This window comes from Streptomyces sp. NPDC089424, assembly GCF_044749345.1.
In the GTDB taxonomy this organism is placed as follows: Bacteria; Actinomycetota; Actinomycetes; order Streptomycetales; family Streptomycetaceae; genus Streptomyces.
Map to the genome: position 1 here is coordinate 1,344,052 of NZ_JBIVHU010000002.1, position 223,921 is coordinate 1,567,972.

Annotated in this window: 207 protein-coding genes, 1 pseudogene and 1 riboswitch (1 of these 209 cut by a window edge); of the genes and pseudogenes, 118 read left to right on the forward strand and 90 right to left on the reverse strand. The window is 72.5% G+C overall.

What is annotated here, in order from left to right; all coding sequences use genetic code 11:
• Positions 1-74 precede the first annotated feature (74 nt).
• Both ACIP2X_RS13570 and ACIP2X_RS13575 read left to right on the forward strand, forming a co-directional pair.
• On the forward strand, positions 75-491 hold the full coding sequence (locus tag ACIP2X_RS13570) for a DUF4395 domain-containing protein (RefSeq protein ID WP_401671584.1): 417 nt from the start codon (positions 75-77) through the stop codon (positions 489-491).
• A gap of 187 nt (positions 492-678) precedes the next feature.
• Positions 679-1,407 carry a lysophospholipid acyltransferase family protein gene (locus ACIP2X_RS13575; protein WP_401671587.1) on the forward strand — a complete coding sequence of 243 codons (729 nt, stop codon included), beginning with the start codon at positions 679-681 and terminating at the stop codon, positions 1,405-1,407.
• A gap of 18 nt (positions 1,408-1,425) precedes the next feature.
• Here ACIP2X_RS13575 and ACIP2X_RS13580 read toward each other — a convergent pair whose 3' ends face one another.
• The 5 genes from ACIP2X_RS13580 to ACIP2X_RS13600 all read right to left on the reverse strand — a co-directional run bounded on the left by ACIP2X_RS13580 (position 1,426) and on the right by ACIP2X_RS13600 (position 6,077).
• Entirely contained in the window at positions 1,426-2,127 is a 702-nt protein-coding gene (locus tag ACIP2X_RS13580) for a B3/4 domain-containing protein (RefSeq protein ID WP_401672359.1), read from the reverse strand.
• A gap of 13 nt (positions 2,128-2,140) precedes the next feature.
• Positions 2,141-2,713 carry a transglutaminase family protein gene (locus ACIP2X_RS13585; protein WP_401671589.1) on the reverse strand — a complete coding sequence of 191 codons (573 nt, stop codon included), beginning with the start codon at positions 2,711-2,713 and terminating at the stop codon, positions 2,141-2,143.
• 114 nt (positions 2,714-2,827) lie between these two features.
• Positions 2,828-3,898 carry a threonine aldolase family protein gene (locus ACIP2X_RS13590; protein ID WP_401671591.1) on the reverse strand — a complete coding sequence of 357 codons (1,071 nt, stop codon included), beginning with the start codon at positions 3,896-3,898 and terminating at the stop codon, positions 2,828-2,830.
• Positions 3,895-4,641 carry an SDR family NAD(P)-dependent oxidoreductase gene (locus tag ACIP2X_RS13595; RefSeq protein ID WP_401671594.1) on the reverse strand — a complete coding sequence of 249 codons (747 nt, stop codon included), beginning with the start codon at positions 4,639-4,641 and terminating at the stop codon, positions 3,895-3,897. Before ACIP2X_RS13595 ends, ACIP2X_RS13590 begins: the two co-directional genes overlap by 4 nt.
• Positions 4,642-4,679: 38 nt before the next feature.
• Positions 4,680-6,077 (reverse strand): DUF6421 family protein, encoded by a 1,398-nt coding sequence (locus tag ACIP2X_RS13600; RefSeq protein WP_401671597.1) that lies wholly within the window; start codon positions 6,075-6,077, stop codon positions 4,680-4,682.
• A 246-nt stretch (positions 6,078-6,323) separates the two neighbouring features.
• Here ACIP2X_RS13600 and ACIP2X_RS13605 point away from each other — a divergent pair, with 246 nt between their 5' ends.
• Positions 6,324-7,007 carry a glycerophosphodiester phosphodiesterase gene (locus ACIP2X_RS13605; protein ID WP_401671599.1) on the forward strand — a complete coding sequence of 228 codons (684 nt, stop codon included), beginning with the start codon at positions 6,324-6,326 and terminating at the stop codon, positions 7,005-7,007.
• A 3-nt stretch (positions 7,008-7,010) separates the two neighbouring features.
• Here the strand turns inward: ACIP2X_RS13605 and ACIP2X_RS13610 are convergent, their stop codons facing one another.
• On the reverse strand, positions 7,011-7,550 hold the full coding sequence (locus ACIP2X_RS13610; protein WP_401671602.1) for a GNAT family N-acetyltransferase: 540 nt from the start codon (positions 7,548-7,550) through the stop codon (positions 7,011-7,013).
• A gap of 80 nt (positions 7,551-7,630) precedes the next feature.
• Here ACIP2X_RS13610 and ACIP2X_RS13615 point away from each other — a divergent pair, with 80 nt between their 5' ends.
• Entirely contained in the window at positions 7,631-8,023 is a 393-nt protein-coding gene (locus ACIP2X_RS13615; RefSeq protein WP_401671604.1) for a VOC family protein, read from the forward strand.
• Between the two features lie 84 nt (positions 8,024-8,107).
• Positions 8,108-8,872 (forward strand): VOC family protein, encoded by a 765-nt coding sequence (locus ACIP2X_RS13620; RefSeq protein WP_401671607.1) that lies wholly within the window; start codon positions 8,108-8,110, stop codon positions 8,870-8,872.
• Positions 8,873-8,886: 14 nt separating this feature from the next.
• On the opposite strand, the gene ACIP2X_RS13625 is transcribed toward ACIP2X_RS13620, so the two are convergent.
• Together ACIP2X_RS13625 and ACIP2X_RS13630 are read right to left on the reverse strand one after the other, a co-directional pair.
• Complete coding sequence (locus ACIP2X_RS13625; RefSeq protein WP_401671609.1) at positions 8,887-9,510, reverse strand: MarR family winged helix-turn-helix transcriptional regulator; 624 nt, start codon at positions 9,508-9,510, stop codon at positions 8,887-8,889.
• A complete protein-coding gene (locus tag ACIP2X_RS13630) occupies positions 9,507-11,213 on the reverse strand; it encodes an FUSC family protein (RefSeq protein ID WP_401671611.1) in 1,707 nt (568 codons plus the stop codon). Before ACIP2X_RS13630 ends, ACIP2X_RS13625 begins: the two co-directional genes overlap by 4 nt.
• Before the next feature lie 191 nt (positions 11,214-11,404).
• Between ACIP2X_RS13630 and ACIP2X_RS13635 the strand changes: the two genes are divergently transcribed.
• The 4 genes from ACIP2X_RS13635 to ACIP2X_RS13650 all read left to right on the forward strand — a co-directional run bounded on the left by ACIP2X_RS13635 (position 11,405) and on the right by ACIP2X_RS13650 (position 14,630).
• Complete coding sequence (locus tag ACIP2X_RS13635; RefSeq protein ID WP_401671614.1) at positions 11,405-11,956, forward strand: DUF5134 domain-containing protein; 552 nt, start codon at positions 11,405-11,407, stop codon at positions 11,954-11,956.
• A gap of 72 nt (positions 11,957-12,028) precedes the next feature.
• Complete coding sequence (locus ACIP2X_RS13640; RefSeq protein ID WP_401671617.1) at positions 12,029-12,964, forward strand: M56 family metallopeptidase; 936 nt, start codon at positions 12,029-12,031, stop codon at positions 12,962-12,964.
• Between the two features lie 131 nt (positions 12,965-13,095).
• Complete coding sequence (locus ACIP2X_RS13645) at positions 13,096-13,779, forward strand: phosphatase PAP2 family protein (RefSeq protein ID WP_401671619.1); 684 nt, start codon at positions 13,096-13,098, stop codon at positions 13,777-13,779.
• A gap of 149 nt (positions 13,780-13,928) precedes the next feature.
• The gene (locus ACIP2X_RS13650; RefSeq protein ID WP_401671621.1) at positions 13,929-14,630 is read left to right on the forward strand and encodes a TetR/AcrR family transcriptional regulator; all 702 of its coding nucleotides are present in this window, start codon (positions 13,929-13,931) and stop codon (positions 14,628-14,630) included.
• On the opposite strand, the gene ACIP2X_RS13655 is transcribed toward ACIP2X_RS13650, so the two are convergent.
• Complete coding sequence (locus tag ACIP2X_RS13655; protein ID WP_401671624.1) at positions 14,618-16,120, reverse strand: LVIVD repeat-containing protein; 1,503 nt, start codon at positions 16,118-16,120, stop codon at positions 14,618-14,620. The two genes, ACIP2X_RS13650 and ACIP2X_RS13655, sit on opposite strands and share 13 nt — an antisense overlap.
• A 64-nt stretch (positions 16,121-16,184) precedes the next feature.
• Between ACIP2X_RS13655 and ACIP2X_RS13660 the strand changes: the two genes are divergently transcribed.
• The 3 genes from ACIP2X_RS13660 to ACIP2X_RS13670 all read left to right on the forward strand — a co-directional run bounded on the left by ACIP2X_RS13660 (position 16,185) and on the right by ACIP2X_RS13670 (position 19,914).
• Positions 16,185-16,865, forward strand: a complete 681-nt coding sequence (locus tag ACIP2X_RS13660; protein WP_401671626.1) for a DUF305 domain-containing protein — start codon at positions 16,185-16,187, stop codon at positions 16,863-16,865.
• A gap of 171 nt (positions 16,866-17,036) precedes the next feature.
• Positions 17,037-18,377, forward strand: a complete 1,341-nt coding sequence (locus ACIP2X_RS13665; protein ID WP_401671628.1) for an FAD-dependent oxidoreductase — start codon at positions 17,037-17,039, stop codon at positions 18,375-18,377.
• 145 nt (positions 18,378-18,522) lie between these two features.
• Complete coding sequence (locus tag ACIP2X_RS13670; RefSeq protein WP_401671631.1) at positions 18,523-19,914, forward strand: nucleobase:cation symporter-2 family protein; 1,392 nt, start codon at positions 18,523-18,525, stop codon at positions 19,912-19,914.
• On the opposite strand, the gene ACIP2X_RS13675 is transcribed toward ACIP2X_RS13670, so the two are convergent.
• Positions 19,831-20,196, reverse strand: a complete 366-nt coding sequence (locus ACIP2X_RS13675; protein WP_401671634.1) for an ArsR/SmtB family transcription factor — start codon at positions 20,194-20,196, stop codon at positions 19,831-19,833. The two genes, ACIP2X_RS13670 and ACIP2X_RS13675, sit on opposite strands and share 84 nt — an antisense overlap.
• 120 nt (positions 20,197-20,316) lie before the next feature.
• Here ACIP2X_RS13675 and ACIP2X_RS13680 point away from each other — a divergent pair, with 120 nt between their 5' ends.
• On the forward strand, positions 20,317-21,396 hold the full coding sequence (locus ACIP2X_RS13680; RefSeq protein ID WP_401671636.1) for an NADH:flavin oxidoreductase/NADH oxidase: 1,080 nt from the start codon (positions 20,317-20,319) through the stop codon (positions 21,394-21,396).
• Positions 21,397-21,462: 66 nt separating this feature from the next.
• Here ACIP2X_RS13680 and ACIP2X_RS13685 read toward each other — a convergent pair whose 3' ends face one another.
• The 3 genes from ACIP2X_RS13685 to ACIP2X_RS13695 form a co-directional block, all read right to left on the reverse strand.
• The gene (locus tag ACIP2X_RS13685) at positions 21,463-25,950 is read right to left on the reverse strand and encodes an HAD-IC family P-type ATPase (RefSeq protein WP_401671638.1); all 4,488 of its coding nucleotides are present in this window, start codon (positions 25,948-25,950) and stop codon (positions 21,463-21,465) included.
• A gap of 60 nt (positions 25,951-26,010) precedes the next feature.
• Entirely contained in the window at positions 26,011-26,562 is a 552-nt protein-coding gene (locus ACIP2X_RS13690) for a hypothetical protein (protein WP_401671640.1), read from the reverse strand.
• Positions 26,563-26,721: 159 nt separating this feature from the next.
• A complete protein-coding gene (locus ACIP2X_RS13695; RefSeq protein WP_401671642.1) occupies positions 26,722-27,468 on the reverse strand; it encodes a PaaX family transcriptional regulator C-terminal domain-containing protein in 747 nt (248 codons plus the stop codon).
• A gap of 75 nt (positions 27,469-27,543) precedes the next feature.
• Between ACIP2X_RS13695 and ACIP2X_RS13700 the strand changes: the two genes are divergently transcribed.
• Positions 27,544-29,208 (forward strand): DNA alkylation response protein, encoded by a 1,665-nt coding sequence (locus tag ACIP2X_RS13700; protein ID WP_401671644.1) that lies wholly within the window; start codon positions 27,544-27,546, stop codon positions 29,206-29,208.
• Positions 29,209-29,868: 660 nt separating this feature from the next.
• Here ACIP2X_RS13700 and ACIP2X_RS13705 read toward each other — a convergent pair.
• On the reverse strand, positions 29,869-30,453 hold the full coding sequence (locus tag ACIP2X_RS13705; protein WP_401671646.1) for a hypothetical protein: 585 nt from the start codon (positions 30,451-30,453) through the stop codon (positions 29,869-29,871).
• A gap of 191 nt (positions 30,454-30,644) precedes the next feature.
• Between ACIP2X_RS13705 and ACIP2X_RS13710 the strand changes: the two genes are divergently transcribed.
• From ACIP2X_RS13710 to ACIP2X_RS13725, 4 genes are all read left to right on the forward strand, one after another.
• A complete protein-coding gene (locus ACIP2X_RS13710) occupies positions 30,645-31,784 on the forward strand; it encodes a WD40/YVTN/BNR-like repeat-containing protein (protein ID WP_401671649.1) in 1,140 nt (379 codons plus the stop codon).
• A gap of 81 nt (positions 31,785-31,865) precedes the next feature.
• Positions 31,866-32,543, forward strand: a complete 678-nt coding sequence (locus tag ACIP2X_RS13715; RefSeq protein WP_401671651.1) for a uracil-DNA glycosylase — start codon at positions 31,866-31,868, stop codon at positions 32,541-32,543.
• Positions 32,540-33,547, forward strand: coding sequence for an N-acetylglucosamine kinase (locus tag ACIP2X_RS13720; protein ID WP_401671652.1), 1,008 nt, complete (start codon positions 32,540-32,542; stop codon positions 33,545-33,547). Before ACIP2X_RS13715 ends, ACIP2X_RS13720 begins: the two co-directional genes overlap by 4 nt.
• Positions 33,548-33,725: 178 nt before the next feature.
• Positions 33,726-34,649 (forward strand): sirohydrochlorin chelatase, encoded by a 924-nt coding sequence (locus ACIP2X_RS13725; RefSeq protein WP_401671654.1) that lies wholly within the window; start codon positions 33,726-33,728, stop codon positions 34,647-34,649.
• A gap of 76 nt (positions 34,650-34,725) precedes the next feature.
• Here ACIP2X_RS13725 and ACIP2X_RS13730 read toward each other — a convergent pair whose 3' ends face one another.
• Positions 34,726-35,745 (reverse strand): lactonase family protein, encoded by a 1,020-nt coding sequence (locus tag ACIP2X_RS13730; RefSeq protein ID WP_401671656.1) that lies wholly within the window; start codon positions 35,743-35,745, stop codon positions 34,726-34,728.
• Between the two features lie 110 nt (positions 35,746-35,855).
• Positions 35,856-37,352, reverse strand: a complete 1,497-nt coding sequence (locus tag ACIP2X_RS13735; protein ID WP_401671659.1) for an FUSC family protein — start codon at positions 37,350-37,352, stop codon at positions 35,856-35,858.
• Between the two features lie 255 nt (positions 37,353-37,607).
• Between ACIP2X_RS13735 and ACIP2X_RS13740 the strand changes: the two are divergent.
• Positions 37,608-38,100, forward strand: a pseudogene (locus tag ACIP2X_RS13740) (Lrp/AsnC family transcriptional regulator).
• A gap of 4 nt (positions 38,101-38,104) precedes the next feature.
• Entirely contained in the window at positions 38,105-38,800 is a 696-nt protein-coding gene (locus tag ACIP2X_RS13745) for an HAD family hydrolase (protein ID WP_401671661.1), read from the forward strand.
• An 8-nt stretch (positions 38,801-38,808) separates the two neighbouring features.
• Here ACIP2X_RS13745 and ACIP2X_RS13750 read toward each other — a convergent pair whose 3' ends face one another.
• Positions 38,809-39,618, reverse strand: coding sequence for a LysR family substrate-binding domain-containing protein (locus ACIP2X_RS13750; protein ID WP_401671663.1), 810 nt, complete (start codon positions 39,616-39,618; stop codon positions 38,809-38,811).
• Between the two features lie 58 nt (positions 39,619-39,676).
• Here ACIP2X_RS13750 and ACIP2X_RS13755 point away from each other — a divergent pair, with 58 nt between their 5' ends.
• A complete protein-coding gene (locus ACIP2X_RS13755) occupies positions 39,677-40,063 on the forward strand; it encodes a DUF5997 family protein (RefSeq protein WP_401671665.1) in 387 nt (128 codons plus the stop codon).
• A gap of 50 nt (positions 40,064-40,113) precedes the next feature.
• Here ACIP2X_RS13755 and ACIP2X_RS13760 read toward each other — a convergent pair whose 3' ends face one another.
• Genes ACIP2X_RS13760 through ACIP2X_RS13775 form a run of 4 tightly spaced genes read right to left on the reverse strand, consistent with a single transcriptional unit; the run spans position 40,114 to position 44,900 of the window.
• Positions 40,114-41,229 (reverse strand): XdhC family protein, encoded by a 1,116-nt coding sequence (locus ACIP2X_RS13760; protein WP_401671668.1) that lies wholly within the window; start codon positions 41,227-41,229, stop codon positions 40,114-40,116.
• Positions 41,222-43,339, reverse strand: coding sequence for a xanthine dehydrogenase family protein molybdopterin-binding subunit (locus tag ACIP2X_RS13765; protein ID WP_401671671.1), 2,118 nt, complete (start codon positions 43,337-43,339; stop codon positions 41,222-41,224). The genes ACIP2X_RS13760 and ACIP2X_RS13765 overlap by 8 nt, the downstream gene beginning before the upstream one ends.
• Positions 43,336-44,331, reverse strand: coding sequence for an FAD binding domain-containing protein (locus ACIP2X_RS13770; RefSeq protein ID WP_401671674.1), 996 nt, complete (start codon positions 44,329-44,331; stop codon positions 43,336-43,338). The genes ACIP2X_RS13765 and ACIP2X_RS13770 overlap by 4 nt, the downstream gene beginning before the upstream one ends.
• Complete coding sequence (locus ACIP2X_RS13775) at positions 44,328-44,900, reverse strand: (2Fe-2S)-binding protein (RefSeq protein WP_401671676.1); 573 nt, start codon at positions 44,898-44,900, stop codon at positions 44,328-44,330. The genes ACIP2X_RS13770 and ACIP2X_RS13775 overlap by 4 nt, the downstream gene beginning before the upstream one ends.
• Positions 44,901-45,177: 277 nt before the next feature.
• Between ACIP2X_RS13775 and ACIP2X_RS13780 the strand changes: the two genes are divergently transcribed.
• From ACIP2X_RS13780 to ACIP2X_RS13795, 4 genes are all read left to right on the forward strand, one after another.
• Positions 45,178-45,753, forward strand: coding sequence for a TetR/AcrR family transcriptional regulator (locus ACIP2X_RS13780; protein ID WP_401671678.1), 576 nt, complete (start codon positions 45,178-45,180; stop codon positions 45,751-45,753).
• A 249-nt stretch (positions 45,754-46,002) separates the two neighbouring features.
• The gene (locus ACIP2X_RS13785) at positions 46,003-47,397 is read left to right on the forward strand and encodes a cytochrome P450 (RefSeq protein WP_401671680.1); all 1,395 of its coding nucleotides are present in this window, start codon (positions 46,003-46,005) and stop codon (positions 47,395-47,397) included.
• Between the two features lie 28 nt (positions 47,398-47,425).
• Positions 47,426-48,433, forward strand: a complete 1,008-nt coding sequence (locus ACIP2X_RS13790) for a (-)-alpha-amorphene synthase (RefSeq protein ID WP_401671682.1) — start codon at positions 47,426-47,428, stop codon at positions 48,431-48,433.
• A gap of 182 nt (positions 48,434-48,615) precedes the next feature.
• Positions 48,616-51,525, forward strand: a complete 2,910-nt coding sequence (locus ACIP2X_RS13795) for an ATP-binding protein (protein ID WP_401671684.1) — start codon at positions 48,616-48,618, stop codon at positions 51,523-51,525.
• Positions 51,526-51,535: 10 nt separating this feature from the next.
• On the opposite strand, the gene ACIP2X_RS13800 is transcribed toward ACIP2X_RS13795, so the two are convergent.
• Positions 51,536-53,053, reverse strand: a complete 1,518-nt coding sequence (locus tag ACIP2X_RS13800) for a serine/threonine-protein kinase (protein WP_401671687.1) — start codon at positions 53,051-53,053, stop codon at positions 51,536-51,538.
• A gap of 69 nt (positions 53,054-53,122) precedes the next feature.
• On the opposite strand from ACIP2X_RS13800, the gene ACIP2X_RS13805 reads away from it, so the two are divergent.
• Positions 53,123-53,302, forward strand: coding sequence for a hypothetical protein (locus ACIP2X_RS13805; RefSeq protein WP_401671689.1), 180 nt, complete (start codon positions 53,123-53,125; stop codon positions 53,300-53,302).
• Between the two features lie 79 nt (positions 53,303-53,381).
• On the opposite strand, the gene ACIP2X_RS13810 is transcribed toward ACIP2X_RS13805, so the two are convergent.
• Positions 53,382-54,371 carry a pirin family protein gene (locus ACIP2X_RS13810; RefSeq protein WP_401671691.1) on the reverse strand — a complete coding sequence of 330 codons (990 nt, stop codon included), beginning with the start codon at positions 54,369-54,371 and terminating at the stop codon, positions 53,382-53,384.
• 188 nt (positions 54,372-54,559) lie between these two features.
• Here ACIP2X_RS13810 and ACIP2X_RS13815 point away from each other — a divergent pair, with 188 nt between their 5' ends.
• Entirely contained in the window at positions 54,560-55,207 is a 648-nt protein-coding gene (locus tag ACIP2X_RS13815; RefSeq protein ID WP_401671694.1) for a maleylpyruvate isomerase N-terminal domain-containing protein, read from the forward strand.
• Between the two features lie 674 nt (positions 55,208-55,881).
• Here the strand turns inward: ACIP2X_RS13815 and ACIP2X_RS13820 are convergent.
• Positions 55,882-57,813 carry an N-6 DNA methylase gene (locus ACIP2X_RS13820; RefSeq protein ID WP_401671696.1) on the reverse strand — a complete coding sequence of 644 codons (1,932 nt, stop codon included), beginning with the start codon at positions 57,811-57,813 and terminating at the stop codon, positions 55,882-55,884.
• A gap of 146 nt (positions 57,814-57,959) precedes the next feature.
• Here ACIP2X_RS13820 and ACIP2X_RS13825 point away from each other — a divergent pair, with 146 nt between their 5' ends.
• The 5 genes from ACIP2X_RS13825 to ACIP2X_RS13845 all read left to right on the forward strand — a co-directional run bounded on the left by ACIP2X_RS13825 (position 57,960) and on the right by ACIP2X_RS13845 (position 65,161).
• Positions 57,960-58,274 (forward strand): trypco2 family protein, encoded by a 315-nt coding sequence (locus ACIP2X_RS13825; RefSeq protein ID WP_401671698.1) that lies wholly within the window; start codon positions 57,960-57,962, stop codon positions 58,272-58,274.
• Between the two features lies 1 nt (position 58,275).
• Complete coding sequence (locus ACIP2X_RS13830; protein ID WP_401671701.1) at positions 58,276-60,441, forward strand: trypsin-like serine protease; 2,166 nt, start codon at positions 58,276-58,278, stop codon at positions 60,439-60,441.
• On the forward strand, positions 60,438-61,445 hold the full coding sequence (locus ACIP2X_RS13835) for an AAA family ATPase (RefSeq protein WP_401671704.1): 1,008 nt from the start codon (positions 60,438-60,440) through the stop codon (positions 61,443-61,445). The genes ACIP2X_RS13830 and ACIP2X_RS13835 overlap by 4 nt, the downstream gene beginning before the upstream one ends.
• A 16-nt stretch (positions 61,446-61,461) precedes the next feature.
• Positions 61,462-64,863: an SAV_2336 N-terminal domain-related protein gene (locus ACIP2X_RS13840; RefSeq protein ID WP_401671706.1), complete on the forward strand. Its 3,402-nt coding sequence runs from the start codon at positions 61,462-61,464 to the stop codon at positions 64,861-64,863.
• Positions 64,864-64,927: 64 nt separating this feature from the next.
• Complete coding sequence (locus ACIP2X_RS13845; protein WP_401672362.1) at positions 64,928-65,161, forward strand: DUF2399 domain-containing protein; 234 nt, start codon at positions 64,928-64,930, stop codon at positions 65,159-65,161.
• Positions 65,162-65,442: 281 nt separating this feature from the next.
• Here the strand turns inward: ACIP2X_RS13845 and ACIP2X_RS13850 are convergent, their stop codons facing one another.
• Positions 65,443-67,539 carry an RNA-directed DNA polymerase gene (locus ACIP2X_RS13850; RefSeq protein WP_401671708.1) on the reverse strand — a complete coding sequence of 699 codons (2,097 nt, stop codon included), beginning with the start codon at positions 67,537-67,539 and terminating at the stop codon, positions 65,443-65,445.
• 369 nt (positions 67,540-67,908) lie between these two features.
• Here ACIP2X_RS13850 and ACIP2X_RS13855 point away from each other — a divergent pair, with 369 nt between their 5' ends.
• A complete protein-coding gene (locus ACIP2X_RS13855) occupies positions 67,909-68,433 on the forward strand; it encodes a hypothetical protein (protein WP_401671711.1) in 525 nt (174 codons plus the stop codon).
• A 217-nt stretch (positions 68,434-68,650) separates the two neighbouring features.
• On the opposite strand, the gene ACIP2X_RS13860 is transcribed toward ACIP2X_RS13855, so the two are convergent.
• Complete coding sequence (locus tag ACIP2X_RS13860) at positions 68,651-69,073, reverse strand: secondary thiamine-phosphate synthase enzyme YjbQ (RefSeq protein WP_401671713.1); 423 nt, start codon at positions 69,071-69,073, stop codon at positions 68,651-68,653.
• Positions 69,074-69,208: 135 nt separating this feature from the next.
• Between ACIP2X_RS13860 and ACIP2X_RS13865 the strand changes: the two genes are divergently transcribed.
• The 6 genes from ACIP2X_RS13865 to ACIP2X_RS13890 all read left to right on the forward strand — a co-directional run bounded on the left by ACIP2X_RS13865 (position 69,209) and on the right by ACIP2X_RS13890 (position 74,791).
• Entirely contained in the window at positions 69,209-69,292 is an 84-nt protein-coding gene (locus ACIP2X_RS13865; protein WP_349817350.1) for a putative leader peptide, read from the forward strand.
• 296 nt (positions 69,293-69,588) lie between these two features.
• Positions 69,589-70,506, forward strand: coding sequence for an ABC transporter permease (locus ACIP2X_RS13870; protein WP_401671716.1), 918 nt, complete (start codon positions 69,589-69,591; stop codon positions 70,504-70,506).
• Positions 70,479-71,234, forward strand: coding sequence for an ABC transporter ATP-binding protein (locus ACIP2X_RS13875; RefSeq protein WP_401671718.1), 756 nt, complete (start codon positions 70,479-70,481; stop codon positions 71,232-71,234). The genes ACIP2X_RS13870 and ACIP2X_RS13875 overlap by 28 nt, the downstream gene beginning before the upstream one ends.
• Before the next feature lie 74 nt (positions 71,235-71,308).
• Complete coding sequence (locus ACIP2X_RS13880) at positions 71,309-72,337, forward strand: ABC transporter substrate-binding protein (RefSeq protein ID WP_401671721.1); 1,029 nt, start codon at positions 71,309-71,311, stop codon at positions 72,335-72,337.
• A 1-nt stretch (position 72,338) separates the two neighbouring features.
• The gene (locus tag ACIP2X_RS13885; protein ID WP_401671723.1) at positions 72,339-73,493 is read left to right on the forward strand and encodes an LLM class flavin-dependent oxidoreductase; all 1,155 of its coding nucleotides are present in this window, start codon (positions 72,339-72,341) and stop codon (positions 73,491-73,493) included.
• A 62-nt stretch (positions 73,494-73,555) separates the two neighbouring features.
• A complete protein-coding gene (locus ACIP2X_RS13890; RefSeq protein ID WP_401671725.1) occupies positions 73,556-74,791 on the forward strand; it encodes an NAD(P)-binding domain-containing protein in 1,236 nt (411 codons plus the stop codon).
• A gap of 79 nt (positions 74,792-74,870) precedes the next feature.
• Here the strand turns inward: ACIP2X_RS13890 and mltG are convergent, their stop codons facing one another.
• Both mltG and ACIP2X_RS13900 read right to left on the reverse strand, forming a co-directional pair.
• Positions 74,871-75,725: an endolytic transglycosylase MltG gene (gene mltG, locus ACIP2X_RS13895; protein ID WP_401671728.1), complete on the reverse strand. Its 855-nt coding sequence runs from the start codon at positions 75,723-75,725 to the stop codon at positions 74,871-74,873.
• A gap of 43 nt (positions 75,726-75,768) precedes the next feature.
• Positions 75,769-77,571, reverse strand: a complete 1,803-nt coding sequence (locus tag ACIP2X_RS13900; RefSeq protein WP_401671731.1) for an ABC transporter ATP-binding protein — start codon at positions 77,569-77,571, stop codon at positions 75,769-75,771.
• Between the two features lie 166 nt (positions 77,572-77,737).
• Between ACIP2X_RS13900 and ACIP2X_RS13905 the strand changes: the two genes are divergently transcribed.
• The 5 genes from ACIP2X_RS13905 (at position 77,738) to ACIP2X_RS13925 (ending at position 83,310) form a co-directional block, all read left to right on the forward strand.
• Entirely contained in the window at positions 77,738-78,193 is a 456-nt protein-coding gene (locus ACIP2X_RS13905) for a MarR family winged helix-turn-helix transcriptional regulator (protein ID WP_401671733.1), read from the forward strand.
• 276 nt (positions 78,194-78,469) lie between these two features.
• The gene (locus ACIP2X_RS13910) at positions 78,470-80,482 is read left to right on the forward strand and encodes an ABC transporter transmembrane domain-containing protein (protein WP_401671736.1); all 2,013 of its coding nucleotides are present in this window, start codon (positions 78,470-78,472) and stop codon (positions 80,480-80,482) included.
• Positions 80,479-82,260, forward strand: a complete 1,782-nt coding sequence (locus tag ACIP2X_RS13915) for an ABC transporter ATP-binding protein (protein ID WP_401671739.1) — start codon at positions 80,479-80,481, stop codon at positions 82,258-82,260. The genes ACIP2X_RS13910 and ACIP2X_RS13915 overlap by 4 nt, the downstream gene beginning before the upstream one ends.
• Positions 82,261-82,518: 258 nt before the next feature.
• The gene (locus tag ACIP2X_RS13920) at positions 82,519-82,989 is read left to right on the forward strand and encodes a DUF5709 domain-containing protein (RefSeq protein WP_401671742.1); all 471 of its coding nucleotides are present in this window, start codon (positions 82,519-82,521) and stop codon (positions 82,987-82,989) included.
• A 57-nt stretch (positions 82,990-83,046) separates the two neighbouring features.
• Positions 83,047-83,310, forward strand: coding sequence for a type B 50S ribosomal protein L31 (locus ACIP2X_RS13925; protein WP_401671744.1), 264 nt, complete (start codon positions 83,047-83,049; stop codon positions 83,308-83,310).
• Positions 83,311-83,345: 35 nt separating this feature from the next.
• Here ACIP2X_RS13925 and ACIP2X_RS13930 read toward each other — a convergent pair whose 3' ends face one another.
• Positions 83,346-84,140 carry a metal-dependent hydrolase gene (locus ACIP2X_RS13930; protein WP_401671746.1) on the reverse strand — a complete coding sequence of 265 codons (795 nt, stop codon included), beginning with the start codon at positions 84,138-84,140 and terminating at the stop codon, positions 83,346-83,348.
• Positions 84,141-84,285: 145 nt separating this feature from the next.
• On the opposite strand from ACIP2X_RS13930, the gene ACIP2X_RS13935 reads away from it, so the two are divergent.
• Together ACIP2X_RS13935 and ACIP2X_RS13940 are read left to right on the forward strand one after the other, a co-directional pair.
• On the forward strand, positions 84,286-86,799 hold the full coding sequence (locus ACIP2X_RS13935) for a DEAD/DEAH box helicase (protein WP_401671748.1): 2,514 nt from the start codon (positions 84,286-84,288) through the stop codon (positions 86,797-86,799).
• A 19-nt stretch (positions 86,800-86,818) separates the two neighbouring features.
• Positions 86,819-87,685, forward strand: coding sequence for an acyl-CoA thioesterase (locus tag ACIP2X_RS13940; protein ID WP_401671750.1), 867 nt, complete (start codon positions 86,819-86,821; stop codon positions 87,683-87,685).
• Positions 87,686-87,722: 37 nt separating this feature from the next.
• On the opposite strand, the gene ACIP2X_RS13945 is transcribed toward ACIP2X_RS13940, so the two are convergent.
• Complete coding sequence (locus tag ACIP2X_RS13945) at positions 87,723-88,721, reverse strand: DUF6397 family protein (protein WP_401671752.1); 999 nt, start codon at positions 88,719-88,721, stop codon at positions 87,723-87,725.
• Positions 88,722-88,859: 138 nt separating this feature from the next.
• Positions 88,860-89,270 carry a roadblock/LC7 domain-containing protein gene (locus tag ACIP2X_RS13950; RefSeq protein WP_385389671.1) on the reverse strand — a complete coding sequence of 137 codons (411 nt, stop codon included), beginning with the start codon at positions 89,268-89,270 and terminating at the stop codon, positions 88,860-88,862.
• A 94-nt stretch (positions 89,271-89,364) separates the two neighbouring features.
• Here ACIP2X_RS13950 and ACIP2X_RS13955 point away from each other — a divergent pair, with 94 nt between their 5' ends.
• Positions 89,365-89,793, forward strand: a complete 429-nt coding sequence (locus tag ACIP2X_RS13955; RefSeq protein WP_401671754.1) for a PPOX class F420-dependent oxidoreductase — start codon at positions 89,365-89,367, stop codon at positions 89,791-89,793.
• A 12-nt stretch (positions 89,794-89,805) separates the two neighbouring features.
• On the opposite strand, the gene ACIP2X_RS13960 is transcribed toward ACIP2X_RS13955, so the two are convergent.
• The 5 genes from ACIP2X_RS13960 to ACIP2X_RS13980 form a co-directional block, all read right to left on the reverse strand.
• Complete coding sequence (locus tag ACIP2X_RS13960; RefSeq protein WP_401671757.1) at positions 89,806-90,411, reverse strand: GTP-binding protein; 606 nt, start codon at positions 90,409-90,411, stop codon at positions 89,806-89,808.
• Between the two features lie 249 nt (positions 90,412-90,660).
• A complete protein-coding gene (locus ACIP2X_RS13965; RefSeq protein ID WP_401671759.1) occupies positions 90,661-91,074 on the reverse strand; it encodes a DUF742 domain-containing protein in 414 nt (137 codons plus the stop codon).
• 28 nt (positions 91,075-91,102) lie between these two features.
• Positions 91,103-91,540 carry a roadblock/LC7 domain-containing protein gene (locus ACIP2X_RS13970; protein WP_401671762.1) on the reverse strand — a complete coding sequence of 146 codons (438 nt, stop codon included), beginning with the start codon at positions 91,538-91,540 and terminating at the stop codon, positions 91,103-91,105.
• Positions 91,537-94,050, reverse strand: coding sequence for a nitrate- and nitrite sensing domain-containing protein (locus ACIP2X_RS13975; RefSeq protein ID WP_401671764.1), 2,514 nt, complete (start codon positions 94,048-94,050; stop codon positions 91,537-91,539). Before ACIP2X_RS13975 ends, ACIP2X_RS13970 begins: the two co-directional genes overlap by 4 nt.
• 49 nt (positions 94,051-94,099) lie before the next feature.
• Positions 94,100-94,873, reverse strand: a complete 774-nt coding sequence (locus ACIP2X_RS13980; protein WP_401671767.1) for an MHYT domain-containing protein — start codon at positions 94,871-94,873, stop codon at positions 94,100-94,102.
• Between the two features lie 153 nt (positions 94,874-95,026).
• Here ACIP2X_RS13980 and ACIP2X_RS13985 point away from each other — a divergent pair, with 153 nt between their 5' ends.
• The 4 genes from ACIP2X_RS13985 to ACIP2X_RS14000 all read left to right on the forward strand — a co-directional run bounded on the left by ACIP2X_RS13985 (position 95,027) and on the right by ACIP2X_RS14000 (position 98,618).
• Positions 95,027-95,629: a class I SAM-dependent methyltransferase gene (locus ACIP2X_RS13985; protein ID WP_401671769.1), complete on the forward strand. Its 603-nt coding sequence runs from the start codon at positions 95,027-95,029 to the stop codon at positions 95,627-95,629.
• A 115-nt stretch (positions 95,630-95,744) separates the two neighbouring features.
• Complete coding sequence (locus ACIP2X_RS13990; RefSeq protein WP_401671771.1) at positions 95,745-96,041, forward strand: hypothetical protein; 297 nt, start codon at positions 95,745-95,747, stop codon at positions 96,039-96,041.
• A 138-nt stretch (positions 96,042-96,179) separates the two neighbouring features.
• Positions 96,180-97,004 (forward strand): hypothetical protein, encoded by an 825-nt coding sequence (locus tag ACIP2X_RS13995; protein ID WP_401671773.1) that lies wholly within the window; start codon positions 96,180-96,182, stop codon positions 97,002-97,004.
• A gap of 222 nt (positions 97,005-97,226) precedes the next feature.
• The gene (locus ACIP2X_RS14000; RefSeq protein WP_401671775.1) at positions 97,227-98,618 is read left to right on the forward strand and encodes a tannase/feruloyl esterase family alpha/beta hydrolase; all 1,392 of its coding nucleotides are present in this window, start codon (positions 97,227-97,229) and stop codon (positions 98,616-98,618) included.
• Between the two features lie 4 nt (positions 98,619-98,622).
• On the opposite strand, the gene ACIP2X_RS14005 is transcribed toward ACIP2X_RS14000, so the two are convergent.
• Positions 98,623-98,805 carry a hypothetical protein gene (locus ACIP2X_RS14005; protein WP_401671777.1) on the reverse strand — a complete coding sequence of 61 codons (183 nt, stop codon included), beginning with the start codon at positions 98,803-98,805 and terminating at the stop codon, positions 98,623-98,625.
• 243 nt (positions 98,806-99,048) lie between these two features.
• On the opposite strand from ACIP2X_RS14005, the gene ACIP2X_RS14010 reads away from it, so the two are divergent.
• Positions 99,049-101,907 carry a DEAD/DEAH box helicase gene (locus ACIP2X_RS14010; protein ID WP_401671779.1) on the forward strand — a complete coding sequence of 953 codons (2,859 nt, stop codon included), beginning with the start codon at positions 99,049-99,051 and terminating at the stop codon, positions 101,905-101,907.
• Entirely contained in the window at positions 101,904-103,166 is a 1,263-nt protein-coding gene (locus ACIP2X_RS14015; protein ID WP_401671782.1) for an SWF or SNF family helicase, read from the forward strand. Before ACIP2X_RS14010 ends, ACIP2X_RS14015 begins: the two co-directional genes overlap by 4 nt.
• Here ACIP2X_RS14015 and ACIP2X_RS14020 read toward each other — a convergent pair.
• A complete protein-coding gene (locus ACIP2X_RS14020; protein ID WP_401671785.1) occupies positions 103,163-103,609 on the reverse strand; it encodes a hypothetical protein in 447 nt (148 codons plus the stop codon). The genes ACIP2X_RS14015 and ACIP2X_RS14020 overlap by 4 nt on opposite strands.
• A gap of 141 nt (positions 103,610-103,750) precedes the next feature.
• Entirely contained in the window at positions 103,751-104,917 is a 1,167-nt protein-coding gene (gene xylA, locus ACIP2X_RS14025; RefSeq protein ID WP_401671787.1) for a xylose isomerase, read from the reverse strand.
• 240 nt (positions 104,918-105,157) lie between these two features.
• Between xylA and xylB the strand changes: the two genes are divergently transcribed.
• The 3 genes from xylB to ACIP2X_RS14040 all read left to right on the forward strand — a co-directional run bounded on the left by xylB (position 105,158) and on the right by ACIP2X_RS14040 (position 108,749).
• Positions 105,158-106,603: a xylulokinase gene (gene xylB / locus ACIP2X_RS14030; RefSeq protein ID WP_401671790.1), complete on the forward strand. Its 1,446-nt coding sequence runs from the start codon at positions 105,158-105,160 to the stop codon at positions 106,601-106,603.
• A gap of 127 nt (positions 106,604-106,730) precedes the next feature.
• Positions 106,731-107,945, forward strand: a complete 1,215-nt coding sequence (locus ACIP2X_RS14035; RefSeq protein WP_401671792.1) for an ROK family protein — start codon at positions 106,731-106,733, stop codon at positions 107,943-107,945.
• A gap of 204 nt (positions 107,946-108,149) precedes the next feature.
• Positions 108,150-108,749, forward strand: a complete 600-nt coding sequence (locus tag ACIP2X_RS14040; protein ID WP_401671795.1) for an N-acetylmuramoyl-L-alanine amidase — start codon at positions 108,150-108,152, stop codon at positions 108,747-108,749.
• A 4-nt stretch (positions 108,750-108,753) separates the two neighbouring features.
• Here ACIP2X_RS14040 and ACIP2X_RS14045 read toward each other — a convergent pair whose 3' ends face one another.
• From ACIP2X_RS14045 to ACIP2X_RS14055, 3 genes are all read right to left on the reverse strand, one after another.
• Positions 108,754-110,205, reverse strand: coding sequence for an FAD-dependent oxidoreductase (locus tag ACIP2X_RS14045; RefSeq protein ID WP_401671797.1), 1,452 nt, complete (start codon positions 110,203-110,205; stop codon positions 108,754-108,756).
• Between the two features lie 48 nt (positions 110,206-110,253).
• Positions 110,254-111,483 (reverse strand): polysaccharide pyruvyl transferase family protein, encoded by a 1,230-nt coding sequence (locus tag ACIP2X_RS14050; protein WP_401671799.1) that lies wholly within the window; start codon positions 111,481-111,483, stop codon positions 110,254-110,256.
• A gap of 225 nt (positions 111,484-111,708) precedes the next feature.
• On the reverse strand, positions 111,709-112,788 hold the full coding sequence (locus ACIP2X_RS14055; protein ID WP_401671801.1) for an NAD-dependent epimerase/dehydratase family protein: 1,080 nt from the start codon (positions 112,786-112,788) through the stop codon (positions 111,709-111,711).
• Between the two features lie 447 nt (positions 112,789-113,235).
• Here ACIP2X_RS14055 and ACIP2X_RS14060 point away from each other — a divergent pair, with 447 nt between their 5' ends.
• Entirely contained in the window at positions 113,236-114,489 is a 1,254-nt protein-coding gene (locus tag ACIP2X_RS14060) for a phosphodiester glycosidase family protein (RefSeq protein WP_401671803.1), read from the forward strand.
• A 21-nt stretch (positions 114,490-114,510) separates the two neighbouring features.
• On the opposite strand, the gene ACIP2X_RS14065 is transcribed toward ACIP2X_RS14060, so the two are convergent.
• The 6 genes from ACIP2X_RS14065 to ACIP2X_RS14090 all read right to left on the reverse strand — a co-directional run bounded on the left by ACIP2X_RS14065 (position 114,511) and on the right by ACIP2X_RS14090 (position 119,918).
• Positions 114,511-114,705 (reverse strand): hypothetical protein, encoded by a 195-nt coding sequence (locus tag ACIP2X_RS14065; protein ID WP_401671805.1) that lies wholly within the window; start codon positions 114,703-114,705, stop codon positions 114,511-114,513.
• 127 nt (positions 114,706-114,832) lie between these two features.
• Entirely contained in the window at positions 114,833-115,705 is an 873-nt protein-coding gene (locus ACIP2X_RS14070) for a phosphatidylinositol-specific phospholipase C/glycerophosphodiester phosphodiesterase family protein (RefSeq protein WP_401671808.1), read from the reverse strand.
• Between the two features lie 219 nt (positions 115,706-115,924).
• A complete protein-coding gene (locus tag ACIP2X_RS14075) occupies positions 115,925-116,998 on the reverse strand; it encodes an acyl-CoA dehydrogenase family protein (protein ID WP_401671810.1) in 1,074 nt (357 codons plus the stop codon).
• A complete protein-coding gene (locus tag ACIP2X_RS14080) occupies positions 116,995-118,176 on the reverse strand; it encodes an acyl-CoA dehydrogenase family protein (protein ID WP_401671813.1) in 1,182 nt (393 codons plus the stop codon). Before ACIP2X_RS14080 ends, ACIP2X_RS14075 begins: the two co-directional genes overlap by 4 nt.
• The gene (locus tag ACIP2X_RS14085) at positions 118,173-119,144 is read right to left on the reverse strand and encodes an NADPH:quinone oxidoreductase family protein (protein WP_401671815.1); all 972 of its coding nucleotides are present in this window, start codon (positions 119,142-119,144) and stop codon (positions 118,173-118,175) included. Before ACIP2X_RS14085 ends, ACIP2X_RS14080 begins: the two co-directional genes overlap by 4 nt.
• A 201-nt stretch (positions 119,145-119,345) precedes the next feature.
• The gene (locus tag ACIP2X_RS14090; protein WP_401671818.1) at positions 119,346-119,918 is read right to left on the reverse strand and encodes a helix-turn-helix domain-containing protein; all 573 of its coding nucleotides are present in this window, start codon (positions 119,916-119,918) and stop codon (positions 119,346-119,348) included.
• 78 nt (positions 119,919-119,996) lie between these two features.
• On the opposite strand from ACIP2X_RS14090, the gene ACIP2X_RS14095 reads away from it, so the two are divergent.
• From ACIP2X_RS14095 to ACIP2X_RS14130, 8 genes are all read left to right on the forward strand, one after another.
• Positions 119,997-120,938, forward strand: a complete 942-nt coding sequence (locus tag ACIP2X_RS14095) for an NAD(P)/FAD-dependent oxidoreductase (protein ID WP_401671820.1) — start codon at positions 119,997-119,999, stop codon at positions 120,936-120,938.
• A 29-nt stretch (positions 120,939-120,967) separates the two neighbouring features.
• The gene (locus ACIP2X_RS14100) at positions 120,968-122,506 is read left to right on the forward strand and encodes an ATP-dependent DNA ligase (protein ID WP_401671823.1); all 1,539 of its coding nucleotides are present in this window, start codon (positions 120,968-120,970) and stop codon (positions 122,504-122,506) included.
• Positions 122,503-122,973 (forward strand): NUDIX domain-containing protein, encoded by a 471-nt coding sequence (locus ACIP2X_RS14105; protein ID WP_401671826.1) that lies wholly within the window; start codon positions 122,503-122,505, stop codon positions 122,971-122,973. Before ACIP2X_RS14100 ends, ACIP2X_RS14105 begins: the two co-directional genes overlap by 4 nt.
• Positions 122,974-123,043: 70 nt before the next feature.
• Positions 123,044-124,429, forward strand: coding sequence for an NADP-dependent succinic semialdehyde dehydrogenase (locus ACIP2X_RS14110; protein ID WP_401671828.1), 1,386 nt, complete (start codon positions 123,044-123,046; stop codon positions 124,427-124,429).
• Positions 124,430-124,454: 25 nt separating this feature from the next.
• Positions 124,455-124,691 carry a DUF6213 family protein gene (locus ACIP2X_RS14115; RefSeq protein ID WP_393113363.1) on the forward strand — a complete coding sequence of 79 codons (237 nt, stop codon included), beginning with the start codon at positions 124,455-124,457 and terminating at the stop codon, positions 124,689-124,691.
• A 153-nt stretch (positions 124,692-124,844) separates the two neighbouring features.
• Positions 124,845-125,903 carry a type III polyketide synthase gene (locus ACIP2X_RS14120; RefSeq protein WP_401671831.1) on the forward strand — a complete coding sequence of 353 codons (1,059 nt, stop codon included), beginning with the start codon at positions 124,845-124,847 and terminating at the stop codon, positions 125,901-125,903.
• Between the two features lies 1 nt (position 125,904).
• Positions 125,905-127,119 (forward strand): cytochrome P450, encoded by a 1,215-nt coding sequence (locus tag ACIP2X_RS14125; protein WP_401671834.1) that lies wholly within the window; start codon positions 125,905-125,907, stop codon positions 127,117-127,119.
• A gap of 12 nt (positions 127,120-127,131) precedes the next feature.
• Entirely contained in the window at positions 127,132-127,653 is a 522-nt protein-coding gene (locus ACIP2X_RS14130) for a cupin domain-containing protein (protein ID WP_401671836.1), read from the forward strand.
• Between the two features lie 9 nt (positions 127,654-127,662).
• On the opposite strand, the gene ACIP2X_RS14135 is transcribed toward ACIP2X_RS14130, so the two are convergent.
• Entirely contained in the window at positions 127,663-128,889 is a 1,227-nt protein-coding gene (locus tag ACIP2X_RS14135; protein WP_401671838.1) for an acyl-CoA dehydrogenase family protein, read from the reverse strand.
• Between the two features lie 168 nt (positions 128,890-129,057).
• On the opposite strand from ACIP2X_RS14135, the gene ACIP2X_RS14140 reads away from it, so the two are divergent.
• Positions 129,058-129,699 carry a TetR family transcriptional regulator gene (locus ACIP2X_RS14140; RefSeq protein ID WP_401671841.1) on the forward strand — a complete coding sequence of 214 codons (642 nt, stop codon included), beginning with the start codon at positions 129,058-129,060 and terminating at the stop codon, positions 129,697-129,699.
• Positions 129,700-129,761: 62 nt separating this feature from the next.
• Here the strand turns inward: ACIP2X_RS14140 and def are convergent, their stop codons facing one another.
• A complete protein-coding gene (def, locus tag ACIP2X_RS14145; protein ID WP_401671844.1) occupies positions 129,762-130,301 on the reverse strand; it encodes a peptide deformylase in 540 nt (179 codons plus the stop codon).
• 156 nt (positions 130,302-130,457) lie between these two features.
• Here def and ACIP2X_RS14150 point away from each other — a divergent pair, with 156 nt between their 5' ends.
• The 5 genes from ACIP2X_RS14150 to ACIP2X_RS14170 all read left to right on the forward strand — a co-directional run bounded on the left by ACIP2X_RS14150 (position 130,458) and on the right by ACIP2X_RS14170 (position 135,061).
• The gene (locus ACIP2X_RS14150; protein ID WP_401671846.1) at positions 130,458-131,696 is read left to right on the forward strand and encodes a MurT ligase domain-containing protein; all 1,239 of its coding nucleotides are present in this window, start codon (positions 130,458-130,460) and stop codon (positions 131,694-131,696) included.
• Positions 131,697-131,716: 20 nt separating this feature from the next.
• Positions 131,717-132,448: a type 1 glutamine amidotransferase gene (locus ACIP2X_RS14155; protein ID WP_401671849.1), complete on the forward strand. Its 732-nt coding sequence runs from the start codon at positions 131,717-131,719 to the stop codon at positions 132,446-132,448.
• 188 nt (positions 132,449-132,636) lie between these two features.
• Positions 132,637-133,662: a 6-phosphofructokinase gene (locus ACIP2X_RS14160; RefSeq protein ID WP_401671851.1), complete on the forward strand. Its 1,026-nt coding sequence runs from the start codon at positions 132,637-132,639 to the stop codon at positions 133,660-133,662.
• Positions 133,663-133,767: 105 nt separating this feature from the next.
• Positions 133,768-134,718, forward strand: coding sequence for a cytochrome c oxidase assembly protein (locus tag ACIP2X_RS14165; RefSeq protein ID WP_401671854.1), 951 nt, complete (start codon positions 133,768-133,770; stop codon positions 134,716-134,718).
• Positions 134,719-134,890: 172 nt separating this feature from the next.
• Positions 134,891-135,061 (forward strand): hypothetical protein, encoded by a 171-nt coding sequence (locus tag ACIP2X_RS14170; protein ID WP_141310231.1) that lies wholly within the window; start codon positions 134,891-134,893, stop codon positions 135,059-135,061.
• Positions 135,062-135,067: 6 nt separating this feature from the next.
• Here ACIP2X_RS14170 and ACIP2X_RS14175 read toward each other — a convergent pair whose 3' ends face one another.
• Genes ACIP2X_RS14175 through ACIP2X_RS14190 form a run of 4 tightly spaced genes read right to left on the reverse strand, consistent with a single transcriptional unit; the run spans position 135,068 to position 139,145 of the window.
• Entirely contained in the window at positions 135,068-136,273 is a 1,206-nt protein-coding gene (locus ACIP2X_RS14175) for a sensor histidine kinase (protein WP_401671856.1), read from the reverse strand.
• Positions 136,270-137,982 (reverse strand): cation acetate symporter, encoded by a 1,713-nt coding sequence (locus ACIP2X_RS14180; protein WP_401671859.1) that lies wholly within the window; start codon positions 137,980-137,982, stop codon positions 136,270-136,272. Before ACIP2X_RS14180 ends, ACIP2X_RS14175 begins: the two co-directional genes overlap by 4 nt.
• 51 nt (positions 137,983-138,033) lie before the next feature.
• The gene (locus ACIP2X_RS14185; RefSeq protein WP_401672365.1) at positions 138,034-138,393 is read right to left on the reverse strand and encodes a hypothetical protein; all 360 of its coding nucleotides are present in this window, start codon (positions 138,391-138,393) and stop codon (positions 138,034-138,036) included.
• Between the two features lie 2 nt (positions 138,394-138,395).
• On the reverse strand, positions 138,396-139,145 hold the full coding sequence (locus tag ACIP2X_RS14190; protein WP_401671861.1) for a LytR/AlgR family response regulator transcription factor: 750 nt from the start codon (positions 139,143-139,145) through the stop codon (positions 138,396-138,398).
• Between the two features lie 77 nt (positions 139,146-139,222).
• Here ACIP2X_RS14190 and ACIP2X_RS14195 point away from each other — a divergent pair, with 77 nt between their 5' ends.
• The 5 genes from ACIP2X_RS14195 to ACIP2X_RS14215 all read left to right on the forward strand — a co-directional run bounded on the left by ACIP2X_RS14195 (position 139,223) and on the right by ACIP2X_RS14215 (position 146,420).
• Positions 139,223-139,726: an Lrp/AsnC family transcriptional regulator gene (locus ACIP2X_RS14195; protein WP_401671863.1), complete on the forward strand. Its 504-nt coding sequence runs from the start codon at positions 139,223-139,225 to the stop codon at positions 139,724-139,726.
• A 123-nt stretch (positions 139,727-139,849) separates the two neighbouring features.
• A complete protein-coding gene (gene ddaH, locus ACIP2X_RS14200; protein ID WP_401671866.1) occupies positions 139,850-140,671 on the forward strand; it encodes a dimethylargininase in 822 nt (273 codons plus the stop codon).
• The gene (gene rocD / locus ACIP2X_RS14205) at positions 140,668-141,891 is read left to right on the forward strand and encodes an ornithine--oxo-acid transaminase (protein ID WP_401671869.1); all 1,224 of its coding nucleotides are present in this window, start codon (positions 140,668-140,670) and stop codon (positions 141,889-141,891) included. Before ddaH ends, rocD begins: the two co-directional genes overlap by 4 nt.
• A 742-nt stretch (positions 141,892-142,633) precedes the next feature.
• Positions 142,634-145,132: a SpoIIE family protein phosphatase gene (locus tag ACIP2X_RS14210; RefSeq protein ID WP_401671871.1), complete on the forward strand. Its 2,499-nt coding sequence runs from the start codon at positions 142,634-142,636 to the stop codon at positions 145,130-145,132.
• A gap of 64 nt (positions 145,133-145,196) precedes the next feature.
• The gene (locus ACIP2X_RS14215; protein WP_401671873.1) at positions 145,197-146,420 is read left to right on the forward strand and encodes a PP2C family protein-serine/threonine phosphatase; all 1,224 of its coding nucleotides are present in this window, start codon (positions 145,197-145,199) and stop codon (positions 146,418-146,420) included.
• Between the two features lie 68 nt (positions 146,421-146,488).
• Here the strand turns inward: ACIP2X_RS14215 and ACIP2X_RS14220 are convergent, their stop codons facing one another.
• The 3 genes from ACIP2X_RS14220 to ACIP2X_RS14230 all read right to left on the reverse strand — a co-directional run bounded on the left by ACIP2X_RS14220 (position 146,489) and on the right by ACIP2X_RS14230 (position 148,541).
• Positions 146,489-147,304, reverse strand: a complete 816-nt coding sequence (locus ACIP2X_RS14220) for an SAM-dependent methyltransferase (RefSeq protein WP_401671875.1) — start codon at positions 147,302-147,304, stop codon at positions 146,489-146,491.
• Between the two features lie 114 nt (positions 147,305-147,418).
• Positions 147,419-147,631: a DUF397 domain-containing protein gene (locus tag ACIP2X_RS14225; protein WP_401672367.1), complete on the reverse strand. Its 213-nt coding sequence runs from the start codon at positions 147,629-147,631 to the stop codon at positions 147,419-147,421.
• A gap of 34 nt (positions 147,632-147,665) precedes the next feature.
• Complete coding sequence (locus tag ACIP2X_RS14230) at positions 147,666-148,541, reverse strand: helix-turn-helix domain-containing protein (RefSeq protein ID WP_401671878.1); 876 nt, start codon at positions 148,539-148,541, stop codon at positions 147,666-147,668.
• A gap of 306 nt (positions 148,542-148,847) precedes the next feature.
• Here ACIP2X_RS14230 and ACIP2X_RS14235 point away from each other — a divergent pair, with 306 nt between their 5' ends.
• The 4 genes from ACIP2X_RS14235 (at position 148,848) to ACIP2X_RS14250 (ending at position 152,065) form a co-directional block, all read left to right on the forward strand.
• Complete coding sequence (locus ACIP2X_RS14235; protein ID WP_401671881.1) at positions 148,848-149,612, forward strand: ATP-binding protein; 765 nt, start codon at positions 148,848-148,850, stop codon at positions 149,610-149,612.
• Entirely contained in the window at positions 149,590-150,051 is a 462-nt protein-coding gene (locus tag ACIP2X_RS14240; RefSeq protein ID WP_401671884.1) for a hypothetical protein, read from the forward strand. The genes ACIP2X_RS14235 and ACIP2X_RS14240 overlap by 23 nt, the downstream gene beginning before the upstream one ends.
• Positions 150,052-150,194: 143 nt before the next feature.
• Positions 150,195-150,920, forward strand: a complete 726-nt coding sequence (locus tag ACIP2X_RS14245) for a lysophospholipid acyltransferase family protein (protein ID WP_401671887.1) — start codon at positions 150,195-150,197, stop codon at positions 150,918-150,920.
• Between the two features lie 80 nt (positions 150,921-151,000).
• Complete coding sequence (locus ACIP2X_RS14250) at positions 151,001-152,065, forward strand: NAD-dependent epimerase/dehydratase family protein (protein ID WP_401671890.1); 1,065 nt, start codon at positions 151,001-151,003, stop codon at positions 152,063-152,065.
• Positions 152,066-152,072: 7 nt separating this feature from the next.
• On the opposite strand, the gene ACIP2X_RS14255 is transcribed toward ACIP2X_RS14250, so the two are convergent.
• The 8 genes from ACIP2X_RS14255 to ACIP2X_RS14290 all read right to left on the reverse strand — a co-directional run bounded on the left by ACIP2X_RS14255 (position 152,073) and on the right by ACIP2X_RS14290 (position 159,424).
• The gene (locus ACIP2X_RS14255) at positions 152,073-153,653 is read right to left on the reverse strand and encodes an alpha/beta hydrolase (protein WP_401671892.1); all 1,581 of its coding nucleotides are present in this window, start codon (positions 153,651-153,653) and stop codon (positions 152,073-152,075) included.
• A 164-nt stretch (positions 153,654-153,817) separates the two neighbouring features.
• On the reverse strand, positions 153,818-154,603 hold the full coding sequence (locus tag ACIP2X_RS14260; protein ID WP_401671895.1) for an urease accessory protein UreD: 786 nt from the start codon (positions 154,601-154,603) through the stop codon (positions 153,818-153,820).
• Positions 154,591-155,268, reverse strand: coding sequence for an urease accessory protein UreG (gene ureG, locus ACIP2X_RS14265; protein ID WP_401671898.1), 678 nt, complete (start codon positions 155,266-155,268; stop codon positions 154,591-154,593). The genes ACIP2X_RS14260 and ureG overlap by 13 nt, the downstream gene beginning before the upstream one ends.
• A 367-nt stretch (positions 155,269-155,635) precedes the next feature.
• Positions 155,636-156,310: an urease accessory protein UreF gene (locus tag ACIP2X_RS14270; protein ID WP_401671901.1), complete on the reverse strand. Its 675-nt coding sequence runs from the start codon at positions 156,308-156,310 to the stop codon at positions 155,636-155,638.
• 15 nt (positions 156,311-156,325) lie between these two features.
• Positions 156,326-158,047 (reverse strand): urease subunit alpha, encoded by a 1,722-nt coding sequence (locus ACIP2X_RS14275; RefSeq protein WP_401671903.1) that lies wholly within the window; start codon positions 158,045-158,047, stop codon positions 156,326-156,328.
• Positions 158,040-158,351 carry an urease subunit beta gene (locus ACIP2X_RS14280; RefSeq protein ID WP_401671906.1) on the reverse strand — a complete coding sequence of 104 codons (312 nt, stop codon included), beginning with the start codon at positions 158,349-158,351 and terminating at the stop codon, positions 158,040-158,042. Before ACIP2X_RS14280 ends, ACIP2X_RS14275 begins: the two co-directional genes overlap by 8 nt.
• A 10-nt stretch (positions 158,352-158,361) precedes the next feature.
• Positions 158,362-158,664 (reverse strand): urease subunit gamma, encoded by a 303-nt coding sequence (locus ACIP2X_RS14285; RefSeq protein ID WP_401671909.1) that lies wholly within the window; start codon positions 158,662-158,664, stop codon positions 158,362-158,364.
• Positions 158,665-158,776: 112 nt separating this feature from the next.
• Positions 158,777-159,424, reverse strand: coding sequence for a TetR/AcrR family transcriptional regulator (locus tag ACIP2X_RS14290; RefSeq protein ID WP_401671911.1), 648 nt, complete (start codon positions 159,422-159,424; stop codon positions 158,777-158,779).
• A gap of 116 nt (positions 159,425-159,540) precedes the next feature.
• Between ACIP2X_RS14290 and ACIP2X_RS14295 the strand changes: the two genes are divergently transcribed.
• Positions 159,541-160,548, forward strand: coding sequence for an ABC transporter permease (locus ACIP2X_RS14295; RefSeq protein WP_401671914.1), 1,008 nt, complete (start codon positions 159,541-159,543; stop codon positions 160,546-160,548).
• Positions 160,549-161,120: 572 nt separating this feature from the next.
• Positions 161,121-161,323: riboswitch (cyclic di-AMP (ydaO/yuaA leader) on the forward strand.
• Between the two features lie 3 nt (positions 161,324-161,326).
• On the forward strand, positions 161,327-161,800 hold the full coding sequence (locus tag ACIP2X_RS14300) for a C40 family peptidase (RefSeq protein WP_401671916.1): 474 nt from the start codon (positions 161,327-161,329) through the stop codon (positions 161,798-161,800).
• 921 nt (positions 161,801-162,721) lie between these two features.
• Here the strand turns inward: ACIP2X_RS14300 and ACIP2X_RS14305 are convergent.
• A complete protein-coding gene (locus ACIP2X_RS14305) occupies positions 162,722-163,171 on the reverse strand; it encodes an ATP-binding protein (protein ID WP_401671918.1) in 450 nt (149 codons plus the stop codon).
• 212 nt (positions 163,172-163,383) lie between these two features.
• On the opposite strand from ACIP2X_RS14305, the gene ACIP2X_RS14310 reads away from it, so the two are divergent.
• Both ACIP2X_RS14310 and ACIP2X_RS14315 read left to right on the forward strand, forming a co-directional pair.
• Positions 163,384-164,244, forward strand: coding sequence for a helix-turn-helix domain-containing protein (locus tag ACIP2X_RS14310; RefSeq protein WP_401671920.1), 861 nt, complete (start codon positions 163,384-163,386; stop codon positions 164,242-164,244).
• A 9-nt stretch (positions 164,245-164,253) separates the two neighbouring features.
• On the forward strand, positions 164,254-164,475 hold the full coding sequence (locus tag ACIP2X_RS14315; RefSeq protein WP_401671923.1) for a DUF397 domain-containing protein: 222 nt from the start codon (positions 164,254-164,256) through the stop codon (positions 164,473-164,475).
• 61 nt (positions 164,476-164,536) lie between these two features.
• Here the strand turns inward: ACIP2X_RS14315 and ACIP2X_RS14320 are convergent, their stop codons facing one another.
• Positions 164,537-165,664, reverse strand: a complete 1,128-nt coding sequence (locus ACIP2X_RS14320) for an 8-amino-7-oxononanoate synthase (RefSeq protein ID WP_401671926.1) — start codon at positions 165,662-165,664, stop codon at positions 164,537-164,539.
• A gap of 153 nt (positions 165,665-165,817) precedes the next feature.
• Between ACIP2X_RS14320 and bioB the strand changes: the two genes are divergently transcribed.
• The 4 genes from bioB to ACIP2X_RS14340 all read left to right on the forward strand — a co-directional run bounded on the left by bioB (position 165,818) and on the right by ACIP2X_RS14340 (position 170,247).
• Entirely contained in the window at positions 165,818-167,038 is a 1,221-nt protein-coding gene (bioB, locus tag ACIP2X_RS14325) for a biotin synthase BioB (RefSeq protein WP_401671929.1), read from the forward strand.
• Entirely contained in the window at positions 167,031-168,311 is a 1,281-nt protein-coding gene (locus ACIP2X_RS14330; protein WP_401671931.1) for an adenosylmethionine--8-amino-7-oxononanoate transaminase, read from the forward strand. Before bioB ends, ACIP2X_RS14330 begins: the two co-directional genes overlap by 8 nt.
• Position 168,312: 1 nt before the next feature.
• The gene (gene bioD, locus ACIP2X_RS14335) at positions 168,313-169,041 is read left to right on the forward strand and encodes a dethiobiotin synthase (RefSeq protein ID WP_401671933.1); all 729 of its coding nucleotides are present in this window, start codon (positions 168,313-168,315) and stop codon (positions 169,039-169,041) included.
• A gap of 525 nt (positions 169,042-169,566) precedes the next feature.
• Complete coding sequence (locus ACIP2X_RS14340) at positions 169,567-170,247, forward strand: class I SAM-dependent methyltransferase (RefSeq protein ID WP_401671936.1); 681 nt, start codon at positions 169,567-169,569, stop codon at positions 170,245-170,247.
• Between the two features lie 11 nt (positions 170,248-170,258).
• Here ACIP2X_RS14340 and ACIP2X_RS14345 read toward each other — a convergent pair whose 3' ends face one another.
• Together ACIP2X_RS14345 and ACIP2X_RS14350 are read right to left on the reverse strand one after the other, a co-directional pair.
• Positions 170,259-170,633 carry a fic family toxin-antitoxin system, toxin component gene (locus ACIP2X_RS14345; RefSeq protein WP_401671938.1) on the reverse strand — a complete coding sequence of 125 codons (375 nt, stop codon included), beginning with the start codon at positions 170,631-170,633 and terminating at the stop codon, positions 170,259-170,261.
• Between the two features lie 4 nt (positions 170,634-170,637).
• Positions 170,638-170,919 (reverse strand): antitoxin, encoded by a 282-nt coding sequence (locus ACIP2X_RS14350; protein WP_401671940.1) that lies wholly within the window; start codon positions 170,917-170,919, stop codon positions 170,638-170,640.
• A gap of 222 nt (positions 170,920-171,141) precedes the next feature.
• Here ACIP2X_RS14350 and ACIP2X_RS14355 point away from each other — a divergent pair, with 222 nt between their 5' ends.
• From ACIP2X_RS14355 to mug, 8 genes are all read left to right on the forward strand, one after another.
• A complete protein-coding gene (locus ACIP2X_RS14355) occupies positions 171,142-171,954 on the forward strand; it encodes an ABC transporter ATP-binding protein (RefSeq protein WP_401671943.1) in 813 nt (270 codons plus the stop codon).
• Positions 171,955-171,958: 4 nt separating this feature from the next.
• Positions 171,959-174,526: an ABC transporter permease gene (locus ACIP2X_RS14360; protein ID WP_401671945.1), complete on the forward strand. Its 2,568-nt coding sequence runs from the start codon at positions 171,959-171,961 to the stop codon at positions 174,524-174,526.
• Positions 174,527-174,631: 105 nt separating this feature from the next.
• Positions 174,632-175,060, forward strand: coding sequence for a GNAT family N-acetyltransferase (locus tag ACIP2X_RS14365; protein ID WP_401671948.1), 429 nt, complete (start codon positions 174,632-174,634; stop codon positions 175,058-175,060).
• Between the two features lie 141 nt (positions 175,061-175,201).
• Positions 175,202-176,542: a hemolysin family protein gene (locus ACIP2X_RS14370; protein WP_401671951.1), complete on the forward strand. Its 1,341-nt coding sequence runs from the start codon at positions 175,202-175,204 to the stop codon at positions 176,540-176,542.
• Entirely contained in the window at positions 176,539-177,552 is a 1,014-nt protein-coding gene (locus ACIP2X_RS14375) for a hemolysin family protein (protein WP_401671954.1), read from the forward strand. Before ACIP2X_RS14370 ends, ACIP2X_RS14375 begins: the two co-directional genes overlap by 4 nt.
• An 82-nt stretch (positions 177,553-177,634) precedes the next feature.
• Positions 177,635-178,420, forward strand: a complete 786-nt coding sequence (locus ACIP2X_RS14380; protein WP_401671956.1) for an SGNH/GDSL hydrolase family protein — start codon at positions 177,635-177,637, stop codon at positions 178,418-178,420.
• 99 nt (positions 178,421-178,519) lie between these two features.
• Positions 178,520-179,962, forward strand: coding sequence for an adenylosuccinate lyase (purB, locus tag ACIP2X_RS14385; protein ID WP_401671958.1), 1,443 nt, complete (start codon positions 178,520-178,522; stop codon positions 179,960-179,962).
• Positions 179,959-180,504, forward strand: a complete 546-nt coding sequence (mug, locus tag ACIP2X_RS14390) for a G/U mismatch-specific DNA glycosylase (RefSeq protein ID WP_401672370.1) — start codon at positions 179,959-179,961, stop codon at positions 180,502-180,504. Before purB ends, mug begins: the two co-directional genes overlap by 4 nt.
• 50 nt (positions 180,505-180,554) lie before the next feature.
• Here mug and ACIP2X_RS14395 read toward each other — a convergent pair whose 3' ends face one another.
• Genes ACIP2X_RS14395 through ACIP2X_RS14405 form a run of 3 tightly spaced genes read right to left on the reverse strand, consistent with a single transcriptional unit; the run spans position 180,555 to position 182,684 of the window.
• Positions 180,555-180,995, reverse strand: a complete 441-nt coding sequence (locus ACIP2X_RS14395) for a hypothetical protein (protein ID WP_401671961.1) — start codon at positions 180,993-180,995, stop codon at positions 180,555-180,557.
• A 40-nt stretch (positions 180,996-181,035) separates the two neighbouring features.
• Complete coding sequence (locus ACIP2X_RS14400; protein ID WP_401671964.1) at positions 181,036-181,761, reverse strand: ABC transporter permease; 726 nt, start codon at positions 181,759-181,761, stop codon at positions 181,036-181,038.
• A gap of 2 nt (positions 181,762-181,763) precedes the next feature.
• Positions 181,764-182,684 carry an ABC transporter ATP-binding protein gene (locus tag ACIP2X_RS14405; RefSeq protein ID WP_401671966.1) on the reverse strand — a complete coding sequence of 307 codons (921 nt, stop codon included), beginning with the start codon at positions 182,682-182,684 and terminating at the stop codon, positions 181,764-181,766.
• 107 nt (positions 182,685-182,791) lie between these two features.
• Here ACIP2X_RS14405 and ACIP2X_RS14410 point away from each other — a divergent pair, with 107 nt between their 5' ends.
• From ACIP2X_RS14410 to ACIP2X_RS14420, 3 genes are all read left to right on the forward strand, one after another.
• Positions 182,792-183,949, forward strand: a complete 1,158-nt coding sequence (locus ACIP2X_RS14410; protein WP_401671969.1) for a sensor histidine kinase — start codon at positions 182,792-182,794, stop codon at positions 183,947-183,949.
• A gap of 14 nt (positions 183,950-183,963) precedes the next feature.
• Entirely contained in the window at positions 183,964-184,626 is a 663-nt protein-coding gene (locus ACIP2X_RS14415; protein ID WP_401671972.1) for a response regulator, read from the forward strand.
• A gap of 100 nt (positions 184,627-184,726) precedes the next feature.
• Positions 184,727-185,884 (forward strand): ROK family transcriptional regulator, encoded by a 1,158-nt coding sequence (locus ACIP2X_RS14420; RefSeq protein ID WP_401671974.1) that lies wholly within the window; start codon positions 184,727-184,729, stop codon positions 185,882-185,884.
• An 83-nt stretch (positions 185,885-185,967) separates the two neighbouring features.
• Here the strand turns inward: ACIP2X_RS14420 and ACIP2X_RS14425 are convergent, their stop codons facing one another.
• Positions 185,968-186,729, reverse strand: coding sequence for a GntR family transcriptional regulator (locus tag ACIP2X_RS14425; RefSeq protein ID WP_401671977.1), 762 nt, complete (start codon positions 186,727-186,729; stop codon positions 185,968-185,970).
• Positions 186,730-186,929: 200 nt separating this feature from the next.
• Positions 186,930-187,841 (reverse strand): RNA polymerase sigma-70 factor, encoded by a 912-nt coding sequence (locus ACIP2X_RS14430; RefSeq protein ID WP_401672372.1) that lies wholly within the window; start codon positions 187,839-187,841, stop codon positions 186,930-186,932.
• Positions 187,842-188,020: 179 nt separating this feature from the next.
• Here ACIP2X_RS14430 and ACIP2X_RS14435 point away from each other — a divergent pair, with 179 nt between their 5' ends.
• The 6 genes from ACIP2X_RS14435 to ACIP2X_RS14460 all read left to right on the forward strand — a co-directional run bounded on the left by ACIP2X_RS14435 (position 188,021) and on the right by ACIP2X_RS14460 (position 198,114).
• Complete coding sequence (locus tag ACIP2X_RS14435; protein ID WP_401671979.1) at positions 188,021-188,872, forward strand: alpha/beta fold hydrolase; 852 nt, start codon at positions 188,021-188,023, stop codon at positions 188,870-188,872.
• A gap of 123 nt (positions 188,873-188,995) precedes the next feature.
• Positions 188,996-190,444: a PLP-dependent aminotransferase family protein gene (locus ACIP2X_RS14440; protein WP_401671982.1), complete on the forward strand. Its 1,449-nt coding sequence runs from the start codon at positions 188,996-188,998 to the stop codon at positions 190,442-190,444.
• A gap of 233 nt (positions 190,445-190,677) precedes the next feature.
• Positions 190,678-192,252 (forward strand): alkaline phosphatase D family protein, encoded by a 1,575-nt coding sequence (locus tag ACIP2X_RS14445; RefSeq protein ID WP_401671984.1) that lies wholly within the window; start codon positions 190,678-190,680, stop codon positions 192,250-192,252.
• A gap of 176 nt (positions 192,253-192,428) precedes the next feature.
• A complete protein-coding gene (locus ACIP2X_RS14450; RefSeq protein WP_401671987.1) occupies positions 192,429-193,841 on the forward strand; it encodes an SWIM zinc finger family protein in 1,413 nt (470 codons plus the stop codon).
• The gene (locus ACIP2X_RS14455; protein WP_401671990.1) at positions 193,838-196,492 is read left to right on the forward strand and encodes a DUF6493 family protein; all 2,655 of its coding nucleotides are present in this window, start codon (positions 193,838-193,840) and stop codon (positions 196,490-196,492) included. The genes ACIP2X_RS14450 and ACIP2X_RS14455 overlap by 4 nt, the downstream gene beginning before the upstream one ends.
• Before the next feature lie 179 nt (positions 196,493-196,671).
• Positions 196,672-198,114 (forward strand): GNAT family N-acetyltransferase, encoded by a 1,443-nt coding sequence (locus tag ACIP2X_RS14460; protein WP_401671992.1) that lies wholly within the window; start codon positions 196,672-196,674, stop codon positions 198,112-198,114.
• Positions 198,115-198,213: 99 nt separating this feature from the next.
• Here the strand turns inward: ACIP2X_RS14460 and ACIP2X_RS14465 are convergent, their stop codons facing one another.
• Positions 198,214-199,440 (reverse strand): trans-sulfuration enzyme family protein, encoded by a 1,227-nt coding sequence (locus ACIP2X_RS14465; RefSeq protein ID WP_401672375.1) that lies wholly within the window; start codon positions 199,438-199,440, stop codon positions 198,214-198,216.
• A 65-nt stretch (positions 199,441-199,505) separates the two neighbouring features.
• Here ACIP2X_RS14465 and ACIP2X_RS14470 point away from each other — a divergent pair, with 65 nt between their 5' ends.
• Both ACIP2X_RS14470 and ACIP2X_RS14475 read left to right on the forward strand, forming a co-directional pair.
• A complete protein-coding gene (locus ACIP2X_RS14470) occupies positions 199,506-199,997 on the forward strand; it encodes an Lrp/AsnC family transcriptional regulator (protein ID WP_365444835.1) in 492 nt (163 codons plus the stop codon).
• Positions 199,998-200,030: 33 nt separating this feature from the next.
• Positions 200,031-201,722 carry a DUF885 domain-containing protein gene (locus ACIP2X_RS14475; RefSeq protein WP_401671996.1) on the forward strand — a complete coding sequence of 564 codons (1,692 nt, stop codon included), beginning with the start codon at positions 200,031-200,033 and terminating at the stop codon, positions 201,720-201,722.
• Positions 201,723-201,745: 23 nt separating this feature from the next.
• On the opposite strand, the gene ACIP2X_RS14480 is transcribed toward ACIP2X_RS14475, so the two are convergent.
• Both ACIP2X_RS14480 and ACIP2X_RS14485 read right to left on the reverse strand, forming a co-directional pair.
• Complete coding sequence (locus tag ACIP2X_RS14480; protein ID WP_401671997.1) at positions 201,746-202,591, reverse strand: SDR family oxidoreductase; 846 nt, start codon at positions 202,589-202,591, stop codon at positions 201,746-201,748.
• A 70-nt stretch (positions 202,592-202,661) separates the two neighbouring features.
• Complete coding sequence (locus ACIP2X_RS14485; RefSeq protein WP_401671999.1) at positions 202,662-203,138, reverse strand: rhodanese-like domain-containing protein; 477 nt, start codon at positions 203,136-203,138, stop codon at positions 202,662-202,664.
• Between the two features lie 163 nt (positions 203,139-203,301).
• Here ACIP2X_RS14485 and ACIP2X_RS14490 point away from each other — a divergent pair, with 163 nt between their 5' ends.
• Entirely contained in the window at positions 203,302-203,748 is a 447-nt protein-coding gene (locus ACIP2X_RS14490; RefSeq protein ID WP_401672001.1) for an Lrp/AsnC family transcriptional regulator, read from the forward strand.
• A gap of 7 nt (positions 203,749-203,755) precedes the next feature.
• On the opposite strand, the gene ACIP2X_RS14495 is transcribed toward ACIP2X_RS14490, so the two are convergent.
• The 5 genes from ACIP2X_RS14495 to ACIP2X_RS14515 all read right to left on the reverse strand — a co-directional run bounded on the left by ACIP2X_RS14495 (position 203,756) and on the right by ACIP2X_RS14515 (position 209,979).
• Positions 203,756-206,743, reverse strand: coding sequence for an AAA family ATPase (locus ACIP2X_RS14495; protein ID WP_401672004.1), 2,988 nt, complete (start codon positions 206,741-206,743; stop codon positions 203,756-203,758).
• A complete protein-coding gene (locus ACIP2X_RS14500) occupies positions 206,740-207,903 on the reverse strand; it encodes an exonuclease SbcCD subunit D (RefSeq protein ID WP_401672006.1) in 1,164 nt (387 codons plus the stop codon). Before ACIP2X_RS14500 ends, ACIP2X_RS14495 begins: the two co-directional genes overlap by 4 nt.
• Before the next feature lie 125 nt (positions 207,904-208,028).
• Complete coding sequence (locus ACIP2X_RS14505; RefSeq protein ID WP_401672008.1) at positions 208,029-208,655, reverse strand: YigZ family protein; 627 nt, start codon at positions 208,653-208,655, stop codon at positions 208,029-208,031.
• Between the two features lie 65 nt (positions 208,656-208,720).
• Positions 208,721-209,260, reverse strand: coding sequence for a SixA phosphatase family protein (locus ACIP2X_RS14510; protein ID WP_401672010.1), 540 nt, complete (start codon positions 209,258-209,260; stop codon positions 208,721-208,723).
• On the reverse strand, positions 209,257-209,979 hold the full coding sequence (locus ACIP2X_RS14515) for a hypothetical protein (RefSeq protein ID WP_401672013.1): 723 nt from the start codon (positions 209,977-209,979) through the stop codon (positions 209,257-209,259). Before ACIP2X_RS14515 ends, ACIP2X_RS14510 begins: the two co-directional genes overlap by 4 nt.
• A gap of 174 nt (positions 209,980-210,153) precedes the next feature.
• Here ACIP2X_RS14515 and ACIP2X_RS14520 point away from each other — a divergent pair, with 174 nt between their 5' ends.
• On the forward strand, positions 210,154-210,561 hold the full coding sequence (locus ACIP2X_RS14520; protein WP_401672015.1) for a CoA-binding protein: 408 nt from the start codon (positions 210,154-210,156) through the stop codon (positions 210,559-210,561).
• Between the two features lie 108 nt (positions 210,562-210,669).
• On the opposite strand, the gene ACIP2X_RS14525 is transcribed toward ACIP2X_RS14520, so the two are convergent.
• A complete protein-coding gene (locus ACIP2X_RS14525) occupies positions 210,670-210,888 on the reverse strand; it encodes a hypothetical protein (RefSeq protein WP_401672017.1) in 219 nt (72 codons plus the stop codon).
• A gap of 188 nt (positions 210,889-211,076) precedes the next feature.
• Between ACIP2X_RS14525 and ACIP2X_RS14530 the strand changes: the two genes are divergently transcribed.
• The 4 genes from ACIP2X_RS14530 (at position 211,077) to ACIP2X_RS14545 (ending at position 215,561) form a co-directional block, all read left to right on the forward strand.
• Positions 211,077-211,286, forward strand: a complete 210-nt coding sequence (locus ACIP2X_RS14530) for a hypothetical protein (protein WP_401672019.1) — start codon at positions 211,077-211,079, stop codon at positions 211,284-211,286.
• A gap of 158 nt (positions 211,287-211,444) precedes the next feature.
• Entirely contained in the window at positions 211,445-212,272 is an 828-nt protein-coding gene (locus ACIP2X_RS14535; protein WP_401672021.1) for an SDR family oxidoreductase, read from the forward strand.
• A 1-nt stretch (position 212,273) separates the two neighbouring features.
• Positions 212,274-214,958: a pyruvate dehydrogenase (acetyl-transferring), homodimeric type gene (gene aceE, locus ACIP2X_RS14540; protein WP_401672023.1), complete on the forward strand. Its 2,685-nt coding sequence runs from the start codon at positions 212,274-212,276 to the stop codon at positions 214,956-214,958.
• Positions 214,959-215,063: 105 nt separating this feature from the next.
• Entirely contained in the window at positions 215,064-215,561 is a 498-nt protein-coding gene (locus ACIP2X_RS14545; protein ID WP_401672026.1) for an Ohr family peroxiredoxin, read from the forward strand.
• Positions 215,562-215,565: 4 nt separating this feature from the next.
• On the opposite strand, the gene ACIP2X_RS14550 is transcribed toward ACIP2X_RS14545, so the two are convergent.
• Positions 215,566-215,832: a WhiB family transcriptional regulator gene (locus ACIP2X_RS14550; protein WP_401672030.1), complete on the reverse strand. Its 267-nt coding sequence runs from the start codon at positions 215,830-215,832 to the stop codon at positions 215,566-215,568.
• Positions 215,833-216,002: 170 nt separating this feature from the next.
• Between ACIP2X_RS14550 and ACIP2X_RS14555 the strand changes: the two genes are divergently transcribed.
• Positions 216,003-216,272 (forward strand): sigma factor-like helix-turn-helix DNA-binding protein, encoded by a 270-nt coding sequence (locus ACIP2X_RS14555; protein WP_401672377.1) that lies wholly within the window; start codon positions 216,003-216,005, stop codon positions 216,270-216,272.
• On the opposite strand, the gene ACIP2X_RS14560 is transcribed toward ACIP2X_RS14555, so the two are convergent.
• On the reverse strand, positions 216,229-217,080 hold the full coding sequence (locus ACIP2X_RS14560; RefSeq protein ID WP_401672032.1) for an RNA polymerase subunit sigma: 852 nt from the start codon (positions 217,078-217,080) through the stop codon (positions 216,229-216,231). The two genes, ACIP2X_RS14555 and ACIP2X_RS14560, sit on opposite strands and share 44 nt — an antisense overlap.
• Before the next feature lie 176 nt (positions 217,081-217,256).
• Between ACIP2X_RS14560 and ACIP2X_RS14565 the strand changes: the two genes are divergently transcribed.
• Positions 217,257-218,480 (forward strand): 4-hydroxybenzoate 3-monooxygenase, encoded by a 1,224-nt coding sequence (locus ACIP2X_RS14565; protein ID WP_401672034.1) that lies wholly within the window; start codon positions 217,257-217,259, stop codon positions 218,478-218,480.
• A gap of 28 nt (positions 218,481-218,508) precedes the next feature.
• Here the strand turns inward: ACIP2X_RS14565 and ACIP2X_RS14570 are convergent, their stop codons facing one another.
• Positions 218,509-218,868, reverse strand: coding sequence for an ArsR/SmtB family transcription factor (locus ACIP2X_RS14570; RefSeq protein WP_401672037.1), 360 nt, complete (start codon positions 218,866-218,868; stop codon positions 218,509-218,511).
• An 87-nt stretch (positions 218,869-218,955) separates the two neighbouring features.
• Between ACIP2X_RS14570 and ACIP2X_RS14575 the strand changes: the two genes are divergently transcribed.
• A complete protein-coding gene (locus ACIP2X_RS14575; protein WP_401672040.1) occupies positions 218,956-219,984 on the forward strand; it encodes a cation diffusion facilitator family transporter in 1,029 nt (342 codons plus the stop codon).
• Positions 219,985-219,994: 10 nt separating this feature from the next.
• Here ACIP2X_RS14575 and ACIP2X_RS14580 read toward each other — a convergent pair whose 3' ends face one another.
• Positions 219,995-220,552 carry a YbaK/EbsC family protein gene (locus ACIP2X_RS14580; protein ID WP_401672042.1) on the reverse strand — a complete coding sequence of 186 codons (558 nt, stop codon included), beginning with the start codon at positions 220,550-220,552 and terminating at the stop codon, positions 219,995-219,997.
• 43 nt (positions 220,553-220,595) lie between these two features.
• Entirely contained in the window at positions 220,596-221,168 is a 573-nt protein-coding gene (locus ACIP2X_RS14585) for an XRE family transcriptional regulator (protein WP_401672045.1), read from the reverse strand.
• A 129-nt stretch (positions 221,169-221,297) separates the two neighbouring features.
• Here ACIP2X_RS14585 and ACIP2X_RS14590 point away from each other — a divergent pair, with 129 nt between their 5' ends.
• A complete protein-coding gene (locus ACIP2X_RS14590; RefSeq protein ID WP_401672047.1) occupies positions 221,298-222,155 on the forward strand; it encodes an EamA family transporter in 858 nt (285 codons plus the stop codon).
• A gap of 51 nt (positions 222,156-222,206) precedes the next feature.
• Here ACIP2X_RS14590 and ACIP2X_RS14595 read toward each other — a convergent pair whose 3' ends face one another.
• A complete protein-coding gene (locus tag ACIP2X_RS14595) occupies positions 222,207-222,971 on the reverse strand; it encodes an acyltransferase (protein WP_401672049.1) in 765 nt (254 codons plus the stop codon).
• 109 nt (positions 222,972-223,080) lie between these two features.
• Here ACIP2X_RS14595 and ACIP2X_RS14600 point away from each other — a divergent pair, with 109 nt between their 5' ends.
• Positions 223,081-223,611, forward strand: a complete 531-nt coding sequence (locus ACIP2X_RS14600) for a gamma carbonic anhydrase family protein (RefSeq protein ID WP_401672051.1) — start codon at positions 223,081-223,083, stop codon at positions 223,609-223,611.
• Positions 223,612-223,617: 6 nt separating this feature from the next.
• On the opposite strand, the gene ACIP2X_RS14605 is transcribed toward ACIP2X_RS14600, so the two are convergent.
• Positions 223,618-223,921: the 3' end of a DedA family protein gene (locus ACIP2X_RS14605; protein WP_401672054.1), read on the reverse strand. 347 nt of this gene lie beyond the right edge of the window; the window shows 304 of its 651 coding nt (coding positions 348-651); the start codon falls outside the window, past its right edge; its stop codon occupies positions 223,618-223,620.

Consider the following 223,921-nt stretch of genomic DNA (forward strand, 5'->3'; position numbering starts at 1 on the left):
CCCGGCACAACCGTTCACGAGACCGCAAAGATTCCCGCCTCCCGCGGGCCTTCTCGGCGCGGAATCCTGGATTCATGGACATCGACGTGAGGGGACCGCGCTTCGGCGCGGCCGTGACGACCCTCGTCCTGGCGGTCGTTCTGATCACCGGGAACGCGTGGCTGCTGGCGTGGCAGACCCTGGTGTTCGCGCTCGGCGCGGCGGGCGGCGTGGGCCCTTCGCCCTACGGCTGGGCCTTCCACCGGTTCGTACGGCCCCGGGTCGGTCCTGCGGTGGAGCGGGAGGAGCTCGAACCGTCGCGGTTCGCCCAGGCGGTGGGGCTGGTGCTGGCCGGGACCGGCCTGGTCGGGTACACCCTGGGACCGCTCTGGCTCGGCCTCGCGACGACCGCGGCCGCGTTCGTCGCCGCCTTTCTGCACACGGTGTCGGGGTTCTGCGTGGCATGCGAGATGTACCTGCTCGCCCAACGGGTCACCGTACGCGTGGAGTAAAGCCGTCGTAAAAGCCCGAGGTGAAAATGTACGCCGACGTGACGAGGATCTCGCGTCGACAGGGCACGGGGGCTGGCTCCCCGACCGTTCTTGGGGCACGATCTGCGAGATGCCGTAAACCTACGGCTACGTAACTTTCTGGCGGGGAGTACCTCCCCAGGCAGAGCAGGAAGGGTCCACCCCGCCCATGGCAGAACTCGTCTACCGCCCCGTCGTCGGCCTCGCACAGACCCTGTTCAAGGTCTGGGACCTGAAGATCGACTGCAAGGGGTCGGAGAACATCCCGCGCTCGGGCGGCGCCGTGCTGGTGAGCAATCACATCAGCTATCTGGACTTCGTCTTCGACGGCCTGGCCGCGCTGCCGCAGAAGCGCCTGGTGCGTTTCATGGCGAAGGAGTCCGTGTTCCGGCACCGGATCTCCGGACCGCTGATGCGCGGCATGCGGCACATCCCCGTGGACCGCAAGCAGGGTGAGGCGGCCTACCAGCACGCCCTGGACTCGCTGCGATCCGGTGAGATCGTCGGGGTCTTCCCGGAGGCCACCATCTCGCAGTCGTTCACCCTGAAGAGCTTCAAGTCCGGTGCCGCGCGGATGGCCCAGGAGGCGGGGGTCCCGCTCATCCCGATGGCCCTGTGGGGCACGCAACGGCTGTGGACCAAGGGACATCCGCGCAACTTCAAGCGCAGCCACCTGCCGGTCACCATCCGGGTGGGCGAGGCCGTCGAGGCCCCCCGCGACCAGTACGCGGGGGCGATCACGCGCCGCCTGCGCGAGCGGGTGCAGGACCTGCTGGACGTCGCCCAGCGCGCCTACCCGGGCCGCCCTCGCGGCGCGGACGACCACTGGTGGCTCCCCGCCCACCTCGGCGGCACGGCCCCGACCCCGGAGCAGGTCCGCGAGTCCGAGGCCCGCTGAGCCCGCCGGGCCGGTAGCTCAGCGCGCCGGCTCGGCGGCGTGCACGGTGACGCGGGCGCCCGGGCTGAACTTCTCCAGCAGCCCGGCCAGTTCGGCGGCGGCCCGCTCGGCCTCGGCGACCGGCATCGGCGCCAGGGTCTCCAGCAGGAAGATGCCCGAGACGGTCGCCTCGGTGAGCCGGGTCCGCGGGCCCTGGCGCCAGTTCCAGCGGCGGCAGGTGACGCCCGCGTCGTCGCGCCACACCACCTCGCCGGCGTCGGGACGCTCGACGACCTCCTCGCCGCCGGCGGCGGTCACGAAGTCCTCGTCGCCGGTGGCCCGCACGAGTCGCATGCCGCCCTGGACGTGGTCGATGTCCTCACCGCCGACCGGGATCAGGTGGGCGACGCTGACGGCGTTGTAGATGTCGACCAGAAGGTTGATCCGGGGCAGCCCGGCGTCCGTGAGGGCCCTGCGGGCCAGCGCCTCCGCCGAGTTGCGGGTGCGCGAGGGCTTCGAACCGAACGCCGTGTAGACCTCGCGCCAGGCCGCCATGTGCGGGTCCTCGTGCGGCGCGCGCCCGTCCAGGCGGGCGGCGAGACGGCGGGCCGCGTCGTCGAGGAGTGCCGCGCCGGCGTCGGTGCTGGGTCCGTTCACGAGTCCGTGCGCCTCGACGGCGACATGGGTGAAGCCGGGTGCGAGTGCGCGCACCTCGTCGGACACGGTCAGCGGGAAAGTCATGGTGCGCATTGCCTCAGAGTGCGGTGGGGAGGTGCTGCCAGAGGTACGCCCGGTCGGGCGCGCTTCTCAGCGCCGCGAGGACCCCTGGATGCGGTGCAGCATACAAGACCGGATGGTCCAGCTCATTGGACTTCGGGTCGGGGGTGAAGGCCAGGCGTTCGCCGTCCAGGGAGAACCGCGCGTCCACGCCCGGCTTGTTGCCGCGGGGGTCCTGCCGGTGCCAGGCGCCGTCGAAGCGCACGGCGACCAGCCCGTGCAGCACGTCGAACCTCTGGTAGCACAGGGCCGTCGGGATGTCCTCCGCCCGCAGCAGCGCGGTCAGCGCGTGGGCCTTGGCGTAGCAGATGCCGGTGCCCTGCTCCAGGACGTCGGAGGCGCGCCAGGTGACACGGGGATCACCGACGTCCTGGGAGTGCGTGATGCCGTCCCGCACGAACTCGAACGCCGCCCGCGCATAGTCATACGAGTCCGTCGCCGTCGCTGCGAGGCGGGCGGCCATGTGCCGGACTCGGGGGTGGTCGTGGTCGATGACCTCGTCCGCGACCAAGTAGGCGGACAGGTCGGAGGTTTCCTGGATCAGCTCCATGCCCGCAGAGCATAGGAACGCGGCCACCCGGGCGTCAATGAATTTCCGGGCGACCGCATACCTATACGTTCGATTGGAGGGGGCTACGGCATCAGCCGCTCCCACCTGACGGCACTAGCGCGCCATCTCCTCCTTGAGGGCCGCGACGAACGCGTCCACGTCGTCCTCCGTGGTGTCGAACGCGCACATCCAGCGCACGTCGCCGGCCGTCTCGTCCCAGAAGTAGAAGCGGAACCGCTTCTGGAGGCGCTCGCTGACGTCATGGGGCAGCCGCGCGAAGACCGCGTTGGCCTGCACCGGGTAGAGCAGCTCGACGCCGTGCACCGCCCGGACACCCTCGGCGAGTCGCTGGGCCATCTCGTTGGAGTGCCGGGCGTTGCGCAGCCACAGGTCCCTGGCGAGCAGTGCCTCCAACTGCACCGACACGAAACGCATCTTGGAGGCCAGCTGCATGGACAGCTTGCGCAGATGCTTCATGTGGCTGACGGCGTCCTGGTCGATCACCACGACCGCCTCGCCGAACAGGGCGCCGTTCTTGGTGCCGCCCAGGGAGAGGATGTCGACACCGGCCGCGTTGGTGAAGGTCCGCATCGGGACGTCGAGGGAGGCGGCCGCGTTGGCGATGCGCGAGCCGTCCAGGTGGACCTTCATCCCGTGCGCGTGGGCGTGGTCGCAGATCGCGCGGATCTCGTCGGGCGTGTAGACCGTGCCCAGTTCGGTGGCCTGGGCTATGGAGACGACCTGCGGCATCGCACGGTGCTCGTCCTCCCAGCCGTACGCCTGCCGGTCGATCAGCTCGGGGGTGAGCTTGCCGTCCGGCGTGGGCACGGTGAGCAGCTTGAGGCCGCCCATCCGCTCCGGGGCGCCGCCCTCGTCGACGTTGATGTGCGCGCTCTCCGCGCAGATCACCGCACCCCAGCGGTCGGTGACCGCCTGGAGGGCCACGACGTTGGCACCGGTGCCGTTGAACACCGGGAACGCCTCCGCCGTGGCGCCGAAATGGCTGCGGACGACGCGCTGCAGGTTCTCGGTGTACGCGTCCTCGCCGTACGCGACCTGGTGCCCGCCGTTGGCCACGGCCAGGGCGGCGAGCACCTCGGGGTGGACCCCGGCGTAGTTGTCACTGGCGAAACCGCGGACCTGCGGGTCGTGATGGCGACGCGCGTCGGTCTTCGGAGGGTTCACGGCTTCTCGGTCAGCCACAGACGTTGTCCGTTCACTTCGGCGGCGGGCTTGTCCCAGACTCCGGCGATGGCCTCCGCCAGGTCGTCGACGTCGGTGAAGCCCGCGAACTTCGCGTTGGGGCGGTCGGCGCGCATGGCCTCGTGCACCAGTGCCTTCACCACCAGGATCGCAGCCGCGGCGTTCGGCCCCTGCTCACCCCCCGCCTTGGCGAAGAAGTCGGCCATGGCCAGGGTCCACGCCTCGGCGGCGGCCTTGGCCGCGGAGTACGCGGCGTTGCCCGCGGTGGGCTTGCTGGCCCCGGCGGCGCTGATCAGGACGTAGCGGCCGCGGTCGCTGCGCTGCAGCCCCTCGTGGAAGGCGAGGGAGGTGTGCTGCACCGTGCGGATGAGCAGCAGCTCCAGCAGGTCCCAGTCGTCGAGCCGGGTCTTGGTGAAGGTCTCGCTGCCGCGCCAGCCGCCGACGAGATGGACGAGGCCGTCGACGCGTCCGAAGTCCTTCTCGATGCGGTCGGCCCAGTCCTGGGCCGCCTGCCGGTCGAGCAGGTCGACCGTGTCGCCGACGACGGTGGCGCCGCCGTGCGCGTAGCTGGCCGCGTCCACGGCCTCGGCGAGCCGCTCCGGATCGTTGTCGGAGCCGACGACGATCGCGCCCGCGTCGGCCAGTCGCTGCAGGGTCGCCCGGCCGGCGGGGCCACCCGCGCCTGCCACCGCGATCACCGCACCGCTGAGAGCACCGTTCCCCATGATCCTCGCCTCCTGAGCAGCGTTCTTGGTGCGGACGCTCACGCGGCGACCCGCTCGGCGGGGTCCGCCGTGATGCCCTTGGTCGAGGCAATCACGTTCTTGAGCTTCTTGGACAGCGCCTCATAGAACATGCTCAGCGGAAACTCGTCCGGAAGCACGTCATCGACCAGCTTGCGCGGCGGCAGGGTCAGGTCCAGGGCGTCGGGGCCCTTGGCCCACTTGGAGCCGGGGTGCGGGGCGAGGTAGGTGGAGACGAGTTCGTACCCGGCGAACCAGTGCACGAGCTTGGGGCGGTCGATGCCGTCCCGGTAGAGCGTCTCGATCTCGGCGCAGAGCTGGTTGGTGACCTGAGGCGCGCGGTCCCAGTCGATCGACAGCTTGTTGTCGGTCCAGCGGACGACGTCGTGCTTGTGCAGGTAGGCGAAGAGCAGCTGACCGCCGAGGCCGTCGTAGTTGCGCACCCGCTCACCGGTGACCGGGAAGCGGAACATGCGGTCGAACAGCACCGCGTACTGCACGTCACGAGCCTGCGGGACGCCCTCGCCGGACAGCTTCACGGCCTCCTTGAAGGCGGTGAGGTCGCAGCGCAGCTCCTCCAGGCCGTACATCCAGAACGGCTGGCGCTGCTTGATCATGAACGGGTCGAACGGCAGGTCGCCGTGGCTGTGGGTGCGGTCGTGGACCATGTCCCAGAGCACGAACGCCTCTTCGCAGCGCTTCTGGTCGTGGACCATGGCGGCGATGTCCTCGGGCAGCTCCAGGCCCAGCAGGCCGACGGCCGCGTCGGTGACCCGGCGGAAGCGGGCGGCCTCGCGGTCGCAGAAGATGCCGCCCCAGGAGAAGCGCTCGGGTGCCTGGCGCACGGCGATGGTCTCGGGGAAGAGGACGGCGGAGTTGGTGTCGTACCCGGCCGTGAAGTCCTCGAAGGTGATGCCGCAGAACAGCGGGTTGTCGTAGCGGGTGCGCTCCAGCTCGGCCAGCCACTGCGGCCAGACCATGCGCAGCACGACCGCCTCGAGGTTGCGGTCGGGGTTGCCGTTCTGCGTGTACATGGGGAAGACGACCAGGTGCTGCAGGCCGTCCTGGCGGTTCGCCGCCGGCTGGAAGGCGAGCAGCGAGTCCAGGAAGTCGGGCACCTCGAAACCCTCGTCGGCCCAGCGGCGCAGGTCCCGCACGAGGGCCGCGTGGTAGGCCGCGTCGTGCGGCAGGAGCGGGGAGAGGGTCTCGACGGCCTCTACGACCCGTCGTACAGCGTCCTCGGCCCGGGCCGCGTCGGGGGCGCCCTCGGCCTCGAAGTCGATCGATCCGTCCTTGGACTGCCATGGCCGGATCTGCTCCACGGCATCCTTGAGCACGGGCCATGCCGGGTGCTCCACCACCCTGACCACGGGAGGAAGCTGCTCCTCCGTACCCACCTGCACAAGAATTTCCGTCATGTCCCATCCTCCACGGGAGAACCTCGCGTAAGGAGACCGTATACACACCGAGTTTCACCCAGCAAGGGGAACCTCGGGAGAATATTCTGTGGCACCCCCGCCGTCACCGCATTTTTTCCTGTCGGACACGGCGATGGCGAAGACACATGGCCCCGTCGTCACCCTCTGCCCAGAAGGGCCCAGGCGATACCTTCCAAGGGAGCCGCAAGGCTTCCACCGCCGCTGTCGACGGAAGCGAGTCACACCTTGAACTTCCTCACCATCGGTCACCGCGGAGTCATGGGTGTCGAACCCGAGAACACCCTCAGGTCGTTCCTGGCGGCCCAGGAGGCCGGTCTCGACGCGATCGAACTCGACCTCCACCTGAGCAAGGACGGCACCCTCGTCGTGATGCACGACACCGACGTGGACCGTACGACGGACGGCTCGGGCCCCGTCGCCGAGAAGACCCTCGCCGAGCTGCGCACCCTGGACGCGGGCCGGGGCGAGCGGATCCCGGTGTTCGAGGAGGTCCTCGACGCGGTGCGGGCGCCGCTGCAGGCCGAGATCAAGGACGTGCGGGCGGCGCGGGCCCTCGCCGACGTCATGCGGCGGCGCGATCTGACCGGGCGCGTCGAGGTGTCCTCGTTCCACGACGAGGCGATCACCGAGGCGGCCCGGCTCGTGCCGGGGACGCGCACGGCGCTGATCGCGAGCAGGTACGGCACGGAGGTCGTGGAACGGGCCGTCGCGGCGGGTGCGGCGACCGTCTGCCTGAACATCCGCCGCCTCACCCTGGAGGTCGTCGAGCACGCGCGCGAGGCCGGCCTGCGGATCATCGGCTGGGTGGTGAACACGCAGGAGCACCTGCGTCTCGTACGGGCACTGGAACTGGACGGTGCGACGACCGATCACCCGGAGATCAAACGCACCGGCCGGTTCACGGCGTAGGGGCTACGCGAGCTCCTTGACCAGCAGCTCGAAGCGCAGGTCGTCGCGTTGCGGGATGCCGTAGCGCTCGTCGCCGTACGGGAAGGGGGTCATCCGGCCCGTACGGCGGTAGCCGCGACGCTCGTACCAGGCGATGAGGTCCTCGCGGACGGAGATCACGGTCATGTGCATCCGCGTCGCGCCCCAGTCCGCGCGGACCTGCCGCTCCGCCTCGGCGATGATCACCTTGCCGAGGCCGGCGCCCTGGAGGGTGGGGCTGACGGCGAACATGCCGAAGTAGGCGTGGCCGTCACGGCGTTCGAGCTGGCAGCAGGCGACGACGGTGCCGTCCCGCTCCACGGTCAGCAGCCTGCTGTCCGGCGCCTTGATCACGGTCAGCACGCCCTGCGGGTCGGTCCGCTGCCCCTGGAGGATGTCCGCCTCGGTGGTCCAGCCGACCCGGCTGGAGTCGCCCCGGTAGGCCGACTCGATGAGCGCGACCAGCACGTCCACGTCGGCGTCCGTGGCATCGCGGAAGGTCAGTCCGTGGGCGGCGCTCTCCATCAGGTGTCTCTCCGAATTCTCCGGCGCGGCTCTGGCACGGACGAGGGTAACGCCGCCACCAGCCCCTAGGCTCCGGGCGCATGGTGCATGTACTGAGCGGACGCGTCCTGCTGCGGCCCACCGACCCCGAGCGGTCCCGTGCCTTCTACGGCGAGCAGCTGGGTCTCGCCGTCTACCGCGAGTTCGGCACCGGGCCGGACCGCGGGACCGTCTACTTCCTCGGCGGTGGCCATCTGGAGCTGTCCGGGCGCTCCGAGGCCCCGCCGTCCCCGGCCGTCCGGCTCTGGCTCCAGGTCGAGGACGTGTCCGCGGCCCACGACGAGCTGTGCGAGAAGGGCGTGGAGATCGTACGGCCGCCGGTGCGCGAGCCGTGGGGACTGGTCGAGATGTGGATCGCGGATCCGGACGAGGTGCCGATCGTGCTGGTGGAGGTGCCGGCCGATCATCCGATCCGCTGCCGGCCGGGCATCTGACACCTCCTCGTACCGGCCGGATGGCCACCGCCGGTGGCCGGGGCTAGCGTGCTGATCGAGATTCCCGCTGCGGAAGGACGTCGGATGAAGCTCCACAAGCCGGTGGTCGGCGGCCCCTGCTGGGTCGAGCTGGGCACGAACGACACGGCGGACGCCAAGCGGTTCTACGCCCAGCTGTTCGGCTGGCGCTCCGAGACGGACCCGCGTCAGGAGGCCGGCGGCTACACCGTGGCGCACCTGGGGGACGCGCCGGTGGCCGCGCTCACGCCGCTGTACCAGGAGGGGCAGGCGGTGGCGTGGTCCGTGTCGTTCGCGGTCCGGGACGCCGACGAGAGCGCGCGCGAGGTGACGGCGGCCGGCGGTTCGGTACTGATGAGTCCGATGGACGTGTTCGACATGGGCCGCTTCGCGGTGGCCGCCGACGCGTCCGGCGCGGTCTTCACGCTGTGGCAGCCCCGGGCCTTCGAGGGCGCCGGGGTCTTCAACGCGCCCGGCGCGCTCGGCTGGGTGGAGCTGCTCACCCGGGAACCGGCACGCGCGCGCGACTTCTACACGACCGTCTTCGGGTGGACCGTGAACGCCTCCGAGCGCTACACCCAGTGGGGCCTCGCCGGTCAGGACTTCGGCGGCATGATGACCATGGACGACAAGTTCCCGCACGAGGTGCCGCCGCACTGGCTGCCGTACTTCGCGGTGGCCGACGTCGACGCCGCCACCGCGACGGCGACCGGGGCCGGCGGCACGGCGCTGATGGAGCCCACCTCCGTGCCGGACGGCCCCCGGATCGCGGTGCTGCGCGATCCGCAGGGGGCGGTCTTCGGCGTCTACCGCGCGGGGGACGTGGGCTGAGCGGACGGCGGGGATCAGCCTCGCAAGGCGCCCAGTCGCCCCTCCAGCTGACCGAGCAACTCTCCCAGCAGGGCGGCGAGTTCGCCCTGCCGCGGCTCGTCGAGGCCGGACAGCACGGCGCCTTCGTAGGCGAGCTGCTCGGGCAGGACGGCGTCCACGAGGTCGCGCCCGGCCTCGGTGAGGCGGACGTGGGCGACCCGGCGGTCACGGTCGTCGCCCCGTCGCTCGACGAGGGCGCGTTCGGTGAGCTGCTTGAGGCGTTTGGTGACGGCGGCGCCGGAGGAGAAGGTCTCGCGGGCCAGTTCGCTGGGGGTCAGTTCATGCCCGGTGCGGCGCAGCGCGGCCAGCAGATCGAACTCCGGCCGGCTGAGCCCGGCCCGCCGCAGCGGGGCGTCCTCGGCCTGCTGGAGCAGAGCGGCACAGCGGTTCACCCGGCCGATGATCTCCATGGGGCCGGTGTCGAGCTCTGGGTGCACGGTCCGCCACTGGCGCACGACGGCCGCGACGGTGTCACGACGCCCGGTCCCACCGGCCAGGTCACCGGGGGCGTCGGTGCGGTGTGAGCCCGCGGTGTCGCGCGGCTCCTCGGGGGCCGCCGCGTCTCCCCCGTCGGTGCCCGGCCCGTTGGTCCCCGTCATGGCTGTGCGTCCTCCGTCGTCCCGCGCGCGTCCGCGTCCAGGAGCAGCCCCTGGCGTCGTACCATCGCCGCGAGCGTACGGTGTCCTGCCTGCTCGGCGTGGACGACCCGCTCCTGGGGCAGGGCCCGCTGCCGCCACTCGCCGGACGCGGCGTCCGCGGTGGCGCGCAGGTCGACGAGGGCGGCGACGAGCCCCCGGCGGGCGGCGTCCAGCGAGGCCCGGGGCGGCCGCGGCACGGTGGCGAGCAGGCGGGCGGTGTCCCCGCGGGCCTGCTCGGCGGCGGCGAGGGCGTGCTCCAGACGGGCGCCCGCGCCCCGGTCGGTGACGGCGATCGCGGCGGCGAGGCCGACCAGCGCGCCGACCAGGGTGTCCACGACGCGCTCGGTGATCAGCGCACCCGGGTCCTGAAAGCCGGTGAACTCGGTGATGAGCAGCGCCATCGGGGTCACGCAGACACTGCCGAGCCAGTAGTTGCGGCTGATCAGCGCTTCCGCGCCGAAACTGCACGCGAGGCAGCACACCACCGGCGCCGCCTGCCCGAGGTGGGCGAGCGGCGTCAGGGCGGCGAAGACCAGCACCCCGGCGAGGTTGCCGACGACGCGCTGGACGCACCGGCTCCAGGTGAGGGTGAGGTTGGCCTGGTGGAGAGCGGCCGCGGTGACGAGCGCCCAGTACGGGCGGCCGATCCCGAGGGCCAGGGAGGCGTACCCGGCCAGAGCGCACCCCAGGGCGGTGCGGGCGGCGATCGGGCCGAGGGAGGCGACGACGCTTCGCCACGGCCGGGGCGGTGCCGCGAGCTCCGGGTCCACGCCGAGCCCTTCGCCATCGTCCAGGTCACCGACGTACGGCACCGGCCGGGTGCCGCGCAGGTCGCGGGCCCAGGCACGCAGGCGGGCCGGGTCGGTGTCGGCGGGCGCGGCGAGGGCGACCTCGGCGCGGATCACGAGGGCACGCAGCGCACGCCGGGTCCGCGAGCGGTCGGCCGGGCGGGCACCGGTGGACAGCAGCGTCTGCCAGGCGGCCTGCACCGCGGCGGCCGCGGCGGCCCGGGCCCGGTCGTGCCCGTCCCCCGTGCCGCGCGTCGCGGCGTACGCGGCGGCGGCGTTCAGTGCCTGCGCGGTGGCGCGGCGCTCGGGGCCGTGCGGGCGGGCCGGTCCGGGCGCCATGGCGACGAGCCAGGCACACACCCCGGCGCCGAGGCCCAGCGCCAGATGTCCGGGCACCTGGTGGAGGGACTGCGGGGCGAAGAGCGCGGCCGAGCTGACGAAGGTCAGCACGACGTTCCCGGGCGGGCCGATCCGGGTGGCGTCGCACAGTGCCTTCTGCGCGGCGGCCAGGACGGCGCCGACGGTGACCAGGACAACGGCATCAGTGGTGAGCGACGCCGTGACCAGCGCGACGGCGAGCCCGCCGAGCATGCCGAGCACGACCCAGGCCAGTACGCGGGCCCGGACGGCGTAGGGACGGTTGTGGGCGTACAGGGCGCACAGCGATCCGGCCATCGTGTACATGGCCAGGTCGAGGCGGTCCAGGGCGAGCAGGGTCAGGTTCGGCGGGGCGAGCGCGGCCACCACGCTCAGCGCCGGTTTGAACCAGATGTCGGACGGCCGGCCGACGCGGAGCACACCGGTGAGCGGGAGCCGGCTCGGCCGTGGCGGCCGACGCGTGGGTGCGGGCGGAGAGGTGGGGGGTGCACTGCTCATCCCAAAAGATTAACAGGTGTTTTACTTGTAAAACATTTGCTCCGGGGCATCCCGGCGAAGCCCCACGTCGGAGTGAATGCGCTCCGCCGAACGCCCCCGCATACCCCCTTGCGCTCGCGTGCGCGCCGCACGAAACGGGCACATCTATCCATCGAGCGACCCTTGACCGACCGTCGAGCGGGGAGGTGCGTGTGCACGGACCGGCCGCGTCGGGCTGGCTGCTGGTCGCGCTGTGCGCGGCGACCGGGGCCTACTGTCTGCTGCGCCTGCGCAGCGGTGTCGAGGAGCAGCGCCGCACCGCGGGCGACGAGGCGCTGATGGGATTCGGGATGGCGGCGATGGCCGTACCGGCGGCGGTGTACAGCCCACCGCAGTGGGCGTGGCCCGTGTTCGCGGCCGTCTTCGGGGCGGCGGCCCTGCGCGCCCTGTGGGTGGCGCGCACCGGCAGGCACCATCTGCACCACCTCGTGGGCGCCGCGGCGATGGTCTACATGGCGTGGGCCATGGCCGTCTCGCCCGCAGCCGCACCCGGCCACGCCCACGGCTCCGGCCTTCCCCTGGTCACCGGCGTGCTCCTGCTGTACTTCGCCGGGTACGTCCTGCTGACCGGAGCCCGGCTGATCCCGGTGCCGGCCGTGGCGGGCGGCACCGGCCCCACCGGATGGGGTGACCGGCCCGAACTGGCGCAGGCCTGCCGCCTGTCCATGGGGATCGCGATGGTCGCCATGCTCATCACCCTGTGACCGAAACGTGTCCTGCGTCACTTGGGCGATCAGTCATGCCTCTGGGAAGCCCGCCGCTCATAGGGTGGCCCCATGATGGTCCCCGCCGCACTGCTGCTGCTCGGCGCCCTGACCGCCGTCCTTGCTCCGCGGCTGCTCGCCCGGGCCGACTGGCCGGACCGCGAGCCCGTGGTGGCCCTGTGGGTGTGGCAGTGCGTGGTGGCGGGCGTCCTGCTGTGCTGCGCCCTGTCGATGACGCTCAGCGCGGCGGCGGCCTGGCACGCGGTGCGGGGCCATGTGTTCGCGCCGGCGCCGCGCGCGGTAGTCGAGGCGTACGCACTGGGCGTGGCGGTTCCCTGGGCGGCGGCGACCGCGACGGCGCTCGCCTGCGGCGGGGTGTGGAGCGCGGCGATGCTGGTGCGGGAGGTCCTGCGGGCGCGGGCGCTGCGTCGGCTGCGGCGGGCGGAGCTGCTGGTCCGGGCGCCGCTGCTGCCCGGCGAGGAACCGGCCGACGGGCGGCTCGTCGTCCTGGAGGGTGAGCGGCCGGACGCCTGGTGGCTGCCCGGTACGCCGCCCCGGCTCGTCGTCACCACCTCGGCGCTGCGCCGGCTCAAGGGGCGGCAGCTGGACGCCGTCCTCGCGCACGAGCAGGGGCACGCGCGGGCCCGGCACGACTGGCTGCTGCACTGCTCCGCGGCGCTGGCGGGCGGATTCCCGCAGGTGCCGGTGTTCGCCGCGTTCCGTGACGAGATGCACCGGCTGGTCGAACTCGCCGCGGACGACGTGGCCTCGCGCCGCTTCGGCCGGCTGACCACCGCGCTCGCGCTCGTCGAACTGAACGAGGACCGCGGCGTGTTCGGTCCCGGCCCGGCCCCGCACGGGCACGTGCCGCAGCGGGTGCACCGCCTGCTCACTCCCCCGGCCCGCCTCACCGCGGCCCGCAGGCTGCGCCTGACCGCGACGGCCGCCCTGGTGCCCGTGGTGCCGGTGCTGGTGGCGTTCGTTCCCGGTCTGCGGGCACTGGGGTAGCGACGGGTGGCACGCGGTTGGCGCGGCGCCCGCGGGGGCACGCGGCAAACCTGGGCCGATATCAGGCCTTCTTGTGTCCCGGAACCCTCGGACGGTGGCCTCGCGCCCCAAGAGTTGGTAAAGATCTCACCATGCACAGCCAGTCCGTCGACACCCCGCCCCGAACGTCCGAGCCCTCCACGGCCGTCCGTGCCGCGATCGCCTCGGCTCTGAGTTCGCTGCTGCTCCTCGTCCTGGTCGTCGCCGACTGGGGACCTCTGATGACCTTGGACCGCGTGGTCGCCCGGACCACCCACGACTGGGCCGTCGAGGAGTCCGGGCTCACGCGGGCGTTCCGGATCCTCACGGACTGGGTCTGGGACCCGTTGACCATGCGCCTGCTCTGTGCGGCGGTCGTGCTGTGGCTGGTGCTGCGCCGCTCGGCGTGGTGGACGGCGCTGTGGCTGGTGGTCACCGTCGCGGTCACCACCGGGGTGCAGCAGGCCATGAAGGCCGCGGTCGGGCGTGAGCGGCCCGAGTGGCCCGACCCCGTCGACTCGGCACACTACGCGGCCTATCCGTCCGGCCACGCCATGACGGCCACCGTGGTCCTGGGCCTGCTGCTGTGGCTCCTGCGCCACCACGGCGCCGGCCACACCCTGGTCCGCGCCGCCCTCGCCGTGACCGGGGTCTCCGTGATCGGCGTCGGACTCACGCGCGTCTGGCTCGGCGTGCACTGGCTGACGGACGTGGTGGCCGGCTGGCTGCTCGGGGCGATGGTGGTGGCGGTGGCGGTGACCGTCCACGAGCGACGGCACCCCGCGGGGAACCGGTGAGGACACGCCGCTGAAGAAACGCCGCCCACCCCGGACGATCCCCCGCGTCGCCCGGGGCAGGACGGCACCGCCGAACCGTGCACGAAAGGGCCCGGTCCGGACGCTCTGAGTATAGTTGGCTGGCAGCCAGTCAACGCAGGAGTTACAGCATGACCCCCCGTAGCGCCTCGGTCAATGAAGAGTTGCGGCGGCGTTCCCGGGAAAGGCTCCTGCAGGCGGCGGTCGAGCTGGTGAGCGAGCGCGGCTACGACGCGACGACCCTCGCCGACATCGCGGACCGGGCCGGATCGGCGCGCGGGCTGGTGTCGTACTACTTCCCCGGCAAGCGCCAGCTGGTGCAGTCCGCCGTGCACCGGCTGATGCACCGCACCCTGGAGGAGGCGCTGGAGCGCGAGCCGCGCACGGAGGACGGCCGGGAGCGGATGGCGCGGGCCATCGACGCGGTCCTGGGGCTGGCCCGGGACCGGACCGTGCTGATGCGCCAGCACATGGCGGGGCTGCTGGACACCGAGGGCTTCGTGCAGTGCCCCGAGCAGCAGCGCCTCGCCGAACTGCTGCGGGACACCGTCGCCCGGCACGGTTCGTGCGACACCGCCACCGACTATCCGATGCTGCGCGCGTCGCTGATGGGCGCGGTCTACGCGATGGTGCTGCCGAACGTCGGCATGCCGCTCGCACCCCTGCGCGCCGAGCTGTTCCGGCGCTACGGCCTCGACCGCGAGCAGGGGCTCCCGCCGGACACCGAGGAGCCCGGCGGGAGTTGCGACGTGGATGTGTCGCGCTTCTTCGCGACCGGAGCGGGCGACGCGGCGGGTGCCGCCGTGCCGCCCGCCGACGGTCAGTCGAAGTAGTCCGGCTGGGTCTGCACGTTGAGCTCACTCAACCTGACCCATCGCGCCGGATCGGTGCGCCGGTCGTCGAGCTTCAGGACGTCGAAGCCCTTCGCCATGTCGTTCGAGTAGATGTAGCCGTTGTAGTAGTACGCCGACCAGGAACCGCCGCCCGTGAGCTGCTCGGTACTGAGCGGGCCGCGCTCGAAGTAGGCGATCTCCCTGGGGCGGGACGAGTCGGTGAAGTCCCAGACCGAGACGCCGCCCTGGTACCAGGCCTGGACCATGATGTCCCGGCCCCGGACGGGGATCAGCGAGCCGTTGTGGGCGACGCAGTTCTCGGTGTCCGCCTGGTGCCGGGGGATCTTGTAGTAGCTGCGGAAGACGAGCTTGCGCCGGTCGCCCTTGCCGACGACGTCGTAGATGCCGTCGGCGCCCCGGTTGGGGCCGATCTCCGCGTTGCAGGTGGCGGCGCCGCCGCCGCCCAGCTCGTCGGTGAAGATGACCTTGTTGGCTCCCTGGTTGAAGGTCGCCGAGTGCCAGAACGCGAAGTTGACGTTGTCCTGGACGCGGTCGATGACCTTCGGGCGCTCCGGGTCCTTGATGGAGAACAGGATGCCGTCACCCATGCAGGCGCCGGCCGCCAGGTCCTTGGAGGGCAGCACGGTGATGTCGTGGCAGCCGGTGGTCTTGGAGACGCCCGGGTTGACGGGTCCGCCGGGGTTGCCACCGCCGTCGGGACCCTCACCCGGGAAGAGCACCGGGAAGCCCACGACCGCCGCCTTCTGGGGGGCGTGACGCGGCACCTTGATGACCGATATGCCGTCGTGCGGCGGCTGGCAGTCCGGGTAGGCGGCGTTCGGGGAGTACGAGGAGACGTAGACGTAGACGTCGCGCCGCTCGGGGACCAGCGTGTGGGTGTGCGAGCCGCAGGCGGTCTCGACGGCGGCGACGTAACGCGGGTTGCGCTTGTCGCTGATGTCGAAGATCTTCATGCCCTCCCAGGAGGACTTCTCGGTCACCGGCTGGGTGGTGCTGTTGCAACTGCTGTCGCTGCGCGAGGAGTCGGTGGACAGGAACAGCAGGTCGCCGGAGACGGAGATGTCGTTCTGCGAGCCGGGGCACAGCACCTGGGCGACGGTGCGGGGCGCCCTCGGGTTGCTGATGTCGAAGATGCGGAATCCGTCGTAGTTGCCGGCGAAGGCGTAGCGACCCTGGAAGGCCAGGTCCGAGTTGGTGTTGGGCAGCACGTCCTTCGGGATGTTGGTGAGGTGCTCGATGTTGCGGGAGTGGACGATCTCGTCCACGCCGGGGATGTCGCCGGATTCCAGCGCGTCGCGCACCTCGGCCCGGGCGCTGTTGGAGACCTCCTTGGCGGCCGGGGGGCCGTCCCCGGGGTCGGGGGTCGCGCCCGCCGGCTGCGCCGTCAGCAACGCGGCCAGCAGTCCGGCAGCGGCAGCGGCAACGCCCAGGCGTCTGCGCCGCGTTCGGGGATCGTTCGACAGGATCACTGCGTCCTCCCAGTTTCCGTTCACGAGGGAACGGGTTACGGATCTCCGCAGTATCGTCTTCACCATGCACAGATCAAAAGAGGGAAAGCGAGATGTGCCGCAGGTTTTCGTCCGGGCGCTCCGTTCCGTCGTACCGCTGACCGCGCTGGCCGTGCTCGCCCTGACGGCCTGTGACTCCGATGCGGACACCGAACCCAAGGGGGCAGGCGGGGCGTCGGTGATCGTGCCCGGCAAGCCCGGCGAGGCGAACCGGACCCTGTCGGCCGAGGACGCGGCGCAACAGCGTGCCGACGACGACTCCCCGAACTCCGCCGACGCCGACTACGCGCGGATGATGATCGAGCATCACACCCAGGCACTGGAGATGACCGGCCTCGCGGCGGACCGCGCCCGGTCCTCGCAGGTGCGCAAGGTGGCGGAGCGCATCGACGCGGGACAGCGCCCGGAGATCGACGTCATGCGCAGCTGGCTCAAGGAGCACGGCAAGAGCGAGCGGGGCGGCGGTCACGACCATGCGGCGATGCCCGGTATGGCGACCGAGGCGCAGCTGGCCGAGCTGCGGGCGGCGCGGGGCGAGGCGTTCGACCGGCTCTTCCTCACGCTGATGATCACTCACCACGAGGGTGCGGTGACGATGGCCGCCGAGGTCAAGGCCCAGGGCAACAACGTCCGGATCGAGGAACTCGCCGACGACGTGATCGCCCAGCAGACCAGCGAGATCACCCGGATGCGCACGATGTTGTGAGGGGCCGGCGACCGGGCCGGTCCCGGTCGCCCTCCATTCGGACGGACACGCGGCCCGTTGCGTACGGGACCCTGTCAGTGGGGCCGGGCCGGTGCGATGCTGGAGCCATCAGCGATCTCCTGTGCTGCACCGGCGATCCACCGGTGACCCACCGGACGAAGGAGTTCCGCCGTGCTGCGTGTCGCCGTCGTCGGCTCCGGACCGAGCGGGGTCTACTGCGCCCAGACGCTCGTCCAGCAGGATCCCAGCGTGCTCGTCGACGTGCTGGACCGGCTGCCCTGCCCGTACGGACTGGTGCGGTACGGCGTGGCACCCGACCACGAGAAGATCAAGTCGCTGCAGAACAACCTGCGGGCGGTCCTGGAGCACGAGCGGGTGCGCTTCCTCGGCGGTGTGCAGATCGGCGCGGGCGGGGTGGCGGCCGTCCGGCTGCGGGAGATGTACCACGCGGTGGTGTACTGCGTGGGTGCCGCCACCGACCGCCACCTCGGCATCCCGGGCGAGGACCTGCCGGGCAGCTTCTCCGCGACCGAGTTCGTGTCCTGGTACAGCGCCCATCCGGACGCCCTGGCCGACGGTTTCGTGCTCGGCGCCCGTTCGGTCGTGGTGATCGGCGTGGGGAACGTCGCCGTGGACGTCACCCGGATCCTGGCGCGCGCGGCGGCCGAGCTGAGCCCCACCGACATGCCGCAGGCGGCGCTGACCGCGCTGGTGGCGAGCCAGGTGGGCATCGTCCACATGGTGGGGCGCCGCGGCCCCTCGCAGGCCCGGTTCACCACCAAGGAGCTGCGCGAGCTGGGCGCGCTGCCGGACGCCGAAGTGGACGTGGACCCCGACGAGTTGGCACTGGATCCGGCGTACGTCGACCCGTCCGCGCTGCCCGCCGCACAGCGCCGCAACGTGGAGGTGCTGCGCGGCTGGGCCGCCGGGCCGGCGAAGGCGCTGCCACGCCGGATCCGGCTGCGGTTCTTCCTGCGCCCGGTGGAGCTGCTGGAGGACGGCGGGCGGGTGGGCGCGGTGCGGTTCGAGCGGACGCTGCCGGACGGGCGGGGCGGGGTGAGGGGGACGGGCCGGTACGAGGACGTCGAGGCCCAGCTGGTGCTGCGATCGGTGGGATACCGCGGGGTGCCGCTGGACGGGCTGCCGTTCGACCCGGCGACCGGCACCGTGCCGCATCTGGCCGGGCGGGTGGTGCGCGGCGGTGTCGTCGCGCCGGGTGAGTACGTGGCGGGCTGGATCAAGCGCGGCCCCACGGGTGTCATCGGCACCAACCGGCCGTGCGCCAAGGAGACGGTGCTGTCGCTGGTCGAGGACGCCGGCGTACTCGTACGCAAGGACGTCCCGGACGACCCGCTGGGGGCGCTGCGGAAGCTGGGGGTCGAGCCGGTCGAGTGGTCGGGGTGGCGGGCCATCGAGCGGGCCGAGGCGGAGCTCGGCGCCTCGCTCGGGCGCGGTACGGTCAAGCTGCCCGGCTGGGAGGCCCTGCGGGCGGCGGCGCGCGGCGCACCGTGACCGCCCGCGCCCCACGGGGCGGCGGAGTCCCGGCACCCGGCCGCCCGTGACACACCGTGGCAACGCACCGGACATCGACACACGGTGGAAGCCCCCTACGGTCTCTGGCTGTTCGGACGTTCCCGCCCGCCGCTCTGGAGTCCCCATGGCAACGACCGCCCCCGTCCATCCCGTCGACGAGGTCCCGCCCGTAAGGCAGTTGGCCGCCTTCGGGCTGCAGCACGTGCTCGCGATGTACGCGGGCGCGGTGGCCGTCCCGCTGATCGTGGGGGGCGCCCTCAAGCTGTCGCCCGCGGATCTGGCGTACCTGATCACCGCGGACCTGCTGGTGTGCGGCGTCGCCACGCTCATCCAGTGCGTCGGCTTCTGGCGGTTCGGCGTGCGGCTGCCGATCATGCAGGGGTGCACGTTCGCCGCGGTGTCGCCGATGGTGCTGATCGGGACGACGGGCGGCGGACTGCCCGCCATCTACGGCTCGGTGATCGTCGCGGGCCTGGCCATACTGCTGCTGGCGCCCGTGTTCGGGAGGCTGCTGCGCTTCTTCCCGCCGCTGGTCACCGGCACGGTGATCCTGATCATCGGCGTCTCGCTGCTGCCGGTGGCGGGCAACTGGGTGGCCGGCGGCGCGGGTTCCGAGGACTTCGGGGCACCGGAGAACCTCGCGCTGGCCGCGTTCGTGCTGGCGGTGGTGCTGGGCGTGCAGCGGTTCGCGCCGGCGTTCCTGAGCCGGATCGCGGTGCTGATCGGTATCGCGGTGGGGCTGGCGGTGGCGGTGCCGTTCGGCTTCACGGACTTCGGTGGCGTCCAGGACGCCGACTGGCTGGGGATCAGCACGCCGTTCCACTTCGGCGCGCCGGTGTTCGAGGTGTCGGCGATCGTGTCGATGCTGGTGGTCGCCCTGGTCACCATGACCGAAACGACCGGTGACTTCATCGCGGTCGGCGAGATGACCGGGCGGCGGGTCGAGCCGCGCCCGCTGGCGGACGGGCTGCGCGCCGACGGACTGTCGACCGTGCTCGGCGGTGTCTTCAACACCTTCCCGTACACGGCCTACGCTCAGAACGTGGGCCTGGTCGGCATGACCCGGGTGCGCAGCCGCTGGGTGGTCGCGGCGGCGGGCGGCATGCTGGTGCTGCTCGGGTTGCTGCCCAAGCTCGGCGCGGTGGTGGCCGCGATTCCCGAGCCGGTGCTCGGCGGAGCGGGACTGGTGATGTTCGGGACCGTCGCGGCGAGCGGTGTGCGGACGCTGGCCCAGGTCGACTTCCGCGGCAACCACAACCTCACGGTGGTGGCCGTCTCGGTGGCGGTGGGTGTGCTGCCGGTCGGGGTGCCGGCGATCTACGACCGGTTCCCGGACTGGTTCCAGACCGTCATGCACAGCGGGATCAGCGCGGGCTGCCTCACCGCGATCCTGCTCAACCTGCTCTTCAACCACCTGCCCGCGAAGGGTGGTTCAGGCAGGGCCGGCGAGCCGGGCGGCCTGCCGGCCGGCGGCGGCGAGCAGGCTGTCCAGAAGCCCGGGGAAGAGGGCGTCTAGGTCGTCCTGGCGCAGGCCGTTCATCTTGGCCGTGCCCCGGTAGACCTGCCGGATCACCCCGCTCTCGCGCAGCACCCGGAAGTGGTGCGTGGTCGTGGACTTGGTGACCGGCAGGTCGAAGTGCGAACAGGAGAGCTCGTCCCCGGCGTGGGCGGCTAGCTCGCGCACGATGCGCAGGCGCATCGGGTCGGACAGCGCGTGCAGCACGCCTTCCAGCCGGATGTCCTCACGTGCCGGGTGTGGCAGGAGACGGCTGCCGGCAAGGGGGGCGGCGGGTGTCACGGCGGCTCCAGTTCGTCCGGGAGTCCCCATCGTACGAGAACCATCATAGTTTGACACCTACCGTACTACGGTGGTTATCGTATGAGCTGTCCACCGGTCCCGTGACGAATGGAGTCCGCCGTGAGTGTGCTCTTCGAGCCCTTCACCCTGCGCGATGTGACGATCCCCAACCGGGTGTGGATGCCGCCCATGTGCCAGTACTCGGCGGTGCCGGAGGGTCCGGAGGCCGGGGTGCCGCACGACTGGCACTTCGCGCACTACGCCGCCCGCGCGACCGGCGGTACGGGGCTGATCGTCGTGGAGGCGACCGCGGTGAGCCCCGAGGGGCGGATCTCGCCGTGGGACCTCGGGCTCTGGAACGACACCCAGGTAGAGGCGTTCCGCCGGATCACGGGGTTCCTGCGCGCGCAGGGGACCGTGCCGGCCGTCCAGCTCGCCCATGCCGGGCGCAAGGCCTCCACCGACCGTCCGTGGAAGGGCGGCGCTCCGGTCGGGCCGGGGGCCCACGGGTGGCAGCCGCTGGCGCCCAGCGCGCTGCCCTTCGACGAGCGGCACCCGGTGCCGACCGAGCTGACGGTGCCCCAGATCCAGCAGATCGTAGGCCAGTTCGCGGACGGGGCGCGCAGGGCGCTGGCGGCCGGGTTCGAGATCGTGGAGATCCACGGTGCCCACGGCTACCTGATCAACGAGTTCCTCTCACCGCACTCCAACCACCGCACCGACGCGTACGGCGGCTCCTACGAGAACCGGACCCGGTTCGCCCTCGAAGTCGTCGACGCGGTACGGGAGGTGTGGCCCGACGGCAAGCCGCTGTTCTTCCGCGTCTCGGCGACGGAGTGGCTGGCGGACGGCGGCTGGACGGGGGACGACACGGTCCGCCTCGCCCGCGATCTGCGGGCCCACGGCGTGGACCTCCTCGACGTCTCCACCGGCGGCAACGCCTCCGGCGTCCCCATCCCGGCCGCCCCCGGCTACCAGGTGCCCTTCGCGGCCCGGGTCAGGGCCGAGGCGCCCCTCCCCGTCGCGGCGGTCGGGCTCATCACGGAGACCCGACAGGCGGAGAAGATCATCGCCAACGGCGAGGCCGACGCCGTCCTGCTGGGTCGCGAGCTGCTGCGCAACCCGTCGTGGGCGCGGCTCGCCGCGCGGGCGCTGGGGGGCGAGGTGCGGGTGCCGGAGCAGTACCACCGGTCCGTGTGAACGAGGCGCCCGGAAGGGCCGAGCGGACCGAGGAACGCCCCCCGCACGCCTGGCCCGTGCCTCGCCTCAGGCGCCCAGGCGGGCCAGCGCCTGCTTGAGGCCGTCGGGTGCTCCCTCGCCCAGATGCACGACCGCCCGCTCGATGTGGGGCAGCGCGCGCTGACCCGCGACGGCCAGGGCGATGGCCGCCAGGACGCCCGCCCAGGCGACCGGGCCGAGCGGCGTGCAGCCGAGGGCCTGGCTCACGCCGGGGGTCTGCACCACGGCGACCAGGGCCACGGCCGAACCGATGACGGTCAGGCGTACGAGAGGGCTGTCGCGGCGGTCGGCGAGGGTCTGCGCGAGCTGCGTACCGACGACCGCGCACAGGGCCATGGTCGTGCTGCGGCGGATCGTGCCGGGGGTGAAGCGGCCGATCAGCCAGGCGGTGACCGCGCCCAGGCACGTGGTCAGCGCCCGGTGCCGGATCTGCCGCATCAGGGGCGTGCCGAGCAGCGAGGTGCCCATCGGGCCGCTGCCCGCACTCGCCTCCTCGCGCACGTCCTTCTGGGGCGTGACCGCCACCGCCATCGCCGGGAACAGGTCCGTGAACAGGTTCACCAGCAGCATCTGACGGGTCGACAGCGGCGCCGCCCCGCCGAGGAGGCTGCCGACGATCCCGAAGCCGACCTCGCCCGCGTTCCCGCCGATCAGGATGGCGACGGCGTCGGCGACGCTGTGCCACAGCGCGCGGCCCTCGGAGACCGCCTCGACGAGCACCGTCATGTCGCCGTTGGTGAGCACCAGGTCGGCGGCGTTGCGGGCGGCCGCCGAACCCCGGGCGCTGATGCCCACGCCGATGTCGGCGGCGCGGATGGCGGCGGCGTCGTTGGCTCCGTCGCCGACCATGCCGACCACCCGGCCGGAGTCCATGAGCGCCTCGATGACCTGGAGCTTCTGCTCGGGCGCCACCCGGGCGACCACACCCACGTCGTGCAGCATCCGGGCCCGCTCGGAGCGGTCCGCGGCGGCCAGTTCGTCGCCGGTGACCACGTCGGTGTCCTCGGGCCAGCCCAGCTCGACGGCGATCGCCCGCGCGGTCTGCGGGTGGTCGCCGGTCAGCATGACGGGGCGTACGCCCGCCTCGCGCAGCCCGTGCACCAGCGCCGTGGACGACTCGCGCGGCACGTCCGCCAGCGCGAGCAGCCCGGTGAACTCCAGCCCCTTCAGGGGCTCTTCACCGACCTGTTCGTCCTTCTCCCCGTCGGCCAGCGGGCGTTGGGCCACCGCGAGGACGCGCAGTCCGTCCCGGGCGAGGTCGTGGGCCAGGTCGTACGCCTCGTCGGGGACGTCACGGCAGGCCGGCAGCACCACCTCGGGCGCGCCCTTGACCACGAACACCCGCCTGCCGTCGCCCTCGTGGCCCACGGCGCCGGCGTAGCCGCGGCCCGCCTCGAACGGCCGGCCCTCGGTCTGCACCCACGCGGGATCGGGCCGGGCGGCGGCCAGCACGGCCTCGTCGGTGGCGTGCACCGGCTTCTCGGGGCCCTCCTCCGGCTGGGGACAGGCCCGTACGGCGACCCGCATGGTCTCGGTGTCCCCCGCCTCCTCGACCGTACGGGTCACGCTGTCGGCGTCGGCCACCCGCACCAGGCGCAGCTTGTTCTCGGTGAGGGTGCCGGTCTTGTCGAAGCAGACCGTGTCCATCCGGCCGAGGGCCTCCAGGGTGCGCGGCGCCCGTACGAGTACGCCCCGGTGGCTCAGCCGGCGGGCGGCCGCCAGCTGCGCCACCGTTGCCACCAGCGGCAGGCCCTCGGGAACGGCGGCCACCGCGACCGCCACGCCACCGCTGACGGCCTCCCGGACGGGAGCGCCGCGCAGCAACGACAGGCCGGTCACCGCGGCGCCACCCGCCATCGTCAACGGCAGTGCCTTGGCGGTGAGTTCCTGCAACCGGGCCTGCACACCCGCGGCCGGTGGCTTACGGGCGGCCAGGTGGACGGCTCGCGCCGCCTCGGTCCGCTCGCCCGTCTCCACCACCACGGCCCGCGCCTGTCCCGCGACCACGGTCGTGCCCTCGAACACCATGCAGCGGCGGTCGGCGACGGCGGCCCTCGGCGTGGGCTCCGTCTGCTTGTCCACGGGCAGGGACTCGCCGGTCAGCGCGGACTCGTCGACCTCCAGACCGTCCTCCCACAGCAGGCGCGCGTCCGCCGGTACGACGTCGTCGCCCTTGAGCTCGATGACGTCGCCGGGATGGAGCCGGCCCGCGTCCACGGTGTGCGAGCCGCCCGCGTCGCCGTTGCTGACGCGGGCCTTCTGCTTCTGCTCGGCGATCAGCCCGGACAGCGCCCGTTCGGCGCGCAGCCGCTGCACGCCGCCGACGAGTGCGTTCAGGTCGAGGGCGCCGACGACGAGCAGGGCGTCCACCATGGAGCCGAGGATCGCGGACGCGGCCGAGCCGACGGCCAGCACCGGTGTCAGCGGGTCGTCGAGTTCCCCGCGTACGGCCCGGCCGAGATCGAGCGTCCAGCGCACCGGTGCCATGCCGGGGGCGCGTACGACGGTGCGCGCGGCCTTGCGGACCCCGTCGCCGGCCGACGCGACGCCCGTCGCCTGCTCCTTCGCCCGGCCTTCCAGGCGCGCGCGGACGTCGCTCACCTTCAGGGCGTGCCAGGGCACCCGGGGCCGGGGGTGCGGCGCGCGGGCCACCGCGACGCCGATCGCCGCCCGGGTGCCGCTCACCAGCGCGAGGGCGGCACCGATGTCGACGGGCGCGTGCCGCAGACCGACCAGCGGGATGCCGGTGCCGCTGCCCGACTCGCCGACGGCGACCAGCAGTCCGGACAGGGCGGCGCCGGACCGGGCCAGGACCTGCGCACGCCGCCCGACCCCGCGGGCCGGGGGCACCGCGCTGAGAAGCCGCCACACGTCGCCCAGACCGCCGGGTGCGACGAGGTCCGCGCCCCAGGCGACGGCCGCGTCCGCGTCGGCGAGCGCGACGGCCACGTCCCCGGCGAGCAGGCCGGCCAACGCGTCGGTGTCGTCGGAGGAGGACGGACGGGCCACGGTGATGACGCCGCCACGGCCCCTCAGCCGGGCCACCACCTCGCCGGTGGGCCGGTCGGCGGGGACGATGTGGTCCGCGAGCGCGGCGAACTCGCCGAGCTCGGGATCGGCGACCACCACGACGCGCAGTCCGGCGCGGCGCGCCGCGTCGAGGACCGCCTCGGCCATCGGGTCCGCGCTGCCGTCCGCGCTGTGCAGGGCGCTCGGATGCAGGAAGACGGTGCCGGCCGTCTCCAGTTGCCGCAGCCGGTCCATGTTGCGCACCAGCACTCCGGTGCGGGCCAGCGCGCAGCCGAGGACCGCGTGGAAGGCGGCGGGGCCGTAGCGTGCCGCCTTCGGGGAGCCCGCGAGGATCGCCTCGGCAGCTTCGGCGCCGCTGTGCTTGACGAGCAGCGTCACGGCGGCGCCCACCAGGCTGCCGGTCTCCGCGTGGATGGCGTACTCCTGCGCCGGCGCGGTCCGCAGCGGCGGGCGCGGGAAGCGGTGCGCGGCGACGTCGTCCCGGCCGGGTCCGACCACCTGGTCGTGCACCGAGTCGAAGGCGGCACCCCGCGCCAGCGCCTCGGCGAGCTGGAGGGAGCGCAGGGCGCCGTCCAGCACGAGGGAGGCCGGGGTCTGCCCGACGCCGTGCGCGGCCGCGTTGGCGACCGCCAGGATCAGGTCCGTGGAGGAGGCGCCGAACCGGGACCGCAGGAAGCCACGGAAGCGGGGGTTCTCGCGCAGCAGGGTGACGGCGGCGGTCACGAACCGGGGCGAGGGCGGCAGGTGCAGCATGGACCCGGTGATCGCGACGACGAGGCCCGCGGCGTCGGCCACGATCGCCGCGGACACGGTGCGCACCTCGCCCGGGTCGCCGGGATGTGCGAACTCCTCGACCGGGACGTCCGCGGGCACCAGTCCGTACCGGTCGGCGATCTCGTCGGCGTGGTCCAGCACCCCGTCGGTCAGGGCGCTCTCGCACGCGACCACGACCAGCCGGGCCAGCCCGCCGTCCCAGTACGCGCAGAGCACGTCCGGGTGCTCGGCGAGTTCCTCGGCCATCCGCCGGGCCGCGCGCGCGGTGGCACCGGCAGGGCCGGCGCGTCCCGCTGCGCCCTTCTCGCCGGCCTCGTCCTGCTCCGGGCCCCGGTCCGCCAGGTGCTGGTTCGCCCGGAGCGCGCGTTCCGTACGGTCCGCCTCGTCGAACAGGTCCGTCTCCTCGACCCAGTCCGTCGGCGCGGCACCGTCCGCCCACTCCTCCGGTCCGGAGTCGGGGGCGGCCCGCAGCGCCAGATGCACCCGGTTGCCGGCCTTCCAGTGGCGACCGCCTCCGGGCAGCGCCGCACGCGCCACCCGCGAGACCCGCACCATGGCCTCCGCGCCGCGCACCCCGGCGCGCGCGGTCCCGGCCACGGCACCGGCGGCGGCCCCGACCGCGGGGGCGGTGCCACGCGCCAGGAGGCGCGGACCGGCCATGACGATGTCGGAGACGGCCGCCGATGAGCCGGTCTGCAACCAAAGCCCCATGTCTCGCCCTCTGCTCGTACCCGGGACGGGCCGGGGGACGGGGCCCCGGCCCGCCGTTGCCTACCCGCCGCCGGTGGTCGCCTTGCGCCGGCCGCCGGACGTAGTGCGCTTACTTGCCGACGTCGAGCGCCGGCCGGCGGTCGTCGTCTTCCCGCTCCCACGGCCGCTCGTCGAGCGCCTGGCCGTGGACGACCCGGAGGACGTCGTCCTGGCGGCCGTCCTCTTGGCGGCCGTCTTCTTCGCAGCCGTCTTCTTGGCAGCCGTCTTCGTGGCGGTCGTCTTCGAGGCAGCCGTCTTCGAGGCGGTCGTCTTCGAGGCGGCGCCCGTCGTGGTGGCCGCGCCGTTGCCCTCGTGGCCGGGCTTCGGCTGGGTCAGCCAGGCCACGCCTGCGACCGTGAGGGCGATGGGCCACTCCACGACGCCCGCGACGCCGAGCAGCCCTGCCCCGGTGTACACGGCGACACGGCGACCGCGCGGCGACACGGTGCCCACCGCGTCCAGCGCACCACCGGCCGCCTTGGTCACCATCCCTGCCCCGGGCACCTTGCGCAGCGCCGTCACGGGTGCGCGCAGCGGTGCCGGGAGCTCGGACGAAGTCTTCTGCGGTGCCATGACTCTCACGCTCCCTGGCAGATCCATGTCTCACCCGGCCGGGTTCCCGTGATGCCGGTCGTCATCCGTACGAATGACGAAAAGTCTGACAAGCGGATGAATCAGGGTTTTGCGAGGAGATGTCGAGGTGGGGTCGCGAACACGGCGCGCACCGTCACGTCATGCCCGCGGCGCAGCCCCCGTCAGCTCACGCTGGTAGTCGGCGTAGGCGGTGCGCAGCGCGGCGCCCGGCCAGTCGGCGGGCAGGAGCGCGGGCGGCAGCACGGGGTCGGTGAGCAGGTGGCGCACGACGGCCGCGTAGGCGGTGAGACGGTCGGCGGGACGCTCCACGCGCGCGATGTGGCCGAGCAGTACGCGCGCCGTGGCGGCCCACGTCCCGAGCGGCCACAGAACGGCCACGAGGTCGCGCGCGGGCCCTGCGGGGCGGCTCGTGAAGGGCTGGAGCACGGCGGCCAGGTCGTCGGGCAGGGGACGGCGCAGGTTGGCCGGACGGAGCCAGACTCCCTCACGGAGTTCCGCGAGTCGCAGGGCGCCGAGGCGGGTGCGCAGGTCGGCGCGCTCGGCGGGGCCGCGGCCGGTCACCGTGATCACGGCCATCTCCCAGTCGCCGTCCCACGCGCGCGTGCGGGGGTCCAGGGCGTCGTCCTGACGGCGCTGACGGTCCAGGAGCCGCTCGCTCAGCCGGTACCCGGTGTCGGTGCGCAGCAGGTCGCCGGCGGCCGTCATGCGGCTGAGCGCGGCCCGCAGCGTGGAGCCGCCGACCTCGAAGGGCTCCACGGCACGGGCGAGGTCGCGCGCCGAGAGCTCCGGCGGATGGGCGCCGAGCAGCAGGCTCAGCACGACGGACCGGGCCGACAGCGGGCGCAGGGCGGCGTCGCCGGGCGGGGCGGTCTCGTCGATGCGCATGAGGTCGTACTGTACGGGCCGGATTTCGCTGTTGCAGTATTGCTGCGACCGCAGCATGAGTGCAACACTCGCCGTATGGTCTCGACTCATGACGGTCCCTCCGGTGGCGCCACGCACGTCGTCACCAACCAGCCCCCCGCCCTGACCCCGTACGACGCGTCCGACGACCAGGCCCTGTTGGAAGGGCTGCGGCGCGAGGGCGCCGGGTGGGCCGAGGACGGCATCCGGCGGCTCGGCCGGCAGGCCGGCAGCGAGGAGGCGCAGGAATGGGGTGAGCTGGCCAACCGGCACGAGCCGGTGCTGCGCACCCACGACCGGTACGGCAACCGGGTCGACGAGGTCGACTTCCACCCGAGCTGGCACCACCTGATGCGTGTCGCGGTCTCCGAGGGCCTGGCGGGCGCGCCGTGGGCCGACGACCGGACGGGGGCCCATGTCGCCCGTACGGCCGGCGGGTTGGTGTGGGGGCACACGGAGGCGGGACACGGCTGCCCGACGTCCATGACGTACGCCGCCGTCCCGGCCCTGCGCCGGCAGCCGGACCTGGCGAAGGTCTACGAGCCGCTGCTGACGAGCCGTGAGTACGACCCCGAGCTCGGCGTGCCCACGCACAAGAGCGGACTGCTGGCCGGCATGGGGATGACCGAGAAGCAGGGCGGCTCGGACGTCCGTACGAACACCACCGTCGCCACGCCGACCGCCGAGCCCGGCGTGTACACGCTGCGGGGGCACAAGTGGTTCACGTCGGCGCCCATGTGCGATGTGTTCCTGGTGCTGGCGCAGGCTCCCGACGGGCTGTCCTGCTTCCTGGTGCCGCGCGTGCTGCCCGACGGCGCCCGCAACACCTTCCGCATCCAGCGTCTGAAGGACAAGCTCGGCAACCGCTCGAACGCCTCGTCCGAGCCCGAGTTCGACGGGACCGTCGCCTGGCTGGTCGGCCCCGAGGGACAGGGCGTCAAAACGATCATCGAGATGGTCAACTGCACCCGGCTGGACTGCGTGATGGCCTCGGCAACGCTGATGCGCAAGACGCTGGTGGAGGCGGGGCACCACGCGCGGCACCGCAGCGCGTTCGGGGCGCGCCTGGTCGACCAGCCGCTGATGCGCAACGTGCTGGCCGACCTGGCACTGGAGTCCGAGGCGGCCACGACGCTCACCCTGCGGCTGGCGGGGGCGGCCGACCGGGCGGTGCGCGGGGACACGGACGAGGCGGCGTTCCGCCGGATCGCCACCGCCGTGGGCAAGTACTGGGTCACCAAGCGGGGCCCGGCGTTCACCGCGGAGGCCCTGGAATGCCTCGGCGGCAACGGCTACGTGGAGGACTCGGGCATGCCCCGCCACTACCGCGAGGCGCCGCTGCTGTCGATCTGGGAGGGCTCGGGGAACGTCAACGCGCTCGACGTATTGCGCGCGTTGAGCCGTGAACCGGGCACGGCGCAGGCCCTGTTCGCCGAACTGGCCCTGGCACGCGGGGCGGACGCCCGGCTGGACGCCGCGGTGACCCGGCTCAAGGACACGCTGGCGCAGGGCTCGCCGTCGGGCGCCCGGCGGCTGGTGGAGCTGATGGCGCTCACCCTCCAGGGGTCGCTGCTGGTCCGGCACGCGCCACCCGCGGTCGCCGACGCGTTCTGCGCGACGCGGCTCGGCGGCGACTGGGGGCATGCCTTCGGCACCCTGCCCGAGGGGGCGGATCTCGACGCGATCCTGGACAGGGGGTTGCCGGTGTCCGATCCGGCGTGAGGGGAGTACCGGCGTCCTGCCGGGTGGGCGAGCGGGACGGGACTGCTGGTGTCGGGCGTCCGGGGCGTGACGGTGCTGCCGGGGTCCTGTCCGGTCGTCTGGCGGGACGGGGACCGTCGGCGCCCCATCCGGCGTCCGGGCGTGACCGTGCCGCCGGGTCCTGTCCGGTCGTCGGTCGTAACGACGTTGCCAGGGTCTGTCCGGTCATCGGGCGTGACGGGGACCCCCGGTGCCCCATCCGGCGTCCGGGCGTGACCGTGTTGCCGGGTCCTGTCCGGTCGTCGGTCGTAACGACGTTGCCGGGGTCTGTCCGGTCATCGGGCGGGACGGGGACCGCCTGCCCGATTCGCTCTTCCCGCGTGACGGCGCGCCCGGTGTCCCGTCCGGTCGTCCGGCCCGACGGGGCCGCCGGTGCCCCGTCCGGCCTTTCGGCACGACAGCGCACCCGGTGTCCGTCCGTTCGTCGGGCGTGACAGGGACTGCCTGCCCGAACCGGCCTTCCGGCGCGACGGGACTGCCGGTGCGATGGCGCTGTCGGCGCCCGGCCGGTCCGACGGGGACGCGGCCCGCGCGTCCCGTCCGTGCCCGCCCGGGGCGCGCTCGGGCCCGCCCCGGCCGGCCGGCTCGCAGTGCGCGCCCGGATCCGGCGGCAGGCCGATGTCAGCTCGCTCTGCGGCGCCACCGCGCGTCGAAGCGGGCCCAGTCGGTCTCCCACTGTTCCAGGCGCTCGCGTTCCAGCCGGAGGCGCAGCAGGCGGCCGCCGGCGAGCGGCAGGGCGGCGGCCGCGGCGCCCACGAAGGTGCCGGTCAGGACGGCCCGGACGCGGGCCTCGGACGGGGTGGTCGGCTCGGCGACCAGGCGGCCCTGCCGGTCGGTCCACACGGTGACGGGGGCGCCGGCGGGGCTGCCGGACCGCACCCTGGCCTGACCGCGCCGGTCGGAACCGTCCGGCGCGGACCAGTGGACCTCGGCCCACACCCGTTCGATGCCAGGCACCCCCGAGCGCGCGAGGGACGATCCGGGCACCGGCTCGGTCAGCCGTGCCTGCACCGGGCGCCACTCGACGCGCTCGCGGGCCAGTTCCGCCTCGACGGTCCCGCTCACCGTCAGACCGACGAGCACGCCGGCCGGCACGCCGAGCGCCCAGCCGACGAGCAGGACCCAGGCCTCCACCCGGTCGGAGCGGCGCCTGAGCGGGTTCCGCCGCCAGCGCCACAGACACACCCTCGGACCAGCGAACGCCATCGCAGGCTTCCTCCTCGTGAGCGCGCGAACCTCCCCCGGCCGCACTCCCATACGGCGCACGGCCCGCCGTTGCTCACGGCCCGGGTCCCGACGCGCGAGGCCGGGGGGGCGACCGACCGCGCGCACGTCTCGCGTCCGTCCGGCGACACCGTGCTGACCTGCGACGCTGCGGGATCCGGGGGTCACTGTCAGTGCTGGGGTGCAGACTGGCCGATGTCTGGGACAAAGACGTCGCGGAGGTGATCGGCATGACCGAAGTACTGCTCGCCGTAGGTACACGAAAAGGCCTCTTCATCGGGCGCCGGCGCGGTAGCGCCTGGGAGTTCGACGAAAGCCCCTACTTCAACGCCCAGGCCGTCTACTCGGTGGCCATCGACACGCGCGCCGCGACCCCGCGACTGCTGGCCGGGGGCGACAGCGCGCACTGGGGGCCGTCGGTGTTCCACTCCGACGACCTGGGCCGGACATGGGCCGAACCGGCGCAGCCGGCCGTGAAGTTCCCCAAGGACACCGGCGCCTCCCTGGAGCGCGTGTGGCAGCTGCACCCGGCCGCCGCGGAACCGGACGTGGTCTACGCGGGCACGGAACCCGCCGCGTTGTACCGCTCGCAGGACAGAGGAGAGACGTTCGAACTGATCCGTCCCCTGTGGGAGCACCCCACGCGGGCGCGGTGGGAGCCGGGCGGCGGCGGCGAGGGCCTGCACACCGTGGTCACCGACCCGCGCGACCCGAAGTCGGTCACGGTCGCGGTGTCGGCGGCCGGCGTGTTCCGCACGACGGACGGCGGCGAGACCTGGGCCCCCTCCAACTCCGGTGTCGCGGCGGTGTTCCTGCCGGATCCGAACCCCGAGTTCGGCCAGTGCGTGCACAAGGTCACGCAGGACGCGGGGACTCCGGACCGGCTGTATCTGCAGAACCACTGGGGCGTCTACCGCAGCGACGACGCGGGCGCGCACTGGACCGACATCGGCGAGGGCCTGCCGTCGACGTTCGGTTTCGCCGCCGCGGCCCATCCGCACCGCGCGGAGGCGGCGTACGTCTTCCCGATCACCGCCGACTCCGACCGGGTGCCCGCGGACCGGCGCTGCCGGGTCTTCCGCACGGCGGACGCGGGCAAGTCGTGGGAACCGCTGACGGCGGGCCTCCCCCAGGAGGACCACTACGGCACCGTGCTGCGCGACGCCCTGTGCACCGACGACGCGGACCCGGCGGGCGTCTACTTCGGCAACCGCAACGGCGAGGTCTTCGCGTCGGCCGACGACGGCGACAGCTGGCGGCAGTTGGCGTCGCATCTGCCGGACGTGCTCTGTGTGCGGGCCGCGGTGATCTGATGAGGCGACCGGGGGGAACGGGGTCGTGCCGCGTCGGCCATAGGTTGATCGCCGCCGCCTGTACGGCAGTAGGGTGACGCCGTGGCACCACGACCCTTGAATGAAATCGTCGAGGCGGGCTGGGCGCAGGCCCTGGAACCCGTGGCCGGACGGATCGCGGAGATGGGTGACTTCCTGCGCGCGGAGATCGCCGCGGGACGCACCTATCTCCCGGCCGGGAAGAATGTCCTGCGGGCCTTCCAGCAGCCCTTCGACGAGGTACGCGTCCTTATCGTCGGGCAGGACCCGTATCCGACTCCGGGCCATGCGGTGGGCCTGTCCTTCTCCGTCGCGCCCGAGGTGCGCCCGCTGCCCGGCAGCCTGATCAACATCTACCGGGAGCTGAACACCGACCTGGGGCTGCCCGAGCCCGCGAACGGCGATCTGACCCCGTGGACCGAGCAGGGCGTGCTGCTGCTCAACAGGGCGCTCACCACGGCCCCGAGGCGTCCGGCCGCGCACCGAGGCAAGGGCTGGGAGGAGGTCACCGAACAGGCCATCCGCGCGCTGGCCGCGCGCGGCAAGCCGCTGGTGTCGATCCTGTGGGGGCGTGACGCCCGCAATCTGCGCCCGCTGCTCGGCGATCTGCCCTCGGTGGAGTCCGCGCACCCCTCCCCCATGTCGGCCGACCGCGGCTTCTTCGGCTCACGCCCGTTCAGCCGCGCCAACGACCTGCTGATGCGCCAGGGGGGTCAGCCGGTGGACTGGCGTCTGCCGTGACGGGCGAGCGGCGCGGCGGCGCATCCGTGGGCGACGGCGGCTTCCTCGCCGTCGACTCCGGCGGCTCCGGACTCCGTGTGGTCGTCGGGGACGTCGTACGGGGGCCGCTCGCCGTGCGTGAGTCCCCGGTACCGGTGCGGACGGGTGACCGGGGCATCGACGCCGGGCATCTGATGGAGCAACTCGTGCCCCTGGTGCGGTCCTCGATGGCCGAGGCCGGGCTCCCCGCACTCGGCACCGCCGCTGTCGGCGCCGCCGGATTCGGCACGCTCGGTGACGCCCTGCGGGCCGAGTTGCCCGGTGCCCTGCGCCGCGAGTGCGGGATCCGGGCGGTGGCCCTCGCCGCCGACGCGGTCACCGCCTACGCGGGCGCGCTGGGGTCACGGCCGGGTGCCGTCGTCGCCGCCGGCACGGGACTGATCGCCGTGGGCACCGACCTCACGCGCTGGCGAAGGGCGGACGGCTGGGGGCATCTGCTGGGTGACTGCGGCGGTGGCGCCTGGATCGGGCGGGCCGGGCTGGAGGCCGCGTTGCGGGCGCACGACGGACGGGAGGGCGGCTCGGCCCGACTGCTCCGGTGCGCCGAGGAGTTGTTCGGCCCGGTGCCGGCGCTGCCCGGCAAGCTGTACCCACGCCCGGACCGCCCCGCCGTCCTGGCCTCCTTCGCCCCCCGGGTCGCGGACTGCGCCCGCGAGGGCGACCCGGTCGCCGTGGACGTGCTGCGCGCGGCGGCGGGTCACATGGCCGATTCCGCACGCGCCGTCTGCCCGGCCGAGGGCGAGCCCCAAGTGGCCTTCACCGGCGGCCTGTTCAAGATCGGCACGCCGCTCCTCGGGCCGCTGGGCGAGGAGCTGTCCGCGCGGCTGCCGCGGGCACGGCGGGTGGCGGCCGAGGGTGATCCGCTGCACGGTTCGGTGCGGATCGCGACCGACCTGGCGACCGGAGCGCTCGGCCTGCCGCGTGACGAAAAGATGCTGTACGTGGTGACCGCGCAGCAGGACTGATCCTCCGAGTTGCCCCCGTCCATCCCCCTTTCGTCCTGCACACACCGTCGCCCGCCGCACGGAAACCCGCTGATCACTCCCCATTCGGACGTAACTCATCAGACAAAACAGGACGGATACCGCTCACCTGCACCCTCCCCGAACAGGGGAGCCCAGTAAGCCAGTAACATGCGGCGCCATGAGCTCCCCCACTGGACCCGCGTCCGGCCTGCCAGTACGAATGCCGCGACCCCGCCAGCCCGGGCGGCACCGCCGACCCGAGCCGCTGGCGGCTCCCGAGGGCGCGCCCGCGCTCGTCCTCGCGGTCCCCGGCACGCCCAGCGCCGCCACGCGCGGCCTCGCCGAGGAGGTCGTGAGCATCGCCCGCTCCGAGCTCCCCGGCCTGGACGCCCGGATCGGCTACGTCGACGGGGACGGCTCGGAGTTCCCCACCCTGCAGGCCGTGCTCACGCATGCCGCCGAGGAGCGCACCGCCCGCTACGAGCAGGCGCGGGCCGCGGGGATGGACGTCAAGGAGCCCGACGGTCCCGTCGCCGTCGTGGTGCCGCTGCTCGCCGGCCCGGACGGCGCGCTGCTGCGCCACATCCGTCAGGCCGTGATGGACAGCCGGATCGCCGCGGAGCTGACCGACGTCCTCGGCCCGCACCCGCTGCTCGCCGAGGCGCTGCACGTGCGCCTGTCGGAGGCCGGCCTGGCCCGCGCCGACCGCGCCCGGCTGTTCACCGTGGCGACGGCCGCGGACGGCATCATCCTGGCCTCCGTGGGCGGCGAGGAGGCCGTGCAGGCGGCCGGTATCACCGGCATGCTGCTCGCCGCGCGGCTCGCCGTGCCGGTGATTGCGGCGGCCCTGGACCAGGAGGGCTCGATCTCGTCCGTCGCCGAGCAGCTGCGCTCCTCGGGCTCGCAGCAGCTGGCGCTCGCCCCGTATCTGATCGGCCCCGAGATCGACCCGGGTCTGGTCGAGGAGGCCGCGGCCGAGGTGGGCTGCGCCGCCGCCGAGGCGCTCGGCCCCTACCCGGCGATCGGCAAGCTGGCACTGGCCAAGTACACGACGGCGCTGGGCATCTCCCCGCAGCAGCCGCAGGGTGCGCCGGTGCGCTGAGCCGGCGCACGACAGCCGTACCGATGGTGGGCCCGCTCCGGATGTCGGAGCGGGCCCCCGGCTTCGGCGGCGACGGTCAGCCGAACACCACGCAGGACGCCGCGGGCACGGCCACCGAGCCGGCCCGCGCGGGGAGCCCCGTGTCCGCGTCGAGGGCGAACCAGGTCACGTCGCCGGAGCGCTCGTTCGCCACGTACAGGTGACCGCCCGAGACGGCGATCGCCCGCGGCCAGTGACCTCCGCACGGCACCGTCCCGGTCAGCCGCAGCTCCTCCCCCCCGACCGCGAACACCGACAGCACGTCCTCCCCGCGCGTCGCGGTCCACACGAAGCGGCCGTCGGCGGAGGCGACGATGCCCGACGGGTAGGCGTCCCCCGCCGGGGCGCCGCGCAGGACCGGTGTCTCGGTCAGCGGCTCCAGCGAACCGTTCGAGGCGTCCCAGCGGCAGACGGTGACGGTCGGGCTCAGCTCGTTCAGCACGTAGACGCGGTCGCCGTCGGGATGGAAGGCCAGGTGGCGCGGGCCGGAGCCGGGTCGCAGCGCGGTCTCCCGGTGCAGAGCGAGACCGCCGTCCGTCAGCGTGCACACGCGCACGGAGTCCGTGCCCAGGTCGACGGTGACGACCCAGCGTCCGCTCGGGTCGCCCTGCACCTGGTGGGCGTGCGGGCGGCGCTGGCGCAGGGTGTGGGGGCCGGAGCCGGAGTGCCGCAGCACGGCGGACGGGGCCGCGCCGAGGGTGCCGTCGGGCCGCAGCGGCACGGCGGTGACACTGCCGGAGCCGTAGTTGGCCGTCAGCACGTGACCGGCGACGACGCTGAGGTGGGTGGGTCCGTCACCGACCGGGACGGGGCGGCCGGCAGGTTCGGGCACGGCGCCGGTGACACGGTAGGCCGCGACCGCGCCGTCGGTCGTCTCACTGACCGCGTAGAGGGTGTCCCCGCCGGCCGAGAGGGCGAGGTAAGAGGGGTCCGGCACGCCGTTCAGGCTGCCCAGCACCTTCAGAGCACCGCTCGCGGCGTCCACCGCCGCGGTCACCACGCCGGGGCCGCCCGCCGCCGTGAACGACCCGATGAACGCCCGCCCGCCGTCCGCCACCGCTGTCCCCTCTCGATTGCCGGGTGTCGCGGGCGACGCTAGCAGCTGATCCCCATCGGTCTAGACCAAGGTGCGCGAGCGGGCGGACGGAGGGGAGCGCGGTCCGGCCGTCAGGCCCCGACCAGCGGCGAGCCCGACGGCGCGCGCAGGGGGGCGGCGAGTTCGGACAGGGCGCGTTCCAGTCCGTGCAGATGCGCGAGGGCACCCTCGTGCGCGTGCGGTGCGGGCGCGAGGGAGGCGGCACTGCCCGCCGTACCGTCCGTGAGGGCCTCCACCGCGGCCTGCGCGCGCCAGCAGGCGGCGGTCAGGCGGGCGTCGTGGGAGGCCTCCGGGTCGGCGGCGACGGCGACGAGGCCGCGGATCTCGCGGGCGCAGTCGTCCAGCAGGGCGATGACCTGCCGGGCCCGCCGCTTGCGGCCCCGCATGGGGTTGAGCGGGTGGACGAGTGGTGCCAGGGCCAGCCGGACCCGGCCGAGGAGCTGCTCCAGTTCCGCCACCCGCGGTGCCGGGTCGGCGGTGTGGTCGCCCGCGAGACGGGCGGCGGCCTCGGCGGTACAGGCGTGGACGCAGCGCAGGGCCCGCCGGATCCAGGCGTTGTTCACCGTGTGGGTGGTGACCGGCAGCACGAAGAGCACGGCCAGCACGGCACCCAGCGCCCCGATGCCGGTCTCGGCGAGGCGGACGGCGAGCAGGGCGGGGTGGAGCAGGTCCAGCAGGCCGTAGAGCAGCTCGGCGAGCACGGTGACGCAGAGCATCATCCAGGTGTAGGACACGGCGGCCGCGTAGAAGATGCCGAACACGCAGGCCGCGAGGAGCACGGCCGAGGGCACCGGGGCGCCGTCCAGCGGGACGGCGATCAGCAGGCCGAGGCCGATCCCCAGCACGGTGCCGAGGACGCGGCGGAAGCCGCGGACCAGGGTCTCGCCGCGTGACGTGGTGTTCACGAAGATCCACCAGGTGGCGCCGACGGCCCAGTACCAGCGCTCCGCCGACACGGCCTGGCCCACGACGAGCGCGAAGCCCGCGCCGGCGGTCGCCTGGACCGCCTGCCGGGTGGTGATCCTGGAGAGCCCCGAGCCGCCCGCCGGGGCGGCGGCGGGCGCCGGGGGCGTCCGGCGCTCGTAGCACCACAGCCCGAAGCGCACCGCGGACGCGCTGAGCACGGACAGCAGGACGGCGGCTGCCAGCTCGGGCAGGCGGTCGGGGGTGGCCCGCAGGAACTGCGCGATGAAGAAGGTCATGAAGGCGAAGACGCCCAGGCTGTGTCCGCGCGGTCCCCAGCGGCGGGCGTACACGCCGAGGCCGACCACGGCGAGGAAGGCCAGGTCACGGGCGACGGGACGGTCGTGCAGTACGGCCGCGGCGGCAAGGACCGGCAGCCCGACGGCCGGCAGCAGCGCGGTGGTGACGGCCTGCCCGCGCACGGTGGCGTCCGTGACGGTGAACAGGGCGAGGAGCGCGGCCAGTCCCCCGGTGACGGCGCCGACGAGGGAGTGACCGGCGAGCCCGCAGACCACGACCGCGAGGCCGATGCCGAGCACGGCCCGCGCGGCGAAGCGCAGTCGCGCCCGCCCGGGGTCCGGCGCCATGAACACCCTCTTCAGCACTGCTTCCCGCCCCCTGCCTCGCATCGGCATGAAAAAGGCGCCGCGGAGATCCGCAGCGCCATCGACTCCCCCATGACAGCATCTCTACCGCCAGTGGCTCAAGTCGGCCACGCTCCCCTGGGCCATTGGCCCAGTCGCGGCCACCGCCGCCGAGTCGCTCCGAGGCCAACGGCCCACGTCGGAGGGCGGGCTCAAGAAGTCGGCGGTTGGACCATTGGTACAGTCGGCGACGATCGACGGAGGAGGCCGGGCACCATGGCCGTGGACGAGCTGGACACCCGCATCCTGCGCCTGCTGCTGGAGCAGCCGCGCACCAGCGTGCGCGAGTACGCCCGCATTCTCGGTGTCGCCCGCGGCACCCTCCAGGCCCGCCTTGACCGGCTGGAGCGGGACGGTGTGATCACCGGTACCGGCCCCGGCGCTCTCCGCCGCCGCGCTCGGCCACCCGGTACTGGCCTTCGTCCACGTCGAGGTCACTCAGGGCCACCTCGACGAGGTGGGTGACGCGCTGGCCGCCGTACCGGAGATCGTCGAGGCCTTCTCGATCACGGGCGGCGGTGATCTGCTCACGCGGGTGGTGGCCCGCGACAACGCGCACCTCGAGGACGTGATCCAGAAGCTGATCAGCATGCCGGGCGTGGTCCGCACCCGCACCGAGGTGGCGCTGCGCGAACGCGTCCCGCACCGGCTGCTGCCGCTGGTCCAGTCGATCGGGCGGACGGCCCGCAGACCGGCCTTGCCATCATGACCCCATGAGCAATCTCGCGGGCCTCTCGGTCATCTTCGATCTCGACGGAACGCTCGTGGACAGCGAGCCGAACTACTACGAGGCCGGCCGGCTCACCCTCGCCGAGCACGGCGTGCCGGAGTACACCTGGGCCGACCACGAGCGGTACATCGGCATCAGCACCCTGGACACGATCGTCGACTGGCGCGGACGCTACGGGCTGCGCGCCCCGGTGGCCGAGTTGCTCGCCGCCAAGAACCGGCGCTACCTCGCACTCGCCCGCGCCTCCACGCAGGCCTACCCGCAGATGCGGAAGTTCGTGGAACTGCTGGCCGCCGACGGCGTCCCGATGGCCGTGGCCTCGGGTTCCGCACCTGAGGCCATCACGGCGGTGCTGGCCGGTACGGGCCTGGACGGCACCCTGCGCACCCTGGTCTCCGCCGACGAGGTCGCCCACGGCAAGCCCGCTCCCGACGTGTTCCTGGAGGCCGCCCGCCGCCTCGGGGCCGATCCCGCCGACTGCGTGGTCGTCGAGGACGCCGCCCCGGGCGTGGCCGCAGCCCACGCGGCCGGCATGCGCTGCATCGCCCTGCCTTATGTCGCCGGCCAGGCGGACGGCCCGGAGTTCGCGACGGCCGGGCTGCTGGTGCGCGGCGGGCAGGCGGAGTTCACGGCACAGGCGGCGTACGACTGGCTCACCCGCACGGCCCGCACCCGCTGACCGAGGCGCTAGGAACGGCGTCGGGGCTTGCCGCGGCGGGCGCTCTGGGCAGTGCCCTTGCCGCTGCCCTTGGTGCCGCCTTTGCCGCCGCCCTTGGCGCCGCCCTGGGAAGCGCCCTTGGCGGTGCCGGACCGTGAGGACTGCTTCGCCGCCGGCTTGCGGCTCGCCTCGGCGCCGCGCCTGTCGTTCGGACCGGTCTCCGGCTGGGTGCGGCCGCGGGTGCTGTTCACCGTCCGGCCGCGCACGATGCCGATGAAGTCCTCGACCAGGTCGGTGTGCGCGTCCTCCGGCCAGGACAGGGCAACGCCCGACCGGGGCGCGTCCACCAGCGGCCGGTAGGTGAGGTCCTTGCGGTGGTGGAGGCGGGCCAGGGACTGGGGGACGGCGAGGACGCCGATGCCCGCGGCGACGAGTTCGACGGCGTCGGCGGTGGTGGCGGGGCGCTCGAAGGCGGGCTCCCCCGGCGGCCGCTCCCAGCCGAGCACGTCGTCGAGGGGGTGGAGGACGACCTCGTCGGCGAGGTCCTCGACGGTCACCTCGTCCGCCGCCGTGATCAGGTGGTCCTTGGGGACCACGACGACCGTCGTCTCGGTGTAGAGGGGGATCGCGCTGAAGACCGTACGGTCCACGGGCAGCCGGACGATCCCGGCGTCGGCGCCCCCGTCACGCAACACATCGGATGCCTCGGCGGCCGCCACGGGGAGGAGGGAGAGGGAGACGTCGGGCAGGCGCTCGTTCCAGATCCGCACCCACTTGCCGGGTGTCGCCCCAGGGACGTACGCGAGCCGGAACGTGGAGGGTGCTTCCGTGCCTGTCACGCCGCCAGGTTACCGGCTGTGGTCGGATGTCTCGTATCCGGCGGATAGTCTGGAGTGCATGAAGTCGCACCAGACCACCCAGACGATGAAGCCCTCGACCGCGGCGAAGAAGCTGGGTGTGTACCTCCCCGCCACCCCCGCCGAGTTCCAGGAGGGCGTGGTCTCGCGCGCCGAGCTGGACGAGCTGCAGACCGACCCGCCCGAGTGGCTGCGGGAGCTGCGGCGCAACGGCCCGCACCCGCGGCCGGTGGTCGCGGCCAGGCTGGGCGTCTCCATCGCGGGCCTGGCGCGCGGCGGGATGACCGAGCCGCTCACCACCGAGCAGATCGAGGCGCTGAGGCAGGAACGTCCCGAGTGGCTGGAGAAGGAGCAGGCCACGCAGGCCGAGGTGCGCAAGGAAGCGGCCCGGCTGAAGGAGCGGAAGGCTCAGGCCGAGGACTCCTGAAGCCTCCCGCCCCTGCCGGGCGTCGCCGGTGGTGATCCGCCGTCGCCGCGCTACGCGGCCACGGCGGCCCCCTTCCGGTGGATCGGGGTGCCCGAGCCGGTCAGCGGCAGGCCCGTGCCGCCCTGCCGGGCCGCGATGATCTCGGCGGCGATCGACACGGCGGTCTCCTCGGGCGTACGGGCGCCGAGGTCCAGGCCGATCGGTGAGCGCAGCCTGGCCAACTCCCGCTCCCCGAGCCCTGCTTCGCGCAGCCGCCGCTCGCGGTCCTCGTGGGTGCGACGGGACCCCATCGCGCCGACGTACGCGACCGGCAGCCGCAGAGCCTCGGTGAGCAGCGGTACGTCGAACTTGGCGTCGTGCGTGAGGACGCACAGGACCGTGCGCCCGTCGGTCCGGGTCCGCCGGAGGTAGCGGTGCGGCCAGTCCACGACGATCTCGTCGGCCTCGGGGAAGCGGGCGCGGGTGGCGAAGACCGCGCGGGCGTCGCAGAGGGTGACGTGGTAGCCGAGGAGTTTGCCGGTGCGGACGAGGGCGGCCGCGAAGTCGATCGCACCGAAGACGATCATGCGGGGTGCGGGCACCTCGGACTCCACGAACAGGGTGAGCCCGTCGAGTTCGAGCGTGCCGGTGCGGCCCTCGGTCAGCATGGCGTGGGCCTCGGTCACGGCACGGGTGCGCTGTGCCGCGTCCGGTGCCCCGCGCCCCTCGCGGGGCGCCTCCGTCTCGTACGTACCGTCGGCGTGGACCAGCAGCGGGCTGCCGAGCAGTTCCTCGGGGCCCTGCGTCACCCGCGCCAGCGCCACCGTCCCGCCCCGGGACGCGGCCGCCAGCGCGTCCCGGAGGAGCCGTGACTCACGGGTGACCGGCGTGACCAGGACCTCGATCGCGCCGCCGCACGTCAGGCCCACGGCGAAGGCGTCCTCGTCGCTGTAGCCGAATCGTTCGACGACCGTCTCGCCGTCCTGGAGGGACTGGACGCACAGGTCGTACACCGCTCCCTCGACGCAGCCGCCGGAGACCGAGCCGATGACCGCGCCCTCCGTGTCGACGGCCAGGGCGGCACCGGGGGCACGCGGGGCGCTGCCGCTGGCGGAGATGACCGTGGCCACGGCGAAGTCCCGGCCCTGCGCCACCCAGTCCGCGAGTTCGCCCGCGATGTCAAGCATCGGTGGCCGCCCGCAGGACACGGTCGGGCCGGATGGGCAGGTTGCGGTGGCGTACGCCGGTCGCGTGCCAGACCGCGTTGGCGACCGCGGCCGCGGCGCCGACGATGCCGATCTCGCCGATGCCCTTGATGCCGACGGGGTCGTCGGGGTCGGGGTCGTCCACCCAGTCCGCCTCGACGGGGGGCACGTCGGCGTGGGCGGCGACGTGGTAACCGGCGAGGTCGGCGCCGACGTTGGCACCGGAGGCCCGGTCCCGGACGGCCTCCTCGTGCAGGGCCATGGAGATGCCCCAGATCATGCCGCCGACGAGCTGGTTGCGCGCGGTCAGCGGGTTGACGATCCGGCCCGCGGCGAAGATGCCGAGCATCCGCCGGACCCGTACCTCGCCGGTGGTGACGTCCACGGCGACCTCGGCGAACTGCGCCCCGAAGGAGTGCCGTTCCTTGGCCGACAGGGCGCCCAGGGCCGCGGTGGTGTCGGACCGGACGGTGATGCCCTCCGGCGGGATGTCCGCGCCCAGGGCGAGCCGCTCGCGGAGTTCCCCGGCGGCCACGGTGATCGACCAGGCCCAGGACCGGGTGCCCATCGAACCGCCGGCGATCATCGCCGGTCCGAAGTCGCTGTCGGCGATCCGTACCCGGATCCGGTCCGGCGGCACCTCCAGCGCGTCCGCGGCGACCAGGGTCAGTGCCGTACGGGCTCCGGTGCCGATGTCCGCGGCGGCGGTGCGCACCGTGAAGGTGCCGTCCGCCTCGGCCGTGATCGAGGCCGTAGAGGGCGCGGCCCCGGCGAAGAAGGAGGACGCCGCCGTACCGGTGCCGATCAGCCAGCGTCCGTCCCGGCGGACACCGGGACGCGGGTCGCGGTCCGCCCAGCCGAAGCGGCGTGCGCCCTCCTCGAAGCAGGCGAGCAGGTTGCGGCTGCTGAAGGGCAGTCCGGAGACGGGTCCGGCCGTGGGCTCGTTGCGGGCGCGCAGGGCGATGGGGTCGATGCCGCACTTCTCGGCGAGCTCGTCCAGCGCCGACTCCAGCGCGAACGCGCCCGGCGCCTCGCCCGGCGCACGCATCCAGGTCGGGGTCGGCACGTCGAGCCGTACGACCTCGTTGGCCGTGCGGTGGGCGTCGGCGTCGTACATCACGCGGGCCACGCCGGCGCTGGGCTCGACGTAGTCGAACACCGTCGACGTGTGGTTGAGGGAGCGGTGCTCCAGGGCCCGCAGTCGTCCGTCGGCGTCCGCGCCGAGCCGCAGACGCTGCGTGGTGGGGCTGCGGTGGCCGGCCAGCGTGAACATCTGACGGCGGGTCAGCACGACCCGGACCGGGCGCTGGAGGGCGGTGGCGGCCATCACGGCGGCCACCTGGTGGGCTCGGACGCCCTTGCTGCCGAAGCCGCCGCCGACGTGCTCGGAGCGGACCCGTACCGCGCCCGGGTCGAGGGAGAAGATCTTCGCGATGCTGTCCTGGACCCAGGTGGCGCCCTGGTTGGAGTCGAAGACGTCGAGCCGTCCGCCGTCCCAGCGGGCGGTCGTCGCGTGCGGCTCCATCGGGCTGTGGTGCTCTTCCGGCGTGGTGTACTCGGCGTCGACGACGACCGCGGACGCGGCGAGTTCGGCCTCCAGCTCGCCCTTCTCGGTCACCGCCGGCATGTGGCCGTCCAGCGGCAGGGCGCCGGGGTGGTCGGCGGCGAAGACGACCTCGTGCGGCTCCTGCTCGTAGTGCACGACCAGTGCCTCGGCGGCCTCCCGGGCCTGCTCCGAGGTCTCGGCGACGACCAGCGCCACCGGCCAGCCGGCGTGCGGCACCCGGTCGCTCTGGAAGAGCGCGGCCGACGGGTCGGGCGGGACGCCCAGGAGGCCGACGTGGTCGGTGTCGAGGCGTGGCGCGTTGCCGTGGTGCAGCACCGTGAGGACGCCGGGCATGGCGAGGACGCGGTCGGTCTCCAGGGCACCGACGCGGCCACGGGCGACCGTGGACAACGCCAGCCAGCCGTGGGCGAGTTCGGCGAAGGGGATCTCCCCCGCGTAGCGGGCGGCGCCGGTGACCTTGTCCCGGCCCTCGATACGGGTGTGGGGGGTTCCGACGGAGGACGTCGGGCGGGTGACGGTGGTCATCGGGCGTCGGCCTCCTCGGCGAGTTCGGTCAGCACGGCCACCACGAGGTTGCGCATGAGGGTCACCTTGTATCGGTTGTGCGGGAGCGGCCGGGCCGCGGCCAGTTCGGCGTCCGCCGCGGCGGCGAAGGTCGCGGCGTCGGCGGGGGCTCCGGTCAGCAGTTCCTCGGCCCGGCGCGCCCGCCACGGCCGGGAGGCGACGGCGCCGAACGCGAGGCGCACCTCTCGTACGGTCCCGTCCTCGACGTCCAGCGCGGCGGCGACGGAGCCGATCGCGAAGGCGTACGAGGCACGCTCACGCACCTTGCGGTAGCGGGAGCGGGCGGCGACCGGGGCGGGCGGCAGGGTGACGGCGGTGATCAGCGCGCCCGGCGGCAGAGTGGTCTCCAGGTGCGGGGTGTCGCCGACCGGCCGGTAGAACTCGGCGAGCGGCAACTCCCCGGGTCCGTCCGCCGTTTCGTAGGAGACGACCGCGTCCAGGGCGATGAGCGCCACCGCCATGTCGGAGGGGTGGGTGGCCACGCAGGCGTCGGAGGCGCCCAGGATGGCGTGGTTGTGGTGCTCGCCCGCGATGGCGGGGCAGCCGCTGCCGGGGACGCGCTTGTTGCAGGGCTGGGTCACGTCGGCGAAGTAGCCGCAGCGGGTGCGCTGGAGCAGGTTGCCGCCGACGGTGGCCATGTTGCGCAGTTGCCCCGAGGCGCCGGCCAGCACCGCCTGCGTGAGCAGCGGGTAGCGGCGGCGGATCTCGGGGTGGGCGGCGAGGTCGCTGTTGGTGACGGTGGCGCCGATGCGCAGTCCGCCGTCCTCGGCCGGCTCGATCCGGTCGAGGGGCAGCTCACGCACGTCGACGAGCCGGGCGGGCCGCTCGACGCCGGTCTTCATCAGGTCGACGAGGTTGGTGCCGCCGCCGAGGAAGCGGGCGTCCGGGTCGTCGCCGAGCAGCGCGACGGCCCCGGAGACGTCGAAGGCGCGCTCGTAGCCGAACTCCCTCATGCCGCCGCCTCCTCGGTCTCGTGGCGCACGTCGGACGCGTGGTGCTCGTCGGCCGCGCGGCCGACGGCCTGGACGATCGAGACGTAGGCGGCGCAGCGGCACAGGTTGCCGCTCATCCGCTCGCGGATCTCCTCAGGCGTCAGGGGTGGGGGACCCGCTTCGGGACGTACGTCGTCGGTGACCGCGCTCGGCCAGCCGGCCGCGTGCTCCTCGATGACGGCGATCGCCGAGCAGATCTGTCCGGGTGTGCAGTAGCCGCACTGGAAGCCGTCGAGGTCGAGGAACGCCTGCTGCACCGGGTGCAGCCGGTCACCGTCGGCCACGCCCTCGATGGTGGTGACCTCCCGCCCGTCGGCGGCCACCGCCAGTTGCAGGCAGGACACGGTCCGGCGACCGTCGACCAGGACGGTGCAGGCACCGCATTGACCCTGGTCACAGCCCTTTTTCGTACCGGTCAGATCGAGGCGCTCGCGCAGTGCGTCGAGCAGCGTGGTGCGGTGGTCGACGGACAGCGGATATTTCTCGCCATTGATGTTCAAGGTAATGGCGCTGGACGTCGAGGGGGCCATGATCAGCCTTCTTTCACGTATCCGAGGCACGCGGACGAGGAAGAACGGACGAGGTGGAACATCGGAGGCGAGGGCGGGGAGACCGGCGAAGACGGGGGTCGGAGGTGGGGGGTCGGAGCTGGGCGGAGGGCGCCGCAAAGGGCGCTGTACATGGCGAAAACCGCTCGCTCGCCGCTATGGTGGTGTCAACCGGACAGCTGTCCATTCTCATCCAACGTAACGGACAGTTGTCCGCTTAGCAAGACCGGGCTCGGCGCACGGCCCGTGGGGAGGACGAGTGCAGGAGAATCAGGCAGGGCCCCAGCGCTCGGACGCCCAGCGCAACCGCGAACGCATCCTGGAGGTCGCGGTGGCGGAACTGACCCGTTGCGCGAACGCCCCCCTGAGCACGATCGCCAAGAAGGCGGGCGTGGGGCAGGGCACGTTCTACCGGAACTTCCCGAACCGCGAGGCGCTGGTACTGGAGATCTACCGGCACGAGATGCAGCACGTCGCCGACAGCGCGACCGAGCTGCTGGAGAGCCGGGAGCCGGACGAGGCGCTGCGGGCGTGGATGGACCACCTCGCCCGCTTCGCCATGACCAAGGCGGGTCTGGCGGAGGCGATCCGGCAGGCCATCGGCTCGTCGGGGGCGCAGAAGCCCGGCCCCACCCCCGTGATCGCCGCCGCCGACCTCCTGCTGCGCGCCGGCCAGGAGGCCGGCACCATCCGCCCGGGCGTGACCGCGGACGACTTCACCCTCGCCATCTCCGGCCTCTGGCAGCTCGACCCCCACACCGACTGGCAGACGCGTGCCACCCGGCTGCTGGACCTCGTGATGGACGGACTGCGGGCAGGGGCTCCGGGGCGCTGAGGCCCCCCGCGCCGCGGGCGAGTACCTCGGCCCGCCGGCGGTCCACCGCATTTCGCGGAAGTCAATAGTCGTTTCGTGCAAGCGATATCAACTGCCGTTCACCGGCGCTTCTTTGTGCTCCCGTGCGCCCCCGGAAAAAGGCATTCGCCGGCCCGGTCCCGGGTTGCACTGGGCAGAACAAGGATTCAAGAGCGGGGCCGGTGAGCAGTCATCGGCATTCCGTGTGCCGGCTGAGGCAGGGGGTATTCGATGAGCGGTGCCGTGACCGATCCGACGCGACTATCGAGAGTGGGTACTGCACCAGGCATATTCCCGCCCGTCAGTCATGCTATTGCCTTGTTCCGGCGCCCGCTCGACTTTCTGAATTCCCTTCCCGCACAAGGGGATCTGGTCGAGTTACGCCTCGGTCCGCAGCGCGCCTGGATGCTCTGCGATCCACGGCTGGTCCACCGGATGCTCTTGGACCCGCACACCTTCGACAAGGGCGGCACGCAGTACGACCGGCTCGGCGCGCTCATGGGCAACGGCATCGTCACCTGCCCCCAGTCCGAGCACCGCCGCCAGCGCACGCTCCTGCAACCCGGCTTCCAGCCGTCCAGGATCGCCGCGTACACCGCGCTGATGGCCGAGGAGGCCGGCGCGCTGTGCCGTGGATGGCGGGCGGGCGAGGCGGTGGACGTGACGGCGGCGATGATGACCCTGACGACGCGGGTGACCAGCCGGGTGCTGTTCTCCGGGTCGCTGGACGCCGAGCGGTCGGCGGTCGTGCGGGACTGTCTAGCCGCCGTGGTGCGGGGCCTGTTCGTCCGCACCGTCGTGCCGGTCGACGCCGTCTTCCGCGTCCCCACGCCCGCGAACCGGCGCTACCGGGACGCGCTGCGCCGGCTGCACGGACTGATCGACGCGATCATCGCGGAGCGTCGCGCGGCTCCGCCGCGTGAGGACCTCCTGGGCACGCTGCTCGCCGCCCGGGAGGGCACGGACCACGACGCCCCGGACGGGAACGGGGAGGCACTCCCCGGCATCACCGACCAGGAGATCCACGACCAGGTCCTCACCCTCCTGCTCACCGGCGTGGAGACCACGGCGATGTGCCTGGCCTCGGCGTTCGGCCTGCTGGCGGTGAACCCCGAGGCGGAGCGCGCGCTGCACCGCGAGGTCGACGCGGTGCTCCCCGACGGGCGGGCGCCGGGTCACGAGGAGCTGACGCGGCTGGAGTACACCCGGTGCGTGGTCACCGAGACCCTGCGGGCGCGGCCGCCCGGCTGGCTGTTCACCCGGATCACCACGCGCGAGACGGAGCTCGGTGGGCGGCGGCTGCCGCGCGGAGCGATGGTGCTGTACAGCCCCTATCTGCTGCACCACGACGCGGCGTCCTTCCCCGAGCCCGAACGGTTCCTTCCCGAACGCTGGCTGCCGGAGCGGCAGTCGGCCGTCCCGAAGGGCGCGATGCTGCCCTTCGCCGCGGGCAACCGCAAGTGCATCGGCGACCGGTTCGCCGTCGCGGAGGCGATGGTGGGGGTCGCGGCGGTGGCCGCCCGCTGGCGTCTGCGGCCGGTACCGGGGCGGGAGAGGCGGCCGCGTCCGGCGGTGACATTGGGTCCGCGGTCCCTGGTGATGATCTGCGAGCCACGTCAGGCATGACAGGACTTCCGAACGGCAGGTGACAAAGATGCCCGCAGTACGCCAGAAGATCCCGACCAGGACGTACGGCGAACTTTCCCGAGGCACGCTCAAGGACCTGATAGACGCGTCCCTCTACATGCCCTTCCCGTTTCTCAGCAATCCACATGAGGACGATGTCGCGGCCGGAGTCGACGCCTGGCTGAGCGCATGGGGACTGACCGACGATCCGGCCGTGGCGGATATGATCGTCCGCACACGGCCCGCCCAGCTCGCGTCCTACAACAGCCCGGCGGTGGACCGCGACATTCTCCAGATCGTGGCGAATCAGATCGCCTATCAATTCGTCTTCGACGACCGAGCCGAAGAAGTCGGACGCCGACGTCCGGGCCGGTTGCTGCCCATGCTGAGCGAGGCCATCGGAATTCTGCGGGACGGCCGGGCCCCCAGCACTCCCCTGGGCGCCGCGCTCACCGACCTCCGCCGCCAGGTCCAGGAGCGGTGCACCCCCGCGCAGGCGGCCCGGTGGAGCTGGCGGAGTCGCGAGTACGCACACGGTCTGCTGCACGAATCCGTGGCCCAGACGGACTCCGCACCCGTGTCGACCGGTGTCTGCACGACCGTACGGTCCCTCACCGCGGGCGTCGAACCCTTCTACCCGCTCTACGAGGCCGCGCAGTCCCGCGAGCTGAGCGGCGAGGAACTGCACCATCCGGTGATGGAGCGCATGACGCGGCTGTCGGTCGACGCGGCCGTGTGGACGGCCGACCTGTTCTCCACGGTGAAGGAGCAGCGCGCCGGCGGGTTGATCAATCTGGCCCTGGCCCATCAGCGCGCGCAACGGTGCTCCTTGCCGACGGCGGTCGCACTGGCCGTACGGCAGATCAACGACACCATTCGTGAGTTCGAGGAACTGCACGCGAGGATCGCACCGGAGTTGAGCCCTGCGGGCGCCGGCTACGTGGAAGGCATGATCGGCTGGATCCGTGGCTGCTACCACTGGTCGCGGACCGTCCCGCGGTACGAGGACGCGGCCGTGGCGCGTGTGGCTCCATGAGGTCCACCGGCTCAATACCGAGGACCGAAGAGCTTTACCCGAAGAACTGACAATCAAACCATGCCGCCGCCCGATTCACCCTTACCTGTCATCCTCAAACCTGGATTCGGCCACGGAGCGTGGACCGGCGCGTACTCTCGGCTCTGTCCTCCGAGGATCAATGACAGGAAGCGGTAGCGCACATGGCGCCAGTGTCGCGACAACCGATCACGGAGCCCCGGTCATTGTTCGAGCGCGACCGGGAACTGCAAGGGCTCGAAGCCGCGTTGTCGGAGCTTCGCGGTGCCGCCGACGGCACCCCGCATCAGGGGCCGGGGAGACTGCTCGCCTTCACCGCCCCCGCGGGCATGGGCAAGACCAGGCTGCTCGCGGAGGCACGCGCCCGGGCCGTCGCACACGGGTTCACCGTGCTCTCGGGCAGAGGCGGCGAGAACGAACACGAGCTGGCGTTCCACGTGGTGCGCCAGCTCGTTCAGCCCGCTCTCGCGACCATGGAGCGGCAGCAGCTCCGCACCTTCCTCGGGAGCTGGTACGACATCGTCGCGGTGGCCCTCGGGCTGGAGGCGACGGAGACCGACCAGATGCCCGATCCGGCCGGCGTGCGCGACGGTCTCGACTGGGTCATGACGCGGCTGACGGTGACGATGGCACCCGTGGTCGTGCTCCTGGACGACCTGCACTGGGCCGACATCGAGTCCCTAGGCTGGCTCACCTCCTTCGCCGCCCGTGCCGAGGGCCTCCCGCTGCTCGTAGTCGTCGCCTACCGGCCCCACGAACTGCCGCCCGAGGCCGCCCCCTTCCGCGCTCTCGTGACGAGCCAGGGGATTCGCCCCTACTCGCTGGCACCGCTCACCCGCGCCGCCGTGGCGCGGATCGTGCGCGACGAGCTGGGCGAAGGGGCCGACGACGGCTTCTGCGACGAATGCTGGGAAGTCACGAGCGGAAGTCCCTTCGAGGCGGTGGAACTGGCGATCAGGCTCGGTGAGCGACAGCTGAAAGGCACGACGGACGACCTGTCGGTCATGCGGGATCTCGCGACGGCGGTCAAAGGGCCGGGCCTCATCGAACGCCTCGGAGGGCTCAGCACGAGCGCCGTCCACTTCGCCGAGGCAGGCGCCGTGCTGGGCGCCCCGTTCTCACCGGACATCGCCGCCACGATCGCGTGCATCGGCAGCGAGGAGGCCACCGAGGCCACCGAGCAGTTGCGCGCGGCGCGCATCCTGGCCGAGGGCCACGGGCCGGGCGGCGGCCTGGAGTTCGTGCACCCGCTGATCGCCACCACCGTCTACCGGTCGATCCGCCCCCGGTTCCGGGCCGGCATGCACAACGCGGCCGCGGTCGCGGTCCGTGCCGCCGGACTCGGCCCCACCGCCGCGGCCCGGCACCTGCTCGAAGTGCCCTGCGAGAGCAACGCCGAAGCGGTCACCTGTCTCTGGGAGGCGGCCCGCGAGTACCTTCGCGCCGGTGCCCCCGAGGCCGCCCGGCGGCTGCTCGCCCGGGCACTGCAGGAGCCGCCCGAGGCGGAGGATCGTGCCGCACTCCTCCATGATCTCGCCTGCTCCACCTTCCTGATCGAGCCCACGGCCACGGTCAGGCATCTCCGGGAGGCGCTCACCGAGCCGGGGATCCCGCCCGACCTGCGTGCCTCCATCGTCTACCGCCTCACCCAGGCGCTCGCCCACACGGACCAGATGGCGGAGGCGGCCGCCGTGGCCGAGCAGGAGGCGCGTCAGGCCACCAACGCGCGGGTCAAATGGCGCATGCAGGCGGATCACTTCGTGTGGAGCATGTTCCGCGCCGACGAACCCGACTCCCCCGCCCGCTCCCGCAGGCTGGCACGGCTCGCCGACCATCTGACCGGCCGGGGCCTGGAGGAGCGCTACATCCTGGGGCTGCGGGGCTGGGACGCGCTGGTCCGTGGCGAGCCCAGGCACACCGCTCTCACCTGCGCCGAGGAAGCCCTGCGCGACGGCATGAGCTGGACCGAGGAGAACCGCGGCTTCGAAGTACCCGTCTCGGTCGCCCTCGTGTTCATGTACGGCGACCAGCCGGGGCGCGCCGAAGAGCTCTTCACCAAGGGCATGGCCGAGTGCGCGCGCAAGGGCTGGCGCGGCTCCCACCTGGCCGTCGGCCAGACCCTGTTCGGCTACATCCGCTACCGGCGAGGGCTGCTCACCGAGGCGGAGCACTGGGTGAAGGAGGGCCTGCGCACCGCCGAGCGGGTGGAGGGCGCCGTACCCGCTCAGTGGTTCGCCATCGGCATCCTCATCCAGACGCTGCTGGCCCGTGGCCGCACCGCCGACGCCCGCGCACTCGCCGACGCGTACCACTACGGCGACGTCGTCCCGAACGCCGTCATCTACCCGGATCCGCGCACGGTCTACTCCGAACTGCTCCTGGCGGAGGGCCGGCACGCGGAGGCGGAACGTCTGCTGACCGCCGTCGGGGAACGCCTGGAGACACGGGCGTGGCGCAACCCCGCCTGGTGTCCCTGGCAGCTGAACCTGGCCCACGCCGTCGCGCCGTCCACGCCGGAACGGGCGGTCGGGCTGGCCCGTGACGCGGTCAAGCGGGCCCGGGACTTCGGCGCGGCCTCGACCATCGGGCAGGCGCTCCACACCGAGGCGGAGGTGACCGGTGGGCCTGCCGCACTGGACCTGTACGCCGAGGCCGTGGACGCACTCCAGCGGTCGCCCGCGGCGTACGAACTCGCGCGGGCACTGGTCGGTCATGGTGCCGCACTCTCCCGCAACGGCCGGGTGCAGGAGGCCGCCGACCGGCTGTACCAGGGACTGGAAGGGGCCGTGCACTGCGGCGCTGAGGCCCTGGCCGCGCGTGCGCGGGACGAGCTCTCCGCCGCCGGTCTGCGCCCCCTGCCCCTTCGCTACGCCCAGACGGACACCCTCTCGGCACAGGAACGCCGTGCCGCCGAGCTGACCGCGCTGGGCAAGCCGGTGGCGGTCGTGGCCAAGGAGCTGCGGCTCACCGAGCAGGGGGTTCGGCAGTTGCTGTCCCTGGTGTACCGCAAGGTGGGGACGGACGCGGCCGGGCTGGCACGGGCGTTGGAGACGTTTCCCCGGCAGCGGTCGTGACCCCGCGCCTCTAACTCCCGCGCGTGCAGCGCCCCGTCGGGCTGGTGGCCGGTGGGCGGCACTGGAGGGCGTAGTCGGCCGGGCTGGTGCTCAGGTAGCGGCCCATGCAGTCGTTCGGCGTGGTGCGCCCGCGTTCGGCGCAGAAGGTCAGCGCCGCGCGGCCGTCCGCGAACGGGCCGGGGGCGTAGATCACCCAGTAGCCCGGCCGCAGTGAGGCGTAGTCGTCGCTGCGGACGAAGACGGCCTCGGGCACCGACTCTCGTACCCGGGCGAGGCGTTGGTCACGCGCCGCGGTGCCCGTGGAGACGGGCTCGGAGTACAGCTGGGCGATCCAGCGGCCCGCTTCGGCCGGGGCCGACGGTGAGGGCGCGGGCGGCTCGGGCTGGGACGGCGTCGGGCTTTCGCTGGGAGTCGGTGTCGAGGGCGAGGGCGAAGGAGTGGGGTCGGCCGGCGCCGTGGAGGAGGCGGTCGTCGAGCTTCCCCGCACCCCGACGGTCTGCTTGTCGTCCCCCTTGCCGTCGTCGGGCGTGAAGAGGGTGAGGGCGAGGACGGTGACCACGCCCACCGCCAGCGCGGCCGAGACGGCGGCGATCAGGAGCGGCCCGCGGCCACGGGACCGAGTGCTCGGCCGCGGCGTGTCCAGCCGCGTCGGTGTGGGTGTCGGGAGCGGCGGAGGCGGCGGAGCCGGTGTCACCGTCAGCGTCGGCTGGGCCCACTGCGGAGTGGCACCGGACTCGGCCTGCGCCAGCATCGTGTCCAGTTGCTCGGCGCCGGGCCGTGCCGCCGGGTCGCGTACGAGGAGGGACTGCAGGACGGGAGCGAGGGGACCGGAGCGGACGGGCGGGGGCACCGGGTCGTCGAGGACCGCGGCCAGCGTGGCGAGGGTCGTCTCACGGCGCAACGGGCTGACGCCCTCCACGCACACGTACAGGACGAGGCCCAGGGACCACAGGTCGGCCGCCGGGTCGTCGCCGCGGCCACGGACACGTTCGGGCGCCATGTACTCGGGGGATCCGACGAGTTCGCCGGTGACCGTCAGCGCGCTCGTGCCCTGGAGGGCGGCGATGCCGAAGTCGGTGAGGACGGCGGTGCCGTCGGGGCGGAGCAGGACGTTGGCGGGCTTCACGTCACGGTGCTGGATGCCGGCGGCGTGCGCGGCACGCAGTCCGGAGAGCAGCTGACGGCCCACGCGCGCCGCCTCCGCCGGTCCCAACGGGCCTTCCGTGAGACGCCGTTGGAGCGAGACGCCCGGCACCAGCTCCATCACGATCCACGGATGGGGGTCCGCCTCGACGATCTGATGGATCGTCACCACGTAGGGACTGCTGAGTCGGGCCAGTGCTCTCGCCTCGCGCATGACCCGTTCCCGTACGGCCTCGGACGCCTCGGCGTCCGGGCGTACGGCCTTCAGCGCGACGTCGCGGTGCAGCACGGTGTCCCGGGCCCGCCAGACCGTGCCCATCCCCCCGCTGCCGAGCCGTTCGATCAGCTCGAAGCGTCCGCCGACCATGTCCCCCGGTGCGTTCACCCGCCATAGGTTAGGGCAGGAAGCGGCACGGTCGCGGGGCGACCTCCCTGATCCACCCCGCACCCAGGGGTGAAGATCGGCCTGCTGCGCACCGTGCCCCTGCTGTCGGCCCGGGTCTTCGGCCTGGAGGCCGACCTCGGCACGCTGGAGGAGGGCAAGCCGGCACGGCTGGTCGACGCGTTCGACTGGCTGGAGGTCAGCCGCCACATGCGGCGGGAGGGGTGCTGCGACATGGCGGAGCGGGACTGAGCAGGAGAACCGGACCGAGCGAGGGATGGACCGGGGCCGAGCGAGTGAGCGCGCTGGGCCCCGTGCACTCTTACGGCGCTCAGCGGCGCGGAGGGTTGCGGCGCGGTGTGATGACGGCGTTGGGCAGGCTCGGGGCGGGAAGGCGGTCGCCCGGGTAGCCTTCGACGGTGCCGAAGCGGTCGGAGGCCGCTTCCCAGTCCTCGCGGGCGCGCACGATGTCCTCGTGGCTGCGGCCGACGAAGTTCCACCACATCACGATCTCCTCGTCGAACGGCGTGCCGCCGAGCAGCACCGCCCGCGCGGGCACGTCCGACTCGTTCACCAGCGTCAGGGAGTCGGCACCGGGGTGGACGTAGCCCAGCTCCGCCCGGGCCAGCGAGGTGCCGGCCAGGCGGATGTCGCCGCTGTCGACGAGGAGGCCGTGCTCGAACGCGGCGTCCACGGGGAGGGTGATCTCCGCGTGCGGTGCGAGGCCGATCTCGGCACCGAGCAGGGGCGAGAAGGTCCGCACCGGGGAGGTGTCGCCGGCGAGCGACCCCAGGAAGACCCTGATCTCGGCGCCGTCGAGCCGTACGGTTCCGGGCACGTAGTGCTGGAAGTCGCGTGCCGTGTCGCGGTGCTCCTCGGGCAGCGCCACCCACAGCTGGACGCCGTGCAGCACGGTGGTGTCGGGGGTGGAGACCTCCGTGTGGGCGATGCCGTACCCCCCGGTCATGAGGTTCATCTCGCCGGGCCGGACGAAGGCGTGGCTCCCGAGGGTGTCGCGGTGCTCGATCTCGCCGCTGAAGAGCCAGCTCACGGTCTGGAGGCCGGTGTGGGGGTGCGGGGCGACGTCCATCCCGCCCGTGCGGGAGACGTCGTCAGGGCCGTAGTGGTCGGCGAAGCACCAGGCCCCGATCAGTGTCCGGGCCCGCTGGGGCAGCGTCCGCCGCACCGGCATCGCCCGCGGCCCGCCGAGGGGGACCTCCCGCGCCGAGAGCACGTCGACACGCGGCGACTCGGCCGGCTGCCGGTCGTCGACCAGCGCTCCGCACCGTACCTCCGAGGGCTCCGCTTCCACGTTGCTCATCGCGATCACCTTCCGCCCGCTCCCGCGGTCAGCGACCGCGCCTCGTCCACCACGGGGAAGTGTAAACGGTTGACGATTAAACCATTCTGGCGGGTACCCCTTGGACCCCGTGGTGGAATCAGCCTACTGACAGGCGTCGGCGGGGAATGCGCTTGTACGCCCGCGCGGCGCCGCACTACGGTCCCGATGTGGATCTCTTCTCGCGGTCGTGGTCCGCGTTGCGCGCGGCGGTCGCCGGGCTCGCGGACGAGGACTTCGCCCAGCCCTCGGGCTGCGCCGGCTGGCTCGTACGGGACCTGGTGTGCCATCTGGTCATCGACGCCCAGGACGTCCTGATCACCCTCGCGACGCCCACCGAGGCCCGGCCGACCCGCGACGCGGTGACCTACTGGGAGGTGGCCGACACCGCTCCGACCGGCGAGGACCCGCTGGACGCGCTGATCGTCCGGCTCGCGGCGGCGTACCAGGAACCCCGGCTGCTCAAGTTCCACCTCGACGACGTCGGCTCCGCCGCCGGACGAGCGGCCGCGCTCGCCGACCCCGGCCTCCGGGTCGGCACACGCGACCAGGTGCTCACCGCGGGCGACTACCTCTCGGCGTACGTCCTGGAGTGGACGCTGCACCACCTCGACCTGGTCGCACACCTCCCGCACCTGGCGGACCCGCCCACGGAGGGACTCGCCCGCAGCCGCGCCCTGCTGGAGGAGATCGCCCAGGGCGCGTACCCCACGTCCCTCACCGACCGCGACGCCCTGCTGATCGGGACGGGACGGCGCCGTCCGACCGCCACCGAGGCGGCCGAACTGGGGGGACGACGACCCTTGTACCTCGGGTGACCTGCCTTCCGCCCTTCCGCCCTATCGGGGACGGGCACCTGGCCGGCGCGCTGTCGGCCGCGATCAGCCCAGGAAGCTCAACCGCACCTGCCGGTTCGGGTTGTCCTTGTTGGTGTCCACCAACCTCCGTTAAGACAACCCCAGGGTAGCGAAACGCAGGCCGCTCTAGTCGGCAGGTGCCAGCTCGGGGAAGGCAGCCTTCGCGACTTGAAGGTCTGAGGGTTATTGCCCCGAGGAGAGACGCCTGACGCGGAGCCGCAGTCATTCGGAACGACCGCCGCCAGCCTGACCGGTGGCACTCCAACTACATCAAGCTCTCTTCGCACTGCGGTACGAACCCGGTGGATAAGGGGGCATGCGCCTCTCCTCGCCATTGGGCTGCCGGGATGGTAGCGACACACAAGCAAAGAACGCGCAAAGCGTACCGAACCTCCCAGGGCAGGAAGTGTAGTCCCCGCGCAGGCGAGGTGGTCCGACGCTGACGCGGGGGTACGGCATGGTGGGCACGTAATCCCTGCGCAGGCGGAGGTGGTCCGCTCGAGGGCGGCTTCCGGATAGGCGAGCGCTTGGCGAAGCTGCAGACAGACGACTTGTATCATCGGCAGATGCCAGCAGGCGGGCATGCATCTTCGGACTCTCCTGCCTTCTCGGCGGTGGTCATGCTGAACTCGCTGTCAAGCAAGCGCGTCGTAGCCGGCCTCGGTGGCCTCCATAAGGTCCGGCCGCACCCCGTTCGCCGGGTGCACGATCCGGATTAGCCCCCCATCATGCAAGTCGAGCACCGCCTGGTAGAGACCGAACTGCTTCTCCTGCCAGGCCACCCGGCGCGGGTCTTCCGCCGCGGCGCTTCGCTCGAAGTCCGCCGGGTTGATCGTGTCAAAGAACGTGGATGCAGCCACCGGCTTCGGAGACTGGGCGATCAGACGCAGCAACTCGCGCTCGTCAGCGTTCAGCGTTCTGGCCGAAGCGTCGGGCTGCTGCCGACGAGGCAGATCCTCCTCCCGGCGACGCGTAGGTTGCGTCTGGCGCGGACGTGTCGCTGCTGTTCGTACGGTCGGTCCCCAGTCGAAGAGGGCGTACAGGTCACTCGCCAACTTGGCGAGGTCATCCGGGTCGGCCCTGCCCGGTTTCGCGATAGCTGGTGAGGCACCTACGTATAGCCCGGGTGTCAGGATGCAGCCGTGCTGACGCACACTGTCGAGCGACTCCGAGACACAGAACCCTGGTTCGTCCGTATACGTCACTCCGTGTTCGCCTGCTGATGCCGGCCCCCGCCACGAGTGGTACGTCCCGGCGATTCTGGCCAGGTCGGCGTCTGTCAGGACACGCCGCGACCGGCTTGCGGAACTCCCCAATTGCCGAGCGTCCATGAAGAGGATCTTGCCGCGCCGGGCCGTCGGCTTGTCCTTGGTGAGGATCCACAGGCTCGCCGGGATCCCTGTCGACAGGAACAGCCGATCCGGCAGCGCGACGACGCAGGCCACGAGGTCTGCCTCCAGCATCGCCCTGCGGATCCCGACGTCTGCCTTCACGGTGGCGTGCACCGAGCCGTTGGCGAGAACGATGGCTGCCGTGCCGTGCTGGTCGAGCTTGGCGACCGCGTTCTGGAGCCACGCATAGTTGGCGTTGGTGTCCCGCGGAACACCGTACTGCCACCTTGGGTCGGTGCTGCTCAGTCCCGACTTCACGTTGAAGGGCGGGACGCTCATGACGAAGTCCGCCTTGAGGTCCGGATGCTGGTCGTCGACGAGGGAGTCGCTCGAGCTTCCGGCCAGGTCTCCGTGGATGGCGTGGACGGCGAGGTTCATCTTGGCCAGGCGCCAGGTCCGCGCATTGACCTCTTGGCCGTAGACCGTGATGCCAGACTTGTGCCCACTTCCTCGGTGGGCTCGGACGAACTTGGCCGCTTCGACGAACATGCCGCCCGAGCCGCACGCCGGGTCGTACAGTCGGCCTTCGTATGGCCGCAGGATCTCTACGATCAGCCGGACGACCGACCGGGGCGTGTAGAACTCGCTCCCTCGTCTGCCCTCCAGGTCCGCGAAGCCAGCGAGGACGTGTTCGTAGAGGGCACCACCCACGTCCTGCGCCGTTCCTGACGCGTCGCGGGAATTGATTCCGTCAATGAGGCTGACGAGTTCGTTGAGGCGTACCTGCTGGACCGCGCTTCGTTCGAAGATCTTCGGAAGGGCACCACGGAGAGAGGTGTTATCCCGCATGAGCGCGTCCATCGCCTCATCGAGGATCCGGCCGCTCGTCCGGCCGTCGGTGTGGGCCGCGATCCGGGACCAGCGCGCGGTCTTCGGAACCCAGATCACACCGACGCGCGTGTACTCCTCGGGCCGTTCCAAACGGGCCTCCACGAGATCCTCGGCGACTCCGTCCGCAGCGAGTTCTCCGGCCAGTTCCCTGCGGCGCTCTTCGAAGGACTCGGAAACGTACTTGAGGAAGGCCAGGCCGAGGACGAACTCCTTGTAGAGGGCGGAGTCGACAGAACCTCGGAGCTTGTCGACGGCCTGCCACAGAAAATTCTGAATATCCACCGCATCAGTGGCTCCCGGCAGCTCCGCCTGGTCGTCAGGGGTTTCCTCCAGCGGTGGTTCCATTGGGCTCCTTCAGCTGCCGGTGCGCCGGTCGCGGTCTCACTACTTCGTCCCGTCTCAATTGTCCGTGATCGAGGTTGGAGCCGCCTCGCATGCGCTGTAACGTAACGACGGCATGCTGATTTTCGTGAACCGGGGGCGAGGCAAGGGTGTCGACGATCGGGCTGGCCGCCGCCATCGAAGAGCTCCGGCAGGAGCTCTACCAGGCACAAGACCTCGGCGCTGGGCAGCAGTTCGGCTTCACTGTCGAAGAGGCGGAACTGGAGCTGCTACTCGAACTGCGCAAGAGCGGCAAGGGCGACGGCAAGCTCACCTTCGGTGTGGCCACTGTCGGAGTCGGCGGGGAACTCTCCAGCGTCCGCACCCATCGGCTGACCCTCAAGCTGTCTGTCCGCGATCGTGCCGCGGGCGGCACGAGCCCCGAGATCAGCGACGCGGAATCCGGGTCCTGGGACGAGGAGTGACGTGGATCCGCGCAGACTCGCGCTGATCCGTTGCGGGATCGACCAGCGACGCCACAGCGTCGGCTCCGGCTATCTGATCGCCCCACGATTGGTGCTCACCGCCCGTCATGTGCTGGTGCAAGTCGACACGGGAAAGCTCTGGCCGAAGATCCAGGTGCGTTTGGGCCACCCGCGTGACGGCCTGACGGCACACGTGGGGGCGGAGCTCCTCTGGGAACACCCTGAGGGGCTGGACGTCGCGCTTCTGCGCGTCGACCACGAGACGGACGTGTCGGGTCCCGTCCGATGGGGCCGTCCGGCGGGCAAGGTACCGCTGCAGTACGACGGTCTCGGCTTCCCGAAAGCGGCGGTCGTCGACACGCGGCAAGTCGAACATCTACGTGGCGTCCTGTCGCCCCTGTCAGGCTCCGGCGACCGCTACGTCCTGGACCAGGGCCCCTCGCCCGCTCCCGGGGCCGTCGACAGCATGGCCTGGGGCGGGGCTTCGGGAACCGCTGTCTTCTGCGACGACCACCTTGTCGGAGTCGTGATCCGGGAACCGCAGACATACGCGGCAAGACGTCTGTTCGCCGTCCCAGTCCACACCTTCGTCGAAGACGTCGACTTCGTGGCCCACGTCGAGAGGCACGGTGGCGGGTCCCCCGGCATGACCGTACTCGACGCCGCCGCCCTGCCGAAGGCCCGACCCGCCGCCGAGCGTACGCCTGCCGAGCGCGAACTTGAAAAACTGCTCACTCCGCTGTTCGCCGATCCCACCCTGCGAATTCCACACGCGCGGGACCTGGCGCGTGGTCTGGGCTACGACATCGGCGGCTACGAGCCCACCCTCGCCGACGTCTCTGCCCTCCTGGCGGCACACCCCCGCGCCCTCGCGTCGCTCGGCGGCGCGCTCGCCGTGACGGGTGCAGGCGAAGCCAACCGCGCCTCTCTTACCGCCCTGTTCTTCCAAGCCCAGACACTCGAATGCGGTTCCCTGCTCTCCCAGTCCGAGTACGAGGAGTTGTTCGACCTTCTGCACGGGCTCTGCAAGGAGCACTCGACGCTGCTACCGCGGGCCGCCCGCGAGGCGCTGCGCTACACGGTCCTTCCCGAGAGCCTCACCCATCCCCGTCTCACGGAGGACCTCCTCGACAACGCGATCGTGGAACTGGAGGCGCTCTTCGACAGCGAGAGCGTCCCCCAGGGCACGCCACCGGTCCCGGCACTCCTGCGTCTCGTCGAGTACGTGGCGGCGGCGTCGAGCCCCGAAACGGCCGCCAAACTGTGCTCATGGACGTCGGCGACCGCCACCCGGCTCGGTATCCATCTCGACGCCCTGAACGAACGGCGCCGGGACGCCACCCACTGGGCGGAGCGTGAAAGCCCGCCGGTGGCGCGAATAGTGATGAAGCTGGAACTCGACGACTCCGCGGAGGACGAACGGTATCGGTGCCAGTTCCTGCTGGCCCGCACGGACGGCTCACACAGCGTTCTCCACGAGACAGGACCGCTTGCGAAGACGCCCCAGGAGGCCGCGCACAGTCTGCGCGAGGCTGTAGCCGCCACGAGGGAGGAGCCCGGGCAGGGGGATCATGTGCCGTGGGTGACGGTCGTAGTGGAACGGAGAAGCCTCCATCTGGCCGTCGATGAGTGGGAACCCGTGTGTCTCGACGAGTTCATGCCCGCTCAGCCGATCGGGGCGGACTACCGCGTGACCCTGAGCTGCCCTGAGATGAGCGGCCTCAGAGCCGAACGTGACAAGGACCAGACGCGCCGGTGGAAGCACGGACAGACGAGGGCTCTGGTCACCGACTCCACGTCCGTCACCTTCCAGCAGCTCAGGTATCTCCTCGAGAACGAACACCGGGACGTCGCGCAAGTCGTACTCAACGGCCCCGCCGATCAACGCGAGTCCTGGCTGGCCCTCTGCCTCGCACTGGGGGTTCCAGTCGTCCTCTTCGACCGCGACGCCGACGGCTACGACGACTCCCCCAGGCTGAGAAGTCTCGCGCCCGGCGGCGGGCTGGACGGTCTTCCCGAGCGCGTCCGCGAGTACCGGAGCCGCTCCCTCGCCTACCCGGGAGAGCATCAGGCTCGCCCCGCCCTCGTCTGGGAACCCGACGGTCAGCCCCAGGGTCCCGGGCCGCTGCGACTGAGGGACCCCAGGAAAGGAACCTACGCGTCATGAGCACCCCCCAGCCCGCGGGCGGTACGTACTCCCAGCCCTCCACGTCCGACCAAGACGGCTGGCGGCTCTTCCGCGGAGACGGAGAGCGCCGCGAGGTCCCGTTTCCCGAAGCGCCGCCGTGGCGCCGCTTCGACCTGCCGAAAGTGCCGCCGACGAAAGGTGTGAGCCCGGCTGCCCGGCCCTATCTCATCGGCCCCGACGAGGCCGATGTCGTGAACGCGGCGCTCCATCTGCGTCGGCCGCTGCTGGTGACCGGAGCTCCCGGCACGGGAAAGTCCTCGCTGGCCCACGCCGTCGCCCATGAAATGGCGCTCGGCCGTGTCCTGCAGTGGCCCGTCAACAGCCGTTCCGCCCTGCACGACGCCCTATACCAGTACGACGCCGTCGGCCGGCTACGGGAGGCCAACCTGAGCCGCAACGCGGACGGCAGGGAACCGGACATCGGCCAGTACATCCGTCTCGGCCCTCTGGGTAACGCTCTCATTCCCCAGGAACGTCCCCGCATGCTCCTCATCGACGAGCTGGACAAGGGCGATGTCGACCTGCCCAACGACCTGCTGACGGTCTTCGAGGAGGGTGAGTTCACCATTCCCGAGCTCACCCGCCTGCCCGACGGCGAGGTGCCGGTATACGTCCAGACCGACGACCCGAGTGCCCCGGCCCCGGTCACACACGGCCGTGTCCGCTGCCGGGAGTTCCCCGTCGTAATCATCACGAGCAATGGTGAGCGGGACTTCCCGCCTGCCTTCCTCAGGCGCTGTGTCCGCCTCGACCTCCCCGAGCCCGACGAACAGCGCCTGAGGGACATCGTCGCCGCGCACCTCGGCCCCGAGGCTCTCGACGGCGTCGACGACTTGCTGCGGCAGTTCCTCGACCGCCGAGTCTCCGGCGAACTTGCCACCGATCAGCTCCTGAACGCCGTTTTTCTCCGCAAGGGTGGCGTCGACCTCGACGCCGGCTCCCTTCTGCAGGCCGTCCTGCACCGGCTCGCCGGAGCTGTGTGACGCCGTGATCTCACGCGTGACGAAGGTCCTGGCCGACAGCGGGGCGGAGCTCTCGCACGAGGAACTGCTCGACACGCTCTGGCTCGCTGGAAAGCTGCCCCCGGGCGCCGGGACCCTAGCCCGGGCCGTCGTACCGGCGACGGCCCCCGACAGTCCGCAACCGGACAGTCCGGAACCGGACGAATCACCTTCGCGGTCGTGGGAGTACGCAGAGCCCAGCGGAACGACCGCCGAGCACACCGAAGCCAAGCACACGGACACCGAACTCGCACGCCCGCTCATGGCCGCGGCACAGCAGCACGCGTACGAGAACACGGACGCGCCGTCCTCGCCCGCGGTCGCCGTCCGCGCACCGGACACCCGGCCCGTCGGCACCGGGCAGCTGTCCCTCGGGAAGGCCGTCCGTCCACTGCGGCAGCGGTTTCCCGACCGCCGACGTGACGAACTCGACATTACCCGGACCGTCGCCGCCATGGCGGATACCGGAATGACCGAGACCGTTACCCGTCCCGTGCCGACCCGCTGGCTCTCCCTCGCCCTCGTCATCGACGACGGCATCTCCATGATCCTCTGGCAGCGTCTCGCCGCCGAGATCCGAGCGCTGATGGAACGCGCCGGAGCCTTTCGCGACGTGCGTGTCTATGGACTGCACACACGCGGCGGCACGCCCTTTCTCCGTACCAGCCCCTACCGTGACAGCGGCCGCCGCCAGTCGCCGAACACGCTGAGCGACCCTACCGGTAACACCCTCGTCCTCGTGGTCAGCGACGGCGTGGGAGAGGCATGGCAGACCGGCGGCATGCGGCACGTGCTGGAGCGCTGGGCGCGGTGCGGCCCCACCGCGATCGTCCAGGCACTGCCCACGAGACTCTGGTCGAGCACCGGGATCAGCGCGCAGCGCTGGCAGGTCACCACACCCCGCCGCGGTGGCCCGACAGCCGCATGGCAGGTCACCGATCCGGACCTGCCGCCCGACCTCGTCAGCTTCGACTCCGTACCGATCCCGGTTCTCGAACCGAGCCCCGCCGCCGTAGCCGAGTGGGCGCGGCTCATCGCCTCGCCTAGCGGCACAGCGCTCCTTCCCCTGTGGACCAGCGGCCGGCCTTCCACCGGACAGCCTGTCACCGAGATCCGCCAGGGCGACGACGCCGAGGCGGTCCTGCGCTTCAGGGAAGCCGCTTCTCCCGAGGCCTACCGGCTCGCGGCCCATCTGGCCGCGGTCTCGCCCGTCACGCCGCCGGTGATGCGCTTGGTGCAGACCGCACTCGGGTCTTCCACCGACCCCGGACACCTCATGGAGGTGTTCCTGGGCGGCCTCATGCACCAGCTCGGCATCGACGAACCCGACCGGCTGCCCCACCACCGGCGCTTCGACTTCTCCACCAACTCCCGCCGCATCCTCCTCAGCGCCGTCTCCCCCGGCGAGCTGTTGCGCACCACCACGACCGTCACCGAGCGCATCGAGGCCGCCGTGGGGCGCGCCACGGCCTTTCCGGCCTGGGTCGGCCACCCGGAGGGCTCCGCCGTCATCGATGACACGGGGCGCTCCTTCGGCTGGCTGAAAGAGCAGTTGCTGAAACGCCTCGGCGTGACAGCCGTGACCGCCGCTGCGCCGACGCCCGCGCCACCGCGGCCTCATATCGTCGACGAGGTGGACGCGCAGTCCGCGGAGATCGCTGAACCGGGCATGCCGTACGCCCACGGGCTCAGCGATCTGCCGGGGGGCTGGGCACCGCTCGAACCGGGCGACCCGGCGCGACTCGGCCGATTCCAGCTCGAGGGCCGTAGTGTTCGTGGCTGGCCGCACATGGCGATGTACCTGGCCGTTGACGAGATCGGCACCATCGTCACGGTCCGAGCACCGTCCCCTCACTACATCAGCGACCCGAGCGCTCGGGACCTCATCCGTGTGGAAGCCGAGAGCCTGCTGCGGATGGGAGGCAGGTATGCGCCCGAACTCATCGACGAGGGATTGGACTCCGATGGGCGGCCATGGGTTGCCGCTGCTTGCGTGAATCTCACTGACGATCCGTCATCCGGGCCGGCGCCAAACTTGCGCACAGTCGTTGATACCCACAAGGGACCCATCTCGACGGAACTCTTCCTGCGGATCGGCCGTGGTCTGGCCGAGGCCCTCGAGCGTGCCCATGGCGTCGGGCTCGTGCACGGCGCACTCGCGCCGAGGTCTGTTCTGGTGACCGACCGCGACATTCGGCTGATCGGCTGGATGACGGCGAGCGTCGACGGAATCGACAGCCCTCATCGCGACGCGTTCCCTGTCAGCGACACGTACCTCGAGGCGAGTGACGCCGCGCCCTCACCCACCCCGGAGGCCGATGTCTATGCCATCGGCGCACTACTTCTGTCCGTACTGACTGGCCGATGGGAGGACCTCAGAGTCGACCATGGGCACCGGTCGAACCTGGCCTCATGGGGATGGGACCCGGAGCTCCTGGAAACTCTCTGGAGCTGCCTGGACGCCGTCCCTGCCCGCCGCCCCTCCCCGACCGACCTGGTCTCGGCCTTCTCCACGGCGTCGGTCGGCCCGTCGGAAATGGCGCGAACGTTGGAGCAGGCCGTCGCCACCGATGAGGCTGCTGTCGAACGAGGTCGCCAGCTGGCTCGGCTCGATCCACGCATCTATGGTCCCGAACTCGCAATGAGTCTCATGAGGTTGTCCGGCCACCTGGCCGCCATTGGCCGGACAAGCGAGTCGCTGAAAGCCGTTCAGGAAGCCGTGGCGCTGTACCGGGACAAGACCTTGGCCACCGAGGAGGCCTACCCGGTCGACCTTGCCAGGTCCCTTGGCGATCTCGCCGTCAGGTTGGGCGAAGCGGGTCGGGCAGACGAAAGCCTCGCCCCCCTGACCGAGGCCGTACAGATGCATCGAGTGCTGAGCGATCAGGAATTCGGGAAGTACGGTCCCGGCCTCGCAATGGTCATGACCAACCTGTCCAACCACATGGCCGCTACGGGTCACTCGGAGCAAGCCCTTGAGACGATCCGCGAAGCCGTCGCCATCAACCGTGCACTGGTCGACCTCGACGCCAAGGCGACGCACCGGCGCACTCTCGCCACTAGCCTGACCAACTTGGGCAACCGGCTAGGCGTGCTCGGACATCACCAAGATGCGTTGCGGGCCACCGAGGAGGCTGTCGAGCTGTATCGCAACCTTGCCGGGCTAAGAGAAGTCGATGTCTACTCGGACTTTGCCGTGAGCTTGAACAACCTGGCCGTCCGGCTTGCCAGGCTCGGCCACTACCTAGAGGCCAAGGGTGTGGCCGACGAAGGCTGGACAGTTACCCGGCGCCACATTAACGAGCAATCGAAGGCCGCCCAAGAGCTCCGCGCCCAGTCCCGAGGCATCAGGTCCTGGCTACGAGACGCCATGGCGGCGGTTTCTGACTCCGGGCAGTGAGGCCGACTTCTATACAAAAAGGATGAAGCTCCTGTTAAACGGGCTCCGTCAAGATCACCCATATATGCCGCGAGCCCCATTTACACACTCACGCCGGGAGGTGAGTGAGCGGATCGCCCACGCACGGTCCTTGAACTGGCAGACCGCACTCCCGCAAGCGTTTCGTAGCGGCCGTGGCCAGCCCGTCAGCGCAGCCTGGGACCAGCATCTCGCCCCTGCCATGAACGCCCTCGGCGTCGCGCTCCATAAGGAGGTCACCCTCGACCTTCTGGCGGACGACCTGCCGGGTCGGACGTAGGAAAACCTCGGGACATGTCCACCACCCAGGGGGAGGCCCCCTTCGGCTCCAGCACCTCGCCGCCCTGTTCCTCCACACGGGCTTTGAACCGCGCCCAGGCCTTGTCGGTGATCCCCCCTACAATCAGTCTGCCATCCGCGCCCGCGGGCACTTCCCCACCGAGCAGACCACGCTCAAGTACGTCTACCTCGCGAGCTTGGGCCTCGACCCCAAGAGACGGCGTCGGCGGATCGACGGACTCCGCCCTCTCCTCCATGAATAAGCGCACTATGACACCCTGATCATTTCTTGGGCTTCTGAAGTTTGGTGGCGGGGATGCGTCTTTTACCCATCTCGATGATCAGGCCGGCGGCCTTGAATGCGAGGTTGAGGGCAACGGTCTCAGGAACCTGCTGGTTGGGGCCGAGGTGTCCGGTAATGTAGTCGCCCATCTGTACATCCGGGTCCAGGCGCTTGAGGACCATGTAGGCGATGGACTCGGCCTCGACTTCGTTGCGCGCATGGACCTCTACGGTCTTCGGCAAGAACCGGTCGGGCCAGGCATCCTCAGGGCCTGAACCGAGATGTCCACAGAGTAGGTGGCCGAGTTCGTGGGCAAGTGTGACGTACCGGTCCAGCAGGGATAGGTTCCGGTTCACCTCGATTTCGAACAGCGTGGGATATTTCTCCTGGTGGGCACCAGGTCTGCTTCCGGGGCGCTCGACGAACCCGTCAGACGTGCTGCGGTACGTGCGCCCGCAGGAGGACGCCCCGTGTCCGACCAAGGTAAGCCGGATACCCAGAGGCGCAAGGTTCGTCTGGGTGTAATGCCAGACCTCGGCAAGTTCCTTCTCGCTGGCCCGGGAAGCCACCGAGACCGGTGCAGTGATCGCCTTGGGCAGAGGCAGCGCCCCAGGCAAGGCTTCAGTGTCCCCGACGTCGTAGACGAGCATGTACGGCCCACGAGGCTGGAATATCAGCAGCGGCTGGGCACCGGGCTTCAGTACCCGCTGGTACTTCGACTTCCACTCCGAGGAGGACAAAACGTAGCGTGCCCCCGGTTTCTGGATGTGGACCACCATCGCATTGAATGGTGCGTATCTCTTGAACCGGCCGACGAACTCAAGCATCTCCAGGTAGTCCGAGGACGAGCGATAACGCTGGGCACCGCGGATGAGATCGTCGATCGAGGTCTTGGCCAGCTCCGCCTGGGAGGCCTCATCCTCCGCGGCCCAGGACAGGTCGAGCCCGTGCTGCACAGTCACCGGTTCCTCATGTTCGAGGGGAATCCCTCGCAGCCGCTTCCAGTCTTCGAGCTGTTCCTCGGCCCAGCCGGGCTCGACCATGTGCGCGAACGACAGCAGCCCAGTCACGTGGGCGTCCAGCTCGGCCAGGTCCTTGAACTTCTGATGACGGCGATGCTGCTCGATACCGAACGCCGCGGCCCCTCGCAGATGCTTGGTGATACGACGCTTGTACTCGCGCGTCAGGCGAGGAGCGGGACCGTCGACGAGGATGCCCAGCACACTGCGGCGCGCACCGGGACGGGCCACATAGGTCTTCTTTGTGTTGAGCCTCATGCCCAACGGTTCCAAGGCCTTCTTCACACCCGCTACGAGACGGTCGACGTATTCGTGGCGAAGGAGCCGACGGCTGGAGAAGTACACGTCGTCGCTGTAGCGCGTGTAGCGCAGCCCCAAGGACTCGGCCAAGTGGGTGACCACGGCGTCGAAGTCGCGCATGACGAGGTTCGAGATGTATCCGCTTGTGGGGGCGCCCTGCGGCAGGAACCCCTCCCGGGTGTGCTTGTAGACCAGGTCGGGACGGGAAACAGAGAAGTTCTGTCCTGTGGCCTCCAGATGGACGCTGCGGCGCCCGGTACCACGGTTCGTCCAGGTCCTGTTCGGCCCAGGCGGAGAAACGGTGACCAGCCGGGCCATGGTGAACGTGCGCAAGCTACGGCCCGTACGACGAAGGCCGACCTCCTGACGGCCGTTGTCGTCCTCCACAAGATCGATCCGGTACTCGCGCCCCGCCAGGTGACTCCAGGCATCCTTCAGAACAGCGTGGACGTGCCTTTCCCGGATGCTCCCGAAGAAGTCAGCGATGTCCAGCCGAATCACGGTGTGGGCTCGCAGATGGACAGCAGCACAGTCGACCACCGACCGGCCGCTTCGATAGGCGAACGCTGCTGGGTGCGGCTCGAACCCGGCTGGAAGATTCTCCAGCCGGGCCAGGATTGCCCGTTGCATCTCGGACAACCGGCGGACTGGGGTATGCAAAATTCGCAGTCCGCCACGGCGCTTGGGTATCCGGTGCTCGGTATACGGGTAGATGGAGCCGCTGACAACCGCCTTGCGGAACTGCGCCGGGGTGAGGTCCTCGAAGTCGTCCGCCATCGTCACTGAACCACCCCGTCCGTGCTCGTGAGACGCAGCCGACGAGCCTCACCTTGATCTTTCTGCCGCCCCATCACTGGCGGACCGCTGTATCCCTCCACCACCCTGTGCAAGCACAGGGACCGCTCCCAGACACCCGATGTGGCACCAAGTGGCCAAGACCGAAGGGCCCATCGCAAGGGATGGGTTCCTGAGACCCGCCGACTGCGTTGATCCGGATCGTAGCCTCCCTACGAGTCGATCTCACCAGCCAGGTCACCTGATGGTCCGCCAAATAGCGACGGCCCTGGGCATAGTTCCGGCAGACTTCGACCAGTCAGCCGTCCATCGACCGGCTACCGAGCGGTCCAGCAGCAGATCGACCGGCTGTTGGAGCAGGACGGCCTTACCCAAGGCCTACGAGCCGATGCCCGCGGCGCAGACGCCCAGGTCGAGCAGCTCGTCCTCCGCGCGGGCGTTAGCTCCAGGTGCCTGGACGACTTCCTCACCTGCCGCATCCCCGGGACCGAAGTCCACCTCAGCATGTCCCGCCGCCTGTTTGCCTCCTGCGAGCGCCTCCATCAAGGGGATCTGCTCATCGCGCGGCGAACCTCAGGGCTACGCGCCAAGGAGCAGCAGCCCGACACCGAGCACATCAGCGAGGCAGACCAGGAAGATCAACGCCTCACCCGCCGGCGAATCCTTCACGAGCAGCAGGAAGAAGCCTGCCCACGGCTTCGCCCGCTACTCCGCGACGCCTACGAACAGGGCTCGACAAGCGAGTGGAGTGATCTTCTGCACCGCCACCAGGAGCCGCAGCTCGAACTCAGGGGAGACGACGATCTCCTCGAAGCCGCGACGCCCGAGACCTACCTGGCCGTCAGCCGGCACAATCTGCCGCCGAGCCGCACCTGAGCAAGGCGACTGCCCCAGATTGTTTCGGAGAGCGCTTCAGTGAGGCCTCGACTTCGGCAGCCAGGTCATCCCCAACCGTTCGCATCCCCGGCGGCAGGGAGCCACCCTGCTGCGCCTTCGCCGCGAGGAACGGCTCACGCGGCCCTGACCTGAGCCGGGCACGTTTCCTCGCTTGGTGTGGCCGGAGATCACTCCTACAGTCACGGATGTCGAGAAACTACCCGAGGAACGACAGTCGGACCTGACGGTTGGTGTTGCTCGTGTTCGTGTCCACCAGGCACACCGACTGCCACGTCCCCAGTTCCAGCCGCCCGTCCACGACCGGCAGGGTCGCGTGGGGCGGAACGATCGCCGGGAGGACGTGGTCGCGTCCGTGGCCGGGGCTGCCGTGGCGGTGCTGCCATCGGTCGTCGGCGGGGAGCAGGGTGTGCAGGGCGGCGAGAAGGTCGTCGTCGCTGCCGGCGCCCGTCTCGATGACGGCGATTCCGGCGGTCGCGTGGGGGACGAAGACGTTGAGCAGGCCGTCGCGGCCCGTGGCCACCTCCGCCAGGAAGGACTCGCAGTCACGGGTGAGATCGACGACCGTCTCCTCGGAGCCGGAGGAGACCTGGAGGACTCGGGTGGTGAACGCGTCTGACATGTGTTCCATCCTGACCCATTGCTGACGCCCGCCTCGACCTCTGCGGCCGGTCGCGCGCCCGGACGCCGATACGCCAGGTCCACTTGGCGAGACGGCCATTGACCGCGAACACGCCATCTGGCTACCTTCAGCCGCATGTTGCGTTCAGCTCTGCTCACCACGCGCGGTCACATCGACCTGCTGCGGGTGGCTTCCGCCGCGTGTCGCCGCGGCTGCTGACGCCCTTCTTCCTTCTCGCGCCCTCGTGTCCACCCCTGCCTGGGGTGGGTCAGCCGGTCCTGCCCTGAGCGGGAGCGCACAGGGCTCGTCGCGTCCCGCCTGACCGCCGCTTCTCCGTGCGGTGCCGGTGGCCAGGTCGGCGGCCCATCACTTCGCCTCGTCGGCACTTCGCCTCTCGCCCCTTCGCCTCGTCGTCACGTCGCTGCTGGTCGTGTCGGTTTATCGCCGTAGCGCTGTATCGCCTTGTCGTCGCCTTGTTCGCCTCCCTGTCGCCGCTGTGTCGCCCTGGAGCAGTCATGAGCATCAGCCATGCCCCACCCAACTCGCCCGAGCCCGATATTTCGTCTATGCCACCTGACCGTGCGGCCTCCCCCACCAAGGCCGTGGGTCCCTCCGACGCCCAGCCCGGCCTCCGCCTCGAACCCCTGCGCGCCACCTCGTCCCGCCGGACCCGCGTCCCCCGCTGGCTCCGCCGCACCACGGGTCCCCTGCTTCTGCTGGCGCTGTGGCAACTCCTGAGCTTCACCGGCGTGTTGACCGCCGACGTGCTGGCCTCGCCGGGCCGTATCGCCCAGGTCGCCGGCGATCTGATCGCCGACGGCTCGCTGCCCTCCGCCATGGCGACCTCGCTGCGGCGCGTGGCGGGCGGACTCCTGCTCGGCACCCTCATCGGCACCGGACTGGCGTTGCTCTCCGGGCTGTTCCGGATCGGCGAGGACCTGGTGGACGCCTCGGTGCAGATGCTGCGCACCGTGCCGTTCGTGGGGCTCATCCCGCTGTTCATCATCTGGTTCGGCATCGGCGAGGCCCCCAAGGTCGCCGTCATCACGCTCGGCGTGACCTTCCCGCTGTACCTCAACGTCTACGCCGGCATCCGCGGCGTCGACGCCCAGCTCATCGAGGCGGGTGAGTCGCTCGGGCTGTCCCGCTGGGGGCTGGTACGGCACGTCGTCCTGCCGGGAGCGCTGCCCGGCGCGCTGACCGGCCTGCGCTACTCGCTGGGCATCGCCTGGCTCGCGCTGGTCTTCGCCGAGCAGATCAACGCGGACGCCGGGATCGGCTTCCTCATGGTGCAGGCACGGGACTTCCTGCGGACCGACGTGATCGTGGTCTGCCTCATCGTCTACGCCTTCCTCGGCCTGCTCGCCGACTTCGTCGTCCGCTCTCTCGAAAGGCTGCTGCTGCAATGGCGACCGACGTTCACCGGCCGGTGAGCTCCCTGAGCACCACCGGCACCACAACCGCCCGCACGGCCGTGCACGTCCGGGGGCTCACCCGGTCCTTCGACGGCCGTGCCGTCATCGGTGACCTCGAACTGGAGCTGGAGCAGGGTGAGTTCGTGGCCCTGCTCGGCCGCAGCGGCTGCGGCAAGTCCACCCTGCTGCGCATCCTCGCCGGACTCGACCGTGACATCGAGGGCACCGTGCTGGTGCCGCGCCGCAAGGCCGTCGCCTTCCAGGCGCCGCGGCTGATGCCATGGAAGAAGGTGTGGCGCAACGTCCTCCTCGGGCTGCCCGGCAGGCCCACACGCGCCGTCGCCGAGCGCGCCCTCGAAGAGGTCGGCCTGAGCCACCGTACGGACGCGTGGCCCAAGACTCTGTCCGGCGGCGAGGCCCAACGCGCCTCGCTGGCCCGCGCCTTGGTGCGCGAGCCCGATCTGCTGCTGCTCGACGAGCCCTTCGGCGCCCTCGACGCGCTCACCCGCATCAACGCGCAGCGCCTGGTGGGCGAGTTGTGGCAGCGGCGCGGCTGCGCGGTGCTGCTCGTCACGCACGACGTCGAGGAGGCCGTACTGCTCGCCGACCGCGTCCTGGTGATGGACGAGGGCGTGATCGCCCACGAGCAGCGGATCGAGCTGGACCGACCGCGCGACATCGCCGACCCCCGGTTCGCCGAGCTGCGCGCCGGACTGCTGCAGCGCCTCGGTGTCGAGGCGGCCTGAACTCCCCCGGCCCGTCACGAGCGCACCCACACACCTCCACGGTCACTTCCCCAACGGACATGAACGGATCCGCCATGCGACCACGCCTGGTCCCCGCCGCCGCCCTGCTCCTCCCCTTTGCCCTCCTGCTCACCGCCTGCGGGGGCAGCTCCGCGGCCGACTCCGGCTCGGACACCGACGGCAAGGGCTCCTTGACCCTCGACGTGGGTGATCAGAAGGGCGGCTCCGAGGCGTTGCTGCGGGCCGCCGGTGAGCTCGACGACCTCGACTACAAGATCAAATGGTCCACCTTCACCTCGGGCCCGCCGCTGCTGGAGGCCGTCAACGCGAAGGCCGTCGACATCGGCGGAGTCGGCAACACCCCACCGGTGTTCGCGGCCGGCGCGGGCTCGAAGATCACGGTCGTGGCGGCCTGGCACGGCACGTCCGACGGCGACGCCCTCCTCGTACCGAACGACTCGCGGCTGACCCGCACCGACCAGCTCAAGGGCAGGTCCGTGGCCGTCGCGCAGGGATCGTCCGCGCATTACCAACTGGTCGCCTCCCTGCGGAAGGCCGGCCTCGCGCCGAGCGACGTCCAGGTGAAGTATCTCCAGCCGGCGGACGCGCTGGCGGCGTTCACCAGCGGCAAGGTCGACGCGTGGGCGGTCTGGGATCCCTACACCTCGCAGGTGCTGCAGGCCGAGCAGGGCCGCCTCCTCACCACCGGCCAGGGCGTGACCAACGGCCTGTCCTTCCAGGTGGCCGCCCCGAGCGCGCTGCGCGACAAGGCCAAGGCGGCGGTGATCGAGGACTACCTGGACCGCCTCCGGCGCGCGCAGGACTGGGTCCACGACCACCCGGAGGAATGGGCGAAGGTCTGGGCGAAGGACACCGGGCTGCCCTACGAGGTGGCGCTGGCCTCGGTCAAGCGTTCCAACGGCACCCGGGTGCCGGTCGCCGTCGACGAGCCGCTCGTCCGGTCCGAGCAGGAGATCGTCGACACCTTCGCGGACCTCAAGCTGATCCCGGGCAAGGTCGACTTCGGCGCCTTCGTCGACACCCGCTACAACGGCGACCTGCCGCCGTCGACCACCGCTCCCCGCGTCTACAAGGAGAAGTGACATGACCATTCGTCTCCACTGGTTCCTGCCGACGGGCGGCGACGGCCGCACGCTCGTGGACCGGCACGCCTACGCCGCGAACGACGTCGGCGCGGTCCGGAAGCCCGCCGGGGTCCGCGCCCCGGACCTCGACTACCTCGTCCAGATCGCCAAGGCGGCGGAGCGGCTGGGCTTCGAGGCCGTGCTGACGCCGACCGGCACCTGGTGCGAGGACGCCTGGCTCACCACGGTGGCCCTCGCCCAGCACACCGAGCGGCTGAAGTTCCTGGTCGCCTTCCGGCCCGGCGTGATCTCACCGACCCTGGCCGCGCAGATGGCGTCCACCTACCAGCGCCTCACAGGCGGGCGGCTGCTGCTCAACGTCGTCACCGGCGGCGACTCCTCGGAACAGCGCCGCTTCGGCGACCACCTCGACCACGACGAGCGTTACTCCCGCACGGACGAGTTCCTGTCGGTCGTGCGCGGAGTGTGGCAGGGCCGGCCCTACGACTTCCACGGCACGCACTACGACATCGAGGGCGGGCTGACCGCGCTGCCGCCCGACCCGCTGCCGGAACTGTTCTTCGGCGGGTCGTCACCCGCGGCCGGACCGGTCGCCGCACGCCATGCCGATGTCTATCTGACCTGGGGGGAGCCGCCCGCCCAGGTCGCCGAGAAGATCGGCTGGATCCGCACGCTGGCCCGCCAGGAGGGCCGTACCGTCCGCTTCGGCGTCCGGCTGCACAGCATCTCGCGCGACACCTCCGCCGAGGCCTGGGCGGCGGCCCACCGGCTGCTGGCCGACCTCGACGCCGACACGATCGCCGCGGCACAGGCGGCGCTCGGGCGCAGCGAATCGGTGGGGCAGCGGCGGATGCTCGCGCTGCACGAGGGCTCGCGGGAGCGGCTGGAGATCTATCCGAACCTCTGGGCGGGCGTCGGCCTCGTCCGTGGCGGGGCCGGGACCGCACTGGTCGGCAGTCACGCAGAGGTCGCCGAACGGATCGCGGAGTACCACGCGCTGGGCGTCGAGCACTTCGTGCTCTCCGGCTATCCGCATCTGGAGGAGGCGTACTGGTTCGGGGAAGGGGTGATTCCGGAGCTGGCGGCACGGGGGCTGCTGGGCGGCACGCCCGAAGCGGCGGGTGCGCCGCTGCTCGTGTCGAGCGGACGGTGATGGCCTGATCGCACGGGACACCGGGCGGGAAGATCCACGGCCATGGCGCTGTTCGTAGAAACGTGAACAATGCGCGCGAGGTCGAGGTCGTCGTCATAGGCGCTGGTCAGGCGGGTCTGGCCGGCGCCTATCACCTGCGCCGGGCCGGTTTCGAACCGGACCGCGACTTCGTGGTGCTGGACCACTCCCCCGGGCCGGGGGGTGCCTGGCAGTTCCGCTGGCCCTCACTGACGTACGGCAAGGTGCACGGGATGCACGCCCTGCCGGGCCGGGAGCTCACGGGCGCCGATCCGGCGCGGCCGTCGTCCGAGGTGATCCGGGAGTACTTCGCCGCCTACGAGCGGGAGTTCGACCTTCGGGTGCGACGGCCGGTCGACGTACGGGCGGTCCGGGAAGGCGCCGAGGGACGGCTCCTCGTCGAGACCTCCGCCGGGGACTGGGCCACGCGGGCGCTGATCAACGCGACCGGCACCTGGGACCGGCCCTTCTGGCCGCGCTATCCGGGACAGGAGACGTTTCGCGGACGCCAGTTGCACACGGCGCAGTACCCCGGGCCCGAGGATTTCGCCGGACAGCGGGTGGTCGTGGTGGGCGGTGGCGCCTCCGGCACGCAGCATCTGATGGAGATCGCCCCCTATGCGGCGGCCACCACCTGGGTGACCCGCCGGCCGCCGGTCTTCCGCGAGGGACCGTTCGACGAGAACGCGGGACGCGCGGCGGTCGCACTCGTCGAGGAACGCGTACGGCAGGGGCTGCCCCCGCGCAGCGTCGTCTCCGTGACCGGGCTGCCGCTGAACGACGCCGTACGGCAGGGGCTCGCCGACGGGGTGCTGGACCGGCAGCCGATGTTCGACCGGATCACTCCCGACGGCGTGGAGTGGAAGGACGGACGGCATGTCGACGCGGACGTCATCCTCTGGGCGACCGGCTTCCGGCCCGCCATCGAGCACCTCACTCCGCTGCGGCTGCGTGAGCCGGGCGGCGGTATCCGCGTCGACGGCACCCGTGCGGTCGCCGACCCCCGCGTCCATCTGGTCGGCTACGGCCCTTCGGCCAGCACCATCGGCGCCAACCGGGCGGGCCGGGCGGCGGTGCGGGAGATCAGGCGGCTCCTCGCCACGACGCGAGGAACGGAGGAGACGGAGGAGAGAGGGGTGACGGAAGACATGGGGGTGACGGGGGACATGGAGGTGACGGGGGACATGGAGCAGAGGGAGTCGTCGGGAGCACCGGGGGAGCTCGGAGCGCTCGGGGAGCATCGGGTGCGCGGAGAACAAGGGGATCCGATCGCGGCGTGAAGCGTCCGCCCCGACGTCCGCCCCGACGGACATCAAGCGGCCCACGCCCTTGCGGGGCCGGTCGTGACGCCCCGCCGTCTCAGCGTGCCGGGCTGCTCTGGCTTCTCTGCCGGGCGTTGAACTCGGCGACGTTGCGCTGGTGCTGCGCGTAGTCCGACGTGAAGCGGGTGTCGCCCGGCTTGACCGTGACGAAGTACAGCCAGTCCCCCGGTGTCGGGTTGATCGCGGCGCGCACCGCCTGCTCGCCGGGGTTGTCGATGGGCGTGGGCGGCAGACCCATGCGCTGGTACGAGTTGTAGGGGCTGTCGATCCGGGTGTCGCCGAGCGTCGTCCTGAGCGTGTGGCGGTTCAGCGCGTAGTTGATGGTCGAGTCCATCTGGAGCGGCATGCCGCGCTCCAGCCGGTTGAAGACGACTCGGGCGACCTTCCCCATGTCGGTCTTGGTGGCGGCCTCGGCCTGAACGATGCTGGCGATCGTGACCGCCTGATAGACGTTCATGGCGTTGCGCTGCGCACCCGCGGCGATCGGCGCCCCGTGGAACTTCTTGTTGGCGGTGTCGACCATCGTCGCCAGCACCTTCTCCGGCGTCGTCCCTTCCGGCACCGGATAGGTCGCCGGGAAGAGGTAGCCCTCCGGGTTGCCCTGAGCGTCGTTGGGCAGTTTGAGGCGGGCTCGGGAAACCGCCTTCTTCGTGGTGCCGGTGGGCAGGGCGAGGACCTTGTCGACGGCGGCGTAGACCTGGCCGGCGCGCCAACCCTCGGGGATCACCAGGCTGGCCGGCTTGGCCGGCCTCTCCTCGCCTCCCAGGATCAGCAGCGGCACCGCCACGGCGGTGCCTGCCACGACGGCTCCGGTCGCGACGAGGGCGGCACGGCCCCTGCGCGTCAGTCGAATCGTGCGAGTCGTGCTCCGTGGCGGAGTGTTCGTCTGCATGCGGGCACGGTAACCCGCATATCGCCACAAACCCGGCATATCTTCATGTTGTCGGCTCCAGTTGGGCGTCCCGGCGGACCAGCGCCGCGTATCTCCCGTCCAGCCCCAGCAGTTCCTCGTGCGTCCCGCGCTCGACCGCGCTGCCGGAATCCAGGACGAGGATCTGGTCGGCACCCCGGACGGTGGACAGCCGGTGGGCGATCGTGAGCGTCGTCCGATTGGCCGACAGGGCGTCGATCGCCTCCTGGACGGCGTGCTCGGTGCGGGTGTCCAGGGCACTCGTCGCCTCGTCGAGGATCAGCACGGGCGGATCGCGCAGGATGGTGCGCGCGATGGCCAGGCGCTGCTTCTCGCCGCCGGAGAAGCGATGGCCGCGTTCGCCGACGACCGTGTCGTAGCCGTCGGGCAGGGCCGCGATGTGGTCGTGGATCTGGGCCGCTCTCGCCGCCGCGTGCAGTTCCTCATCGGTGGCGTCGGGCTTGGCGAAGCGGAGGTTGTCGGCCACCGAGGCGTGGAAGAGGTACGTCTCCTGGGACACGACGCCGACCGCTCGCGCGAGGGTGTCGAAGTCGAGGTCGCGGACGTCGATCCCGTCGAGGGTGACACGGCCGCCCGTGACGTCGTACAGCCGCGGCACGAGGTAGCCGAGCGTGGACTTGCCGGCGCCGGTCGGACCGACGACGGCCAGGCTGCCGCCCGCCGGGACGGTGAGGTCGATGCCGTCGAGGATCGGGCTGCCCTCGCCGTCGTACCGGAACTCGACGCCCTCGAAACGGACCTCGCCCTTGACGCGTTCGAGACGGGTCGGCCGCTCGCGCTCGGTGATGTCCACGGGCAGGTCGAGATACTCGAAGATGCGCTGGAACAGGGCCAGCGACGTCTGGATCTGCACACCGGTGCTCAACAGGCTGACTGTCGGGCGGAACAACCCCTGCTGGAGGGAGACGAAGGCGACGATCGTGCCGATGGAGACGCCGGGGCCGCCGACATGGAGGACGAGTCCGGCGGTCCAGTAGATGACGGCAGGCATGGCCGCCATGACGATGGTGATGACCGCCATCCGCCAGCGGCCCGCCATGTTCGACCGCACTTCGAGGTCCACCAGGCGCTCCGACTCGTCCGCGAAGGACCGGGTCAGCGACTCGGCACGGCCCATGGTCCGCCCGAGCAGGATGCCGCTGACCGAGAGCGACTCGGTGACCGTGGCCGCCATCGTGGCCATCTGTTTCTGGCGCTGGGTGGTGATCTTTCTGCGTTCGTCACCGACCCGCCGGCTGATCCACACGAACACCGGCAGCAGGAGCAGCGAGACGACGGTCAGCCGCCAGTCCAGAGCGAGCATCGCCACGACCGTGGCGACGACGCTGGTGAAGTTGGAGACCAGGGAGGTGGCGGTCGAGGTGACGGTGGCCTGCATGCCGCCGATGTCGTTGGCGATGCGGGACTGGACCTCGCCCGTCCGGGTGCGCGTGAAGAAGGCGAGGGACATGCGCTGCAGCCGTCCGTAGACCGCTGTGCGCAGGTCGTGCATGACGCGCTGCCCGACCGTGGTGGAGATGAGGGTCTGCAGGACGCCGAAGACACTGGTCAGGACGGCACTGAGGATCATGCCGAGGGCCAGCAGCGTGAGCAGGCCGGTGCGGCCCTGGGGGATGGCGGTGTCGAGGATCGCCTTCAGCAGGAAGGGCGTGGCGACCGAGACCACCGACGCGGCCGCGACGAGCAGGCCGACGACGGCGAGCCGTCCTCGGTAGGGGCGGAAGAGCTTGAGGATGCGGCGCACCTGACGCGGCTGCTCCGCACTGTCTGCGGGCGGCGTCCAGGCGGGTTCATGGTCGGGCTTCATGGGCTCCTACGTGAGGGAGTCGGTCGTGGACGGGTCGGTCGTGGCCGGGTCGGCCGTGCGTGACGTGGTCTGCGATGAGTGACGTGACCAGTCGCAGCCGACTGAATGGAGCATAGCTCATTGTTACCTATGCTCACAATGAATGGCGTCCTGATATTGTTCCCGCATGACCACGCCCGATCCCGACGGACTGCTCGCCGAGCAGTTGCTGCGGCTCACCCGCCGGGTGCACCGGATCCAGAAGCGCCACCTCCAACAGCGCATCCATGGCATCACTCCAGCCCAGTCCCGCCTGCTGCGCACCCTCGCGGAGTACGAGGCACCGCCTCGCATGGCCGACCTCGCCGGGCGCCTGGAGGTCGTGCCGAGGGCGGTCACCACGCTGGTCGACGGTCTCGAGGCGAACGGCCAGGTGTGCCGAGTACCCGATCCGACCAACCGCCGCGTGATCAGGATCGAACTGACGGACCACGGGCGCGAGACCCTGCGGGAGCTGCACGGGGCGCGGAGGTCTGCGGCGGAGGAGATTCTGGCGCCGCTGACGGACGTGGAGCGACGGGTGCTGGGGACGCTCCTGGACACCTTGGTGGACGGCGGGAGCGGCGGCGAGGGGCAGTGCTGAATCCTTTTGCCCGCGCGGGTGTGCCGGCCGGCGTCCCTGTTCTGCAATGAGACCCGATCTGCCATGAGGCCGATGAGGCCCGGTCTGCCATGAGGCCCATGAGGCATCAGGGCGGGCGCCCACGCGGGAGTGACGGGCGGTAGCCGGTTCTGTGCGGTGGTTCGGAAAACCGCTTGCTTCGGACCGGTCTGTGGCGCGAGCCTTTCACGGCTCGGTGCCCACCTGCGCACTTCGCGCTCGCACCCTTTCCGCCCTGACAAGAGCCACTGGGACGTCATGCAGATTCAAGACCTTCCGTACGCCGACCCCGGTGTGCCGGACGCGCGTACGGGGCCGCGGTTCCTGTGGTGGCTGGGCCGAAACCAGTTGCGCGGTCAGCTCGTCGCGCTGGCCTGGGGCCTGTTGCACTTCGTCTCCGTCTCGTCGCTGCCGTTCTGCGTCGGCTTCGCCGTCCAGGCCGTGGTGGACCGCTCCGGGGAGCGACTCGCCCTCGCGGGCGGCCTGATGGTGCTGGCGTGCGCGGGCAACGCCCTCGGCGACACCTTCCTGCACAGGGCCGCGGTCACCAACTGGATCACCGCCGCCGCCCGGGTCCAGCAACTCCTGGCCCGAAAGGCCGCGCATCTGGGGTCGGCCCTCACCCGTCGGGTCGCGGCCGGCGAGGTGGTCGCCGTGTCCACGGGTGACGTCGAGAAGATCGGCTGGTTCGTGGAGGCCGTGTCCCGCTTCACCGCGGCAGCGGTCACGATCGTGCTGGTCTGCATCGGCCTCGTCGTCTACCAGCCGGCCCTCGGCGTCGTCGTCGCCGTCGGCCTGCCCGTACTGGCGGTGGCCGTGCTGCCGCTGCTCCCCCGCGCCACCCGTCGTGCCGACGTCCAGCGGGAGAAGGCCGGGTACGCCACCGAACTCGCCTCGGACACCGTCGCGGGGCTGCGCGTCCTGCGCGGCATCGGCGGTGAGGAACTGTTCCTCGACCGCTACCGCCGCGCCTCCCAGGAGGTCCGTCACGCGGCCATGCACAACGCGCGCATGTGGTCGCTGATCTCCGCGATCCAGGTGCTGCTGCCGGGTCTGCTGCTGATCTCGGTCGTCTGGTACGGCGTGCATCTGGCCCGGCAGGGCCGCATCACCGTCGGGGAACTAGTCACCGTCTACAGCTCGGTCATGCTCCTCACCTATCCGCTGCGGCACTTCGAAGAGATCGCGATGGCGTACTCGTTCTCGCGGCCCTCCGCCAAACGGGCGGCGCGCGTGCTGTCCCTGGAGCGGGCCACAGATTCCGAGGGGGCCACGGAGACCGAGAGGGCTTCGGAGACCGAGGGGGTCACGGACGCCGAGGGGGCTTCTGACAGAGAGCGGGCTTCGGAGACCGAGGGTGCTTCTGACAGAGAGCGGGCTTCGGGCACGGAGCTGGCCGAAGCCCGCCAAGGCTCTCCCGACGCCGCCTCCCTGGACCTGCCCGGCGGAGACCTGTACGACCCGGACACCGGTCTGCTCGCGCCGTCCGGCCGGTTCACGGCCGTGGTGTGCGGCGACCCCGACGCGGCGGGGCGGCTGGCCGAGCGGCTCGGCGGCCATCCCTCCGAGACGGGTACGCCGGTACTGCTCGGCGGTGTCGCGCTCGACGCACTGCCGCTGGACCAGGCACGGACGGCCGTCCTGGTCCAGGACAAGGATCCCGTGCTGCTCTCCGGCTCTCTGCGCGAACTGCTCGACGTCCCCGCCTCCGGAAACGTCCGCGCCGACGAGGCACTGGCGGCCGCGCAGTGCGAGGACGTGCTGGCCGCGCTCGTGCAGGGCTCGCTCGACGCCGACGACCCGATGGACGCCCGCATCACCGAACGCGGGCGTTCCCTCTCCGGAGGCCAGCGCCAGCGACTCGCCCTCGCCCGGTCGCTGATCACCGACCCGGAGGTGCTCGTCCTCGACGAACCGACCTCCGCCGTCGACTCGCACACCGAGGCTCGGATCGCGGACGGCGTGCGCAAGCTGCGGGCCGGGCGCACGACGGTCGTGTTCACCTCCTCCCCCCTGCTGCTGGACCGCGCGGACCGCGTGGTGCTCGTCCACGACGGCGAGGTGGCGGCGGTCGGCGTGCACCGGGACCTGGTGCACACGGAGCCCCGGTACCGGGCCGTGGTGACCCGGGAGACCGAGGAGGAGTCCGCCGCGCTGAGCGGCGTGCTCGCCGAGTTCGACGCCGACGACCTCGACGAACTCAGTGAACTTGACGCACTGGACGAGCTGGACGAGCTCGAAGAGCTGGACGAGATCGAGGAGACAGCATGATCGGCGTGGCGCCACCAGCGTACGACCCGGCGGCCCCGACCACGGCGCACACGCTGCCCGTCGGCGCCCCCGCGACCGTACGCGGCTACGTGGCCGAACTGTTCCGCCGGCACCGCCGGGCGTTCCTGCTCCTCGTCGCCGTCAACACCATCGCCGTGATCGCCTCCATGGTCGGTCCCTATCTGCTGGGCGGCCTCGTCGAGCGGATCTCTGAGCAGGCGCGTGAGCTGCACCTCGGACCGACGGTGACGTTCTTCGTCCTCGCCCTCGTCGTGCAGGCCGTGTTCGTGCGCGAGGTGCGGCTGCGCGGCGCGATCCTGGGCGAGCGGATGCTGGCCGATCTGCGGGAGGACTTCCTCGTGCGGTCGGTCGGACTGCCGCCGGGTGTCCTGGAGCGGGCCGGCACGGGTGATCTCCTGTCCCGGATCACCACCGACATCGACCGGCTCGCCAACGCCATGCGCGAGGCCGTGCCCCAGCTGGCGATCGGCGTGGTGTGGGTCGCCCTGCTGCTGGGCGGCCTGGTCGTCACGGCGCCCCCGCTCGCGGCGGCCGTACTGCTCGCCGTGCCGCTGCTGGTGATCGGCTGCCGCTGGTACTTCCGCCGCGCGCCGTCGGCCTACCGGTCCGAGTCCTCCGGGTACGCCGCCGTGGCCGCCGCGCTCGCCGAGACCGTGGACGCCGGGCGCACCGTGGAGGCGCATCGGCTCGGCGACCGCCGGGTGGCGCTGTCGGAGCGCCGGATCAAGGAGTGGACCGCCTGGGAGCGCTACACGCTCTGGCTGCGCTCGGTGCTGTTCCCGGTCATCAACGTCACCCATGTGACCGTGCTCGCCTCCGTCCTGATGGTCGGCGGGGTGTTCGTGCTCCAGGGCTGGCTGGGGGTCGGGCAGCTGACCACCGGCGCGCTGATCGCGCAGATGCTCGTGGACCCGGTCGGACTGATCCTGCGCTGGTACGACGAGCTGCAGGTGGCCCAGGTGTCGCTGGCCCGGCTCGTCGGCGTCCGCGACATCGAGCCGGACGCCGGTGACCCGGCGCTCGCGCCCGACGGCCGGGACGTGCGCGCCGAGCAGGTCCACTTCGGATATGTCGAGGGTGTCGACGTACTGCGCAAGGTGTCGCTGGAGGTCGCCCCCGGCACCCGGCTGGCGCTGGTGGGTCCCTCCGGTGCGGGCAAGTCGACGCTCGGCCGGCTGCTCGCCGGGATCTACGCGCCGCGCGACGGCCGGATCACCCTCGGCGGCGCCGAACTGTCCCGCATGCCCGCCGAACGCGTCCGCTCGCACGTGGCCCTCGTCAACCAGGAGCACCACGTCTTCGTCGGTGCCCTGCGCGACAACCTGCTGCTCGCCCGCGCGGACGCCGTCGACGCCGAGCTGTGGGCGGCGCTCGCAGCGGTCGACGCGGACGGGTGGGCGCGCGCCCTTCAGGACGGCCTGAACACCGAGGTCGGCTCGGGCGGGCTCGCGCTCACCCCGGCCCAGGCCCAGCAGATCGCGCTGGCCCGGCTGGTGCTGGCCGACCCGCACACGCTGGTCCTGGACGAGGCGACGTCCCTCCTCGACCCGCGCGCGGCCCGTCACCTGGAACGCTCCCTGGCCCGTGTCCTCGACGGCCGTACCGTCGTCGCCATCGCGCACCGCCTGCACACCGCCCACGACGCCGACGTCATCGCCGTCGTCGAGAACGGCCGCATCAGCGAGCTGGGCAGCCATGCCGAGCTGGTCGAGGCGGACGGGGCGTACGCGGCGCTGTGGAGGTCCTGGCACGGGTGAGGGTGACGGCCGGCTCTCGCGGGGCGGGGCAAGGGGGCGGGCGCTGATCCGCCCCCGCCGCTCCGGCAGCCGGCCCCCGCTCCGTGGCCGTGCCGTTGCGCGGGGGCGAACTGGGGTGGAAGGCTGGAAGCGGCGCAGGCTCGGGGAGCGTCCGCGAAGTGCGCGGGACAGCGCCGGGCGCGGTCTGCGTCCCCGGTACGGACGGCGCGCCGCCGCCCGTGGCGGGACCGGCCCCGTCCTCACCACCTGGAGGTACCCGTGAACAGCGCCGACGGATGGGGAGACGACGTCTACCAGCCCGACGGGTCCGAGCAGCGCGAGGACACGGGGCTGCTCGACGGGGAGGACACCCTGGAGTACGACGGTGTCAGCGACCCGCTGGACCGTGGCTGGTCCCCTCCGGAGCGGCCGTGGGCGGTGGAGCACACCGGCGTGACGGCGGCCGAGCGTGCGCGGGGCGAGACCCTTGACCAGCGGCTGGCCGAGGAGCTGCCCGATGCGGTCGGCCTGGAGGGGGACGGCCTCGGCGACGCCGACGGCACGGACGGGGAACTCCTGGACAACGAGGTCGGCGTCGCGCGGTCCGGGCGGCTCGTCGCCCCCGACGAGGGGGCGCACGAGGACGACGAGTCCGCGCTGGTCGCCACCGACGTCGGGATCGACGGGGCAGCCGCCTCCGCCGAGGAGGCCGCCGTCCACATCGTCGACGAGGACGCCGTGTCCGGCTGACGCCGGCCAGGCCCGCCCGTCGCGCCCGCTTATGCCCCCTCCCCACGAGGAGCAGCCATGCAGCAGGACAAGCACCCCGACTACCACCAGGTCGTCTTCCGGGACCGCTCCGCCGGGTACGCCTTCCTGACCCGGTCCACCGCGACCAGCGAGCAGACCATTGAGTGGGACGACGGCGAGACCTACCCCGTCGTGGACGTCGAGATCTCCTCGGAGAGCCATCCCTTCTACACCGGCAAGGCCCGCACGGTGGACACCGAGGGCCGGGTCGCCCGCTTCGAACGCCGCTACGGGGAAGGCACGCGTCAGGGCACCGACTGACCTCTCCGCGTCGTCCGCGCGGACCGTGCGGGGCCTCAGATCACGTTGAGCGCCGCCGCGCCGCCCACTCCCCCGAGCACCATGAACGCCGGCATCAGCACCTTCAGCTCCACCCAGCTGCCAGCACGGAACCGCATGGCCTTCGGCGGACCGATCGGGTACCACCGCTTGCGGCCCACCGGGATCGGCCACAGTACCGGGCAGCCCGAGACGGTCAGCGCGTCCCCGATGTCGTGCACCAGCGCGCCGAGGACGATCGGCAGGCCCAGCCAGAGGTACTCCTGGCCCGGTTCCGTGAACAGCCAGTCCGCCCCGTTGCCCGGCTGGTCGAGGACACCGGCGATGATCCAGGCGCTCGTCGCGGCAAGCAGCCACACCAGGATGTCCGCGCTGGCGCCGCGGGTCGCCCGCCACAGCAGACCCTCGATGGCCAGCACCATGTGGACGAAGAGGAGCGCCAGCACCGCCCAGCGCCCGCCCGTTATCGCCAGCGCGGAGGCGCCCGCGCCGATCAGGACCGCCCACAGCCAGGTGTGGGTGAGCGTGCGGTGCCCCCCGGAGCGACGGGGGTCGGCCGGCTTCTTCGTGGCCTTGTAGACGGCGTAGGAGAGCTTGTCGACGATCTCGCAGAGCCAGCGCGACAGCGGTCCGAAGGACCGCGAGATGGTGGCGGCCTTGTGGTCGAGGTCGGGGGCGAGCGCGGCACCGGCGCAGATCAGGGCGCCGCACAGCAGGACTGGCCAGGGCATTCCGTGCCCTGCCGCGGTGGCGGCGGCCCCGACGCCGAGCCAGGCCGCGGCGCCCGAGAGTGAGTGTGCTGGTCCCATCATTGCCGCTGCCCGCCCCATTCCTCGTGCGCCGCTGTCCAGTTGACTTGGTGCGCTGACGTCGTGTCGGCGACACAGCGTAGCGTTCGCGATCTTCATGTGGGCATCCGATTCCCGCATCGGCCCGAAGGCCAGGCAAGATGGGGGCGTGACCCTCATCGATCAGCTGCCGCAGACCGCCGACCCCGACGCCCTCTACGAAGCCTTCGAGTCGTGGGCACAGGAGCGCGGTCTCACGCTCTACCCCCATCAGGAGGAAGCGCTGATCGAGGCGGTCTCGGGCGCGAACGTGATCGTGTCGACGCCGACCGGCTCCGGCAAGAGCATGATCGCCGCGGGCGCCCACTTCGCCGCGCTGGCCCGGGACGAGGTCACGTTCTACACGGCTCCGATCAAGGCGCTGGTCTCGGAGAAGTTCTTCGAGCTGTGCAAGCTCTTCGGCACGGAGAACGTCGGCATGCTCACCGGCGACGCCTCCGTGAACGCCGACGCCCCGGTCATTTGCTGCACCGCCGAGGTGCTCGCCTCGATCGCGCTTCGCGACGGCCGGCACGCGGACATCGGCCAGGTCGTGATGGACGAGTTCCACTTCTACGCGGAGCCGGACCGCGGCTGGGCCTGGCAGATCCCCCTGCTCGAACTGCCGCAGGCGCAGTTCGTCCTCATGTCGGCCACCCTCGGCGACGTCTCGATGTTCGAGAAGGACCTCACCCGGCGCACCGGCCGTCCGACCTCCGTCGTCCGCTCGGCGACGCGTCCGGTCCCCCTCTCCTACGAGTACCGCCGCTCCCCGCTCACGGAGACGCTTACCGAGCTGCTGGACACCAAGCAGGCGCCCGTCTACATCGTGCACTTCACCCAGGCCCAGGCGGTGGAGCGTGCGCAGGCGCTGATGAGCATCAACATGTGCTCGCGTGAGGAGAAGGAGCAGATCGCCGCGCTGATCGGCAACTTCCGCTTCACCACCAAGTTCGGCAGCAACCTCTCCCGCTACGTCCGGCACGGCATCGGCGTGCACCACGCCGGCATGCTGCCCAAGTACCGCCGCCTGGTGGAGAAGCTCGCCCAGGCCGGACTGCTCAAGGTCATCTGCGGTACGGACACGCTGGGCGTGGGCGTCAACGTGCCCATCCGCACGGTGCTGTTCACCGCCCTCACCAAGTACGACGGCAGCCGGGTGCGCACGCTGCGCGCACGTGAGTTCCACCAGATCGCCGGGCGCGCCGGGCGGGCGGGCTTCGACACGGCCGGCTTCGTGGTCGCGCAGGCGCCCGAGCACGTGATCGAGAACGAGAAGGCGCTCGCCAAGGCGGGCGACGACCCGAAGAAGCGCCGCAAGGTCGTCCGCAAGAAGGCGCCGGAGGGCTTCGTCGCCTGGAGCGACGACACCTTCGAGAGGCTGATCGCCTCCGAGCCGGAGCCGCTGACGTCCCGCTTCCGGGTCACGCACACCATGCTGCTGTCCGTGATCGCCAGGCCCGGCAACGCCTTCGCGGCGATGCGCCACCTCCTGGAGGACAACCACGAGCCGCGCAAGCAGCAGCTGCGGCACATCCGGCGGGCGATCGCCATCTACCGCTCGTTGCTGGACGGCGGCATCGTCGAGAAGCTGGACCAGCCGGACGCCGAGGGCCGCATCGTCCGCCTCACCGTGGACCTTCAGCAGGACTTCGCGCTCAACCAGCCGCTGTCCACCTTCGCCCTCGCCGCCTTCGAGCTGCTGGACCCCGACTCGCCGTCGTACGCGCTGGACATGGTGTCCGTCGTGGAGTCCACGCTGGACGATCCGCGCCAGATCCTCGCCGCCCAGCAGAACAAGGCGCGCGGCGAGGCCGTGGCCGCGATGAAGGCGGACGGCGTCGAGTACGAGGAGCGCATGGAGCGGCTCCAGGACGTCTCCTACCCGAAGCCGCTGGAGGAGCTCCTCTTCCACGCGTACAACACGTACCGCAAGAGCCACCCGTGGGTCGGCGACCATCCGCTGTCCCCGAAGTCCGTCATCCGGGACATGTACGAACGTGCCATGTCCTTCACGGAGTTGGTCTCGTTCTACGAGCTGGCCCGCACCGAGGGCATCGTGCTGCGCTACCTGGCCAGCGCGTACAAGGCCCTGGAGCACAACATCCCGGACGACCTCAAGTCCGAGGATCTCCAGGACCTGATCGAGTGGCTCGGCGAGATGGTGCGTCAGGTCGACTCCAGCCTCCTGGACGAGTGGGAGCAGCTGGCCAACCCGGAGGAGATGACCGCGGAGGAGGCTCAGGAGAAGGCCGACCAGGTCAAGCCGATCACCTCCAACGCGCGCGCCTTCCGGGTCCTGGTCCGCAACGCCCTGTTCCGGCGCGTCGAGCTGGCCGCCCTCGACCAGGTGGCGGAGCTGGGCGAGCTGGACGCCGACGCCGGGTGGGACGCCGACGCCTGGGGCGAGGCGATGGACAAGTACTGGGACGAGTACGACGACCTCGGCACCGGCCCCGACGCCCGCGGCCCCAAGCTGCTGCTGATCGAGGAGGAGCCGGAGCACGGGCTGTGGCGCGTGCGGCAGATCTTCGACGACCCCAACGACGATCACGACTGGGGCATCAGCGCCGAGATCGATCTTGCGGCCTCCGACGCCGAAGGCCGTGCCGTGGTCCGCGTCACCGACGTGGGCCAGTTGTGAGCACAGGAGACAGACAGTCATGACAAACCCGGCCGAGAAGCTCGTCGACCTGCTCGACCTGGAGCAGATCGAGGTCAACATCTTCCGGGGGCGCAGCCCCGAGGAGTCGCTGCAACGGGTCTTCGGCGGCCAGGTGGCCGGACAGGCGCTGGTCGCCGCCGGGCGCACCACCGAGGGCGACCGGCCGGTGCACTCGCTGCACGCGTACTTCCTGCGCCCCGGGCGACCGGGCGTGCCGATCGTGTACCAGGTCGAACGGGTCCGTGACGGGCGGTCGTTCACGACCCGCCGGGTCACGGCCGTGCAGCAGGGCCGCACGATCTTCAATCTCACCGCCTCCTTTCACAAGCCTGAGGAAGGGAGCTTCGAGCACCAGCTGCCTCCCGCCCGCGAGGTGCCGGACCCGGAGTCCCTGCCGACCGTCACCGAGGAGATCCGGAAGCATCTTGGCGCGCTGCCCGAGCAGTTGGAGCGGATGGCGCGCCGCCAGCCGTTCGACATCAGGTACGTCGACCGGCTGCGCTGGACGCCCGAGGACGTCAAGGGCGCCGAACCGCGCAGCGCCGTGTGGATGCGCGCCGTCGGGCCGCTCGGTGACGACCCGCTGGTGCACACCTGCGCCCTGACGTACGCCAGCGACATGACCCTGCTGGACGCGGTGCGCATCCCCGTCGAGCCCCTGTGGGGTCCGCGCGGCTTCGACATGGCGTCGCTGGACCACGCGATGTGGTTCCATCGGCCGTTCCGCGCGGACGAGTGGTTCCTGTACGACCAGGAGTCGCCGATCGCGACCGGTGGGCGAGGGCTCGCCCGTGGTCGGATCTACGACCTGGAAGGCCGTCTGCTGGTGTCGGTCGTCCAGGAAGGGCTGTTCAGGGCGCTGTAGTCGCGCTGCGCCAGGGGCCCGGTCGTCCGGGCGGCCTTCACGGGTTTCTGCGAAGGAGCCGGCTCAGCAGTCCTCGCCCACGTTCCCGCTCGGGCGCGTCGGGTCGGGCTGTGGCAGGACGTGTGCGGGCTCGGGACGCGGCCGAGCGCTGTCCGTGCGCGATTTTCGGCCGACGCACCGCGCGGCCCGTGTGTGCGGCTGCCGCCGCGTGCCGCGCGTCACCGTGGTCAGCCGCGCGCTCGGCCCGCGGTGTCGGTCGTGGCGCCGGCCGATGGGCGCGGGCCTCGTCCAGGACGTGGGCGAGGTCGGCCCGCAGCCAGTCGATCTCGTCCGGGTCGTCGGCCGTCATGAGCCTCTCGACGCGCTGCGCCGACGGTGAACCGGGGGCGCCGTGGGTCGGCGGCCCCGGACGGAACCGGTTCACCTGGGCGCGTTCGTAGGGGTCCTTGACGATCTCCGCGACCTGGACGGGACCCAGCAGCGCGGCCAGCGCACCGGCCCGCTCCCAGGGATCCTCGGCCCGGCGCAGCAGGAACCCCAGGTGGCGGCCCCGCCAGTTGCGGGCCCGCAGATCCACCCCGTCCCGCAGCCGGGCCCGGAGCCCCTCGGGCAGCACACGGCCCTTCACCAACGCCGCGTTCTGCTCGTCGGCCGCGAAGTGGCAGACCTCGTCGGCCAGATAGAGCCACACGAGCGTGCGATAGCGGTTCAGGTAGAACGCGACCGGCGCGACCAGCCCCAGCCGGGTCAGGCGCGAGAACCGGTCACCCGTCACACCCATGAGGTGGGCGGCCTCGTTCGTGCTCACGGTCCGCACCCGGGCGAGCAGCCCTTCCGGGAAGCCGTCTTCCGCGCGCAACCGCTCGATCTCGGTGCCCGCGACCCGGCATCCTCCGCCACCCTCGTCGGGCAGCGTGCGGATCCGTCCGAGATTCACCGCGAGATCGAATTCGCGTCGCTTCAGTCCCAGTTCGCGTGCGGCACGGCTCGGTGAGTACCCGAGGACTTCCGGACTCGCGATGGTGTTGCCCGACATGGCGTGTCTCCCCCGTGGAGTCGTGGTCGATGAGATCCGCTCACGCTCCGTGCGCTCGCGGTCACACCACCGTAGCCGCTCCGGCCGATCGCCTGGCGAGCCTGTGGATAACTCCGCGGGGACGGCTGAAGTCGCAGGTCAGAGGTCTGTGGAGGGGAAGCGCTCCGGCTGGCGTGCGTCCACCCCGAGGTGCTCGCCGACCCGGTTGACCAGCAGTGTCATCTCGTAGGCGATCTGACCGATGTCGGCCTCGGCGGCGCTGAGTACGCACAGGCAGCTCCCGCTGCCGGCGGCCGTGACGAACAGCACCGCGTCGTCGAACTCGACCATCGTCTGGCGCACCTGACCCGCCCCGAAGTGCCGTCCCGATCCCTTGGCCAGACTGTGGAGTCCCGACGCGACGGCGGCGAGGTGTTCGGCGTCCTCGCGACGCAGACCCGTGCTCGCCCCTGTCACCAGTCCGTCGTTGGACAGGACGAGCGCGTGCCGCACATGCTCCACGCGCTCGGTCAAGTCGTCCAGCAACCAGCCCAGTCCCTTGTGCACCATGATGTCGATCTCCCCGTGTGACGACTCCCCCTGGCCGGAGGATCTCTCCGCCAGCCTTCCCCACGTCCGGCTGACGGGCAAGCAGGATGGGGGCATGGCACAGAAGATGACCGACACGGAATGGCGGGCCTTCCTGTCGCAAGGCACCCGCACCGCGAAGCTGTCCACCGTACGGGCCGACGGCAGCCCGCATGTGGCACCGATCTGGTTCCTGCTGGACGGGGACGAGCTGGTGTTCAACACCTCCAAGGAGAGCGTGAAGGGGCGCAATCTGGCCCGGGACGGGCGGGTCGCCCTCTGCGTGGACGACGACCGGCCGCCGTTCGACTTCGTCGTCGTGCAGGGGCGCGCCCGGCTGTCGGAGGACCTCGGCGAACTCCGGGAGTGGGCCACCCGCATCGCCGCCCGGTACATGGGTGAGGAGAACGCCGAGGCGTACGGGGAACGCAACGGCCAGCCGGGAGAGCTCCTGGTGCGGGTCTCGATCGACAAGGTCCTGGCCCAGAAGGCCATCGCGGGCTGAAGCGCTGACCGGTCAGCTCACGGAGTCGAGCAGCCGGGCGGTGTGCACCCGCCCGGCGTACTCGACGAGCCGGATCAGCACCTCCTTGCCGGAGTCACGGTCCCGCGCGTCACAGAGCACCACCGGAGTTCCCCGGTCGAGGTCCAGCGCGCGGCAGACGTCCTGCGCGCCGTAGGCCCGGGCTCCCGTGAAGCAGTTGACCGCCACCACGAAAGGGATGTGGCGGTGCTCGAAGTAGTCCACGGCGGGGAAGCAGTCCTCCAGGCGCCGCGTATCGGCCAGGACGACCGCCCCCAGCGCTCCCTGCGAGAGTTCGTCCCAGAGGAACCAGAAGCGGTCCTGTCCCGGAGTGCCGAACAGGTACAGGGAGAGCCCGGAGCGGATGGTGATGCGGCCGAAGTCCATGGCGACCGTGGTCGTGACCTTGTGGTCCACGCCGTCGGTGTCGTCCACCAACTGGCCCGCCTCGCTCAGCAGTTCCTCGGTGCGCAGGGGCCTGATCTCGCTGACCGCTCCGACCAGGGTGGTCTTGCCCACGCCGAATCCGCCGGCGACCAGTATCTTCAACGCCAGGGCGGCGGTCTCGCCCTCGGTGGCGTCGGACGTCTCGGAGACCATCGATCACTTCTCTCGGGAGTGCCGGCAAGGGTCGACGTCGGTACGCGCGTGCCACGCCGCGACACGGCGTCCGGACACGGTTTCGGTGCTCGTGTGCGAAGGCAGCATCATGGCAACGGCGGGTCCCCGCAGGGCGCTCGGACCGCTCTTTGCCTGACATGACCGACTCGCATGCGTTCCGCGCCCACAAAGGTGCGCAAGTCGGCTGTCTGTGCGCCGGTACGCGCGCGGGTTGTCGTGTGCGTTCATCTACAGGGCCCGCAGTCCGTCGATGACCTCGCGCAGAATCCGCTCGTCGGGGAGCTGGGCGGGGGGTACGGGGCGGCTGACGGTCACGCGGCCCAGCTCCAGGAGGTCTCCCAGGAGAACCCGGACCACGCCGACGGGGAGGTCGGCGTCCGCGGCGAGTTCGGCGACGGACTGGGTCTCCACGCGGCACAGCTCGACCAGAGCCCGGTGCTCGGGTCCGAGCGCGGGGTCGTCGTCGAGGTGAGGGGCGCCCGGGTCGAGGCTGACCAGGGCGATGAGGTCGAAACGCACCCCGGAGGGCCCGGGCTGGGTGCGGCCGCCCGTCATGGCGTACGGCCGCACCAGCGGGCCCGCCTCGCCGTCGTACCACTGGCTGCCCTGCTCGTGCGGGGTGCCCATGATGTCCTCGGTCATCCTTGCGGACCGCCTTCTCCTTCTCGCCTCAACCGGCGGCGGGGGGCCGCGCGTTCATGCGCGGCGCCGTGTAGAGGTGCTCGCCGACGCGTTTCACCAGTCGTGCCATCTCGTAGGCGACGAGGCCTATGTCGGCGGTGACGGCGGTGAGGACGGCCAGACAGGAGCCTTCTCCGGCGGCGGCCACGAAGAGGAAGGCGTCGTCCATCTCCACCATGGTCTGGCGCACGCCGCCGGCGCCGAAGTGCCGGCCGGCTCCCTTGGCCAGGCTGTGGAAGCCGGAGGCGACGGCGGCGAGGTGTTCGGCGTCCTCGCGGCCGAGTCCGGTCGAGGAGCCCACGGCGAGTCCGTCGTTGGAGAGCACCACGGCGTGCCGTACCTCGTGCACGCGCATCACCAAGTCGTCCAGCAGCCAGTCGAGTTCGCCGGAACTCTGCGCGGCTCTCATGCCCGGGTCCTGGATCATGCGGGGTCTCCTTCGCTGCTGTCACTGCCGCCTGCTGGATCAGGCGCGCTGCCGCGGCCGGGTGGGCGGCCGCCACCGCGGGCCCATCCGTCGCGGTAGGCCGCCATGCGGTCACGTACGAGTTCGGGGGTACGCCGGTCGTCGTCGTGGGGGGCGGACGGCTGCGGCGGGTCAGGGGGGCGACGCTCGCGCAGTTGGGGGGCGAGACTGGCCTGCCGTACCCGGCGGGGGAGGTTCTCGGATCCTTCGTCGGGGTCGAGGGGACGGTGCAGGCGCAAGGCGGTGACTCCGGGGGGCGGGGTTTCGGGGCCGGTCCGCGCCGTGGCCGGGACGGGGGCCACCAGGGCCGGCCGGTCACCGGTGGTGGGGACGGCCTCCTGGGGAACTGGCCCGCCGGGCACGCGCGCGTACTCGTGCTCCGGGTCCGCCGACTTGGCGCCGGAACGTTCCGGCACACCACTGTGCAGCAGTGCGGTGGGCAGCAGGACGACCGCGGTGGTACCGCCGTAGGGGGAGGTGCGCAGGTGCACCTTGATCTCGTGGCGCGCGGCGAGCCTGCTGACGACGAAGAGGCCGAGCCGGTCGCTGTCGAAGAGGTCCAGCGCCTCGGACTGGGCGATACGGCGGTTGGCCTCGGCGAGGGTCTCCTTGCCCATACCGAGGCCGCGGTCCTCCACCTCGACGGCGTAGCCGTTGCCGACGGGCTCTCCGGTGACCCGCACGCGCGTGTGCGGGGGTGAGAACTGGGCGGCGTTCTCGACGAGCTCGGCCAGCAGATGGGTGAGGTCGGCCACGGCGGCGCCGACGACGAGGGCTTCGGGAAGCTGACGCACCTCCACGCGCGCGTAGTCCTCGATCTCGGAGACGGCCGCGCGGACCACGTTCGTCAGGGAGACCGGCATGCGCCAGGCCCGGCCTGGCGCCGCACCGGAGAGGATGATCAGGCTCTCGGCGTGCCGTCGCATCCGGGTGGTGAGGTGGTCGAGCCGGAACAGGTCGCTCAGTTCGTTCGGGTCGTCGGAGCGGCGTTCCATGCTGTCCAGCAGGGTCAGCTGGCGGTGCACGAGGACCTGGCTGCGGCGGGCCAGGTTGACGAAGACGCCGGAGATGCCGCTGGCGAGCTCGGCGCGTTCCACCGCGGCGCGCAGCGCGGCCCGGTGGACCGTCCCGAGGGCTTCGGCGACCTGGCCGACCTCGTCCTCGGCGGGCGCCCCCGGCGGCGCCTCGGCCCGGACGTCGAGCTCCTCCCCGGCGCGCAGTCTGCGCATGGCCTCGGGAAGTTTGCGGCGGGCGATCTCCAGCGCGCCGTTGCGCAGGCTGATCAGCTCGACGACCAGGCCGCGCCCGATGCGTACGGAGATGACGAGGGACGCGGCGACGGCGGCCAGGCCGAAGAGTACGGCGGCCCCCGCGGGCGTGAGCAGGCCACGGGCGAACGGGTCGGCCCGGTCGGCCACACCCCGCGCCGCGTCCTGCTCGATGCCGCGCATACCGCCCTGCACGCGCGCGTGTGCGGGCGTCCAGTCGGTCTCGGGTGCCGCCTTGATCGCCCCGGGCCCCGGCCTGCTGGTGAGGACCTTGTCCTCGACGGCGACCATGGCGGCGTAGTCCACGCCGCCGGCTAGGTCGCGCCAGGCGGCGCGCTCGTCGCCGCGCAGGTCGGCGACGGCGCCGTCCGTGAGGGCGCGGCGGGTGTCGACCGCGCCGGTGAACAGCCGCAGCCGCTCGCCGTCCAGGCCGCCCGCGAGCCGGGCGCTGGACAGCAGCACGTCCTCCCGGGCGAGGGCCTCGCCCGCGCGGGAGAACTCCAGGAGCACGCGCGCGTCGGAGCCGAGCTCGGCGTCCTGGATGCCGGTGAGGGCGCCGCCCACGCCGAAGGCCGTGGCGATGGTGTTCGTGTACTGCTCGTAGGCCTCGTGCCATCCGGCGCGCCGGTCCAGTACGTCGGCCCGCAGCGTCCGCAGCCCCTCGGTGCCCGTGACGAAGGTGTCGAGCCGCATGGCGACTCCCTGGGGCAGTTCCTGCCCCTCGGCGACGGTGTTGTGGTCGCCGAGCCGCAACCGCGCCACCGCCAGGTCCGTGCGTTCGGCGAGGCGCCGCAGCTCGCCACCGGCGCCGGCCGAGGGGTCGGTGGCGTGCCGTACGGCGGCGGCGCGTTCGGCCTGGAGCGCGGCCACGGTGGCCGCGACGGGGGCACGGACGTCGGAGTCCACGCGCTGCAACTGCCGTAGCCGCGCGACGTCCTGGAAGGTGCTCACGGTGGCGTACGCCCACAGGGCCAGCAGTGACACGGCGGGCACCATCAGCAGGCAGACGATCTTGGCGCGCACGGTGCGCGGACGGATGTGCCAGCGCTCCCGCGCGCGCGGGGGACCACCTGTCGCGGCCGCGTCCGCGGTGTCCCGGGGGGATTCGTCGGCCGGCGGTCCTGCGTGGGCGCGGCGGCCGCGCGCGGGGGTGGTGGGCGGCGTCTCGGCGCCTGAGCCGGATTTCCTGCGGGTGGTACGCATGGCCTCCTCGTTCGGGCAGTGTTCGGGTGCGGACCGTGGAGGTGCGCCTTCAGTGGGCGGCGCTCCCGAGGGGCCGTTGGGCCGACGCGGATGCCTCGCGCTCGCCGGCCGTCGGAGACAGCGCCACGAAGGCGGAGGTCAGGAAGAGGTAGGACCCGAGGCCGACGGCGAGGGGGAAGACGAACTGCATCGCCGTGGCCCCGGGCAGGACCTCGCCGGAGGGCGTGACCTGCACGCGCACCGCGAACATCCCGGTGTAGTGCATGCTGCTCACGGCCACCCCCATGACGAGGGAGGCGACGGTGACCGCGACGGGCGACTTGATGTTGAGTGCCGCCCACAGGGCCGCGGTCGCCGCGACCACGGCGATCACGACCGAGAGGGCGACCCGCATCGGGTCGTAGGTCACGTCACCGTGCAGACGTACCGCCGCCATGCCCAGGTAGTGCATGCTCGCGACGCCCAGCCCGGTGGTGAGGCCGCCGATGAGCAGCGCGCGGACCCGGTCGCGGCCGTAGCCGACGGCGAAGACGCCGGCACTGACGACGATCATGGCCACGAGCAGGCTGAGGACGGTGAGCGGCACGTCGTAGCGGATCTCGGTCCCGCTGACGCTGAAGCCGAGCATGGCCACGAAGTGCATGGTCCAGATGCCGGTTCCGATGGCCGAGGCGGCCGTGATCAGCCAGTTGCGGCGCGAGCGTCCGGTGGTGCCGAGCGCGCGGACCGTGCAGCGCAGGCCGAGAGCGGCGCCTGTGCAGGCCATGACGTACGACAGTACGGGTGTCAGCCAGCCGAGGGCGGCGTGGTCCAGGTGTCCCATGGCCACGGGACGCTAGTGGGAGCACAGGAGCACAAAGGGGGCGCATTTCGAAAGGTGTTGGAATATGACGCAGATATGTACCTGAACGATCGCCTCCCGCTCGAACATGTGCGCAGGGGCGTCCCTCCGGCGCAGTGAGGGATCATGCCGAACATGAGCGACGAAGACCGTACGCACGTCCAGGAGTTCTTCACGGCCCGCGCTGCCGAATGGGACAGCCGGTTCCCCGACGACGGCCCCGCCTACGCGGCCGCGGTCGGCGAGCTCGGTCTGCCGGAGGGGGGCCGCGTCCTCGACGCGGGCTGCGGCACCGGGCGGGCCCTGCCGCCGCTGCGAGCGGCCGTGGGCGCCTCGGGAGTGGTCCTCGGCGTCGACCTGACCCCGGCCATGCTGCGGGCCGCCGCTCGGGCCGGGCGCGACCGTGACGGGCGGCTGCTGCTCGCCGACGTGGCCGCGTTGCCGCTGCGCTCGGAGTCGCTCGACGCGGTGTTCGCGGCCGGTCTGATCGCCCACCTGCCCCACCCCGCCCGCAATCTCGGGGAGTTGGCGCGTGTCGTGCGCCCCGGCGGCCGGCTCGCCCTCTTCCACCCGATCGGCCGGGCCGCGCTCGCCGCCCGGCAGGGCCGTCGGATCACCCCGGAAGACCTGCGCGCGGAGCCCAATCTGCGTCCATTGCTGGCCGGTTCGGGCTGGACCTTGACGTCCTACGTCGATGAGGACGACCGCTTCCTCGCGCTGGCCGTCCGGGCGGGCTGACCGTACCGGCGCTTCACCGCGCCTTCCCCCTTCTGCCGCCGCAGCTCCAACTCTACGTTGAGTGGCAGCGGGTGAGCGATCGGCGAGGGACGCCCTGAAGGGGACGGTGGTCACCGTGTTCGACAGACTTCGCAAGGCGTGGGCCGGGTTCCGTGAGACGGCGCGCGCGGAACGGGGGGCCGGGCAGAACCGGCGTGCGCACAACCTGTTCGAGGCTGCCGCGGCGTACGTCTCGGCGTGCGCGGAGGACGACCAGGACCGTATCGACGAGGCGGCGGGATGGGTCTCTCCGGAGGCGCTGTCCTTCGGGGTGAACGAACTGGCGTGCCGGGCCGTCATCGCGCTGGCCCGGGAGCGCGACCAGTCGCCGCGGACGGTCGCACGCGAGTTGCTGGGGCTGCCGGCGGCGTGACGGGGAGGACGGCGGAAGGGGAGCTATCGGCCCGGTCCGGCCGGACAACCGCAGGTCCGGTGGTTCGCGCAGTCGTGACAAGCGGCTTGCGGTCGCACTAGGGTGCGCGCCGATGGACGAACCCCTGGGGAGGCTGGGATGGCCGGGACGGACGCGGACACCGTCGCCGCCGAGGACGACGCGCTCTATGTGCTCACGGCGGTGCTGCTGACGCCTGCGCGCTTCCCGAGCGTGCTGGGCGACGACTACCCGGAGGCCTGTGCGGCACTGGGCATCGCTCCGCTCGCGGACGGGTACGGCCTCGTGTTCGGCCAGGACGGCGAGGGCGCGCGGTGGACGGTCGTCACCGACGACGTGTCGCTGGTCGCGGTGGCCATCGCCTCCTGGGACTGCGGCATGGAGTACGACCTCTCGCCCGACGAGCGGTCCGTGGTCGCCGCCCTGCCCGGCTGGCCGCTCGCGGTCGCCGTCGCCGCTCCCGGGGTCCCCGCGCCGCACGATCCCGACCCCGAGGACGCGGGCTGCGACCCCCTGTCACCGCCGGACACCACGGGCTGGGGGGCGGCCCAGCGCAGGCTGGGTGCCGACGAGATCGCGGTGCAGTGGACGTCGTGGCGGGAGCAGGTCGATGACAAGGAGCTCGCCGCCCCGGTCGGCGACGACGAGGCCGCCGGGGATGAGACGCCCGGTCCGGGACGCAGCGTGATCCGGCGCGTCCTCGCGGAGGCGCACGCATACGTGGACACCCCGCCGCCGCTCGGCCGCGTCCGGTCGTCCTTCGCCACGGGCGAGGCACGGACCCTGCGCGCGGACGGTCCGGGCTGGTCACTGGTGGCTAGGACCGACGACATGGCGTTCCTGCTGGTCGACGAGAAGCCGGGCGAGGTGCTGCCGGTGGGCCGTGGTCCCAAGCTGCCCGCCCTGCTGGAGGCGCTGGACAAGATGGCGGTACGGCCGAGCTGACGCGGGCCGAGGCCGTGGGGAGCCGGCGTGCACCGGAGTCCCGGTCGGCCTCGCTCTCCTCCCTCGGAGGCGAGGGAGTTCAGCACCTGTGTCAGCCCCCCATGCCTCAACTCGGCAGCATGTGGTGCCACTCCATGGAAGACGCGCGGCCCTCGCCCCACGATGGGGCAGCCCCGGCTCGGCCCGTGTGCCGTGCCCCGTCGTCCCGTCCCGGAGGCCCGCATGCGTCCATCCCCTGGCGTCCCCCTGCTGTCCGCCGCCCTGCTCGCGGCTGCCCTCACGGCGCCGGCGCCGGCCCTCGCAAAGGGCCTCGACGGCACTCACTGCGCGCGCCAGGACCGCGTGCGGGTGCCGGGCGCGGCGCTTCAGCGGACGGCCTGCCTGGACGACCTGACCACCACCGGCCTCGCCGGCACCCCGTACACCGACCTGGCCGACCAGGCGGGGCTGACGGCGCAGGCCACCCGCACGCCGTCCGGGGTGCCGGGTGTGCAGGTCGACGGCTACTTCCCGGACTCCTCCCGGTTCAACGCCACGCACGGCTGGCGCCATGACGCCCAGTTCGTGATCCGGCTGCCGGACCGCTGGAACGGCGGGCTCGTCGTCACCGGCGCCCCGGGCACCCGCAGGCAGTACGCGACGGACAAGGCGATCTCCGACCGCGTGCTGGCACAGGGCTACGCCTACGCCGCGACCGACAAGGGCAACAACGGCACCGACTTCTACCGCGACGGCGACCGGCCAGGCGACGCGGTCGCCGAATGGAACACGCGCACCACCCAGCTGACGCGCGCGGCCCGCAAGGCCGTGGCCCAGCGCTACGGGCACGCCCCGCGCCGCACCTACATGACGGGCATCTCCAACGGCGGCTACCTGACACGCTGGCAGCTGGAGAACCATCCGGAGCTGTACGACGGCGGGGTGGACTGGGAGGGCGCCCTGTGGACGGCGGACGGCCCGAACCTGCTCACCTCCCTGCCCACCGCGGTGGGGCGGACCTACGGCTCGGCCTCGGACGAGGACATGTACGGGGTGGGTTTCGCGCGGGGCTCGGAGTTCCTGTGGCCCTACCACGAGAAGGCCTACTGGGGTGTCACGCAGAAGACCTATCGCGCGGAGTTCGACCCGGCCTACGACACCGCGTGCCCGGGACCGTCGGCCGGGACCACCACCGAGGAGATCCTGGCGCCCTGCGCGTCCGACGCGACCTACGACTACGCCGCGCGTCCGTCCTCCGTCCACCGCGCCGTGGCCCGGGTGTCGCTGACCGGGCGCATCGGCAGACCGCTGATCACCCTGCACGGGGACATGGACACCCTGCTGCCCAAGGCCGCCGACTCGGACGTGTACGCGCGCATGGTCGACAGGCGAGGGCGTGGACCGTGGCACCGCTACTACACGGTGCAGGGCGGCACGCATGTCGACGGGCTCCACGACTCCCACCCCGACCGGTTGCGGCCGATCCTGCCCTGCTACCGATCGGCCTTCGACGCGCTGGTCGCATGGGTGGAGCGAGGAACCCGGCCGCCCGCGGACCGGACCGTCGGCCGGCCCGCGAGCGGTGATGTGGTCGACTCGTGTGCGCTGGACGGCGAGGCCGTCGCGGGTCGGTAGAGCCTCAGCGGCCCAGCTCCTTGCGCGTGACCCGGCGCAGCCTGCGGCGCTGCGACGGGTCCAGCGTGAGGTACGCGGCGGCCGGGACGCCCAGCACTATGAGCAGCGCGGCCCACCAAGGCAGCCAGATCCAAAGGATGAGCCCGACCGCCACACCTCCTGCGGCGATCTTCGCGTTCTTCGACATGTGTGTCGCCTCCTTCGCGGCCACTGCCGCTCTCTGCTCTGAAAACGGGCCCGCGTTTCCGGCGGTTCCGGCCGCACCCCTGAGACGCACCCTGAGACATCCCTGACGCCCGACCCCGAGTCACCCCTGACAACCAGCGAGTGAGCGGGTTCACAGCTCCAGCATGCCGGGCCGGGCGAGGAGGTGCTGTACTCTCGGCGACCTCGCCCCGGCTAGTCAAACTTGAGGAATGCAGCCATCTCCGTGCAGAGGATTCCCACGGCAACCCCCTCCGAAATCACCGAACTGGCCGCATGCCGCGCCGTTTTCGTACCCGGTGACCCGGCCCGCACCGGCCGCGTCGCCTTCTGGCGCCCTGACGGCACCGCCCCTCCTGTCACACACGGCGGCACCGTGGAGGAGCTGGCCGTCGTGCTGCCGGGCGGCGCCGGCGTCGAGCTGACCGCGCTGCCGGCCGTACTGCTGCCCCTGCGCACGGCGCTGCCCGTCCTCACGCGGGCGCGCAGCGCCCCGGCCGGACACCGGGCGGCCGTGTTCTGGGGCGCGGCCACCCTGCTGGGGCTGCGGTTCGTGGCCCGGGGTCTGCTGCTGCCCGGCCTGTCGGCCGGTGACCACGACGCCTGGCGCGTGGGACCGCTGAGCGCCGACGACGTGGAGAGTGTCCGCCGGCTCGCCGCCGCGATGCCGCCCGAGGCGCACGCCGTACCGCTGGACGGCTCCGGACCCTTGCGGCTGCCCGACCCCGAGCGTCTGCTGCGGGCCTTCCTGGACGCGGTCGCCGACACCCTGCCCCGCTCCCCCGCCGCGTCGCTCGTGACGGGCGGCCCCGCCTACGCCGTAGCGGAACCGCAGCACCTGCCCGGACACCGTGACTGGGCCGCGGACGTCGCCGCCGGGCACGACGCGGGCGTACGGATCTCGCTGCGGATCGAGGCGCGTGGTCCGGCGCCGGACGACGACACCCCACCGGACTTCCGCGCCGTGCTCCAGGTCCACAGCGTGAGCGACCCCTCGCTCGTGGCGGACGCCACGGAGGTGTGGACCGCGACGGACACCTCCGAACGGGGCTTCGGACCCCGCGCGCGGATGGACGCGCTGCTCGCGCTGCGCCGGGCGGCACGCGCCTGGCCGGCGCTGACACCCCTCCTTTCGGCCTCGGTGCCGGACGCCGTCGAACTCGCCGACGAGGAGGTCACCGAGCTCCTCGGCGACGGCGCGGCGGCCCTCGCCGGGGCGGGGGTCGACGTGCACTGGCCCAGGGACCTCGCCCGCGGACTGACCGCCCGCGCGGTCATCGGTCCGCCGGACGACGGGAAGGCCCCGGCCAGGCTCTCCTCGGACGCGCCGTCCTTCCTGTCGGCGGACGCGTTGCTCGCGTTCGACTGGCGGTTCGCGCTGGGCGGCCGACAGCTCACGCGTGACGAGCTGGACCGGCTCGCCGAGGCGAACCGTCCGGTGGTGCGGCTACGTGACCAATGGGTGCTGATCGACCCGCAGCAGGCACACCGCGCCCGCGCGCGGCAGGACCGCAAGATCACCCCGCTCGACGCGCTGGGCGCCGCGCTGACAGGCTCGACGGAGGTCGACGGCCGCCGGGTCGAGGTGGAGCCGACCGGCTGGCTGGCGGCGCTGCGGGAGCGGCTTGCGGACCCCGAGGCGCAGGAACCGGTCGGCCAGCCCGCGGCGCTCGCCGCCGAACTGCGCGACTACCAGCGGCGGGGCCTGACATGGCTGGCCCGGACGACGTCGCTGGGCCTCGGCTGCTGTCTCGCCGACGACATGGGACTCGGCAAGACGATCACCCTGATCGCCCTGCATCTGCACCGCCGGTCCGACCCGGCCACGGCCGGTCCCACCCTCGTGGTCTGCCCGACGTCCCTGATGGGCAACTGGCAGCGGGAGATCGAGAGGTTCGCGCCCGGCACGCCGGTGCGCCGCTTCCACGGCTCCCGACGCGACCTGGAGGGCGTGGCCGAGGGGGAGTTCGTCCTGACGACGTACGGCACGATGCGGCTCGACGCGCGGCGGCTGGCCGAGGTTCCGTGGGGGCTGGTGGTCGCGGACGAGGCACAGCACGTGAAGAACCCGTACTCGGCGACCGCGCGGGAGCTGCGGTCCATCGGCGCACGCGCGCGCGTGGCTCTCAGTGGCACGCCCGTCGAGAACAACCTCTCGGAGCTGTGGGCGATCCTCGACTGGACCACCCCGGGGCTGCTCGGCCGCCTCGGCACGTTCCGCAGCCGGTACGCGCAGGCCGTCGAGGGCGGCCAGGACCCGGCCGCCGTGGAGCGGCTGTCCCGGCTGGTGCGGCCGTTCCTGTTGCGCCGCCGGAAGTCGGATCCGGGCATCGCGCCCGAACTGCCGCCGAAGACCGAGACCGACCGTACCGTGTCGCTCACCGCGGAACAGGCGGCGTTGTACGAGGCCGTGGTGCGCGAGACGCTCGCGGACATCGCGGACGCCGACGACATGGCCCGGCGGGGCCTGATCATGAAGTTGCTGACCGGCCTGAAGCAGATCTGCAACCACCCGGCGCAGTACCTCAAGGAGGAGCGGCCGAGGATCGCCGGGCGCTCGGGAAAGCTGGAACTGCTGGACGAGTTGCTCGACACGATCCTGTCCGAGGAGGCCGGCGTCCTGGTCTTCACGCAGTACGTGGGGATGGCCCGGTTGATCGAGCGCCATCTGGCGGACCGCGGCGTGCCCACGCAGTTCCTGCACGGGGGCACCCCCGTCCCCGCGCGCGAGGCGATGGTGCGGCGCTTCCAGGACGGCGAGGTCCCCGTGTTCCTGCTGTCGTTGAAGGCGGCGGGCACGGGCCTGAACCTCACGCGCGCCGAACACGTCGTGCACTACGACCGCTGGTGGAACCCCGCCGTCGAGGCACAGGCGACGGATCGCGCGTACCGCATCGGACAGGACCGGCCCGTGCAGGTGCACCGGCTGATCGCGGAGGGAACCATCGAGGACCGCATCGCCGAGATGCTGCACCGCAAGCGGCAACTGGCCGACGCTGTGCTGGGATCCGGTGAGGCCGCGCTCACGGAGCTGACGGACGCGGAACTGGCCGACCTGGTGGAGCTGCGAGAGGCGACGCGATGACTGGTCACGACGAGACGGAACGCACCTTCGCAGCGTTGCCGCCCGCGCGCGGGAGGGGCTTCGCGCTCACCTGGTGGGGCCGGGCCTGGCTGAAGGCGCTGGAGGACGCGGCGTTGGACGCGGCGCAGGTGAAGGCGGGCCGGCGGCTCGCGCGTGCGGGTGCCGTGGGGGCCGTGTCGGTGCGGCCGGGGCGCATCACGGCGGTCGTGCAGGACCGGGACGGAGCGGCGCACCGAGCCGACGTGCTGCTGGAGGAGCTGTCGGCCGCGCAGTGGGATCGCTTCCTGGAGATGGCGGTCGCGCGTGCCGGGCATGTCGCGGCGCTGCTCGACCGGGAGATGCCTCCGCACCTCGTGGAGGACGCGGCCACAGCGGGTGTCGATCTGCTGCCCGGCATGGGCGATCTGGAGCCCACCTGCGACTGCGATGCCTGGGACCACTGCGGCCACACGGCGGCGCTCTGCTACCAGGTGGCCCGGCTGCTCGACGAGGATCCCTTCGTCCTGCTGCTGATGCGGGGGCGCGGTGAACGAGCTCTGCTCGACGCCCTCCAGACCCGTGGTGCGCCACCCGCGCAGGAGGGGGCCGGCGACCACTCCGAGCCGGAGGGACTCGACGCTCTGGAGGCGTACGCGGCCGCGGACATCCTGCCCCCGTTGCCGTCACCGCCCGACCTCCCGGCGGAGCCAGGATCGCCACCGTCCTTCGACACCGAGATCCCGCCCGCACCCGGCGTCGACCCGGCCGCCCTGGAGTTCCTGGCCGCCCGCACGGCGGTGATGGCCCACCGTCTGCTGTCCGAGGCGCTGGAGGCCGGCCTGGGCGCGCAGGAGCTGACGGTGGCGCAGGACGCCGTACGGCTGGCGGCGGGCGCTCCTGAGCGGACCGTGGCCGAGCGGCTCGCCGAGGGGTCCGGGCGGAGCCTCGAAGACCTGGCGGCGGCGGTCCGGGCGTGGCGGTACGGCGGTACGGCGGGGCTCTCCGTGCTGGAGGAGGAGTGGGCGGTCGAGGGCGAAGCCCTCGCACGCGCGCGTGCAGCCCTGGAAGCGGCCTGGGACGACGAGGACACGCGTCCGGCACTGCGGGCGCAGGGCAACCGGTGGACGGTCACCGGGGCCCCGCTCCAGCTGCGCCTCGGGCGGGACGGCCGCTGGTGGCCGTACCGGGACGAGGGTGGCCGCTGGGTGCCGGCGGGCGCCGGGGACAGTGACCCGGCGACGGCGCTGGCCGCCGCCGGAGGGCGTGCGGACGGTCCCTAGGGCAGTTCGTCGACCGGAAGGTTCGAGATCAGGGACTCCAGCTCGCTCGGCAGGTCGCTCGGCAGGTTGCTGGGCAGGTTGCTGGGCAGCCCTGATGGGAGCCCGGTCGGCAGCGACGGCAGTCCGCTCGGGAACACGGAGGGAAACTCGGTGGGCAGCCCGGAGGGCAGCTCGCCGGGGACGCCGACGCTTGGTTCCGCGGTGGTGGTGCCGGCGGTCGGTTTCCCGTCCGGCGACTCGTCGCTCCCGGAGTCCATCAGGACCATCGCGGCGACGAGGACCGCGACGGCCACGAGCACGGCCAGGGCGAGCAGGAGGGGACCGCGCCGACGTCGCGGGGGCAGCGGTCCGAATTGCGTGGTGGACGGTCCGAAACCGCCGCCCGGGGGCGGCGTGTCACCCGGTTGCCCGGGCGGCTGAGGGGGTACGGGCGGCATGGCCATGGCGCCCAGGTTCCCGAATCGGGTACCCGGGCCGCGACCCCCGCGCGGTGGTTGACACGGGCTCATGCCATGGAGCGCACGATTCCGTGGCATTCCGCGTGGGGGCAGCCCTCGCGATGCCCGTACCGGCCTCGTACGGCCTCAGCCGCGCGCGCCCAGCAGGTGGTCCATGGCCAGCTGGTCGAGCCGCTCGAACGCCATCCCGCGCGCGGCGGCCGCGTCCACGTCGAACTCCTCGAACGCGGTGCGGTCGGCGAGCAGCGCCTGCACGCCGTCGGCGGCCGTGGGCTGCGCGAGCTCGTCCAGTCGCGAGGCGCGCAGGGCCTCCTGGACCTCGGGGTCGGCGCGGAAGGCGGCGGCCCGCTCCTTGAGGATGAGGTAGTTGCGCATGCAGCCGGCCGCCGAGGCCCACACGCCGTCGAGGTCCTCGGTCCGCGGCGGCTTGAAGTCGAAGTGGCGCGGCCCCTCGTAACCGGCGCTCTCCAGGAGGTCGACCAGCCAGAAGGCGGACCGCAGGTCACCGGCGCCGAAACGCAGGTCCTGGTCGTACTTGATGCCGGACTGGCCGTTCAGGTCGATGTGGAAGAGCTTGCCCGCCCACAGGGCCTGCGCGATGCCGTGCGGGAAGTTCAGGCCGGCCATCTGCTCGTGGCCGACCTCGGGGTTCACGCCGTACAGCTCCGGCCGCTCCAGGCGCTCGATGAACGCCAGGGCGTGGCCGACGGTCGGCAGCAGGATGTCGCCGCGGGGCTCGTTCGGCTTGGGCTCGATCGCGAAGCGCAGGTCGTAGCCCTGGGAGGTGACGTACTCGCCGAGGAGGTCGAACGCCTCCTTCATGCGGTCGAGCGCGGCGCGCACGTCCTTGGCGGCACCGGACTCGGCGCCCTCACGCCCGCCCCACGCGACGTAGGTCCGCGCGCCCAGCTCCGCCGCCAGGTCGATGTTGCGGATGGTCTTGCGCAGGGCGTACCGGCGGACGTCACGGTCGTTCGCGGTGAACGCGCCGTCCTTGAAGACGGGGTGCGTGAAGAGGTTGGTGGTGGCCATCGGGACGGTCATGCCGGTCGCGTCCAGGGCCTGGCGGAAGCGCTTGATGTGCGACTCGCGCTCGGTGTCCGACGATCCGAAGGGGATCAGGTCGTCGTCGTGGAAGGTCACTCCGTGGGCGCCGAGCTCAGCCAGGCGCTGCACCGTCTCGACCGGGTCGAGGGCACGCCGCGTGGCGTCGCCGAACGGGTCCCTTCCCTGCCAGCCGACGGTCCACAGGCCGAAGGTGAACCTGTCCTCGGGGGTGGGCTGGTAGTTCATGCCGCGGCTCCCTTGCTCGCTTGCGACTGTCGCACACGACTATTTCGTCATGGCGGTTTACAAATTAATATGCGAACGCATCCCTGGGAAGAGACCACCGCCTCAGTGGGAAGAGACACAGGTGTCTCCTGGAGGGGGCATGAGCCGCTGGAACGCCGCAGTAGCAGCGGAAAAACAGTGGAAGCAACAGCAGAAACCAGAACCGCAGAGCCGCAGAGCCGCAGAAACAGGGAGAGCCCGATGTCAGCAGCCGAGGGTCCGCTCGTCGTCGGCGTGGACACGTCCACCCAGTCCACGAAGGCACTGGTCGTCGACGTGTCCACAGGTGAGATCGTGGCGAGCGGTCAGGCGCCGCACAAGGTCACCTCCGGCGCGGGCCGGGAGAGTGATCCGCGGCAGTGGTGGCAGGCGCTGTGCGAGGCGCTGCGCCAGTGCGGTGAGCCCGCCCACGAGGCCGCCGCGGTGTCCATCGGCGGCCAGCAGCACGGTCTGGTCACGCTGGACGCCCGGGGCGAGCCGGTGCGACCCGCCCTGCTGTGGAACGACGTGCGCTCGGCGCCGCAGGCGCGCCGGCTGGTCGAGGAACTGGGCGGCGCGAAGTTCTGGGCGGAGCGCACGGGCAGCGTGCCCGCCGCGTCGTTCACCGTCACCAAATGGGCCTGGCTCGCGGAGCACGAGCCCGAGGCGGTGCGTGCGACGAAGGCCGTACGGCTCCCCCACGACTACCTCACCGAACACCTCACGGGGCAGGGCACGACCGATCGCGGCGACGCCTCCGGCACCGGCTGGTGGGCGTCCGGCAGCGAGGCGTACGACGAGGAGATCCTCGCGCGCGTGGGTCTGGATCCGGCGATGCTGCCGCGCGTGGTCCGGCCCGGTGAGGTGGCGGGCACCGTGCGGGACAGTCACGACCTGCCGTTCTCCAAGGGCACCCTGGTCGCCCCGGGCACCGGCGACAACGCCGCCGCCGCGCTCGGTCTCGGCCTGCGCCCCGGCACCCCCGTCATGAGTCTGGGCACCTCCGGCACGGTGTACGCGGTGTCGCAGCGACGACCGGCCGACCCGACCGGCACCGTGGCGGGCTTCGCCGACGCGCGCGGGGACTGGCTGCCGCTGGCCTGCACCCTGAACTGCACGCTCGCCGTCGACCGCGTGGCGGCCCTGCTCGGACTGGACCGCGAGGCCGTCGAGCCCGGCACGAGCGTGACCTTGCTGCCGTACCTGGACGGCGAACGCACCCCCGACCTGCCGAACGCCTCGGGCCTGCTGCACGGCCTGCGGCACGACACCACCGGCGGTCAGCTCCTCCAGGCGGCGTACGACGGGGCCGTGCACGCGCTGCTGGGCGCGCTGGACCTGGTCCTCGACGAGGACGCGGACCCCTCGGCGCCCCTGCTGCTGATCGGGGGCGGCGCCCGGGGCGCGGCCTGGCAGCAGACGGTTCGACGGCTCTCCGGGCGGCCTGTCCAGGTGCCCGAGGCCCGGGAACTGGTCGCCCTCGGCGCCGCCGCGCAGGCGGCCGGAGTGCTCACCGGCGAGGATCCGGCCGCGGTCGCCCGGCGCTGGAACACCGCGCGCGGGCCGGTCCTGGACGCGATCGAGCGGGACGAGGAGACGCTGGCGAGGATCTCCGGGGTACTCTCCGACGCGGCCCCGCTGCTGGAGCGGAGCCCCGAGAGCCGTTGAGACCACGCGGACCGAGCGGCCGCCGACAACCGACTCTCACCGCTCACAAAACGCACCGCTCACAGGCACACCGACTCACCGACTCACCGACTCACCGACTCACCGACTCACCGACAAGGACGGGGGCATGACCGCACCGCTGCACAAGGCCGACCCCGCCGGTCCCGGACGCGCGCTGCCGGACACCCAGCAGGGCATGCGGCGCCGCAACCTCGCCCGGGTGATGCACACCGTCGGCGCGGAGGGCCCGCTCTCGCGCGCCGCGGTGGCCTCGCGCATCGGCCTGACCCGTGCGGCGGTCTCCACCCTGGTCGACGAGCTCATCCGTACCGGCCTGTTGGAGGAACTGGGCCCCGAGCGTCCCGGCCGCGTGGGCCGGGGCCGTCCCGGTTCCGCCCTCGCGGTCAGCGGGAACGGTCCCGCGGGGATCGGCGCGGAGGTCGGCGTCGACCATCTCGCCGTCTGCGCCGTCGACCTGCGCGGAGAGGTGCGCGCGCGAGCCGTGCGACACGGCACCAACCGCGACCGCTCGCCCGAGCCGGTGATCGGGGAACTGACCGCGCTGGTACGCCAGGTCGTCGCCGAGGCGGACGGCGAAGGGCTATGGCCCGCGGGGCTCGCGGTGGCGGTGCCCGGCTTGGTGGCTCGCGACGCCCGGACGGTCGTACGCGCCCCCAACCTCGGCTGGCACGACATCGACCTGGGCTCCCTGCTCCCCGTCGGCCTGCCCCTCACCGTGGACAACGAGGCCAACTTCGGCGCGCTGGCCGAGCTCTGGCTGGGCGAGGACACGCCTCGTGACTTCGTGCACGTGTCGGCCGAGATCGGTATCGGCGCCGGCGTGGTCGTGGACGGCGGACTGCTGCGGGGAACCCGGGGGTTCGCGGGCGAGTTGGGGCACGTACCGGTTCGGCCCGACGGCCCGGAGTGCGCCTGCGGCGGCCGGGGGTGCCTGGAGCAGTACGCGGGTGAGGAGGCCGTGCTGCGCGCGGCCGGTCTGCGTCCGGGCGGGGACCGGGTGGGACTGCTCGCCGGGCTGGCGGCGGAGGGCGACGAGAACGTACGGCGGGCGCTGCGCGACGCGGGCGAGGCACTCGGCGTCGCGCTGACCGGGGCGGTGAATCTGCTGGACCCGGAGAGCGTGGTGCTGGGCGGCGCGCTTGCCGGGCTCGCGCCTTGGCTGCTCCCGTCCCTGCGCTCCGAACTGGCCCGTCGCACGGCGGGGCCGGCCTGCCCGGTGTCCGTGTCACGGCTGGGTTCCGAGGGGCCGCTGCTCGGGGCCGGACATTGGGTGGTCCGCGGGGTCCTGGACGATCCGGCGGGGGTCCGATCGGAGGCCTGACGCCTTCCGCCGACTGGTCAAGAGCCTGCCCGTATCCCTTTCGGGTGAGCGAGTTGTCCACAACGTCTCGGCCGTCCACGGATCGACTGCGCGAGCTTCCTCCGGCCCTCACGCGCCGTACCTTGAATCACGCGAGGCACGGTCGGCCGCGACCCCACCGCTCCCCTCGCGCTTCAACTTCGTCCAGCTGAGAGGCGATTCCCCATGGATCGGGCACGACCGCTCCCCCGCCGGAGGCGATTCCTCAAGGGCGCCGCCCTAGCCGTCGTCCCCTACGCGCTGCTGCCCGGACCGAGGGCGGGCGCGCAGACCCCGGCCCCCGACCACCCGCTCGCGGAGTGGCAGCCGGCGTCGCGCGCCAACTACACCGAGGCGAGCCGACCGGTGACGCACGCCGTGGATCTGGTGGTCATCCACGTGACGCAGACCGACTACTCCGGAACCCTGGCCGTCTTCCAGCACCCCCGCAAGAAGGTGTCCGCGCACTACGTCGTCCGGTCGCGCGACGGACATGTGGCGCAGTGCGTCCGCGAGTCGGACATCGCCTGGCACGCGGGGGACTGGGAGCACAACACGCGCAGCATCGGCATCGAGCACGAGGGATGGGTGGACCAGCCCGGCTACTTCACCGACGCCATGTACGCGCGATCGGCCGTCCTCACGGCGGCGATCTGCGCGAGATACGGCATCCCCAGGGACCGCGAGCACATCGTCGGGCATCACGAGATACCGGGCACCGACCACACCGACCCCGGCCCGCACTGGGACTGGCCGCGCTACATGGGGCTCGTCAACTCCGCATGACGCCTCAGCCGCGCTCCGCAGCGGCACCCGCCGGCAGTTGCAGCCGCGCCCCCTGACGCAGCAGCTCCTGCTGGACCAGGGCGGGCGGCACCTCCCGTGGGCCGCGGTCGATCCGGGTGGCCAGCGCGGCGCAGACGCCCGCGGCCTGGCCGGTGGCCATGGCGATGGGCATGACGCGATAGGAGGAGTGCGCCACATGGGAGCCGGAGATGCAGCGGCCCGCGACGAGAAGACGGTCGGTGTCGCGGGGCAGCAGACAGCGCAACGGTATGTCGTAGAAGCGGCCACGGGGGACGCGTTTGAGGACCGTGCCGCTGCCCCTGGGGTTGTGGATGTCGATGGGATAGGCGCCGTGCGCCACCACGTCGGGGAAGGGGCGTGCCGCCAGGATGTCGTGGCCGGTGAGCTGGTAGTCACCGAGGACGCGCCGGGTCTCGCGGACGCCGATCTGGGTGCCGCTCTGTCCGACGTATGCCTCCTCGAAGCCGGGGACGTGCCCGCGGAGGAAGCGGTCGATCTGCTCCATCTGGCGGCGGGACACGTACTCGGCGCGGCTCAGGTCCCACACGTCGATACCGAGCGCCCGGGTGACGCGGGTGCTGTTGACACTGACCTCGCGCGGGTGCGGGGTGCCGAAGAAGAGGATGTCCTCGCGGGGCAGGCTCAGTTCGCCGGCCTCGGTGGCCTCCTGGACGAGGTCCCACAGGCCGTGCACGCCCCGCCACTGGTCGGGGTGCTCGCGGACGTACTCGGCGAACCGGGGTCGCAGGAAGTCCACGACACGGAACATCAGGGTCATCGGCTGCACCAGCCCGTCCTCCGGCCGGCCGATCTCCCAGGGCGCCCCGCATGCGGCGGCCACATCGCCGTCCCCCGTGCCGTCGACGACGACATCGGCGTCGATCACCACCGGTCCGGACTTGGTCTCGAAGACGACCCGCCAGCCGTCGTCCAGGGGAAGGGCACAGGAGGCGAAGGAGTGGAACAGCATGTGGACGCCGGCCTCGTCGAGCAGGTCGAGCAGGACCAGTTTGTAGATCTCGGGGTCGAACGGCACGGTGTACCCGGTCCGCACGGAGGGCGGGATGCAGCCGCCGCGCTCGTTCAGCCGGTCCAGCAGCCGCCACAGGAAGCCCGCGACCACCGCCTCGCCCTCGCCGTGGTCGGTCGGCAGCAGTTGGTCGCCTGCCTGGCCGGGCTCGGTGAAGACGGCCTGTTTCTGCTCGTTGTGGAACGACATCAGCGGCATCACGAGGGCCACGGTCGCGTTGCCGCCGAGGAAGCCGTACCGCTCGACGAGCACGACGTCGGCCCCGGCGTCGGCCGCGGCGTAGGCCGCCGCGGTGCCGGCCGGCCCGCCGCCGACGACCAGGACCTGCGTGCGGCCGCCGTGACGGGCCTCGCGCGGCGGCAGGGTGACGGTCCGTGGTTCCGGGGGTCGTTGCAGGATCGGCATCGGTTCTTCCCGTCGGAGGTGTTCCGAAGGCGGTGGGTGCCCGGCGCGTCAGCTCACCGATCCGGAGCCCGGCCGCAGCAGGTGCAGACCGGGGCGTTCGGTATCCGACATCTCCTCGGCCTCGGTGCGCTCCTCCAGCGCTTCGAGAACCACGGAGCACCGCAGACAGGTCTCCCGGGCGGCCCCCCGCAACGCCTGGACCCGCGCCTCCAGTTCGTCGCGGCGCTGCGGAAACTCGTCCCACAGCCGGTCGACCTCCGCGAGCAGCAGACCGGCCTGCTCACGCGCCACGCCGACGAGGGCGGGCGCGCCGATGCGGCGGGAGAAGTCGAAGACCTTGCCGGAGTACGGCAGCGGCAGCACGGGCAGCCCGGAGAGCGCGGCGAAGATCACGAAGTGCAGGCGCATGCCGACGGCGAGGTCGAGGTGGTTCATGAAGCCGAGGACCTGGCCGGGGCTGTAGACGCTGTGCAGGATGCGTCCGCGATCCGGGGCGGTCATCCGGGAGAGCACGCCGTGGGCATGGTGGACGTCCTGGCGTTCCATGGGCACGAAGACCACGTGCGCGTCCAGCCGCCGCACCAGGAAGTCCGCGACGTCGGCGAGGAGGGCGTGGTAGTCGCTCTCGTCGAGCTTCTCCGCGGCCCGGCCCGGTTCGCGGACGGACATCCCCACCAGCCGGGTGTCGGCGGGGATTCCCTCCTGGCGCATCATCTGGTCGGTGAAGGGCTCGGGCGGCAGCAGCAGTGCCGGATCGGCGGTCACGGTGATGTCGCGGTCCAGCCCGGCCTCCTCCAGCACGAGCCGGGACTCCTCGTCACGTACGACCACCTCGTCCATGGCGGACAGCACGGTGCGCACGGCCTCCCGGTCATCCGCCTCGCGCAGCGGGCCCGCGCCGACGGCGTACGCGAAGGTGCGCACGCCGCTGGCCTGGGCGGCGCCCACCAGGCGCAGATAGCGGCGTGCCTCGCCGTCGTAGAGGATGCCGCCGCCACCGAGCACCAGCAGGTCCAGGTTCGACAGGACGTCGAGGATCTGTTTCTGCGGGACGCCCTCCCAGTCGACCACCTCGTCGGCGGCGGGCTGGTGGGCGCGGGTGTGCTCGGCGTTGCGGCTGAAGACGACGAGCCGGGCCTGCGGGCGGTGGTCGCGCAGGCAGCCGAGCACGCAGGTCAGGATGGCCTCGTCGCCGATGTTGAAGCCGCCGTACGAGCCCAGCAGACCGATGCGCGGGCCCGGTCCTGGGGGCCGGAAGGGCTGGGTGGTGAAGGTCATCCGGAACTCCTGTCGGAGGAGCTGCGAGCGGTGCGAGGTCCGGGACAACTGCGGGGTGCGCTGCCGTGGGGCCGACCTCGGGTTGCCCTGTGTGCGCGGGGAAAACCCCGGTACCGGGAGAAATCCCCCGAACAGGTACTTCTCGACAGGCAGCGTCATCGTCCCACGGGATCGGGCACGCCACCATCGCGGCACCCGCTCGCCTGCCGGGCGGTGGCTGCCCCCTCAGCCGGGGGTGTCCCGCCGCGGGCTCCCGAAGTGGGCGATCGTCCGCTTGAAGCCTTCCTCCCAGGACACCCTGGGCGTCCAGCCGCACAGCTCGCGGGCGCGGGACGGGTCGGGGCGCGGCCGGGCGTGGTCGGGAGGGCGGGCGGTACCGAACCACAGGCCCGCGCGGGAGCCGGTCACGTCGATCACCCGGCGGGCGATCTCCTGGACGGTCGTCTCGTCGCCGCCGCCGATGTCCACGGGCCGCCGGGACCGGCTCGCGGCGACGCGCAGCACACCGTCGGCCACGTCGTCGACGTAGCACAGGGAGCGGGAGTCCGTGCCGTCGTCCTCGACGGTGACCGGCATGCCGGCCAGTGCCTGCCCGGCGAGGGCCGGGATCGACTGCGGGCCGTCAGCCCGCATCCGCGGGCCGTAGGTGTCGAAGAGGCGGACGATCCCGGTGTCCGTGCCGTGCTCGGCGGCGTACGCGGCGGTCAGGGCCTCCGCGAAGCGCCCCGCCGCGCCGTACGCCGCGCGGGGTCCCCCGGGCTCGTTGTCGCCCCCCGCGTCTTCCGAAGCGGCCGACTCCGGAGCGGCAGACTCCGGAGCGCCCGTGCTGCCCCGGCCGGAGTCCCACCGGACCCCGCCAGGGTCCCCGGGCGACGGCCTCGCCTCCCCCCGCGGTCGGCCCGCCGAGGCGAGCAGGAAGCGGGCTCCGGACCGGGCGGCCACGGTCAGCGCGTTGCGGGTACCGAGGGCGGCGGCGTCCAGCGCCTCCAGTGGGCGATCCCGGCAATCGGCCGGCGACGCGGGGCCCGCGCAGTGCAGGACCAGGTCGTACGCCCCGTCCAGCGCGTCCGGGACTCCGGGGTCCGCCATGTCGCGTTCCAGGAACCGGAAGCCGGGGTGGCCGGCGAGGTGCCGGACGTTGTCCGCGGACCCCGACGACAGATCGTCGACGCAGTCGACGCCGACACCGGCCTCGATCAGACGCTCGCACAGATGTGAGCCCAGGAATCCGGCCCCGCCGGTCACCAGGGCCCGTCGCCAGGCGGGTCGTGTCGCCGGCGCCACGGAAACGGTCATCGTCGTCATCAGCGCGACCTTCCTTCCGCCGCAGAGGCGCGGGGCCTCTCGCCGAAGCGCCCCGGACCGCCGACGCCTCCCGGCGACGGCGACCCGGGTGCCGCCACCGGGCCGCTTTCACAGCCGCTCCCATATTCGGCCGCCCACCACCCCCCTGCCACACGGGCCCGCGCTTGACAACGGACCGCACTTCGGCCGCATCACCCGCCGCCTGACACGCGCCCCGGCCCGCCCACCGACTGACCTCTCGCACCCGCCCCGGCCCGCCCACCGACTGACCCCTCGCACCCGCCCCGGCCCGCCCACCGACTGACCCCTCGGACCCGCCCCGGCCCGCCCGGCGCACGTTCCCTCACCCGTTCTCGCGCAGTCGGCTCCCCGTCACCCCCTCGGTCAGTGCCGTCTGGTGCACTTCCCCCGCGTCCTGGGAAAGTTGACGAGACCTCAGGGGGATCTGTGACGCGTCGTCAGAAGCGGTTCGGATCAGGCAGAACGTTCGTCGCGGTGCTCGCCGCGCTCGGCACACTCACAGGTGCGGCCCTGACCGGGGCGGCACCGGCAGGGGCGGCACCGGCGGGTGCCGCGCCGGAGGAGACCCGGATCGCACCGGGCGTCCTCTACCAACAACTCGACATCCAGGCGGCCAAGGGGCCGACGCGCGTCCATGTGCTCGGCGTCGACCTGCGCGACCCGCGCGTGCGGCTCGATCTGCTGCATCCGGGAGCGGTGGCCGCACGGGCGACCGTGTCCCGGCTGGCCGACGCCCAGGGAGCGGTGGCCGGCGTCAACGGCGACTTCTTCAACATCACCGAGACCCAGCACCCGGGCGTCCCCGCGACCGGCGCGACCGTCGGACCCGTGATCCTGCGGGGCGAGGCGCTGAAGGGGGCGGTCCCGGACGGCCAGCGGTTCGGCCCGGCGCTGCCGCCGGGCACGAGCACCCGGGACGTGGTGGGCGTCGGGGCCGACCGGCGGGCCCGGCCGGACAGCCTGGCCCTGGAGGGGTCGGTCACCGCGCCGGAGGGGAAGCGCCCGCTCGGTGGCCTCAACCAGTACGCCCTGCCGGTCGACTCGGTCGGCGCGTTCACGCCGGCGTGGGGCAGCGTCTCCCGGGTGCGCGCCACCTGCGGCACCGACACCGACCGGGCGGCGCCGTGCAGCACGGAGACCCACGAGGTGACGGTCAGGAACGGCAAGGTGGTGTCGAGTGCCGACGCTCCGGGCAGCGGTCCGGTTGCCGCGGGGACGACGGTGCTCGTCGGCCGTGAGGCGGGCGCGCGGTGGCTGCGGAAGGTGAAGGTGGGCGAGCGCGTCACGGTACGGCAGCGGCTGGTGGCGTCGGCGACACGGCTCCCGTACCGCTTCGCGCTGGGCGGATATCCGGTCCTCAGGGGCGGGCAGCCGCTGCCCGGCCTGGACGACCGCACGGCGGCGGTGCGCACCGCCGTGGGCATCGCGGAGAGCGGGCGGCGGGTGCTGCTGCTCGCGGTGGACGGCGCCCCCGAGTACCGCACCGGCCTGACGATCGCCGAGGTGGCGGACACGATGCGCCGGCTGGGCGCGGTGCACGCCTTCAGCCTGGACGGCGGTGGCTCCTCGACGCTGGTCGCCCGCGCCCCGGGCGCGGACACCGTCTCCGTACGCAACCATCCGAGCGGCGGCGTGGAGCGCCCGGTGCCGAACGGCATCGGGGTGTTCTCCGTCAGGTGACGTTCCAGGGGCACGGCGACCTCACGGTCTGAGGCCGCTCACGATGTCGGCCGTGGCCGTGAGGCCGCTGTGGATGGTCGGGGCGATGCTCGAGCTCGCGAGGTAGAAGCCGAGCAGCAGGCAGACGATCGCGTGCGTGAGCTTGAGCCCCCCGTTCCGTACGAAGATCACCGCCAGGATGAACAGCAACAGCACCACAGAGATGGAAATGGCCATCGTGAACCTCCTCCGCCACGTCCGCTTCGCGGCGTTCGGCCGCAAGTGTGGCGTAGCGAAGGGTTCCTCCGGGCGGCTGACCTGTCCCCCGAAAGTGTGGTGTCCGCGACCGGCGGGCGGGTGAGCGTCAGGCCCGCCCGCGGGCGTCCAGGAACGCCTCCAGTCCGAGCAGGTCGTCGGTGTTGATGAAGTCGACGTCCGCGGCGAGCAACTCACCCCACAGCGCGTCCCGTTCGGGTCCCGCGATGTCCGGCGTGGCCCAGAACCGCACCTTCTGCCCGCGCGCGTGCGCCGCCCGCATGATGTCGCGCAGCTTCTGCCGCTCGGCCGCCGGGAACGCGCCCGCGCCGCGCCAGCTGAAGTTCAGCGTCCAGTTGTCGCTGATCAGCGGGACGAAGGAGGCGGGGGCCGGGCTGCCGAGGTCCGCTAGCCGGCCGTCGTAGAAGGCGCGGCGCACCTTCTGGGCCTCCATCGGCGCACGCGCCGCGCGGTCGCCGGAGATGACGGCGGTGACCGGCCCGGGCAGGACCTTGCCGTGGGCGTACGTCGTGAACAGGTGCCGGTAGCGGCGCAGATGCCGGTCGAGTTCGCGGTACGTCGAGGCGCCCTCGGTCTTGATGTCGATCAGCAGCTGGAGCGAGCCGCGGTGACCGCGGTACACCGAGCCGTGGTTGGCGCGGACGCGCGCGGCGAGGGTGTCGAGGTAGAGGGACTCCAGGGTGCGGGCCGGGTCGAGGTCCTCGGGGTCGTGGGCGACGAGGAGCTGGTCGCCGACGAGGTAGATGTCGGCCTCGACGCTGCCGAAGCGGTGGTCGAGGGCGTCGAGGAGCGGCCGGGGGTGCTCGTAGTCGTTGTGGGCGTGGGCACGCCACAGCGGGCGCGGCGGACGGGGGCGGTGCCCGTGGTCGTCCGCCAGCGCGCTCGCGCCGGGCAGGGCCACCGCGCCCGCGAGGGCGGCGCCGAAGGTGGTGAGGGCTCTGCGACGGGTGGTGAGGGCCATGCTCTGCCTCCCTGGTGTGGGCGGGGAACGGAACCTCAGCGAGTATGGGGTTCACGGCCACTCAACTGGCAGATGGGGGCTGGTGAGTTGGCCGGACCGCCGTCATGAGTTCACTTCACCGGCGTACCCGCACCGAAAAGCCCGCCCCAGGTGGGACGGGCTTTTCTCGGGGTTCCCCCAGGGTTCCCGCGCGCTTCGGCGGCGCTCCCCGCCTGTACCTCAGGGGGCTTGAAGGTCCACCAGTTCGGCGAGCGCCGCGCGATGGGCGCCCGCGGTGCCGTAGGCGAGGGAGTCCGCCTTGGCCCGCTTGAGATACAGGTGTGCCGGGTGCTCCCAGGTCATTCCGATGCCGCCGTGCAGTTGCAGCGCCTCCTCGGCGGCGCGTACGGCCACCGGCGCGGCGTAGGCCTGGGCCACCGCCACCGACACGTCGACGTCCTCGCCGGTCGCGAGCGCGTCCGCCGCGGCGCGTGCCGCGGCCCGCAGATGGACGACCTCCAGCCAGCGCTGGGCGAGCCGGTGCTTGAGCGCCTGGAACCCGCCGACGGGCCGGTTGAACTGCTTGCGCTCCTTGAGGTAGCGCACGGTCTCGGTCAGCGCCCAGTCGGCGAGCCCGAGTTGTTCGGATGCGAGCAGTCCGGCGCCGGCCCGCAGGGCGCGGCGGACGGCCGGTTCGGCGTCTCCGAGGCGACGGCCGGCGACACCGTTCAGCGCGACGGTCGCGAGGGGCCGGGTGAGGTCGAGGGAGATCTGCGCAGTGACGGTGACGGCCGAGGCGTCGACCGCGTACAGACCACCGTCGTCCGCGGGCACCAGCAGCAGATCGGCACCCGCGGCGTCGGCGATGCCCGTCAACTCGCCGTGCAGAGTGCCGTTCTCGACCTGTACGGCGGCGAAGGCGACTCCGGGAGCAAGGTGCAGGGGGACGGCGAGCGCGCCGACCAGCGTCGCGGACGCCAGCTGCGTGAGCAGGTCGTCGGCCCCGCACTCCAGCAGCGCCTCCGTCGCGACGACCGCACTCGTCAGATACGGCACGGGCGCGACCGCCCGCCCGAGTTCCTCCAGGACGACGGCGGCCTCCCGGTGCGAGGCGCCCTGGCCGTCGAGCTCCAGCGGAATCAGCAGACCCGCAAGACCCATTCCGTCGGTGAGCGTCTTCCACAGCGAGACGTCGTGCGGAGTGTCCGACTCGGTGCGCGCGATCACCCCGGCCGGGTCGAGGCGGTCGGCGAGCAGGTCCCGCACCGCCGAGCGGAGGGCCTCTTCCTCCTCCGAGTAGAGCAGATCGGTCATCGGGCCAGGTCCTTCCAGGCGACGTCCTTGTCGGTGCGCGGCTCGGACGGCAGTCCGAGGACGCGCTCGGCGACGATGTTCAGCAGGACCTCGCTGGTCCCGCCCTCGATGCTGTTGCCCTTGGAGCGGAGGTAGCGGTAGCCGGCGTCACGGCCGGTGAAGTCCACCAGCTCGGGCCGGCGCATGGTCCAGTCGTCGTACAGGAGTCCCTCCTCGCCCAGGAGTTCGACCTCCAGGCCGCTGATCTCCTGGTTGAGGCGGGCGAAGGCGAGCTTCATGCCGGAGCCCTCGGGGCCGGGATGCCCCGCGACGAGCTGCTGGCGCAGCCGTTCGCCGGTGAGCCGGGCGACCTCGGCCTCCACCCACAGGGTGAGCAGCCGCTGGTGGAGGTCGTGGGTGCGCAGTTCCGGGCGCTCGCGCCAGGTGGCGGAGACGGGGCCGATCATGCCGCCCTCGCGGGGCAGCCGCATGCCGCCGATGGACACGCGCTCGTTCATGAGGGTGGTCTGTGCGACGCGCCAGCCGTCGCCGACCTCCCCGAGGCGGCGCGCGTCCGGGATCCGGACGTCCGTCAGGAACACCTCGTTGAATTCGGCCTCGCCGGTGATCTGGCGCAGCGGCCGCACCTCGACGCCGGGGTCGGTCATGTCGCAGACGAAGTACGTGATGCCCTGGTGCTTGGGGACGTCCGGGTCGGTGCGGGCAATGAGGATGCCCCAGCGGGCGACGTGCGCGCTGGAGGTCCACACCTTCTGCCCGTCGACCACCCAGCCGTCTCCGTCACGCACGGCCCGGGTGCCCAGCGCGGCGAGGTCGGAGCCGGCGCCGGGCTCGCTGAACAGCTGGCACCAGACCTCATCCCCCACCCACAGGGGCCGCAGGTAGCGCCGCTTCTGCTCCTCGGTGCCGTAGCGCAGGATCGTGGGCGCGGCCATGCCGAGGCCGATGCCGATCCGCCGGGGGTCGTTGTCCGGTGCGCCCGCGGCCTCCAGCTCGGCGTCCACCACCGCCTGGAGCGAGCGGGGGGCACCGAGCCCGCCGAGACCTTCGGGGTAGTGCACCCAGGCGAGCCCGGCGTCGAAGCGGGCCTTGAGGAAGTCCGCGCGGTCCGTGGTCCCGGGCGGGTGCGCGGCCAGCAGCTCCTCGGTCCTTCGGCGCAGTTCGGCGGCGTCGGTCATGCGGGGGCTCCGTTCTCCGGGACGACGGCGACGCGGCCGGTGGTCACTCCGTCGGCGACCCGCTGCACGGCGGCCGCGGCTCCGCTCAGCGGCACCCGCTCGCTCACCAGCGGCTTGATCGCACCCCGGGCGGCCAGTTCGGTGAGCTGCTCGTGGCAGTGCTGGACCAGCTTGGGGTTCCTGGTGTTGTAGAGGCCCCAGTGCAGTCCGAGGATCGCGTAGTTCTTGACGAGGGCGTGGTTGAGCGCAGGGCTCGGAATGGCGCCGCTCGCGAAGCCGACGACCACGATCCGGCCCTCGAAGGCGACCGTCTTGGCGGACTGGGTGTACGCGTCGCCGCCCACCGGGTCGTAGACCACGTCGGCGCCCCGGCCGCCGGTGGCCGCCTTCACCGCCGCGACGACGTCCTCGGCACGCCGGTCGATCACGGTGTCGCAGCCGAGCTCGCGGGCGACGGCAGCCTTCTCGGCTCCGCCCACCACGCCGATGACCGTGGCGCCGGCCGCCTTGCCGAGCTGGACGGCCGCGCTGCCGACCCCGCCGGCGGCGGCGTGCACGAGCAGCGTCTCGCCGGCCTCCAGCCGGGCCCGCCGGTGCAGGCCGAACCAGCCGGTCTGGTAGCCGATGTGCAGCGCGGCGGCCTCGGCGTCGTCGAGCGCGTCGGGCGCGGGCAGCACGGCGGCCGCGTCGGCGACGGTGTACTCGGCGAAGCCGCCGTGGGGCAGCGCCGGGTTGGCGATCACGCGGCGGCCGTCCTCGGTCTCGCCGCAGATCTCCACGCCGGGCGTGAAGGGCAGCGGGGGCCGGACCTGGTACTGGCCCCGGCAGAGCAGGGCGTCCGGGAAGTTGATGTTGGCGGCCCGCACCTTCAGCAGGACCTGGCCGTCGCCGGGCGTGGGCGTCGCCACCTCACCGAGGCGCATCACCTCGCTCGGCTCGCCGTTCTCGTGCACCTGCCATGCCTGCATGCGGGGCCTCCACGGGGGACTGCGTCGTCTGACCGGGTCCACCGCATACTAAGCGGTCGCTTGCCCCCTGTGAACCGCCGGGGAGGTCACGCCTGCTCCGGCCGCACAGGCAGCGGCTTGTCGCTCACCCCTGCTCCGGCCGCACAGGCAGCGGCTTGTCGCTCACCCCTGCTCCGGCCGCAACGACGAGCAGCCGGTCCCTCACGCCTGCTTCGGCCGGGCCCGCACATGCATCCGCTCCCCCTGCGGCCCGAAGAGGCTCAGGAACTCCACCGGCCCCTCCCCCGTCGACCCGAACCAGTGCGGGACCCGGGTGTCGAACTCCGCCGCCTCGCCCGCCGTGAGCACCACGTCGTGCTCCCCCAGCACCAGCCGGAGCCGCCCGGACAGCACGTACAGCCACTCGTACCCCTCATGGGTGCGCGGCTCCGGTTCCAGGGCCCGCTGCGGCTCCAGCACCTTGAACGCCTGGAGGCCGCCGGGCTGGCGGGTGAGCGGCCAGTGCACCCGGCCGTACCGCTCGATCGGCTGGGACCGCACCCGCGGATCGCTCACGGAGGGCGCGCCGACCAGTTCGTCCAGCGGCACCTGATGGGCCTGCGCGATCGGCAGCAGCAGCTCCAGGCTGGGCTTGCGCAGGCCGGACTCCAGCCGGGAGAGGGTGCTGACCGAGATGCCGGTCACCTCCGACAGCCCGGACAGCGTCACCTCCCGCTCCTTACGGATCCGCCGCAGCCGCGGCCCCACCCCTGCGAGGACATCGTCGGTCGTCATGCCGCTATTGCAGATTCGGCAAACGTATTTGTCAATCCCGCAGCGGGCGCGCGACCGTCTGGCGTGGAGGTGGTCACCATGACCGGAACAACCGAGTCCTACGAAGTGGTCGTCATCGGCGGCGGCGCGGCGGGACTGTCCGCCGCGCTCGTCCTCGGCAGGGCCAGGCGCCGCACCCTCGTCGTCGACGCGGGCGAGCCGCGCAACGCTCCCGCCGCGCACATGCAGGGCTATCTGACACGGGACGGCATGTCGCCCGCGGAGTTCCTCGCGACCGGCAGGGAGGAGATCGCGCGGTACGGCGTACGGCTGGTCCGGGACCGGGCGGTGGACGTCACCCGGGGCGAGGACGACTTCGCGGTGGAGCTGGCGAGCGGCGGAACAGTGCGCGCCCGGCGCCTGGTCGTCACCACCGGCCTCGCCGACGAGCTGCCAAAGGTGCCCGGCGTCGCCGAGCGGTTCGGCCGGGACGTGCTGCACTGCCCGTACTGCCATGGCTGGGAGGTCCGCGACCAGGCGTTCGGCGTGCTCGCCACCGGACCGCAGAGCGTGCACCAGGCCCTGATCGTCACCCAGTGGTCGAAGGACGTGACGTTCTTCCTGCACCAGGTCGCCGAGGAGGACCTGTCCGACGACGACCTGCGCCGGCTCGCCGCGGCCGGGGTCGAGGTGGTGCCCGGTGAGGTCGAGGGCCTGGTCGTCGAGAACGACCGGCTCACCGGAGTGCGGCTGGCGGACGGCACGGTCCACGACCGGGAGGTGGTGTTCACCGCGCCCCGGGCCGTGCCGCGCACGGGTCTGCTGGAGCGGCTGGGCGCCGAGCTGAACGAGACGCCGTTCGGCGCGTACGCCGTGGTGGACGCGACCGGGCTGACGACCGTGCCGGGCGTGTGGGCCGCCGGCAACGCCGCCGGGTTCGCCGAGCAGGTCGTGAACGCGGCGAGCGGCGGGTACCGCGCGGGCGCCACGATCAACGGGGAGCTGCTGATGACCGACCTCGACGCGGCCGTCCAGGTGTAGGCCCCCCGTCCCCGGTGCACCATGACTGCATGCTGCTGACCCGGCTCGCCGACGTGTCCCGGGAGGTCGCCGCCACCTCGGCGCGGTCCCGCAAGATCGCCCTGCTCGCCGGGTTGTTCCGGGAGGCCGAGCCGGACGACGTGCCGGTGGTCATCCCGTATCTCGCGGGCCGGCTGCCGCAGGGCCGGCTCGGCATCGGATGGAAGGTGCTCGGCCGCCCGGTCGAACCGGCCGCCGCGCCCGGCCTGACCGTGCGCGAGGTGGACGCCCGCCTCACGGCTCTCGGCGAGGTCACCGGCGCCGGCTCGCAGGCGGAGCGCGCCCGCCTGGTCGCCGAGCTGATGGGCGCCGCCACCGCGGACGAGCAGCGCTTCCTGACCGGACTGCTCACGGGCGAGGTCCGGCAGGGCGCGCTGGAGGCGGTCGCGGTCGAGGGGCTGGCGCAGGCGACCGGGGCGCCCGCCACGGATGTGCGGCGTGCGGTGATGCTGGCCGGGTCGCTGCAGGACGTCGCCCGGGCGCTGCTCGCCGACGGGCCCGAGGCCCTGGACCGTTTCCGCCTGACCGTGGGCCGACCGGTGCTGCCGATGCTCGCGCACACCGCGTCCTCGGTGACCGAGGCGATCGGCAAGCTCGGCGCCTGCGCCGTCGAGGAGAAACTGGACGGCATCCGCGTCCAGGTCCACCGCGACGGCGACGACGTACGCCTCTACACCCGCACCCTCGACGACATCACCGACCGGCTGCCCGAGCTGACCTCGGCCGCGCGGGAGCTGCGCGGGGAGTGCTTCGTGCTGGACGGCGAGGTGATCGCCTTCGACGAGGACGGCCGGCCCCGCTCCTTCCAGGAGACGGCCGGCCGGGTCGGCTCCCGGGTGGACGTGGCCACCGCCGCGCGGGCGGTCCCGGTCTCCCCCGTCTTCTTCGACGCGCTCTCCGTCGGCGGCCGCGACCTGCTGGACCTGCCGTTCGCCGAGCGGCACGCGGAACTCGCCCGGCTGGTCCCCGAGCCGATGCGGGTGCGTCGGACGGTGGTGTCGGGCCCCGAGGACGTGCCCGCCGCCGAGGAGTTCCTGGCGGAGACACTGCGCCGCGGCCACGAGGGCGTCGTCGTCAAGGCGCTGGACGCGCCGTACAGCGCGGGGCGGCGCGGCGCCTCCTGGCTGAAGCTCAAGCCGGTGCACACCCTCGACCTGGTGGTCCTGGCCGCGGAATGGGGCCACGGCCGCCGCACCGGCAGGCTGTCCAACCTGCACCTGGGCGCCCGCACGGCCGACGGCGGATTCGCGATGCTCGGCAAGACGTTCAAGGGCATGACCGACGCCATGCTGGCCTGGCAGACCGAGCGGCTGCAGGAGCTGGCCGTCGCGTCCGAGGGCCACGTGGTGACCGTGCGCCCCGAACTCGTCGTCGAGATCGCCTACGACGGCCTGCAGAGGTCGACCCGCTACCCGGCCGGCGTCACCCTCCGCTTCGCGCGCGTGCTGCGCTACCGCGAGGACAAGCGCCCCGAGGACGCGGACACCGTCGAGACCCTGCTGGCCGCCCATCCGCAGGTCCGGCCGTGAGGTCCCGGCGCAGCGCGGGCCTGCTGCTGTTCCGGCACACCGACGGCGGCCCGGAGGTGTTGCTCGGCCACATGGGCGGACCGCTCTGGGCCCGCCGGGACGCGGGCGCGTGGACCGTGCCGAAGGGCGAGCACGACCCTGACGAGCCCGCCTGGGAGGCGGCCCGCAGGGAGTTCCAGGAGGAACTCGGGCTGCCGCCGCCGGACGGCGAGGCGGTGCCCCTCGGTGAGGTCCGGCAGAGCGGCGGGAAGATCGTCACGGCGTGGGCGGTGGAGGCCGACCTCGACCCCGGCTCCGTCACACCGGGCACGTTCACCATGGAGTGGCCCCCGAGGTCGGGGCGCGCCGCGGAGTTCCCGGAGCTCGACCGGGTGGCCTGGTTCGGCCTGGACAGGGCCCGTGAGGTGATCGTCAAGGCGCAGTCCGCGTTTCTCGACCGGCTGGCGGAGCACTCGTCGCGAGGATGACCCGCACGCGTTGCGGCGGCCACCGCCGCGCGGGAAGGTCGAAGCACAGCAGCTCCTTTGGAGGTCAGCCATGCCCATCGCGACGGTGAACCCGGCGAACGGCGAGACGATCAAGACGTATGAGGCCATGGGCGCGGAGGAGATCGAGCGCCGGATCCAGCTCGCCGAGGCCACGTTCCGCACCTACCGGGAGAGCGGCTTCGCCGAGCGCGCACGGCTGCTGAACCGGGCCGCGGACCTTCTGGACGAGGACCAGCACGACATCGGCCGTGTCATGACCACGGAGATGGGCAAGCCGGTCAAGCAGGCCCGCGCCGAAGCCGCGAAGTGCGCCAAGGCGATGCGCTGGTACGCCGCGAACGCCGAGAGCCTGCTCGCCGACGAGGAGCCCGCCGAGTCCGACGTCCGGGACTCCGGCGCCTCCCGGGTCCACGTCCGCTACCGGCCGCTCGGGCCGGTGCTCGCGGTGATGCCGTGGAACTTCCCGCTGTGGCAGGTGATCCGCTTCGCGGCGCCCGCGCTGATGGCGGGCAACGTCGGCCTGCTCAAGCACGCCTCGAACGTGCCCCAGACCGCCCTCTACCTGGAGGACCTGTTCCACCGGGCGGGCTTCACCGAGGGCTGCTTCCAGACCCTGCTGATCGGGTCCGGCGCGGTCGACGAGATCCTGCGCGACGAGCGGGTCAAGGCGGCGACCCTGACCGGCAGCGAGCCGGCCGGGCGCGCGGTGGCCTCCACGGCCGGGGAGATGGTCAAGAAGACGGTGCTGGAGCTGGGCGGCAGCGACCCCTTCGTCGTGATGCCGTCGGCGGACGTCGACCGGGCGGCCCAGGTCGCGGTGACGGCCCGGGTGCAGAACAACGGGCAGTCGTGCATCGCGGCGAAGCGGTTCATCGTGCACACGGACGTCTACGACGCCTTCGCCGAGCGCTTCACCGAGGCCATGAAGGCGCTCGAGGTCGGCGACCCGATGGCGGAGGAGACGGAGGTCGGGCCACTGGCCAGCGAGCAGGGCCGGGCCGACGTGGAGGAGCTGGTGGACGACGCCCGGCGCAGCGGTGCCACGGTCCTGTGCGGCGGTGAGCGGCCCGCGGGCGACGGCTGGTACTACCCGCCGACGGTGCTCGCCGACATCACCCGCGAGATGCGCATCCACCGCGAGGAAGCCTTCGGGCCGGTGGCGACGCTGTACCGGGCGGGCGACCTGGACGAGGCGGTGCTCATCGCCAACGACTCGCCGTTCGGCCTGAGTTCCAACGTCTGGACGCGCGAGGAGTCGGACGTCGACCGGTTCGTGCGGGACCTGGAGGCGGGCGGCGTCTTCGTCAACGGGATGACCGCCTCCCATCCGGCGTTCCCGTTCGGCGGGGTGAAGCGCTCCGGGTACGGTCGTGAGCTGTCCGGGCACGGAATCCGCGAGTTCTGCAACATCACGACCGTATGGCACGGAGCGTGAGGGTTCCAGGGCTACGATCCCCTTTGTGAACCGCGAAGTGACCCTGCCTCTGATCGTCGACGACCGCGGTACCTTGCAGGTGGCCGCGTCCGACGTGAGCAAGCTGCTCCGCACGGTGGGCGGCCGGTGGCTGCGTCTGGTCGAGGCCGGCCAGGAGGGACTCGACGAGGACACCGTGGCGACGCTGACGATCGAGCTGGCGAAGCTGGCCGACCGGATCGACGTCGCGTGCATCGCGCACAGCAGCGGAGCCGGTTCGTAGCACGGGTACCGAAAGCCGTTGTCGCCTGGACGGAGTAATCCGGCGAGAGATCGTGGCGCTCCCGGGTGATCGTGGGTTTACACCTTCTCGGAGGTGAACCACCTTCTGACCGGGGCTCAAGAGCCTTCCGGACGGCGAAAGCAGGCACGGTTCATGGCGACTTTGTGCAGACCCTCGGTGTCCGTTCCAGAACACGTGATCACGATGGAAGAGACGCTGGAGCTGGCACGCTCCCGCCACGCGGACCACCCCCAACTCCCGCTGGCCCTCCGGCTGATCGAGAACACCGGTGTGCGCACCCGGCACATCGTGCAGCCGATCGAGGAAACCCTCAAGCATCCCGGCTTCGAGGCGCGCAACAAGATCTACGAGTCCGAGGCCAAGGCCCGCGTCCCGGCGGTCGTGCAACGGGCGCTCGACGACGCGGAACTCCTCACCAGCGACATCGACGTGATCATCTACGTGTCGTGCACGGGCTTCATGATGCCCTCGCTCACGGCGTGGCTGATCAACGAGATGGACTTCTCCAGCACCACCCGCCAGATACCCATAGCCCAGCTGGGCTGTGCGGCGGGCGGCGCGGCCATCAACCGGGCCCACGACTTCTGTGTGGCCTACCCGGAGTGCAACGTGCTGATCGTGGCCTGCGAGTTCTGCTCGCTGTGCTACCAGCCGACGGACATCGGCATCGGGTCGCTGCTGTCCAACGGCCTGTTCGGCGACGGCGTCGCCGCCGCCGTGGTCCGCGGCCGCGGCGGCACCGGGGTGAAGCTGGAGCGCAACGGCTCGTACCTGATCCCCAAGACCGAGGACTGGATCTCGTACGACGTCCGGGCCACCGGGTTCCACTTCCTGCTGGACAAGCGGGTGCCCGGCACCATGGAGCCGCTGGCTCCGGCCCTGCACGAACTGGCGGGCGCCCACGGCTGGGACGCCTCCGACCTGGACTTCTACATCATCCACGCCGGAGGACCCCGCATCCTCGACGACCTCAGCAAGTTCCTGCAGGTCGAGCCGCACGCCTTCCGGTTCAGCCGGGCCACCCTCACCGAGTACGGCAACATCGCCAGCGCCGTCGTCCTGGACGCGCTGCGCAGGCTGTTCGACGAGGGCGGCGCGGAGCACCGGGCACGCGGACTGCTCGCCGGGTTCGGACCCGGCATCACCGCGGAGATGTCCGTGGGGCGCTGGCAGATCGACGAGCCGGCGTGACATGAGCCAGGAGACGATCACGGGGACCGCGCCCCCCGTCCGGCAGTGGCCCGCAACGGATCCGGCCGGAGTCGAGTTCGATCCGGTGCTGCGCGCGCTGATGGACGAGGGGCCGGTCACCCGGGTCCGGCTGCCGAACGGCGAGGACTGGGCCTGGCTGGTCACCCGGCACGACGATGTGCGCACGGTGACCAACGACCCCCGGTTCAGCCGGGCGGCGGTCGTGGACCGGCAGGTCACGCGGCTGGCCCCGCACTTCGTGCCGACGCGTGACGCGGTCGGCCTCCTGGACCCGCCGGACCACACCCGGCTACGTCGCTCCGTGGCCTGCGCGTTCACGGCGCGGGGCGTGGAGCGCCTGCGGGAGAGGTCCCGGCGGATGCTCGACGACCTGGTGGGCGGGCTGCTCGCAAGCGGCCCGCCCGCCGACCTCACCGCGGCGGTGCTCAGCCCGTTCCCGGTCGCGGTGATCTGCGAGCTGATGGGCGTACCGGCCGCCGACCGGCACAGAATGCGCGACTGGACGCGGCTGATCCTGTCCGCCACGCACGGTGCGGACGTCAGCGAACGGGCCAAAGACGAGATGGGCGACTACTTCGCCGATCTCGTCGGCCTCCGGGAGAACAGCACGGGTGAGGACGTCACGTCGCTGCTCGGCGCCGCCCTCGGCCGGGGCGAGATCACGCTGGAGGAGGCGGTGGGCCTGGCCGTGCTGATCCAGATCGGCGGCGAGGCGGTCACCGGCAACAGCGGCCAGATGTTCTACGTCCTGCTCACCCGGCCGGACCTCGCCGAGCGGCTGCGGACCGAGCCGGGAATCCGCGCCCGCGCCGTCGACGAGCTGCTGCGCTGGATCCCGCACCGCAACGCCGTCGGCCTGTCCCGGATCGCCCTGGAGGACGTGGAGATCGGCGGCCGGCTGATCGGCGCGGGCGACGCGGTCTACGTGTCGTATCTCGCGGCGAACCGGGATCCCGACGTCTTCCCCGACCCCGGGACCATCGACTTCACCCGAGAGCCCAACCCGCATCTGGCGTTCGGCTTCGGGCCGCACTACTGCGTGGGCGGGATGCTGGCGAAGCTGGAGTCGGAGCTGCTGGTCGACGCGCTGTTCGACCGGGTGCCCGGCCTGCGGCTCGCGGTGCCGCCCGAGGAAGTGCCCTTCAGGAAGGGCACCTTGATCCGAGGGCCCCTGGCCCTGCCCGTGACCTGGTGAGGTGAGCAGACGGTGACCGCGACCGAAGGACTGCTGGTACCGCCCGGCCAAGGCCGTGTCGTCCAGACCCCGGCCCAGCACGTCACGTTCAAGGTGACCGGTGCGCACTCACGGATGGCGTCCACCTTCGAGGTTCTCGTCCCCCCGGGATTCGACGTCGGCGCCCATGTGCACACCCGCAGCGAGGAGTTGTTCTACGTGCTGGAGGGCGAGCTGGACGTGCTCGCCTTCGAGCCCCGCGTGCGGACCCCCGACAACTGGCAGAAGTGGGAGTCGCGTTCGGGCAACCAGGTGGTCCGGGCGACGCCGGGCACGGTCATCGTCGTACCCCCGGGCTGCCCGCACGCGTTCGCCAATCCGACGGAGACGCCCGCGAAGATGTTCTTCCAGGCGTCCCCGCCCCCGGATCACGAGCAGTACTTCGAGGAGCTGCTGGAGATCCTGCGGGACGGGGGGCCGCCGGACCGCGAGGCGATCGAGGCGCTCCGGGCCCGGTACGACATCGAGCAGCTGACCCCGCTCAAGCACCGCTGAAAGCCTCTCCTAGCGGATGGGCTTGCCCGACAAGGTGCGGGCGATCACCAGGCGCTGGATCTCGCTGGTTCCCTCGAAGATCGTGTAGATCGCGGCGTCCCGGTGCATCCGCTCCACCGGGTACTCGCGGGTGTAGCCGTTGCCGCCCAGGATCTGGATCGCCTGGGCGGTGACCGTCTTCGCGGTCTCGCTGGCGAACAGCTTGGACATCGACCCCTCGGCGGCCGTGAAGGGCCTGCCGTTGACGGCCATCCAGGACGCCCGCCACACCAGCAGCCGCGCCGCGTCGATGGACGTGCGCATGTCGGCGAGCTGGAAGGCCACGCCCTGGTTGTCGATGATCGGCCGGCCGAACTGCTCACGGGTGGTCGCGTAGTCCAACGCCACCTCGTACGCTGCCCGGGCCGTGCCCACCGCCATCGCGCCGACCGCCGGACGGGACGCCTCGAACGTGGCCATCGCCGCGTTCTTCAGGCGCTCGCCACCCGTCCTCGCCCGCTCACGGGCGCGCGCGAGCCGCTCGTCCAGCTTCTCCTTGCCGCCCAGCAGGCAGGAACCGGGCACCCGGACGCCGTCGAGGACGACCTCGGCGGTGTGCGAGGCGCGGATGCCGTGCTTCTTGAACTTCTGTCCCTGGGAGAGCCCCGGGGTGTTCGGCGGCACGATGAAGGAGGCGTGGCCCTTCGAGCCCAGCTCCGGGTCCACCACCGCCACGACCACATGGACGTTGGCGATGCCGCCGTTGGTCGCCCAGGTCTTGGTGCCGGTGAGGACCCACTCGTCCTTGGCCTCGTCGTACACCGCGCGGGTGCGCAGGGAGGCCACGTCGGAGCCGGCGTCGGGCTCGGAGGAGCAGAAGGCGGCGACCTTCACGTCGTTCGCGTCGCCGTACATCTGCGGGATCCAGGTGCCGATCTGCTCCTCGGTGCCGTTGGCGAGCACGCCCACCGCCGCGAGGCCGGTGCCGACGATCGACAGGGCGATGCCCGCGTCGCCCCAGAACAGTTCCTCCATGGCCATCGGGATGCCGAGGCCGGTGGCGTCGAAGTACTGCTGCGCGTAGAAGTCGAGGGAGTAGATGCCGACCTTGGCGGCCTCCTGGATGACCGGCCAGGGAGTCTCCTCACGCTCGTCCCATTCGGCGGCCGCGGGGCGGATGACGTCGGCGGCGAAGCCGTGCAGCCAGTCCCGGACCTCCTTCTGTTCGTCGTTGAGCTCCATGGTGAACTCGGCCATGTCCCCTCCAGCGGCGCACAAAGCATGTTACTTGCGGTAACCGCAGTCTGTTACCGCTGGGTAGGAGAAGTCAACTCACCGCCCCCGCTCGGCCGCCCGTTCGAGGGCTGCCGTGCCGAGTGTTAGTTTGCGCTTGCGTCACCGATCGAGCACGGGTGGGGAGATCAGATGGACACCACGCAGCGGACCGAGCAGCAGAGGTCCGCCGACCGCCGACGGCGCGAGTTGCTGGAGGCCGCCGACCGCGTCGTGCTGCGCGACGGTCCGCAGGCCTCGATGAACGCCATCGCGGCGGAGGCGGGCATCACCAAACCGATCCTCTACCGGCACTTCGGCGACAAGGGCGGCCTCTACGCCGCCCTGGCCAAACGGCACACCGACGCCCTGCTCGACTCGCTGCGGGCCGCCCTCGACGCCCCGGCGGAGCGGCGCGAGCGGGTGGAGAACACGCTCGACACCTACCTCGCGGCGATCGAGGCACGGCCCCAGGTGTACCGCTTCCTGATGCATCCCTCGGAGGGCTCGCCCGGAGACCAGGGCTTCGACGTGGGCAAGCACTCGGCGCCGCTGCTGCGGCGCATGGGTGAGGAGCTGGCCCAGGTTATCGAGGACCGGCTGGACCTCGGGCCGGAGAGTCAGCGGCTGGCACGGGTCTGGGGGCACGGGATCGTCGGGATGATGCATGCCGCCGGGGACTGGTGGCTGGGGGAACGGCCCTGTTCCCGCGCCGAGTTGGTGCGATGCCTCGCCGACCTGCTCTGGGGCCGGCTCGCCGCCGCGGGCGACCGGGTGGGGGGTCCCGGCTTCTGAGGCCGCGCCGTCCGCGGGCCGGGGACCCTCGCGCGGTCCCCCGCCCTCGGGAGGACGTGCGCTCACGTGCGCCAGGAGGCCCGCGACACCTGGCGCAGCAGGCGTCGGTGGCGCCAGCCCGTGACACGGTCGGCGTAGACCGTTCCGTCCAGGTGGTCGCACTCGTGCTGGAGGCAGCGGGCGAAGAAGCCGGTGCCGTGGATCGTGACCGGCTCGCCCGTCGTCGTGACACCCTCGACCACCGCGTGGTCGTAGCGCTCCGTCCCCGCCTCCAGGCCCGGCAGCGACAGACAGCCCTCCGGGCCGCGGATCACCACGCCGTCCGCCTCGACCAGACGCGGGTTCACCACATGCCCCACGTGCCGTACGTCCTCGTCGTCCGGACAGTCGAAGACGAAGACCCGGAGCGCCTCGCCGACCTGGTTCGCGGCCAGGCCGACGCCCTGGGCGGCGTACATGGTCGCGAACAAGTCCTCCACGAGCCGGGAGAGTTCGGGGCCGAACCCGGTGACTTCCGTGGAGGGTGTGTGCAGGATCGGGTCGCCGAGCAGGGTGAGGGGCCGGACACGCCCGTGAGCGCCCGGGATGGAGCCTTGTCGCATGCCGGCAAGGGTACGGTCCTCGCGGGCGCGCTCCCCGCGCGCGGGGATCGTGACGGTGCCGCGATTCGGGCAGGTGAGTGTGTCTGGATAGGCTGGGACGTCACCACGTTGCCGGATGCTACGGCGCGGCGCGTACGCAAGGAGGATCGAGAACTGATGGCAGGCAACTCGGACCCGCTCTCGCCGCGGGCCAAGCTGGCCGTGACCGCGGGCAAGGCGGTCGCTGCGGCATCACGCGCAGCGGGACGCGGCAGCGGTTCGGTGATCGGTGGCCGGGTGGCCCTCAAGCTCGACCCCGACCTTCTGGCCCGGCTCGCCCAGAACCTGGACGTCACCCTGGTGTCGGCGACCAACGGCAAGACCACGACCACGCGGCTCATCGCCGAGGCGCTGCGCGCCGCCGGACCGGTGGTGTCCAACGCGCTCGGCGCCAACATGCCCGCCGGCATCACCTCGGCGCTGGCGGGCGGCTCGGAGGCCAAGTTCGGCGTCATCGAGGTCGACGAGAAGTACCTGGCCGGTGTGGCCCGGGACACCGACCCGAAGTGCATCGCGCTGCTGAACCTCTCCCGCGACCAGCTCGACCGTGCCGCCGAGACCCGGATGCTCGCCGAGAACTGGCGCGAGGGGCTCGCCGGCACCAAGGCCGTGATCGTCGCCAACGCGGACGACCCGCTCGTGGTGTGGGCGGCCTCGTCCTCCCCGAATGTGATCTGGGTCGCGGCCGGGCAGATGTGGAAGGACGACGCCTGGTCCTGCCCGTCCTGCGGCGGTGTGATGCGGCGCCCCGGCGACGACTGGTTCTGCGGCGAGTGCGGCTTCCGCCGCCCCACGCCGAGCTGGGCGCTCTCCGGCGACCACGTGCTCGACCCGCACGGCTCCGCCTGGCCGATCCACCTCCAGCTGCCGGGCCGCGCCAACAAGGCCAACGCCACCTCCTCGGCGGCCGTCGCCGCCGTGTTCGGGGTGCCGCCGCAGGTCGCCCTGGAGCGGATGTACCAGGTGCAGGCGGTGGCCGGGCGCTACGACGTGGTGCAGTTCCTGCAGCGCGATCTGCGGCTGCTGCTCGCCAAGAACCCGGCCGGGTGGCTGGAGACGTTCTCCCTCATCGACCCGCCGCCGACCCCGGTGATCCTGTCCGTGAACGCGCGCGGCGCCGACGGCACGGACACCTCGTGGCTCTGGGACGTCGACTACACGCGGCTGACCGGGCACCCGATCTTCGTCATCGGCGACCGCAAGCTCGACCTCGCGGTGCGGCTGGAGGTGGCGAACCAGCACTTCCAGGTCTGCGAGAACCTCGACGAGGCGGTGCAGAAGGCCCCGCCGGGCCGCATCGAGGTCATCGCCAACTACACCGCGTTCCAGGACCTGCGCCGCCGCGTCGGCAACTGACAAGACTTCAGGGGACTTTCGTGAGCGACAACCAACTGCGGGTCGTCTGGATCTACCCGGACCTGCTCAGCACGTACGGCGACCAGGGCAACGTCCTCGTCGTCGAGCGCCGGGCGCGGCAGCGGGGCCTGGACGTGGCACGGCTCGACGTGCGCAGCGACCAGCCCATCCCGACCTCCGGCGACATCTACCTGATCGGCGGCGGCGAGGACCGGCCGCAGCGGCTCGCGGCCGAGCGGCTGCGGCGTGACGGCGGCCTGCACCGGGCCGTCGGCAACGGCGCGATCGTGTTCTCGGTGTGCGCCGGCTACCAGATCCTCGGGCACGAGTTCATCAACGACCTCGGCCAGCGCGAGCCCGGCCTCGGCCTGCTCGACGTCGTCTCGGTGCGCGGCGAGGGCGAGCGGTGCGTCGGTGACGTGCTCGGCGACGTCGACGAGCGGCTGGGCCTGCCCCCGCTGACCGGCTTCGAGAACCACCAGGGCATCACCCGTCTCGGGCCGACGGCCCGCCCGCTCGCCCGGGTGCGGTTCGGCAACGGCAACGGCACGGGCGACGGCACGGAGGGCGCGTACAACGACACGGTCTTCGGCACCTACATGCACGGACCGGTGCTGGCCCGCAATCCGCAGATCGCGGACCTGCTGCTGAAGCTGGCGCTGGACGTCAACGCGCTGCCGCCGACCGACGACCACTGGTACGAGGCGCTGCGCGACGAGCGCATCGCGGCGGCGCAGCAGCAGCCCGCCTGAGGCGACGTTCCGGCGCGGTCCCGCACCGCCCGGCAAGCCCGTCTGACGGACCGTCCGCACAGGTGAGCGCGGTCGTCCAGCAGTCGGACGCACGGTTCGGTCCCGCCCCCCTGTGCCGCTAGGGTGGCGGGGATCGAGCCGGACAGCGTGGTCCGGACCCGGCCCACGTCGAGAAGGTATTTCGGGCTATGCGCATTGGTGTCCTCACCTCCGGCGGCGACTGCCCCGGTCTGAACGCCGTCATCCGGTCCGTCGTGCACCGTGCCGTCGTCGACCACGGCGACGAGGTCATCGGGTTCAGGGACGGCTGGAAGGGCCTCCTGGAGTGCGACTACCTCAAGCTCGACCTGGACGCGGTGGGCGGCATCCTCGCCCGCGGCGGCACCATCCTCGGCTCCTCCCGGGTCCGTCCCGAGCATCTGCGCGACGGTGTGGAGCGGGCCCGCGGCCATGTCCAGGAGCTCGGCCTCGACGCGATCATCCCGATCGGCGGTGAGGGCACCCTGAAGGCGGCCCGGCTGCTGTCGGACAACGGGCTGCCCATCGTGGGCGTGCCGAAGACCATCGACAACGACATCGCCGTGACCGACGTGACCTTCGGCTTCGACACCGCCGTGACCGTCGCGACCGAGGCGCTGGACCGGCTCAAGACCACCGCCGAGTCCCATCAGCGGGTTCTGATCGTGGAGGTCATGGGCCGGCACACCGGGTGGATCGCCCTGCACTCCGGCATGGCGGCGGGCGCCCACGCCATCGTCGTACCGGAGCGGCCCTTCGACATCGACGAGCTGACCGCGAAGGTCGGCGAGCGGTTCGAGGCGGGCAAGCGGTTCGCGATCGTCGTGGTGGCGGAGGGCGCGAAGCCGCGGCCCGGCTCCATGGCGTTCGACGAGGGCGGCAAGGACGTCTACGGGCACGAGAGGTTCGCGGGGGTCGCCCGGCAGCTCTCCGTGGAGCTGGAGAACCGGCTCGGCAAGGAGGCGCGGCCGGTCATCCTCGGACATGTGCAGCGCGGCGGTACGCCGACCGCGTACGACCGGGTGCTGGCCACGCGGTTCGGGTGGCACGCGGTGGAGGCCGCGCACCGGGGCGAGTTCGGGAAGATGACCGCGCTGAACGGGACCGACATCGTGATGGTGCCGCTGGCGGAGGCGGTGGAGACGCTGAAGACGGTGCCGGAGGACCGGTACGCCGAGGCGGAGTGCGTGCTGTAGCCGCTCCGGGTACGTGGCACTGCCCCCGGTCGCAGGAGCGGCCGGGGGCAGTTCTAGTCTTGGGGCGGACAGACAGCACAACCCGTACGAAACAGGAGCCGTTGGATGGATCACAGCGGGCACGGCATGACCACGGACCTGCCGCCGTTCACGCTGGGGCGGGGGCTGCAGTGGTCGCCCGAGCCGTTCTTCCTCGTGGCCTGCCTGCTGGGGCTCGCGCTGTACGGGTGGGGCGTCCTGCGGCTGCGGCGGCGCGGGGACCGGTGGCCCCTCGGGCGGACCGTGTCCTTCGTCGTCGGCGTGCTGACCATCGGGCTGATGATGTGCACCCAGCTGAACGACTACGGCATGGTCATGTTCAGCGTGCACATGGTGCAGCACATGGTGATCAGCATGCTCTCGCCGATCCTGATCCTGCTGGGCGGCCCGATCACCCTCGCGCTGCGCGCGCTGCCGCCCGCCGCCCGGGGGCACAAGGGGCCGCGCGAACTCCTGCTGGCGCTGCTGCACAGCCGGTACATGCGGATCATCACGCACCCGGCGTTCACGATCCCGCTGTTCATCGCCAGCCTCTACGCCCTGTACTTCAGCCCGATCTTCGACACCCTGATGGGCTCGAAGCCGGGGCACATCGGGATGATGGTGCACTTCCTCGCCGTCGGCCTGGTCTTCTTCTGGCCGATCATCGGTGTGGACCCGGGGCCGCACCGGCCGGGCCACCTGATGCGGATGCTGGAGCTCTTCGCGGGCATGCCGTTCCACGCGTTCTTCGGCATCGCGCTGATGATGGCCTCGACGCCCATGGTCCGCACCTACGCCGACCCGCCCGCCTCGCTGGGCATCGACGCGCTCGCCGACCAGAACGCGGCCGGCGGCATCGCCTGGGCGTTCAGCGAGATCCCGTCCGTGCTGGTGCTGATCGCCCTGCTGTTCCAGTGGTACGCCTCGGAGCAGCGCCAGGCCCGGCGCACGGACCGGGCCGCCGATCGCGACGGGGACAAGGAGCTTGAGGCGTACAACGCCTATCTGGCGTCGTTGAACGCCCGCAGCCGCTGATCCACCCCATCACCTGCGAAGACGCGTACGACGAACGTGTGCTCGATTGCGGCGCCGTCGTCCGCGCCTCGTCCGGGCGCCCGGAATCCCGGCCCTCATTTCGCCTTGCCCGTCGCACCGACGCGGAACCGGGGCACCATGGGAGGGGACGAACCATGAGGAGGGTGTTGCGATGCCCGGTTCTACGGACGGCTCTACGAAGGCGATGGGGGTGCTCACCGTCGGCGGACTCGTCGTGGTGACCGCCTACACAGTGGCGCTCGGCAGCAACGGCTGGCTGTGGTTCGGCTGGGTCGTGCTGGGCCTGATCACCCTGGGGATGGTGGCCACCCGCAGCACCTGAGGTGGTTCACTCGCGGGTGAGCCTGCCCGCCGAGTGCACCCCCGGCTGGTATTTCGGCAGCCGGGCGGTGACCTTCATCCCCGCGCCGACGGCGGTCTCGATGACGAGGCCGTAGCCGTCGCCGTAGACCTGGCGCAGCCGGTCGTCGACGTTGGACAGCCCGATCCCGCCCGACGGGCTGACCTCCCCGGCGAGGATCCGGCGCAGCAGGTCGGGGTCCATGCCGGCGCCGTCGTCCTCTATCACCACGAGGGCCTCGGCGCCGGTGTCCTGGGCGGTGATGCTGATGTGGCACTTGTCGGCCTTGCCTTCGAGGCCGTGCTTGACGGCGTTCTCGACCAGCGGCTGGAGGCAGAGGAAGGGCAGCGCCACCGGCAGCACCTCGGGGGCGATCTGGAGCGTGACGGAGAGGCGGTCGCCGAAGCGTGCCCGCACGAGCGCCAGGTAGTGGTCGATGGCGTGGAGCTCGTCGGCGAGGGTGGTGAAGTCGCCGTGCCGGCGAAACGAGTAACGGGTGAAGTCGGCGAACTCCAGCAGCAGTTCACGGGCGCGCTCGGGGTCGGTGCGCACGAACGAGGCGATCACCGCCAGTGAGTTGAAGATGAAGTGCGGGGAGATCTGGGCACGCAGGGCCTTGATCTCGGCCTCGATGAGCCGGGTGCGGGACTGGTCCAGGTCGGCGAGTTCCAGCTGCACGGAGACCCAGCGGGCCACCTCGCCGGCCGCCCGGACCAGCACGGCGGACTCGCGGGGCGCGCAGGCCACGAGGGCCCCGTGCACCCGGTCGTCGACGGTGAGCGGGGCGACCACCGCCCAGCGCAGGGGGCAGTCCGGGGCGTCGCAGGTCAGCGGGAAGGCCTCGCCGCGGCCGGTCTCCAGAGGGCCGGTCAGCCGCTCCATGATCTCGGCGCGGTGGTGCGCGCCCACGCCGTCCCAGGCGAGCACCCGTGTGCCGTCGGTGAGGCACAGGGCGTCCGTGCCGAGCAGGGAGCGCAGCCGGCGGGCCGACTTGCGCGCGGTCTCCCCTGTGAGGCCGGCCCGCAGCGGGGGCGCGGCGAGGGAGGCGGCGTGCAGGGTCTCGAAGGTGGCGTGCTCGACGGGGGTGCCGAGGCCGCCGAGGCTCTCGGGGCGCGCCGTGCGCCGGCCCAGCCAGAAGCCCGCGGCGAGCAGCGGGAGCACGGCGACACAGAGACCGGCGATGAATCCGCTCATGCCTTCACCTCCGCCCGGACCTCTTCCGGGAGATGGAACCGCGCGAGGATCGCCGCCGTGCCCGGCGGGACCCGGCTCGCGGTCGCGAGCGACACCAGCACCATCGTGAGGAAGCCCAGCGGCACCGACCACAGCGCGGGCCAGGCGAGCAGCGCGTGCAACGGGCCGGGGCCGGGGAAGCCCGCCATGGTCGCGGCCACCGCGAGGAAGGCCGAACCGCCGCCGACCAGCATCCCGGCCGCCGCGCCCGGCGGGGTCAGGCGCCGCCACCAGATGCCGAGCACCAGCAGCGGGCAGAAGGACGACGCCGACACGGCGAACGCCAGCCCCACCGCGTCCGCCACCGGCAGCCCGCCGACCAGCACGCTCCCGACGAGCGGCGCGGCCATCGCGAGGACCGTGCCGAGCCGGAAGTGCCGCACGCCCCGGGCGGGCAGGACGTCCTGGGTCAGCACGCCGGCCACCGCCATGGTCAGTCCCGACGCCGTGGACAGGAACGCCGCGAAGGCACCGCCCGCCACCAGCGCGCCGAGCAGATCACCGCCGACGCCTCCGATCATGCGCTCCGGCAGCAGCAGGACCGCCGCGTCCGCGTCGCCGGTGAGGGTGAGTTCGGGGGCGTAGATGCGGCCGAGGGCCCCGTAGACCGGGGGCAGCAGGTAGAAGCCGCCGATCAGGGCGAGCACGGCGACCGTGGTCCGGCGGGCGGCGACGCCGTGCGGGCTCGTGTAGAAGCGGACGACGACGTGCGGCAGGCCCATGGTGCCGAGGAAGGTGGCGAGGATCAGTCCGTACGTGGCGTACAGCGGGCGGTCCTCGTGGCTCTCGGCCCGTGACGGTGCCATGCCGCCGCCGCTCGCGGAGTCGGCGGTGGGGACGGGGGTGCCCTTGTCGAAGGTGAGGCGGGTGCCCTGGGCGATGCGGTGGGTGCCGGCCGGGAGGTCGAGGCGCCGCTCCTCGTAGGTCCGTCCGTCGACCCTGCCGCTGACCGTCACCGTCAACGGGCTGTCCAGCTTCAGGTCGAGGGTGTCGTCGACGCGGACGACGCGCTGTTCGCGCAGTGCGGCCGGTTCGTCGAAGGCGTCGCGAGGGGCGCCGTCGCCCTGCCAGGCGAGGACGAGGAAGAGGGCGGGGACCAGGAGGGCGGTGAGTTTGAGCCAGTACTGGAAGGCCTGCACGAACGTGATGCTGCGCATGCCGCCCGCGGCGACGATGGCGGTGACGACGACGGCGACGATGATGCCGCCGAGCCAGTCGGGGGCTCCGGTCAGGACGGTCAACGTCAGTCCGGCGCCCTGGAGTTGGGGCAGCAGGTACAGCCAGCCGACGCCGACGACGAAGGCGCCCGCTAGCCGTCGCACGGCCGGGGAGGCGAGGCGGGCCTCGGCGAAGTCGGGCAGCGTGTAGGCGCCGGAGCGGCGCAGGGGGGCGGCGACGAAGACGAGGAGCACCAGGTAGCCGGCGGTGTAGCCGACGGGGTACCAGAGCATGTCCGGGCCCTGCGCGAGGACCAGCCCCGCGATGCCGAGGAACGACGCGGCGGAGAGGTACTCGCCGCTGATCGCGGCGGCGTTCAGCCGGGGGCCGACGGTGCGGGAGGCCACGTAGAAGTCGGAGGTGGTCCGGGATATGCGCAGGCCGAAGGCGCCGACCAGGACGGTCGTCACGACGACCAGGGCGACGGCGGGGACGGCGTATCCGGAGTACATGGGCCCAAGTCCTCTGTGCGGTCCTGTCAGCGATCCTGTTCAGCGGTCCTGTCAGCGGTCCTCGACCAGGCGGACGAAGTCGCGTTCGTTGCGTTCGGCGCGGCTGACGTACCAGCGGGCCAGCAGGACGAGCGGCGCGTACAGGCAGAACCCGAGGACCAGCCACTCCAGTCGGCGGGCGTCGGGGGCGGTCGCGAACACCAGCGGCAGGGGGCCGACGAGCAGGACGAGCACGGCGAACACCGTGAGGGCGGCGCGCAGTTGGGTGCGCATCAGGGAGCGGACGTAGGTGTGACCGAGGGTGGTCTGCTCGTCGATCTCGGTCTGCGGGCGGTAGTAGCCGGAGGCGCGCCGCGCGCCCCGGCGGGGGCCGGTGACGACGACACGGCGCTCGGTGGGCTCCTGGGGCACCGTCACGCCCTCCTCATCAGCAGGTCCCGCAGCTCCCGCGCGTGACGCCGGCTGACCTGCAGTTCCTCGGATCCGATCACGACGCTCACCGTGCCCGCGTCCAGCCGGAGTTCGCCGATGTGGCGCAGGGCGACCAGATGGCGGCGGTGGATGCGCACGAAGCCGCGGGAGCGCCAGCGGTCCTCCAGCGTGGACAGCGGGATGCGGACCAGGTGGCTGCCCTTGCCGGTGTGCAGCCGGGCGTAGTCGCCCTGGGCCTCGACGTGGGTGATGTCCTCGACGGCGACGAAGCGGGTGACACCGCCGAGCTCCACGGGTATCTGGTCGGGGTCGGGTTCGTGCACGGGGATGCGCGGGGCGGTGCCGCGCTGCTCGGCGGCCCGGCGCACGGCCTCGGCCAGCCGCTCCTTGCGGACCGGCTTGAGGACGTAGTCGACCGCCTTGAGGTCGAAGGCCTGGACGGCGAAGTCCTCGTGCGCGGTGACGAAGACGACCAGCGGCGGCTGGGCGAACCCGGTGAGCAGCCTGGCCAGGTCGAGACCGTCGAGGCCCGGCATGTTGATGTCGAGGAAGACGACGTCGATCGCCTCGGGTCCGGCGGGTCCGGACTCCAGGGCACGGGTGATCCGGCGCAGCGCCTCGGTCGCGTCGCCGGCGCCCTCGGCGCTGCCGATGCGCGGGTCCGCGTTCAGCAGGTACACGAGTTCCTCGAGGGAGGGGCGTTCGTCGTCGACAGCGAGGGCGCGCAGCATGAACGTGGAGTCTAGGAGCAATTCGTACGCCTGCACACGTGCCGGGCGCGGACGTTTCCGCTGGATACAGTGCCCGCATGAACAGCAGGCCGACACCGTTCGACGAACTGGACCGGAAGATCATCACCGCGCTGATGGCGAACTCCCGGACGAGCTTCGCCGAGATCGGCGCGGCGATCGGTCTGTCCTCGACCGCAGTGAAGCGCCGGGTGGACCGGTTGCGGGAGACCGGCGTGATCACCGGTTTCACGGCGACGGTGGAGCCGTCGGCGCTGGGATGGCGCACCGAGGCCTACGTCGAGGTGTACTGCGAGGGCGCGGCGCCGCCCCGGCGCCTCGCGGAGGTGGTGCGCGGCTATCCCGAGATCGCGGCGGCGATGACGGTGACCGGGGGCGCGGACGCGCTGCTGCACGTGCGGGCACGGGATGTGGAGCACTTCGAGGAGGTGCTGGAGCGGATCCGTGCGGAGCCGTTCATCCGCAAGACGATCAGCGTGATGGTGCTGTCCCACCTCCTGCCGGAGAGTCCCGAGGCAGGCGCCAGCCAGCCCGCGCCGGAGCGCGCACCAGACGTGCGCTGACAGCGGTGACAACGCAGCGATCCTGCGTGAACACGCAGCTTTTGTCGCTTGTCGGGCGTCACTACGGGCTTCTACCGTGAGATCACCCCCAGTCGACACCGCAGGAAGCGGAGGGACCCCTCTGTGTCCGAAACCCGTGTGCCGCGCCGGCGGCGCTTCCTCGTCTGCGAACCCAGACACTTCGCCGTGCAGTACGCGATCAATCCCTGGATGCATCCCGACGTGCAGGTCGACGTCGGTCTCGCCCAGGAGCAGTGGCGGACGCTGATCCGCGTCTACGAGGACCACGGCCACACGGTCGACACCGTGGCGCCGGTGCCCGGCCTGCCGGACATGGTCTTCGCCGCCAACTCGGCGGTCGTGGTCGACGGCCGCGTCTTCGGCTCCCTCTTCCACGCGCCCGAGCGGCGCCCCGAGTCCACGTACTACGACACCTGGTTCAAGGGCGCGGGCTTCGACGTCTACCGGCCGGAGAACGTGTGCGAGGGCGAGGGCGACCTCGTCCCGACGGGCCGGTACGTGCTGGCCGGCACGGGCTTCCGTACCACCCGCGAGGCCCATCGCGAGGTGCAGGAGTTCCTCGGGGTGCCGGTGATCTCGCTGACCCTGGTGGATCCCTACCTCTACCACCTCGACACGGCGCTGTTCGTGCTCGACGACGAGAACATCGCGTACTACCCGGAGGCCTTCTCCCCCGGCAGCCGTGAGGTGCTCGCGCGGCTGTACCCGGACGCGGTGCTCGGCACCCGCGAGGACGCCATGACGTTCGGGCTGAACTCCGTCTCCGACGGACGTCACGTCTTCATCTCACCCCGCGCCGAGGGCCTCGCGGCGCAGCTCGCCGAACGCGGCTACGTGCCCGTGCCGGTGGACCTGTCGGAGTTCCACAAGGCCGGCGGGGGCATCAAGTGCTGCACCCAGGAAATCCGGGAGATCCGTTCATGACCGCACCCGCCCGTACCCGCGACTCCGCCGAGCTGATCCGCGCCGAGGAGCCGGTGCTCGCGCACAACTACCACCCGCTGCCCGTGGTCGTGGCCGCGGCCGAGGGCACCTGGGTGGAGGACGTCGAGGGGCGCCGCTACCTCGACATGCTGGCCGGCTACTCGGCGCTCAACTTCGGCCACCGCCACCCCGCGCTCGTCGAGGCGGCCCACCGCCAGCTCGACCGCCTCACGCTGACCTCCCGGGCCTTCCACAACGACCGGCTCGCGGAGTTCGCCGAGCGGCTGGCCGTGCTGACCGGCCTGGACATGGTGCTGCCCATGAACACGGGCGCCGAGGCCGTCGAGAGCGGCATCAAGGTGGCGCGCAAATGGGCGTACGAGGTGAAGGGCGTCCCCGCCGACCGGGCGACGATCGTGGTGGCTGCGGAGAACTTCCACGGCCGTACGACGACGATCGTGAGCTTCTCGACGGACGAGACGGCACGGGCCGGGTTCGGTCCGTTCACGCCGGGCTTCCGGATCGTGCCGTACAACGACCTTGCCGCGCTGGAGGAGGCGGTCGACGAGACGACGGCCGCGGTGCTGATCGAGCCCATCCAGGGCGAGGCCGGCGTCGTCGTCCCGGACGACGGCTATCTGGCGGGCGTACGGGAACTGACGCGTCGCAAGGGGTGCCTGTTCATCGCGGACGAGATCCAGTCGGGCCTCGGCCGCACGGGCCGCACGCTCGCCGTCGAGCACGAGGGCGTCGTTCCCGACGTGCTGCTGCTGGGCAAGGCGCTGGGCGGGGGCATCGTGCCGGTGTCGGCGGTGGTCGCGCGCCGTGACGTGCTCGGCGTACTGCGGCCGGGTGAGCACGGTTCGACGTTCGGCGGCAACCCGCTGGCCGCGGCGGTCGGCACGGCGGTCGTCGAACTGCTGGAGACGGGTGAGTTCCAGCGCCGGGCCACGGAGCTGGGCGTGGTGCTGCGGGACGGCCTCGACGAGCTGGTCGGCAAGGGCGTCGTCGGCTTCCGGGCGCGGGGGCTGTGGGCGGGCGTCGACATCGACCCGGCGATCGGCACCGGTCGCGAGATCAGCGAACGGCTGATGCGCGAGGGCGTCCTGGTGAAGGACACGCACGGCTCGACGATCCGCCTCGCCCCGCCGCTGACCATCACCGAGGAGGAGCTGCGCTCCGCGCTGGCCACCCTGGGCACGGTGCTGGGGCAGGCCTGAGCAAGGGGAACACCGCCGCCCCGGGACGGCGCGCTCGGGCATCTGAGCGGCAGGACCGGCGTGCCACCGGGGCAATGCGGGCCTGCCCCGGCCCGCCCGACGGCAGGGGCGCCGGGGCAGGCCCGAGAAGGACGAACCGCACACGCCCCGGAGGGTGCCAAGGGCGGAACCGGGAGACGACACGCGCCCCGGAAGGCGCCGGCCGCAGGCCCGGGGAACAGGACCGCACACGCCCCGGAGGGTGCCAAGGGCGGAACCGAGAGACGACACGCGCCCCGGAAGGCGCCGGCCGCAGGCCCGAGGAACAGGACCGCACGCGCCCCGGAGGGTGCCAGGGCCGGAACCGGGACGGCACGCACCGGGAAGGCGTCAGGCGCAGGCCTGGGGAACGCGGACGGCACGGGCTCGGAAGGCGTCAGGCGCAGGTCCGGGGAGCGCCTGCGAGCACACGGTCGGTACCCGTCCCCTACGGCGTCAGGGCCGTGGCGCGCGGTCGGGGCCGGGGCGGGGCAGGCTGGAGGGGTGGGGTGCCGCGGCGGGGAGGGCGCCCTCGTACTTCCGGCCGCGCGGCCCGACGAGCTCCTCCCGGGCCGCCCGGACCACTGCCACCGAGCCGCCCGCGCACCCGCCGCCCGTCCGCTCACTGGACGGGCGGCCGCCCCACGCGGCAGCCCCGCCCTCACAGGGGTGAAGATGGGGGCAAGAGGTGGTAGACCACTCTCAGCGACAGAGAGGTCAACCGGTGGGCACATTCGAGGAGCGCGACGTCGAGCGTCGGCCGTTCGACGTGGCGGACGCCGCTCCCGTGCTGCTCGACGCCCACGGCGTCGTGACGAGCTGGACCAGGGACGCCCAGCGCCTGCTCGGGTACACGCCCGGTGAGGCCGTCGGCCGCGGCGTCGCCGAACTGCTCACCGCCCAGGACGCGTCGCGCGTGCCGGGCCTGGTCGAGCGGTGCCGCAGGGACGGCGGCTGGACGGGCCTGCTGACCGCCCGGCGCGAGGACGGGTCGTCCGTCCGCGTCATGGTCCGGGTCACCCCGGCCCTGGAGACCCAGGGCCCTTCACGCTGGCTGGTGCTTATGTCGGAGCTGGCCGAGGCCCCGGGCTGGGACATGAGCCGTAACATGCTGGAACAGATGGTGTCGCGCTCCCCCGTCGGCATAGCGATCGTCGACACCGATCTGCGCTACGTCTGGTCGAACATCGCCCTCTCCCAGTTCGGCGGCGGTCCGCCGAGCCGGCGGCTGGGCCTGCGGCTGGCGGACATCCAGCCGGGCCTGGACACCGAGGCGATCGAGGCGCAGATGCGGCACGTGCTGACGACCGGCGAGTCGGTCTCCGGCTACGAGCTCGTCGGCCACGTACGCTCCGCCCCGTTCCGTGAGACCGCGCACATGATGTCGTTCACCCGGCTCGACGACGGCCAGGGTCACCCGATGGGCGTCTACTACACGGTCCTCGACATCACCGACCGGCACCGCGACCGTCAGCGTCTCGCCCTGCTGGACCGGGCCGGCGAGCGCATCGGCCGCACGCTGGACATCACGCTGACCGCGCAGGAGCTGGCCGACGTGGCGGTGCCCGACCTCGCCGACATCGTGACCGTGGACCTGCTGGAGTCGGTGCTGCGCGGCGGGGAGCCGGAACCCGGCCCCCCGCGCGACACCGGGCAGGCGCCGCTGCGCCGCGCGGGCCAGCGCTCGCTGGACCGGCGCGTCACCGAGGCCCTCGTCGGCATCGGCGAGGTCGCGGCGTATCTGGCGGGATCACCGCCGGTCCGCTCGCTGACGACGGGCATGCCCTGGCTGGGGGCGCGGCTCGACCCGCTCGCCGAGGAGTGGGCCGCGGACGCGCCCGGCACCCGCCGGTCGATCTTCCTGGAGCTGGGCCTGCACAGCGCGATGACCGTGCCCATCCGCGCACGGGGCGTCACTCTCGGGGTCACCACCTTCTTCCGGCGCCGCCGGCACGAGCCCTTCGACGAGGGCGATCTGAGCCTGGCCGAGGACCTCGTCTCCCGGGCGGCCGTCTGCGTCGACAACGCCCGCCGCTACACCCGGGAGCGGGACGCGGCCCTGGTGCTCCAGCGCAGCCTGCTGCCGCACCGGCTGCCCGAGCAGGAGGCCGTGGAGGTGACGGCCTGCTACCGGCCCGCGGACGAGCTGACCGGCGTCGGCGGCGACTGGTACGACGTGATCCCGCTGTCGGGGGCGCGGGTCGCCCTCGTGGTCGGCGAGGTCGCCGGGCACGGCATCAACGCCGCCGCCGCGATGGGACGCCTGCGGACCGCCGTGCGCACCCTCGCGGCGCTGGACCTGTCCCCGGAGGAGGTGCTCGGACACCTCGACGACCTGGTGGCGATGGGCACGCCCGAGGAGGGTGTCGTGCCCGACGCGGGCGCGATCGACAGCCGTCAGGGCGGGACGCAGGACGAGGCACAGGGAGGCCCCGAGTCCGTCGGATCCGGCTGCCTGTACGTCGTCTACGACCCGGTCGACGGAAGGTGCACCATGGCCGCCGCCGGGCACCCGGCGCCGGCGGTCATCGGGGCCGACGGCAAGGTCGTCTTCCTGGAGCTGCCGCAAGGTCCCGCCCTTGGCGTGGGCGGGCCGCCGTTCGAGTCGGTGGAGGTGACGCTGGCCGGGGGCAGCACGCTGGTGCTCCACACGGACGGGCTGCTGGCCGGCGACGACGAGGTGTGGGCGATCGACGTGGGCCGGGACCGGCTGCGCGGCGCGCTGGAGCGGACCGCGCCGTCCCTGGAGGGGCGCTGCCGTGCCGTGGTGGACGCGCTGGTGCCCGCGCGCCCGCACGACGACGTGGCCCTGCTGCTGGCACGCACCCGGCTGCTCAGTTCGGAGCAGGTGGCGACCTGGGAGCTGCCGGTCGACCCGGCCGTCGTCTCCGACGCCCGCAAGGCGGCCTGCCGGCAGCTGTCGGCGTGGGGTCTGGACGAGCTGGCCTTCACCACCGAACTGGTGGTCAGCGAGCTGGTCACCAACGTCATCCGGCACGCGGTCGGGCCGATCCGGCTGCGGCTGATCCGGGCGGCCACGCTGGTCTGCGAGGTGTTCGACAGCGGCGCCACCGCGCCCCATCTGCGCCATCCGCGCACCACGGACGAGGGCGGACGGGGGCTGCTGCTGGTCTCGCAGCTCACCCAGCGGTGGGGCACCCGGTTCGTCCCCGACGGCAAGGTCATCTGGGCGGAGCAGCCGCTGACCGGCCTCCCGGACTGACGCGGCAGGCCCTTCGCCGCCTCCGCGGGCAAAATGAGGGGAACACCGTGGTGAGGCGGGAGCCATGAACGACGGGGCGATCGACTACGGGGCGGTCTTCCGGGCACTGCCCGGCATGGTCGCCCTGCTGACGCCCGATCTGGTGTTCGCCGACGCCAACAAGGAGTTCCTGCGGATGTCGGGGCGCCGCCGCGAGGACGTCGTCGGCCGCTATCTCTTCGACGTCTTCCCCGACAACCCGGGCGACCCCGAGGCGACCGGCATGCGCAATCTGGAGGCCTCGCTGCGCCGGGTGCTGGCCACCGGCGAGCGGGACACCATGGCGCTGCAGCGGTACGACGTGGAGAGCCGGCCGGGGCAGTGGGAGGTGCGGTACTGGAGCCCCGTCAACGAGCCGGTCGTCGGCCCGGACGGGACGGTCGAGCTGCTGGTGCACCGGGTCGAGGAGGTCACCGAGCTCATCGCGGCCCGCGGCGGTCCCGGCGGGAGCAGGGCGCGGGTGCTGGAGGCGGAGCTGTACACCCGGGCCCGTGAGCTCCAGGAGCTCAACGAGCGGCTGCGTGACGCGCACGAGCGGGAGCGCGAGGTGGCGCTGGCGCTCCAGAAGGCCATGCTGCCCGCCCGCCGTCAGGTGGGGCTGCACAAGGTGGCCGTGCGCTACCGGCCGGCGGTCGGCGCGCTGCACGTGTGCGGGGACTGGTACGACCTGGTCGACCTGGTCGGCGGCAGCCGCATCGCGGTGTCGGTCGGCGACGTGGTGGGTCACGGCCTCGGCGCCGCCTGCGTCATGGGCCAGCTGCGCAGCGCGCTGACCGCGGCCTCCCGGGTGGCGGCGGGCCCGGCCCAGGCGCTCGACGTGCTGGGGCGGTTCGCGCACGTCGTGGACGGGGCCGAGTCGGCCACGGCGGTGACGACGTTCATCGACTGCGACCTGCGGACCATCACCTACAGCAGCGCCGGTCATCTGCCGCCGGTGCTGGTCCAGCCCGACGGTCGCGTCGAGTTCCTGGACCGGGCCACCGACCCTCCGCTGGACGCCCATCCCGACCCGCGGCCGCGCCCGCAGGCCGGCACCGGGTTCACGCCCGGCGCCACGCTCGCCCTGTACACCGACGGACTGGTGGAGCGGCGCCGCGAGGACATCGACAAGGGGGTGGCCCGGCTCGCCGAGTCGCTGGTGCGGCACCGGGAGGCCGATCCCGAGGTCCTCGCGGACGCCGTGCTGCACGAGTTGCTGCCTCCCGAGGGCGCCGGCGACGACACCGTGCTGATCGTCGTCCGGCTCTGACCGCGGGGACCGTGACGCCGTGCGGGGCCGGGGACGCACCTCGCCCCCGGCCCCGCACGGCGTTCGTGCTACGGCTTGCGGGCCACCGCCCCGTACATGGCGATGTCCTCGTCCCGGATGCCCTCCTCGCCCATGCCGTCCGGGCGCCACTTGTGGACCTGGACGATGCCGGGCTCGGCGAGTTCCAGGCCGTCGAAGAACTCGTGGGCCTCGTCGATGGTGCGCAGCCGCATCGGCATGTTGCGGGCGGCGTACTCCCGGGCGACGCGGCCCACCTCCTCGGGCGCGAACTCGGCCGTGCCGATGGACATCGCGAGGTAGCTGCCCGAGGGCAGCGGCTCCAGCAGGCGGCGCACGATGCCGACCGCGTCGTCCTCGTCCAGGATGAAGTGGACGATCGCGATCACGGTGAGCGCCACCGGCTGCGTGAGGTCGAGGGTCTCGCGCAGTTCGGCGGCCTCGACGATGCTGCCCGGCTCGCGGAAGTCGGCCTCGATGTACGCCGTCCGCCCCTCGGGGGAGCTGGCCAGCAGCCCCTGGGAGAGGGTGAGGACGATGGGGTCGTTGTCGACGTAGACGACCCGCGACTCGGGCGCCACCGCCTGGGCGATCTCGTGCAGGTTCGGCGAGGTGGGTATGCCGGTGCCGACGTCGAGGAACTGGCGTACGCCCGCCTCCTCGGCGAGCCAGCGCACGGCGCGGTTCATCCAGTCGCGGTTGGCCCGCATGTGGATGGGCAGGGCGGGCCACTCTCGGGACATGGCGTCACCCGCCTCCTTGTCCGCGGGGTAGTAGTCCTTGCCGCCCAGGATGTAGTCGTAGATCCGCGCGGAGTGCGCGTTCTCGGTGTCGATGCGGTCGGCAGGCCATCCGTTGTCAGGCAACGCCGTGTCTCCCATTCGGGTTCGGGGGGGTGTGGGGAACGCTCGCTCAGCTACAGCAACGGGGCGAAGAGCCCGGAGAACAGGTTAGGAGAGCGTGGTCGAACAGGAGGACGATCAGAGCAGGAAGTCGGCCTCACCCGACTTCACACCCGTCAGGAAGGTCGTGACTTCCAGGGATGTGAAGACCAGCGCGGGCCCTTCGGGGTCGGTCGACTGGCGGACGGCGACCCGCCCGTCGTCGAGCTTCAGCACCTCCACGCAGGCGCCTCCGGCGTCGTCGCTCCACGGCTTGGACCAGCCCTGGGCGCCCAGTTCGGGGGCGGGCATGCCGTTGTGTACGGGGCGTGTGGGGTGGTGCACGTCAGAGCTCCTTGCGAATAGCGCCGAGTTGGGCCTCGGTCTTGCCGGCGGGCGCCGCTTGGGCGCCCAGCCGGTCCAGGGCCTCGCGGTACACCACGACGTCGTCGCTCTTGTCCAGGTAGACGGCGCCCACCAGGCCGTTGAGATAGACGATGTCGGGCAGCTCGCGCGCCCGGAACCGGAAGAGGTGGAAGGCGCCGGCCCGCATCGCGGGGTGCGGGCCGTTCGCGAACCGCATGATCTGCAGGGTCACGTGCGGCAGCCGGTTCACCTCGATCAGATGGTCGACCTGTGCGCGCATGACGTCCGCGCCGCCGACCGGCCAGCGCAGCACGGTCTCGTCCATCACGACCCACAGCCGCGGCGGCGCCGGGCGGGTCAGCAGCTCCTGGCGGCGCATCCGCAGTGCGACCCGGCGTTCGGTCGCCTCGGCCTGGGCGTGCGGATTGCCGGCGCCGAGCAGGGCACGGGCGTAGCTCTCCGTCTGCAGCAGACCGTGCACGAACTGGTTCTCGTAGGCACGGATCTGCAACGCCGCCTGTTCCAGGCTCAGATAGGCGGCGAACCAGTCCGGCAGCACGTCCCGGTAGGTGTGCCACCAGCCGCGCTTGTTGGCCTCGCGCACCGACTTCAGGAAGGTGTCGATCTCCTGCTGGTCCGTCACTCCGTAGACCTGGAGCAGCTTCTCGGCGTCCGGGAGCCGGAGCCGGGCCACCTTGGCGGCCTCCATCCGGCGGATCGTGGAGTGGCTGACGCCGATCGCGGCACCCGCCTGCTCGAACGTGAGCCCGGCCCGGGTCCGCAGCTCCTCCAGCTGTCTGCCGAGGATCATGCGCAGCACGGAGGGAGCGCCGCCCCAGTCGGTTTCCGCGGTCACGCCCTACCCCCTCATGCCGTCGGCTCCAGGGCCACCGTCTCACGCGGTCAGTAACGGAATGCCATTCGATCATTTCCTGGCGAGAGCAGCATGCACCCGGCCAATTGCAAATTTCAACTTGTGGCTTGCGAGCAGTTGTCGGCGGGTGCCACAGTGGACCCACTGTCCACGGCACACCGAACGGTGCGGCGGAACGGCCCAGTTGGGGGAGGCCGTTCCACAACTCACCGACATGCGGCGCGTATTGCACCTCCGTCACCACCACGCGCATCCGGCCGACCCGACAGCTGTACGGCGATGACGCACATGGCAGACGAAAGGCGTACGGCGATGGCTCCGCCCTCCCTCCCCCACCCGGTGGACCACCTGCCCGGGCATGACCTCCCCGACCGCGCCACCACCGCGCGACAGGCCCTCCGCCTGGCCGGCGCCGATCCCCTCGACGCACTGCCCGGCCCGGAGCACCCGCTCCGGGCGCCGTCGAGGGCGACGCGCGCCCCGCAGTCACCCGGAGGCGAGTTCGCAGGTCGACTCCCCGGGCCGAAAGGCCCCGACCGCCTCGCCTCCGGGGATCTGCCCGCCCACCGGGCCCACACGTTCGTCCTGCCGGCGACCCCGGAATCGGCCGGTGTGGCCCGGCGCGCCGTGCGCCGGACGCTGACGTCGTGGCACATCCACGCCGACGACGTTGACAACGCTGTCTTGGTCACCTCCGAGCTGGTCACCAACGCGGTGACCCACTCGGGCAGCGAGCGGATCGTGTGCCGGCTGCACCTCGTCGGACGCCGGCTCCGCGTCGAGGTCGAGGACCAGAACCTCGGCTCCACGCTCCCGGCGTCCCGCCAGGCCTGCCCCGACGACCAGAACGGCCGCGGGCTCGTCCTGGTCGAGGCGGTCTGCGACGACTGGGGTGTCGGACCCGCCCCGAACCGCACGGGACGCGTCGTCTGGGCCGACCTGACGACGACCCCCTCCCCGCCCGTCCCGCCCACCCCCGCGACACCCCCCGCCCGGCCCGTCCCCCACTCGGCCGAAGGATCAGTCCCCCATGTTCCGACCGCACAGCCGTGACCCGCACCCCTGCCGCTCCGCCACGACGCTCCGTCCCGCCCCCGCCCGGGGCGACCGGCTCCGCCTGCCGATCCCGCCGCAGCTGCCCACGAGCCTCGGCTACGACGCCGTGGGCACCTCGCCGGAACACGGCGAGACCATCCTGGACGCGCTCCCCCGCGTCGGCTGCGTCTTCGCCGACGACCGGCACTGGTGGTGGATCGTCCCGTCCGGATCACACATCGGGATCACCTGGCCACCCAGCACGACGTACGCGATCGGCGCCCGGATGGGCGATCCGTCCTGGACGGCCACCCGTCCGAGGCCTGGCCCGAGCCACCCGCGGCTGCTGCACTCCCCCGCGGACGGCTCGCCGTACACGCCTCCGATACCGCTGTATTTCCTCACCTGCCGCCTCACCGGCAGCAGTCCGCGCTGGTCGCTCGGCGCAACCGAATGAAGAGCCACCGGTACGGCGCACTCCCCCGGCGCCGTACCGGTTTCCCAGCCTCCCGCCCGCGCCTACACTGACACCTCACGACGTGCTGGTTGACCTGCGAGAACGCTGCGGGGCGCCGAACCGACGGAGTGAGGAGCCACCCGTTGTTCTACTACCTGCTCAAATACGTCCTTCTCGGGCCGTTGCTCAGACTGGTCTTCCGGCCCCGGATCGAAGGGCTGGAGCATGTGCCGGCCTCGGGCGCGGCGATCGTCGCGGGCAACCATCTCTCCTTCTCGGACCACTTCCTGATGCCGGCGATCCTCAAGCGCCGCATCACCTTCCTGGCGAAGGCGGAGTACTTCACCGGTCCCGGCATCAAGGGCCGGCTGACGGCGACGTTCTTCCGCAGCGCCGGGCAGATCCCGGTCGACCGCTCCGGTAAGGACGCCGGCCAGGCCGCGATCCGCGAGGGCCTCGGGGTACTGAGCAAGGACGAACTGCTCGGCATCTACCCGGAGGGCACCCGCTCCCACGACGGCCGCCTCTACAAGGGCAAGGTCGGGGTCGCGGTCATGGCCCTCAAGGCCGGCGTCCCGGTGATCCCGTGCGCGATGATCGGCACCTTCGAGGCCCAGCCGCCGGGCAAGGTCGTCCCCCGCCTGCACCCCGTCGTGATCCGCTTCGGCGAGCCCCTCGACTTCTCCCGCTACGCCGGCATGGAGAACGAGAAGGCCGTCCTGCGGGCCATCACGGACGAGATCATGTACGCCATCCTGACGCTGTCCGAGCAGGAGTACGTCGACCGGTACGCGGCCGTCGTCAAGGCGGAGGCCTCGCAGAAGGCGGAGCAGCGGGAGCGCAGGTTCCGGCGCACGCCGCTGCGCTGACCCGGACCGTGCCGCCCGGCTCCTCTGCTCTGAGCCGAAATCCCTGGCCCGCCCCGTCGGCGCGGCCTACGGTCGCCCCCATGAGACGTGCTGTGGTGATCGGAGCGACAGGCCAGATCGGGCGCCCGGCGGTGCGTGCCCTCGCACGGGACGGCTGGGAGGTGACGGCCGCGTCCCGGGGCGGCGGACGGGACGAGACCTGGCCCGCGGAGGTGCGGGCGGAACGGCTGGACCGGAGCGACGACGCGGCGCTGGCCGCGCTGATCGGCGACGGCTGCGACCTCGTGGTCGACGTCGTCGCCTTCGGGCGCGAACACGCCCGGCAGCTCACGGACCTGGCCGGGCGGATCGGCTCGGCGGTGGTGATCTCCAGCGTGTCGGTCTACGAGGACGACAAGGGCCGCGGCTTCGACACCCAGGCCGAACCGGACGGCTTCCCCGAGTACCCGGTGCCCCTGCCCGAGAGCCTGGGCACGGTGGCGCCCGGCGACTCCTCGTACAGCACCCGCAAGGCGGCCCTCGAACAGGAACTGCTGGCGGCCGGCGACCGGTTGCCCACCACGCTGCTGCGCGCCGGGGCGGTGCACGGCCCGCACTGCCGCACGCCCCGCGAGCTCTACTTCGTCAAGCGCAACCTCGACGGCCGCACCCGCCGCGTCCTCGCGTACGGCGGCCGCAGCCGCTTCCATCCGGTGAGTGTCCACACCCTCGCCGAGCTGATCCGCCTCGCGGCGGCCCGCCCCGGCTCGCGCACCCTGAACGCCTGCGACGTGGAGGCGCCGCCGGTGCGGGACATCGCCACCGCGATCGACGCGGTGATGGGCGTCGAGACGGAGACCGTCCTGGTCGAGGGCCCGCCGCCCGCCCCCTCGGTGGGCGACAGTCCGTGGTCGGTCCCGGTGCCCGTGGTGTGCGACATGGCGGCGGCGGAGCGGGAGCTGGGGTACCGGCCGGTGGTGCGCTACGCCGAGACGCTGCCGGAGACCGTCGAGTGGATCGAGCGCCAGCTGTCCGGGCGGGACTGGAAGGAGGCGTACCCGAAGATGTTCCAGGCGTACGGCGATCTCTTCGACTACGCCGCCGAGGACGCCTGGTTCCGCGAGGGGCGGCCGGCGGGTGCGCCGGCCGCCCCTCGCGGCGTATGAGCGGACCTTACGGCCTGGGCGTGGCGTGCGGGGCGCACGTCACGTCCTTGGCGTCCAGCTCGCCGGTGAGCAGATAGGCGTCGACCCGGTCGTTGACGCAGGAGTTGACCAGGCTGGTGACCCCGTGCGAGCCCGCGCCCCTCTCGGTGATCAGGCGGGAGCCCTTGAACCGCTGGTGCAGTTCGAGGGCGCCTTCGTACGGCGTGGCCGCGTCGCGCTCCGACTGCACGATCAGGACCGGGGGCAGACCCTTGCCCGTCCGCACGTCCAGCGGGGTGTTCTGCTTGGCGGGCCAGGTGGCGCACGGCAGGTTCATCCAGGCGTTGGCCCAGGTCATGAACGGGTGGTCGCGGTGCAGCCGGGTGTTGTCGCGGTCCCACCGCTGCCAGCTGGTGGGCCACTTGGCGTCCGCGCACTCGACGGCGGTGTAGACGGCGTTGCCGTTCTCCGCGTCGGCGTTGCCCACGGTGTCGGACAGGTCCGGGGCGGCGGCGTCGACGAGGGCCTGGGTGTCCCCGGCGACATACTGGCTGAAGACGGTGGCGACCGGGACCCACGAGGAGTCGTAGTACGGGGCGCTCTGGAAGAAGGAGATCAGCTCGGCCGGGCCGACCACGCCGCCGAGGGGGTTCTTCTTCGCGGTGGCACGCAGCTGGAGCCACTTGTCCTGCACCTCGGCGCGGGTGTCGCCCAGGTGGAAGGTGGCGTCGTTCTTCGCGACCCAGTCCTGCCAGTCCTTCCAGCGCGTCTCGAAGGCGACGTCCTGGTCCAGGTTGGCCTGGTACCAGATCTTCTCCCGCGACGGGTTGACCACGCTGTCCACGACCATGCGGCCGACGTGGCGCGGGAAGAGCGTGCCGTAGACCGCGCCGAGGTAGGTGCCGTACGAGACGCCGAGGAAGTTGAGCCGCTTCTCGCCGAGCGCGGCGCGGACCACGTCCAGGTCGCGCGCGGTGTTCGGCGTCGTCATGTGCGGCAGCATGGCGCCGCTGCGCTCCTGGCAGCCCTCGGCGTACTCGCGGGCGAGCTTGCGCTGGGCGCGCTTGTCGGCCTCGGAGCCGGGCACCGGGTCGAGCTTCGGCGCCTTGACGAACTCCTGCGGGTCGACGCAGGAGATGGGCGCCGACTTGCCGACGCCGCGCGGGTCGAAGCCCACGAAGTCGTAGGCCTTGGCCACCTTGGCCCAGACGGCGTTGTTCGTGGTGACCCGGCGCGGGAAACGCAGTCCGGAGCCGCCGGGGCCGCCCGGGTTGTAGACGAGGGCGCCGAGGCGCTCCCGCTCGCCGCCGGTGTTGCCGATACGGTCCACGGCGAGTTTGATCTGCTTGCCGTAGGGCTTGGCGTAGTCGACCGGCACGGTGACCCAGCCGCACTGGATCGGCTTCTCCAGCCCCCAGTCGGCGGGGCAGTCCTTCCAGTCGACGCCGGCCCGGGCGGCGCGGGCCGCGGCGACCGCGACACCCCAGGACTCCTGGCCCTGACCGTGGCGGGCGCGTTCGGCGCCGTCGCCGGCGCTCGCGGTGGCGGTGGGCGCGGCCACCGCGCCGGCTATGAGCGTCGCCGCGACGAGCAGTCCGGCCGAACCCATGGCCGCTGTCCGCCTCTTCGGTCTGATGTCCCTCAAGTGGGGCCTCCCGTACACCGTTTCGATGAGTACGGGTGATCCTGTCCGCTGTGAGGTCGCCGAGAAAGGGGCCGTCGCCCTTCTTTGCCAATCCGATAACCGGATAGGCAAGTTCGCTGGCCGGATCGTTATCCGAACGTGGCCGACAGCTCGTCCAGCATCGCGTCCAGCGTACGTCGCAGGCGCAGCGCGTCCGGCGCGACCGCGGTCACCAGAGCGGCCGGTCCGGCGAGCGGCAGCACCGCGGCGCCCTCGCCCACGACCCGGGCCCGCACCGGATGCTCCGAGAACTCCGACCGCACGACGACCAGTTGCCCGACGGCGCGGGCTCCGCCGAGTCCGGCCGGGCCGTCCCAGCCGCCCGGCGCGCCCGGACCGCAGGACAGCTCCTGGTCGAGGACGGTCCGCCCGGCGATCCGCACCGACAGACGGCTGACGAGCCGGCCCGGTTCCTCACCCGCACGTCCGAGCACCTGCTCCTCGCGCAGGACGAGACGGGCGGCCGGACCCAGATCGACCCGGGTGCGCACGTGCAGGTCGCTGTCGCGCACGGAGATCAACTGCTCCGGCAGCCAGCGCAGTTCTCCGCCGTCCGCCACGGTCAGGCGGACGTCGTAGCGGGCCTCGCCCTTGGCCTGCCCCGGCAGCGCGCAGGTGGCGGCGGCGGACCCGACGTACAGCCGGGCCCCCTCCCCCACGCCGGCCTCGACCGTGAAGTGGTCGCCGCCGAGGGGGCCGCTCATCGCGCCGACCAGCATCACCCGGGCCTCGTCCGCGCTCCCCCGCGTCCGGCGCGGCGCCAGTGGCCCCTCGCCCGCCAGTACCGGCAGCGCCGTACCGCCGCGTCCGTCGGCGCGGGCGACGATCCGGGCGGTGGCGCGTACGCCGGTGGCCGTCGCGCTCACGCCGTCCACGCGGCGAGCCGCCCGCGCACCCACGCGGCCACGTCCCGAACCCCACGCTCGTCGCGCAGCGACTGGAACACGACGGGCAGTTCGGCGCGCTGGGCCTTGGCGTCGGCGGCCATCCGGGCCAGGTCGGAGCCGACGTACGGGGCGAGGTCGGTCTTGTTCACGACCAGCAGGTCGGCGGTGGTGACGCCGGGGCCGCCCTTGCGCGGGACGTCGTCGCCGCCGGCCACGTCGATGACGAAGACCTGCGCGTCGACGAGGCCCTTGGAGAAGGTGGCGGTGAGGTTGTCCCCGCCGGACTCGACCAGGATCAGGTCCAGCGGCCCGACCTCGTCCTCCAGGTCCTCGACCGCTTCGAGGTTCGCGGAGATGTCGTCCCGGATCGCGGTGTGCGGGCAGGCTCCCGTCTCCACGGCGGTGATCCGTTCCGGTGGCAGTACGGCCTCCCGGAGCAGGAACTCGGCGTCCTCGCGGGTGTAGATGTCGTTCGTGACGACCGCGAGGGAGAGCTCGTCCCGCAGCGCCCGGCAGAGCGCGGCGACGGTCGCGGTCTTCCCGGACCCCACGGGCCCACCGAGCCCGATCCGCAGGGCCCGCCGCCGCCCGTCGGGCCGACGGGCATCGGCGCTGACGGCGACGGCGCCGTGAGGGACGTGGTCGAGATGCATGACGACGGCTCCTTTCGGGGCGAGCCCCGGAGGGGGGAACGACGGACGGGCGGGGCGAAGCCCCTGAGCGGCAGGGAGGCGAGGTGGGCCGGGGCAAAGACACTGGGCAGGGGCGAGGCCCTGGACCGGACGCGAACCCCCCGGCAGGGGGCGGGCCGGGCCAGGGTGCGAAGCCCCTCGGCCGGACGCCAACCCCCAACAGGAGCCGAGCCGGAGCAGGAAGCGAAACCCCCGGCAGGGCGCGAAGCCCAGGCAGGGCGAAGCCCAGGCAGGGAGCGGGCTGGGGCAGGGCGAAGCCCGGGCAGGGGGCGGGTTGAGGCAGGAAACGAAGCCCCCGGCAGGGGGCCGGTGGTGGGGTGTGGGGGGGTCATGAGGCGAACAGGCGCGTGCCCCGGGCCGCATGGGCCTCCGCCCCGATCTCCAGCAGCGGTGCCGACGCCGCGGGCAGCATGTCGGCCCCGTCCGCGGCGACGTCCCGCGCCACCTCGGCCGCCCGGACGGCGACCCGGTCCACCTCGGGCGCCAGCCGGGCCAGCACCGCGGTCGCCTCGAACGGGTCCAGGCTCAGCAGCCGCACCGTCGCACCGGCCGGCCCGCTCACGCAGTCGTACGCCGCGCAGTAGGCCGCGTCGGCCGCCCCGAGCCCGGCCGCCCGCGCCACGAGCCCCAGCACCACCGGCTGGTGCGCCCCCTTGGGGAACGCCCGCGCCAGGTCGTCCAGCTCCCCGGACGGCCAGGTCGCCCGCGCGGCCCGCAGCAACTGCCGCCCCAGCCTGCGCGCCGCGCGCCGCAGCGCGGGGGACGGCGTCCGCGCGTCCGCCGCCGCGTCCAGTTCCACCGGGTCGACACCGAGCGCCGCCGACGCGGCGAGGGCGGCGGACACCAGGCCCGTCGTATGCAGCCGGCCCCGGCAGAACTCCTCCAGGCTCGCGGCGCCCGTGACGCGCCCCGCCCGCACCGCGGCCTCGGCCCCGCCGGAGTGCGCGTGCCCCCCGGCGGGGAAGCGGCCGTCGGCCAGCACCATGAGTGCCGCACGTGACATCTGCGCCGCCCCGTCTCAAAAGAGGAAGTACCGCTGGGCCATGGGCAGTTCGGCGGCCGGTTCCGCCTCGACCAGCTCCCCGTCGATGCGCACGGCGAAGCTGTCGGGGTCGATGCGCACGTCGGGCCGGGCGTCGTTCTCCCGCATGTCGGCCTTGGTCACCCCGCGCGTCGAGTCGATGGCGGCGAACCGCTTGCCGAGCCCGAGCCGCTCCGGCAGCCCGTCCTCGACGGCGAGCGGCGCCACGAAGTTCAGGGAGTTGGCGGCCGGCGCCCGCCCGATCGCCCCGTACATCGGCCGGGGCAGGACGGGCTGCGGTGTCGGGATCGACGCGTTGGCGTCGCCCATCTGCGCGTACGCGATCTGTCCGCCCTTGAGGACGAGGAGCGGCTTGACGCCGAAGAACGCCGGTTCCCAGAGCACGAGGTCGGCGAGCTTCCCGGTCTCCACGGAGCCGACCTCGCGCGCGAGGCCCTGCGCCAGCGCCGGGTTGATCGTGTATTTGGCGACATAGCGACGTACCCGGCGGTTGTCCGCCCGACCGTCGCCGGGCAGCGCGCCGCGCCGCCGTTTCATCACGTGCGCGGTCTGCCAGGTCCGCAGGACGACCTCGCCGACCCGGCCCATGGCCTGCGCGTCCGAGGAGATGATCGAGATCGCGCCCAGGTCGTGCAGTATGTCCTCCGCCCCGATGGTGGACGGCCGGATCCGGGACTCGGCGAAGGCGAGGTCCTCGGGCACCGCCGGGTTGAGGTGGTGGCACACCATCAGCATGTCGAGGTGCTCCTCGGCGGTGTTGACGGTGAACGGCCGCGTCGGGTTCGTCGAACTCGGCAGCACGTACGGCTCGGAGACCACGCTCATGATGTCCGGCGCGTGCCCGCCCCCCGCACCCTCCGTGTGGTAAGCGTGGATGCCGCGCCCGGCGATCGCGGCCAGGGTGTCGCCGACGAACCCGGCCTCGTTCAGGGTGTCGGTGTGGATGGCGACCTGGATGCCGGTGCGTTCGGCGACGGTCAGCGAGGCGTCGATGACGGCCGGGGTGGAGCCCCAGTCCTCGTGCAGCTTCAGCCCGAGGGCACCGCCACGGATCTGGGAGAGCATCGCCTCGTGCGAGACGGTGTTGCCCTTGCCGAGGAAGCCGATGTTGAGCGGGTACTGCTCCATCGCCTCCAGCATCCGGGCCAGGTGCCAGGGGCCGGGCGTGACGGTGGTCGCCTTGGAGCCCTCGGCGGGTCCGGTGCCGCCGCCGACGAGGGTCGTGACACCCGAGGCCAGCGCCTCGTCGGCGATCTGCGGGCAGATGAAGTGCACATGGGCGTCGATGGCCCCGGCGGTGAGGATCCGCCCGTTGCCCGCGACGATCTCGGTCTCCGGTCCGACGACCAGCGCCGGATGCACCCCGTCCATGGTGTCGGGGTTGCCCGCCTTGCCGATCCCGGTGATCCGGCCGTCGCGGATGCCGACGTCGGCCTTGACGATCCCCCAGTGGTCGACGATCACGGCGCCCGTGACGACGGTGTCGGGCGTGCCGTCCGCGCGCGTGGCACGCGACTGCCCCATGGACTCGCGGATGACCTTGCCGCCGCCGAACACCGCCTCGTCACCGGCGCGTCCGGGCCCGCCGCTGCGGTCCTCCTCGATCTCGATCAGCAGATCCGTGTCGGCGAGCCGGATGCGGTCACCGGTCGTCGGGCCGAACAGGTCGGCGTAGGCGGCGCGCGAGATCTCAGGCATCGAGGGCACCTCCGGTCTCCCCGCGCAGACCGATCACCACGCGGGCACCGGCGAGCGGGACGAGTGCGACGTCGACGGGGATGCCCGGCTCGAAGCGCACGGCGGTGCCCGCGGCGATGTCGAGCCGCTTGCCGCGCGCCGCGGCGCGGTCGAACTCCAGGCCGGGGTTGGCCTCGGCGAAGTGGTAGTGGGAGCCGACCTGGACGGGCCGGTCGGCCGCGTTGAGCACGGTGAGGCGGGTGACCTCGCGGCCCTGGTTGTAGGCGATCGGGCCGTCGGCGAAGAGGATCTCTCCGGGGATCATCGCGGCCGCCTCACACGATCGGGTCGTGGACGGTGACGAGTTTCGTGCCGTCCGGGAAGGTCGCCTCGACCTGCACGTCGTGGATCATCTCGGGGATGCCGTCCATGACGTCGTCCCGGGTGAGCAGTTTCCGTCCGGAGGCCATGAGTTCGGCGACCGTGCGGCCGTCGCGTGCGCCTTCGAGAATGTGTGAGGTGATGAGGGCGACGGCCTCGGGGTGGTTCAGTCTCAGCCCGCGGGCGCGGCGCTTCTCGGCCACGTCCGCCGCCAGGTGGATCAGCAGTCTCTCCTGCTCGTGCGGGGTCAGTTGCACGTGCCACCTCACATCCTCGCTCCGGGCCGTGCGGGGCCCGGTTGCCGCCGCCACCGGCCGGACTCCCCGACGGCGTGGAGGGGCACGCTAGTTGGCGTGCGTTTCGGGCACGTTAACCGAACTGTGACCCAGGGGCCGCGGCTGCCTGGTCCCGCATGCCCATCAGCGCGCGCAGTCCGTCGCGGAGGACCTCGACCGGGGCGGGCCCGAAGAGGGACTGCTGCGCGAGGAAGCCGATCACGGCGGCGATCATCGTGCGGGCCACACGGTCCGGTTCGACGTCCCGCGACATCATGCCGGCGCTCTGGTAGCTCTCGACGATCCGCGCCCAGGCCGCGCGCACCGAGGCGTACCCCTCGCCGAGGACGGCCCTCAGGTCCTCGTTGCGCAGGGTCTCCGCCCACACCTGGATGACCAGCCGCGGGAAGGCGGGCCGGCCGTCCACGGTGAGGTTCTCCCGGGCGGCGAGCGTCCGTCCGAGGACCGCCGCGACGAGCTCGTCCGGCGGCGGGGGCGGGCTCTGGCGCGCCGCCTCCTCGAAGGCCGCGCGGACCGAGCCGAGCACCTCGGCGACGATCGCCGCGATCAGCTCCTCCTTGCCGCTGAAGTAGCGGTAGACGGCGCCCGCGGAGAGGTTCACCTCCTTGAGCACGTCCTGCATCGACGTGGCGTGGAAGCCGTTGCGGGCGAAGCAGACGGCGGCGCCGTCGAGGATCTGCCGGCGGCGGGCGTCGAGGTGTTCCTGGGATACACGAGCCATGTCCCGAATGTAGAACGAACATTCTTTCTTGACAAGGGCACGCCCTTCGGCGCACGGTGGTGAAGCCAAAAACGAACGATCCTTCTTTTTGAGGCGTCCACCCTAGGGGGAACTCCATGTCCACGCCAACCGGCACGCAGCCCACCCGACCCGGCGCCCGGCAGGTCGTCGCGGTCGTCGTCCTCGTCCCGCTCGTGGCGGCGCTCGCGCTGTGGGCCTTCGCCTGGCCGGCCGCCCGGACCGCGCCGCACGACCTGCCGCTCGGTGTCGCGGGTCCGGCCACCGCCACCGCGCAGGTCGAGCGGCAGCTGGCACGGCATCCGGGCGCCTTCGAGGTCCACCGGTACGCCGACGAGGCCGCCGCCCGCGAGGCCGTCGAGGACCGGACGGTGTACGGCGCCGTCGTCGTCACCGCCCAGGGTCCCGAGCTGCTGACCGCCTCGGCCGCCGGCCCGGTGGTCGCGCAACTGCTCCAGCAGGCGATGTCCGCCGACGGCACCCCGCCGCGGACGGTGGACGTGGTGGCCGCCCCGGAGACCGACCCGCGGGGCGCCGCACTTGCCGCGAGCGTGCTGCCGCTGGCGCTGGGCGGGATCGCGGCGGGCGCGGCCGTCTCCGTGCGGGGGCTGCGCGGGATCCGGGCGGTGACCGCACTGGTGGGCGCGTCCGCGCTGGTCGGCGTCGGCGCCGCCGCGATCGCGCACAGCTGGCTGGGGGTCCTCACCGGGAACTGGTGGGCCGAGGCCGCCGTCCTCGGGCTGTCCACGCTGGCGGTGAGCGGCGCCGTCGCGGGGCTAGCCGCCCTGGTGGGCCGCGCCGGGATCGCCGTCGCTGGCGGCACGCTGATGCTGTTCGGCAACCCGCTCTCGGGGGCGGCGTCGGCGCCGCAGATGCTGCCCGAGCCCGCCGGGACGATCGGCCAGTGGCTGCCGCCGGGCGCGGGGACGACGCTGCTGCGCTCGGTGTCGTACTTCGACGGCGCGGCCTCCCTCGGCCCGGCTCTCACCCTCACCTGGTGGGCCGCGATCGGGCTCGGCGCGGTACTGCTGGGCAGCGCGCTGAAGTCCCGTACCGGGGCGGCGCGCGAGGTCGTGGCCGAGCGGGAGCCCGCGCCGGCACTCTGACCACGGACCGGCCGTGCGCCCCGCTGTAGCGGACGGGGCGCACGGCCTCTTCGCGTCCCGGCCGATCGGGTGACGGCCGGTCAGCCGGACCGTGTCGGCCGGCACGGCGTGCGACGGCGACCGAGTCGTGGACCGCGCGCCCGCCAAGGCGCCGGTGCGCGGAGATCGTCATGGAGCGCCACTTGTGCGCGCCGACGCCGTTGCACCGCGCTCCGACAGGTGCGGCAGGACCGATCCACCCGCCGCCGTCCCGGGTCACCGGGTGTCATGACGGTTCGTGCGGCCGGGAGTTGAAACGGACCAAAAGGGCTACCGCCGTCCGGATGACTTCCCCCTCCTTTTTCGGTGCCCTTGCGGTTGCGCAACGCGACCTGCCTCGGGGCGTGATGAGGCCTTCCGTCGCTGGTCCGGGGTGGCGTGGCGCCCTTGACACCGGTTCGAACAGGGGGATGTCCACCCGAACGGGTGAGTGGTGAGTAACGCCACAAATCCCCGATTGCGTTGGGATTTTCGGACTTCCGTGAGTCAAGATCCCTGACTGACGACAAGCCCCCGCCGCCGCGGCGGGGCGGTCCGGGCGGACGCCGAGTCCTGCCGCCGCCCGGATGACCGGTCGACAGGAGTGGATCGGCAGGAGTGGAGGACCCAAGCACGACGGGTCGCCGGAGCGCAATCTCCGAGCGTCCCTTGGGGTGAAGCCGTGGCAACGCGGCCGGGCTACTTCGCCAGCCCGAATCCGACAGGTCATCCTTCACAGGCGGCTGACGAAGGGTTGCGCATGACCGCGCTCAATCGTGTCCCGTCGCTGATGGCCCGTGCCGGTACGGCCTCGGCCCTCACCCTCGCCGCGGTGGGCGGCTCCGTCGTGGCTCCGGGCCTCGCCTCCGAGGCCGCGGCCGCCACGACGGCGACGAAGGCACTCCAGATCGCCGCCTCGAAGAAGGGCGCCCCCTACAGGTGGGGCGCCACCGGGCCGCGCAGGTTCGACTGCTCCGGGCTGACCCTGTACTCGTTCAAGAAGGCGGGCAAGAAGCTGCCCCGCACGGCCGCCCAGCAGTACAACAAGACCCGCCACATCGGGGCCAGGAGCCGCAAGGCCGGCGACCTCGTGTTCTTCCACTCCGGGTCGAACGTCTACCACGTGGGGATCTACGCCGGGAAGGGGAAGATCTGGCACGCCCCGAAGACCGGGGACGTGGTGCGGCTCCAGAAGATCTGGACCAAGAGCGTCTGGTACGGCCGGGTCAAGTGACCCCCGGGTGGCGGTGGCGGCGCCCGGAGGGGACGCCGCCGCCCCGCCCGTGACGCGGGCTCGGCACGACGCGTCGGCGGGTTCGCGCCGAGAACGACCCGCGGGACGCCCGTGACGCCCTCCGGGGCACGGGCGTCCCGCCGCCCGTGACGCCCTCCGGGGCACGGGCGTCCCGCCGTGCGGGGCTACGGCACAGGAGCCCCGGCTGGGGCCCGTGGCGCCGTCGGGCGGGCACAGGGCCCGGGGCGACGCGGACTCGCACCGAGGGCTGCCGCCGGGTCGCCCTGGACGACGAGGGCCCGCGCCGGCCCGCCCGAGCCCGGCAGTCCCGCCCGGCTCCGGCCCTCCGCGACCGCCGTGACGCCGCAACGTGCCCGTCCGTGCCGCCGGCTCCGTGTCCGGCCCGCGGCGCGTCGGAGCGCACAGCGCGTACCCCGGAGCGCCCGGCGCCGCTCCTCGCCGGATCCCCGCGTCTCTGCCCCCGAAGAGCTACGGCTCCTGCTGGCCGCCCAGGCGGGCCGGGACCGTCCAGGGCAGTTCGATGGACACCGTCTTGCCGCCCTCGCGGGTCAGGCGGACTCTGCGAACGTGCCCCTTCGTGCTGCCAGGTCTGTGTCCGGCCCGCGGGGCGTCGGAGCCCGCACGGCGCGTACCCCGGAGCGCCCGGCGCCGCTCCTCGCCGGATCCCCGCGCCTCTGCCCCCGAAGCGCTACGGCTCCTGCAGGCGGGCCGGGACCGTCCAGGGCAGTTCGATGGACACCGTCTTACCGCCCTCGCGGGTCAGGCGGACTCTGCAAACCTGCCCCTCTGTGCCGCCGGCTCCGTGTCCGGCCCGGGGCGCGTCGGAACCCGCACAGCGCGTACCCCGGGGCGCCCGGCGCCGCTCCTCGCCGGATCCCCGCGCCTCTGCCCCCGGAAGGGCTACAACTCCTGCTGGCCACCCAGGCGGGCCGGGACCGTCCACGGGAGTTCGATCGAGACCGTCTTGCCGCCCTCGCGGGTCGGGCGGACTCTGAGGCGGCCGCCGCATTCCGCGGCGAGCCAGCGGATGATGACCATGCCGCGGCCGTTGTCCTGCTGGACGGCGGCCGGAAGTCTTTTGGGGAAGCGCGGGTGACTGTCGGTCACTCCGATGCGGAGCTGCTCGTCGCGGTCGAGCCGCATCGCGACCGTGAAGGTGGGCGACTGACCGAGGGTGTGCTGGACGGCGTTGGTGGCGAGTTCGGAGATGATGAGCCTGATCGTGTCGGCCGCCTCGGTCTCCGGTGGCAGACCCCATTCCGCCAGGGTGCTGACGACGTAGGTCCGGGCTGTGGAGACCGAGGCGGGATCGCTCGGCAGAGTGACGGATGCTTCCAGATGGTCTGCCATGGCGACGTCGTCCCTTTCCCACGGGACCGCAGTCCGACACGGAGCGGATGGTTCGAGTACGGTCCCGGACTGGTGCTTCTTCGCCAGACTGCCACTCAAAGCCCGGTAGCGGTGGCGATCCACCAAGATATGCATATATCTGTCGCTCGAAGCGGTGAACTCTGCGACGGCAGAGCGTATTTGGGCGGCTCGGAAGGAGTAAGGAGTAGCCCATGCAGTACGGTCCCGCGGTGCGCCGCCGGAAACTGGGCGCCGAATTGCGCACACTGCGAGGCCGCGCGGGCCTCACGAGCGGTGAGGCGGCGCGGCTGGTGGGATGGCACCAGTCGAAAGTGAGCCGGATCGAGACCGGCGCGAGCGGCGTGAAACCGGCCGATGTGCGGTTACTCCTGGACGCCTACGGGGTGGACGACGCCCAACTCAGGGATCTCCTTCTGGCGTTGGCGGGCTCCGGCGGCGGTCAGGGCCGCGACCACTGGTGGCACGCCTACAAGGGGGTGCTGCCGCCCACGTACCGCGACTTCATCAGCCTGGAGTCGCAGGCCGGCGCCATGCGCACCCTGGAGACCTCCGTCGTCCCGGGACTGCTCCAGACTCCCGAGTACGCCCGCGCCGTGACCCGCGCCGCGGTGGAGGGACTGGCCGAGGACCGCTTGGACGCGCTGGTGGAGGTACGCCTGGCCAGGCAGGACGTGCTGCGTTCGCAGCCCCCGCTGGTGCTGAGCGCGGTGCTCGACGAGGCCGTGCTGCGCCGGGAGGTCGGCGGCCCGGAGGTGATGGCGCGCCAGCTGGAGCGGCTGGTGGAGGCCGCCCGCCTGCCCCAGGTGCGGCTCCAGGTGCTGCCCTTCGCCGCGGGGGCGCACATCGGCATCACCGGGCCTTTCGTTATCTTCTCATTTTCGAGCACTTCTGATCTGGATGTTGTGGTTCTCGACCACTTGACGAGTAGCCTCTACCTCGAAAGGAAAGAAGACGTAGAGGCCTACACGGAGGCCTTCAACGCCCTTCAGTTCCACGCCCTTTCACCCGAGGAATCGTTGGACTACATCGCCGGGATAGGTGACGGCGCGTAAGGAGGCACCATGACCGCACTGCCTCGGAACGTACCCTCCAGCACGCGACTGCTCGGTGTGCACTGGCTGCGCAGCAGCTACAGCACCGGCGCCAACAACTGCGTCGAGACAGCCCGGCCGGACCTGGGCCCATGGGCCGGCCTGCTCGCCGTACGTGACTCGAAGGACCCCGCCGGACCCGCGCTGCTCTTCTCCCCCGAGAGCTGGGCGGGATTCACGGCTCACCTCTGATCAGGTCGGATCATCCCTGATCGATTCCGAACAGCGCGACGCACGGCCGTGGTTCGCCGACTCATGGTCGCGTGTCGCCGATGACTCGTACAGCGCGTTCGATCTGGTCCCCGGAGAGGTCCGCGCGGGCCGTCAGCCGCAGCCGGGAGATGCCGTCGGGCACGGAAGGAGGTCGGAAGCAGCCCACGGCGAGCCCCTCGGTACGGCAGTCGGCCGCCCAGCGCACGGCGCTCTCCGGGGACGGCGCGCACACCGAGACGACCGCGGCGTCCGGCCGTACCGCCTCCAGGCCCAGCGCCGTCAGCCGGGAGTGCAGTTCACCGGCCACCGCACGCGCCCGCGCCGCGCGCTCCGGCTCACCACGCAGCAGCCGCAGTGCCGCCAGCGCCGCGCCCGTGGCGGCGGGAGCCAGACCGGTGTCGAAGATGAACGTCCGGGCCGCGTTGACCAGATGGTCGATCACCCGTGCCGGGCCGAGCACCGCGCCGCCCTGACTGCCCAGCGACTTCGACAGCGTGACCGTGACGACCACGTCGTCCGCGCCCGCGAGCCCCGCGGCGTGGGGCGCGCCGCGGCCGCCGTCGCCGAGTACCCCGAGGCCGTGCGCGTCGTCCACGACCAGCCCCGCGCCGCTCTCCCGGCACGCCTGCGCAAGGGCGGTCAGGGGAGCCTCGTCCCCGTCCACCGAGAAGACCGTGTCGGACACGGCGACCGCCGGTCCGTCGTGGGTGCGCAGCGCCTTGCGCACCGCCTCCGGGTCGGCGTGCGCGACCACCTGTGTGGTGCCCCGGGCCAGCCGGCAGCCGTCGATGAGCGAGGCGTGGTTGCCCGCGTCGGAGACGATCAGTGAGCCGTGCGGCGCCAGCGCGGTGACCGCGGCGAGGTTGGCGGCGTAGCCGGAGGAGAAGACGAGCGCCGCCTCGAAGCCGCAGAACGCGGCCAGCTCGCCCTCCAGTTCCGTGTGCAGCGCGGTGGTGCCCGTGACCAGGCGCGAGCCGGTCGCCCCGCCGCCCCACGTCCGCGCCGCCCGCGCGGCGCCCTCGACGACCTCGGGGTGCCGGGCCAGACCCAGGTAGTCGTTGCTCGCCAGGTCCAGCAGCGGCGAGTCCGCCGGGCGCGGCCGCAGGGTCCGTACGAGTCCGGCGCCCCGGCGCAGCTGTGCCTGCTCGTCGATCCAGCCGAACGCCATGGGGTCCGTCCTCCGGTGTTTTTGTAGGCAGTGAACAGACACTAGCGGTACCCATCGGGGCGCAGGGTGTGGCAATACCCACACGTCGAACACGCGGGGTTGTGCGAAGTCTCCTCTTGGCCCGAAGCGGTGCGTTAGGACAGGATCACCTTCATGGACCTGCTGAACACGCTGGTGGACAAGGGGCTTCGGCGCGAGACGCCGACACGCGAGGAAGCGCTGGCCGTCCTCGCCACTTCCGACGACGACCTGCTCGATGTGGTGGCCGCGGCCGGCAAGGTGCGCCGCCACTGGTTCGGCCGAAGGGTGAAACTCAACTACCTGGTCAACCTCAAGTCGGGCCTGTGCCCGGAGGACTGCTCGTACTGCTCCCAACGGCTCGGCTCCAAGGCCGGGATCCTCAAGTACACGTGGCTGAAGCCCGGCGAGGCCTCCGAGGCCGCCGCCGCGGGGCTCGCGGGCGGGGCCAAACGGGTCTGCCTGGTGGCCAGCGGTCGCGGGCCGACCGACCGGGACGTCGACCGGGTCTCCGAGACGATCAGGACGATCAAGGAGCAGAACGAGGGCGTCGAGGTGTGCGCCTGCCTCGGTCTGCTCTCCGACGGGCAGGCGGAGCGGCTGCGCGATGCGGGCGCCGACGCCTACAACCACAACCTGAACACGTCCGAGGGAACGTACGCGGACATCACGACCACCCACACCTACGCCGACCGTGTCGACACCGTGCAGAAGGCGCACGCGGCGGGCCTGTCGGCCTGCTCCGGTCTGATCGCGGGGATGGGTGAGTCGGACGAGGACCTGGTCGACGTCGTCTTCTCGCTGCGCGAGCTGGACCCCGACTCGGTGCCGGTCAACTTCCTGATCCCGTTCGAGGGCACGCCGCTCGCCAAGGAGTGGAACCTCACCCCGCAGCGCTGTCTGCGGATCCTCGCGATGGTGCGCTTCGTGTGCCCGGACGCCGAGGTGCGCATCGCGGGCGGCCGCGAGGTCCATCTGCGCACCATGCAGCCCCTCGCCCTGCACCTGGCCAACTCGGTCTTCCTGGGCGACTACCTCACCAGCGAGGGCCAGGCGGGCAAGGCCGACCTGGAGATGATCGCCGACGCCGGGTTCGAGGTGGAGGGCGCCGATCAGGTGACGCTGCCGGAGCACCGGGTGGGCGGCGGCTGCGGGTCGCGGGAGAGCGGGCAGGGCGAGGGCTGCGGGTCCCACGGGGACGCCGGGTGCGGGTCCCACGAGGCCGGCGCGTGCGGGTCGCACGAGGGCGGCGGGGTCTGCGGGTCGGCACCTGCCGCGCAGGCGGCCGAGCCGCGTACGGACCTGGTCGCGGTACGCCGCCGGGGTGCCGGAACGGACCTTGCGCCCAATGCCTGACCTGTCCGTGCCGGAGCTGCTGGACCTCGACCGGCGGCACGTCTGGCATCCGTACGGCCCCATGCCCGGCCGGCAGGAACCGCTCGTCGTGGAGTCGGCGAGCGGGGTCCGGCTGCGGCTCGCGGACGGCTCGGGCGAGCTGATCGACGGGATGTCGTCCTGGTGGTCGGCGATCCACGGCTACAACCACCCGGTGCTGAACGAGGCCGCCCGCGCACAGTTGTCGCGGATGAGTCACGTGATGTTCGGCGGGCTCACGCACGAGCCCGCCGTGCGGCTGGCGAAGCTCCTTGTCGACATGTCTCCTGACGGTCTGGAGCATGTGTTCCTCGCCGACTCCGGGTCGGTGTCGGTCGAGGTCGCGGTCAAGATGTGCCTGCAGTACTGGCGTTCGCTCGGCCGGCCGGAGAAGCACCGCCTGTTCACCTGGCGGGGCGGCTACCACGGCGACACCTGGCAGCCGATGTCGGTCTGCGACCCCGACGGGGGGATGCACGAGCTGTGGACCGGGGTGCTGCCGCGCCAGGTCTTCGCCGACCCGCCTCCGGCCACGTACGAGGAGTCGTACGCGGAGCGGCTGCGCGCGGCGATCGAGCGGCACGCCGGTGAACTCGCCGCCGTCGTCGTCGAACCGGTGGTGCAGGGCGCGGGCGGGATGCGGTTCCACTCCCCCGCGTATCTGCGCGTGCTGCGCGAGGCGTGCGACGCGCACGACGTGCTCCTGGTGTTCGACGAGATCGCGACCGGCTTCGGCCGGACGGGCGCGCTGTTCGCGGCGGAGCACGCGGGCGTGTCGCCGGACGTGATGTGCGTCGGCAAGGCGCTGACCGGCGGTTACCTGACCATGGCGGCGACGCTGTGCACGCCGCGGGTGGCCGAGGGCATCTCGCGGGGCGAGGTGCCGGTGCTGGCGCACGGGCCGACGTTCATGGGCAATCCGCTGGCGGCCGCCGTGGCCTGCGCCTCGATCGAGCTGCTGCGCGGTCAGGACTGGCGCGCGGAGGTCAAGCGGATCGAGGCGGGGCTGCGTGAGGGCCTGGCACCGGCCGCGGACCTGCCCGGGGTGCGTGAGGTGCGGGTCCTCGGCGCCATCGGCGTCGTCCAGCTCGACCACGAGGTGGACATGACGGCGGCGACGCGGGCCGCCGTGCGCGAGGGCGTGTGGCTGCGGCCGTTCCGCGACCTCGTCTACACGATGCCGCCGTACGTCACGGACGACACGGACCTGGCACGGATCGGGCGCGCGGTGTGCGCGGCCGCGCGGGAGGGATGACATGCCGATCCTGGTGATCACGGGGACGGGCACGGAGGTCGGCAAGACGGTCACGACGGCCGCGATCGCCGCGTCGGCGAGGGCTGCTGGGCGTTCGGTCGCGGTGCTGAAGGCCGCGCAGACGGGCGTACGGCCCGAGGAGCCCGGGGACGTCGAGGAGGTGGCGCGGCTCGCGGGCCCGGTCACGACGGCCGAACTGGCACGTTATCCGGAGCCGTTGGCGCCGGGGACCGCGGCGCGGCGCGCCGGGCTGGCACCGGTGCACCCGCACGAGATCGCCGAGGCCGCCGCCAAGCTGGCCACCGAGCACGATCTGGTGCTGCTGGAGGGCGCCGGCGGGCTGCTGGTGCGGTTCGACCCGGCGGGCGGGACCCTGGCGGACGCGGCCGGGCTGCTGGCGGCGCCGGTGCTCGTGGTGGCGACGGCGGGGCTGGGCACGCTCAACACCACGGAACTGACGGCGCGTGAGGTGCGCGCCCGGGGGCTCGACCTGGCGGGCGTCGTGATCGGCAGCTGGCCGGCCGCACCGGACCTCGCCTCGCGCTGCAACGTCGCCGATCTGCCGGAGGTCGCGGACGCGCCCCTCCAGGGCGCCCTGCCCGCCGACGCGGCGACGCTGACGCCGGAGGCCTTCCGCGCGGCGGCACCGGCATGGCTGGCCCCGCGACTCGACGGCTCGTGGGACGCGGAGGCGTTCCGAGTCCGGGAGGGCCCACGCCCGTTCGCCTGATCCCCGGCAGGACCGCCGCTCGGCGGGTCGGGGCACCGGGGCCCTCGGCCCTCCGACCCGCCGACCGACGCGAGGCGGTGAACCGCCGCCGAGCGCCTCGCCCGACCGCGCGCAGGCCGCCGAGATCCCCGGTACGACCTTGGCGACAGGGTCGTCACCCGTCGGCCCCGTGGCGCCATGGCCGCCGGCAGCCCCCTCGCACATGTCGCGACGGCGGCGAGGGCGAGCAGGCGGAGGTGGCACGAGGGGCCGCCGCCGCGGCCCGTGGGGAAAGCCGCCCCGTCGGCCACCAGGACACCCCTCCCCGTGCTCATCGATCGCGCGGCCCCGCGGGCAGGCCGGCCGAGACAGCCGGAAAGTGCCGTCCGGCAGTTGAGCAGTCGGCGAGTCCGCGCGCCGCGGGCTTCCCGGGGCGCGGCCACCCTGCGCCGCCACGTGGGTTTCCGCGGTATGTGTCGGAGGGGGGTGTGCCGGGCCTGTCCGGGGGACAATTCCGGTACTGCCCGTCCTGCCCGGGAGGTCTCCATGCCGCTTCGGTCCGCCGGTACCGGCAAGGTGGCACGGGATCCCGTGCACCACCCGCTGTTCGCCCGCTACTACGCCCGCGTCAGCGTGGCCGCCGAGACGCGGATGGGTATGGGCGGGATACGCGAGCGGCTGCTGGCCGGGCTGTCCGGCCGGGTGATCGAGATCGGCGCGGGCAACGGGCTGAACTTCGCGCACTACCCGGGCACGGTCGCCGAGGTCGTCGCGATCGAACCGGAGCGCGGCCTGCGGAGGCTGGCGGTGGAGAACGCCCTGCGTTCCGACGTGCCGGTCGACGTGGTGCCGGGTGTGGCGGAGGCGCTGCCGGTCAAGAGCGAGGGCTTCGACGCGGTCGTGCTGTCGCTGGTGCTGTGCAGCGTGCGGGACGTGCAGCGGGCCCTCGGGGAGGCGCGGCGGGTGCTGCGGCCGGGCGGCCAGCTGCGGTTCTTCGAGCACGGGCGGGGCGGCGGCCGCGTCATGGGCCTCACGCAGCGCGCCCTGGACCGCACGCTGTGGCCGGCGCTGACCGGCGGCTGCCATCTGTCCCGTGACCCGCTGGGCGCGGTCCGCGGCGCCGGCTTCGAACTCGGCCCGCACCGGCGGATGCTGATGCCGGAGAAGGGACCCGCGCTGCCCACGTCGTTCTGTGTGCTGGGCACCGCGTGGCGGCCGCAGCAGTAAAGGCGTCCGCCTCACAGGCTCCACTGGCGCAGCTCGCGCGCGATGTCGTGCACCGACGCCTCACCGCTCTTGACGAGCCGGGCCAGATCGCGCACCTGCTCGGGCGAGGTGACGACCTTGGCACCGCTCGCGACGAGGTAGGCGTACGCGACGGCGCAGGCGAACAGCGCGTTGGACCGCTCCAGCGCCGGCACGTGGATCAGCAGCTGGAGCAGTGCCGCGGCGCGGGCGTGCGGGGTGTCGTAGACGGGGACGTCGAAGATCTCGGCCTGGTGGCGGGCGACGGCGGCGACGAGTGCTCCCCAGTCGGTGACCTGGGGATCCCCCGGCGTGTTCTGTTCGGCGAGCATCAGGAGCCAGGCGAGGTCGATGGTGAGGTCGTTCAAGGGATCAGCGGCGACCTTCGCTCGTGCGGCCCGCCCGGCCTTCCTTCACCTTGCCGGCGCCGACGCGGCCCTCACGCTCGGGGCCGAACTCCTCGGCGAAGACCGACTCGTACTGCTTCATGAAGTCGGCGGCGGCCTCCACGAAGGTGTGGCCGACCTCGCCGGTGTCCTGCTTGACGAGTTCCTCGATGTAACGGTTGACGCTCATCCCGCGCGCGACGGCACGTTCGCGCGCCGCCCGGGCGGTGTCCTCGTCGACGCGAACGTTCAGCTGGGTCTTGGCCATACTTCGAAGCTAGCGCTCGGACGCTAGCGCGGCAAGGCCTTCCGCACGGCCCGGTGCCTGCCCCCTACAGCTGTCCGGGACGCACGACCTGGGCAGGAGGACATCCAGGACCTCCGGGGGATATCGCGTGTGCCGCGCGTCACACTAGTGTCGGCCCGAGCTGGGGCGTCGTCCGCGCGGTACCCGGCCGCACACGAGCGAGGAGCGACCAAGGAGGCACCCTTGTCCACACCTGCTGCGGAGCACGCCCCGGGACACGCCCCGGCCGACGGGTTCGCCGCCCGCACCCGGGGGCTGACCAAGGCCTACGGCTCGGGCGAGACGACCGTGCTCGCCCTGGACTCGGTGGACGTCGACATCGCGCGCGGGCGCTTCACCGCCGTGATGGGCCCCTCGGGGTCCGGCAAGTCCACCCTCATGCACTGCCTGGCCGGCCTCGACAACGTCTCGGCGGGCCAGGTGTGGCTCGGCGACACCGAGATCACCGGGCTGAAGGAGCGCGAGCTGACCCGGCTGCGGCGAGACCGGATCGGCTTCATGTTCCAGTCGTTCAACCTGATCCCGACGCTGAACGCGCTGGAGAACATCACCCTGCCCATGGACATCGCGGGCCGCAGGCCCGACCAGAAATGGCTCGACCAGGTCATCGACACCCTCGGGCTGCGGGACCGGCTGGGGCATCGCCCGTCCCAGCTCTCCGGCGGCCAGCAGCAGCGCGTCGCCTGCGCCCGCGCCCTCGCCTCCCGGCCGGAGCTGATCTTCGCGGACGAGCCGACCGGCAACCTCGACTCCCGCGCGGGCCTGGAGGTCCTCGGCTTCCTGCGGGAGGCCGTCGACGCACTCGGGCAGACCGTCGTCATGGTGACCCACGACCCGGGCGCCGCCGCCCACTCCGATCTGGTGCTCTTCCTGGGCGACGGGCGGATGGTCGACGAGATGGAGCGGCCGACGGCGGAGGCGGTGCTGGAACGCATGAAGCGGTTCGACGTGATCCGCCGTCAGTACGACGACGGCGCACGCGCCCAGGGAGAATGACGCCGTGCTGAAGGCGACGCTCAGAAGCTTCCTCGCCCACAAGGGGCGGCTGCTCCTCTCGGCGCTGGCGGTGCTGCTGTCCGTGGCGTTCGTCGCGGGCAGCCTGATCTTCTCGGACACCGTCAGCCGCACCTTCGACCGGCTCTTCGCCTCGACCGCGGCGGACGTCACGGTCAGTCCCCGGGAGACGCTCGCCGAGGCGGTGCCGTCCGGTGCCACGGCCACCCTGCCGGCCGCGCTCGCCGAACGGGTCGCCCGGATCGGCGGGGTGGCCGCCGCCCGCGCCGAGGTCGAGGTCCAGAACATCACCGTCGTCGACGACCGCAACGAGTCGGTCAGCCCGACCGGTGGTGCCCCCACGCTCGGCAACAACTGGAACCCCACCGAGCGCAGCCCCGTGGAGCTGACCTCGGGTCATGTCCCGCGCGGGCCCGGCGAGGCGCTGATCGACTCCCAGACCGCCGAGCGCAGCGACGTGGAGCGGGGAGACACCCTGACGGTGATCGCCGCGCCCGGCTCGTTCCGGGTCGAGGTGGTCGGCATCGTCACCTTCACCACGACCAACCCCGGCGCCGCGCTGCTGTTCGTGGACACACCGACCGCGCAGACGAGGTTCCTCGGCGACCCGAAGGGTGCCACCGGCATCACGGTGGACGCGGCACCGGGCGTCAGCGACGAAACGCTCAAGCAGCGGGTGGCGGACACGCTCGGCACCGGCCGCTACGACCTGCGCACCGCGGACGAGAAGGCCCGGTCCGACGTCGAACAGCTCGGCGGCTTCCTCGACGTCATCAAGTGGGTGATGCTCGGATTCGCCGGGATCGCGGTGCTGGTGGGCGTGTTCCTGATCGTCAACACCTTCTCCATGCTGATCGCGCAGCGCACCCGCGAACTGGGTCTGATGCGCGCGCTGGGTGCCGACCGCCGCCAGGTCCGCCGCTCGGTGCTGACCGAGGCGCTGCTGCTGGGTCTGGTGGGCTCCACACTCGGACTGGCCGCCGGCATCGGGCTCGCGGCCGGGCTGATCGGGCTGATGGGCGTGCTCGGCATGAACATCAGGTCCGCCGAGATGGTCGTCGGCTGGGCGACCCCTGTGACGGCGTACGTCGTCGGCGTCGGCGTCACCTTCGTCGCCGCGTACCTCCCCGCCCGCCGCGCCGCCTCCGTCTCGCCGATGGCGGCGCTCGCGGACGCGGAGGTCGCCGGGGTGGGCCGGCCGCTCAGGACGCGCGCGATCGTGGGCACGGTCGTGGGGGCGGCCGGCGTGGCCGCGCTGGTGGGCTGCGTGCTGGCCTCCGACACCGGTTCGGCCGCCTCCTTGCTCGGCCTCGGGGTCGTGCTGACGCTGGTCGCGACCGTGATCGCGGGGCCGCTGCTGGTACGGCCGGTGATCCGGGTGCTGGGTGGCTGGTTCCCGGCGCTGTTCGGTTCGATCGGGCGGATGAGCCAGCGCAACGCCCTGCGCAATCCCCGCCGCACCGGCGCGACCGCGGCCGCCCTGATGGTCGGGCTCGCCCTGGTCGGCGGGATGTCGGTGGCCAGCGCCTCGATGACGAAGTCGTTCGACGAGCAGATCGACCGGACGCTGGGCGCGGACTTCGTACTGCAGAACGCCAACTTCGTGCCGTTCCCCGGGGAGGTCACCGAGCGGGTGCGCGAGACCGAGGGCGTCGGCCTGGTGGTGCGCTCGCGGTTCGCGCCGATCGCGGTGACCCTGCCGGACGGCGACCGGATCGAGACGACGGCGGCCGCCTACGACCCGCGGCTCGACGAGGTCGCCAACGTGCCCTACGCGCGGGGCGACAGCGCCACCGCGCTGGCTCCCGGGCGGATGGCGATGGACCGGGAGTTCGCGCGGGACCGGGGGCTGCGGGTCGGCAGCACGGTACCCGTCGAGTTCCAGGGCGGACGTCAGGCCGAACTGACGGTGGGCGCGCTCACCGACCAGGAGTCGTCCGGCGGCTTCGGCATGCAGGGCGGGATCTACTTCGGGCTCGCGACGCTGGAGCGGTACGCCCCGACAGCGCAGGACTCCTCGCTGTACGTCAACGGCGGTCCGGGCACCGCAGACGACGACCTGCGCGACGCCCTGGAGGCGACGCTGGAGGCGTATCCGCAGGTGCAGGTGCGGGACCTGGCCGACTACAAGCAGCTCGTCGACGACCAGATCGCCGTACTGCTCTACCTGGTGTACGCGCTGCTCGGGCTGGCGATCGTGATCGCCGTGCTGGGCGTGGTCAACACCCTGGCCCTGTCGGTGGTCGAGCGCACCCGGGAGATCGGGCTGCTGCGGGCCATCGGGCTCGCCCGGCGCCAGCTGCGCCGGATGATCCGGCTGGAGTCGGTGGTGATCGCGGTGTTCGGCGCGCTGCTCGGGCTGGCGCTGGGGCTGGTCTGGGGTCTGTGCACCCAGCAGGTGCTGGCGCTGGAGGGCATGACCGCGCTGGCGATCCCGTGGGGCACGATCGTCGCCGTCGTGATCGGCTCGGCGGTGGTGGGGGTCGTCGCGGCACTGCTGCCGGCGTTGCGGGCCTCCCGGATGAACGTCCTGGCGGCGATCGCGCACGAGTGAGGGCGGGCGGCCGACCGGTGTCCCTGTGCCCGGCGGGCGGCCCCCGTTGGTCCGGATGCTGGAAAACAGGCGCGCGGCGGTCCCGGCCGGTGATGGGATCACGTCATGAGCGACGTGCGGACACGGGCCGCGACACCCGACGACCTGGACACCGTGCTGGCCTTCTGGAGGACCGCCGCCGAGGGCACGAGCATCAGCGACGACCGCGACGGCGTGGAACGACTCGTCGACCGCGACCCCGCGGCGCTGATCCTGGCGGAGCGGGAGGGCGAACTGGTCGGCACGGTGATCGCGGGCTTCGACGGCTGGCGCTGCCACCTCTACCGGCTCGCCGTGCACCCCGGCCACCGGCGCCAGGGCATCGGTGGCGCGCTGCTGGCCGCCGCGGAGGAACGTTTCGTGGAGCTCGGCGGGCGCCGCGGCGACGCGATGGTGCTGACCCGGAACGAGACCGGTCAGCACGCCTGGCGTGCGGCGGGGTACTCGCCGCAGGAGCAGTGGCGCCGCTGGGTGAAGCCGCTGACAGTGTCCTGACGTCGTCCCGAACCGTGCCGTCCGCCCCCCGGACCGGCCCCTACCCGAAAGGTGTGAGCGTCCGTCCATGGGCGTGCCTCCCCGTGCCAGACATCGCGCGATCCTCCCCGCCCTGCCGGATCATGGGACGGAGGTGACCCGATGACCGAAGTGCTCCTCCTGCTGGTGGCGATCCTGCTCTCGCTCCTCTGCGGCGCCTTCGTCGCCGCCGAGTTCTCCCTGACCACGGTCGAGCGTGGCGAGCTGGAGCGTGCGGTGGAACGCGGCGAGCGCGGCGCCGCCGGTGCCCTCAAGGCCGTACGGAACCTCACCTTCCAGCTCTCCGGCGCCCAGCTCGGCATCACCGTGACCAACCTGGTGGTCGGCATGCTCGCCGAGCCGTCCATCGCGCGGCTGATCGCGGGCCCGCTGCGCGCCCTGGGCGCCTCCGCCTCGACGGCGTCGTCGATCGCGCTGGTGCTGGGCACGGCGTTGTCGACGGTGTTCCTGATGGTGGTGGGCGAGCTGGTGCCCAAGAACTGGGCGATCTCCTCACCGCTGGCCGTGGCCCGGCGGGTGGGCAACGCCCAGCGCTGGTTCAGCGCGATCTTCCGGCCGTTCATCACGCATCTCAACAACACGGCCAACCGCCTGGTACGCCGCTTCGGCATCGAGCCCGCCGAGGAGCTGGCCTCGGCGCGCGGGCCGCAGGAGCTGGCCGCGCTGGCCCGGCACTCCGCCCGGGAGGGCGCCCTGGAGCCCGACACCGCCGAACTGTTCGTGCGGACCCTGAACCTCGCCGACCTGACCGCCGAGAACGTGATGACCCCGCGCGTGCAGGTCGTCGCCCTGGACGCGCAGGCGACCTGCGAGGACGTGGCGAACGCGACCCGCGCGACGGGCCTGTCCCGCTTCCCGGTCTTCCGTGGCAGCCTCGACTCGGTCGTGGGCACCGCCCACATCAAGGACATCCTGACCGTGCCCGCGGAGCGCCGCCCCCGGGTGCGGGTCGCCGACATGATGCGTGAGCCGCTGCTCGTCCCCGAGTCGCTGACCGTCGACCGGCTCCTCGACCGGCTGTCCGGCAAGCGGACCATGGCGGTGGTCATCGACGAGTACGGCGGCACGGCGGGCGTCGCGACCCTGGAGGACATCGTCGAGGAGGTCGTCGGCGAGGTCCGCGACGAGCACGACCCGCACGAGACCCCCGACCTCGCCCCGGTCGGCGCCGACGAGGACGGCCACGCCCTGTACTCCGCGGACGGCGCCGCCCGCATGGACCAGCTCGCGCGCGTCGGCCTGCGGCCGCCCGAAGGACCGTACGAGACGCTGGCCGGCCTCGTCGCGAACGAACTGGGCCGCATCCCGGAGGTCGGCGACAGCGTCGAGGTCGCCGGCTGGCGGCTGGACGTGCTGGACGCCGGTGGCCGCAGGGCCGCGCGCGTGCTGCTGCACGCGCCGCCCGAGGACCAGGGGACCGACGAGAAGGAGGCGCGGGCATGACCGTCGTACAGCTGTTGATCGGTCTGGCGACGCTGGTCGTGAACGCCTTCTTCGTGGGCGCGGAGTTCGCGCTGATCTCCGTACGCCGCTCCCAGATCGAGCCGTACGCCGAGCAGGGCGACCGGCGGGCCAGGAGCGTGCTGTGGGGGCTGGAGCACGTGTCCGCGCTGATGGCGGCGGCACAGCTGGGCATCACGCTGTGCACCCTGGTGCTCGGCGTGGTCGCGGAACCGGCGATCGCGCACCTGCTGGAGCCGGTGTTCCACGCCATGGGGGTGCCGAGCGGGGCGGGCCACGCGGTGTCGTTCGTGATCGCGCTAGCGCTCGCGACGTACCTGCACATGCTGCTGGGCGAGATGGTGCCGAAGAACATCGCGCTCGCCGAGCCGGCGCGCAGCGCGCTGCTGCTCGGGCCGCCGCTGGTGACCCTGTCCCGGGCGCTGCGACCGGTGATCTTCACGATCAACGCGTTCGCGAACGGGCTGCTGAAGCTGCTGCGGATCGAGACCAAGGACGAGGTCACGGCGACCTTCTCGGACGCCGAGCTGGCCCGGATCGTCAAGGACTCCGGTGCGGCGGGACTGATCGACGACCGGGCGCAGGAACGCCTGCACGACGCCCTCGAACTGGGCCGTCGGCCCGTGCGCGACGTCGTGCTCCCGCTGGAGCGCGTCGTGTACGCGAGCGTCGGGGTCACTCCGGAGGAACTGGAGGGGCTGTCGGCCCGGTCGGGGTTCTCCCGCTTCCCCGTGGTGGACGAGGGCCGGCGCATCGTGGGCTACCTGCATGTGAAGGACGCGCTCGACGCCTCCCCGCGGGACGTGCCGTTCCGGCTGCGCGACATGCGGCCCATCGCGCGCGTGCGGGAGGCCACGCCGCTGGACGACGTCCTCACCGCGATGCGGGGCAGCCGTACGCATGTGGCGGCCGTGCTGGGCTCCGACGGGCGGCTGGCGGGGCTGGTGACCATGGAGGACGTGCTGCGGGAGCTGTTCGGGCAGTGGGCCTGAGCCCGGCGTGGCCCCGCACCGGACGCGTCGGGGAGGGTGACCGACCGGCGGGTATGCGCCTCGGGATACCATCTCCGTCGCCATGGAGACGAACACCTCACCCCTGTACAGCAGCCTGGTCGCGGTCGGCGACTCCTTCACCGAGGGCATGTCGGACCTGCTCCCCGACGGCACCTACCGGGGCTGGGCCGACCTGCTCGCCGCCCGGATGGCCGCCCGCGCGCCCGGCTTCCGGTACGCCAACCTGGCCGTGCGCGGCAAGCTCATCGGCCAGATCGTCGACGAGCAGGTGCCCGTGGCCGCCGCCATGGGCGCCGATGTGATCACGCTGGTCGGCGGGCTCAACGACACCCTGCGGCCCAAGTGCGACATGGGGCGGGTGCGCGGGCTCCTGGAGGAGGCCGTGGAGCGGCTGGCCCCGGCCTGCAAACAGCTGGTGCTGATGCGCAGCCCGGGACGGCAGGGCCCCGTGCTGGAGCGGTTCCGGCCGCGCATGGAGGAGCTCTTCGCCTGCGTCGACGAGCTGGCCGCGCGGCACGGCGCGGTGGTCGTGGACCTGTACGGGGCGGGCTCGCTCAGCGACCCCCGGCTGTGGGACGTCGACCGGCTGCACCTGACGGGCGAGGGGCACCGCCGGGTCGCGGAGGCGGTCTGGCAGCGGCTCGGTCACGAGGCCGAGGACCCGGACTGGCACGTGCCGATGGCGGCCACCCTGCCGCCCGGGTGGTCTTCGCGGCGGGTCGCGGACGTGCGGTTCGCCCGGCAGCATCTGCTCCCGTGGATAGGGCGCAGGCTCACCGGCCGCTCCTCGGGGGACGGCCGCCCGCCGAAGCGGCCCGACCTGCTGCCGTACGAGGACCTGGCCTAGGCCGGCCGCGGCCCCGCACCGGGCGACGATGGCCTCGTAGGTTCCGACGAACCGACCCATGGCGCCGACCTGCACGAACCGCCAGTAGAATCCGGTTACGTGACTTCTGCTCCCGCCAAGCCCCGCATCCCCAACGTCCTCGCCGGACGCTACGCCTCCGCCGAGCTCGCCACGCTCTGGTCGCCCGAGCAGAAGGTGAAGCTGGAGCGCCGGCTCTGGCTCGCCGTGCTGCGGGCCCAGAAGGACCTCGGGATCGAGGTGCCCGACGCGGCGATCGCCGACTACGAACGCGTACTCGACCAGGTCGATCTGGCCTCCGTCGCGGAGCGCGAGAAGGTCACGCGGCACGACGTGAAGGCGCGGATCGAGGAGTTCAACGACCTCGCCGGGCACGAGCACGTGCACAAGGGCATGACGTCCCGCGACCTCACCGAGAACGTCGAGCAGCTGCAGATCCGGCTCTCGCTGGAGCTGATGCGCGACCGCACGGTGGCCGTCCTGGCGCGGCTCGGCAAGCTCGCCGGGGAGTACGCCGAGCTGGTGATGGCCGGCCGGTCGCACAACGTCGCCGCGCAGGCCACCACCCTCGGCAAGCGGTTCGCGACCGCCGCCGACGAGCTGCTGGTCGCGCACGGCCGGATCGAGGAGCTGCTCGGCCGCTACCCGCTGCGGGGCATCAAGGGCCCCGTCGGCACCGCCCAGGACATGCTGGACCTGCTCGGCGGGGACGCCGGCAAGCTCGCCGAGCTGGAGGAGCGGATCGCCGGGCACCTGGGCTTCTCGCAGGCCTTCACTTCGGTGGGCCAGGTGTACCCGCGCTCGCTGGACTACGAGGTCGTGACCACGCTCGTACAGCTGGCCGCCGGTCCCTCGTCGCTGGCGAAGACGATCCGGCTGATGGCCGGACACGAGCTGGTGACCGAGGGCTTCAAGCCGGGTCAGGTCGGCTCCTCCGCGATGCCGCACAAGATGAACACCCGCTCCTGCGAGCGCGTCAACGGTCTGATGGTGATCCTGCGCGGCTACGCCTCGATGACCGGGGAGCTGGCGGGCGACCAGTGGAACGAGGGTGACGTCTCCTGCTCGGTGGTGCGGCGCGTCGCGCTGCCCGACGCGTTCTTCGCGCTGGACGGCCTGCTGGAGACGTTCCTGACGGTGCTGGACGAGTTCGGCGCGTTCCCGGCGGTGGTGGCGCGCGAGCTGGACCGCTATCTGCCGTTCCTGGCCACGACCAAGGTGCTCATGGCCTCGGTGCGGGCGGGTGTCGGCCGTGAGGTGGCGCACGAGGCGATCAAGGAGAACGCCGTGGCGTGCGCCCTCGCGATGCGGGAGCAGGGCGCCGAGCGCAACGAACTGCTGGACCGGCTGGCCGCCGACGAGCGCATCCCGCTGGACCGCACCGCGCTCGACGGCCTGATGGCCGACAAGCTGTCCTTCACCGGTGCCGCCGCCGACCAGGTCGCGGCCGTCGTCGGGCGGATCGAGGAGATCGTGAAGCAGCGTCCGGAGGCCGCGGGCTACACGCCGGGAGCGATCCTCTGACACGCTTCACTCCCGAGCAGCTCCAGGCCGCCCGCGACCGTCTCGTCCCGGACGTGGTCGCGGACGGCCTGAGAGTGCTTTTCTGCGGCATCAACCCCGGTCTGATGACCGCCGCAACGGGACATCACTTCGCCCGTCCCGGCAACCGCTTCTGGCCGGTCCTCCACCTGTCGGGTTTCACGCCCCGGCTGCTGAAGCCGTCCGAGCAGGGCGAGTTGCCGTCGTACGGGCTCGGCATCACGAACGTGGTGGCACGGGCGACGGCCCGGGCCGACGAGTTGAGCGCCGAGGAGTACCGCGAGGGCGGCCGGCTGCTGTCGCTGAAGGTGGCGCGGCTGCGGCCGCGCCGGCTGGCGGTCGTGGGGGTCACCGCGTACCGCGCGGCCTTCGACGACCGCAAGGCGCGGGTCGGGCCGCAGGAGCGGACGATCGGGGACACCCGCGTGTGGGTGCTGCCCAACCCCTCGGGGCTGAACGCGCACTGGACGACTGCGACCATGGCGGAGGAGTTCGCACGGCTCCGGGTGGCCGCGGCGGACTAGCACTGCGAGGTCTTCGCAGGCCGGTCAGGCCGTGCGCGGGACCCGGCCGGTCACTCGGGGTCCACCTCCGTCACGACCGTCAGGAGGCGGGCCGGGGTCGAGCCGTCGCCCCGGGCGACCCCGAGGGCGACCCAGCGGCCCGTCCCGGTCGCCTCCCATATGCGCAGGTCGTCCGCCAGGGCACTGACGCTCGCCCATGGCTCCGGTATCTCCTCGCCGCGTCCGGCGCGCACCCGCAGGGTGAGCATCGCCCACGGCGGTCGCGCACCCCACCGATCGTCGAGCCGCTGCGCGACGCCCTCCCGGAACGCCTCGACGTCGTCGGTGGTGCGCTCCCCGTGAGCGCAGTCGGGGTCCGGTGCCTCCCACCCGGCCGTCTCCGCCACGTAGTAGCCCGGTCCTCCCCGGCCGACGTCCGACCAGCCGTGCTCCGCCGGGAAGGGGCGGGAGCACAGCCGGTCGATCGTGTCCAGGCACCGCGCGAGGTTCATGACCCCAGTAAACCCGGCCCCACTGACAATTGGCGCTCCGTCAGGCGTCCCGCCGCACAACGCTCCAGGCACCCGCCGCCACCGCCGACGCCGCCCACACGGTGGTCACCGCCAGCCCGGTCCATGGACCGAGGGTGCCGTCCCAGCTCTCCCGCAGGACGATCTGCCCGGCCCGGTCCGGCATGAACTCCACCGCCGCACCCGCGGCGTCGCCGATGACGAACGACACGATCAGCAGGAACGGGACGAGGATGCCCAGCGCCGCGATCCCGCTGCGCAGCAGCGCGGTGAACCCGGCGGCGAACAGGGCCATCAGCATGAGGTAGACCCCACCGCCCAGAACGGCGCGTACCTGCGCACCGGCCGTCGGACCGGCCGCGGCCTCACCCATCACGCTCCGCCCCGCCACGAGGGACGCGGCGGCCGTGAGCACCCCGACGAGGAGCGCCGGCAGGGCCACCGCCGTCAGCTTGGCCGCGAACCAGCGCCCGCGCCGCGGCACGGCGGCCAACGAGACGCGCAGGGCGCCTCCGTGGTACTCCGCCGAGACGGCCGTCGCGCCGAACGCGATGGCGGCGATCTGACCGAGCAGCAGTCCCGAGAGCGCGTTGGACAGCGGGTCGAACTCCGGGTCGCCGCTGTCGGAGGCCCCGCCCAGCGCGGAGAAGGCGGTCGACACGGCGACCAGCACCAGCAGTGTGCCGGTCAACGACCGGAGAGTACGGATCTTCAGCCACTCGGCGTGCAGGACGGAAGCGAAGGGCATGGTCAGGCCTCCTGGCGCTGGGCGGTGAACTCGGTCTCGGCCGCGGTCAGGTCCAGATAGGCCTGCTCCAGCGTGCCTTCGGCGGCGGCAAGTTCGAGGAGGGGCACCCGTGCCTCGGAGGCGAGGCGGCCGATGTCCTCCACGCGCGCGTGCTCCACGGTCCAGGCGCCGTCCCCGGTCGCGGTGGACGTGTAGCCGTGCCGTCCGAGGGCCTCCTTCAGGGCGGCCGGGTCGGTGGTGCGCACCCGCACCCGTGGGCGCACGCGCGCGTCGATGAACTCCCGCATGGGCAGGTCCGCGAGCAGTCGTCCGCGTCCGAGGACCACGAGGTGGTCGGCGAACACCGCCGTCTCGTGCATCAGATGACTGGAGACCAGGACCGTACGTCCCTCGTCGGCGAGCCGGCGCAGCAGGCCGCGGATCCAGACGATGCCCTCGGGGTCGAGGCCGTTCGACGGTTCGTCCAGCATGACCACCGCGGGGTCGCCGAGCAGCGCCGCCGCGATACCGAGGCGTTGGCGCATGCCCAGCGAGTACGTCCGCACCCGGCGGCGCGCGGCCGGCGCGAGGCCGGTCTCCGCCAGCACCTCGTCCACGCGGCCCACCGGGATGCGGTTCGCGGCCGCCAGGACGCGCAGATGGTCCCGGCCGGTGCGGGACCCGTGGGCGGCGCCCGCGTCGAGCAGGGCCCCGACCGTGCGCAGGGGCTCGTGGAGCGAGGCGTAGGGGTGGCCGCCGACCGTGGCGGTCCCGGACGTGGGCCGGTCGAGGCCGAGGACGAGCCGCATGGTGGTCGACTTGCCGGCGCCGTTGGGGCCGAGGAAGCCGGTGACACGGCCGGGCCGGACGGTGAAGGTGAGGTGGTCGACGGCGCGTCGGGAGCGGTACTCCTTGGTGAGGTCCTGGACGTGGATGCTGGTCATGGGGCCAGCCTGGCCGGTCCGCGCGCCGTACTCCTCCCCCGCGCGTGGAGATCGTCTCCCCCGCCCGGGGGAGGTGCGTCGTCGGTGCCGGCTGGCACGATGACGCGATGGGCCGACTGCTGCGCCCCTTGCTGCGGGGGACGACGTACACGCGCTTGCTGCACCTGTGGGTGCCCGTGTTCCTGGTGAGCGTATGGCTCTTCATCGACATGTCGAGGCCCTGGGTGCCCGCGCTGCTGGCGATCCCGGTCGCCATGATCCCGGCGGTGCGGACGGGCGAGGGTGTGCAGGCGCAGCTGCTGCTGATGCCGGGCGAGCCGGATTCGGGGATCTCCACGGCGCCTTCGGCGACCTGGCGGGACCGGTGGCGCACCGTGCTGTGGCTGGAGCTCCGGCTGGTTCTCGGCGCGGCCGCGGCCTTCGCGACGGTGTGGCTGCCCCTGACCTCGGTCAACATGGTCGCGACCGCGCTCGGGCACCCGCAGTACGACGACAACCCGCTGCTGTGGACCTTCGCGCACCCGTGGGTGCACGGGCTCTTGGCGCCCGTGCCCGTCGTCGTGCTGTACGTGACGGTGCTCGGCCTGGGCCACGTGGCCACGGTGGCCGCGCGCCGTCTTCTGGGCCCCTCCGCGGCCGAGCGGCTGGCCACCCTGGAGGAGCGCACCGAGCAGCTCCTCGAACGCACCCGGATCGCACGCGAGTTGCACGACTCCATCGGTCACGCCCTGACCGTGGCGGTGGTGCAGGCGGGCGCGGCGCGGGCGGCGGGTGATCCGGCGTTCACCGAGCGGGCGCTGGGCGCCATCGAGGAGACCGGGCGGGCCGCCCTGGAGGATCTGGAGCGGGTGCTGGGCGTACTGCGCGAGGCGGAGCGGCCGGCGAGTTCCCGGCCCACCCTCGTGGACGCGGAGCGGCTGCTGGAGTCGGCGCGCGCGTCCGGCGCGACGGTCGACGTGGAGGTGACCGGGCCCGTCGACGCCGTGCCGGGGCCCGTCTCGCGCGAGGGGTACCGGATCCTCCAGGAGTCGCTGACCAACGTCCTGCGGCACGCGGGGGCCGTTGCGGTCCGCGTCCGGATCGAGGTGGCGGACGGCACCCTGGCGCTGGACGTCCGCAATCCGCTGCCCGGGGCGATGCCGGACCCGGGGCAGGGCAGCGGCCTGCGGGGCATACGCGAGCGCGCGGCCCTGCTCGGCGGGCGGGCCCGCACGGGGCCGGCCGGGGGCGACTGGCGGGTGCGTGCGGAGCTGCCGCTGGGCTGATCTACGCTGGCGGGATGCCGCTCAGCGTTCTCCTTGTCGACGACGAACCGCTCGTCCGGGCGGGGCTGCGGGCCGTGCTGGAGGCGCAGCCCGACATCGAGGTCGCCGGCGAGGCGGCCGACGGGGCGGCGGTGATCCCGCTGGTACGGCAACTGCGCCCGGACGTGGTCGCGATGGACGTACGGATGCCGCTGCTGGACGGTATCGAGGCCACGCGGGCGGTACTGCGGACGGTCGAGAGGCCTCCGAAGATCCTGGTGGTCACCACGTTCGAGAACGACGAGTACGTGTACGCCGCGCTGCGGGCCGGAGCCTCCGGGTTCCTGCTGAAGCGGGCCCGGCCGGCCGAGATCGTGCACGCGGTGCGGCTGGTCGCCGAGGGCGAGTCACTGCTGTTCCCGGCCTCGGTGCGGCAACTGGCGGCGGAGTACGGCGACAGCGGCGGCAATCGCGCGGCCCGGGCGGCGCTGGACCGGGCGCGGCTGACCGAGCGTGAGGCGGAGGTGCTGCGGCTGATGACCCGCGGCCTGTCGAACGCGGAGATCGCCGGGCGCCTGGCCGTCGGCACGGAGACGGTGAAGTCCCACGTCAGTGCCGTGCTGGCGAAACTCGGGGCGCGGGACCGCACCCAGGCGGTGATCACGGCGTACGAGTCGGGGTTCGTCTCGCCCGGCTGATCCACGTCCCCGGCGGATTCGCAGGGCTCCGGCACTCGCCGCTGTCCGCCGGTGCCGAGTACGATCCGGCGAACACGCGCACGAGCTGGGAGGACGGACGTTGGGGCGGCTGACCGGCGGGGATCCCTCGCTGCTGCGAAGGATCAATTCCGCGGTGGTGCTGCACGCGCTGCGTACCACGGACTGCTCGACGCTCACGGAGATCACCCGGGTCACCGGCCTGTCCCGGCCGACCGTCGAGGGTGTCGTCGAGGGCCTGATCGAGGCCGGTCTCGTGGTGGAGCAGGCCGCTGAGGAGGGCGCCGCCCGGCGCCAGGGGCGACCGGCACGGAGGTTCCGGTTCCGGGCCGAGGCCGGGCACCTGCTGGGGCTGGAGATCGGGCCGCACCGGGTCGCCGCGCTGCTCTCGGGGCTGGACGGGCGGATCGTCGGCGCGCAGGCCAAGGACATCGACGAGACCGCGTCCGCCGACGAGCGGCTGGAGCGGCTGCGCACCGCCGTCGCCGAGCTGCTGCGCCGGGCCGGGATCGCGCGGGGTTCGCTGCGGGCCGTCGGGGTGGCGACGCCGGGGATCGTCGAGGCGGACGGGACGGTGCGCCTGGGGACCGCCCTGCCCGGCTGGACGGGGCTGCGGCTCGGGGAGCGGCTGAGCCGCTCCTTCAAGTGCCCGGTGCTGGTGGAGAACGACGCCAACGCGGCGGTGGTCGCCGAGCACTGGAAGGGTTCCGCCACCGAGTCCGACGACGTGGTGTTCGTGCTGGCGGGTCTCAGTCCGGGTGCGGGCGCGCTGATCGGCGGACGGCTGCACCGGGGGTTCGGCGGGGCCGCCGGTGAGATCGGCGCGCTGCATCTGCTGGGCCGGGAGGCGACGCCGGAGACGCTGCTGTCCACCACGGACGAGCCCTTGCATCCGCTGGACGAGCAGGCGGTCGCCGCGGTCTTCGCGCAGGCCCGCGAGGGCGATCAGCGGGCGACGGCCGCCGTCGAACGGTTCATCCAGCGGCTCGTGCACGACGTGGCGGCGCTCGCGCTGGCCCTCGACCCGGAACTGGTCGTGATCGGTGGCTGGGCGGCGGGACTGGACGGCGTACTGGATCCGCTGCGCCGGGAGCTGGCGCGCTACTGCCTGCGCCCGCCGAAGGTGACCCTGTCGCTGCTGGGCGAGGCGGCCGTGGCGACCGGGGCGCTGCGGCTGGCCCTGGACCACGTGGAGGAGCAGCTGTTCGCGGTCGACGGGACGGTGACGGCGCGCCGCTGACCCGCGGCACACGAGGGCCCAGGAACCGTGCGGGCCCGGAGGGCTTCCGGGCCCCTCACGAGGAAGATCGCTGCCGGGCGGGGTCAGGAGGCCTTGCGCTCGGGGCCCTCGTGGATCTCCACGCCGCCCGAGTCGCCGAAGGTCAGCCGGCAGGTGTCCGCGCGGTACGTCGCGACGGAGACCGCGGCGGTGCGGCCGTCGGCGTGGAAGCGGGTGGTGACGACCAGGACGGGCGCGCCCGGCAGCCGGTCGAGCTCCTTGGCGTCGTCGGCGCGGGCCGAGCCCAGCTCGACGGCGCGGTCCTGTCCCTCCAGCTCCAGGCGCTGCAGCTCGCGCAGCACCGCACGCGCGCGTGCCGGTCCGGCCGGGGCGTCGATGGCGGACAGGTCGGGCACCGACGACTCGGCGATGTAGAGCAGTTCCGCGGCGACGGGCTGGCCGTGGGTCGTACGGGTGCGGCGCACGATGTGCACGGGCTCCTCGCGGCCCGTCTCCAGGGCGTCCGCGACGGCGGCGGGCGGGGCGGCGACGACGCAGTCGACCGCCTGCCAGGCGTCGCCCGGCCCGCCCGGCCAGTCGTGCTGCTCGGTGCCGACGGCCACCCCCACGCGCGGCGGGGCGACGGTCGTCCCGACGCCGCGGCGGCGCTGGAGCCTGCCTTCGAGTTCCAGCTGTTCCAGGGCTTGGCGGAGCGTGGCGCGTGCGACGCCGAAGCGGGCGGCGAGGTCGCGCTCGTTGGGCAGGATCTCGCCCACCGAGAACTCGGAGTCGAGTGCCTCCGTGAGCACGGTCTTGAGATGCCAGTACTTAGGTTCCGGCACCGATTCCAGCTGCGTGGTCCCCACCCTGTCCTCCGCAATCGCCGTGGATCGGCGGCGTTTTAGCGCCCTTGTTTATTAAAGGTTGTTGTACTTATCTGCGACCATAGGACGGCCCCCACCCTTGGTCAAGACCAATCATTGATCGCCCGGGCGCCGTACAGGTGGTGTGGGGCCGAGCGTTCATGGGACGTTCGCACCTCGCCACATACGTGACACAACGACGTCTAGACGGTGGCCAGTGATCGCAGCTTGTCGGGATTGCGCACCACATAGACGGTCTGGACGCGTCCGTCGGCGATGTCCAGCTGGAGCACGACGTCGGGCTCGCCGCCGGACACGACGAGGACCGCCGGGCCCCCGTTGAGCTCCAGGAGGCGGAAGGCCGCGTCGGGGATGCCCCTCGCGGCCACACCGGTGAGGAACCGGCTCACGTGGTCGGCGCCCTCCAGCACCCGCAGCGGCGCCTTGGACTTGCCACCGCTGTCGCCGACGAGGCGGACGTCGGGAGCCAGCAGGGCCATGAGGCCGTCGAGATCGCCGCCCCCGGCCGCCGCGAGGAACCGCTCGGTCAGGTCGCGGCGCCGGGCCGGGTCGACGTCGTAGCGCGGGCGCCTCTGCTCGACGTGCCGGCGAGCCCGGCCCGCCAGCTGCCGTACGGCGGGCTCGGCGCGGTCGAGCAGGGCGGCGATGTCGGCGTAGGGGTAGCCGAAGGCCTCCCGGAGCACGAAGACCGCCCGCTCCAGCGGTGACAGCGACTCCAGCACGACGAGGACGGCGAAGGAGACGGAGTCGGCGAGGACGGCGCGGTCCGCCGTGTCGGGGGCGGTGTCCCCGAACTCGGTGAGGAAGGGCTCGGGCAGCCAGGGGCCGACATAGGCCTCGTTGCGGGCCTTGATCTGGCGCAGCCGGTCGAGGGCCAGACGGGTGGTGACGCGCACCAGGTAGGCGCGGGCGTCGCGCACCTCGGACCGGTCGGCGCCGGACCAGCGCAGCCAGGCGTCCTGGACCACGTCCTCCGCGTCGGCGACGCGGCCGAGCATGCGGTAGGCGACGCCCAGCAGCAGCGGGCGATGCTCTTCGAAGACCTCGGTCGCACGATCGGCGCTCACCGCCCCATCCCATCCGACCCGGCACATCATGTCCAGGCGGTTTCGCCGTACGCGCGCGTGCGGCCGGGCGACGGGCCTTCCAACGCCGTGTCCGGGGCGGCATGTTCGGCCATGCGGTCGAGGCCGACCGGGGGCTACCCGTCGGTAGCCATTGCTGACAGGGTGTCTACACCATGTCCGGCACCGAGTCCTCGACGAGGAGCTGTATGTCCTCCACCGTCTCCTTCACGGTCCCCACCCCGCACGGCCCCCGCGTCATGAGCCTGGCCCACACGCGCGTGGGGGCCGGTGAACCGCTGGTCCTGCTGCACGGCATCGGCCACCATCGCCAGGTGTGGGACCCGGTCGTCCCCGTCCTGGCCGTCGAGCGGGACGTGATCTGCGTGGACCTGCCGGGGTGCGGGGAGTCCCCGGCCCTTCCGGACGGGCTGACGCACGACCTGCCGACGACGACGGCCGTGCTCGCCGCCCTGTTCGAGGCGCTCGGGCTCGAACGGCCGCATGTGGCGGGCAACTCGCTGGGCGGCCTGCTCGCCCTCGCGCTCGGCCGGGACGGGCTGGCGCGGTCGGTGACGGCGCTGTCGCCCGCCGGGTTCTGGTCGCAGGCGGAGCGGCGCTACGCCTTCACCGTGCTCATGGCGATGCGCCAGATCGCCCGGCGGATGCCGCCGCCCGTCGTCCAGGCCCTCGCCCGGCCCGCCGTGGGACGCACCCTGCTGACGAGCGCCATCTACGCCCGCCCGGCCCGCCGTTCGCCCGAGGCCGTGGTCGCCGAGACGCTCGCGCTGGCCCGCGCCCAGGGATTCACGGAGACCCTGCGCAGCGGGCGGGACGTGCGGTTCACCGACGACATCACCGGGATCCCGGTGACCGTGGCCTGGGGCAGCCGGGACCGGCTGCTGGTGCCCCGGCAGGGCGTCCGCGCCAAGTACATCCTGCCGAGGGCCAGGCTGGTCCGGCTGCCCGGCTGCGGTCACGTCCCGATGAACGACGACCCGGCGCTCGTCGCGCGCGTGCTGCTCGACGGCAGCCGGTCCGCCGCGCGGCGGACTCCCTGAAGCACGTGCAACGCGCGGCAGACTCCCTGAAGCACGTGCAACGCGCGGCAGGCTCCCTGAAGCACGTGCAGGGTGGCTCGGCGGCCCGGGGCGACGCCGCCGGGCCCCGCTACTGTCCCGTCCATGAAGCCCTCGCAGACCGACGGTGCGCGCCACCAGGGCCCCGCCGCATGGGAGCTGCTGCTGCCCGCCGCCTCGGCGCCCGCACGCGCGCGTGGCCGCTCGCTCCAGGCGGCGCTGCGGACAGCGGTCCGCTCCGGGCGGCTCGCGCCGGGCACCCGGCTGCCGTCGAGCCGGGACCTCGCGGCAGACCTCGGTGTCTCGCGCGGACTCGTCACCGAGGTCTACGAGCAGCTGACGGCGGAGGGATATCTGCGCAGCGGACGGGGCGCGGGGACCTGGGTGGGCGACGCGGCCCGAGCCGCCCACCCGCGCGCGCGTGACCTGGCGCCCCGCACCGCCGCAGCGCGCGCCGACTTCGTGCCGGGGACACCCGACCTGTCGCTGTTCCCCCGCGCCGCCTGGGCCGCCGCGCAGCGCCACGTGCTGACCGAACTGCCCCACCACGGCCTGGGCTACCCCGACCCTCGCGGGCTCCCCCGGCTGCGCACCGCCCTGGCCGAGATGCTCGGCCGCCGCAGGGGCGTGGTCGCCGACCCGGAGCGGATCGTGGTCGTCTCCGGCGTGACCCAGGCGACGACGCTGATCGCCCTGGTGCTGCGGGCGCGCGGCACCCGTGCGATCGGTGTCGAGGATCCGGGAAGCCCACAGCACGCCGGCATGTACGCCTCGGCCGACGTGACCGCCGTGCCGCTGCCGCTGGACGGCGAGGGCCTCGCCATGGGTCCCCTGCGGGCCTCCGAGGTGCGTGCCGTGGTGACGACTCCGGCGCACCAGTACCCGACCGGGATCGCCTACTCGGCGCGGCGCCGGGCCGAACTCCTCGACTGGGCGCGGTCGGTGGACGGTCTCGTGCTGGAGGACGACTACGACGGAGACTTCCGCTACGACCGGGCGCCGGTGGGCGCGCTCCAGGGCCTCGACCCCGGGCGCGTCGCCTACACGGGGTCGGTCAGCAAGTCCCTCGCGCCCGGGCTGCGGCTCGGCTGGCTGCTGGTTCCCGAGTGGCTGGCCGACGACGTCATCGCCCGGAAACAGACCCTCGACCTCGGCCATCCCGCCCTCGACCAGGCGTTGTTCGCGCGGTTCCTGGAGCGCGGCGAGTACGACAGCCAGTTGCGGCGCTGCGGGCGCGCGTACCGCGAGCGGCGCGACGCCCTGGTGGCGGCGCTCGACGAGCACTTCCCCGGTGCCGAGGTGTCCGGGATCGCCGCCGGACTGCACGTCATCGCGACACTGCCGCGACGGTACGGGCCGCAGGAGCGGTTCCTCGCGCGCGTGGGGGCGGCGGGGGTCACCGTACGGACGCTGTCGGAGTGCGCCTACGCCCGTGCGGGTCTCCCGGCGAACGAGGAGCAGGCGGTGCGGCTCGTCCTCGGGTACGCGCAGGTGCCGCCGGGGCGGATCCGGGAGGGGGTGCGGGCGATGGCTGAGGCGGTGAGCGGCGGGTAGGGGGCGCGTCGGGTTGCGGCGGTCGCGTGAGGCAGCGCGGGCGCCGGGCAGCGCGGGTGACGGGTCTCGCCTGAGGTGCCGCCGGTCCCCGTTCACGACCGCTCCCCGTACCGGTTCCTGTTCCTGTACCGCCCGGGGCGTGTTGTTCACTCCCGGTTCGCGTGGGCGCTGCGGGGTCCCAGTAGTTGTGGCATCGCAACTGGCCGGACCCGTCCTGTCCTGGAGGCGCACCCATGTCACACCCACCCCTGCCCGGCCGCCGCAGCGTCCTGCGCGGCTCTCTGGCCGCGTCGGCGGCCCTCACCTTGCCCACCGGACTCGGCGCGGCGCCGGCCCTCGCCCTGTCGGGGCGCCCGACGGCCGGCTGGGGCGTGCAGACGGGCGACGTGACCACGCACTCCGGACTCGTGTGGGTGCGCTCCGACCGCCCGGCCCGGATGATCGTCGAGACCTCCGCCACCGAGTCGTTCCGCAACGCGCGCCGCTGGCACGGCCCGCTGCTCGGCAGGGGAACCGACTTCACCGGCACGACCGCGCTGCGCGGGCTGCCGTCCGGCGAGCAGATCCACTACCGCGTGCTGCTGGCCGACCCGGACGACCCGCGCCGTACCGGCGAGCCGGTCGCCGGCACCTTCCGCACGGCCTCCACCCGGCGACGGGACGGCGTGCGGTTCGTCTGGTCCGGCGACCTCGCCGGGCAGGGCTGGGGCATCAACCCCGAACTGGGCGGCTACCGCATCTACGACGCGATGGCCGCGCTCGACCCCGACTTCTTCCTCTGCAGCGGCGACAACGTCTACGCCGACGGGCCGCTCACCGAGACCGTGACGCTGCCCGACGGGCGGACCTGGCGGAACATCACCACCGAGGAGAAGGCGAAGGTCGCCGAGTCGCTGGCGGAGTTCCGCGGCAACTTCCGCTACAACCTCCTGGACGAGAATCTGCGCGCGTTCAACGCCCAGGTCCCCTCGATCATCCAGTGGGACGACCACGAGGTCACGAACAACTGGTACCCGGGCGAGATCCTCACCGACAGCCGGTACACGGAGAAGAACGTCGACGTGCTCGCGGCGCGCGCCCGGCAGGCGTTCTCGGAGTACTTCCCCGTCTCGACGCTGCGCCGCCCGGACGGACGGGTCCACCGGGTCCAGCACCACGGCCCGCTGCTGGACGTCTTCGTCCTGGACATGCGCACCTACCGCAACGCCAACTCGGCCGGCGACCAGACCAGCGACGCCCAGGGCATCCTCGGCCGCGAGCAGTTGGAGTGGCTCAAGCGGGAACTGTCCCGGTCGCGGGCCGTGTGGAAGGTCATCGCCTCCGACATGCCGCTCGGCCTGGTCGTGCCGGACACCGGGGACGGCCGGCCGAACATCGAGGCGGTCGCCCAGGGCGACCCGGGTGTCCCGCTCGGCCGTGAGCTGCAGATCGCGGAGCTGCTGAGGTTCGTCAAGCACCGGCGGATCACCGGCACGGTGTGGCTGACCGCCGACGTGCACCACACCTCGGCCCAGCACTACCAGCCGTCGCGGGCGGCGTTCACGGACTTCGAGCCGTTCTGGGAGTTCGTGTCCGGCCCCCTCAACGCCGGCGCCTTCCCCGCGAACGCCCTGGACGACACCTTCGGTCCGGAGCGGGTGTTCGTGAAGGCTCCCACGACCGCGAACGTCTCCCCCGCCGAGGGCTACCAGTTCTTCGGCGAGGTCGACATCGACAGCGACAGCGCCGAACTGACCGTCCGGCTGCGCGAGCAGGACGGCACCGTCCTGTTCACGAAGGTGCTGCGGCCCGGACGGGTCGGTCAGTAGGTCCGAGGTCCGGGGTTCCCGTCCGGGGCGGCGTCTGCCGTACCCTCGTGCGACGTGCCGCGCACCGGCGTCATCCCCCGGTGCGCGGCACTCTCGCGTTCTCCCGCAACTCTCCTGCCTGAGGCGTCTCTTCACAGGTCAGGCCGATTGTCAGTGGTCGCCCCTACGGTTTTTCCATGACGCGATCTTTGCAGGCCGTGGCCTATCGGCGACCCTCCGTGCTGGAGTCCGCGGCGGACGGACAGCGCCTCGGGCTCGAGACCTCACGGGGTGCGACACCCTCGGGTGTGCGCGACCATCCGCAGTTCTTCGCGGGCTTTCTGAGCACCCCTCAGGCAGCCGCGGCGGGGCTGCTCGCGGTGGCGGACGTCGCTGCCGCGCGGTACTACCAGCGGCAGCTGCGCGCCTCGCTCGACCCGGTGGTGACGGGCAACGGGGACCGGCTGCGCTTCGAGTCGTTCTCCGGCTGCGGCGGGGTGTACGCGCGCCTGGACGTCCTGGAAGCGGGCCTCGACGGCGACGCGGTGGGGCACGGCACGACCAACGTCGACGTCAACAACCCGCTGCGCGAGGCCCTGTCACGGATCGGTTCGGCCGATCCGCTCCACCTGCGGGTCGGCCCGGACGAACTGGCGGTGACCACGCTGGACGGGCCCGTCGTGGAGAAGAAGGTCCCGCTTCCGGACCGCTGGCTGCGGGGCTTCGCCGAGGCCCAGGTCGTCGCCGCCGGCTTCGATCTGCGGGCCGAGCTGCCGGCGGCCGAGGCGGTGCGGTTCCTGCGGGCGCTGCCCCGGGGCGGCGGGCGCGGCGCGTCGGCCGGCGCCCGCTGGGTGGTGCCGGCAGGACGTGGGCTGCGGCCGAGCACGAGGGCCGTGCCGGGCGCGGTGTGCCTGCCCGGCCCGGAGCGGCTGATCGCGCTCCAGCGCGTCCTGCGGCACGCGACGTCCCTGCGGGTGTACGGCCCCGGGGTCGGCGGTGGCGCCGCCCCCACCGCCGCGGCCTGGGAGGCCGTGCTGCCGGGCATGCGGCTCACCCTGACGCTGTCCCCCGACGCCTCGCGCGGGTTCTCCGGGGAGGGCGGCGTCCTCGACGCGCTGGCGACCGACGAGGCCGCCGAGGACGCCGAGCTGATCGCGGTGCTGCTCGCGTGGGAGCCGCGCGTCGACGTCGGAGGCCTCGCTGCCGGCTCCGGGCTGAGCGCCGAGCGCGTCCGGGCCGCCCTGGTCCGCCTCGGCACCTCGGGGCGCGTCGGGTACGACGTGGCGGAGGCCGCCTACTTCCACCGTGAACTGCCCTACGACGCCGAGCGCGTGGAGCGGCACAACCCGCGTCTGCGGTCCGCCCGCGCGCTGGTGGCGGCGGGCGCGGTCGCCCTGGACGGCGCGGTGGCCACGGTGACGGCGGACGACGGGCACCTGCACCGGGTGCGGGAGCAGGCGGGGGTGCTCAGCTGCAGTTGCCTGTGGTGGGCGAAGTACCGGGGAGGGCGCGGACCGTGCAAACACGCGCTGGCGGTGCGCATGGTGCGGCGCGGGGTCACCGTGACGCGGGCAGGACAGCCGGAGCGGGTCGACGGGGGTGCGCGATGAGTGCGCTGGTGGAGCTGGTGCGGGCCGGCCGTACGGCCGAGGTGGTGGGCCTGCTCGACGGGCTGACGGATGCCGAACGGCGCGCTTGTCTGCCCGAGTTGAAGGAGCTGCGCAAGGAACTGCGGGCCGCGCCCTGGGAGCCGGCCGCGCGGCGCGCCTACCCCGCGCTGCACGCGGCCGGGGCGGCGTGCCAGACGGGTGCGGCGGGGGTGGCGAGCTGGATCGCCGCCGCCGACATGCGCTGGTCCCAGGTCTCACCGGGAGTGCTGCTGCATGTCCTGGGCGACCGGGAGACGGACTGGCTGGCGGATGTGACGCACCGGTTGGCACAGCGTCCGGTCACCGCGTGGGTGCCGTTCGAGCTCATGGCCGGGCTGGTGCGGCTCTCCGGCTGCCCGGTGCCGACGACCGACGCCTATGTCCGGGGCTGGGTCGACCACCTGAACGGCACGTGGCAGCGCGGGGGCACGCTGCTCGACCGGCTGCGGCGGGACCTCCATCTGCGGGAGCTCGTCGCCGCGCTGTTCGACACGGACGACATCGGCGGCCGGCTGCAGTGGTCGCGCCACGACGGCCCGGACGGCTGGATCGGCGCGCTGGCGCAGCTGACCGTGGAGGGGGCCCTGGACCGTGGGGCCACGGTCGACGCGTGCCTGGCCCGGCTGCTGCGCGGTGGCACGGCCGCCGATCAGCGGGCGTTCCTGCGCCTGCTGAAGTGCCTCGCGCTCACCCGGGACGAGGAGCGGGAGCGCACGGCCGACTTGTCGGCACTGGCCTCGGACGCCACGTCGACGGTGGCCGCCCACGCCCAGTCGGTCCTCGCGGCCCTGGCCCTGGACGGCGGGCTCGCGCCGCGCCGGCTCGCGGAGATGTCCGAGGCGGTGCTGTTCCGCACCGAGCGCAAGCTCGTGCGGGCCCAGTTGGTGCTGCTCGGCAAGGTGCTGGCCCGGAACGCGTCCGCGGCCGGGCAGCTGCTGCCCGCCGTCGCGCACGCCTTCGGGCACGACGACGCGGACGTCCAGGAGCGTGCGCTCAAGCTCGTCGAACGGCACGTGGAAAAGCTCGACTCGGTGCCGGCCCGGGCCGAGCTGGCCATGGCAGCCGAGCAGTTGATCCCCGGTCTGCGCGCCAGAGCCGTCGAGTCGCTGGGCGCGGCACCGGCCGGCCCCGAGCCGTCGGGCTACGAGGAGCTGCTGCCCCCGGCACCGCGGCCGGCGCGCCTGGCCCCCGCCGCCGCGGCCGCCGTGGAACTGGCCGAGGAGGTGGGCGCGGCGCTGGCCTCCGAGCCGGGCGTCACCGATTTCGAGCGGGCCCTGGACGGTCTGGTGCGGCACGCGTACGGGGATCGCGAGGCCCTGGTGTCGGCTCTGGAGCCCGTGGTCGCGCGGCGCTGGTGGAACGGCGCCGACGGGTCCGTCGCGCGCGACGCCTTCGGCCACTCCTACGGCGCCGTCTCCGATGCCGCGAGCGGCCTCGACCTCCTCCTCGCCACGCTGCGCGGCGCGGTCCGCACCGCCACGCTGCACACGCGCGTCAAGCGTGGGTCCGACACCCGGGACTGTGTGCACAGCGCCCTCCTCCGGGCGTTCGAGTGCCGCCTGTGGGAGGTGGCGTACCGGATACGGACCGACCCGCTGCCCTTCCTGCTCTCGACTCCTACCTGGAGCACCGGCCTGCTGGAGCCGGCCGACCTGGTCGAGCGCCTCGCCACCTACGCCCGGCTGGGCACCAGGGTCGCGGAGGGCGACTTCGCGCAGGCACTGCTGCGGGTGCGCCGCGGGGACCGGGAGGCGGCCGCTTCGGCGGCCCTGCGTGCGGCGGCTCTCGGCACGGCGGAGGGGACGCGGCTGGCGGCCTGGCTGACCTCCGGTGCACCGGAGACACCCGTGGCCTGGCGGCGGACCTCGGGGCGGCGCGTCCTGGTGGAGCTGGGCGAAGTCCTGGAGCTGCAGGAGGACTTCCCGCCGGAGTTCCGCTCCCTGGGCAGGCCGTTCGGCGGGTCCAGGAAGAACCGGTGGTGCTACCACTGGGAGGACGACGTGCGGCAGCACTGGCCGGCCATGCTCCCCGAGCGGCGTGAGCTGGTGGCGGCGCGGCTGCTGCAAGGTCTGTCCGAACTCGCCCTGGACGATGCCCGGGGTGCCGCCGCGGCGCTGCCGCGGCTCGCGGAGTCCGGCGGTCAGGCGGGCGAGGCCCTCCATCTGGGTGTCGCCTACGCGCTCGGGGCCCGGCATCCCGAGGACCGGCTCGCGGCGGTGGACGCGCTGCTGGTGCTGGCCGCGCGCGGGCAGTTGGACGCGGCTCGGCTGGGCGCGGACCTCGGGCAGCTGGTCCGGTGCGGCGCGGTGAAGTCGCAGCGGCTCGCGGAGTCGATGCGCACGGCGGCGGCCACCGGCGCCGACGCCACGACATGGAGCGTCCTGAGCGGGACGCTGCCCGAACTGCTCGCCGACCTGACGAGTGGCGAGACGTCCACGCCGGCCCGGGGCCTCGGGGAACTGCTGGCGGTGGCGGCCGAGTGCGTCGAACGGTCCGGGGCGCGCGGCGAGCTGCCGCACCTGGCCCAGGCGGCGGCCCGGCGCGGCTCCTCACGCCTGGTGTCGCAGGCGCGCCGGCTGCGCAGTGCGCTGGGCGAGCGGGTGGCCGCATGACGTAGACGGCCTGGTACCGGGGTGCGGGTGGACACATCCGTCCTCGCAGGTCGTCACCGCCTGACCACGCACTGATAAAAAGAACAACAAATAGGGCAGATCCACGCTTTACCGATCAGTCACAAAGCGTTCGTGATCACGCAACACCATTCCTTCACAGTGGATGCATGAGTCGAGACATGTCTGACGTGACACGTACGAAACATGGCCGCCCCGTGCACCACTGGCGACGGGACCTCGTGGAGCTCGCCGCCCTGTTCACCGCCGTCGCGGTGGCGGACGCCGTGGCCAACCTGATCGGCCACGGGCCCGACGGCCCCGCGCTGCTGGTGATCTCCGCGATCGCCCTGCTCGCCACGGCGACGTTCCACACCTGGTGGTCACGCCGCCACGGACACGCACCGCCGACCAGCGATACCGGCGCCCGGCCGCCCTCCTCGAAGGGGCAGGCCGGGCCGTCCACGCCCACCGCGGCCGACACGCGTCCGGAGGCCGGCGAGCCCACGGAGAGCACGCTCTGGCGGATGCGCACGACGGTGAAGGACGAGCCGGGTTCGCTCGCCGCGCTCTGCACGGAGCTGGCCGGGCAGCGGGTCGACATCCTGAGCCTGCAGACGCACCCGCTCGGCGACGGCACGGTGGACGAGTTCCTGCTGCGGGCCCCCTCCGGGCTCGCGGCGGCCGAACTGACGCGGGCGGCGGCGCGGGCGGGCGGCGCGGGCACGTGGATCGAGCGGGCCGACGCCCATGATCTGGTCGACGCCCCGACCCGGGTGCTGGGCCTGGCCACCCGCACGGCCCTGGACGCCGCCGAACTACCGCTCGCACTGCGGCAGTTGCTGGGCCGGTGCACGATCCGCTCGCTGCCCGCGGCCCCGCTGGGCGGCGGTCGCCGCGTGGCGGACGAGGTGCCGGTGGAGGGTGTCCTGGAGGACACCGTGCTGCGACTGCGAGCGCCGGAAGGCGGAGTGATCACCGTGGAGCGGCCGTATCTGCCGTTCACGCCGACCGAGTTCGCGCGGGCGAGGGCGCTGGTGGAGCTGGACGCCCGGCTCGGCCCGCGCGTCCCGCGCAGCCAGGACGTCCTGACCCTGCCCCAGGGCAACGCCATCACCGTGCGCCGGGCCGACACCGGTGACGTCGAGGCCGCGAAGGCGATGCACGAGCGGTGCTCGCCGCGCACCCTGTCGATGCGCTATCACGGCCCGGTCGGCGACGCCGACCGCTACCTCAACCACCTGCTGAGCCCGCGCTTCGGACGGACGCTCGCCGTGCAGACCGCCTCGGGCCGGATCGTCGGGCTCGGCCACCTCCTGTGGGACGGTGACGAGACGGAGGTCGCGCTCCTCGTCGAGGACGACTGGCAGCGCCGTGGCATCGGCGCGGAACTGCTCGGCCGCCTGGTGTCCATGGCGGTCGAGGCGGGCTGCGAGAGCGTGTACGCCGTGACGCAGTCGTCCAACACCGGCATGGTCGCCGCGATGCGCGGCCTGGGCCTGCCCCTCGACTACCAGATCGAGGAGGGCACCCTGGTGATCACGGCCCGCCTGGACGCGGCGCCGGTCCGTTCGGGTCTGCCGTACGACGGGGAACGGCTCGGCGAGCGGTTCGTCCGCGAATGACGCGACGGTGTCGGTGATCAACGCCTCGGGCACGGTGGCCGAGGCCTCGGGGACGGTGCGGGACTCACACCGGGCCGTCCCCGAGACGGGCCGGGTCGCTCAGGCGTGCCACACCCCCGCCGCCGCCCGGGCCGCAACCGGCTCCTCGCCCAGGGCCGTGTCCAGATCGGCCCACAGGTCCTCGACGTCCTCCAGCCCCACCGACATCCGCAGCAGCCGGTCGCTGACGCCGGCGCCCCGGCGGTCGTCCGCGTCCACGATGCGGTGACTGATCGACGCCGGGTGCTGGATGAGGGTGTCGACGCTGCCGAGGCTGACGGCGGGGGTGATCAGACAAACGCCGGCGATGACCTCATGAGGGTCGCCGTGCACCTCGAAGGCGACCATCGCGCCGCCGACGGCCGGATAGTGGACGCGGGCGACGCGCGGGTCGGCGGCAAGCCGCCGGACCAGCTCGGCCGCGTTCGCCGACGCCGCCCGCACCCGCACGGGCAGCGTCGACAGTCCGCGCAGCAGCAGATAGCCGGCGAGCGGATGCAGCACCCCGCCCGTCGCGAACCGCACCTGCCGCAGCCGTCCCGCGAACTCCTCGTCGCAGGCGACGACTCCGGCGAGCACGTCGCCGTGGCCGCCGAGGTACTTGGTGGCGCTGTGCAGCACCAGTCGCGCGCCCTGTTCGACGGGGCGCTGCAGGACCGGCGTGGCGAAGGTGTTGTCGACGAGCAGCGGCACCGAACCGCAGGCGTGCGCGGCGGCCCGTAGGTCCACCTCCGCGAGGGTCGGGTTCGCCGGGGACTCGACGAGGACGAGGCCGGTGTCGGGGCGCAGGGCGTCCGCGATGCCGGCGGGGTCGGTCCAGGTGACCTCCGAGCCGAGGAGCCCGGCGGTCAGGAGGTGGTCGCTGCAGCCGTACAGGGGCCGTACGGCGACGACGTGGCGCAGGCCGAGGGAGGCCCGTACGAGCAGGACCGCGCTCAGCGCGGCCATGCCGCTGGCGAAGGCGACGGCGGACTCGGTGCCTTCGAGCCGGGCGAGGGCGGTCTCGAAGCGGGCGACGGTCGGGTTGCCCAGCCGGGCGTAGACCGGCGGGCCGTCCGGTTCGGCGCCGGTGGTGGCGAAGGCGTCGATGCGGGCGGCCTCGGCCCGGCTGTCGTACGAGGGGTACGTGGTGGACAGGTCGATGGGCGGGGCGTGCAGGCCCTGCCGGGCGAGATCGTCCCGCCCGGCGTGCACGGCCTCGGTGGCGAACCTCCTGGCCGGGCCCCCGGCCGACGCCGTCCGCCCGGTGTCTCCTGTGGCAGCGTCCACGCTGTCCAGCGCTCTCATCTCCATGCCCGCAGGGTGAACACCGAACGGGTCACAGGGGGCGGAACCCGTGTTACGTTCGGCCGGTGGCCGAATCTGTCGTACTGGATCCGGTGGACCTCGATCTGCTGCGGCTGTTGCAGAACGACGCCCGGACGACCTACCGCGATCTCGCCGCCCAGGTGGGCGTCGCACCGTCGACGTGCCTGGACCGGGTGACCCGGCTCCGCCGCGCGGGCGTGATCCTCGGGCATCAGCTGCGGCTGGATCCGGCCAAGTTGGGACGCGGTCTGCAGGCCCTGCTGTCCGTGCAGGTCAGACCGCACCGACGGGAGCTGGTGCGGCCGTTCGTCGAGCGGATCCGGGCGTTGCCGGAGTCGCTGACCGTCTTCCACCTCACCGGTCCCGACGACTACCTCGTGCACGTCGCCGTCGCGGACATGGCGGATCTGCAGCGGCTGGTGCTGGACGAGTTCACGGCCCACCGCGAAGTCGCACGCGTCGAGACACGGTTGATATTCCAGCGGTGGGACTGCGGGCCGCTGCTGCCGCCTTCGCCCTCGGCACAATCGGGGTGACGCACAGTGGCCCCTCGTACGAGGATGGCCCCCATGTCAGACACCAAGAGCCCACTTCCCCGAAAGGTCGCCGACGCCTACGTCGACGAGCTCATCGCCCTCGACCCGGTCACCGGTACGTATCTCGGCGTGCAGGAGAGTTCCGGCCGCCTGCCCGATCTGTCGCCCGCGGGCCAGGAAGCGCTCGCCGAGCTGGCGCGGGCGACCCTCGCGAGGCTCGACGAGGCCGAGCGCGCGCCCGGCGCGGACAGTGACATCGAGCGCCGTTGTGCGCGCCTGCTGCGGGAGCGGCTCACCGCCGAGCTCGCCGTGCACGAGGCCGAAGAGGGCCTGCGCTCGGTCGGCAACCTGGGGACGATCGTGCACCCGGTGCGCGAGGTGTTCACCGTGACTCCGGCGGACACGGAGGAGGACTGGGCGGCGATCGCGCAACGGCTGCGCGCGGTGCCGGCCGCGCTGGCGGGCTACCGCGAATCCCTCGCGCTGGGCCTGGAACGCAAGCTGTACGCGGGCCCGCGCCCGACGGCCACCCTCATCGAGCAGCTCGGTGAGTGGGCCGACACGGACGGCGGCGGACGCGGCTGGTTCGAGGACTTCGCCTCGGCCGGCCCCGACGCGCTGCGCGCCGAGCTGGACGAGGCCGCCCGCGGCGCGACCGCGGCCGTGGTGGAGCTGCGCGACTGGATGCGCGACGTGTACGCGCCGACCGTCGAGGGCGCGCCGAACACGGTGGGCCGGGAGCGGTACGCCCGCTTCTCGCGCTACTTCAACGGCACCGACCTCGACCTGGACGAGGCCTACGCCTACGGCTGGTCGGAGTTCCACCGCATCCTCGGCGAGATGAAGCAGGAGGCCGAGAAGATCCTCCCGGGCGCCCGGACGCCCTGGGAGGCACTCGCCCACCTCGACGAGCACGGCACGCACATCGAGGGCGTGGACGAGGTCAGGGAATGGCTCCAGGGCCTGATGGACCAGGCGATCCAGGAGCTGGACGGCACGCACTTCGAACTCGCCGAGCGGGTGCGCAAGGTGGAGTCCCGTATCGCCCCGCCCGGCAGCGCCGCCGCGCCGTACTACACGCCCCCCTCGGAGGACTTCTCCCGGCCGGGCCGCACCTGGCTCCCGACGATGGGGCAGACCCGGTTCCCTGTCTACGACCTGGTGTCGACCTGGTACCACGAGGGTGTCCCGGGCCATCACCTCCAGCTCGCGCAGTGGGCGCACGTCGCCGATGACCTCTCCCGCTACCAGGCCACCATCGGCGGCGTCAGCGCCAACGCCGAGGGCTGGGCCCTGTACGCGGAGCGGCTCATGGACGAGCTGGGCTTCCTCACCGACGCGGAGCAGCGCCTCGGCTACCTCGACGCGCAGATGATGCGGGCCACCCGCGTCATCGTCGACATCGGCATGCACCTGGAACTGGAGATCCCGGCGGACTCGCCGTTCCACCCCGGGGAGCGCTGGACGCCCGAGCTGGCCCAGGAGTTCTTCGGCGCGCACAGCAGCCGCCCGGCGGACTTCGTGGAGAGCGAGCTGACCCGCTACCTGACGATCCCCGGCCAGGCGATCGGCTACAAGCTGGGCGAACGCGCCTGGCTGCTGGGCCGGGAGAAGGCGCGGGAGCGGCACGGCGAGGCGTTCGACCTCAAGGCCTGGCACATGGCCGCCCTCTCCCAGGGGTCCCTGGGCCTGGACGACCTGGTGGACGAGCTTTCCCGGCTCTGAGGCCCGCGGGGCGGACGGTCGCGTCAGCGCCGGAAGCCGCCCTCGGAGTTGATCACCTGGCCCGTGATCCAGTCCGCCTCGTCCGTGGCGAGCCACGCGATGAGGCGGGCCGGGTCGTCGGGCATGCCCCACCGTCCGGCGGGGAAGCGCGCGGCGACGGCGTCGTAGACCTCGCCGGTCAGGTAGTCCGTGTCCACGGGCCCCGGGTTGACGGTGTTCACCGTGACCGCCTGCTCGGCGAGCGTCGTCGCGAGCGAGCGGGTGACGGAGGCGAGGGCGCCCTTCTGGAGGGCGTAGGCGATCTCGTCGGGCATACCGCCCGCGATGTCCTGGCCGGAGGTCATCATCAGCACGCGCCCGCCGGGGGTTCGGGCGGGCAGTTCCCGCCGCAGCCGCGCGTAGGCCTGGACCAGCAGTACGACCGACCGTGTGTCGACCGCCCAGTGCGCGTCGAGCATGTCGGCGTCGATCGCGTCGAGCGGCCCGTCGGATCCGCTGCGTGCGTGGTTGGCGACGAGGATGTCCAACCGTCCGCCGAGCGCGCCGGCGGCGGTGGCGATCAGCTCGGCGGGCGCGGCCGGGCCGGCGAGGTCACCGGGCCCGGCCACGACCAGCGCCTCGGGGTCGCCCGCCGCCGCGCGCACGGAGTCGACGACGTCCTCGATCCGGTCGGCGCCCCAGGGCAGCGCGGCGTCGTGCGGCACGTGGTGGTGCAGGTAGACGCTCGCGCCGTGGGCGGCGAGCCGCCGGGCGACGGCGTGTCCGATGCCGCCGCGTCGGCTGGCCCCGGTGACCAGGGCACTACGGCCGCGCAGGGGCAGGGGGTCGCGGCGGAGGTCTTCGGGGGAAGGAGGGGGGAGGAGCGGCATGGTCGACCATGATGCGCGACCGCCGCACGGGACGCACCCGGTTTTCGGCATCAGGGCGGCCCCGGGGCGCTCAGCAGCCGCAGTCCCCCACCGGCGCGGTCAGCGCGTCGGCGTCCTGGCGTTCGGGGCCCTGCCACGTCTCGTACGCGAAGCCCTCCCGGACCCAGTACTCGAAGCCGCCCAGCATCTCCTTGACCTGGTAGCCCAGCTCGGCGAGGGCCAGCGCGGCACGGGTCGCCCCGTTGCATCCGGGGCCCCAGCAATACGTCACCACCGGCACCGACTTGTCGAGGTGCTGCCCTGCCTGGCCGGGGATCAGCGTGGTCGGGAGGTGGACGGCGCCGGGGATGTGGCCCTGGTCCCACGACTCCGTCGAGCGGGAGTCCACGAGCACGAACCCGGGATCGCCGTCGGCCGCGAGCGCGGCGGCCACGTCGGAGACGTCGGCGTGGAAGGCGAGACTCGCGCGGAAATGGGCGGCCGCCGCGGCCGGGGCGGCGGGGGCGACGCGCAGGACGGGGTTGCCGGCGGTCGTGGTGTGGCTCATCGAGGTGGCCTTTCCGAAGCGTGGCGGTGGGGGCCGGGCGGGACGGGCCCGCCGGTGCGTGCTCGATCTGCCTGAAAGGTACGTCCTGTCGTCCCGTCGCCTGAAGAAGACATTCCCGGCGTACCCCTTGATCGGCCGGGGATCGCCCTGCTATTCATCGCGGATGACCGCGTTTTCCCCGGACGCCACCGACTGGCGCATCCTCGAAGTCCTCCAGCGTGAGGGCCGTGCCAGTTTCGCCGAGCTGGCGCGGGCCGTCTCGATGTCCGCGAGCGCGGTGACCGAGCGGGTACGGCGGCTGGAGGAGGCGGGCGTCATCCAGGGGTACGCCGCCGTCGTGGACCCCGACCGGCTGGGATTGCCGATCCTGGCGTTCGTCCGGCTGCGTTATCCGACGGGCAACTACAAGCCGTTCCACGACCTCGTCGCCGCGACCCCGGAGATCCTGGAGGCGCACCACGTGACGGGCGACGACTGTTTCGTCATCAAGGTCGCCGCCCGCTCCATGCGCCACCTGGAGGAGGTGTCGGGCAGGATCGGCGCGCTGGGCTCGGTGACGACGAGCGTCGTCTACTCGTCGCCGCTCCCGAGGCGGCCCCTCGGTCGGTGAGCCCGGCTCAGTCCGTGCCCCGCTGCCGGAGCACCGACCCCGACCTCCCCTTGACCACCTCCAACTGCGCGTGCACGCGCCGCCGCAGATCGGCCACGTGGCTCACGATCCCCACGCTGCGGTCCCGCTCGCGCAGGGAGTCGAGCACGTCCAGCACCTCGTCCAGCGTCTGGTCGTCGAGGCTGCCGAAGCCCTCGTCGATGAAGAGGGTGTCCAGTCGCACACCGCCCGCCTCGTCGGTGACGACGTCCGCGAGGCCGAGGGCGAGCGCCAGCGAGGCGAAGAAGGTCTCGCCGCCCGACAGTGTCGCCGTGTCCCGCTCCCGTCCGGTCCAGGCGTCGACGACGTGCAGGCCGAGGCCGCTGCGCCCGCGTCCGGAACGGTCGTCGGAGTGGACGAGGGTGTAGCGGCCGGACGACATCCGTTGCAGCCGCGCGGTCGCGGCGGCGGCCACCTGTTCCAGGCGCGCCGCGAGCACGTACGACTCCAGGCGCATCCGGCGTTCGTTCTCGGCGGAGGTGCCGGCCGTGAGAGCGGCGATCCGCGCCACCCGGTCGTACTCCTGACGCAGGGGCGCGAGCCGTCGTACCCCGGCTGCGGCCCGCGCGGAGAGCCGGTCGAGCGCGGCGCAGCGGCGCTCGGCGTCGTCGCGGGCGGAGGCGGCGTCGCGCACCCTCCGGTCGGCGGCCGCGGCGGCTTCTTCGGCCGCGGTGAGGTCGGCTGGCGGCCGTCGGGCGGCCTGCGCGGTGTCGCCCTCGGCGAGTACCGCGCGCACGGCGGCCTCCTCGGCCTGCCGGGCGTCGAACCGCCGTTGCAGCTCGCGGTGGGTGTCGGCGTCCAGCAGCGCGGCGGCCGCGGCCCGCGGGGTGTCGAACCCGGCGCGGTAGGCGGCGTCGGCGAGCCGGGCGTCGCTGTCCTTGAGACGCCGGGCGGCGTCCTCGGCGTGCCGTACGGCCTCGGCGGCCTCGGTGAGCCGCGCGGTCAGGCCCTCCAGTTCGGCCGCGCGCGCGGCGACGCTGCCCGCCGAGCCCCGCGCCTGCGCCAGTTCCCCTTCCAGGGAGATGCGTTCGCGGTCGAGGGCGTCGCGGCGCGCCAGCCGGGACGCCGTCCTCAGCTCGGCCTCCCGGCGCGCGGCGGTCCTGCGCTCGTGCTCCTGCTCGGCGCGGCGCGCTTCCTCGCGCGCGGCGTGCAGCGCGGACGCCTCGCGCCGGGCCTGCGTGTGCTGCCGTTCCAGCGTCTCGGCCTCTTCGGCGAGCCGGTCGGTGGGGGTGTCGCCCGCCTCGGCGGTCGCGGCGGCGAGGGCCTCGCGGGCGACGCCCAGCCGCCGTTCGTCCTCGGCGTGCTCCTCCTCGGCCCGCCGGGAGGCGGCGAGTGCCCGCTCCTCCGCCGCCCGGTCGACGTGCCCGGCCACCTTCCGTGCCGGGGCGGGGTGTTCGGTGGCTCCGCAGACGGCGCAGGCCTCGCCTTCCCTCAGGCCCGCGGCCAGTTCGGCTGCGATGCCGCTCAGGCGCTGCTCCTTGAGGTCGAGCCAGTGGGTACGTGCCGTGAGGGCGCGTCGCCCCGAGGCGAGGGCCTGTTCCTGGGCCCGCTCGGTGTCGGAGGCGAGCTGGTCGCGCATGCGTGCGGCGGCCAGCCGCCTCTGCACCGGTTCGCGGCGCACGGCGAGTTGCTCGGCCCGGGAGGCCGCCTCCTGGGCGGCGTCGACACGGCCCTGGTGGTCCGCCCTGGTCGCCTCCCACCCGGTGAGCCAGGTCTCGGCCTCGTGCAGCAGGTCCGCGTCGGCGCGCTCCTCCCGGTCGAGCTCGGTGCGCTCCGCGCGGACGTCGGCCAGCCGCCGCTCCGCCCGGCGGGCGGAGTCGAGCCCGCCCAGTTCCTCGACGGTGCGGCGCGCGGCGGCGGCGAGCCCGGTGGCGCCCTCGTCCCCGAATCCCTCGGGCAGCGCGGCACGCGCGCGGGACTCGGCCGCGGCGGCCGTGCGGTGCTCGGCCTCGGCCGACTCCCGCAGTTCGAGCGCGGGCGCGACCGCTTCGGCCTTGCGGCCACGCTCCATGCGCCGCCGGTCGGTCCGGTGCGCCTCGTCCCGTTCGGCCAGCAGCCGGGCCCGCTCCCGCGCGTCCGAGAACCTCCGCTGCAGGCGGGCCACTTCGCGTACGTCGTCCAGGGCGCCGGCGGTCGTGGCCCGGGCGGACTCGGCCGCGACGAGACGGCACCGGGCGGCCGTCAGCCGTTCCCTGGCGGTGCTCCGGGCCACCGCGGCAGCCGTCAGCACGGCCTCGGCCAGGCCCGGGTCGCCGGGTGCCAGCTCGGGCAGTTCCATGGCGCCGTCCGCCGCCTGCTGCATGCGGTGGGCGTCGGCGAGCAGTTCGGCGTCGCCGTCGCGCACCTCCGCCTCGGCCGCGCGCCGGCGCTCGGCGAGCCGCTTCTCGACCTCGGCGAAGCGGTGGGTGTCGAAGAGGCGGCCCAGCAGGCGCCCGCGGGCCTCGGCGTCGGCGCGCAGGAACCGCGCGAAGTCGCCCTGCGGCAGCAGGACCACCTGGCAGAACTGCTCCCGGCTCATCCCCAGGAGCTGGGTGATCTCCTCGCCGATCTCCTGGTGGGAGCGGCTGAGGTCCTTCCAGGAGCCGGCCCCGTGCTCGCGCAGCCACGTCTGGGCCTTGTCGAGCGTGGTGCCCGTACCCCGCTTCTTGGGGCGCTCCCAGGGAGGCTGCCGGGTGATCTCCAGGCGGCGTCCGGCGACGGTCAGTTCGAGCGTCACCGACGTGCGCGTGCCGGGCTCCGCGTGGTCGCTGCGCAGGGCGGTGCCCTGACCGCTCTGCCGGGCGCCCGGCACCGAGCCGTACAGGGCGTAGCAGACGGCGTCCAGGACGGAGGTCTTGCCCGCCCCGGTCGGCCCGTGCAGCAGGAACAGGCCCGCGGCGGACAACGCGTCGAAGTCGACGCGCTGCGTCCCGCCGAAGGGGCCGAAGGCGGTGATGTCGAGGCGGTGCAGCCTCACCGGGCCACCTCCCGCAGGGTCAGGTCGGCACGCACGGCGTCGAACGCGTCCCGCAGCACGGCCTGTTCGTGCCCGTCGGGTCCCGCGCCGCGCACATGCGCCACGAAGTCCTCGGCGATCTGCTGGTCGCTGCGGTCCGCGAGGCGCCCGGCGTACGACGTCGCGGGCTCGTCGGGGGCCCGCTCGGGGGCGAAGACGAGGCCGAGGGTGTGCGGGAAGCGCTCGGTGAGGCGGGCCATGGGGTCGGACGGCCGGACCGGGTCGGTGAGCGTCGCCTCGACCCAGGCCTGCTCGTGCCGGGCGAGCGCCGGGTCGGCGAGCAGTTCCTCCAGGCGGCCGGCGATCCGGGCGAGCGGCCGTGGCACCGGGCAGTCGACGCGCTCCGCGGTGACGGCCCCCGCCGCGTCGAGGTCGACGAGCCACATGCTCTTGCGGTGCCCGGCCTCCGAGAAGGAGTAGGCCAGCGGGGAACCGGAGTACCGCACGCGCGCGGTGATGGTCTGGCAGCCGTGCAGATGCCCCAGCGCGACGTAGTCCACGCCGTCGAAGACACCGCAGGGCACGGCGGCCACCCCGCCGACGGTGATGTCCCGCTCGCTGTCGCTGGCCTCCCCGCCGGTGACGAAGGCGTGCGCGAGGACGACGGAGCGGGTGCCGGGCGCGCGTGCGGCGAGGTCGGCACGGACCCGGTCCATCGCGGCGGCGAGCACCGTCTCGTGGCCGGCCCTCTCCACCGCGAACTCGTCCTTCACCAGGGCGGGTTCGAGATACGGCAGCCCGTAGAAGGCCACGTCGCCGAACGCGTCCCGCAGCATCACCGGGGTGCCGGAGGCCGCCGGGTCGGTGCGCAGATGGACGCCCGCGCGTCCGATCAGTCCGGCGCCCACCCCGAGACGGCGGGCGGAGTCGTGGTTGCCGGAGATCATCACCGTCGGCACCCCGAGGCCGGCGAGCCGGTGCAGGGCGTCGTCGAACAGCTCGACCGCGGCCAGCGGCGGCACCGCCCGGTCGTACACGTCTCCCGACACGACCACGGCGTCGACGGCGTGCTCGCGCACGGTCGCGACGAGGTGGTCGATGAACTCGGCCTGGGCGCCGAGCATGCTCACCCGGTGGAACGACCGCCCGAGATGCCAGTCGGAAGTGTGCAGCAGTCTCATGATCCCCGAGACTAACGGCCGGGTCCGACACCACGGGCGGTTACTCCTGTATCGCCCGTCATGACCGGCTCCACCCCTGTCCGTTACAGGCATTTGACCCGCGTTTACCATGGAAAGCGCCTGAACTAGGCGTCGCCGTACGCCTCTCCGCCCAGCGTGCACCCCGCGGTCCCCGCGGTCGCGTCCGCGAGCCAGGACCGGAAGGCGTCCACGTCGGCGTCCGGAAGCCCGACCTCGATCGTGACGGCCTCCCCGTAGCGCACGTCCCGCACGTCGCGTCCGGTGGCGCGCAGCTCGTTCTGGAGCTTGCCCGCGCGCTGGTGGTCGACGGTCACCGTGACCAGCCGGAAGCGGCGTCTGGTGAGGGTGCCGAGGTCATCGAGGGCCTCGCCGACCGCGCCGCCGTACGCGCGGATGAGCCCGCCCGCGCCGAGCTTGACCCCGCCGTAGTAGCGGGTGACGACGGCGACGACGTACCGCATGTCGCGGCGCAGCAGCATCTGGAGCATGGGGACACCGGCGGTGCCGCCCGGTTCGCCGTCGTCGCTCGCCTTCTGGATCGCGGCGTCGGCGCCGATGACGTAGGCCCAGCAGTTGTGCGACGCGTCGGCGTGCTCCTTGCGCACGGCGGCGACGAAGTCCTGCGCCTCCTGCTCGGTGGCGGCCGGGGCGAGGGCGCACAGGAAGCGCGAGCGGTTGACCTCGGTCTCGTGCACGCCCGCGCGGGCGACCGTGCGGTACTCGTCCTGCATCCGGCCAGCCTATGCGCTGCTCGCGCGCGCCCCCGCCACGGACGAGGTGCTCCCCGGCGCCCGCGCTACTTCTTTCCCCGCGGCACCAGCATCTCCGTCAGCAGCGCCGCCCCGGGCCGCAGGGCGTCCCAGCCGCCCCCGTGCGCGGCCAGCACGGCGACCGCCGAGGTGGGGAACTTCACCCGCACCCGGTCCAGGGTGTCACCGACGGCGTCCCCGGCGAGCGCCAGGACCAGCTCCTCCAGGCCGGGGTTGTGCCCGACGAGGAGCAGTGTCTCCACCTCGGGGGCGACCGCGTGCACCGCGGCGAGCAGCTCGGGCACCTCGGCACCGTAGAGCTCGTGGTCGTAGCGCACCGGCGCCGGGGTGGCCCACTGGGCCGACGCCAGCTGCCAGGTCTGACGGGCGCGTACGGCGGTGGAGCACAGGGCGAGGTCGGGCAGGCAGTCGCTCTCGGCGAGCACGCGACCGGCGGCGGGCGCGTCCCGGCGCCCCCGGGGCGCGAGCGGCCGCTCGTGGTCGGCGACGTCCGGCGGCCGGGCGGACTTGGCGTGCCGCAGCACGACCAGTCGGCGCAGCGGGCCGCCTCCCGCGCGCGGGATCATGCGGGCGCTCCCAGGTCACGGGTCAGTTCCAGGCCGAGCAGCCGGTCGGCGTAGGCATAGGTCTCGAAGCGTGCGCCGTCCGGCAGGTCGGGGTCGCTCTGCACGTCCCGCAGGACGTTCAGCACCGAGGGCACGTCCAGGTCGTCCTCCCAGGCGGCTCGGAGCCGTCCGCGGACCTCCTCGGGGACCGGCCGCGACGGGCGCCGCGCCCAGTCGGCGACGGCCCGGCGCCAGCGGGCGAGCGTGTCGCGGGCCTCGTCGAGGGCCCGGGTGTCCACGCGCGCGGGATCCCTGCGGCGCCGGGAGAGCAGCGCCAGACGCAGCGCCGTGGGATCGTCCCAGGGCGGCGTTCCCGCATCGTCGCGGGCGGGTGCCACCGCGACGCACACCCCGTCCGGGCGCACCCCGCCCTCCCCCACCACATGGATGACCTGCCGCTCCCCGAGCCCGGCCCCGGCGTCATGGCGGTCCTCGAACGGACGGACCCCGAGGTCGGCGCCGGCCGCCCTGAGTTCCGCGAGGTCACGCTCCCCGGACAACAGCCCCCAGACCGGCGTGCCGCCCAGCTCCAGGGCACGGACCAGCACGTCCGCGACCACCAGGACACGCAGGGCGGTGGGATCGAGGGCGGTGGCGTGGGCCTCGACACACGTCAGCCCCCGCCGGGTCAGGGAGGCGTCGACGGGTTGTCCGGTCCTGGCGTCGATGAGGCGCAGCACGCCAGAGAGCCTAGGCGCGCCGACGGCCGTTCGCACGACGCGCGTTCCGGCCGCATCGGCAGGCAACCTCCCGGAGACGGGAAGCACGGCGCCCGTCCGTGCCCGGGAATCCTGGCGCGGGCTCGTCCGTTGCAGTACGTGACGACGAGGCGACCTGGCCGAAGGAGGCCCCTGGTGTACGGCGACGACGCGACGGTCCGCAGGATTCTCACCGAGCTCGGCGACACCTGGGCGGTGGTGGGCCTGTCGTCGAACCGGTCGCGGCCGGCCTACGGCGTCGCCGAGGTGCTCCAGCGGTTCGGCAAGCGGATCGTGCCGGTGCACCCCAAGGCGGAGACGGTGCACGGCGAGCAGGGCTACGCCTCCCTCGCCGACATCCCCTTCGACGTGGACGTGGTCGACGTCTTCCTCAACGCCGACCTGGCGGGCGCGGTCGCCGACGAGGCGGTCGCCAAGGGGGCGAAGGCGGTCTGGTTCCAGCTCGGCGTCGTCGACGAGGCGGCCTACGAGCGCACCCGTGCCGCGGGGCTCGACATGGTGATGGACCGCTGCCCGGCGATCGAGATCAACGCGCTGCGGTAGAGCCGTCGTGGCGTATTCCTTCGGGCGCCGCGTCCGAGGCGCTCGCGGCGGCCCCGAGGTCCGGGCCCGGCCGAGCCCGCACCGGCGGTAGGCCGGCGTCCACCGGATTCACTGCCCGCGCGTCTCCCCGGCCACGGAGTCACCGCCGAGGACCTCGTCGTTCTCGGCGCTGTCCCCGTCCTCCGGGAAGTCGACATGCGCTGCCTCTGACTCCTGAGCGGGGTCGCTGCCGTCGCCGTGCTCCTGCTGCCGCTTCCTCTGGGCGAGTTCCCTGGCCATCCTCGCGGAGTACAGCCGCATCTCCGCCTCTGTCCGGTGCTCGAACACTTTTGTCCCCATATCAGTCGGCGGCGATCGCCGCACCTTCCCGGGCTTCACGCACGTTCGAAGTGCAGACCGGGCACCCGGGACTTCTGTGACACGGTCCCGACTTCGGCCCGCCTACCGTCCGAGTGAGTGGCGCTTTCCGTTCCACGACATCCCGCGTGTCGGCGACGCCGGCCTGGGAGTGCTCGATGCGGACGCCACCGATGTCGCGTCTCGCGGCGCTGCCGGCCGACCTCAGGGCACGGATCACCGTGCACCCCGTGCCCCTCGACGAGACGGGGCTGTTCGAAGTGGCCGACGTGGCCGTGTGCCGCAACACGATCGCGTGTCTCCGGTCCAGCTCCCTCCCGCCCGTCCGCCGTTCCGTGCCCGTGGTGGCCGTGGTGGGTGGTCTGTGACTTCTCCGACACCGAGTCGCACCTTCCGTGGAAGCACCGTGTCCGCGCGGCAGGTCATCCGCCGCCATGTGACCGCCGCGCCATGACATGTCACAGGAACCCACTCGTGACGGTCTAGCTGTGGTGAAAGGGCTCGGCCCCCGAGGAAGGAGATCCCGATGAAAGTCGTCGTCGTAGGCGCCACCGGCCTGATCGGTTCCAGGACCGTCGCGAGGCTCCGTGACCACGGGGTGCAGGTCGCAGAGGCCTCTCGCTCGGCAGGGGTCGACGTGAGCACCGGAGAGGGACTGGACCAGGCGCTGCGCGGCGCCGAGATCGTCGTGGACGTCACGGACGCGCCCTCGCGGGAGGAGCGTGTCAGTACGAAGTTCTTCATCGCCTCGACCAACAACCTCCTCAAGGCCGCTGCCGCGGCGGGCGTCGAGCACTACGTGGCGCTCTCGGTGGTCGGCGCCGACCGGGTCAGCTCGGGGTACTTCCGGGCCAAGGCGGCGCAGGAGAGCCTGGCGAGGCACGCCCCGGTGCCGTACTCCCTGGTGCGCGCCACCGCGTTCTTCGAGTCCGTGGAAGCGACCACGCTGACCGGCATCAGGCCCGACGGTGTGCGCGTGCCACCGTTGGTGCTGCGCCCGGTCGCTACGGACGACGTGGCGACCGCGGTCGCCCACACCGCGGTGGGGCTGCCCCGCTTCGGCGTGCTGGAGGTGGCCGGACCGGAAGAGCTCCGGCTCGTGGACGCCGCCGCCGAACTGCTCGACGTCCGAGGCCTGCCGGGACCGGTGATCGCCGACGCCCGGGCCCACTTCTTCGGCGCGGTGCTCCCCGAGCGGGCCCTCCTTCCCACCGCGGACGCCCGTCTCGGCCACCACCGCTTCACGGACTGGCTCAAGAGCCACCGTTCCAGCAGTCAACGAGGTGCCGCCGATCGTGATCCACACCGGTCACCGAGCGATGCGCAGGCGCCGTCCCTCCGACAGGAAAGCTGACATGAGTGATCCCTCCCGGGCGACCGACACCCCGGCGATCAGTGAGCTCGACCAGGTCCCCGACCGCGACGCGGAGGAGACCGCCGAGTGGCGGGCGTCTCTGGACGCCGTCGTGCGCAACGCCGGGCCGGAACGGGCCGCGTACCTGATCCGGCGCATGCACGAGTTCGCCGCGACTTCCGGCGCCCCGCTGCCCGGGCTTGTGTCCTCGGACTACGTCAACACCATTCCGGCCTCCGCACAGCCGGCGTTCGGCGGTGACCTGGAGATGGAGTCCAGGATCACCGCCGTCAACCGATGGAACGCCGCCGCGATGGTCACCCATGGTGCGCGCCTGGGGCTGGGCGGCCACATCGCCACCTATGCTTCGGCGGCCTGGCTCTACGAGATCGGCTTCAACCACTTCTTCCGAGGCAAGGACGGCGACGGATCGGGCGATCAGCTCTTCCTCCAGGGGCACGCCTCCCCGGGCATCTACGCTCGGGTGTTCCTCGAAGGGCGGCTGAGCGTCGAGCAGTTGGAGGGTTTCCGGCGGGAGGCGGGCGGTCACGGCCTGCCCTCCTACCCGCACCCCCGGCGGCTTCCGTGGCTGTGGGAGTTCCCCACGGTGTCCATGGGTCTGGGTCCGCTCGCTGCCGTCTACCAGGCCCGCTTCAACCGCTATCTGCACGCGCGCGGAATCAAGGACACCTCCGCCTCGCGGGTGTGGGCCTTCCTTGGCGACGGGGAGACGGACGAGCCGGAGTCGCTGGCCGCCCTGACGCTCGCCTCCCGCGAGGGCCTGGACAATCTGACGTTCGTCATCAACTGCAACCTGCAGCGCCTGGACGGACCTGTACGGTCCAACTCCAAGATCGTCCAGGAGTTGGAGGCCCGCTTCCGCGGCGCGGGCTGGAATGTGGTCAAGACGTTGTGGGGTGCGGCGTGGGATCCGCTGCTGGGCCAGGACACCACGGGCGACCTGGTGCGCCGTCTGGGCGAGGTGCCCGACGCGCAGATGCAGACGCTGGCGGTGCGTGACGCCGCGTACATCCGCAAGACCTTCTTCACCGGAGATGCCCTGTCCGCCCTGTCCGCCTCGCTGAGCGACGCGCAGACGGTGGAACTGTTCGAGAACTCACGTGGCGGGCACGAACCGTTGAAGGTGTACGCGGCCTACCGGGCCGCGGTCGAACATCGAGGCTCGCCGACCGTGGTCCTGGCCCAGACGGTCAAGGGCCACACCCTGGGCCCCGCGTTCGAGTCACGCAACGCCAACCACCAGATGAAGAAGCTCACGACGCAGCAGTTCCGTGAGCTCCGCGACCTGCTGGACCTGCCCATACCCGACAGCGCGCTCGCCGGGAGCGAAGTGCCGTACTGGCATCCGGGAGAGGACTCCCCCGAGGTGCGGTACCTGCGCGAGCGCCGGGCCGCGCTGGACGGCCCGCTCCCGCTGCGACGTGCGACGCCCAAGCCGCTGCCGGAGCCGCCCGCGAAGCCCTTCGAGGCCTTGCAACGGGGTTCCGGCCGCCAGGAGGTCGCCACCACCATGTCGCTGGTCCGGCTGGTCAAGGACCTGATGCGGGACGAGCGAAGCGGGGCACGCTGGGTTCCGATCATCCCCGACGAGGCCCGTACGTTCGGCATGGAGTCGATGTTCCCCACGGCCGGCATCTACTCGCCGCTGGGTCAGACCTACGATCCCGTCGACGCGGAACTGCTGCTCCACTACAAGGAGAGCGCCACCGGGCAGCTCCTCATCGAGGGCATCACCGAGGCGGGTTCCGTGGCCGAGTTCACCGCCGCGGCGACCTCGTACGCCACACACGGCGAGCCGATGATCCCGTTCTACATCTTCTACTCCATGTTCGGTTTCCAGCGCACCGGCGACCAGTTCTGGGCGCTCGGCGACCAGTTGGGCCGCGGATTCGTGGTCGGCGGTACCGCCGGGCGCACGACCATGACCGGTGAGGGGCTGCAACACGGCGACGGCCACTCCCATGTGCTGGCCGCCACCAACCCGGCGGCGATCTGCTACGACCCGGCGTTCGCCTACGAGATCGCCGTGATCGTCCGGGACGGTCTGCGCCGGATGTACGGCGAGCGGCCCGAGAACGTCTTCTACTACCTGACCGTGTACAACGAGCCGAAGGTCCAGCCGGCCATGCCGGCGGTACCGGGCATCGAGGAAGGCATCCTCCGGGGGATCTACCGCTTCCGGCCCGCCGACCCCGCCGCCACCGGGCCCCGCTTGCAACTCCTGTCCTCGGGGACGGCCATCCACTGGGCCCTGCGGGCGCAGGAACTCCTCGCCTCCGACTGGGATGTGCATGCCGACGTGTGGTCGGTGACGTCCTGGACGGAACTGCGCCGCGACGCGATGCGTGCCGACGACGCACGGATGCGCGGTGAGGAGCGCGCGCCGTTCGTCACCCGCGCCCTGGCCGGCGCGCCGGGGCCCGTACTGGCGGTCAGCGACTGGATGCGACAGGTCCCCGACCAGATCAGTCAGTGGATCGAGCAGGACTACTACTCCCTGGGCACCGACGGCTTCGGGCTGTCCGACACCCGCGACGACGTACGCCGGTACTTCCGCGTGGACGCCGAGTCCATCGTCGTGACCGCTCTGGACAGGCTCTCCCGGACCGGACGGATCCCCTTCGAGACTGTCGCGCGGGCACGCCGGCGCTACGGGCTGGACTGACCGGCCGTCGGCCTCTCACGGGGTCCGCGGGCCGGCGTCACGGGGGAGGTCGCTCCTCGGTCATAGAGTCGTCAGCCCCCGGACCGCCGAAGTGGGAGTCATGCCATGACCGATCCGATCCCCTTGCCCGACCTGTCGACGGAGAAGGACTACGACGGCGACGAATTCTCACCCATCTACACGACGACCGTGACAGTCGACGGCGGCGTCGCCTCGCACGGGCGGGCCTCCGGCCGGGCCCGCTCGTCCGACGGCGCCCTCGACCTGGATCTGGGCATGCCCGTCGAGCTGGGCGGTGACGGGCAGGGGACCAACCCCGAGCAGTTGTTCGCCGCCGGCTTCGCGGCGTGCTACCACGGAGCGCTGAGCCTCCTGGCGCGGCAGGAGGCGTTCGACCCCGCAGCCATCTCCGTGTCGGCGACCGTCGCCTTCGGGCGTAATCCCGAGGACGGTGGCTATCTCCTGCATGTCGATCTGGTGGTGCGCTGGCCCGGTGTCGTTCGCGAGACGGCCATCAGCCTGATGGAGCAGGCCGACGCCCTGTGCCCCTACGCGCGTATGGCCTTGCGGGGCACGCCGACCACCATCACCCTCGCTCCCTGACCGCTCACGCCGCGGTGTGCGTCATCACCGCGCGACGCACCGTCCGCACGCGCAAGGCTCGGCGCTCCCCTTCCGTCATGCCACCCCAGATCCCCTCGACGGGCCCGACGTCGACGGCCCACGCCAAGCATCGCTCGGCCACGGGACAACGACGGCACACAGCCTTCGCCTCGTCGACCTGTACGGCCGTCCGACCGCTGTGGGTATTGCCTATCGGGAAGAAAAGATCAGGGTCTTCGCCCAGACACAGGCCCCTGGTGCGCCAGTCCACGGAATACCTCCTGCGAAGAAGTACGAACTCTTCATAGGGAAGGACCGCCACCTCGGCACATGTGTGACATCGAGGCGGCGCCGGCGGCCGGGTCCCCGAAGTCCCACGACAAAAACAGTGGGAGACCGCGCGACCTCGCACCCGACGTACCGGCCCGCGACGAACGGGCGATGTCCGGAATTCGACCTGAGCGAGGCCTGAGGGAGGCCTTCGACTACTCCTACCCCGAGATCGCCCACATTCTGAGCCTCACTCCCGTCAGCGTCCGCAAGATCGTGAGCCGGGCCCGCCGGCATCTCACCGACGACCAGAGGGACAGCCCGTCGCCCCCCTATCCGCGGTTCTGGCCGACGGTCGAGGTCGAACGGGCCTGTAAAGACACCGTGGTGCGCCGCGTCAGGGACGAGGGCGGTTCCAGGAACGCAGTTTGTCCGGGTTGAGCACGACCCCGATCTGGGCGACGCGGTCCCCGACCACGACAAAGGTGATCACTGCGGCAACCTGGTCGCCGTAGCGGACGACCAGACCGGTGCGTCCGTTGACCGGGCGCGTGTGCAAGGTGGTGCGGGGCTGCCGGGCGAGCAGGGTCAGCAGGCTCAAGGCGACGTGTTCATCGCCGGTGACGGGCCGGGTGAGAGCGCGGACCTTGCCGCCGCCGTCGAAGAACGCGGTGACGTCATGGGCCAGCAGAGACCTCAGACGGTCGGCGTCCGCTTCGACGCACGCCTGCCGCACGGCCTGCACGATCTCGCGCTGGCGGCGCGGGAACGCGGGCCGTCCGCGCCGGACGCCCGAGCTGTGCCGGGCACGGTCGGCCGGATCGGTGTGGCCCCGCTCGGCGTCTCCCGCTGCCCTGTGCGCGGACCCGAAGAGACTGTTGAGCACGAACGTCGCCTTCTCAGCCGGTGTCATCCTGTCCACCGCCTGCCGCAGCACCGCGTCGACCTCGTTCGCCAGGCCGACGTCGTGCGGCTCCCGAGCGTGCGCGCAATCGTGGGCGTCACCGTCGTCGCCCGCCGGGGCCAGCCGGGTCAGCGAGATGCTGCCGACGACCTGGGTCAGCCAGGCCCGCGGCACCGCGATCCGCGCCCGCTGGTGATCGGAGAGCCCGTACCACTCCCGGTACGCCTCGTCGGTGACGCGCTCCGCCGAGATGCGACTGCCCAGCATCCAGTGAGCGACTTCCACGAGATGCCGCCGCTCGTCGAGCAATGCCGAAAGCGGCATGGTGTCGACGACGGGTTCCATACGCGCCTTCTCCCTCCCCATGGCCCACCACCGTCGCCACGGCGACGGCGTACGGAACGTTTATAGCGGTGTCCGGCCGCACGGTCTGCCCCCGCGGTCCCGCATACCCCCGGTGGGCTCCTCACACTCGCCCCCTGAAGGGAGCCGCCGTGCGGGGCCACCGTCATAATGCACGCGTGGCCATACCTTCCCCCCACCCCAACTCCCCCGCACCGCACCGTACTCCGGTCGTCGTCGTGGGGGCCGGCCCGGCCGGCCTGACCCTCGCCAACATCCTGCGGGCCGCTTCCGTCGACTGTGTCGTGCTGGAGGTGGAGAGCAGGGAGTTCATCGAACAGCGGCCACGGGCCGGGGTTCTGGAGGAGTGGGCCGTGCGGGGCCTCGAACGACGGGGCCTGGCGGGGAACCTGCTGGCGCGGGCGCAGCGGCACACCCAGTGCGAGTTCCGCTTCGACGGCGGGCGCCACCGGTTGTCGTACGCCGAGCTGACGGGGCAGCACCACTGGATCTATCCGCAGCCGTTGCTGGTGACGGACCTGGTCCGGGAGTACGCCGACGTCCGCGGCGGTGACATCCGCTTCGGCGTGCGCGACGTCCGGCTGCACGACCTGGACACCGACCGGGCGGCGGTGTCGTACCTGTGCCCGCGGACCGGTGAACGCCAGGTGATCCACTGCGACTTCGTGGCGGGCTGCGACGGCGCGCGCGGCGTGACCCGCGGCGCCCTGCCCCCGGACCGGTCCCGCCTCTCGCGCCTCGACTACGGCATCGGCTGGCTGGCGCTGCTGGCCGAGGCGCCGCCGTCCTGCGACTGCGTGGTCTTCGGCATCCATCCCCGCGGCTTCGCCGGGCACATGGCCCGCAGCCCCGAGGTCACCCGGTACTACCTTCAGTGTCCGCCCGGCGACGACCCGGAGAACTGGTCCCACGAGCGGGTCTGGGCCGAGCTCCAGGAGCGGATGGGCGCGCGGGACGCCCCGCCGCTGACCGAGGGCCGGCTGATCGAGAAGCGGGTGCTCGACATGCACAACTACGTGGTCGAGCCGATGGCGTACGGGCGGCTGTTCCTGGCCGGCGACGCGGCGCATCTGACCGCGCCGATCGCCGCGAAGGGCATGAACCTCGCGTTGCACGACGCGTTCCTGCTGGGCGACGCCCTCGTCGCCCGGCTGACGAAGGGCGACGCGAGCGGTCTGCACGGCTATTCGGCCGCCTGCCTGGCCCGGGTCTGGGACTACCAGGAGTTCTCCGAGTGGCTGTCCGACGTGTACCACGGCACCGCCTCGGGCGATCCGTACCGGGCCGGTACGACGCTCGCCCGTCTGCGCCGCCTGGTCGGCTCACCGGTCGCCGCCTCCGCGTTCGCGGAGCAGTACCTCGGCGTGGACCCCGGGATCTGAACCCGGCCTCCGGCACGTCGGCCGGTCCTCACCCGTGCTCCGGACGTCCGGTGAGCCGGTGGTCGGCGAGGTTCAGCGCCTCGTCGACGACCCTGCGCAGATGCCCGTCGCGCAGGGAGTAGATCACCCGGCGGCCCTCCTTGCGCGTGGTGACCAGCCCGGCGAGCCGCAGTCGCGCCAGATGCTGGCTGACCGCGGGCCGGGCCGCGCCGCAGGCCTCGGTGAGCGTCGAGACGTCCGCCTCCCCCGTGCTCAGCGCGTGCAGCAGCGCGAGGCGCGTGCGGTCGCCGAGCAGGGCCAGCAGTTCGGCGGCGAGCGCGAACTGTTCCTCGCCGGGGGTGCGCGGATGCGCATCGTGCGCAGATGACAGGTGCATGCGTGCGCTCATACGCACATGATGACGGCCGCGTGCGGGTACGTCCACCACCGAGGCCACCTCGCGCCCGGCAGGGCCGCGGACCGGAAGGGGACCCCCGTGAGCGACCGGCACCACCACGCGCACGAGCACCGCACACCCACCGGCCCGTGGCACCGGCTGGGACACCTCCTCACCCCGCACTCCCACGACAGCGCCGAGAAGGTCGACTCCGCCCTGGAGTCCTCGGCACGCGGGATGCGCGCGCTCTGGGTCTCGCTCGCGGTGCTCGGCGCGACCGCGCTCGCGCAGGCCGTCGTGGTCGTGGCGTCCGGGTCGGTCGCACTGCTCGGCGACACGGTGCACAACGCCGCGGACGCGCTGACGGCGGTACCGCTCGGGATCGCCTTCGTGCTGGGCCGGCGCGCGGCGACCCGGCGGTTCACCTACGGCTACGGGCGCGCCGAGGACCTGGCGGGCATCGTGATCGTGCTGACGATCGCCGCGTCGGCCGCGTTCGCCGGGTGGGCGGCGATCGACCGGCTGCTCGACCCGCGGCCGGTGCAGCACATCCCGGCGGTCGCGGTGGCGGCCCTGGTCGGTTTCGCGGGCAACGAAGCGGTGGCGCGCTACCGGATCCGCGTCGGCCGCTCGATCGGCTCGGCCGCGCTGGTCGCCGACGGACTGCACGCGCGGACGGACGGATTCACCTCGCTGGCCGTGCTGCTGAGCGCGGGCGGCGCGGCCCTCGGCGTGCGACTGGCCGACCCGATCGTGGGCCTGGCCATCACCGCGGCGATCGCATTGGTGCTGCGGGACGCGGCCCGCGAGGTGTTCCGGCGGGTGCTGGACGCCGTCGACCCGGCGCTGGTGGACCGGGCCGAAGAGGCGCTGCGGACGGTGCCCGGCGTGCAGGGGGTGGGCGAGTTGCGACTGCGCTGGATCGGGCACCGGCTGCGGGCCGAGGTGGCCGTGGTGGTGGACGGAGAGGTGACGGTACGGCGGGCCCACGCGATCGTCGTCGAGGCGGAACACGCCCTACTGCACGCCGTACCGCGCCTCACCGCCGCCCTGGTGCACGCCGATCCGGCGCACAGGCACGGCGAGGCGGACCCTCATCTGCCGCTCGCCCATCACGCCACGGCGTGACCCCCAGGTCTCAGGCGGCGCCCAGCCCCTCCAGGACGACCGCGCCCGGCAGTTCCGCGAAGGCCTTGCCGGGCACCAGCAGCTTGCCGCGCCGTCGCCCGCTGCCGACCAGGACGTACGGCAGGTCGATGACGGCCGAGTCGACCAGCAGCGGCCAGCCGGCGGGCAGCCCGACCGGGGTGATGCCCCCGTACTCCATGCCGGTCTCGCCGGTCGCCGTGTCCATCGGCGCGAACGAGGCCTTGCGGGCGCCGAGCTGACGGCGGACGACGCCGTTGACGTCGACGCGGGTGGTGGAGAGCACGACGCAGGCGGCCAGCGTGGTCTCGCCACCGCGCTTGCCCGCGACGACCACGCAGTTCGCGGACTGCTCGAGCAGTTCGCGGCCGTAGTGCTCCACGAAGACCTCGGTGTCGGCCCATTGCGGGTCGGTCTCGACGTAGACGATCTGCTCGGCGGGGACGCTGCCGCGCCAGTGCCGTACGGCGTCGGCGACCGGGCCGATCAGCTCGTCGAGGCAGTCGGGGGCGGGCGTCGCCTGGTCGAAGCGTCCGATGGGTGCGCGCATGGCGGCACGCTAACAGCCGCCGCGCGAGACGTGAGGGGGCGTCTCAGTGCACGGGCGGCACCGACACGGCCAGCACCATCTCCATCGGTTCGCCCCCTGTGTTGCCGTACGTGTGCGGCACCCCCGCGTCGAAGGAGGCACTGGCGCCCGCCGGGACGAAGTGGTCGACGCCGTCGACGGTGAGGGTCAGCTCGCCCGCGGTGACGTGGACGAGTTCGACCGTGCCGGCGGGGTGCGGGTCGGAGGAACTGCTCTCGCCGGGCATCAGCCGCCAGTCCCACAGCTCCAGCGGGCCGGGGGCCTCGGTCCCGGCGAGCAGCCGGTTGTAGCTGCCCGCGTCGGTGTGCCACATGCGGACGGCCTGGTCGGCGGGGACGATCCGGACCTTGGGGCCCTGTTCGTAGTCGAGCAGGGTGGTGATGCTGATGCCCAGCGCGTCACCGATCTTGACGACCGTGCCGAGGCTGGGGTTGGTGCGCGCCTGCTCGATCTGGATCAGCATGCCGCGGCTGACTCCGGCGCGGGCGGCGAGGGTGTCCAGGGTGAAGCCCCGCTCGGCACGCCAGCGCTTGACGCTCCGGGCCAGCGACTGGGTCAGCAGGTCGAGGTCCGACACGTTCCGTCCATCAGGTGAGCCACCTAGCCTAGTCATGACAGTCAAATATTGTGAATGACAGAGTTCAACTCATTGAACTATGGTGTGGTGCACCACATCGTTCACTGCACTGTACTGCGAGGCAACTCCATGACGGCACTCTTCGCCCTGGCCACCAGCCTCCTGTGGGGTCTGGCCGACTTCGGCGGCGGGCTGCTGACCCGGCGTACGCCCGCGCTGACCGTGGTGGTCGTCTCGCAGTCCGTCGCGGTGGCCGTCCTCGGCGCGATCGTCGTCGCGACCGGCGCCTGGAGCGAGGCCGGACCGCAGCTCTGGTTCGCCGTGGCCGCCGGACTGGTGGGCCCGGTGGCGATGCTCTCCTTCTACAAGGCCCTCGCCCTCGGCCCGATGGGCGTCGTCTCCCCGCTGGGCTCGCTCGGCGTCGCGGTCCCCGTGGGCGTGGGCCTGGTGCTGGGCGAGCGTCCGGGCCTGTTGCAGGTCGCGGGCATCGCGGTCGCCGTGGTCGGCGTCGTCCTCGCGGGCGGTCCGCAGTTCGGTGGAGCGCCGGTGCAGCGGCAGGCCGTGCTGCTCACCCTGCTCGCGGCCTTCGGCTTCGGCGCGGTGATGGCCCTGATCGCGGAGGCGTCGACGACGCTCACCGGGCTGTTCCTCGCCCTGTTCGTCCAGCGGGTGACCAACGTGGCCGCGGGCGGCACCGCCCTGTACGTCTCGGTGCGGCGCGGTGCTCCCGCCCTCCCCGCCGACGGTTTCCCGTGGGGTTCGCTCCCGGCGCTGGCCTTCGTCGGCCTCGCGGACGTGGCGGCCAACGGCACGTACTCCATCGCCGCCCAGCACGGACCGGTCACCGTGGCCGCCGTCCTCGCCTCGCTCTACCCGGTGGTGACGGCGCTGGCCGCACGCGGCTTCCTCAGCGAACGGCTGCGCGCCGTCCAGGCGGCGGGCGCCGGACTGGCCCTCGCCGGCACCCTGCTGCTGGCCACGGGATGATCCGGCCTGCGACTGAAGCGGGCCCGGGGCCGCGCACGCCTCCCCGGCGCGTCAGGCCTCCGGCTCCAGTTCGGCCAGTCGCTGCACCGTCTCTTCGTCGAGGGCGGCGAGCGCGCGCAACTCGTCGGGGGTGACGTCGGACGGTATCGGCACCGGCGCCGGTGTGCGCAGCGGCGGCTGCCAGCCGTCGACCGGCGTCCACCGCCGTACGACCCGGGCGGGCGCCCCCGCCACCACCGCGTGGTCGGGCACGTCCCCGCGCACCACCGCACCGGCCGCCACCACCACGTTCCGCCCGATGCGGGCGCCCGGCAGGATCACCGCACCGGTGCCGATCCAGCAGCCCGGACCGATCTCCACCGGCTGCATCCGCGGCCACTGCTTGCCGATGGGCTGGTGCGGGTCGTCGTAGGAGTGGTTGGTGGACGTGACGTAGACGTACGGGCCGAAGTAGCAGTCGCTGCCGATGGTGACCGTCGTGTCGGCGATCACGTGACTGCCCCGGCCGAGGACCACCCCGTCACCGATGCGCAGGATCGGCTCCGGGCCGAGGTCGAGGTCCGGCATCAGACCGGCCGTCAGCGTGACCTGCTCGCCGACGATGCAGTGGGAGCCCAGGTGGATCCAGGGTTCCCCGAAGACCGTGCCGAGCGGGAAGGCGAGCCTGGTACCGGTTCCTATCGCGCCGAAGCGGAACCGACCGGGGTGCTCGGCGGTGACGGACGCCGTGCGCTGCGCCCACGCCCAGCCCGCGTGGACGGCCCGCTGCGCTTGGCGGCGGCGCCAGGATGAGAACGTGTTCTTGCGCTTCGGCACCCGCTCACGTTACTCAGCGCCGGGTCCGGTCATGAGGGCACGACCCTGTGATCTTCACCCCACGGCGTGGCGTACGGTTCCCTCGTACCCGACGACGAGGGAGCTGGGAATGACGCACCAGGCACTGATCACCGGCATCGGCGGCAAGGAGCCGAGGGTCGATCAGGAGGCGTTCGTCGCGCCGACGGCCGCCGTGATCGGGGACGTGACACTGGGCGCCGGCACGAGTGTCTGGTACGGGGCCGTGCTGCGCGGGGACGTCGAGCGGATCTCCGTGGGCGCGAACAGCAACGTGCAGGACAACTGCACGCTCCACGCCGATCCCGGGTTCCCGGTGAGCGTCGGCGAGCGGGTGTCCATCGGGCACAACGCCGTGGTCCACGGGGCGACCGTCGAGGACGACTGCCTGATCGGGATGGGGGCGACCGTGCTCAACGGCGCGGTGATCGGGGCGGGATCGCTGGTCGCCGCCCAGGCCCTGGTGCCGCAGGGGATGGTGGTGCCGCCGGGGTCACTGGTGGCGGGGGTGCCGGCGAAGGTGCGACGGGAGCTGAGTGCCGAGGAGCGGGAGGGCGTGACGCTCAACGGGACGATGTACGCGGAGCTCGGCAAGGCGCACCGGGATGTGCACCACCCCTGAGGTGGTCTACTCCCCGGCGCCGACAGGCTCCGGCTCGGCGGCCGGCCGCGACTCCGTCACCTTCCTGGCCTTGCGCTTCATGATCAGCATCGAGGTCAGACCGATCAGGACGGCGAGGACCAGGCCCACCCAGGAGAAGCGCTTCAGCCACGCCTCGGCGACGACACCCACGTAGTAGATGACCGCCGTGGTGCCGCCGGCCCAGAGGATGCCGCCGAAGACGTTGGCGATCAGGAACTTCCAGTACGGCATCCGCAGCACGCCCGCGAGCGGGCCCGCGAAGATGCGGAGCAGGGCGACGAACCGGCCG

Coding starts and splice junctions, on each gene's coding strand:
- ACIP2X_RS13570 (WP_401671584.1), top strand. CDS start 75: ATGGACATCGACGTGAGGGGACCGCGCTTCGGCGCGGCCGTGACGACC.
- ACIP2X_RS13575 (WP_401671587.1), top strand. CDS start 679: ATGGCAGAACTCGTCTACCGCCCCGTCGTCGGCCTCGCACAGACCCTG.
- ACIP2X_RS13580 (WP_401672359.1), bottom strand. CDS start 2,127: ATGACTTTCCCGCTGACCGTGTCCGACGAGGTGCGCGCACTCGCACCC.
- ACIP2X_RS13585 (WP_401671589.1), bottom strand. CDS start 2,713: ATGGAGCTGATCCAGGAAACCTCCGACCTGTCCGCCTACTTGGTCGCG.
- ACIP2X_RS13595 (WP_401671594.1), bottom strand. CDS start 4,641: ATGGGGAACGGTGCTCTCAGCGGTGCGGTGATCGCGGTGGCAGGCGCG.
- ACIP2X_RS13600 (WP_401671597.1), bottom strand. CDS start 6,077: ATGACGGAAATTCTTGTGCAGGTGGGTACGGAGGAGCAGCTTCCTCCC.
- ACIP2X_RS13610 (WP_401671602.1), bottom strand. CDS start 7,550: ATGGAGAGCGCCGCCCACGGACTGACCTTCCGCGATGCCACGGACGCC.
- ACIP2X_RS13615 (WP_401671604.1), top strand. CDS start 7,631: ATGGTGCATGTACTGAGCGGACGCGTCCTGCTGCGGCCCACCGACCCC.
- ACIP2X_RS13620 (WP_401671607.1), top strand. CDS start 8,108: ATGAAGCTCCACAAGCCGGTGGTCGGCGGCCCCTGCTGGGTCGAGCTG.
- ACIP2X_RS13625 (WP_401671609.1), bottom strand. CDS start 9,510: ATGACGGGGACCAACGGGCCGGGCACCGACGGGGGAGACGCGGCGGCC.
- ACIP2X_RS13630 (WP_401671611.1), bottom strand. CDS start 11,213: ATGAGCAGTGCACCCCCCACCTCTCCGCCCGCACCCACGCGTCGGCCG.
- ACIP2X_RS13640 (WP_401671617.1), top strand. CDS start 12,029: ATGATGGTCCCCGCCGCACTGCTGCTGCTCGGCGCCCTGACCGCCGTC.
- ACIP2X_RS13645 (WP_401671619.1), top strand. CDS start 13,096: ATGCACAGCCAGTCCGTCGACACCCCGCCCCGAACGTCCGAGCCCTCC.
- ACIP2X_RS13650 (WP_401671621.1), top strand. CDS start 13,929: ATGACCCCCCGTAGCGCCTCGGTCAATGAAGAGTTGCGGCGGCGTTCC.
- ACIP2X_RS13660 (WP_401671626.1), top strand. CDS start 16,185: ATGCACAGATCAAAAGAGGGAAAGCGAGATGTGCCGCAGGTTTTCGTC.
- ACIP2X_RS13670 (WP_401671631.1), top strand. CDS start 18,523: ATGGCAACGACCGCCCCCGTCCATCCCGTCGACGAGGTCCCGCCCGTA.
- ACIP2X_RS13685 (WP_401671638.1), bottom strand. CDS start 25,950: ATGGGGCTTTGGTTGCAGACCGGCTCATCGGCGGCCGTCTCCGACATC.
- ACIP2X_RS13690 (WP_401671640.1), bottom strand. CDS start 26,562: ATGGCACCGCAGAAGACTTCGTCCGAGCTCCCGGCACCGCTGCGCGCA.
- ACIP2X_RS13695 (WP_401671642.1), bottom strand. CDS start 27,468: ATGCGCATCGACGAGACCGCCCCGCCCGGCGACGCCGCCCTGCGCCCG.
- ACIP2X_RS13700 (WP_401671644.1), top strand. CDS start 27,544: ATGGTCTCGACTCATGACGGTCCCTCCGGTGGCGCCACGCACGTCGTC.
- ACIP2X_RS13705 (WP_401671646.1), bottom strand. CDS start 30,453: ATGGCGTTCGCTGGTCCGAGGGTGTGTCTGTGGCGCTGGCGGCGGAAC.
- ACIP2X_RS13725 (WP_401671654.1), top strand. CDS start 33,726: ATGAGCTCCCCCACTGGACCCGCGTCCGGCCTGCCAGTACGAATGCCG.
- ACIP2X_RS13745 (WP_401671661.1), top strand. CDS start 38,105: ATGAGCAATCTCGCGGGCCTCTCGGTCATCTTCGATCTCGACGGAACG.
- ACIP2X_RS13755 (WP_401671665.1), top strand. CDS start 39,677: ATGAAGTCGCACCAGACCACCCAGACGATGAAGCCCTCGACCGCGGCG.
- ACIP2X_RS13760 (WP_401671668.1), bottom strand. CDS start 41,229: ATGCTTGACATCGCGGGCGAACTCGCGGACTGGGTGGCGCAGGGCCGG.
- ACIP2X_RS13765 (WP_401671671.1), bottom strand. CDS start 43,339: ATGACCACCGTCACCCGCCCGACGTCCTCCGTCGGAACCCCCCACACC.
- ACIP2X_RS13770 (WP_401671674.1), bottom strand. CDS start 44,331: ATGAGGGAGTTCGGCTACGAGCGCGCCTTCGACGTCTCCGGGGCCGTC.
- ACIP2X_RS13775 (WP_401671676.1), bottom strand. CDS start 44,900: ATGGCCCCCTCGACGTCCAGCGCCATTACCTTGAACATCAATGGCGAG.
- ACIP2X_RS13785 (WP_401671680.1), top strand. CDS start 46,003: ATGAGCGGTGCCGTGACCGATCCGACGCGACTATCGAGAGTGGGTACT.
- ACIP2X_RS13790 (WP_401671682.1), top strand. CDS start 47,426: ATGCCCGCAGTACGCCAGAAGATCCCGACCAGGACGTACGGCGAACTT.
- ACIP2X_RS13795 (WP_401671684.1), top strand. CDS start 48,616: ATGGCGCCAGTGTCGCGACAACCGATCACGGAGCCCCGGTCATTGTTC.
- ACIP2X_RS13810 (WP_401671691.1), bottom strand. CDS start 54,371: ATGAGCAACGTGGAAGCGGAGCCCTCGGAGGTACGGTGCGGAGCGCTG.
- ACIP2X_RS13820 (WP_401671696.1), bottom strand. CDS start 57,813: ATGGAACCACCGCTGGAGGAAACCCCTGACGACCAGGCGGAGCTGCCG.
- ACIP2X_RS13835 (WP_401671704.1), top strand. CDS start 60,438: ATGAGCACCCCCCAGCCCGCGGGCGGTACGTACTCCCAGCCCTCCACG.
- ACIP2X_RS13845 (WP_401672362.1), top strand. CDS start 64,928: ATGCCGCGAGCCCCATTTACACACTCACGCCGGGAGGTGAGTGAGCGG.
- ACIP2X_RS13850 (WP_401671708.1), bottom strand. CDS start 67,539: ATGGCGGACGACTTCGAGGACCTCACCCCGGCGCAGTTCCGCAAGGCG.
- ACIP2X_RS13860 (WP_401671713.1), bottom strand. CDS start 69,073: ATGTCAGACGCGTTCACCACCCGAGTCCTCCAGGTCTCCTCCGGCTCC.
- ACIP2X_RS13865 (WP_349817350.1), top strand. CDS start 69,209: ATGTTGCGTTCAGCTCTGCTCACCACGCGCGGTCACATCGACCTGCTG.
- ACIP2X_RS13870 (WP_401671716.1), top strand. CDS start 69,589: ATGAGCATCAGCCATGCCCCACCCAACTCGCCCGAGCCCGATATTTCG.
- ACIP2X_RS13875 (WP_401671718.1), top strand. CDS start 70,479: ATGGCGACCGACGTTCACCGGCCGGTGAGCTCCCTGAGCACCACCGGC.
- ACIP2X_RS13880 (WP_401671721.1), top strand. CDS start 71,309: ATGCGACCACGCCTGGTCCCCGCCGCCGCCCTGCTCCTCCCCTTTGCC.
- ACIP2X_RS13885 (WP_401671723.1), top strand. CDS start 72,339: ATGACCATTCGTCTCCACTGGTTCCTGCCGACGGGCGGCGACGGCCGC.
- mltG (WP_401671728.1), bottom strand. CDS start 75,725: ATGCAGACGAACACTCCGCCACGGAGCACGACTCGCACGATTCGACTG.
- ACIP2X_RS13900 (WP_401671731.1), bottom strand. CDS start 77,571: ATGAAGCCCGACCATGAACCCGCCTGGACGCCGCCCGCAGACAGTGCG.
- ACIP2X_RS13905 (WP_401671733.1), top strand. CDS start 77,738: ATGACCACGCCCGATCCCGACGGACTGCTCGCCGAGCAGTTGCTGCGG.
- ACIP2X_RS13910 (WP_401671736.1), top strand. CDS start 78,470: ATGCAGATTCAAGACCTTCCGTACGCCGACCCCGGTGTGCCGGACGCG.
- ACIP2X_RS13915 (WP_401671739.1), top strand. CDS start 80,479: ATGATCGGCGTGGCGCCACCAGCGTACGACCCGGCGGCCCCGACCACG.
- ACIP2X_RS13925 (WP_401671744.1), top strand. CDS start 83,047: ATGCAGCAGGACAAGCACCCCGACTACCACCAGGTCGTCTTCCGGGAC.
- ACIP2X_RS13930 (WP_401671746.1), bottom strand. CDS start 84,140: ATGATGGGACCAGCACACTCACTCTCGGGCGCCGCGGCCTGGCTCGGC.
- ACIP2X_RS13940 (WP_401671750.1), top strand. CDS start 86,819: ATGACAAACCCGGCCGAGAAGCTCGTCGACCTGCTCGACCTGGAGCAG.
- ACIP2X_RS13945 (WP_401671752.1), bottom strand. CDS start 88,721: ATGTCGGGCAACACCATCGCGAGTCCGGAAGTCCTCGGGTACTCACCG.
- ACIP2X_RS13950 (WP_385389671.1), bottom strand. CDS start 89,270: ATGGTGCACAAGGGACTGGGCTGGTTGCTGGACGACTTGACCGAGCGC.
- ACIP2X_RS13955 (WP_401671754.1), top strand. CDS start 89,365: ATGGCACAGAAGATGACCGACACGGAATGGCGGGCCTTCCTGTCGCAA.
- ACIP2X_RS13960 (WP_401671757.1), bottom strand. CDS start 90,411: ATGGTCTCCGAGACGTCCGACGCCACCGAGGGCGAGACCGCCGCCCTG.
- ACIP2X_RS13965 (WP_401671759.1), bottom strand. CDS start 91,074: ATGACCGAGGACATCATGGGCACCCCGCACGAGCAGGGCAGCCAGTGG.
- ACIP2X_RS13970 (WP_401671762.1), bottom strand. CDS start 91,540: ATGATCCAGGACCCGGGCATGAGAGCCGCGCAGAGTTCCGGCGAACTC.
- ACIP2X_RS13975 (WP_401671764.1), bottom strand. CDS start 94,050: ATGCGTACCACCCGCAGGAAATCCGGCTCAGGCGCCGAGACGCCGCCC.
- ACIP2X_RS13980 (WP_401671767.1), bottom strand. CDS start 94,873: ATGGGACACCTGGACCACGCCGCCCTCGGCTGGCTGACACCCGTACTG.
- ACIP2X_RS13985 (WP_401671769.1), top strand. CDS start 95,027: ATGAGCGACGAAGACCGTACGCACGTCCAGGAGTTCTTCACGGCCCGC.
- ACIP2X_RS13995 (WP_401671773.1), top strand. CDS start 96,180: ATGGCCGGGACGGACGCGGACACCGTCGCCGCCGAGGACGACGCGCTC.
- ACIP2X_RS14000 (WP_401671775.1), top strand. CDS start 97,227: ATGCGTCCATCCCCTGGCGTCCCCCTGCTGTCCGCCGCCCTGCTCGCG.
- ACIP2X_RS14005 (WP_401671777.1), bottom strand. CDS start 98,805: ATGTCGAAGAACGCGAAGATCGCCGCAGGAGGTGTGGCGGTCGGGCTC.
- ACIP2X_RS14015 (WP_401671782.1), top strand. CDS start 101,904: ATGACTGGTCACGACGAGACGGAACGCACCTTCGCAGCGTTGCCGCCC.
- ACIP2X_RS14020 (WP_401671785.1), bottom strand. CDS start 103,609: ATGGCCATGCCGCCCGTACCCCCTCAGCCGCCCGGGCAACCGGGTGAC.
- xylA (WP_401671787.1), bottom strand. CDS start 104,917: ATGAACTACCAGCCCACCCCCGAGGACAGGTTCACCTTCGGCCTGTGG.
- xylB (WP_401671790.1), top strand. CDS start 105,158: ATGTCAGCAGCCGAGGGTCCGCTCGTCGTCGGCGTGGACACGTCCACC.
- ACIP2X_RS14035 (WP_401671792.1), top strand. CDS start 106,731: ATGACCGCACCGCTGCACAAGGCCGACCCCGCCGGTCCCGGACGCGCG.
- ACIP2X_RS14040 (WP_401671795.1), top strand. CDS start 108,150: ATGGATCGGGCACGACCGCTCCCCCGCCGGAGGCGATTCCTCAAGGGC.
- ACIP2X_RS14045 (WP_401671797.1), bottom strand. CDS start 110,205: ATGCCGATCCTGCAACGACCCCCGGAACCACGGACCGTCACCCTGCCG.
- ACIP2X_RS14050 (WP_401671799.1), bottom strand. CDS start 111,483: ATGACCTTCACCACCCAGCCCTTCCGGCCCCCAGGACCGGGCCCGCGC.
- ACIP2X_RS14055 (WP_401671801.1), bottom strand. CDS start 112,788: ATGACGACGATGACCGTTTCCGTGGCGCCGGCGACACGACCCGCCTGG.
- ACIP2X_RS14065 (WP_401671805.1), bottom strand. CDS start 114,705: ATGGCCATTTCCATCTCTGTGGTGCTGTTGCTGTTCATCCTGGCGGTG.
- ACIP2X_RS14070 (WP_401671808.1), bottom strand. CDS start 115,705: ATGGCCCTCACCACCCGTCGCAGAGCCCTCACCACCTTCGGCGCCGCC.
- ACIP2X_RS14075 (WP_401671810.1), bottom strand. CDS start 116,998: ATGACCGATCTGCTCTACTCGGAGGAGGAAGAGGCCCTCCGCTCGGCG.
- ACIP2X_RS14080 (WP_401671813.1), bottom strand. CDS start 118,176: ATGACCGACGCCGCCGAACTGCGCCGAAGGACCGAGGAGCTGCTGGCC.
- ACIP2X_RS14085 (WP_401671815.1), bottom strand. CDS start 119,144: ATGCAGGCATGGCAGGTGCACGAGAACGGCGAGCCGAGCGAGGTGATG.
- ACIP2X_RS14090 (WP_401671818.1), bottom strand. CDS start 119,918: ATGACGACCGACGATGTCCTCGCAGGGGTGGGGCCGCGGCTGCGGCGG.
- ACIP2X_RS14095 (WP_401671820.1), top strand. CDS start 119,997: ATGACCGGAACAACCGAGTCCTACGAAGTGGTCGTCATCGGCGGCGGC.
- ACIP2X_RS14100 (WP_401671823.1), top strand. CDS start 120,968: ATGCTGCTGACCCGGCTCGCCGACGTGTCCCGGGAGGTCGCCGCCACC.
- ACIP2X_RS14110 (WP_401671828.1), top strand. CDS start 123,044: ATGCCCATCGCGACGGTGAACCCGGCGAACGGCGAGACGATCAAGACG.
- ACIP2X_RS14120 (WP_401671831.1), top strand. CDS start 124,845: ATGGCGACTTTGTGCAGACCCTCGGTGTCCGTTCCAGAACACGTGATC.
- ACIP2X_RS14125 (WP_401671834.1), top strand. CDS start 125,905: ATGAGCCAGGAGACGATCACGGGGACCGCGCCCCCCGTCCGGCAGTGG.
- ACIP2X_RS14135 (WP_401671838.1), bottom strand. CDS start 128,889: ATGGCCGAGTTCACCATGGAGCTCAACGACGAACAGAAGGAGGTCCGG.
- ACIP2X_RS14140 (WP_401671841.1), top strand. CDS start 129,058: ATGGACACCACGCAGCGGACCGAGCAGCAGAGGTCCGCCGACCGCCGA.
- def (WP_401671844.1), bottom strand. CDS start 130,301: ATGCGACAAGGCTCCATCCCGGGCGCTCACGGGCGTGTCCGGCCCCTC.
- ACIP2X_RS14150 (WP_401671846.1), top strand. CDS start 130,458: ATGGCAGGCAACTCGGACCCGCTCTCGCCGCGGGCCAAGCTGGCCGTG.
- ACIP2X_RS14160 (WP_401671851.1), top strand. CDS start 132,637: ATGCGCATTGGTGTCCTCACCTCCGGCGGCGACTGCCCCGGTCTGAAC.
- ACIP2X_RS14165 (WP_401671854.1), top strand. CDS start 133,768: ATGGATCACAGCGGGCACGGCATGACCACGGACCTGCCGCCGTTCACG.
- ACIP2X_RS14170 (WP_141310231.1), top strand. CDS start 134,891: ATGCCCGGTTCTACGGACGGCTCTACGAAGGCGATGGGGGTGCTCACC.
- ACIP2X_RS14175 (WP_401671856.1), bottom strand. CDS start 136,273: ATGAGCGGATTCATCGCCGGTCTCTGTGTCGCCGTGCTCCCGCTGCTC.
- ACIP2X_RS14180 (WP_401671859.1), bottom strand. CDS start 137,982: ATGTACTCCGGATACGCCGTCCCCGCCGTCGCCCTGGTCGTCGTGACG.
- ACIP2X_RS14190 (WP_401671861.1), bottom strand. CDS start 139,145: ATGCTGCGCGCCCTCGCTGTCGACGACGAACGCCCCTCCCTCGAGGAA.
- ACIP2X_RS14195 (WP_401671863.1), top strand. CDS start 139,223: ATGAACAGCAGGCCGACACCGTTCGACGAACTGGACCGGAAGATCATC.
- rocD (WP_401671869.1), top strand. CDS start 140,668: ATGACCGCACCCGCCCGTACCCGCGACTCCGCCGAGCTGATCCGCGCC.
- ACIP2X_RS14215 (WP_401671873.1), top strand. CDS start 145,197: ATGAACGACGGGGCGATCGACTACGGGGCGGTCTTCCGGGCACTGCCC.
- ACIP2X_RS14225 (WP_401672367.1), bottom strand. CDS start 147,631: ATGCCCGCCCCCGAACTGGGCGCCCAGGGCTGGTCCAAGCCGTGGAGC.
- ACIP2X_RS14235 (WP_401671881.1), top strand. CDS start 148,848: ATGGCAGACGAAAGGCGTACGGCGATGGCTCCGCCCTCCCTCCCCCAC.
- ACIP2X_RS14240 (WP_401671884.1), top strand. CDS start 149,590: ATGTTCCGACCGCACAGCCGTGACCCGCACCCCTGCCGCTCCGCCACG.
- ACIP2X_RS14250 (WP_401671890.1), top strand. CDS start 151,001: ATGAGACGTGCTGTGGTGATCGGAGCGACAGGCCAGATCGGGCGCCCG.
- ACIP2X_RS14255 (WP_401671892.1), bottom strand. CDS start 153,653: ATGGGTTCGGCCGGACTGCTCGTCGCGGCGACGCTCATAGCCGGCGCG.
- ureG (WP_401671898.1), bottom strand. CDS start 155,268: ATGCATCTCGACCACGTCCCTCACGGCGCCGTCGCCGTCAGCGCCGAT.
- ACIP2X_RS14270 (WP_401671901.1), bottom strand. CDS start 156,310: ATGTCACGTGCGGCACTCATGGTGCTGGCCGACGGCCGCTTCCCCGCC.
- ACIP2X_RS14275 (WP_401671903.1), bottom strand. CDS start 158,047: ATGCCTGAGATCTCGCGCGCCGCCTACGCCGACCTGTTCGGCCCGACG.
- ACIP2X_RS14280 (WP_401671906.1), bottom strand. CDS start 158,351: ATGATCCCCGGAGAGATCCTCTTCGCCGACGGCCCGATCGCCTACAAC.
- ACIP2X_RS14290 (WP_401671911.1), bottom strand. CDS start 159,424: ATGGCTCGTGTATCCCAGGAACACCTCGACGCCCGCCGCCGGCAGATC.
- ACIP2X_RS14295 (WP_401671914.1), top strand. CDS start 159,541: ATGTCCACGCCAACCGGCACGCAGCCCACCCGACCCGGCGCCCGGCAG.
- ACIP2X_RS14300 (WP_401671916.1), top strand. CDS start 161,327: ATGACCGCGCTCAATCGTGTCCCGTCGCTGATGGCCCGTGCCGGTACG.
- ACIP2X_RS14305 (WP_401671918.1), bottom strand. CDS start 163,171: ATGGCAGACCATCTGGAAGCATCCGTCACTCTGCCGAGCGATCCCGCC.
- ACIP2X_RS14310 (WP_401671920.1), top strand. CDS start 163,384: ATGCAGTACGGTCCCGCGGTGCGCCGCCGGAAACTGGGCGCCGAATTG.
- ACIP2X_RS14315 (WP_401671923.1), top strand. CDS start 164,254: ATGACCGCACTGCCTCGGAACGTACCCTCCAGCACGCGACTGCTCGGT.
- ACIP2X_RS14320 (WP_401671926.1), bottom strand. CDS start 165,664: ATGGCGTTCGGCTGGATCGACGAGCAGGCACAGCTGCGCCGGGGCGCC.
- bioB (WP_401671929.1), top strand. CDS start 165,818: ATGGACCTGCTGAACACGCTGGTGGACAAGGGGCTTCGGCGCGAGACG.
- ACIP2X_RS14330 (WP_401671931.1), top strand. CDS start 167,031: ATGCCTGACCTGTCCGTGCCGGAGCTGCTGGACCTCGACCGGCGGCAC.
- bioD (WP_401671933.1), top strand. CDS start 168,313: ATGCCGATCCTGGTGATCACGGGGACGGGCACGGAGGTCGGCAAGACG.
- ACIP2X_RS14340 (WP_401671936.1), top strand. CDS start 169,567: ATGCCGCTTCGGTCCGCCGGTACCGGCAAGGTGGCACGGGATCCCGTG.
- ACIP2X_RS14350 (WP_401671940.1), bottom strand. CDS start 170,919: ATGGCCAAGACCCAGCTGAACGTTCGCGTCGACGAGGACACCGCCCGG.
- ACIP2X_RS14365 (WP_401671948.1), top strand. CDS start 174,632: ATGAGCGACGTGCGGACACGGGCCGCGACACCCGACGACCTGGACACC.
- ACIP2X_RS14370 (WP_401671951.1), top strand. CDS start 175,202: ATGACCGAAGTGCTCCTCCTGCTGGTGGCGATCCTGCTCTCGCTCCTC.
- ACIP2X_RS14375 (WP_401671954.1), top strand. CDS start 176,539: ATGACCGTCGTACAGCTGTTGATCGGTCTGGCGACGCTGGTCGTGAAC.
- ACIP2X_RS14380 (WP_401671956.1), top strand. CDS start 177,635: ATGGAGACGAACACCTCACCCCTGTACAGCAGCCTGGTCGCGGTCGGC.
- ACIP2X_RS14395 (WP_401671961.1), bottom strand. CDS start 180,995: ATGAACCTCGCGCGGTGCCTGGACACGATCGACCGGCTGTGCTCCCGC.
- ACIP2X_RS14400 (WP_401671964.1), bottom strand. CDS start 181,761: ATGCCCTTCGCTTCCGTCCTGCACGCCGAGTGGCTGAAGATCCGTACT.
- ACIP2X_RS14405 (WP_401671966.1), bottom strand. CDS start 182,684: ATGACCAGCATCCACGTCCAGGACCTCACCAAGGAGTACCGCTCCCGA.
- ACIP2X_RS14410 (WP_401671969.1), top strand. CDS start 182,792: ATGGGCCGACTGCTGCGCCCCTTGCTGCGGGGGACGACGTACACGCGC.
- ACIP2X_RS14415 (WP_401671972.1), top strand. CDS start 183,964: ATGCCGCTCAGCGTTCTCCTTGTCGACGACGAACCGCTCGTCCGGGCG.
- ACIP2X_RS14430 (WP_401672372.1), bottom strand. CDS start 187,841: ATGTGCCGGGTCGGATGGGATGGGGCGGTGAGCGCCGATCGTGCGACC.
- ACIP2X_RS14435 (WP_401671979.1), top strand. CDS start 188,021: ATGTCCTCCACCGTCTCCTTCACGGTCCCCACCCCGCACGGCCCCCGC.
- ACIP2X_RS14440 (WP_401671982.1), top strand. CDS start 188,996: ATGAAGCCCTCGCAGACCGACGGTGCGCGCCACCAGGGCCCCGCCGCA.
- ACIP2X_RS14445 (WP_401671984.1), top strand. CDS start 190,678: ATGTCACACCCACCCCTGCCCGGCCGCCGCAGCGTCCTGCGCGGCTCT.
- ACIP2X_RS14450 (WP_401671987.1), top strand. CDS start 192,429: ATGACGCGATCTTTGCAGGCCGTGGCCTATCGGCGACCCTCCGTGCTG.
- ACIP2X_RS14455 (WP_401671990.1), top strand. CDS start 193,838: ATGAGTGCGCTGGTGGAGCTGGTGCGGGCCGGCCGTACGGCCGAGGTG.
- ACIP2X_RS14460 (WP_401671992.1), top strand. CDS start 196,672: ATGTCTGACGTGACACGTACGAAACATGGCCGCCCCGTGCACCACTGG.
- ACIP2X_RS14465 (WP_401672375.1), bottom strand. CDS start 199,440: ATGAGAGCGCTGGACAGCGTGGACGCTGCCACAGGAGACACCGGGCGG.
- ACIP2X_RS14475 (WP_401671996.1), top strand. CDS start 200,031: ATGTCAGACACCAAGAGCCCACTTCCCCGAAAGGTCGCCGACGCCTAC.
- ACIP2X_RS14480 (WP_401671997.1), bottom strand. CDS start 202,591: ATGCCGCTCCTCCCCCCTCCTTCCCCCGAAGACCTCCGCCGCGACCCC.
- ACIP2X_RS14485 (WP_401671999.1), bottom strand. CDS start 203,138: ATGAGCCACACCACGACCGCCGGCAACCCCGTCCTGCGCGTCGCCCCC.
- ACIP2X_RS14490 (WP_401672001.1), top strand. CDS start 203,302: ATGACCGCGTTTTCCCCGGACGCCACCGACTGGCGCATCCTCGAAGTC.
- ACIP2X_RS14500 (WP_401672006.1), bottom strand. CDS start 207,903: ATGAGACTGCTGCACACTTCCGACTGGCATCTCGGGCGGTCGTTCCAC.
- ACIP2X_RS14505 (WP_401672008.1), bottom strand. CDS start 208,655: ATGCAGGACGAGTACCGCACGGTCGCCCGCGCGGGCGTGCACGAGACC.
- ACIP2X_RS14510 (WP_401672010.1), bottom strand. CDS start 209,260: ATGATCCCGCGCGCGGGAGGCGGCCCGCTGCGCCGACTGGTCGTGCTG.
- ACIP2X_RS14530 (WP_401672019.1), top strand. CDS start 211,077: ATGCGGACGCCACCGATGTCGCGTCTCGCGGCGCTGCCGGCCGACCTC.
- ACIP2X_RS14535 (WP_401672021.1), top strand. CDS start 211,445: ATGAAAGTCGTCGTCGTAGGCGCCACCGGCCTGATCGGTTCCAGGACC.
- aceE (WP_401672023.1), top strand. CDS start 212,274: ATGAGTGATCCCTCCCGGGCGACCGACACCCCGGCGATCAGTGAGCTC.
- ACIP2X_RS14545 (WP_401672026.1), top strand. CDS start 215,064: ATGACCGATCCGATCCCCTTGCCCGACCTGTCGACGGAGAAGGACTAC.
- ACIP2X_RS14555 (WP_401672377.1), top strand. CDS start 216,003: ATGTCCGGAATTCGACCTGAGCGAGGCCTGAGGGAGGCCTTCGACTAC.
- ACIP2X_RS14560 (WP_401672032.1), bottom strand. CDS start 217,080: ATGGAACCCGTCGTCGACACCATGCCGCTTTCGGCATTGCTCGACGAG.
- ACIP2X_RS14570 (WP_401672037.1), bottom strand. CDS start 218,868: ATGAGCGCACGCATGCACCTGTCATCTGCGCACGATGCGCATCCGCGC.
- ACIP2X_RS14580 (WP_401672042.1), bottom strand. CDS start 220,552: ATGCGCGCACCCATCGGACGCTTCGACCAGGCGACGCCCGCCCCCGAC.
- ACIP2X_RS14590 (WP_401672047.1), top strand. CDS start 221,298: ATGACGGCACTCTTCGCCCTGGCCACCAGCCTCCTGTGGGGTCTGGCC.
- ACIP2X_RS14600 (WP_401672051.1), top strand. CDS start 223,081: ATGACGCACCAGGCACTGATCACCGGCATCGGCGGCAAGGAGCCGAGG.